The sequence below is a fragment of the Paraburkholderia sp. A1RI-2L genome, assembly GCF_048957375.1.
In the GTDB taxonomy this organism is placed as follows: domain Bacteria; phylum Pseudomonadota; class Gammaproteobacteria; order Burkholderiales; family Burkholderiaceae; genus Paraburkholderia.
Window position 1 is genome coordinate 224,670 of record NZ_JARBTA010000005.1, and the last position, 230,686, is coordinate 455,355.

General features: G+C 65.3%; 183 protein-coding genes and 2 pseudogenes (2 of these 185 only partly in view). 115 read left to right on the forward strand and 70 right to left on the reverse strand.

Annotation, left to right across the window (positions count from 1 at the left end):
• The 4 genes from PWP93_RS33805 to PWP93_RS33820 form a co-directional block, all read left to right on the forward strand.
• Positions 1-822, forward strand: the final stretch of a protein-coding gene (locus PWP93_RS33805; protein WP_421048079.1) for an ATP-dependent acyl-CoA ligase. 837 nt of this gene lie to the left of the window's left edge; the window shows 822 of its 1,659 coding nt (coding positions 838-1,659); the start codon falls outside the window, past its left edge; it ends in the stop codon at positions 820-822.
• A gap of 97 nt (positions 823-919) precedes the next feature.
• The gene (locus PWP93_RS33810; RefSeq protein ID WP_421047908.1) at positions 920-2,290 is read left to right on the forward strand and encodes an MFS transporter; all 1,371 of its coding nucleotides are present in this window, start codon (positions 920-922) and stop codon (positions 2,288-2,290) included.
• A 13-nt stretch (positions 2,291-2,303) separates the two neighbouring features.
• Positions 2,304-3,467, forward strand: coding sequence for a thiolase family protein (locus PWP93_RS33815; RefSeq protein ID WP_421047909.1), 1,164 nt, complete (start codon positions 2,304-2,306; stop codon positions 3,465-3,467).
• Positions 3,464-3,778, forward strand: a complete 315-nt coding sequence (locus PWP93_RS33820) for a Zn-ribbon domain-containing OB-fold protein (RefSeq protein WP_421047910.1) — start codon at positions 3,464-3,466, stop codon at positions 3,776-3,778. Before PWP93_RS33815 ends, PWP93_RS33820 begins: the two co-directional genes overlap by 4 nt.
• A gap of 145 nt (positions 3,779-3,923) precedes the next feature.
• Here the strand turns inward: PWP93_RS33820 and PWP93_RS33825 are convergent, their stop codons facing one another.
• From PWP93_RS33825 to PWP93_RS33840, 4 genes and pseudogenes are all read right to left on the reverse strand, one after another.
• Positions 3,924-4,718, reverse strand: coding sequence for an SDR family NAD(P)-dependent oxidoreductase (locus tag PWP93_RS33825; protein WP_421047911.1), 795 nt, complete (start codon positions 4,716-4,718; stop codon positions 3,924-3,926).
• 52 nt (positions 4,719-4,770) lie between these two features.
• On the reverse strand, positions 4,771-5,184 hold the full coding sequence (locus PWP93_RS33830) for a phospholipase domain-containing protein (RefSeq protein WP_421047912.1): 414 nt from the start codon (positions 5,182-5,184) through the stop codon (positions 4,771-4,773).
• A gap of 20 nt (positions 5,185-5,204) precedes the next feature.
• A pseudogene (locus PWP93_RS33835) lies at positions 5,205-5,462 on the reverse strand (alkaline phosphatase family protein); the annotation flags it as partial.
• 64 nt (positions 5,463-5,526) lie between these two features.
• The gene (locus PWP93_RS33840) at positions 5,527-5,877 is read right to left on the reverse strand and encodes a response regulator (protein ID WP_421047913.1); all 351 of its coding nucleotides are present in this window, start codon (positions 5,875-5,877) and stop codon (positions 5,527-5,529) included.
• A 1,162-nt stretch (positions 5,878-7,039) separates the two neighbouring features.
• Between PWP93_RS33840 and cqsA the strand changes: the two genes are divergently transcribed.
• The gene (gene cqsA, locus PWP93_RS33845; RefSeq protein WP_421047914.1) at positions 7,040-8,338 is read left to right on the forward strand and encodes an alpha-hydroxyketone-type quorum-sensing autoinducer synthase; all 1,299 of its coding nucleotides are present in this window, start codon (positions 7,040-7,042) and stop codon (positions 8,336-8,338) included.
• Between the two features lie 88 nt (positions 8,339-8,426).
• Here cqsA and PWP93_RS33850 read toward each other — a convergent pair whose 3' ends face one another.
• The 4 genes from PWP93_RS33850 to PWP93_RS33865 form a co-directional block, all read right to left on the reverse strand.
• Positions 8,427-9,464, reverse strand: coding sequence for a response regulator (locus PWP93_RS33850; RefSeq protein ID WP_421047915.1), 1,038 nt, complete (start codon positions 9,462-9,464; stop codon positions 8,427-8,429).
• On the reverse strand, positions 9,461-10,831 hold the full coding sequence (locus PWP93_RS33855; protein WP_421047916.1) for a sensor histidine kinase: 1,371 nt from the start codon (positions 10,829-10,831) through the stop codon (positions 9,461-9,463). The genes PWP93_RS33850 and PWP93_RS33855 overlap by 4 nt, the downstream gene beginning before the upstream one ends.
• A 327-nt stretch (positions 10,832-11,158) precedes the next feature.
• A complete protein-coding gene (locus tag PWP93_RS33860) occupies positions 11,159-12,856 on the reverse strand; it encodes a benzoate-CoA ligase family protein (protein WP_421047917.1) in 1,698 nt (565 codons plus the stop codon).
• A gap of 199 nt (positions 12,857-13,055) precedes the next feature.
• Positions 13,056-13,541, reverse strand: coding sequence for a DUF4863 family protein (locus PWP93_RS33865; protein WP_421047918.1), 486 nt, complete (start codon positions 13,539-13,541; stop codon positions 13,056-13,058).
• Between the two features lie 223 nt (positions 13,542-13,764).
• On the opposite strand from PWP93_RS33865, the gene PWP93_RS33870 reads away from it, so the two are divergent.
• The 5 genes from PWP93_RS33870 (at position 13,765) to PWP93_RS33890 (ending at position 20,039) form a co-directional block, all read left to right on the forward strand.
• Positions 13,765-14,721 carry a helix-turn-helix transcriptional regulator gene (locus PWP93_RS33870; RefSeq protein ID WP_421047919.1) on the forward strand — a complete coding sequence of 319 codons (957 nt, stop codon included), beginning with the start codon at positions 13,765-13,767 and terminating at the stop codon, positions 14,719-14,721.
• A gap of 205 nt (positions 14,722-14,926) precedes the next feature.
• Positions 14,927-16,654, forward strand: a complete 1,728-nt coding sequence (gene boxC, locus PWP93_RS33875) for a 2,3-epoxybenzoyl-CoA dihydrolase (protein ID WP_421047920.1) — start codon at positions 14,927-14,929, stop codon at positions 16,652-16,654.
• 69 nt (positions 16,655-16,723) lie between these two features.
• Complete coding sequence (gene boxB, locus PWP93_RS33880; RefSeq protein WP_421047921.1) at positions 16,724-18,151, forward strand: benzoyl-CoA 2,3-epoxidase subunit BoxB; 1,428 nt, start codon at positions 16,724-16,726, stop codon at positions 18,149-18,151.
• Between the two features lie 32 nt (positions 18,152-18,183).
• Positions 18,184-19,458: a benzoyl-CoA 2,3-epoxidase subunit BoxA gene (gene boxA, locus PWP93_RS33885; protein ID WP_421047922.1), complete on the forward strand. Its 1,275-nt coding sequence runs from the start codon at positions 18,184-18,186 to the stop codon at positions 19,456-19,458.
• A gap of 116 nt (positions 19,459-19,574) precedes the next feature.
• Positions 19,575-20,039 carry a PaaI family thioesterase gene (locus PWP93_RS33890; protein ID WP_421047923.1) on the forward strand — a complete coding sequence of 155 codons (465 nt, stop codon included), beginning with the start codon at positions 19,575-19,577 and terminating at the stop codon, positions 20,037-20,039.
• 103 nt (positions 20,040-20,142) lie between these two features.
• Here the strand turns inward: PWP93_RS33890 and PWP93_RS33895 are convergent, their stop codons facing one another.
• The 3 genes from PWP93_RS33895 to PWP93_RS33905 all read right to left on the reverse strand — a co-directional run bounded on the left by PWP93_RS33895 (position 20,143) and on the right by PWP93_RS33905 (position 23,212).
• Positions 20,143-21,054: a ketopantoate reductase family protein gene (locus PWP93_RS33895; RefSeq protein WP_421047924.1), complete on the reverse strand. Its 912-nt coding sequence runs from the start codon at positions 21,052-21,054 to the stop codon at positions 20,143-20,145.
• Positions 21,055-21,141: 87 nt separating this feature from the next.
• The gene (locus tag PWP93_RS33900; protein WP_421047925.1) at positions 21,142-21,801 is read right to left on the reverse strand and encodes a hypothetical protein; all 660 of its coding nucleotides are present in this window, start codon (positions 21,799-21,801) and stop codon (positions 21,142-21,144) included.
• A gap of 16 nt (positions 21,802-21,817) precedes the next feature.
• Complete coding sequence (locus PWP93_RS33905; protein ID WP_421047926.1) at positions 21,818-23,212, reverse strand: selenium-binding family protein; 1,395 nt, start codon at positions 23,210-23,212, stop codon at positions 21,818-21,820.
• A gap of 275 nt (positions 23,213-23,487) precedes the next feature.
• Between PWP93_RS33905 and PWP93_RS33910 the strand changes: the two genes are divergently transcribed.
• Positions 23,488-23,790 (forward strand): DUF4148 domain-containing protein, encoded by a 303-nt coding sequence (locus PWP93_RS33910; RefSeq protein WP_421025661.1) that lies wholly within the window; start codon positions 23,488-23,490, stop codon positions 23,788-23,790.
• A 166-nt stretch (positions 23,791-23,956) separates the two neighbouring features.
• On the opposite strand, the gene PWP93_RS33915 is transcribed toward PWP93_RS33910, so the two are convergent.
• From PWP93_RS33915 to PWP93_RS33940, 6 genes are all read right to left on the reverse strand, one after another.
• Positions 23,957-25,471, reverse strand: coding sequence for an efflux transporter outer membrane subunit (locus tag PWP93_RS33915; protein ID WP_421047927.1), 1,515 nt, complete (start codon positions 25,469-25,471; stop codon positions 23,957-23,959).
• A complete protein-coding gene (locus tag PWP93_RS33920) occupies positions 25,468-26,484 on the reverse strand; it encodes an efflux RND transporter periplasmic adaptor subunit (protein WP_421047928.1) in 1,017 nt (338 codons plus the stop codon). The genes PWP93_RS33915 and PWP93_RS33920 overlap by 4 nt, the downstream gene beginning before the upstream one ends.
• A complete protein-coding gene (locus PWP93_RS33925) occupies positions 26,481-26,690 on the reverse strand; it encodes a DUF1656 domain-containing protein (RefSeq protein WP_175194798.1) in 210 nt (69 codons plus the stop codon). Before PWP93_RS33925 ends, PWP93_RS33920 begins: the two co-directional genes overlap by 4 nt.
• A 37-nt stretch (positions 26,691-26,727) precedes the next feature.
• The gene (locus PWP93_RS33930; RefSeq protein WP_421047929.1) at positions 26,728-28,887 is read right to left on the reverse strand and encodes an FUSC family protein; all 2,160 of its coding nucleotides are present in this window, start codon (positions 28,885-28,887) and stop codon (positions 26,728-26,730) included.
• Positions 28,888-28,900: 13 nt separating this feature from the next.
• Positions 28,901-29,359: a MarR family winged helix-turn-helix transcriptional regulator gene (locus PWP93_RS33935; protein WP_421025657.1), complete on the reverse strand. Its 459-nt coding sequence runs from the start codon at positions 29,357-29,359 to the stop codon at positions 28,901-28,903.
• Positions 29,360-29,586: 227 nt separating this feature from the next.
• Positions 29,587-30,273, reverse strand: a complete 687-nt coding sequence (locus tag PWP93_RS33940; protein ID WP_421047930.1) for an HAD family hydrolase — start codon at positions 30,271-30,273, stop codon at positions 29,587-29,589.
• Between the two features lie 338 nt (positions 30,274-30,611).
• On the opposite strand from PWP93_RS33940, the gene PWP93_RS33945 reads away from it, so the two are divergent.
• Positions 30,612-31,769 (forward strand): porin, encoded by a 1,158-nt coding sequence (locus PWP93_RS33945; protein ID WP_421047931.1) that lies wholly within the window; start codon positions 30,612-30,614, stop codon positions 31,767-31,769.
• 42 nt (positions 31,770-31,811) lie between these two features.
• Here the strand turns inward: PWP93_RS33945 and PWP93_RS33950 are convergent, their stop codons facing one another.
• Positions 31,812-33,719, reverse strand: a complete 1,908-nt coding sequence (locus tag PWP93_RS33950; protein ID WP_421047932.1) for a murein transglycosylase A — start codon at positions 33,717-33,719, stop codon at positions 31,812-31,814.
• A 38-nt stretch (positions 33,720-33,757) separates the two neighbouring features.
• Complete coding sequence (locus tag PWP93_RS33955) at positions 33,758-36,019, reverse strand: serine/threonine-protein kinase (protein ID WP_421047933.1); 2,262 nt, start codon at positions 36,017-36,019, stop codon at positions 33,758-33,760.
• 299 nt (positions 36,020-36,318) lie between these two features.
• Here PWP93_RS33955 and PWP93_RS33960 point away from each other — a divergent pair, with 299 nt between their 5' ends.
• Genes PWP93_RS33960 through PWP93_RS33970 form a run of 3 tightly spaced genes read left to right on the forward strand, consistent with a single transcriptional unit; the run spans position 36,319 to position 45,631 of the window.
• Positions 36,319-38,634 carry a CHAT domain-containing protein gene (locus PWP93_RS33960; protein ID WP_421047934.1) on the forward strand — a complete coding sequence of 772 codons (2,316 nt, stop codon included), beginning with the start codon at positions 36,319-36,321 and terminating at the stop codon, positions 38,632-38,634.
• A gap of 1 nt (position 38,635) precedes the next feature.
• Positions 38,636-40,384 carry a ShlB/FhaC/HecB family hemolysin secretion/activation protein gene (locus PWP93_RS33965; protein ID WP_421047935.1) on the forward strand — a complete coding sequence of 583 codons (1,749 nt, stop codon included), beginning with the start codon at positions 38,636-38,638 and terminating at the stop codon, positions 40,382-40,384.
• A 48-nt stretch (positions 40,385-40,432) separates the two neighbouring features.
• A complete protein-coding gene (locus PWP93_RS33970; protein ID WP_421047936.1) occupies positions 40,433-45,631 on the forward strand; it encodes a filamentous hemagglutinin N-terminal domain-containing protein in 5,199 nt (1,732 codons plus the stop codon).
• A 12-nt stretch (positions 45,632-45,643) separates the two neighbouring features.
• Here the strand turns inward: PWP93_RS33970 and PWP93_RS33975 are convergent, their stop codons facing one another.
• The 3 genes from PWP93_RS33975 to PWP93_RS33985 form a co-directional block, all read right to left on the reverse strand.
• A complete protein-coding gene (locus PWP93_RS33975) occupies positions 45,644-46,594 on the reverse strand; it encodes a LirA/MavJ family T4SS effector (protein WP_421025649.1) in 951 nt (316 codons plus the stop codon).
• Between the two features lie 85 nt (positions 46,595-46,679).
• A complete protein-coding gene (locus PWP93_RS33980) occupies positions 46,680-47,495 on the reverse strand; it encodes a PP2C family protein-serine/threonine phosphatase (RefSeq protein WP_421047937.1) in 816 nt (271 codons plus the stop codon).
• A 34-nt stretch (positions 47,496-47,529) separates the two neighbouring features.
• Positions 47,530-48,321: a hypothetical protein gene (locus PWP93_RS33985; RefSeq protein WP_421048080.1), complete on the reverse strand. Its 792-nt coding sequence runs from the start codon at positions 48,319-48,321 to the stop codon at positions 47,530-47,532.
• 891 nt (positions 48,322-49,212) lie between these two features.
• Between PWP93_RS33985 and tssA the strand changes: the two genes are divergently transcribed.
• From tssA to PWP93_RS34080, 19 genes are all read left to right on the forward strand, one after another.
• On the forward strand, positions 49,213-50,253 hold the full coding sequence (gene tssA, locus PWP93_RS33990) for a type VI secretion system protein TssA (RefSeq protein WP_421047938.1): 1,041 nt from the start codon (positions 49,213-49,215) through the stop codon (positions 50,251-50,253).
• Between the two features lie 105 nt (positions 50,254-50,358).
• Positions 50,359-50,859 (forward strand): type VI secretion system contractile sheath small subunit, encoded by a 501-nt coding sequence (gene tssB / locus PWP93_RS33995; protein WP_035521266.1) that lies wholly within the window; start codon positions 50,359-50,361, stop codon positions 50,857-50,859.
• A 92-nt stretch (positions 50,860-50,951) separates the two neighbouring features.
• On the forward strand, positions 50,952-52,451 hold the full coding sequence (gene tssC / locus PWP93_RS34000; protein ID WP_421047939.1) for a type VI secretion system contractile sheath large subunit: 1,500 nt from the start codon (positions 50,952-50,954) through the stop codon (positions 52,449-52,451).
• A 67-nt stretch (positions 52,452-52,518) separates the two neighbouring features.
• Positions 52,519-53,007 carry an Hcp family type VI secretion system effector gene (locus PWP93_RS34005; RefSeq protein WP_421025644.1) on the forward strand — a complete coding sequence of 163 codons (489 nt, stop codon included), beginning with the start codon at positions 52,519-52,521 and terminating at the stop codon, positions 53,005-53,007.
• Between the two features lie 102 nt (positions 53,008-53,109).
• The gene (locus PWP93_RS34010) at positions 53,110-53,976 is read left to right on the forward strand and encodes a type VI secretion system accessory protein TagJ (RefSeq protein WP_421047940.1); all 867 of its coding nucleotides are present in this window, start codon (positions 53,110-53,112) and stop codon (positions 53,974-53,976) included.
• Positions 53,969-54,481, forward strand: coding sequence for a type VI secretion system baseplate subunit TssE (gene tssE, locus PWP93_RS34015; RefSeq protein ID WP_421047941.1), 513 nt, complete (start codon positions 53,969-53,971; stop codon positions 54,479-54,481). Before PWP93_RS34010 ends, tssE begins: the two co-directional genes overlap by 8 nt.
• A gap of 34 nt (positions 54,482-54,515) precedes the next feature.
• Positions 54,516-56,393, forward strand: a complete 1,878-nt coding sequence (gene tssF, locus PWP93_RS34020) for a type VI secretion system baseplate subunit TssF (RefSeq protein WP_421047942.1) — start codon at positions 54,516-54,518, stop codon at positions 56,391-56,393.
• Positions 56,378-57,472, forward strand: coding sequence for a type VI secretion system baseplate subunit TssG (tssG, locus tag PWP93_RS34025; protein ID WP_421047943.1), 1,095 nt, complete (start codon positions 56,378-56,380; stop codon positions 57,470-57,472). The genes tssF and tssG overlap by 16 nt, the downstream gene beginning before the upstream one ends.
• Positions 57,473-57,476: 4 nt before the next feature.
• Positions 57,477-60,254 carry a type VI secretion system ATPase TssH gene (tssH, locus tag PWP93_RS34030; RefSeq protein WP_421047944.1) on the forward strand — a complete coding sequence of 926 codons (2,778 nt, stop codon included), beginning with the start codon at positions 57,477-57,479 and terminating at the stop codon, positions 60,252-60,254.
• A gap of 21 nt (positions 60,255-60,275) precedes the next feature.
• Complete coding sequence (locus PWP93_RS34035) at positions 60,276-60,665, forward strand: DUF4280 domain-containing protein (protein ID WP_421047945.1); 390 nt, start codon at positions 60,276-60,278, stop codon at positions 60,663-60,665.
• Positions 60,666-60,678: 13 nt separating this feature from the next.
• Complete coding sequence (locus PWP93_RS34040) at positions 60,679-62,676, forward strand: type VI secretion system Vgr family protein (protein WP_421047946.1); 1,998 nt, start codon at positions 60,679-60,681, stop codon at positions 62,674-62,676.
• A 78-nt stretch (positions 62,677-62,754) separates the two neighbouring features.
• Positions 62,755-64,680, forward strand: coding sequence for a type VI secretion system-associated FHA domain protein TagH (gene tagH, locus PWP93_RS34045; protein ID WP_421047947.1), 1,926 nt, complete (start codon positions 62,755-62,757; stop codon positions 64,678-64,680).
• Between the two features lie 49 nt (positions 64,681-64,729).
• Positions 64,730-66,064, forward strand: a complete 1,335-nt coding sequence (tssK, locus tag PWP93_RS34050; protein ID WP_421047948.1) for a type VI secretion system baseplate subunit TssK — start codon at positions 64,730-64,732, stop codon at positions 66,062-66,064.
• A 63-nt stretch (positions 66,065-66,127) separates the two neighbouring features.
• Positions 66,128-67,393, forward strand: coding sequence for a type VI secretion system protein TssL, long form (gene tssL / locus PWP93_RS34055; protein WP_421047949.1), 1,266 nt, complete (start codon positions 66,128-66,130; stop codon positions 67,391-67,393).
• Positions 67,390-70,971, forward strand: coding sequence for a type VI secretion system membrane subunit TssM (tssM, locus tag PWP93_RS34060; RefSeq protein ID WP_421047950.1), 3,582 nt, complete (start codon positions 67,390-67,392; stop codon positions 70,969-70,971). The genes tssL and tssM overlap by 4 nt, the downstream gene beginning before the upstream one ends.
• Positions 70,968-71,639: a type VI secretion system-associated protein TagF gene (gene tagF, locus PWP93_RS34065; RefSeq protein ID WP_421047951.1), complete on the forward strand. Its 672-nt coding sequence runs from the start codon at positions 70,968-70,970 to the stop codon at positions 71,637-71,639. Before tssM ends, tagF begins: the two co-directional genes overlap by 4 nt.
• 54 nt (positions 71,640-71,693) lie before the next feature.
• A complete protein-coding gene (locus tag PWP93_RS34070) occupies positions 71,694-72,302 on the forward strand; it encodes an OmpA family protein (RefSeq protein WP_421047952.1) in 609 nt (202 codons plus the stop codon).
• 98 nt (positions 72,303-72,400) lie between these two features.
• Positions 72,401-73,321 carry a hypothetical protein gene (locus PWP93_RS34075; RefSeq protein WP_421047953.1) on the forward strand — a complete coding sequence of 307 codons (921 nt, stop codon included), beginning with the start codon at positions 72,401-72,403 and terminating at the stop codon, positions 73,319-73,321.
• A gap of 50 nt (positions 73,322-73,371) precedes the next feature.
• The gene (locus PWP93_RS34080) at positions 73,372-74,172 is read left to right on the forward strand and encodes a class I SAM-dependent methyltransferase (RefSeq protein ID WP_421047954.1); all 801 of its coding nucleotides are present in this window, start codon (positions 73,372-73,374) and stop codon (positions 74,170-74,172) included.
• A gap of 23 nt (positions 74,173-74,195) precedes the next feature.
• On the opposite strand, the gene PWP93_RS34085 is transcribed toward PWP93_RS34080, so the two are convergent.
• Complete coding sequence (locus PWP93_RS34085; protein WP_421048081.1) at positions 74,196-75,332, reverse strand: pyridoxal-phosphate-dependent aminotransferase family protein; 1,137 nt, start codon at positions 75,330-75,332, stop codon at positions 74,196-74,198.
• A 352-nt stretch (positions 75,333-75,684) separates the two neighbouring features.
• Here PWP93_RS34085 and PWP93_RS34090 point away from each other — a divergent pair, with 352 nt between their 5' ends.
• Positions 75,685-76,080: a PaaI family thioesterase gene (locus PWP93_RS34090; protein WP_421025628.1), complete on the forward strand. Its 396-nt coding sequence runs from the start codon at positions 75,685-75,687 to the stop codon at positions 76,078-76,080.
• Positions 76,081-76,218: 138 nt separating this feature from the next.
• On the opposite strand, the gene PWP93_RS34095 is transcribed toward PWP93_RS34090, so the two are convergent.
• The 3 genes from PWP93_RS34095 to PWP93_RS34105 form a co-directional block, all read right to left on the reverse strand.
• Positions 76,219-77,013 (reverse strand): ABC transporter ATP-binding protein, encoded by a 795-nt coding sequence (locus tag PWP93_RS34095; RefSeq protein ID WP_421047955.1) that lies wholly within the window; start codon positions 77,011-77,013, stop codon positions 76,219-76,221.
• Positions 77,014-77,016: 3 nt separating this feature from the next.
• Positions 77,017-77,913 (reverse strand): ABC transporter permease, encoded by an 897-nt coding sequence (locus PWP93_RS34100; protein WP_213302438.1) that lies wholly within the window; start codon positions 77,911-77,913, stop codon positions 77,017-77,019.
• A gap of 311 nt (positions 77,914-78,224) precedes the next feature.
• Positions 78,225-79,214, reverse strand: a complete 990-nt coding sequence (locus tag PWP93_RS34105) for an ABC transporter substrate-binding protein (protein WP_421047956.1) — start codon at positions 79,212-79,214, stop codon at positions 78,225-78,227.
• 930 nt (positions 79,215-80,144) lie between these two features.
• Between PWP93_RS34105 and PWP93_RS34110 the strand changes: the two genes are divergently transcribed.
• The 6 genes from PWP93_RS34110 to PWP93_RS34135 all read left to right on the forward strand — a co-directional run bounded on the left by PWP93_RS34110 (position 80,145) and on the right by PWP93_RS34135 (position 85,963).
• A complete protein-coding gene (locus PWP93_RS34110) occupies positions 80,145-81,278 on the forward strand; it encodes a branched-chain amino acid ABC transporter substrate-binding protein (protein ID WP_421047957.1) in 1,134 nt (377 codons plus the stop codon).
• 121 nt (positions 81,279-81,399) lie between these two features.
• Positions 81,400-82,326, forward strand: coding sequence for a high-affinity branched-chain amino acid ABC transporter permease LivH (livH, locus tag PWP93_RS34115; RefSeq protein WP_421047958.1), 927 nt, complete (start codon positions 81,400-81,402; stop codon positions 82,324-82,326).
• Between the two features lie 7 nt (positions 82,327-82,333).
• A complete protein-coding gene (locus tag PWP93_RS34120; protein ID WP_421025624.1) occupies positions 82,334-83,605 on the forward strand; it encodes a high-affinity branched-chain amino acid ABC transporter permease LivM in 1,272 nt (423 codons plus the stop codon).
• The gene (livG, locus tag PWP93_RS34125) at positions 83,602-84,372 is read left to right on the forward strand and encodes a high-affinity branched-chain amino acid ABC transporter ATP-binding protein LivG (RefSeq protein ID WP_421047959.1); all 771 of its coding nucleotides are present in this window, start codon (positions 83,602-83,604) and stop codon (positions 84,370-84,372) included. The genes PWP93_RS34120 and livG overlap by 4 nt, the downstream gene beginning before the upstream one ends.
• Positions 84,372-85,073, forward strand: a complete 702-nt coding sequence (locus PWP93_RS34130; RefSeq protein ID WP_421047960.1) for an ABC transporter ATP-binding protein — start codon at positions 84,372-84,374, stop codon at positions 85,071-85,073. The genes livG and PWP93_RS34130 overlap by 1 nt, the downstream gene beginning before the upstream one ends.
• Before the next feature lie 299 nt (positions 85,074-85,372).
• A complete protein-coding gene (locus tag PWP93_RS34135; protein ID WP_421025622.1) occupies positions 85,373-85,963 on the forward strand; it encodes a DUF4337 domain-containing protein in 591 nt (196 codons plus the stop codon).
• Between the two features lie 61 nt (positions 85,964-86,024).
• Here PWP93_RS34135 and PWP93_RS34140 read toward each other — a convergent pair whose 3' ends face one another.
• Both PWP93_RS34140 and PWP93_RS34145 read right to left on the reverse strand, forming a co-directional pair.
• A complete protein-coding gene (locus PWP93_RS34140) occupies positions 86,025-86,513 on the reverse strand; it encodes a hypothetical protein (protein ID WP_421025621.1) in 489 nt (162 codons plus the stop codon).
• A gap of 176 nt (positions 86,514-86,689) precedes the next feature.
• On the reverse strand, positions 86,690-87,175 hold the full coding sequence (locus PWP93_RS34145) for a DUF2501 domain-containing protein (RefSeq protein ID WP_421047961.1): 486 nt from the start codon (positions 87,173-87,175) through the stop codon (positions 86,690-86,692).
• Positions 87,176-88,004: 829 nt separating this feature from the next.
• Between PWP93_RS34145 and PWP93_RS34150 the strand changes: the two genes are divergently transcribed.
• Complete coding sequence (locus PWP93_RS34150; protein ID WP_421047962.1) at positions 88,005-89,246, forward strand: transposase; 1,242 nt, start codon at positions 88,005-88,007, stop codon at positions 89,244-89,246.
• A 369-nt stretch (positions 89,247-89,615) separates the two neighbouring features.
• Here the strand turns inward: PWP93_RS34150 and PWP93_RS34155 are convergent, their stop codons facing one another.
• On the reverse strand, positions 89,616-91,136 hold the full coding sequence (locus tag PWP93_RS34155) for a mannose-1-phosphate guanylyltransferase/mannose-6-phosphate isomerase (protein WP_421047963.1): 1,521 nt from the start codon (positions 91,134-91,136) through the stop codon (positions 89,616-89,618).
• 513 nt (positions 91,137-91,649) lie between these two features.
• On the opposite strand from PWP93_RS34155, the gene PWP93_RS34160 reads away from it, so the two are divergent.
• From PWP93_RS34160 to PWP93_RS34205, 10 genes are all read left to right on the forward strand, one after another.
• A complete protein-coding gene (locus PWP93_RS34160; RefSeq protein ID WP_421025617.1) occupies positions 91,650-93,029 on the forward strand; it encodes an undecaprenyl-phosphate glucose phosphotransferase in 1,380 nt (459 codons plus the stop codon).
• 100 nt (positions 93,030-93,129) lie between these two features.
• Complete coding sequence (locus PWP93_RS34165; protein ID WP_421047964.1) at positions 93,130-94,548, forward strand: UDP-glucose dehydrogenase family protein; 1,419 nt, start codon at positions 93,130-93,132, stop codon at positions 94,546-94,548.
• A gap of 58 nt (positions 94,549-94,606) precedes the next feature.
• Positions 94,607-95,077, forward strand: a complete 471-nt coding sequence (locus PWP93_RS34170; protein WP_421025615.1) for a low molecular weight phosphotyrosine protein phosphatase — start codon at positions 94,607-94,609, stop codon at positions 95,075-95,077.
• On the forward strand, positions 95,074-96,249 hold the full coding sequence (locus PWP93_RS34175) for a polysaccharide biosynthesis/export family protein (RefSeq protein ID WP_421025614.1): 1,176 nt from the start codon (positions 95,074-95,076) through the stop codon (positions 96,247-96,249). The genes PWP93_RS34170 and PWP93_RS34175 overlap by 4 nt, the downstream gene beginning before the upstream one ends.
• Positions 96,250-96,300: 51 nt before the next feature.
• A complete protein-coding gene (locus PWP93_RS34180) occupies positions 96,301-98,532 on the forward strand; it encodes a polysaccharide biosynthesis tyrosine autokinase (RefSeq protein ID WP_421025613.1) in 2,232 nt (743 codons plus the stop codon).
• Between the two features lie 34 nt (positions 98,533-98,566).
• Positions 98,567-99,493, forward strand: a complete 927-nt coding sequence (locus tag PWP93_RS34185) for a glycosyltransferase family 2 protein (protein WP_421047965.1) — start codon at positions 98,567-98,569, stop codon at positions 99,491-99,493.
• Between the two features lie 54 nt (positions 99,494-99,547).
• Entirely contained in the window at positions 99,548-100,735 is a 1,188-nt protein-coding gene (locus PWP93_RS34190) for a glycosyltransferase (protein WP_421047966.1), read from the forward strand.
• A gap of 134 nt (positions 100,736-100,869) precedes the next feature.
• Positions 100,870-102,276 (forward strand): glucose-6-phosphate isomerase, encoded by a 1,407-nt coding sequence (locus PWP93_RS34195; RefSeq protein WP_421027016.1) that lies wholly within the window; start codon positions 100,870-100,872, stop codon positions 102,274-102,276.
• Positions 102,273-103,505 carry a glycosyltransferase family 4 protein gene (locus PWP93_RS34200; RefSeq protein ID WP_421047967.1) on the forward strand — a complete coding sequence of 411 codons (1,233 nt, stop codon included), beginning with the start codon at positions 102,273-102,275 and terminating at the stop codon, positions 103,503-103,505. Before PWP93_RS34195 ends, PWP93_RS34200 begins: the two co-directional genes overlap by 4 nt.
• A gap of 14 nt (positions 103,506-103,519) precedes the next feature.
• Positions 103,520-104,689 (forward strand): glycosyltransferase family 4 protein, encoded by a 1,170-nt coding sequence (locus tag PWP93_RS34205; RefSeq protein ID WP_421047968.1) that lies wholly within the window; start codon positions 103,520-103,522, stop codon positions 104,687-104,689.
• Positions 104,690-104,771: 82 nt separating this feature from the next.
• Here the strand turns inward: PWP93_RS34205 and PWP93_RS34210 are convergent, their stop codons facing one another.
• The 3 genes from PWP93_RS34210 to PWP93_RS34220 all read right to left on the reverse strand — a co-directional run bounded on the left by PWP93_RS34210 (position 104,772) and on the right by PWP93_RS34220 (position 107,903).
• Positions 104,772-105,728, reverse strand: coding sequence for an NAD-dependent epimerase/dehydratase family protein (locus PWP93_RS34210; RefSeq protein WP_421047969.1), 957 nt, complete (start codon positions 105,726-105,728; stop codon positions 104,772-104,774).
• Complete coding sequence (gene gmd, locus PWP93_RS34215; protein WP_421025607.1) at positions 105,715-106,758, reverse strand: GDP-mannose 4,6-dehydratase; 1,044 nt, start codon at positions 106,756-106,758, stop codon at positions 105,715-105,717. Before gmd ends, PWP93_RS34210 begins: the two co-directional genes overlap by 14 nt.
• Positions 106,759-106,823: 65 nt before the next feature.
• A complete protein-coding gene (locus tag PWP93_RS34220; protein ID WP_421047970.1) occupies positions 106,824-107,903 on the reverse strand; it encodes an acyltransferase family protein in 1,080 nt (359 codons plus the stop codon).
• A 96-nt stretch (positions 107,904-107,999) separates the two neighbouring features.
• On the opposite strand from PWP93_RS34220, the gene PWP93_RS34225 reads away from it, so the two are divergent.
• From PWP93_RS34225 to PWP93_RS34240, 4 genes are all read left to right on the forward strand, one after another.
• Positions 108,000-108,209: a hypothetical protein gene (locus PWP93_RS34225; RefSeq protein WP_421047971.1), complete on the forward strand. Its 210-nt coding sequence runs from the start codon at positions 108,000-108,002 to the stop codon at positions 108,207-108,209.
• A 111-nt stretch (positions 108,210-108,320) separates the two neighbouring features.
• Positions 108,321-110,531: a hypothetical protein gene (locus PWP93_RS34230; RefSeq protein ID WP_421048082.1), complete on the forward strand. Its 2,211-nt coding sequence runs from the start codon at positions 108,321-108,323 to the stop codon at positions 110,529-110,531.
• 74 nt (positions 110,532-110,605) lie between these two features.
• The gene (locus PWP93_RS34235; RefSeq protein WP_421025604.1) at positions 110,606-112,072 is read left to right on the forward strand and encodes a flippase; all 1,467 of its coding nucleotides are present in this window, start codon (positions 110,606-110,608) and stop codon (positions 112,070-112,072) included.
• A complete protein-coding gene (locus tag PWP93_RS34240; RefSeq protein WP_421047972.1) occupies positions 112,069-114,630 on the forward strand; it encodes a glycosyltransferase family 4 protein in 2,562 nt (853 codons plus the stop codon). The genes PWP93_RS34235 and PWP93_RS34240 overlap by 4 nt, the downstream gene beginning before the upstream one ends.
• A 180-nt stretch (positions 114,631-114,810) precedes the next feature.
• Here the strand turns inward: PWP93_RS34240 and PWP93_RS34245 are convergent, their stop codons facing one another.
• The gene (locus tag PWP93_RS34245; protein WP_421047973.1) at positions 114,811-115,974 is read right to left on the reverse strand and encodes an acyltransferase family protein; all 1,164 of its coding nucleotides are present in this window, start codon (positions 115,972-115,974) and stop codon (positions 114,811-114,813) included.
• Positions 115,975-116,208: 234 nt separating this feature from the next.
• Here PWP93_RS34245 and PWP93_RS34250 point away from each other — a divergent pair, with 234 nt between their 5' ends.
• The 5 genes from PWP93_RS34250 to PWP93_RS34270 all read left to right on the forward strand — a co-directional run bounded on the left by PWP93_RS34250 (position 116,209) and on the right by PWP93_RS34270 (position 122,561).
• A complete protein-coding gene (locus tag PWP93_RS34250) occupies positions 116,209-116,352 on the forward strand; it encodes a hypothetical protein (RefSeq protein ID WP_165976468.1) in 144 nt (47 codons plus the stop codon).
• 323 nt (positions 116,353-116,675) lie between these two features.
• Positions 116,676-117,566: a UTP--glucose-1-phosphate uridylyltransferase GalU gene (gene galU, locus PWP93_RS34255; RefSeq protein WP_421025601.1), complete on the forward strand. Its 891-nt coding sequence runs from the start codon at positions 116,676-116,678 to the stop codon at positions 117,564-117,566.
• A gap of 190 nt (positions 117,567-117,756) precedes the next feature.
• Positions 117,757-118,953, forward strand: a complete 1,197-nt coding sequence (locus PWP93_RS34260; protein WP_421047974.1) for an NnrS family protein — start codon at positions 117,757-117,759, stop codon at positions 118,951-118,953.
• Positions 118,954-119,196: 243 nt separating this feature from the next.
• Positions 119,197-120,855 carry a S53 family peptidase gene (locus PWP93_RS34265; RefSeq protein WP_421047975.1) on the forward strand — a complete coding sequence of 553 codons (1,659 nt, stop codon included), beginning with the start codon at positions 119,197-119,199 and terminating at the stop codon, positions 120,853-120,855.
• Between the two features lie 29 nt (positions 120,856-120,884).
• The gene (locus PWP93_RS34270) at positions 120,885-122,561 is read left to right on the forward strand and encodes a S10 family peptidase (RefSeq protein WP_421047976.1); all 1,677 of its coding nucleotides are present in this window, start codon (positions 120,885-120,887) and stop codon (positions 122,559-122,561) included.
• Between the two features lie 23 nt (positions 122,562-122,584).
• Here the strand turns inward: PWP93_RS34270 and PWP93_RS34275 are convergent, their stop codons facing one another.
• Positions 122,585-123,109 (reverse strand): nucleoside 2-deoxyribosyltransferase, encoded by a 525-nt coding sequence (locus tag PWP93_RS34275; protein WP_421047977.1) that lies wholly within the window; start codon positions 123,107-123,109, stop codon positions 122,585-122,587.
• A gap of 306 nt (positions 123,110-123,415) precedes the next feature.
• Here PWP93_RS34275 and PWP93_RS34280 point away from each other — a divergent pair, with 306 nt between their 5' ends.
• From PWP93_RS34280 to recD, 6 genes are all read left to right on the forward strand, one after another.
• The gene (locus PWP93_RS34280) at positions 123,416-124,735 is read left to right on the forward strand and encodes an MFS transporter (RefSeq protein WP_421047978.1); all 1,320 of its coding nucleotides are present in this window, start codon (positions 123,416-123,418) and stop codon (positions 124,733-124,735) included.
• Between the two features lie 103 nt (positions 124,736-124,838).
• Positions 124,839-125,780 carry a transporter substrate-binding domain-containing protein gene (locus PWP93_RS34285; RefSeq protein ID WP_421047979.1) on the forward strand — a complete coding sequence of 314 codons (942 nt, stop codon included), beginning with the start codon at positions 124,839-124,841 and terminating at the stop codon, positions 125,778-125,780.
• Between the two features lie 189 nt (positions 125,781-125,969).
• Complete coding sequence (locus PWP93_RS34290) at positions 125,970-127,211, forward strand: NAD(P)/FAD-dependent oxidoreductase (RefSeq protein WP_421047980.1); 1,242 nt, start codon at positions 125,970-125,972, stop codon at positions 127,209-127,211.
• A 211-nt stretch (positions 127,212-127,422) separates the two neighbouring features.
• Positions 127,423-131,028, forward strand: a complete 3,606-nt coding sequence (gene recC / locus PWP93_RS34295; RefSeq protein ID WP_421047981.1) for an exodeoxyribonuclease V subunit gamma — start codon at positions 127,423-127,425, stop codon at positions 131,026-131,028.
• Complete coding sequence (gene recB, locus PWP93_RS34300; RefSeq protein ID WP_421047982.1) at positions 131,025-134,864, forward strand: exodeoxyribonuclease V subunit beta; 3,840 nt, start codon at positions 131,025-131,027, stop codon at positions 134,862-134,864. Before recC ends, recB begins: the two co-directional genes overlap by 4 nt.
• Positions 134,861-137,143, forward strand: a complete 2,283-nt coding sequence (gene recD / locus PWP93_RS34305; RefSeq protein ID WP_421047983.1) for an exodeoxyribonuclease V subunit alpha — start codon at positions 134,861-134,863, stop codon at positions 137,141-137,143. Before recB ends, recD begins: the two co-directional genes overlap by 4 nt.
• Positions 137,144-137,270: 127 nt before the next feature.
• On the opposite strand, the gene PWP93_RS34310 is transcribed toward recD, so the two are convergent.
• The 4 genes from PWP93_RS34310 to PWP93_RS34325 all read right to left on the reverse strand — a co-directional run bounded on the left by PWP93_RS34310 (position 137,271) and on the right by PWP93_RS34325 (position 140,168).
• Complete coding sequence (locus tag PWP93_RS34310) at positions 137,271-137,696, reverse strand: organic hydroperoxide resistance protein (protein WP_421047984.1); 426 nt, start codon at positions 137,694-137,696, stop codon at positions 137,271-137,273.
• A gap of 244 nt (positions 137,697-137,940) precedes the next feature.
• Positions 137,941-138,507: a TetR/AcrR family transcriptional regulator gene (locus tag PWP93_RS34315; protein WP_421047985.1), complete on the reverse strand. Its 567-nt coding sequence runs from the start codon at positions 138,505-138,507 to the stop codon at positions 137,941-137,943.
• A gap of 104 nt (positions 138,508-138,611) precedes the next feature.
• Complete coding sequence (locus PWP93_RS34320) at positions 138,612-139,247, reverse strand: LysE family translocator (protein ID WP_421047986.1); 636 nt, start codon at positions 139,245-139,247, stop codon at positions 138,612-138,614.
• A gap of 204 nt (positions 139,248-139,451) precedes the next feature.
• A complete protein-coding gene (locus PWP93_RS34325; RefSeq protein WP_421047987.1) occupies positions 139,452-140,168 on the reverse strand; it encodes a CerR family C-terminal domain-containing protein in 717 nt (238 codons plus the stop codon).
• Between the two features lie 112 nt (positions 140,169-140,280).
• Between PWP93_RS34325 and PWP93_RS34330 the strand changes: the two genes are divergently transcribed.
• From PWP93_RS34330 to PWP93_RS34340, 3 genes are read left to right on the forward strand one after another with little or no spacing between them, the layout of a single operon-like run.
• Positions 140,281-141,417 carry an HlyD family secretion protein gene (locus tag PWP93_RS34330; protein WP_421047988.1) on the forward strand — a complete coding sequence of 379 codons (1,137 nt, stop codon included), beginning with the start codon at positions 140,281-140,283 and terminating at the stop codon, positions 141,415-141,417.
• Positions 141,410-143,005 (forward strand): MDR family MFS transporter, encoded by a 1,596-nt coding sequence (locus tag PWP93_RS34335; RefSeq protein ID WP_421047989.1) that lies wholly within the window; start codon positions 141,410-141,412, stop codon positions 143,003-143,005. Before PWP93_RS34330 ends, PWP93_RS34335 begins: the two co-directional genes overlap by 8 nt.
• A gap of 18 nt (positions 143,006-143,023) precedes the next feature.
• Positions 143,024-144,499 carry an efflux transporter outer membrane subunit gene (locus tag PWP93_RS34340; protein WP_421047990.1) on the forward strand — a complete coding sequence of 492 codons (1,476 nt, stop codon included), beginning with the start codon at positions 143,024-143,026 and terminating at the stop codon, positions 144,497-144,499.
• A 22-nt stretch (positions 144,500-144,521) separates the two neighbouring features.
• Here PWP93_RS34340 and kdgR read toward each other — a convergent pair whose 3' ends face one another.
• The 3 genes from kdgR to kduI all read right to left on the reverse strand — a co-directional run bounded on the left by kdgR (position 144,522) and on the right by kduI (position 147,162).
• Positions 144,522-145,424: a DNA-binding transcriptional regulator KdgR gene (gene kdgR / locus PWP93_RS34345; protein ID WP_421047991.1), complete on the reverse strand. Its 903-nt coding sequence runs from the start codon at positions 145,422-145,424 to the stop codon at positions 144,522-144,524.
• A gap of 55 nt (positions 145,425-145,479) precedes the next feature.
• Positions 145,480-146,250: a 2-dehydro-3-deoxy-D-gluconate 5-dehydrogenase KduD gene (gene kduD / locus PWP93_RS34350; RefSeq protein ID WP_421047992.1), complete on the reverse strand. Its 771-nt coding sequence runs from the start codon at positions 146,248-146,250 to the stop codon at positions 145,480-145,482.
• 75 nt (positions 146,251-146,325) lie between these two features.
• Positions 146,326-147,162 (reverse strand): 5-dehydro-4-deoxy-D-glucuronate isomerase, encoded by an 837-nt coding sequence (kduI, locus tag PWP93_RS34355; RefSeq protein WP_421047993.1) that lies wholly within the window; start codon positions 147,160-147,162, stop codon positions 146,326-146,328.
• Positions 147,163-147,470: 308 nt separating this feature from the next.
• Here kduI and kdgT point away from each other — a divergent pair, with 308 nt between their 5' ends.
• Positions 147,471-148,487, forward strand: coding sequence for a 2-keto-3-deoxygluconate transporter (gene kdgT, locus PWP93_RS34360; protein WP_421047994.1), 1,017 nt, complete (start codon positions 147,471-147,473; stop codon positions 148,485-148,487).
• An 86-nt stretch (positions 148,488-148,573) separates the two neighbouring features.
• Here kdgT and PWP93_RS34365 read toward each other — a convergent pair whose 3' ends face one another.
• The gene (locus PWP93_RS34365; RefSeq protein ID WP_421047995.1) at positions 148,574-150,016 is read right to left on the reverse strand and encodes an NAD-dependent succinate-semialdehyde dehydrogenase; all 1,443 of its coding nucleotides are present in this window, start codon (positions 150,014-150,016) and stop codon (positions 148,574-148,576) included.
• Positions 150,017-150,523: 507 nt separating this feature from the next.
• Between PWP93_RS34365 and PWP93_RS34370 the strand changes: the two genes are divergently transcribed.
• Complete coding sequence (locus tag PWP93_RS34370; RefSeq protein WP_421025578.1) at positions 150,524-151,333, forward strand: DUF2092 domain-containing protein; 810 nt, start codon at positions 150,524-150,526, stop codon at positions 151,331-151,333.
• 42 nt (positions 151,334-151,375) lie between these two features.
• Positions 151,376-151,900, forward strand: coding sequence for a hypothetical protein (locus tag PWP93_RS34375; protein ID WP_421027014.1), 525 nt, complete (start codon positions 151,376-151,378; stop codon positions 151,898-151,900).
• A gap of 47 nt (positions 151,901-151,947) precedes the next feature.
• On the opposite strand, the gene PWP93_RS34380 is transcribed toward PWP93_RS34375, so the two are convergent.
• Positions 151,948-152,301 (reverse strand): DUF1330 domain-containing protein, encoded by a 354-nt coding sequence (locus tag PWP93_RS34380; RefSeq protein WP_421025577.1) that lies wholly within the window; start codon positions 152,299-152,301, stop codon positions 151,948-151,950.
• Between the two features lie 336 nt (positions 152,302-152,637).
• On the opposite strand from PWP93_RS34380, the gene PWP93_RS34385 reads away from it, so the two are divergent.
• Complete coding sequence (locus tag PWP93_RS34385; protein WP_421025576.1) at positions 152,638-152,859, forward strand: hypothetical protein; 222 nt, start codon at positions 152,638-152,640, stop codon at positions 152,857-152,859.
• 26 nt (positions 152,860-152,885) lie between these two features.
• Here PWP93_RS34385 and PWP93_RS34390 read toward each other — a convergent pair whose 3' ends face one another.
• Positions 152,886-155,021, reverse strand: a complete 2,136-nt coding sequence (locus tag PWP93_RS34390) for a tetratricopeptide repeat protein (RefSeq protein WP_421047996.1) — start codon at positions 155,019-155,021, stop codon at positions 152,886-152,888.
• Between the two features lie 126 nt (positions 155,022-155,147).
• Positions 155,148-155,300: a hypothetical protein gene (locus PWP93_RS34395; RefSeq protein ID WP_421047997.1), complete on the reverse strand. Its 153-nt coding sequence runs from the start codon at positions 155,298-155,300 to the stop codon at positions 155,148-155,150.
• A 23-nt stretch (positions 155,301-155,323) separates the two neighbouring features.
• On the opposite strand from PWP93_RS34395, the gene PWP93_RS34400 reads away from it, so the two are divergent.
• Positions 155,324-155,605, forward strand: a complete 282-nt coding sequence (locus tag PWP93_RS34400) for an aldo/keto reductase (RefSeq protein ID WP_421025573.1) — start codon at positions 155,324-155,326, stop codon at positions 155,603-155,605.
• A gap of 109 nt (positions 155,606-155,714) precedes the next feature.
• Here the strand turns inward: PWP93_RS34400 and PWP93_RS34405 are convergent, their stop codons facing one another.
• The gene (locus tag PWP93_RS34405; RefSeq protein ID WP_421048083.1) at positions 155,715-156,767 is read right to left on the reverse strand and encodes an alcohol dehydrogenase; all 1,053 of its coding nucleotides are present in this window, start codon (positions 156,765-156,767) and stop codon (positions 155,715-155,717) included.
• Positions 156,768-157,047: 280 nt separating this feature from the next.
• On the opposite strand from PWP93_RS34405, the gene PWP93_RS34410 reads away from it, so the two are divergent.
• The 4 genes from PWP93_RS34410 (at position 157,048) to PWP93_RS34425 (ending at position 161,772) form a co-directional block, all read left to right on the forward strand.
• Positions 157,048-157,464 carry a MarR family winged helix-turn-helix transcriptional regulator gene (locus PWP93_RS34410; RefSeq protein ID WP_421047998.1) on the forward strand — a complete coding sequence of 139 codons (417 nt, stop codon included), beginning with the start codon at positions 157,048-157,050 and terminating at the stop codon, positions 157,462-157,464.
• Between the two features lie 35 nt (positions 157,465-157,499).
• Positions 157,500-157,694 (forward strand): hypothetical protein, encoded by a 195-nt coding sequence (locus PWP93_RS34415; protein WP_421048091.1) that lies wholly within the window; start codon positions 157,500-157,502, stop codon positions 157,692-157,694.
• Positions 157,695-157,939: 245 nt separating this feature from the next.
• Positions 157,940-160,756, forward strand: coding sequence for a glycoside hydrolase family 19 protein (locus PWP93_RS34420; RefSeq protein WP_421047999.1), 2,817 nt, complete (start codon positions 157,940-157,942; stop codon positions 160,754-160,756).
• A complete protein-coding gene (locus PWP93_RS34425; RefSeq protein ID WP_421048000.1) occupies positions 160,750-161,772 on the forward strand; it encodes a hypothetical protein in 1,023 nt (340 codons plus the stop codon). The genes PWP93_RS34420 and PWP93_RS34425 overlap by 7 nt, the downstream gene beginning before the upstream one ends.
• Before the next feature lie 174 nt (positions 161,773-161,946).
• Here PWP93_RS34425 and zwf read toward each other — a convergent pair whose 3' ends face one another.
• Both zwf and PWP93_RS34435 read right to left on the reverse strand, forming a co-directional pair.
• The gene (gene zwf, locus PWP93_RS34430) at positions 161,947-163,422 is read right to left on the reverse strand and encodes a glucose-6-phosphate dehydrogenase (RefSeq protein WP_421048001.1); all 1,476 of its coding nucleotides are present in this window, start codon (positions 163,420-163,422) and stop codon (positions 161,947-161,949) included.
• Between the two features lie 213 nt (positions 163,423-163,635).
• On the reverse strand, positions 163,636-164,961 hold the full coding sequence (locus PWP93_RS34435) for an Nramp family divalent metal transporter (protein ID WP_421048002.1): 1,326 nt from the start codon (positions 164,959-164,961) through the stop codon (positions 163,636-163,638).
• Positions 164,962-165,279: 318 nt separating this feature from the next.
• Between PWP93_RS34435 and PWP93_RS34440 the strand changes: the two genes are divergently transcribed.
• The 3 genes from PWP93_RS34440 to PWP93_RS34450 all read left to right on the forward strand — a co-directional run bounded on the left by PWP93_RS34440 (position 165,280) and on the right by PWP93_RS34450 (position 168,610).
• On the forward strand, positions 165,280-166,317 hold the full coding sequence (locus PWP93_RS34440) for a beta-propeller fold lactonase family protein (protein WP_421048003.1): 1,038 nt from the start codon (positions 165,280-165,282) through the stop codon (positions 166,315-166,317).
• 18 nt (positions 166,318-166,335) lie between these two features.
• Positions 166,336-167,343 (forward strand): sterol desaturase family protein, encoded by a 1,008-nt coding sequence (locus PWP93_RS34445; protein ID WP_421025566.1) that lies wholly within the window; start codon positions 166,336-166,338, stop codon positions 167,341-167,343.
• A gap of 139 nt (positions 167,344-167,482) precedes the next feature.
• On the forward strand, positions 167,483-168,610 hold the full coding sequence (locus PWP93_RS34450) for a 3-deoxy-7-phosphoheptulonate synthase (protein WP_421025565.1): 1,128 nt from the start codon (positions 167,483-167,485) through the stop codon (positions 168,608-168,610).
• A gap of 95 nt (positions 168,611-168,705) precedes the next feature.
• Here the strand turns inward: PWP93_RS34450 and PWP93_RS34455 are convergent, their stop codons facing one another.
• The 4 genes from PWP93_RS34455 to PWP93_RS34470 all read right to left on the reverse strand — a co-directional run bounded on the left by PWP93_RS34455 (position 168,706) and on the right by PWP93_RS34470 (position 172,990).
• Positions 168,706-169,515, reverse strand: a complete 810-nt coding sequence (locus tag PWP93_RS34455) for a siderophore-interacting protein (RefSeq protein WP_421048004.1) — start codon at positions 169,513-169,515, stop codon at positions 168,706-168,708.
• Between the two features lie 45 nt (positions 169,516-169,560).
• Positions 169,561-170,301, reverse strand: a complete 741-nt coding sequence (locus tag PWP93_RS34460; RefSeq protein ID WP_421048005.1) for a PadR family transcriptional regulator — start codon at positions 170,299-170,301, stop codon at positions 169,561-169,563.
• Positions 170,302-170,625: 324 nt separating this feature from the next.
• The gene (locus tag PWP93_RS34465) at positions 170,626-171,711 is read right to left on the reverse strand and encodes an aldose epimerase family protein (protein WP_421048006.1); all 1,086 of its coding nucleotides are present in this window, start codon (positions 171,709-171,711) and stop codon (positions 170,626-170,628) included.
• Between the two features lie 40 nt (positions 171,712-171,751).
• The gene (locus tag PWP93_RS34470; RefSeq protein WP_421048007.1) at positions 171,752-172,990 is read right to left on the reverse strand and encodes a XylR family transcriptional regulator; all 1,239 of its coding nucleotides are present in this window, start codon (positions 172,988-172,990) and stop codon (positions 171,752-171,754) included.
• A 255-nt stretch (positions 172,991-173,245) separates the two neighbouring features.
• On the opposite strand from PWP93_RS34470, the gene xylA reads away from it, so the two are divergent.
• The 12 genes from xylA (at position 173,246) to PWP93_RS34530 (ending at position 186,606) form a co-directional block, all read left to right on the forward strand.
• Entirely contained in the window at positions 173,246-174,562 is a 1,317-nt protein-coding gene (gene xylA, locus PWP93_RS34475; RefSeq protein ID WP_421048008.1) for a xylose isomerase, read from the forward strand.
• Positions 174,563-174,646: 84 nt separating this feature from the next.
• On the forward strand, positions 174,647-176,137 hold the full coding sequence (xylB, locus tag PWP93_RS34480) for a xylulokinase (protein WP_421048009.1): 1,491 nt from the start codon (positions 174,647-174,649) through the stop codon (positions 176,135-176,137).
• Positions 176,138-176,410: 273 nt separating this feature from the next.
• Positions 176,411-177,439, forward strand: coding sequence for a D-xylose ABC transporter substrate-binding protein (gene xylF / locus PWP93_RS34485; protein WP_421048010.1), 1,029 nt, complete (start codon positions 176,411-176,413; stop codon positions 177,437-177,439).
• Positions 177,440-177,575: 136 nt separating this feature from the next.
• Positions 177,576-179,117: a D-xylose ABC transporter ATP-binding protein gene (xylG, locus tag PWP93_RS34490; protein WP_421048084.1), complete on the forward strand. Its 1,542-nt coding sequence runs from the start codon at positions 177,576-177,578 to the stop codon at positions 179,115-179,117.
• Positions 179,114-180,313 carry a sugar ABC transporter permease gene (locus PWP93_RS34495; protein WP_421048011.1) on the forward strand — a complete coding sequence of 400 codons (1,200 nt, stop codon included), beginning with the start codon at positions 179,114-179,116 and terminating at the stop codon, positions 180,311-180,313. Before xylG ends, PWP93_RS34495 begins: the two co-directional genes overlap by 4 nt.
• Positions 180,314-180,626: 313 nt before the next feature.
• Positions 180,627-182,075, forward strand: coding sequence for a Fe-S cluster assembly protein SufB (gene sufB, locus PWP93_RS34500; protein WP_421048012.1), 1,449 nt, complete (start codon positions 180,627-180,629; stop codon positions 182,073-182,075).
• Positions 182,076-182,089: 14 nt separating this feature from the next.
• A complete protein-coding gene (sufC, locus tag PWP93_RS34505) occupies positions 182,090-182,851 on the forward strand; it encodes a Fe-S cluster assembly ATPase SufC (protein ID WP_421025555.1) in 762 nt (253 codons plus the stop codon).
• Positions 182,848-184,182 (forward strand): Fe-S cluster assembly protein SufD, encoded by a 1,335-nt coding sequence (gene sufD / locus PWP93_RS34510; RefSeq protein ID WP_421048013.1) that lies wholly within the window; start codon positions 182,848-182,850, stop codon positions 184,180-184,182. The genes sufC and sufD overlap by 4 nt, the downstream gene beginning before the upstream one ends.
• Complete coding sequence (locus PWP93_RS34515; protein WP_421048014.1) at positions 184,179-185,432, forward strand: SufS family cysteine desulfurase; 1,254 nt, start codon at positions 184,179-184,181, stop codon at positions 185,430-185,432. Before sufD ends, PWP93_RS34515 begins: the two co-directional genes overlap by 4 nt.
• The gene (sufU, locus tag PWP93_RS34520) at positions 185,429-185,902 is read left to right on the forward strand and encodes a Fe-S cluster assembly sulfur transfer protein SufU (protein WP_421048015.1); all 474 of its coding nucleotides are present in this window, start codon (positions 185,429-185,431) and stop codon (positions 185,900-185,902) included. The genes PWP93_RS34515 and sufU overlap by 4 nt, the downstream gene beginning before the upstream one ends.
• A gap of 13 nt (positions 185,903-185,915) precedes the next feature.
• Positions 185,916-186,272 (forward strand): SUF system Fe-S cluster assembly protein, encoded by a 357-nt coding sequence (locus PWP93_RS34525; protein ID WP_421025551.1) that lies wholly within the window; start codon positions 185,916-185,918, stop codon positions 186,270-186,272.
• Position 186,273: 1 nt separating this feature from the next.
• Positions 186,274-186,606: a non-heme iron oxygenase ferredoxin subunit gene (locus tag PWP93_RS34530; protein ID WP_421048016.1), complete on the forward strand. Its 333-nt coding sequence runs from the start codon at positions 186,274-186,276 to the stop codon at positions 186,604-186,606.
• A 33-nt stretch (positions 186,607-186,639) separates the two neighbouring features.
• Here PWP93_RS34530 and PWP93_RS34535 read toward each other — a convergent pair whose 3' ends face one another.
• From PWP93_RS34535 to PWP93_RS34550, 4 genes are all read right to left on the reverse strand, one after another.
• Positions 186,640-187,146 carry a GNAT family N-acetyltransferase gene (locus PWP93_RS34535; RefSeq protein WP_421048017.1) on the reverse strand — a complete coding sequence of 169 codons (507 nt, stop codon included), beginning with the start codon at positions 187,144-187,146 and terminating at the stop codon, positions 186,640-186,642.
• A gap of 50 nt (positions 187,147-187,196) precedes the next feature.
• The gene (locus PWP93_RS34540) at positions 187,197-188,120 is read right to left on the reverse strand and encodes a glutaminase (RefSeq protein WP_421025548.1); all 924 of its coding nucleotides are present in this window, start codon (positions 188,118-188,120) and stop codon (positions 187,197-187,199) included.
• A 74-nt stretch (positions 188,121-188,194) separates the two neighbouring features.
• On the reverse strand, positions 188,195-188,842 hold the full coding sequence (locus tag PWP93_RS34545) for a helix-turn-helix transcriptional regulator (RefSeq protein ID WP_421025547.1): 648 nt from the start codon (positions 188,840-188,842) through the stop codon (positions 188,195-188,197).
• The gene (locus PWP93_RS34550; RefSeq protein WP_421048018.1) at positions 188,839-189,879 is read right to left on the reverse strand and encodes an ornithine cyclodeaminase family protein; all 1,041 of its coding nucleotides are present in this window, start codon (positions 189,877-189,879) and stop codon (positions 188,839-188,841) included. Before PWP93_RS34550 ends, PWP93_RS34545 begins: the two co-directional genes overlap by 4 nt.
• A 128-nt stretch (positions 189,880-190,007) precedes the next feature.
• On the opposite strand from PWP93_RS34550, the gene PWP93_RS34555 reads away from it, so the two are divergent.
• Both PWP93_RS34555 and PWP93_RS34560 read left to right on the forward strand, forming a co-directional pair.
• Complete coding sequence (locus tag PWP93_RS34555) at positions 190,008-190,826, forward strand: ABC transporter substrate-binding protein (RefSeq protein WP_421048019.1); 819 nt, start codon at positions 190,008-190,010, stop codon at positions 190,824-190,826.
• A gap of 40 nt (positions 190,827-190,866) precedes the next feature.
• Complete coding sequence (locus PWP93_RS34560) at positions 190,867-192,111, forward strand: NAD(P)/FAD-dependent oxidoreductase (protein ID WP_421048020.1); 1,245 nt, start codon at positions 190,867-190,869, stop codon at positions 192,109-192,111.
• 37 nt (positions 192,112-192,148) lie between these two features.
• Here the strand turns inward: PWP93_RS34560 and PWP93_RS34565 are convergent, their stop codons facing one another.
• The gene (locus tag PWP93_RS34565) at positions 192,149-193,735 is read right to left on the reverse strand and encodes a DHA2 family efflux MFS transporter permease subunit (RefSeq protein ID WP_421048021.1); all 1,587 of its coding nucleotides are present in this window, start codon (positions 193,733-193,735) and stop codon (positions 192,149-192,151) included.
• 360 nt (positions 193,736-194,095) lie between these two features.
• Here PWP93_RS34565 and PWP93_RS34570 point away from each other — a divergent pair, with 360 nt between their 5' ends.
• Positions 194,096-194,740, forward strand: a complete 645-nt coding sequence (locus PWP93_RS34570; protein ID WP_421048022.1) for an alpha/beta hydrolase — start codon at positions 194,096-194,098, stop codon at positions 194,738-194,740.
• A gap of 90 nt (positions 194,741-194,830) precedes the next feature.
• Here PWP93_RS34570 and PWP93_RS34575 read toward each other — a convergent pair whose 3' ends face one another.
• Together PWP93_RS34575 and PWP93_RS34580 are read right to left on the reverse strand one after the other, a co-directional pair.
• Entirely contained in the window at positions 194,831-195,232 is a 402-nt protein-coding gene (locus tag PWP93_RS34575; protein ID WP_421025541.1) for a hypothetical protein, read from the reverse strand.
• A 123-nt stretch (positions 195,233-195,355) separates the two neighbouring features.
• Entirely contained in the window at positions 195,356-195,544 is a 189-nt protein-coding gene (locus tag PWP93_RS34580) for a hypothetical protein (protein ID WP_421048023.1), read from the reverse strand.
• Positions 195,545-195,547: 3 nt separating this feature from the next.
• On the opposite strand from PWP93_RS34580, the pseudogene gltA reads away from it, so the two are divergent.
• The 10 genes and pseudogenes from gltA to PWP93_RS34630 all read left to right on the forward strand — a co-directional run bounded on the left by gltA (position 195,548) and on the right by PWP93_RS34630 (position 207,356).
• Positions 195,548-196,848 (forward strand): annotated as a pseudogene (gltA, locus tag PWP93_RS34585) (citrate synthase).
• A gap of 132 nt (positions 196,849-196,980) precedes the next feature.
• Positions 196,981-199,251 (forward strand): glycogen debranching N-terminal domain-containing protein, encoded by a 2,271-nt coding sequence (locus PWP93_RS34590; RefSeq protein WP_421048024.1) that lies wholly within the window; start codon positions 196,981-196,983, stop codon positions 199,249-199,251.
• Positions 199,252-199,565: 314 nt separating this feature from the next.
• Positions 199,566-200,024: a glycine zipper domain-containing protein gene (locus tag PWP93_RS34595; protein WP_421048025.1), complete on the forward strand. Its 459-nt coding sequence runs from the start codon at positions 199,566-199,568 to the stop codon at positions 200,022-200,024.
• Positions 200,025-200,167: 143 nt separating this feature from the next.
• On the forward strand, positions 200,168-200,755 hold the full coding sequence (locus PWP93_RS34600; protein ID WP_421025538.1) for a YSC84-related protein: 588 nt from the start codon (positions 200,168-200,170) through the stop codon (positions 200,753-200,755).
• Between the two features lie 13 nt (positions 200,756-200,768).
• Positions 200,769-201,362, forward strand: coding sequence for a hypothetical protein (locus PWP93_RS34605; protein ID WP_421025537.1), 594 nt, complete (start codon positions 200,769-200,771; stop codon positions 201,360-201,362).
• 151 nt (positions 201,363-201,513) lie between these two features.
• A complete protein-coding gene (locus PWP93_RS34610) occupies positions 201,514-201,900 on the forward strand; it encodes a response regulator transcription factor (RefSeq protein ID WP_421048026.1) in 387 nt (128 codons plus the stop codon).
• Between the two features lie 14 nt (positions 201,901-201,914).
• The gene (locus tag PWP93_RS34615) at positions 201,915-203,300 is read left to right on the forward strand and encodes a paraquat-inducible protein A (RefSeq protein ID WP_421048027.1); all 1,386 of its coding nucleotides are present in this window, start codon (positions 201,915-201,917) and stop codon (positions 203,298-203,300) included.
• On the forward strand, positions 203,293-204,915 hold the full coding sequence (locus PWP93_RS34620; RefSeq protein ID WP_421025534.1) for an intermembrane transport protein PqiB: 1,623 nt from the start codon (positions 203,293-203,295) through the stop codon (positions 204,913-204,915). The genes PWP93_RS34615 and PWP93_RS34620 overlap by 8 nt, the downstream gene beginning before the upstream one ends.
• The gene (locus tag PWP93_RS34625) at positions 204,912-205,508 is read left to right on the forward strand and encodes a PqiC family protein (protein WP_421048028.1); all 597 of its coding nucleotides are present in this window, start codon (positions 204,912-204,914) and stop codon (positions 205,506-205,508) included. Before PWP93_RS34620 ends, PWP93_RS34625 begins: the two co-directional genes overlap by 4 nt.
• Positions 205,509-205,586: 78 nt before the next feature.
• Positions 205,587-207,356 (forward strand): SulP family inorganic anion transporter, encoded by a 1,770-nt coding sequence (locus PWP93_RS34630; protein ID WP_421048029.1) that lies wholly within the window; start codon positions 205,587-205,589, stop codon positions 207,354-207,356.
• Positions 207,357-207,381: 25 nt separating this feature from the next.
• On the opposite strand, the gene PWP93_RS34635 is transcribed toward PWP93_RS34630, so the two are convergent.
• Positions 207,382-208,419: a DUF2950 domain-containing protein gene (locus PWP93_RS34635; RefSeq protein WP_421048030.1), complete on the reverse strand. Its 1,038-nt coding sequence runs from the start codon at positions 208,417-208,419 to the stop codon at positions 207,382-207,384.
• Between the two features lie 11 nt (positions 208,420-208,430).
• Positions 208,431-209,855, reverse strand: a complete 1,425-nt coding sequence (locus tag PWP93_RS34640; protein ID WP_421048031.1) for a DUF3300 domain-containing protein — start codon at positions 209,853-209,855, stop codon at positions 208,431-208,433.
• Between the two features lie 1,227 nt (positions 209,856-211,082).
• Between PWP93_RS34640 and PWP93_RS34645 the strand changes: the two genes are divergently transcribed.
• The gene (locus tag PWP93_RS34645) at positions 211,083-212,210 is read left to right on the forward strand and encodes an ATP-binding protein (protein ID WP_421048032.1); all 1,128 of its coding nucleotides are present in this window, start codon (positions 211,083-211,085) and stop codon (positions 212,208-212,210) included.
• Entirely contained in the window at positions 212,207-212,863 is a 657-nt protein-coding gene (locus PWP93_RS34650; RefSeq protein WP_421048033.1) for a response regulator transcription factor, read from the forward strand. The genes PWP93_RS34645 and PWP93_RS34650 overlap by 4 nt, the downstream gene beginning before the upstream one ends.
• Positions 212,864-212,903: 40 nt before the next feature.
• Here the strand turns inward: PWP93_RS34650 and PWP93_RS34655 are convergent, their stop codons facing one another.
• Positions 212,904-213,164, reverse strand: coding sequence for an RNA recognition motif domain-containing protein (locus tag PWP93_RS34655; protein ID WP_421025527.1), 261 nt, complete (start codon positions 213,162-213,164; stop codon positions 212,904-212,906).
• Positions 213,165-213,226: 62 nt separating this feature from the next.
• On the reverse strand, positions 213,227-214,048 hold the full coding sequence (ppk2, locus tag PWP93_RS34660) for a polyphosphate kinase 2 (protein ID WP_421048034.1): 822 nt from the start codon (positions 214,046-214,048) through the stop codon (positions 213,227-213,229).
• A gap of 499 nt (positions 214,049-214,547) precedes the next feature.
• Here ppk2 and PWP93_RS34665 point away from each other — a divergent pair, with 499 nt between their 5' ends.
• From PWP93_RS34665 to PWP93_RS34675, 3 genes are read left to right on the forward strand one after another with little or no spacing between them, the layout of a single operon-like run.
• Entirely contained in the window at positions 214,548-215,687 is a 1,140-nt protein-coding gene (locus PWP93_RS34665; protein WP_421048035.1) for an efflux RND transporter periplasmic adaptor subunit, read from the forward strand.
• A gap of 12 nt (positions 215,688-215,699) precedes the next feature.
• A complete protein-coding gene (locus tag PWP93_RS34670; protein ID WP_421048036.1) occupies positions 215,700-218,900 on the forward strand; it encodes an efflux RND transporter permease subunit in 3,201 nt (1,066 codons plus the stop codon).
• Between the two features lies 1 nt (position 218,901).
• A complete protein-coding gene (locus PWP93_RS34675) occupies positions 218,902-220,476 on the forward strand; it encodes an efflux transporter outer membrane subunit (protein WP_421048037.1) in 1,575 nt (524 codons plus the stop codon).
• A 31-nt stretch (positions 220,477-220,507) separates the two neighbouring features.
• Here the strand turns inward: PWP93_RS34675 and PWP93_RS34680 are convergent, their stop codons facing one another.
• The 6 genes from PWP93_RS34680 to PWP93_RS34705 form a co-directional block, all read right to left on the reverse strand.
• A complete protein-coding gene (locus tag PWP93_RS34680; protein ID WP_421048038.1) occupies positions 220,508-220,897 on the reverse strand; it encodes a potassium channel family protein in 390 nt (129 codons plus the stop codon).
• Positions 220,898-220,938: 41 nt separating this feature from the next.
• Positions 220,939-221,955 (reverse strand): DUF2955 domain-containing protein, encoded by a 1,017-nt coding sequence (locus PWP93_RS34685; protein WP_421048039.1) that lies wholly within the window; start codon positions 221,953-221,955, stop codon positions 220,939-220,941.
• Positions 221,956-221,968: 13 nt separating this feature from the next.
• The gene (locus tag PWP93_RS34690) at positions 221,969-223,099 is read right to left on the reverse strand and encodes an HlyD family secretion protein (protein ID WP_421048040.1); all 1,131 of its coding nucleotides are present in this window, start codon (positions 223,097-223,099) and stop codon (positions 221,969-221,971) included.
• On the reverse strand, positions 223,096-224,664 hold the full coding sequence (locus tag PWP93_RS34695; RefSeq protein ID WP_421048085.1) for a TolC family protein: 1,569 nt from the start codon (positions 224,662-224,664) through the stop codon (positions 223,096-223,098). Before PWP93_RS34695 ends, PWP93_RS34690 begins: the two co-directional genes overlap by 4 nt.
• A 38-nt stretch (positions 224,665-224,702) precedes the next feature.
• Positions 224,703-225,824: an AI-2E family transporter gene (locus PWP93_RS34700; protein ID WP_421048041.1), complete on the reverse strand. Its 1,122-nt coding sequence runs from the start codon at positions 225,822-225,824 to the stop codon at positions 224,703-224,705.
• A gap of 144 nt (positions 225,825-225,968) precedes the next feature.
• Positions 225,969-226,949, reverse strand: a complete 981-nt coding sequence (locus PWP93_RS34705) for a hypothetical protein (RefSeq protein WP_421048042.1) — start codon at positions 226,947-226,949, stop codon at positions 225,969-225,971.
• A gap of 192 nt (positions 226,950-227,141) precedes the next feature.
• On the opposite strand from PWP93_RS34705, the gene PWP93_RS34710 reads away from it, so the two are divergent.
• Positions 227,142-227,894 (forward strand): TerC family protein, encoded by a 753-nt coding sequence (locus PWP93_RS34710; protein WP_421048043.1) that lies wholly within the window; start codon positions 227,142-227,144, stop codon positions 227,892-227,894.
• Between the two features lie 85 nt (positions 227,895-227,979).
• Positions 227,980-228,840 carry a MurR/RpiR family transcriptional regulator gene (locus tag PWP93_RS34715; protein ID WP_421048044.1) on the forward strand — a complete coding sequence of 287 codons (861 nt, stop codon included), beginning with the start codon at positions 227,980-227,982 and terminating at the stop codon, positions 228,838-228,840.
• An 84-nt stretch (positions 228,841-228,924) separates the two neighbouring features.
• Here PWP93_RS34715 and PWP93_RS34720 read toward each other — a convergent pair whose 3' ends face one another.
• Complete coding sequence (locus tag PWP93_RS34720) at positions 228,925-230,103, reverse strand: M91 family zinc metallopeptidase (protein WP_421048045.1); 1,179 nt, start codon at positions 230,101-230,103, stop codon at positions 228,925-228,927.
• A 271-nt stretch (positions 230,104-230,374) separates the two neighbouring features.
• Between PWP93_RS34720 and PWP93_RS34725 the strand changes: the two genes are divergently transcribed.
• Positions 230,375-230,686 carry the start of a C45 family autoproteolytic acyltransferase/hydolase gene (locus PWP93_RS34725; protein ID WP_421048046.1) on the forward strand. Its footprint extends 741 nt past the window's final position, so 312 of the gene's 1,053 nt are visible here — the first part of the coding sequence; its start codon is at positions 230,375-230,377; its stop codon lies off the right edge, out of view.

Sequence of the window (230,686 nt, forward strand, 5' to 3'; positions counted from 1 at the left end):
GGCGCTACCGTGACGTACGTGCTCGGCGCGATGGTGCCGATTCTGCTGGGCCGCCCCGCGTCCGCTCAGGAGCGGGCGCACCATGTGCGCATCGCGCTGGCGCCGGGCGTGCCGGGGCATTTTCAGCTGGAATTCACCGAACGCTGCGGCATCGCACTGCTCGACGGTTATGGTTCGACCGAGACGAACTTCGTGCTCGGCGGTGGCATTGCCGATCAGCGCGCGGGCTATATCGGCAAGCTCGTGCCGGGTTTCGATGCGCGCGTGGTGGATGAGAACGACCGCGAAGTGCCCGATGGCGAGGCGGGCGAGTTGATTCTGCGCGCCGATACGCCGTTCGCCTTCGCGAGCGGCTATTTCGGCATGCCCGAGAAAACCGTGGAGGCATGGCGCAACCTATGGTTTCACACGGGCGACCGGGTGGTGCGCGAGGCGAGCGGCTACTATCGTTTCGTCGATCGTCTCAAGGATGCCATCCGGCGCCGCGGAGAAAATATTTCGTCATACGAAGTAGAGCAGGTGCTGTTGAGTCACCCCGCGGTTGAGACGGCAGCGGTATATGCGGTGAAGTCGGAGTTCGCGGAGGACGAAGTCATGGCCGCGCTGGTGCTGCGCGAAGGCGCGGCGCTCGACGCGCTCGCCCTGATCCGCTATTGCGAGCCGCGTCTGCCATATTTCGCGGTACCGCGCTATCTCGACTTCGTGGCCGATCTGCCGCGCACGGAAAACGGCAAGATCCAGAAGTACAAGCTGCGCGAGGCCGGCATTACGGTCACGGCGTGGGACCTGGAAACGTCGGGCTACCGGCTCGGGCGGACCTAGCCGCAGCGCACGAGCGCAGCATCCCCAACGCCGCCCATGAGACACGGCGGCACCAGCGAGTCACGATAGCCCATCAGAGGCACGAGGAGGCAGCAGCATGGCAAATATCCAAACCTGTTCCGCCGGTGCAACCGACGCGTCGCACGCAGACGCGCGCACGCGTGCGCATGCACTCGATCCGCGCGCCTTGCGCCGCATCGTCATGGCGTCGGTCGCGGGCAACGCGCTCGAATGGTACGACTTCTTTCTCTACAGCACGGCGGCGGCGCTCGTTTTCGGCGAGCTGTTCTTTCCGCGCGGCACCGATCCGCTCATCGGCACGCTCGCAGCATTTGCGGGCTTTGCCGTGGGTTTCGCGGCCCGCCCGTTCGGCGGCGTGCTGTTCGGCCATATCGGCGACCGCTACGGGCGCAAGGGCGCGCTGGTCTGGACCCTCTCGCTGATGGGCGGCGCGACTTTCCTCATCGGCCTCTTGCCCACCTACGGTCAAGTGGGCCTGTGGGCGCCCGCGCTGCTCGTGCTGCTGCGCGTGGTGCAGGGCATTGCATCGGGCGGCGAGTGGGGCGGCGGCGTGCTGATGATCAGCGAGTCCGCGCCGCCGGAGAAGCGCGGCTTTTACGCGTCGTGGAGCCAGATCGGCGTGGGCGGCGGATTCGTGCTCTCGGCGGCGGTGTTCTTCGCCGTGCAGATGCTGCCGCGCGAGAGCTTCATGAACTGGGGCTGGCGCGTGCCTTTCCTGCTCTCCATCGTCATCTTCGGAGTAGGCGTCTATATTCGCTCGACGCTGCCGGAGAGCACCGAATTCGCGAAGTCCGAGGCGGCGGGCAGGACTTCGCATATGCCGGTGCTCGACGCGATCCGCAAACATCCGCGCGCGATTCTCGTCGCCATGGGGTTGCGCGTGGCCGAGAACGGCGGCTCGTATATCTTCCTCGCCTTCTCGCTCGTCTACGGCAAGTTCATCGGCGTGCCGGGCGCGGTCATGCTCGCGGGCGTGATGGTCTCGATGACGGTGGAACTCGCGACGATGCTGCTCTGGGGCCGGCTCTCGGACCGCATCGGCCGCAAGCCCGTGTATCTGATTGGCGCGGTGGGGCTCATCGTCGCGGCGTTTCCGTTCTTCTGGCTGCTCGACACCAAGGCGCCCGCGCTCATCTGGCTCGCGCTGCTGCTCGGCAACGCGGTGTGCCACGGCGCGATGATCGGTACGCAGCCGAGCCTGATGGGCGAGCTTTTCAGCACGGAGGTGCGCTATTCGGGCATGGCGCTGGGCCACGAGATTGCCTCGGTGTTTGCGGGCGGGCTTTCGCCGCTCGTCGCCACCGCGCTGCTCGCGAAGTATCACACGGCGTGGCCCGTCGCGCTGATGCTGATGGCGATGGGAGCCATTACGGTGATTGCTCTCATGTGCACGCGGGAAACGGTGCGCGGCGCCACATGCAATGGCCCATACGACAACGCACGATAAGGAACACGAATCAATGCCATCACGCGGATATGACGGCGTCTTGCTGAGCGCGGGTGTGGAGGTGCCGTATCGCCGTCAGGCGAGCGGCTTCTCGACGGGAGACCTGCTCGCGCAGGCATTCTCGGCGGCGCTCGCGCAATCGGGCTTCGCCGCGCGCGAGATCGACGGGCTGGGCGTGGCCTCGTTCACCCTGGGACCCGACCACGCGATCGATCTTGCATGGCGCCTGGGTCTCTCGCCACGCTGGTGCATGGACGATTGCCACGGCGGCGCAAGCGCGATCAATCTGCTGCAACACGCGATTCGCGCGATCCAGTGCGGGGACGCGAACGTCATCGTGCTGGTGTCGGGCGACAGTTTCGAGCCCGCCGATTTCAGACGCCTCGTCGATCACTACAACCTCACCACCCGGACCTGGCTGCGTCCGCTCGAAAGCGGCGGCCCGAACGCATTGTTCGCGATGCTCACGCAACAACATGCAAAGCGCTTCGGACTGACGCGCGCCGACTACGGCGCACTATGCGTGGCGCAGCGCGCGTGGGCCGCGCTCAACCCGCTCGCGGTCTATCGCACACCGCTCACGCTCGACGATTATCTGGACGCGCCGCTCGTGGCCGCTCCGCTGGGCCGTTACGATTGCGTGCCCGTGGTGTGCGGCGCGAATGCGCTCGTGGTGGCGCGCGCGGACCTCGTCAAGCCAGGCCGGCATGTGCGCGTGCGCGCGCTGCAATGCCGCTACAACGCCGATCACCAGATGGGCGACGGCCTGCAAACTTCGCTGGCGGCACTTGCCCCGGAGCTCTGGCGCGAGGCGCAGGCGACGCCGGCCCGCATGGACGTGGTCTCGGTCTACGACGACTATCCGGTCATGGCGCTCGTGCAGCTCGCGGACCTGGGCTTCGCGCCCGACGGCGATCTACGCGCGCTGATTGCGCGCATCGCGTCGCGCACGCTGCCGGTGAATACCTCGGGCGGCCAACTATCGGCGGGACAGGCAGGCGCTGCGGGCGGCATGCACGGCCTCGTGGAAGCCGTCATGCAATTGCGCGGCGCAGCGGGCGAGCGCCAGGTCGAGCACGCGCGGCTCGCGCTGGTGAGCGGCTACGGCATGGTCGAATACCGCTACGGCATGTGCGCGAACGCCGTGGTGCTCGAAGCGGCAGGACATTCGCAATGAAACAGACCACGACGCTCGAAGTGTTTCGCTGTGCCGCGTGCGGCAGGACGCTTTTTCCCGCACGCTGTCTGTGCCCGGCGTGTGGCGGCGCTCGATGGGCGAAGCCGGTGGTGTCGGGCGGCACGGTGCTTGCCGCAACCACGGTGAGCCACCGCGTTGGGGCGAGCGAGCCGGGCGCCGTGCATCTCGCGAGCGTGCGCACCGATGCCGGGCCGGTCGTGATCGCAAGGCTCGAAGCAGCGGCGAGCGAAGGCGAGACCGTTTTGCTCGAGGTCGACGAGGAGAGCCGGATTCTGGCCCGCGTGCGTTGAAGGCGGGGCAGGGCCATCGCGTTTCAGGCGCCTGGGACGTTGCGGGCATTCCAGGCATTGCGGGCATTTCGTGCTGGAGGCGTCGTCGTCGAGCAGACCTCCCGGTCCGGTGCGCCGCGATCTCGATCAGGATCCCATAGCAATCTCAGGCGATGGTGTCGACTACGCCGCCGTCCACGCGCAAGGCCGCACCGGTGGTGGCGGAAGCCTGCTGCGAGCATGCGTAGACGACCATGTTCGCCACTTCGTCCACGCTCGCCGCGCGGCGGATGATGGACGAGGCGCGGTGCTGCTGCACGAAAGCCGCGGCGACTTCCTCGATGGATTGGCCCGTTTTCGCGACTTCGTCCTTGAGCATCGCTGCCACGCCTTCCGAAAGTGTCGGGCCCGGCAGCACCGAATTCACCGTCACGCCGGTGCCGGCGAGCCGCTTGGCGAGGCCGCGCGCCACCGCGATCTGCGCGGTCTTGGTCATGCCGTAATGGATCATGTCGGCGGGAATATTCAGGCCCGACTCCGACGAAATGAACACGATGCGCCCCCAGCCCTGCCCGACCATGTCGCCCGCATAGGCACGCGAGAGCCGCACGCCCGACATCACGTTGGTTTCGAAAAAGCGCAGCCATTCGCTGTCGGGAATGGCGAAGAAGTCTTCCTGCGCGAAGACGCCGAGATTGTTCACGAGAATGTCCACCCGCGGATGCGCTTTCACGAGCGCTTCACAGCCCGCGTCGTTCGAGAGGTCGCCGACGAAACCCCGCACCTGCGCGCCCGGCACGGCTTTGCGCACGGCGGCTTCTGCGTCGCGCACGTGGGCTTCGTGACGGCTGCTCACGATCACCCCGGCGCCGGTGCCGGCAAGCCCTTTGGCTGTGGCGAGCCCAATGCCCGCTGCCGACCCGGTGACCAGCGCGAGCTTTCCTGACAAATCGATTTTCATCGTTGCTCCTGTCTCATGCAAAGCGTGGGTGAAACGCGCCGTCACTGCGCCCTCAGTCAGAGGGATGGCCGGCGTGAGCGGAACCGGCAGTGTACTGCGGGCATGGGCTCACTGCTCGCTTCGCGCATGCTGGTCGGCGCGCGATGCCCATTTCGGGGTCGCTGATGCTGTCCCTGCCGGCTTCCATGCGCCCCGCGAGGCGGCGCGTGATTTCGTCCGCGCCGTTCAACGCACTCAGCGTGAAGTCGTACCAGCCGCCCGACGCATCGAGCAGCCAGCGTTGCCCGGCACGGCCCTGTGCGGGGACGGTGAGCGTCCATGGAGCGTCGGCGCGATAGGCCCTTGCGCTCACCGTGCACCCGGCCTGCGCGGGCCCGCTATTGGCGACTGTGATCACGAGGGTGTTGGCGGCCTCGTCGTAGGCCAGGCGCATTTCGATGGCGGGCGCGCGCGATGCGGCACTCACGTTGCCAGTGAAGCGGCGATGAAAACCGTTGGGCCCGAGCACCGTTGCGGGATCGTGATGCGGTCGCCGAAGCCGCGCACGCCGGGCAGCGTGCCGAGATAGTGGTCGAACGCGCGGTTTTCCTGCATGAAGATCACGACATGCTGGACGTCCCGGATCGTGCCGGTGGTGTTGCTCGCCGGTATCGCGAGCGCGCGCCGGATGGCCTGCGGAAAGAGGCTGAGCATGGCGCTTGCGGTGGCGCTGCGCAAAAAGCGGCGGCGGTCCTTCGAGGTCATGGGGCCAACGTTGCTCCGGGCTTTATGAGGGGCTTGCACCCGCGAGCATGACACGTTGGACGATTCAAGGCATGGCGACGCGATGCAGGATGTCGAGCAACTGCGAGACGGCAAAAGGCTTGCGCAGGAAGCCGATCAGGTCCGCGTCGGCGGGCGGCGTGACGAGCGCGGAGACGAGCACCATCGGCACGTTTGCTAGCGCGCTGTTGCGGCGCATTTCCCGCATCAATGCGAGGCCGTCCATGTGCGGCATCATGCAATCCGAAATCACGACATCGGGCGGATCGGCGAGCGCGGTCTTGAGCGCATCCGTGCCATCCCCGGCAGTCCTGACCCGATAGCCTTCCTGACCGACTAGCTCCTTGAGCGCGTTCAGGGCATTGATATCGTCGTCTACGAGTAATACGGTAGCCATGCTTCTTTTGCCTGTGCGACGCGCACTCGCTGATATTCGCACGGTTATGACACCGTGCGCCCGTGTTTTCGCGGTTTCCTGCTCCCCGGACACTGCCCGGGTTGGCGTATTCCGGCGCTTGCCCTGCGTGGGTCGGAGTTTTGCCGACGAACGCGCATTTTCCGTGCCCGAGGCGGCGCACCGTGACCTCGACTGGAGGCATGGCGTACGGGAATCACTCGAATGACGCAGCAAACGAATCAGCAGTTGGCGTTCCCGGGGGCAAAGGTGCGTTTTCGCGCGTAGGCGATCTCATGAAAAATTCAAATAGTGCCAGGCAATGTCGGCCAATGCGTGACCATTCGTGGGCATTCGGATCGCTCGCGGCCCCGCTCCAACAGACTGTTCGATCAAGCCCGCAACTTTCGAGCCGCGATGTTTCCATTCTTTGCGCGGGGATTTAATACGTCATCCTGTTTCTTTTCATGGGATTATGCGAATTGAATATCCGCGAAACTATTCCTTGAGACAGGTCGCCCAATTGCAGTCATTTCGACATGCATAACGCATTCCGATGCAATTCGGATAAGCCACATCGATGTTTTTAAAGGATAATCACTCCCAGAAGGGAGACGTTCAATATGACGTTCATTCCCGCCGGCCCAGCTGCGCTTTGCGCGCGCGGCCGGAATAGACACGGCTTTCTTCGGGCAGGCGTTTCTTCCTTGGTAACCAGTGGCGATCACGCCAGGCGGGAATTGTGCGGATGTCGAGGCGCCCGCTCACGGCGCCATGCGCCTTCATCCGCCTTCGAATCCGCTGCCCCTTTTGCACGGGCAAGCACATGGCAGACGCATCGATACGGGGTCGTGCCGCCGGGTTCGCATCGCAAGACGCGGGCAACCCGGTGCGCGTTCGCGCCGTCTGCGCGTTGCCCCTCGTCTTGCATCTGGTCTTGCCCCAGGCCTTGCCCCGTGCGCCGGGTACACCCTGCGCGCGCCCGCCAGGCTTCGATCCACCCGTATTCGTAATCGCATTCATAGGCCCGCTAACGGAATTCCCATACCGCTTTGCGCGTGGCGTTCCGGCACGGGCCGATCACCGGCCAGCCACCCCAGGAGATTTCCGGGGGGAAATCGCTTTTAAATTCGGGGCGGCTGCCATTAACCATAGGGAGCCCGAGATGAAAGTTGGCAATAACAATTGGCGGAATGCACACAACAATGACGCGGCACTGCCGGCCTTTCTGGCCGCGCGCGTCGACCGCTATTACACGGAACGCGTGCAGCAGAGTTGGGCGGGAGGCCACATCATGAAGGGACGTGTTCCGGATGCCGACGCTTTGCATCTTTCGAGCAACGACTATTTGTCGATTGCTCGTCACCCCGAGATTCTCGATGCCATGTGCATGAGCATCCGCTCCGAAGGAAACGGCCTTCTGATGTCGGGGGTGTTCCTGCATGGCGACGATTGCCCGCAACTGAATCTCGAAGACCGTTTCGCGCGCTTCATGGGCGCAGAGGCGAGCGTGCTGTGCCAGTCGGGGTTCGCGGCCAATACGGGGTTGATCCAGTCGATCGCGAATGCGCAGACGCCCGTGTATGTGGACATGATGGCGCACATGTCGCTCTGGGAGGGCATCCGCGCCGCCGGAGCGAAGGCCATCAGCTTTTTCCACAATGACGTCGAGCATCTGGAACAACGCATCCAGCGCTACGGGCCGGGCATCGTGATCGTCGATTCGGTGTACAGCACGAATGGCAGCGTCTGCCCGCTGCAGGCTTTTGCGGAGGTGTGCGCCGAACACGATTGCGTGTTCGTGGTGGACGAGTCGCATTCGCTCGGCACGCACGGTCCGCATGGCGCGGGGCTCGTCGCGGAGCTGGGGCTCACCGACCGCGTGCACTTTCGCACCGCGAGCCTCGCGAAGGCGTTTGCGGGCCGCGCGGGCATCATCAGTTGCTCGCGGCGCTTCCAGGAGTATTTCAAGTGCGAGGCCTTGCCGGCGATCTTCAGCTCGACGCTGCTGCCGCACGAAACCGCAGGCCTTGCGGCCACGCTCGACGTGATCGAGCGCGACGACTGGCGCCGCATGCGGGTGGCAGCGAACGCGCGCTACCTGCGCATGAGCCTCGCGGAGCTCGGCTACAACCTCAATGGCAGCGAAACGCAGATCATTGCGCTCGAGGCCGGGCCGGAGCCACAAACCATCGCGCTGCGCGATGCGCTCGAAGTGCGCGGCATTTTCGGGTCGGTGTTCTGCGCGCCCGCGACCGCGCAGAATCGTTCGCTCGTGCGTTTGTCGATCAATGCGATGCTCAGCGAGCCGGAGCTCGAACGGATCGTGGAGGTCTGCGAAGCCATCCGCGATGAAGTGCAAATGTGGAACTGGCCCTCGACGCGCCGTCTCATGGAGCGCGGCGCCACGCGCATGCGCGTGCGCCAGCCGCGCCCGCTCGCCGACCTGCAGGTGGCTGCGTGACGACGGCGTGAGGCTTGCATGAAAGCAGCGCGAGGGCGACAGGCAAGCGGCGTGCGCGATTCAGCGCGACACAGTGCATTCGGTGCATTCAGCGAGAATCCCACGCCGCGTGGACTTCGCGGTCGAGCTGCTGCAGCCAGGTATCGTAGGGCAGCACGTTGTCGAGCGCGAGTCCCTCAGGCTCCTTGACGACGGAATAGATATAGCGGCGCTCGCCGACGAATTCGGATGCCGGATGCATATACGGCTCCCATTGCTCGCATTGCGTCGGATAGTAGCCTTCGGTGCGCCAGAAATAGGGCAGGCTGCGATGGCTGTCGAGCTCGGCGTGAAACGACGCGGGCGCGCCTTGCTCGACCGCGATCTCGTGCACGCCGCGCAGCGACTCCTCGGTGTGGATGATGAGCAGATACGCGGTGCCCTGCGCATCGAACATGAGCAGGCCGTGCGGCTGATACGAGAGATAGCGTTCGACGATGCCGAGCGATTCGCAAATGCCCTGCACGTGCGCGGCGAGTGCGCGATCGTTGAGGAACGCGTATTCGGAAACGGCGAGCGCGTCGAGCACCGAACCACTGGCCTTGTCGAAATACGCGGCCTGCATGTCGCGAATGGCCTGATTCAGGGTTTCTACCGCATCGACTTCGTGCTTGCGAATGAAGCGGTCGATCAGCCCTTCGTTGAAGCTCTTGACGGCCACGTGCTCATCGGCCTTGCCGGTGAGCACGATTTTCTTGAGCGCCGGATTGGTGAGGCGGCGGCAGAACTCGATGCCGTTGAGCTCGGGCATGTCGTAGTCGATCACCACGACCGAGACCGATTCGAAGCGCTCCGGCCGGTGCACGAGCGAGCGGATGGCGTCCACGCGCATGGCAATGACCTGATGCGCATCGTTTTCTTCGGTGCGGTCGAGATAGGGGCTGAAAATGGGCGAGGCCGGCCGGTCCTGTGCCGCGCGATCGTTCAGGAACTTCAGGGCTTCCGTGGGCGAACTGAACAGCCTGAACGCGAGTTCGGGATCGAGCTGCAGGCTCAGATTCGATAGAAACGCCGCGCTGTCGTCGACAAACGCAGCGGTGGTCGGCCAGAAAAACGGCTGAATGGCTTTCGGAGTGGCTTTCGTCATGGCGCAGGGAATGTCAAAACAAACTCGGTGTACTTGCCTTTCACCGAAGAGCAGGCAATTGCTCCCCCCATCGCTTGCATGACATCGTGGCAAAAAGCCAGCCCGATTCCTGCTCCGAGCGACACGTCATCGGTGGTGGTGGATGAAGTATAAAAGCGGGTAAAGATGTGCGGCAAGACTTCAGACGAAATACCGGACCCGGTATCGCTGAAAATCAGGCGATTCGCACGGTTGTCGCGATTGGCCGGCTCGAGCCGGATGGAAATATGCGCGCCGTCGATGCTGCCCATGTGCCGAAACGCATTTTTGAGCAGATTGAACAGCACGTGCACGGTGAGCATTTCGGAACCGTTGAATTCGAAATCGGGGCGCAAATTGCAATGCACGCGCGCACGGTCGCCTTCGCGAAATGGATAGCGCGCAAGTGCAGTTTCCACGCAATGCGCAATCGAGCACGTTGTTGCGTTTTGCATGGTCGTGCCCGAGAAGCGCGCGGTAGCGAGCAGCATGTCGATGATCGCGTTCGAATGAAGCGCTTCCTGTTCGATGCGGCTCACTACGCCGTGCATCGAATACAAATGCGCACTGCGTATTTTCGGCACCGGCAGGCGGTTGCGCTGGGCGAGCGCATAGGTGTCGAGCAGCGCGGGCAAGTAGCGCATGAGGCCGGCCGCCCCCACGCGAATCGCGACGAGCGGCGTGCGCAGTTCATGCGCGACGCTGCCCGCCGTCGCCAGCATGGCGCGCTCCTGCTCGATCTGGATGCGGTCCTGATCGTAGTTCGCCAATGCGCCGATGGCCACCGCGAACGAGAAAATCGCGAGGTGGGTCAGATAGGTGGAATCGAGCGCGATGGGGTCGGTGGTGAGCACATAGGCGATCAGCGCGAGCCCGATGCCCACGAGAAACTGCAGCACCAGCATGAGCCAGTCGAGCAGCAGCACCATGACGAAGGCGGCGATCAGCGCGCTCTCGACCCAGACTTCGTTGCCGTTGTTCTTGAGCAGCATGAAGGTGAAGAAGAACGGCAGCGCATAGAGCGTGGCGATGTACCAGTACCAGGGCAGCAGTTTTTTGACCGTGGCGGGCCAGCGCTCGAAAGCGAGGATCGGCACAAACAGCGCGGAGCCGATCAGGCGCAGCGTGAGATTTTCATAAGGCTGCGGGAAGAGGTTTTTCCAGACATAGTAGTAAAGCGGAAAGCCAATGGCCGCGACCACGGCGAGCGGCCGCATGCGGCGCTTCACGTACTGGAGGTTGCGCATGGCGGGCGCGAATGCCCGCACCATGCGCGGCTTGAGCGCCGCCCAACCGCGGCGCGCGCGCGTCGTGATTCTCGATACGTTCATCAGGGTGGAATCGCTCATTGTTCGATGCCGGATTCGCTGCCGGCCTTGACTGCGCATATGTCTCCAGGCTCGTACGAGGCCCGGGTGCGAAGCGGTCCCAGGGCACGCACGTTCCGGTTCCCGTAGCCAGGGTCTGTTTCCAATGTGAAAAGACCCTGGTGATGACAATACCATCATTGTGCCGCGCCGATGCGGCCGGCAAGGGCCGCGAGCGTCACATGCGGCCGGGCGAGGAAAGCGAGGGGGGAATGAAGCGGGGAATACACGCCGAACGGCGGAGCCGGGCGATGACCGCGGCGCGCCCCGCGCAGGCGGGGCGCCCGGAAGAAGGGCGGGGCGCTGGTTTTACGCGCGAGACTGGAATTGTTCGCGCAGACGAAAGCGCTGGATCTTGCCAGTCGCGGTCTTCGGCAAATCGTCGACGAAAACAATCTCGCGCGGATACTTGTGCGGGGCCAGCCGCGCCTTGACGAAGGCCTTCAGCGCAGCGGCGAGCGCCGCGTAGCCGTCTTGCGCGGCGTCCGCTTGCGCTTCCTGCTTGAGCACGACGAAAGCACAGGTCTTCACGAGCCCGTCCTGATCCGCGCCGATCACGGCCGCTTCGAGCACCGCCTCGTGCTGCACGAGCACCATCTCCACTTCGATGGGTGAGACGTACTGGCCGCTCACCTTGAGCATGTCGTCGCTGCGGCCCGCATAGACGTAGCAGCCGTTGGGCAGGCGCCGATATTTGTCGCCGCTCTTGACCCACTCGCCCTGGAATGTCGTGCGCGACTTCTCGCGGTTGTTCCAGTACATCAAGGCCGCGCTCGGGCCGCGAATATAGAGGTCGCCAATTTCTCCATCGGGCACGGGCCGCTCCGACTCGTCGCGCAGCGCGATGTCGTAGCCGGGCACGGGGCGCCCCGTGGTGCCGTATTCGACCTCGCCAGGACGGTTCGAAAGAAAAATGTGCAGCATTTCCGTTGAGCCGATGCCGTCGAGAATGTCGCTGCCGAAATGGCGCTTGAAGCGCTCTCCGGTCTCGCGCGGCAGCGCCTCGCCCGCCGAGGTACAAATGCGCAGCGCGACATCCGCGCGCTCGGGCAGATTGGGCGAAGCCAGCATGCTGGCGTACAGCGTGGGCACGCCGTAGAAGACCGTGGGGCGATGCTTGACGAGGCGCGCGAACACGGCGTTGGCGGTGGGGCGCTCGGCCATCAGCACCGTGGTTGCGCCCACCGAGAGCGGAAACGACAGCGCATTGCCGAGCCCGTAGGCAAAGAACAGCTTGGCCGCGGAAAACACCACGTCGCTTTCGCGGATGCCGAGCACGGATTTGGCATAGGTTTCCACGGTCCAGTAGAGATTGGCGTGGGTATGCACCGTGCCCTTGGGCTTGCCCGTCGATCCCGACGAATAGAGCCAGAAGGCGATGTCGTCGCCGCTCGTTTGCGCTGCGTGCGCGGCGGCCTGGGCGCGGTCGATCAGGTCATGGAGAGTCTTTGTGCCCTGTGTGTCGTGAAGCGCGCCGGCGAGCGGCGCGGAAACGACCAGCGCGCAATGCTCGCCACGGGTTTCGCCGTTGGCGACGGATTGGGCATGGACCTGCTCGAGCGCGTCGCTCACGGCGGGCAGCACCGCACCCGATGCAATCACGAGCCGTGCGCGGCTATGCGCGAGCATATAGGCGTAGTCGGCGGAGGTGAGCAGCGTGTTGACGATCACGGGCACGACGCCCGCATATAGCGCGCCGAGAAAGACCACGGGCAGCTCGACGGTGTCGAGCATCACGAGCAGGATGCGCTCTTCGGCGCGCACGCCCAGCGCGTGCAGCGCGGCGCTAAAGCGACGCGCGCGAGTTTCGAGTTCGCCGTAAGCAAGCGTGCCGGTGTCGTCGATATAGGCGGGCTTGCTGGCGCGCGCGGTATTCAGCGCGAACAGGTGTGCCGCGAAGTTCAGTTGCGCGGGCGGCGGCACACTGGCTGGCGCGCTCGATGTCGGCGGGGCCGCGGCGGCTGCCGAGGTCGCGGTAGGGGCCGGCGACGCTGCTTGGGTATCCACGATGCTGTCTCCGCTCTGTCTGCCTCGATCGCGCGGCCTTGCGGGCTATGGCGACGCGTATGCGCGGCCCCTTCGATCGTCGGTCGTTATGAAGCTGCTTTGCCGGTCAATCCGGACTGCCTGGTAATTCGATATTCGGCCGCTGCTCATGCCGCTGGCCTGGCGGGGCGGCGATTCGCGCGCCGGCCAGTGCCGCCGCTTACGTTGGCGCCGGGGTGAAGGCCGGGGTGAACTCTATTGCACCTTGCGGCAGCAGATAGAGCACGAGTGCTTCGCCATGCGCGACGGTAGGGCGATGCGCACTGCCTGGGCCGTAGACACACCAGCCCGCAGGCCGGCCGTCGAACGTCGCGCCGGGCGTGGTGGGCATGATGAGATCGATTTCCCCGTGCGGGTGGGTATGGTGCGGGCCGGCAAGATCCTGCATCTGCACGACGTCGACAGAAAATCCATGCGTGGCGGGCAGCGGCTTGAGGACGCGCCCATAGCGCAGCCCGCCGGCCTCGCGCTGGCACATCGAGCCTTGCGCGATGCCTTCGCGGCAAGCGTTTTCGAGCGCCGCGAAGGTCGGACTGCCGTTCGGCCAGGTGGCGTTGAGCCACGTGTCGAGTGCATCATCCAGCGGACGGCCGGCAATTTGTTTCGTGACGCCTGCGATCAGGCGCTCGAAGTCTTGCGGGGACATGCGGGTCTCCTGTCGGCCGCACCTGGCGCTTTGGCTGTCGGGCGGAGTGAGTCCTTTAGCACCGACTCCGCCCCATGCAATGCGCTCATTGCGGTCCCATGCTATGTGAGTTGCCGTGCGGCGTCTGTGTTTGTCGTGGACGAGTTTTTGGCGAAAATTAGCGTTTAGAAAAATGCATGTCAAGCACTATAGTACATAAAATAAGGTTGGGAGGTCTCTCAAGATGAAGCAAACTTACGTTGCCGAAGTGCAGCCGGAAGAGCCCACGAACGCTCATGAAGCCGCCGATGCGGGGCGCAACGAGCGTGACCCGTTCCTGACCGCGATGGGCGAGCGCGTGCGCATGCTGCGCGCGCGCCGCGGCATGACGCGCAAGACGCTGGCGGCGGAAACCGGGCTGTCCGAGCGCCACCTCGCGAATCTGGAGTCGGGTGTGGGCAATGCCTCCGTGCTGGTGCTGCGCCAGATCGCGGCCACGCTCAATTGCCCGCTCGCGGAAGTGATCGGCGATTTCACCACGGCTTCGGCAGAATGGCTGCTGATCCGCGAGCTGCTGCAGGGGCGCGATCCGGCCTCATTGCAGCGCGCGCGTATCGCGCTCGCCGAAATGTTCTCGCAGGCGCCCGCCGACCCCCACCGCAACGAGCGCATCGCGCTCATCGGCCTGCGGGGCGCGGGCAAGTCCACGCTCGGTCGCATGCTCGCGCAGGAGCTCAAGGTGCCGTTCGTCGAGCTCACGCGCGTGATCGAGCAACTGGCGGGCTTCCCGCCTTCGGAGATTCACTCGCTCTACGGCGCAAGCGCGTACCGCCGCTATGAGCAGCGCGCGCTGGAGGCCGTGATCGCCGAGCATCCGCGTGCCGTGATTGCGTCGCCGGGCGGCCTCGTGTCCGAGCCGGCTACCTTCAACACGCTGCTCGCGCACTGCTTCACGGTCTGGCTCCAGGCCGCGCCCGAGGAGCACATGCGCCGGGTGGTGGCGCAGGGCGACCTGCGCCCCATGTCGGGCAACCGCGAAGCGATGGACGACCTCAAGCGCATTCTGGCGGGCCGCAGCGAATTCTACGGCCGCGCGGACATGCGCTTCGACACCAGCGAAAAGACGCTTGCCGACGCCTATCTGCAACTGCGCGACCGCATCGCGGCCCGGCTTGGCGCGGAGCCGGCGCGCATCGACTGAGGAAGGCTGGCGTGGGCTGCCGGGGCCGTCAAATGCAATCCAATACATTTCGTGGTTTACCCACCGGCGCCGGAAATATGCACTAAAGTGCTTTACACGGGGTATGTGTTGCACTATTGTTCATTGAAACGAAGTGCACACCCTCTAGCTTGCATGAGACCGGAGTCAGCGCTTTGCGTGCGCCCCGGTCGACAGGAGACGCCCCATGACCGCAGCAGATACCGCCGTCGCCCAGCCGGCCGCCCAGCCAGTTGTCCAACCGGCCGCTTCGCGAGTCGACTACCGCACCGACCCCTCGCAGTACCGGCACTGGAAGCTCAGCTTCGAGGGCGCCGTCGCGACGCTTGGCATCGACATCGCCGAGGACGGTGGCATTCGCGAAGGCTACAAGCTGAAGCTCAATTCATATGACCTCGGCGTGGACATCGAACTGTACGATGCACTCCAGCGCATCCGCTTCGAGCACCCCGAGGTGCGAACCGTAGTGGTCACGAGCCTCAAGGACCGGGTGTTCTGCTCCGGCGCCAATATCTTTATGCTGGGCCTCTCCAGCCACGCGTGGAAGGTCAACTTCTGCAAGTTCACCAACGAAACACGCAACGGCATCGAGGATTCGTCGCGGCATTCGGGCCTGAAATTCATTGCCGCCGTGAACGGCGCGTGCGCCGGCGGCGGCTATGAATTGGCGCTCGCCTGCGACGAGATCCTGCTGGTGGACGACCGGTCGTCCACGGTGGCGCTGCCCGAGGTGCCGCTGCTGGGCGTGCTGCCCGGCACGGGCGGCCTCACGCGCCTCACCGACAAGCGCAAAGTCCGTCACGACCGTGCCGATATCTTCTGCACCGTGGCCGAGGGCATTCGCGGCGAGCGCGCGAAAGCGTGGCGTCTCGTGGACGACGTGATCAAGCCCAACCGCTTCGGCCAGGCGGTGCAGGCGCGCGCGCTCGAACTGGCCGCGTCGAGCGACCGGCCCGAACCGGGGCAGGGCGCGCAGGGCGTCGCGCTTACGCGAATCGAGCGCGTCGAGCACGAGAACGGCCTGAGCTATGCAAACGTCGATGTGGTGATCGATTGCGCGAAGCGCACGGCCACCTTCACCGTGAAAGCGCCCGACCTCGCACAAGCGCCGCTGCCCGAAGGCATCGAGGCTATCGTCGCGGCCGGCGCCGCCTGGTGGCCGCTGCAGTTTGCCCGCGAACTGGACGATGCGATCCTCACGATGCGCACCAACGAGCTCGACATCGGCACGTGGATCTTCAAAGCAGAAGGCGACGCCCGCGGCGTGCTGGCCGCCGACGCCGCGCTGCTCGAGCACCGCGGCCACTGGTTCGTGCGTGAGACCATCGGCATGCTGCGCCGCACGCTTGCGCGCATAGATGTCTCGTCGCGTTCGCTGTTCGCGCTGATCGAGCCGGGCTCGTGCTTTGCCGGCACATTCGCGGAACTCGCGTTCGCCGCCGACCGCAGCTATATGGCGGCGCTGCCTTCGAACGAAGACGAAGAGCCAGCTATTACGTTATCCGAAGCAAATTTCGGGATCTATCCGATGGTCACGCAGCAGTCGCGTCTCGCGCGGCGCTTCTATGAAGAGGCCGAGCCGCTCGACGCCGTGCGTGCGCGGATCGGCCAGCCGGTGAAGCCGGCCGAGGCGGAGCGCCTCGGGCTCGTGACCGCCGCGCCCGACGACATCGACTGGGCCGACGAGATCCGCATCGCACTGGAAGAGCGCGCGGCCATGTCACCCGATGCGCTCACGGGGCTGGAAGCGAATCTGCGCTTCAACGGCGTCGAAACCATGGAGACGCGTATTTTCGGCCGCCTCTCGGCATGGCAGAACTGGATCTTCAATCGCCCCAACGCGGTAGGCGAAAAGGGCGCGCTCAAGGTGTACGGCAAGGGCAGCAAGGCGCAGTTCGATCTTGCACGCGTGTAGTCGCAGGCAAGGCTGCAAGCCCCGCTTTCATCCCGATCCGTTATAGCCGCTCCGGCCCAAGGAACCGATATGTCCACGATCAACTACAGCGAAAAGATCCCCAACAACGTCAATCTCGCCGACGATCGCGCGTTGCAGCGCGCACTGGAGCAGTGGCAGCCGAATTTTCTCTCGTGGTGGGGTGACATGGGGCCCGAGGGCTCGCATGGCTTCGACGTGTATCTGCGCACGGCGGTGAGCGTAGATGCGGGTGGCTGGGCGCATTTCGATCACGTGAAGATGCCCGATTATCGTTGGGGGATTTTTCTCGCGCCCAGCGAAGCGGAGCGCAAGATCCATTTCGGCGCGCACAAGGGCGAGGCCGCGTGGCAGGAGGTGCCTGGCGAGCACCGCGCGAACCTGCGCCGCATCATCGTCACGCAGGGGGACACCGAGCCCGCCTCGGTCGAGCAGCAGCGGCACCTGGGGCTGACGGCGCCGTCGCTCTACGACCTGCGCAACCTGTTCCAGGTGAACGTGGAGGAGGGGCGTCACCTGTGGGCGATGGTCTATCTGCTGCATCGCTATTTCGGCCGGGACGGTCGTGAGGAAGCCGAAGCATTGCTCGAGCGCCGCTCGGGCGACGACGACAACCCGCGCATTCTCGGCGCTTTCAACGAAAGAACGCCGGACTGGCTCGCGTTCTTCATGTTCACCTACTTTACCGACCGCGACGGCAAGTTCCAGCTTTCGGCGCTGGCCGAATCGGGCTTCGATCCGCTCGCTCGCACCACGAAATTCATGCTGACCGAAGAGGCGCATCACATGTTCGTCGGCGAGTCGGGTGTCTCGCGCGTGGTGCAGCGCACCGCGCAGGTCATGAACGAACTCAAGACCGACGACCTCAGCCGCTTGCGCGCCGCAGGGGTGATCGACCTCGAAACGATCCAGCGCTACCTGAATTTTCACTACTCGGTGACGATCGACCTGTTCGGCGCGGATCATTCGTCGAACGCGGCCACGTTCTATAGTTCGGGACTGAAGGGGCGTTACGAGGAAACGAAGCGTGACGACGACCATAAGCTCGAGGGCATGACTTATCGCCTGCTCGACGTGGAAGGCGACAAACTCGTCGAGCGCGACGTGCCGATGCTCAACGCCATGAACGAAGTGCTGCGCGACGACTACATCAAGGACTCGGTGGCGGGCGTGAACCGCTGGAACAAGGTGCTGGAGAAGGCGGGCATCGACTTTCGCCTCAGCGTGCCGCACAAGGCGTTCAATCGCCAGATCGGCACTTTCGCGGGCGTGCGCGTCGCGCCGGACGGCCGTGTGATCGACGAGGCGCAATGGGCCGCGAACGAGGCGAAGTGGCTGCCCACGCCCGAAGACCGCGCGTATGTGGCGTCGCTCATGGGCCGCGTGGCGGAACCGGGCAAGTTTGCTAACTGGATCGCGCCGCCGGCGATGGGCATCAACCGGCAGCCGGTCGATTTCGAATACGTGCGCTTCAATTGAACGGCAGGTGAACAGAGCCTGGCGAGACCATCATGAACGCTCCAATTTCCGTGGAGATCCTCAGGCAGCACCTGATCGATCCCGAGATCTGCATTCGCTGCAATACCTGCGAAGAGACGTGTCCGATCGATGCCATCACGCACGACGGCGTCAACTACGTGGTGAAGGCGGACGTCTGCAACGCATGCATGGCCTGCGTGCCGCCGTGCCCGACTGGCGCGATCGACAACTGGCGCAATGTGCTCAAGGCCGAGGCGTATGGCATCGACGAACAGTTCGGCTGGGACGAACTCCCCACGCAAAATCCCACGGTGGGTGCGCCCGATGTTGCGGCTGCATCTACGGTATCGGCCGGCGCGGACGCACCGCAAGCCGCTGCCACGCAGAACGACGGCGACGGCGCGCCGGGCTCCGGCCCGGACATGGTGCGCGGCGCGACCGTGCCGCCGTGGTCGGCGGCGCGGCCCTATGTGCATCTGTACACGCACAAGGCGCCTACCACCGCAACCGTGGTGGGCAACTATCGGCTCACGGACGCCGCCACGCAAAGCGATATCCATCACATCGTGCTCGACTTCGGCACGATGCCGTTTCCGGTGCTCGAAGGGCAATCGATCGGCATTCTGCCGCCCGGCAAGAGCGCCGATGGCCGCGCGCATCACGCGCGCCAGTACTCGGTCGCGAGCCCGCGCGACGGCGAGCGGCCCGGCTACAACAATGTCTCGCTCACCGTGAAGCGCGTGACGCGCGATTACAGCGGCAACGCCACGGACGGCGTGTGCTCGAATTACCTGTGCGACCTGAAAAAGGGCGACGTGGTGAGCGTGATCGGCCCGTTCGGCAGCACCTTCCTGATGCCGAACCATCCGAACTCGCATCTGCTGATGATCTGCACCGGCACGGGCTCCGCGCCCATGCGCGCGATGACCGAGTACCGGCGCCGCCGCAGGCTCAAGGGCGCAACGGGCAAGCTGATGTTGTTCTTCGGCGCGCGCACGCACCAGGAGCTGCCATATTTCGGACCGCTCATGAATCTGCCGAAGGATTTCATCGACACGAATCTGGCGTTTTCGCGCACGCCGGGCCAGCCCAAACGCTACGTGCAGGACGCGATGCGCGAGCGCGCCGTCGATGTGGCGCAACTGCTCAAGGACGGCAATACCCACATCTACGTCTGCGGACTCAAGGGCATGGAAGACGGCGTGCTGCAGGTGCTCGGCGAGATCGCGCAGGCGCACGGCATGGGGTGGGATGCGCTGTGGGAGCGGCTCAAGCGGGAAGGGCGGCTGCACCTCGAAACGTACTGAAGCGGAACCGGGCCATCAAATGCAGGAAAATGCAGTTTCCGTCGACAGGGTTTAAGCACGATCGTTCTAAAAAGGCGTTACCATGCCGGGACTCACTCGATGGAGAGACGTTTCATATGAACCTCGTTGCTGAATTGCCTGCCGGCCTCACCGGCCTCGAACAACTGCAGCGCATGCTCGCGAGCGGCCGCAGCGCGCCTATCGGCGAAACGCTTGGCTTCAAGCTCGCGGAGGTGGAGGAAGGCCGCGTGGTCTTCGAAAGCGTGCCCGGGCTGCAGGCGTACAACCCCATCGGCACCGTGCATGGCGGCTATGCGGCCACGCTGCTCGATTCCGCCTGCGGTTGCGCGGCGCATTCGCGTCTCGCGCCGCACCAGGGCTACACGACGCTTGAACTGAAAGTTGCCTATCACCGCCCCATGACCGCAAGCACCGGACCGGTGCGCGCCGAAGGCCGCGTATTGAGCATCGGCCGCCCAGCTGCCTTCACGGAGGCGACGATCACGGACGCCGCCGGCAAGCTCTATGCTTCGGCGACCTCGACGCTGCTCGTGTTCGAGCGCGAGGCGCCGGGCGCATGAGGCATGCCCCGCACCCCGCACCTGCAGCGGGGCGCTGGCAACGCTCGCGCGAAAGTGCACTAAACCGTACTAAACCGCAGTAAAACGCACTAAAGCGCACGCCTCAGATCGTCCCGTGCGCCTTGTCCTCGATGAGCTTCACGAGTGCATGAAGCAGGCGGTTGGCCGGCGTGGCCACGCCCAGCGCCGCGCCGCGCCGCACCACGAAACCGTTCAGATGATCGATTTCGCTGCGCTTGCCGCGCGCGAGATCCTGCGCGGTCGACGAGTATTGCCCCGGCATGGTTTGCGCAATGCGCTGCACGCTGGTGTCCACGTCGGGCGGCAGCGTCACGCCGTCGGCGTGCGCCACGGCCACGCATTCGGCCAGCACGTCCTGCATCGCATCGCGCACGCCAGCGCCTTCCACGAGACGCCCATAAGGCAGCTGCGAAATCGCCGAGAGCGCGTTGTACGCGCAGTTCACGATGAGCTTGGCCCAGAGCGCGCCGCGCACGTTCGCGGAAATTTCGGTGGGCACGCCCGCATCGATCAGGGCCTGCGCGGCGGCCAGGCTGCCGCGCGCAGGCTCGATCACCAGTTCGCCGCGCCCGTGGTGGCGCACGTGGCCGGGGCCGGCCATCTCCGTCGCCACGTACACGACAGCGGCCGCGACGTCTTGCGCAATCACGGCGCGCAGGCGTTCGGCGTTGTCCACGCCGTTTTGCAGCGTGAGCACGAGCGTATCGGCGCGCAGATGCGGCGCGATCGAGGCGCCGGCGCTTTCGGTGTCGGTCGACTTCACACAGAACAGCACGAGATCGGCGCCGGCCACGGCGGCCGCCTCGGTGCTCGCGGTGAGATGCGGGCGGCCGATGCGCTCGTCGAAGCTCAGCGCTTCGAGGCGCAGGCCGTCGCGCTCGATGGCTTCGACATGCTGCGCGCGGCCGATCAGGACGACGTCGTGGCCCGCGCGCGCGAGCATCCCGCCGTAAAAGCAGCCCACCGCGCCGGCGCCCATGATGGCGATTTTCATCTGCGTTGCTCCTTCCGCGTTGCTTCTTCGATAGAGCGCAGTATGGTACACGGCTCGCGCGGCAGGCGCTGGGCGCGGCAGCGCCATTCACGCGGTCGCGATCATCAGCGTGCCCGTGGCCACCAGCGCGCCGCGCCAGAGCCAGTCGAAGTTGATCCAGCCGCGCCGCAGCACGCCGAGTCCCACATATTCATAGGCGACGATTGCGATGGCAGCGGTCGTGGCCAGCGTCACCACCGTGTGCAGCGCGGTGAACGCGGCGGATATCGCGAGCAGCCCGCCGGCGCCGCCATGGGCCGCGGCATCTCCGCAGACCGGCAGCAACGCCGGCATGAGCATGAGGCCCGCGCCGTGCAGCGTGGCCATCAGCGCGGACCATGCCGTGAGGCCGAGAAAGCCGGCCGTCATGCCCACGCGCACCCGATGGCGGTGCCCCCGCGCATGCTGCCACGCAGCCCAGCCGATCAGCAGCGCGCCAAGCACCCAGTGCAGGCCGCTGTGCATCAGCGCGGGCCGCCACGCGCCCAGTGCGGCGATCGAGCTCGTGAATAGCAGAATCGATGCGGCGTGGCCCAGCGCGATAGGCGGCAGCGCCAGCAGCAACGCCGTGCGGCTGCCGCGCTGCAGCCCGAGCGCGGTGGCGAAGAGCCAGCCCATCGCCGGATTCGCGCCGTGAAAAACGCCGCTGGCTGCCACCGCGCCCCAGGCGGCCCAGTGCGTGCCGAATGTTCCGAACAGCTCACTCATGCCATGCGTGCCATGCTCAGGGATAGCAATACGAATCGGATGAACAGTCGCCGCCTTCGAGCCGGATCTGATGCGGGCGATGCGTCTTCGGCCATTCCACGAAGAAGCGTTCGTCGAAGCGGAGTCCGCCTTCGGGCGCGGCATCGAGCTTCACCATCCAGCCGTCGATGCCATTGGGGTAGAACTGCGCGTCGATGGCGCCATACAGCGAATTCGTGAAATACACGCGCCGCCCGTCGCGGCTCACCTCCACCATCTGCGGACCGCCATTGAGCGCACGGCATTGCGCGCGCGGATGCGTGGCGCGAGAGACGATCCCGCCGATGCGCACGCTGCCCGTCAGCACAGGATGTTCGGGATCCGAAACATCGTATTGGCGCAGGTCGCCCGTGCCCCAGCAGGCTGCGTAGAGAAAGCGGTCGTCGAGCGAGAGTGCGATGTCGGTGACGAGCGGCGGCACGGCGGCGAAGCCTTTGAGCATGGGCGGGAGCAATTCCGGGTCGGCGGGTTCGGCGGGAATCTCGATGATCTTGCGCGCGGCCCACTGATCGCCGTCGCGGTACCACTGCCAGATCGACGCCGAGAGATCCTTCAGGCTGATGACGGAATTCACGAAACCATATGGCTTCGTGGGGTCGTGCGCGGGCCGCAGTTCGAACACCAGCTGGTTCTCCGCGCCGAAGTCGAGCACCTGTTTGTGGCGGCGCGTGTGCAGGTCCCAGAAGTGCAGCCGATGGCCGTACTGGCCGCCGAGCAGCACCTCGGGCACGAGGCCGTTCTCGAAGGTGGCGGGCAGGCCCCATTCGCTCGTCACGAGCGTGTCGTAGCCGAGATGCCACCAGCCATCGTAGGCAAGCTGCTGCGGGCCGCGCTCGATTTCCCATTGACCGAGGATGTCGAAGCTCTCGTGATCCATCAGGAAGATGCCGCCGGGCGCTTCGCCCTCGTCATTGGCGAGCGCTGTCACGTAGATGCCGTCCGGCCCGCAGTGCACCGTATGGGGGCGGGTATAGCCGGCGCGTTGCGCGACGCTTTCGGGCTCGTGGACGCGCACGATTTTCGGGCGGCGCGCGTCGGGCTTCGTATCGACAATATGAATGCGCGATGAGCGCAGGCCCGGCACGATCAAATAACGACGCTCGGTATGGGCGTGTGGCGCGTTCGGGCACAGGCACGAACTGCATGCGTTCCAGCCGAAATGATGGAGCTCGTCGCCGGTGTGCGGCATCGCGAGGCGATGGACGATCCGGCCGTACTCGGGCGAGGCGGGATCGAGGTCGACGACGTCGAGCGAGTCGGGCACGCGGCAAGTAGGGTCGAAACTCGCCACCCATGCGAGCGTTTCCGGCGTGGCCGCGGCTGCCAGGCGCGCGGAGGGGTAAAAGCTCGGATCCGGTTTCCATGTCGCCATCGCGACCTCTCCTTGTAGAGGTTTCGGAAGCGCCTATCTTGCACCGGTGTGCGCGCGTTTGCAGGCTGCGTGCCGTTTCGTCTGCATTGCCCGCGGCCTTATTCCGCGCGGGAAGATAGATATGCGCGGCCGTTATGAGGCGCGCGATTATCCATACTGCGAAAACAGTGAATTCGTCGCGTCGCCATTTATCCGGTGCTCGGGACTTTCTAGACTACATCCAACGGTTCGCCGCTTGTGCCGGACCGATCGATCAAGTTACCGGAGGTGTTGTCATGAAGTCGCTTATCAAGGCGGTCGCGCTTGCTGCGGTGCTCGCGGTTCCGGCCGTTTCTTTCGCCCAGTCGCAACCTGAAAACGGCCCCCTCACGCGTGAGCAGGTCCGCAACGAACTCAAGGCGCTCGAATCGGTGGGCTGGCGGCCGAACGTGGTGTCGCCGTTCTATCCTGGGGACTACCAGGCAGCCCAGGCGCGTTTGCAAGCGCGGGGCGATAGCGGCTATGGGCCGGCGACGGACGGCACGTCGGAAAGCGGCACGGCCAGCAGCTACTCGCCGCCGGTGCGCATGATGCGTTGAGGTTGGAGGAGCGTTGCAGGACCCGCCTCGAAGGGGCGGCGAGGGGGCCATTGCGCGTTCCCGGGATGTATTCGAGTGCATGGCACCGCACGAATGGGAACGTTCGTGCGGCGTTTTTGCGTGGCTGGCCGCATACCGCATCGACGCGGCAGGGGGCGTCGGGTGCTTATTGAGCCGGCGTCGGCTGATTGGCCTGAGACGGCTGGACAGACTGCTCCGCCTGCCCCGACACCGCCGGCGCCGGCTTCTCCTGGTCAGGCTCCCACCCGCCGCCCAGCGCGAGGAACAGCTTCACCTGATCGAGCGCCACCTGGCCTTCGGCCGCCGCCACCTGCGCATGCGCGCTCGTGAGCGTGCGCGTGGCGTCGAGGTCAGAGAGGAACGGTTCGCGGCCCGCTGCGTAGAGGCGGTGGGTTTGATCGGCGGATTGCTTTGCCGACGCGTAGGCCGTGCGCAGCGCCTCGGCGCGCTGGTCGTCGGCGGCGTAGGTGGCGAGGCTCGTCTGTGTTTCGCGCAGCGCGTTGAGCACCACGCCGTCGAAGTGCGCGAGCGCGCCCGCCGTAGCAGCCTCCGCGCCGCGAACGCGGGCGCGCTGGCCGTTCAGCGGGAAGGTCCAGCTGATCAGGGGGCCGAATGACCACGCATTGGTCTTCGAAGAGAACAGGTCGTCCGTGAGGCCGATCGTGCCCACGCCCGCGCCGATGCTGATCGACGGATACATCGCCGCCGTCTCCACGCCGATGCGCGCTGTGGCCGACGCGAGCTGGCGCTCGGCCGCGCGCACGTCGGGGCGGCGGCGCAGCAGCGCCGCGCCGTCGCCGACCGGGATCGGCTGCTTGAGTTTGGGCAGGCGGTTGCAGGCGAGCACCGCTGGCGGCAGGTCGGACGGCGCGCGCGCGAGCAGCATCGCTAGTTGATACTGCGCGACGCGGCGGCGCCCCTCGAAGCGCGGAATGTCGGCGGCGAGCGTTTGAACCTGGGTCTGGCCGCGCGTGACGTCGGTCTGGTTGCCGCGGCCCGCGTCGCGCAGGCGCTGCGTGAGCGCCACGCGCTGCTGTTGCAGCTTGAGCGATTCCTGCGCGATGGCCAGTTCTTCGCCGGCCGAGCACGATGCGACATAGGCCTGCGCGACATCGGCGACCACGGTGATGCGCGCGAGATCGGCGGCGGCGAGCACGGCTTCGTCTTCGGCGCTGGCGGCTTCCACGCCGCGCCGCAGCTTGCCGAACAGGTCGATTTCATACGACACGTTGATGCCGAGATCGCCGAGGTTTCCCACCGGCACCTTGCTGAACAGCAGATATTGCTCGGCCGAGACCTGGGCGCGCTGGAATGCGGCGCTCGCGCTGCCCGAGAAGCCGCCTTGCGCCGCGGCCACTTCGAGCGCGGCGCGCGAGCGTGCGAGATTCGCGGCGGCCACGCGCAGGCTGGTGTTCGATTGCAGCGCTTGCTGGACGAGCTGGTCGAGCGTGGGGTCGTCGTAGAGACGCCACCAGTCGTTGGGCACCTCGCCCTGCGAAACCGGCGCTTTGCTCGCGCCGTCGATCGGCCCCTGCGCGAGCGGCGCGTTCACGAGCGCGTCGTTCGGCACTTTGTAGTCGGGGCCGAGGTTCATGCATGCGCCCAGCGCGAGCACGAGCGGCGCGAGCGCGAAGGCGCGCCGAAGTCCATGACGCGTCATTGCGAAGCTCCGCTCGCCGTTGCCGGCGCGGCGCTCGAGTTCGCGCTCGCATTCGCTTCGGCATCCGAAGCAGTCACTGTGCCGCTGGCGCTGCTCTCACGCGTGGCGCGCGCTGCCGCGCCGGCCTTGCTCGTCTGCTTTTCGCTGGCTTCGGTGCGCACCGCGACGGTGGCCGTGCGGCCCGCGATCATGCGGAAGTCGTCCGGCACTTCGTCGAGCGCGACGCGCACCGGCACGCGCTGCGCGAGGCGCACCCAGCTGAACGCGGGGTTCACGTTCGGCAGCAGGTTGGGGCTTGGCTGGCGGTCGCGGTCCTCGATGGCGGCGACGATGCTCTGCACGTGGCCGCGCAGCGGGCGCGGCTCGCCCATCACGGTGATCTCGACGGGCTGGCCGAGACGAATGCCGCGCAGGCGCGTTTCCTCGAAGTAGCCATCCACGCGGAACGAATGCATGTCCACCACCGAGAGCTCGGCGCGCCCCGCCGTGACGTACTCGCCCGCGCGCGGGGCGCGGTCGTTCAGATAGCCGTCCACGGGGCTCACGATGGTCGTGCGCTGCAGGTTCAGCTTCGCGGTATCCACCTGCACCTGGGCGTCGGCCACGGCGGCTTCGCCCTGATCGACTTTGGTGCGGCTTTCCTCGAGCGTTTCGCTGGCGACCAGATTGCCGAGCGCGCGGTTGCGCGCGTATTCGCGTCTGGCCTGCGCGAGCGTGGCCTGGCGATTTTGCAGCGCGGCCTCGGCAAGACGCAGCGCGAGCGTGTAGCGCGCCTGGTCGATCACGAACAGCACTTGGCCTTTCTTGACCGGCTGGTTGTCGACCACCTCGACGTGCGTGATGAGGCCGCCCACGTCGGGCGCGACCTGGATCACGTCGGCGCGCACGCGGCCGTCGCGCGTCCACGGCGAGTACATGTAGTAATCGACGATGCGCCATAGCACGACTGCAGCCACGACGACGACAATGAGCGTGAGCAGGATCTGTCCTGCCGGGAACCAGGTTTTTTTCACGGTAGTAAGCGATGCGACACGATGATGACGGCAGCCAGCACGAAGACATAGATGCCGAGGTCGAAAATGGAACGATGCCACACGAGCCGGTAGAAGCCGACGCGCGTGAGCACCTTGCCGATCACGACGTTGATGAGATACGCGATCAGCATCAGCACGAGCACGGCGGGCACGAACACGCCGAAGATATCGATTTCGCCGATCATGGCGCTGATCCTGAAGTGAGGAAAAAACGTTGCGCGCTCACCTATTGGCTCCCTGGATTCCGCCCGGCCCGGTGCCCGGACGCTGGCCGACCAGCGTGGGGTAGAGCGAGAGGCGCAGGCCCACGAGCGCGTGCTGCGTGTCGCGCAGCCAGCGCTGCGTGAAGTGCGCGCGCGGCGGTGTTTGCGCGGCTTCGCCGGCCGGGCCCGCTGCGTCGGCATCGGCGGCTTCTTGCGCAAGACCTCGCGCGGCCACGCGATGCAGCGCGTCGTCGATGCTGGCGAGCAGCGCGGGCGGAGCGCTGTGGCGCTCGCTCGTCTGCGCGCAGCGCGTGTAATGATCGCTCACGCCCGCGAGCACGCGGTCGATGGCGGCGGGCATGTCGCCGTCGAGCTTGCGGCGCGAGCGGCGCAGGTCCAGCGCGTTGAGGGCGATGCGCAGGTCCCGGAAGCTCTCGATCGAAGGATGACGATGCTCGTCCGAGGCCCCAAGGCGCGGAATCAGCTGCATCAGGCGGTCGACCATGCGCGAGGCCAGATCGCGCTGGTCGGCGATGCGTTCGGTGCTGGCGGAGAGCGCCACGTCGCTCCAGCTCGAGCGCAGCAGGCGCTTCGCCGCTAGCTCCGCGCCGAACGGGCGCGTCATGCGCGTCCACAGATAGGCGAACAACAGGCCGGAGACGCCCGCGATGTTGCTGTTCAGGAAAACGAAGAAGTCGGCCTCGTAGGCGCCCTGGATGCTGATGAAGGTGGCCGTGTTCACGGCCACGAGCATCGTGACCATATTGAACTGCGGACGCGGAATGAGCGTGCCGATCAGGATGAACGGCCCCGCGAACAGCAGCACGAGCATGGCGAAGTCGTGCACCTCGGGCAGCACCACGAACAGATAGAGCCCCGCGATCACCGCGCTCGCGGCCGTCGCCACGAAAAAGCGGAACACCAGCGGCGCGGGCTCGTCGAGCGCGGCGAAGAAGCAGCAGGCCACCGCCGCGAGCGTCACCGCGCCCGCGCCGTCGTGCCAGCCCGAGCTGACCCACAGCCAGCACGCCACCAGAATCGCGCTCACCGGCACGAGGCACGAGAACAGCATGAGGCCGCGGTCGTAGAAGCGCTCGGTGCCGCCGAGGCGCCAGTGCCGGTAGCGCGGCCGCCACGTGCCGGTTTCGTGCGCGATCAGCGCGCGCAGGGTCCGGCAGTCCTGCCACACGTCGATTACCTGGCCGAGGCGCCACAGCGCGTTCGAGAGCAGCGCGCCCTCCCAGCTCGTGAGCGCGTCGTGCGGGGGCTGCAGCGCGGCCACGCGCGCGCGCAGGCGCTCCGCGACGGGGTCGCCTTCGTCGTCGTGGATCTGGGCGGCGCGCGTGGGCAGTGGGGCGTCGAACCATTTGGCCGCGTCGGCGAGCAGCGCGTCGAGGCCTTCGGGCCACGTGTGCAGATCGCGCCGCAACGCGATGAGCGGGTCGGCGAGCGCGGAAATCATCGGCAGGAACAACTGCATGCGCCCGCGCAGGTTTTGCGCGCGCGCGAGGATCTCGGGATGCGTGTGGTCGTAGCTCAACTGGCTCAGCAGGAATTCGAGCTGGTTCACGGTGGAGGCGAGGCGCTGCCGGCAGGCCGAGAGCGCCTTGCCCGCGATCTTCCCGGAGAGCGTTTCGCGGCCATAGAAGGCGGCGTCGCGGAACCACGCGTCGGCGCGCTCGATCAGCGTGGGCGCGAGCCGGCTTGGCAGGACGGCGCTGCCCACCACGCTCGCGCAGATGATGCCGAGCGTGATCTCCTGGGTGCGTGCGATGGCCACGTCGAACACGGTGTTGGGTGCGGTCACGGTGGGCAGCGCGATGAGCGGCATGGTGTAGCCCGCGAGCATGAACACGTAGCTGCGCGCGGTGCGGTCCGAAATCGCCAGATAGAGCATCGTGCCGGTCCAGAGCGCCACGATCACGCTGAACACCAGCGGCATTTCGACGAACGGCGGCACCAGCGCGACGGCCGCGGACGCACCCAGCATGGTGCCGAGCGCCCGGTAGAGCGCCTTCGAGCGCGTGGCGCCCACGAACGGGTTCGAGACGATATAGACGCTCGCCATGGCCCAGTACGGGCGCGGCAACTGGAATATCAGCGCGATATAGAGCGCGAGCATTGAAGCGGCGAAGGTCTTGACCGAGAAAAGCCAGTCGCGCCAGGAGGGATAGGTCATGAGCCGCGTGGCGCTATCGGTCGTGAAGGGACGCGTCGGCCGGGTCCGGCGCGTTGAAGGCGTTGAGCACGCGCAGCGTGGTTTCCAGATCGGCGCGGCTCACGCCCTTGAGCACGCGCGCTCGCAGCGCACGCAGGTCTTCCTCCATTTGCGCGGTGACGGCATGGCCTTCGTGGGTCAGCGAGATGGTTTTGGCGCGGCGGTCGTCGGGGTCTTCGTCGCGGCGCACGAGGCCCGCCGCGCAGAGCTGATCGAGCAGGCGCACGAGCGACGGGCCTTCGATGCCCACGTGCTCGGCGAGCGTGACCTGGCGCACCGCCTCGCCAAGACGCCCGGCGGTGAGCAGCGGCGCAGCGCAGGCCTCGGAGACGTTATAGGCGGCGAGCGCGCCGTGACTCGTGCGCCGCCATTTGCGCGCCGCCACGACGAGCGTGCTGCTGACGGCAAGACGTAAAGTATGAAGATTCGACATCGGCGCGATGATAGCGGAAAACTATTTGGTAGCAAACTATCGTTTTTCGGCTGGCTGTCGCCGGGCTTTCAGACAGGACTTTCAGGCTCCGTTGCGGCGCGCCCGGGCAGACCTTTCCGGATGGTAGTGGAATGGATGCAGGCGTGCATTCTGGGTGCCGCCCCAGGTGCCGTCTCAGCTGCCGTTTCAGGTGCCGTCTTTCGCGGCTAGCCCCTGCGGCGCGAGGTTTACTGAGCGCGCCAGCCCGCGAGCAGAACCGGCAGTTGCGCCATGTCCGTGAACACCTGCGCGACGCCCGCGTCGCGCAGCGCCTGTGCGCCGCTGGGGCCCGGCGTGCCTGGGCTGTAGCCGAACACGGTGGCGCCGGCCGCGAGACCGGCGCGCGCGCCCGTCACCGTGTCCTCGATCACGGCGCAGCGCTGCGGCGCGGCACCGAGGCCCGCGGCGGCTGCGAGGTAGACGTCGGGATGGGGCTTGCTGCGCGGCGTTTCGTGGCCGCTGAAGATGCGTCCCGCGAAGCAGTCGAGCAGATCCACCTTGCGCAATTGCAACTCGACCTTGTGGCGGTCCGCGCCCGAGGCGACCGCGATGCGCCCGTCGTAGACCGCGTGCACGGCGCGCACGGCGGCCGGCGCGCCCGGGATCTCCTCGAGGTCGCGTTCGAGCGCCGCGTTGCGGCGCGCGCGAAAGTGTTCGAGCCAGGCCTCCGTGATGCGAAAGCCGGTGTGCTGCTCGATGCGCTCCGCCTCGTCCTTCACCATTTTGCCGACGAAAAGGCGCATCGCCTCGTCCACGGAGAGCGTCCAGCCGAGCTCGCCCAGCATCTGGACCAACACGACATGCGTGATGCGTTCGGAGTCGACGAGTACGCCGTCGCAGTCGAAGAGCACGGCATCGAAGGAGGGGTGAGGCATGGCTTGATGGGTCATCGGGGGCGGGTGGCTCGGAGCGCGATGATAACCGGGATGGGGTGGAGGCGTCGGGCTCGCGGGCAGGTCGGCTTTCGCGTTGAGCGCTACGCCGCGATATCGCCGCGATATCGCCGCGATAACGCCGCGATAACGCCGCGCGGGTCGGGTGTTTGACGCGCGCCAATGCTTCGCGTCTTGTCACCACAACAGCGGCCTTTCGAGATCGCAGGCGGGCTGCATTCTGTTGCGGATGTAAACGTTCTGTAAATGCAAATAGCGCTTCGCTTTTCGCCACTGGATTCAACCAGTTCGAAGCAGGCGCATTAAACCGGGGTTAGAAAATGAAAAAGACCATGATGGCCGCCGCTTTGGCCGGCGTATTCGCGACGGCTGCACAGGCGCAGAGCAGCGTCACTTTATACGGGCTTATCGACGCAGGCGTGACTTACACCAACAACCAGGCTGGCCACAGCGCCTGGCAGCAGACGAGCGGCACGGTCAACGGCAGCCGCTGGGGCCTGCGCGGCGGCGAGGACCTGGGCGGCGGACTCAAGGCCGTTTTCACGCTGGAAAACGGCTTCTCCATTAACAACGGCGCCGCCGGGCAGAACAACCGCTTGTTCGGCCGCCAGGCATTCGTCGGCCTGGCGAGCGACCAGTTCGGCGCGGTCACGCTCGGCCGCCAGTACGACAGCCTCATCGACTTCGTCGCGCCGATCTCGCTCGTGGCTTCGCCCTACGGCGGCACGATTGCAGCGCATCCGTTCGACAACGACAACCTGAACAACACGATCCGTATTAACAATTCGGTCAAATACACGAGCGCGAATTATGGCGGCCTGAAGTTCGGCGCGCTGTATGGCTTTTCCAATACGGCGGGCGAATTCGCCAACAACCGTGCGTATAGTGCCGGCGGCAGTTATCGCTTTGGTGGCTTGACCGTCGCGGTGGGCTACCTGCAACTGAACAACGACATCAACAATCTGGCGATCTCGACCAATAGCCCCGGCGCGGTTACGGGCAGCGCGGCCTTCACCGCGGGCACGCAGCGCACGTTCGGCGGGGGTGTCGGCTATATGCTGGGCCCGGTGACGGCGGGCATCGTCTATACGCAGACCAATTTGAGCAATGCGCTCGGCGGCAGCATCGGCGCGGCGCAGGCGGGTACGGCGGCGCCGGTCCGCCTCCAGGCGAACAGCGCACGGCTGCAAAACATCGAAGGCAATGTGCGCTACTCGCTCACGCCCATGGTGACGCTGGCCGGCTCTTATACCTATACGCGCACGAATTTTGGCGCGGGCGAGAATCCCAACTACAACCAGGTCAACCTTCAGGCTCAGTACGCCATGTCCAAGCGCACCAGTGTGTATCTGCAAGGCGACTGGCAGCACGTGAGTTCGAATCCGTATGGCTTCGGCGCGCATCTGAACGGGCTGAGCGGGGCTTCGTCCACGCAGGATCAGGTGGCCGTCTCGACGGGGCTGCGTCACACCTTCTGACGGCACGCGGGCCGGTGGCGGATTTCGCCGCTGTCCGGCCCGCTAGTTCCCCGCATCGTCGTCCACGCACAACTGCGGGTCGGCCACGAGGCAATCCTCGTTCGACTGCACCGCCATCCCGCGCGTCTTCGTGGCCGATTCCTGGGCGGCCACGTGCAGTCCCTTGGGCAACAGCAGCCACATGCGCAGTCGTTCCTTGGTGCGGCTCGCCTCGGCCTGCGCGGACTGGCCGAAGCCATAGAAGTAATCGGCGCGCACTGCGCCCTGGATCGCGCCGCCCGAGTCCTGCGCCATCATCAGCCGATTCACCGCGCCGGGCGTTTGCGGGTCGTCGCGCGTGGCGACGAACACCGGCGAGCCGAGCGGCGTCGTGCGTGGATCCACGGCTATTGAGCGGCCCGCCGAAAGCGGCACGCCCAGCGTGCCGATCGGTCCGTTCGGCGAGTCGGGGATGGGCCGGAAAAACACATAGCTCGGGTCGGAGATCGCGAACGCGTGCTTGGGCTGCGTGTTCGCGCCAGGCACGGTGGCGAGGTTCGCGCCCGCGCCCGCGTTTGTGCTTGTGCTGGCGTTCTTCGCCGCCGCTTGCTGAGCACTCGCCACGGCGGGCCGCGCCGCGTCGCTCGCCGACGGACCGGCACTGGCGAGCTTGAAGCCGCGCAACAGCGGCGAAGTGGGCTGGTCGTCGTCGCTGTCGTTCGCGCCCGTCGACGATGCGCCGCCGTCCTGCGAGCCTTGCGGGCCGTTGGCGCTGGCGAGCAGTTCGGGGCCGCTGCTATCGGCACCTCCGCCGCTGTCGTCGGCGACGTCGATTTCCATCTCGATGCCGCGCACCTTGAGCTTGCGTCCGCTCGCGCCCGCGCGCGCGACGGGCGGCTCGAAGGGCCGGCCGTTCTGCTCGGCATAGGCCACGCGGCGGATGGTGCCGTCACGCATGCGGATCTTGCCCGAGCCCTGCACCTGCATCGAATAAAGCAGCACGGGATCGTCCACCCACGCAAGCACCGGCGCGCGCGCCGCGCCGCGCTCGATCTCGGCGCGCGTGTAGTACGGCACGATGCGCGTGCCGTCCAGGCGCAGGCGCAGTTTCTTGTCGCGGATATCGGGGACGCTGTCGCGCAGGTCGAGGGTGTAGACGCCCTTCGCGCTGCCTGGCTGCGCGCCCGGCAGCGGGATCACGGTGCGTCCTTCGATGCGCGCCGCCGTGATGTTGCCGCGCGCCGCGCCGCCGAGCCGGCGCGCGTCGAGGTAAAGCAGGTCCTCGGGCACGCCGTAGACCGCGTAGACGTAAGCGCCGCCGGGCTGGCGGCTGCCGTTCATGAGCGGCTCGTAGTAGCCGGTCATGGTGCCGTCGCGGCTGCGGTCGGTGTTGCGGATCTGGTAGACGTCGAAGTACGTCTCGAAGAAGCGGCGGATCGCGGCGGCGCTGGCCGCGTCGACGCCGCGCGCGGCGGCACAGGGCGCGCTCCAGCCGTTGCGCGAGCCGAGCACGCCGCAACTGCGCTTGAAGGCGTCGAGCGAGCCGCCCAGGTCATCGGCGCTCCAGCCGGGCAGGTCGACGAAGCGCGCGGTCTGGTACCACGCATGGCGCGTGGAGAACGCGGCCACCGGTGCGCCAGGCGAGGGCGGGGCAGTGGAGGCGGCCGTGGCCTGAGCGGCGGAAGCGGCGGAAGTGGCCGACGCGGCGGCAGCGGCTGCCGTAGCCGGTGCCGGGCTTGCGGCCAGATTCGTGGGCGTCGTTGGCGCCGATGGCGCTGCATTCGCGGCAGTCGCCCTTGCCTGGGAGGGCGCCGCCGCGGCCGCCGTCGCCGTCGCCGGCGCCGGCGCCTTGCCGGCCTGCGCTTGCGTGGGCGGCCCGATGATCACCGAGCTAGCCGGATTGTTGCTCGCGCAGCCAGCGAGGGCGGTTGCCGCTGCTGCCGCCGCGAGCAGAAAGAGCGGTCTGTCCATGACGGTCTCCTATTGCCTGTGGCCTGTGGCCTGCGGCGCTACGAGCGCGGCGCCTGGCCGCTGCCGCCGATCACGTCGATCTTGAACGTCGCCGCGCCGAAGGCGTTGCTGCAACTCGTGGCCGCTTTGGCGCAGCGCGCCTCGCCCGCGAACGGCGACACGCTCGTCGTGCGCTGCGCGGCGGCGGCCTGCTGGGCGCTCGCGGGGAACTCGGCGAACACGTCGCCCGCATGCAGTCCGGCGCTCGAGAAATCGCGCGGCTCGGGCGATACGATCACGAGAAAATGGATCGGCCCGGCGGGCGCGTCGGCGAGCATCGGCCAGTTCGCGCGCGGCAGCGTGAGCGTCTGCCCGGCGGCGATCGTGTTGGCCTTGTCGCGGCCGTTGGGCAGCAGCATCAGATAGTTGCCCTCGGGGTCGACCATGAAGGCATAGACGCGGCCCGCGCGGCTGCTCGTCACCTGGAATTGCAGAAAGTCTTTCTTGATGCGCGCGGTCGTGCTGCGCAGGGTCGTGCGCACGTCGATCGAGGGATCCGCGAGAGCAACGATGCGCTCGAACTCGCTGACCGGCGTGTAGGGGGCAAGCGTGGCGGCCGGCGGCGCTGCAGTGGCGGTGCTGGCGCTTGTCTGCGGAAGCGCGGCGGCCGTGGTGGCTGCGGAGGGCGGCGGCACCGGCGGCAGGGTGGCGGCGGCGCTTGCCGTGGCGAGCGCGACGGCGGCGGGCGCGCTGGCCGGGGCCGGCGCTTTATCAGCCCGCGCCTTGCCAGCCGGCGTGATATGCAGCGTTATGCGCGGCATCTGTTCGGATCGCTGCAGCGCGACCCACGCGCCCACGGCAGCGACGATGACCACCCCCGCGCCGATCGCCAGCGGCACGGTGCGTTTGCGGCGAGCGGGCGCTGCCGTGGACGTCGTGGCTGTCGTGGGCGTAGCGGGCGTCGTGGACGCAGCGGCTCGCACCACGGCTGGCGGCGCTGCCGCCGCCGAAGCCGGTCCAGCTACCGCCGCCCCCGGCAACGGCAACGCGCTTTCCCTTTCGCTCAACGTATAAGGCTGTGCGAACTCCTGCCCCGCGCCCGCGTGTCCGGCAGTGGCATCGCCGCCTGCCATGATGCCCAGCTCCGCTGCGAGCGCGCGCACGTCCGGCGGGCGCTCCTCGGGCCGCACCGCGAGCGCGTGGTCGATGGCGCGCAGGAATGCGTCGCCATAACGGCCCGCCGCCGTGGTGGCGAGCGGCGCGTAGGTGTCGCCCATCAGCCGGCCCACGGAGGCGGGCGGCGTCTTGCCCTCGATGGCGTAATAGACCACGGCCGCGAGCGCGTAGATGTCGGTCCACGGGCCCTGCTTCATCGACGGCACCTCGGCATACTGCTCGACCGGCGCATAGCCCGGCTTGAGGATCACCGTGAGCGCCTGGGTCATGTCGCCGATCACGCGCCGCGCCGCGCCGAAGTCGAGCAGCAGCGGACGCTGGCTGCCCTTGAGCAGCATGATGTTGTCGGGCGCGATGTCGCGATGGAAGCACTGCGCGTCGTGCAGCACCGCGAGCGCGTCGATGAGCGGCGCGAGCAGCCCGCGCAGCCAGGCCTCGGTGGGCGGCATGCCGAGCTGGCGCAGCGTCTCCTTGAGCGTCACGCCTTCGTAGTACGGCATCACCATATAGGCGGTGCCGTTGGCTTCCCAGAAGCGGTAGACCTTGACGAGCGAGTGATGGTCGAACTGCGCGAGCAGCTGCGCCTCGTTGATGAAGCTCTTCAAACCCGCGCGGAAGGTGTCCTCGTGGCGCTGCGAGCGCACCGTGACATCGGCGCTGCCGGCCACACGCGCGGCGAGGGCGGCCGGGATGTATTCCTTGAGCGCCACGTGGCGGCGCAGCAGCGTGTCCCAGGCGAGATAGACGATGCCGAAGCCGCCTTCGCCGATCAGCCCGACGATCTCGAACTCGGCGATGCGCGTGTTGATCGGCAGCGCCTGGTGGGTGGCTTCGGGCGCGGCGGGCGCGGCGGACGTGGCGGACGTGGCGGGCGTGGCGGGCGCGGCCGGCGTTGCGCTCGCCGGGTCGTTCGGGCTTGGCTCTGCCGGCTGCGCTTGAGCCGCCTGCGGTTGAGGTGGCAACGGCGGTTGCATCTGCGTCGGCATCAGCGTTTGTACCCCCGTGGCCGCTGCTGCGTTGGCCGGCGGCGCGTGCGCCGATGGGTCCTGAATCGTCGTTGCGTCATCCGCGCGTGGCGCGTCCTGTCCGGTGGCCGGGGACACGATGACCGTCTTGTCGTCGGGGCTGCTGCTCATGCTGCTCATCTAGCGGAGTTCCGTGTCGGGCGAGGCTGGACGCACGCCCATCCAACACCTAGACGAATCGGCATGGCCGATTTTGAACGCGTCGCGTTGTTTCGCGATGGTTCGTGATGGCTCGCGCTGGTGCGGGGCGTGCTGCGCGTTGGCCTGTGTACGTTAGCTCAGACGGAATTTTCATGAGCGCTTTCAAAAATCCTCGTCCCGTTTCGTCTTAAGACATAGGAATTGGCCCGCCGGACGCTGCTCCGGCTGCGCGCTCCGGGGCCCGGTCGCGTGATGTTTCTTTCCTGCAGGAAAGCGAAGTGAACGAACTCGAACATCGGTTGGGCTCCGGGCAGGCTGGCGCGCCGCTCGCCCGGACGAAGGCGCCGCTGTGTGCGCCGCTACGTGGGCCGCTGGGCGCGCTGCTGTGCGCGTGGTTGCTCGGCGTTGCCGCGCCGTCTGCCGCACACGCGGCGGGCAATGTGGCAAGCAGCACCGCAAGCAGCGCCGCCAAGCCCGTCGCGGCTGCGCCGGCCGGTGCCGCGAAGTCCGCCGTGGACGCTCCGGCCACGGGCCTCGCGCCCGAGTCCCAGGGCTTTCGCGAGGCCGCCGAGCGCGAGCGCGACGCCGAAACGCTCAAGTCGCTCACCGACGAAGGCCGCCTGCTGCTCTCGCGCGACCGCGTCGCGCTGCCGGCCTACGACTATTGCAGCATGTCGGTGGCGGCGGCGGAGCGGGGCGATTTCCGTGACAGCATCAACGCGGCGGCGCGCGCGCTGGTGGTGGCTCAGCGCACCGATAACGCCGACCTCGTCGCGCTCTCCAAGCGCGATCTCGCGATTGCCTACAGCTACGCGGGCGACCTCGACGACGCCGGCAAATACGCGCGCGAAGCGCTCGCTTCCCAGCCGAAGCAGCCCGAGCAGGTGTTCGCGCCGGCCAACAAGGTGCTCGGCGACGTGGCGCTGCGGCGCGGCGATGCGCAAGGCGCGCTCAAGGCTTACGACGACGCCTTGCAGACCGCCTCGCCGCGCTTCAAGCCGCTGGTGCTGCTCTCCATCACCAATGCGCAGATCGCCGCCGGCGACACGGCTGCCGCGCGCAAGACGCTCGACTCGACCGACGTGAGCGGCGAGCTCGCGCCCGCGCGCGGCCGCATCGAAGGCAAGCTGCTGCTCGCCGAAGGCAAGCCCGCCGAAGCGCTCAAGGTCTACCAGGCGCAGCTCGCCGGCACGGGCGGCGGCGGCGCGAGCGAAGCCAGCTACGACAACCTCTGGGTGCACGAAGGCATGGGCCGCGCGTATCTCGCGCTCGGCGACAAGGACCATGCGCGCGAAGCCTATCTCGCCGCCGTGGACGACTCTGAAAAAATCCGCTCGCGCTTTCGCAGCGACGAGTTCAAGACGGGCCTCTTCGGCGACACGCAGTCGGTGTTCGAAGAGGCGATCAATCTGAGCGTCGATGCGGGCGACTACGAAGGCGCGTGGAGTCTTTCCGAGCGCAGCCGCGCGCGCGCGCTGCTCGACGTGGTGCGCAACCGCGTCGAAGCGGGCGTGGACGACCAGCAGCTGAACGGCACGGTGCCGACGCTCCAGGCGGTGCGCGCCGCGCTGCGCCCCAACGAGGCCATCGTCGAGTACCACAGCCTGAAGGACACGCTCGTGGTGTGGGTGATCCGCAAGAGCGGCTTGTCGGGCGGCTTTATGGGCTACCGGCTGCCGCTCAAGCGCGCCGACATCGACACGGCCGTGACCGACGTGCGCAACGCCATCGTGCACCGGAGCAAGAACGCGATTACCTACGGCGACAAGCTCTATGCGCTGCTGATCGCGCCGCTCGCGCTGCAGCCCGGCGAGCGGCTCATCATCGTGCCGCACGGCGCGCTGCACTATCTGCCGTTCCAGGCGCTGCACGGCCCCGGCGGCTTCCTGATCGAGCAGCACCCCGTCGCGCTCGAGCCTTCGGCGAGCGTGGCGTTGCAGCTCGAGGCGCGCCGCCAGAAGGTGGCGAGCAGCCTCGTGGCGTTCGGCAATCCGCAGATCGCGCCCGCGTATGCGCTGCCCGGCGCGCAGGCCGAGGTGGAGGGCATCGCGCCGCTCTTCGCGACCAGGGAGCTGTTCCTGCAAAGCGCCGCCACGCGCGCGCAGTTCCGCCAGAGCGCGCCGGCCGGGCGCGTGCTGCACGTCGCCACGCACGCCCAGGCCGACACCATCGACCCGCTGCACTCGCGCATCCTGCTCGCGCCCGCCGCCCAGCCCGCCGACGGCCCCGACTCGCTGCTCGCGCTCGATGTCTACAACCTCAAGCTCAACGACGTCTCGCTTGTCACGCTCTCGGCCTGCGAAACCGGGCTCGGACGCATCGCGCGCGGCGACGAAATCCTCGGCTTCACGCGCGCGTTCTTCTATGCGGGCGCCACGAGCCTGATCGTGTCGATGTGGCCGGTCGCCGACGCGTCCACCGCCATCACCATGCGCACGTTCTATTCGCAGCTTTCGCAAGGCCAGGAAGCGATCGACGCCATGCGCGCCGCGCAGCTCGCCGTCATGAAGGAGCCGCGCTTCGCGCACCCGTTCTTCTGGGCGCCGTTCGACCTGATGGGCGGCTGGCGTCTTTCCATCGCGCGCGGATCATGACATGAAAAGAGGAATCCGAACGATTGCCGCGCTCGCCTGCTCGGGCAGCGCGCTCGCCTGGGGGCAGGTGCCACCGGGCGCGGGCAGCATCCCCCCGATCCAGACAAGGCCGGACGTGGGCAACGTGCTGAACCAGGCGCTGCCGAACTCGGGCACCATCCTGCAGCAGACCGAGCCGCGCGACACGCGCCCCGCGCCGCTGGACGGCGCTCCCGCGCTGCCTGCGACGCCCGCGCCGGGCGCGCCGACCGCACAACCGGGCGCGGCCAGCTTCGTGCTCAAGGGCATCGCGCTCAAGGGCAACGACACGATCCCGAGCGGGGAATTGCTGGCGCCCGTGCAGGGCAAGATCGGCAGCGAGGTGAACTTCGCCGGCCTGCAAGCGATCGCCGCGCAGATCACCCAGGTGTACCGCGCGCGCGGCTATGTGCTGGCACAAGTGGTGATCCCGCCGCAGGACGTGACCTCGGGCCAGGTGACGATGAGCGTGCTCGAAGGGCGCCTGGGCCACGTGCGCCTCGACGTGGCCGCCGGCACGCCGGTCAAGGAGTCGCTCCTGCGCGCGCGGGTGGAGCAGATTCCGGTGGGCGCGCCGCTCCAGCAGCAGGTGCTCGAGCGCACCATGCTGCTGCTCTCCGATCTGCCGGGCATCACGGTGACCTCGGCCATCGAGTCGGGCAGCGAGCCCGGCACCGTGGATCTCACGATCAACGTCGCGCCCGCGAAGCGCTGGACCTTCGCCGCCGATCTCGACAACTACGGCGCGGCGACCAGCGGCACGTGGCGGCTGGGCGGGCTCGCGCGGCTGAACTCGCCGTTCGGCATCGGCGACAACCTCGACTTGCGCATCCTCGGCGCGGAGCGGCTCGACACCGTGTATGGCCGCGTGGGCTACGAAGCGCCGGTGAACGCCTACGGCACGCGCGTGGGCGTGGCCCTCGCGCGATTGAACTACACGCTCGGCAAGGAGTATTCCGCGCTCGACGCAACCGGCGACGCCACCGTGGCCGATCTCACGGTCACGCACCCGGTGCTGCGCACCCGCGACCAGAATCTGCTCGCGCGCGCGAATCTGGAGTTCCGCGACCTCTCGGACAACATCGGCGTCGTCGACGACCACAACCGGCGCTCGATGGTCGAAGGCAGCGTGGGGCTCACCTACGAAAGCCGCGACGGCCTGTTCGGCGGCGGCTTCAATAGCGCCGACGTCGAACTGCTGATCGGCAGTCTGCACTTCAAGGGCGCCGCGAATTACGCCATCGACCAGTCGCAGTTCGGGCGCAACACCGCAGGCAACGAAGTGCGCGCGACCTTCTTCGCGAACCGGCTCAACGCGGTGACCGGGAAGGTGAGCCTGTTCGTCGGCTTCTCGGGGCAATGGGCGGCGACCAACCTCGACAACTCCTCGCGCTTCCTGCTGGGCGGGCCGCACGCGGTGCGCGCCTATTCGCCCTCCGAAGGCCTGGTCGACGAAGGCTTCGTGGCGACCGCCGAAGTGCGCTACGCGGTGACCTCGAAGATCACCGCGTTCACGTTCTTCGACTTCGGCACTGGCTGGTACAACGCGAACCCGCGTCCGAACCAGGGGCCGAACAACATCACGCGCAGCGGCGCGGGCCTGGGTGCGTACCTCGCGCTGCCGTACGGATTCGCATGGCAGGGCACCGTGGCGTGGCGCACGACCTCGCCCGACACGACCGGCAACGACAAGCTGCCGACGTTCTATATGCAATTGAGCAAGACGTTTTGAAGCAGTCGGCCAGACGCGGTCGACCAGACGATGCCGGCGAGGTGTGCGATGAACAAGCGGGGCGGTAATCGGCAGGGCGGGGCAGCCGGCAGGGTCTCAGGGCGGGTTACAGAGCGTCAGGGACGCAAGGCAAACGCGCGCCCGCTCCAGGCGAGGGCCATCGCAAGCGCGATTGCGCAGATCACTGCGGCGCTGTTCGAGGCCACCTGGGCCACCTCGCTGCTCGCCAATCCCACCGGTGCGCAGGTGGTGGCCGGCGGCGTGACGGTGAGCTCGCCCAGCGCCTCGCAGATGAACATCACGCAAAGCACGCCGAACGCCATCGTGAACTGGAACACGTTCTCGATCGGCGCGGGCGAGGCGGTGAACATCGCCCAGCCCTCGGTCTCGTCGGCGCTGCTCAATCGCGTGGTGGGCAACAACCCGAGCGACATCGCCGGGCGCTTGAGCGCGAACGGCCGCGTCTTTCTGGTCAACCCGGCGGGCGTCATCTTCGCGCCGGGGTCGTCGGTGAACGTGGGATCTCTGGTCGCTTCGACGCTGAACATTAGTGATGCTGATTTTCTGGCCGGGCGCTATCACTTCATCGGCAGCTCGCCGGCGGCGGTGCGCAATGCGGGCACGCTCACGGCACAGGACGGCGGCACCATCGCGCTGCTCGGCGGCACCGTGAGCAATACCGGCACCGTGGCCGCGAAGCTCGGCACGGTTGCGCTGGGCGCGGGCAGCGATATCACGCTCGACTTCGCGGGCGACGGACTCACCACGCTGAAGATCAACGCAGGCACGGCGGGCGCGCTGATCGGCAACGCGGGCACGCTCGCCGCCGACGGCGGCACCGTGGTCATGAGCGCGCAAACCGCCGATGCGCTGGCGGGCACGGTCATCAACCAGCAGGGTATCGTGCGCGCGCAAAGCCTCGCTGCGCGCGATGGACATATCGTGCTCGACGGCGGCTCGAGCGGCCAGACCTATGTGTCGGGCACGCTCGACGCCTCGGGCGGCGCGGGGCTCGCGGGCGGGCAGATCGACGTGACGGGCCACAACGTGGGCCTGCTCGCGGGCGCGAATTTGAACGCGAGCGGCGCGACGGGCGGTGGCAGCGCGCGCGTGGGCGGCGGCGCGGCGGGCGCGGACCCGACGATCCGCAATGCGGATGCGGTGTGGATGGATCCGAACGCGCAGATCCATGCGGATGCAACCACCAACGGCAGCGGCGGGCATATCGTGGCCTACGGTGTGACCGCCGCGCGCCTTTATGGCGAGTTCAGCGCGCGCGGCGGACCGCAGGGCGGTGATGGCGGCTCGATCGAGACCTCGTCGCATGCGCTCGACCTCACGGGTGCGCGCGTCGACGCCTCGGCGCTGAAGGGCGTTGGCGGCACGTGGAAGATCGATCCGTATGAAGTGGATATCGTGACCGACGGAGGCATGCTCGAAGTGGCCATGGGTGGCGGGCCCGTCACGTTCGGGCCCTTCGGCAACCTTCCCGTGACCACGATCGCGGTCTCGCAGATCACGGGCGAACTTAATCTTGGCACCTCGGTGACGATCACGACGGTCCCGGGATCGGCGTTGTACGGCCCCGGCAACATCAACGTGCAGACGCCCATCCAGAAGACCGGGGGGGCCGGCGCGACGCTTTCGCTAATCGCCTCGGGCGGCATTTCGATCGGCTACGACATCACCTCGATCTCTGGACCTCTTGGACTCGTGCTCGACGCGAACGTGGGCAACACATCGTCCACGAGCAGCGTGCAAATCCAGGGCGCGACGATCGACACCCATGGCGGCGCGTTCACGATCGGCAACACGGGCTCGAGCAAGGTCGACATCGAAAATTCGACCCTCGCCACCGAGGGCGGCGCCGTGAGCATCGCGGGGACGAACAGTTTCGGCGATGGCGTCACCATCGGATACAGCACGATCAATTCGGCTGCCGGCAACATGACGATCTCGGGCACCTCGCTCTACGACGGCAACGGCATCACCTTGAATCAGAGTTCAGTCTGGAGTACGAATGGCGCGATCCAGTTGAGCGGCATCGGCGACGCCGCCTTCATCGGTTCGTCGTCCACCTATAGCGGCGTTTCGATCTCGGGCGTGGGCCCGGGCAGCACGCCCGCCATCGACGTGACGGGCAGCGGCGCGGTGACGCTAACGGGCACGATGCGAAACGGACTGGGGACCGGGGTCGAGCTAACGAATGCATCGATTGCCGCGAACGGCGGCGCGGTTGCGCTGACCAGCACGGATTCGGCATCGACCGCTTCGACCGGCATCCAGCTCAATACCTCGAGCATCGGCAACACCGGCGGGGTCGTGACGCTCACGGGCAACGGCAGCAGCAGCGGCATCGCGCTGAGCTATTCGCTGATTGCCAACGGCACGGGAGCGACCACGCTCAACGGAACCGCAACCGGCCCGGGCACGGGTGTTCTGCTGTCCCAAAGCGGCGTTCACGCGGCGGGTGGCGCAATCGCCGTGAACGGCGTGTCGAACGCGGCCGGGCAAGGTGCGAACTTTGGCGTGCAGGTGCAGGGCGATTATGTGACCAGCCAGGGCGGCACGAGCGGCGGCGCGGCGTTCAGCGACACGGGGAGCGGCGCGATCAGCATCAGCGGCACGTCGAGCAACGCCGTGGGGTTTGCCTATGGCGTGTCGATCAACTCGGCGACGCTCAACGGCGCGGGCGGCATTCAGACGAGCGGCACCGCGACGGCCTGGCTCGGCTTTGGCTTCACGATGTCGGGCAGCACCTTGAGCACGAGCGGCGGCAATGGGGCGATCGGCATCGCTGGGACGACGACGGGCAACTACGAATACGGCGTCGACATCGGCCAGTCGACCCTGACGACGGCGGGCGGCGCCGTCACGCTGACCGGCATCGCCAACGCCAACTCATACGGGAGCGGCGTCGTGCTGTCGAACACGCTGGTCAGCACGGGGGCCGGCAACGTGCAGGTGGCGGGGACGGTGAACGACGCACCGGGCCAGACCTATACGAGCGGCTATGGCATTTCGGCCTACGGCAGCTCGATCCAGACCACCAGCGGCAATGTGACGTTGAGCGGCACGACGACTGGCGCGACCGGCTCCTCATACGGCACGTCCCTGGGCGGCGGCTATACCGCGAACGGCAGCACCACGGTGCAGCCCACGATCCAGACCGGCAGCGGCGCGATCGCGATCAACGGCAGCGTTCCCGCCACGAGTTTCGGCAGCATCGGCGTCGATCTGACCGGCGCGAGCATCGCTTCGACCAGCGGCTCGATCACGCTCACGGGCCTCACCACGGGCACACCCACGACGGGCCTTTCGTCGACGGGCGTGGTGCTCGGCGCCGCGAGCCCGGATTCCAGTTCCGTGGGCTTGGTGAGTCTCTCGACGACGCCGCCGCCCACGACGCTCACCACCGGCAGCGGCACGCTCTCGATCCGCGGCAGCGGTTCGGGCGCGAACTCGCAGGGCGTGTTCGTGGCCGACGGCGCGCAGATTGTCTCGACCAACGGCGGCGCCATCGACATCCGCGGCGTGGTGACGAGTCCGACCAGCAGCGCGAGCGGCGCAAATATTCAGTATGACTACGGAACGCTTGTATACAACGGCACGATCGCGGCTACCCAGCCCAATACCGTGATTTCGATCGCGGGCTCGACCAATACGTCGGACGCGGGCCTGGCTTTCGGCACGGTGGCGGTGCCGGCCAACTTCAACTACGCGCCGGGAACCGTGCAGGTGAACGCAGGCCCCAACGGCACCATCGCGCTGCGCTCCGCCAACGACGGCACGACGACGAGCCTCGCCGACAGCGGCGCGCCCATCACGTCCGCGGGCGGCACGCTCGCGATTCTGCCCGCGAGCGTCGACCCCACGACCTTTGCCTTCGTCGCTTCGGACAGCACGCCGATCACGCTGTTCGGCACCGGCGCGGCGGGCTTGAGCATCGACGCGGCCACATATTCGCTGTTCACCGGCTTCTCCACGCTCGCGCTCGGTTCGAGCACGCAGACGGGCCTCATCACCGTGAGCGGCGTGTGTCCCACGCAAGGTGCATGCACGTCGCTCGTCAAGCCCACGGTGAACCAGAGCCTCACGCTGATGAACATGGGCAGCGGCAGCCACGGCATTCAACTGCTCTACGGCATCTTGCTCGGCAGCAACACGCTCACGCTGGCCTCGGCGGGCGCGGTCACGGACCCGGGCGGCATCCAGGCCGCCGGGCTGCTGCTCGCGGGGCCGGGCACCTTCACCCTCAACGATCCCGAGAACAACGTGGGCGTGCTGGCCATGCTCGACGCCGGCAACGTGAATTTCCTGAATTCGACGAGCTTCGTGATCGGTCCGATCGTGAGCCGTTCGTTCGACGCGGCATCGAACACGGCCACCACGATCGATGCGACCAACTCCAGTCTCACCGGCAACCTGCTCGCCCAGGCCGCGACGGGCAGCGTGGGGCTCGGCGGCGGCACGGCGGCGGCGAACGGCCCGACCGGCGGCAAGAACACCAACCTGAGCGCGGGCGGCACGATCGACCTCGTGATGGAGAACGGCGTGTTCATCAACAATGGCACCGGTACCTTGAGCGCGGCCAATTACTGGCGCATCTGGGCCTCGACATGGGTGGGCGAGACGCGCGGCAACGTGCAGCCCAATACGGCACAGCCGAACTTCTACGGCTGCACCTTTGGGGCGGGATGCAACTGGGGCGGTGTGGTACCGCTCACGGGCGATCATTTTGTGTACGTCGCGCGGCCCACGGTGATCGTTACCGCCAATGGCGCGACAAAGATCTATGGCGCGCCGAATCCGAACTTTGGCTACAGCACAGCGGGTCTCGTCAACGGCGATACGACCTCGTCGCTAAGCGGCACGCTTTCGACCGGCGCAACGAGCGGTTCGCTGCCGGGACAATATGCGATCAATCCGGCGTATCTGTCGAGCGTCGGCTATATCGTGCAAAACGTACCGGGCACGCTGACCGTGACGCTGCCGTATCCGCTCGATCTGCCGCTAGCGGTGAGCGCGATGCAGTCGTTCTTCGGCATGAGCGAGAAGACCTTCGTGTACGAGAACAACCTGCAGGGCACCAATATCTGCGTGGGCTCGAATCAGCCGCTCTTCACGACCGCACCGCCCGGCAGCGACCAGGATCTGCTCGCTGTCGAGTGGAAACGGGTGCGCTCGCAACCGAATTTGAATAGCTGCATGCTGTTGAACGGGCAGCACGGCTGCGGGGATTTCTAAAGTGAGCAGACCCTAGGTTCTCACATAGGGATCGAACTTGGGATTGGCCCCCTTCGGGAAGGCGATGCGCGCCGATGCATTGCGGTTCTCCATCTTCTCCATTTGCATATAGGTGATGATCTCGTCCACTTCCTCTTCCGATTTCCTCAGCTTCTTGACGAGATAATCGCGCATGTTGTACGTGGATTCGCGCTTGGCCATGCGGGCGCGCAGAAACGCTCGCAGGACCGGGCAAAATTCCGGCGACGCATCGCCAACCAGCCACATGTTGAGATTTTCCGGGGAGCGGAAGTCGAGCTTGTCGTTGCCGATCGAGGGGTCCGTGGTCAGTTGATCGAGGAGGAAGGTCCACAGATTGGTCTTGCCCTTCTGCCACGGCGCGATGCTGGCGAATACCGTGGCTTCCTGGTTCACCGGCACGGTCTTGAACGCGCCCGCCCGGATCAGGATGTACCACTGCAGGCGGTGGCTGTATTCACCGTGCTTCTCTCCAGCGCCAACATCCTTCCAGTGCTGCTTCAGCGCCAGCGACTCCTTGAACACATTCCCGTAGACGAAGCCGGCATAGTTCGGGAGCCGGTCGCCGACAACCACGAATCCGTGAGCGCGCTCGAACTCGTCCAGCGAGGCCGTCAGAAGCTTGGAGAAGTCGCTGTCCTTCTTCGGCGGAGCCTTATTCGCCTTGTAGGCCGCCTGCTGATTCTGGAAGTAATCGATCGCCCGCGATTTGGCGGAATAGTATTTGTTTATCCGCTGCGTCATGTCCGCATCCAGCGCGATCAAGGCATTCCGAATGACGGGTTCACCGCGGAGGTTGCCTCGCAGGCCGCAGGACAGATAGAAGCCCATCCGCAGATAATCGTTGAAATGGGGCGACTCGCTCAACAGCTTGCCATCGACCTTCAGATCCTTGTCATCGAAGGCTACTTTCAATTCTGCACGAATCTCTTCCAGCGATTTCATCTTGATTCTCCAGTGGATGGCAGCAACCATCGCGCCGGCGTGGCCGGCGCAACATCGGTTTTCAATGCACGGGCTGTTGCGATATTCAGGATGGTGGGATCAACAGGGTTGCGTCGGAATCCTTAGGGGTAGGCACGTCGCCAGTTTCATCGGCCTCTATCCAGATCGCGCTCGCGCTGAAGTTGTCGTTGCCCGCTCTCGCGTGAGCGCGGACATGCGCGGCCAGGGCCTCCAGCCACGCGCGCGGGCTCGCGGCCTGCGCGAGCGTCTCGAGCATGGTGGCCTCTTCTACGTACTCCCAAAGACCGTCGGTGCAGATCAGGAACGCGTCGCGTGCGCATAGCCCGAACGTGCCGGGCCGCGCCGCGATATTCAGCCCTTCGAGCGTGCCGAGCGCCGAGAACAGCACGTTGCGGCGCGGGTGATGGCGCGCGTCCGCGGCGCTGATGAGGCGCGCGTCCACCATGTCCTGCACCATGCTGTGGTCGCGCGTCTGCGCGACGATCTCGCCCGCGCGGAAGCAGTAGAGCCGCGTGTCGCCGCAATGCGCCCAGGCCGCGGTGCGCCGTTCGCGGTCGATCGCGAGCAGCGTGGCAGTGGAGCGCATGTCGCGCAGCGCAGTGCCGCCGTGCGCCTGCTCTTCCACGATGTTGGCGTTCGCATGCGCGAGCGCGTTGGCGAGGCGCTCGCCCGTGGGCGGCAACTCGGCAAGCGTGAGATAGCGCAGGTCGGCGAGCACTGTGTCGACCACGATGGCCGATGCGGTGTCGCCGCCGCCGTGGCCGCCCGCGCCATCGGCGACCACGCAGTAGAACAGCCGCCCGCTCGACCAGTCACCAAGCGAGTCTTCGTTACGCTGCCGCCCGCCCGGATCGGTCAGGCTTGCGAAGGCCAGTTGCACTTGCGCTCCCGTCTCGTTGCGGGCTTCCCCGTGGTCACTCGTGAAGTTCGTGATTGCAATGCGGGTCGTGCATCGGCGCGCAATGTTGCGCCGGGGCGGGCACCGGTGCCGCACGCGCGCCGTGCTCGTGCCGCGCGCCCGGCGCGCCCTGCGCGAGTTGCGATTGCTCCGCGAGAATCCCGAGCACGGCGAGCAGCGCAATGCGGTTCTCGACCGCGATCTCGATGCCCAGCGTTTCTTCGATCCAGCGTCCAATGCCGGTGCGCGCGAAGTCGGCGGGCATCGCCCCTTTGCGCAGCGTGACGCCCAGCTTGCGCGCGCGATGGTGATACGAGGCGATGCCGTAGCGCGCGGCGATTTGCGCAAGCCCGCCCTTTTCGGCGGAGAGCCAGCCGAGCGTGCCGGCCAGCAGCAGTCGCGCGGCTTCGTCGAGGCCGCTGATGAAGCGCACGGCCGAAGCGCGCACGCTGTCCTCGTCGAGGCCGTACTGGAATAGCGCGGCGCTGACCGGATCGGCGTGCATGGCGCTGCGCTGATCGAGTTCGGCCAGCACCTCGTTCTCGTCGATCGAAACGTTGCGCCGATGGCTCGCGCTGCGCAGGCAGTCGATCAGGTAGCGGCGGAAATAGCTGCACACGGCATGGTTGTTCGAGGGCGCGCTATGCGCCGGAAAGCTCATTAATTCGGCTGCGGGCGTTTCGAGGCGAAAGACCTTGCTGAAGAGAAACTGCGAAATGAGCTCTTCCTTGTCTTCGGCCAGCGCTTGAAGCTCGAACGGGTGATAGCCGGTCAGTGCGCGCTGCACGATGGTATAGAGCGAAGCCATTTCTGTATGGTTCAGAGCAGTGCGCCGCTGCCAGAGATCGGGCAGCGTGCACGGATTGTCCATGCCCTCCATGAGCGCTGCGCTTTCGATGTTCGACACGTTTTCCCCTCGTATCGCGTTTTTAGGCTCACTTCGCGTGGCGCGCATCCAGCATGCATGAATCGTTGGATTGGCTGTAGCGGGTTCACGTCGAGTCTATTAGCTGGCCGTGCGTATGACAAGCGTGAAAATCTGCAATGGCGTGTTTTAAAACATCTAGCCGTTCGGTGAATAAAAATTCTAAAAGAGCAGCTCTAGTGGTTTACGCGATCAGAATAACGAATTCGGATTCCATGGCGATAAAGCGCACGCGCGTTATCGAACATGTGACGGAGAAGAGTCGATCGTTCGGTATCCTTCGTTAGCGAACGTCACGTGCTCCATGGCACGGTAGGACGCCAGGTGAGAGTCACTTTTATAGTCATCCTGCATGATGGTTAACCCCTGGAAAATAAGGGCTGAAATCGTCTGTTTGGGAGCGATTCCACTGCAGTAAGATGCGTCCTGATCGCGCGCCATGACATGCCGGACAAGGCGAGATCGAGGTTTGGACGATTGCCTGCATGGCACAACGACTACTCGAAAGACAACTAGATTAAATGCGTGGCGAATTTATGAAAAATCGGGAACATGGTTTGCATCGAGGTGCGCTTTTCTTTTGTACCCGCCGTGCTATTCTGATAGCGACTCGTTAAGCTTCGAGCACCGATGGGCGCTTGCGAATTCGGCCTCCGCTGTACCGGGAAATATCAGAAATAGGTTCAGCCGCGCGCCATGCAATTTTTTATCCGCCTTAATACGCTTGCCCGGGCAGTAACCAGAACATAACCAATTCCACACGGACCACGGACCATGGCCATGCTAGATGCCGGGGCGCTGCTCGCGGAAGTGTCTTCCGCGTTGCCTTGCGGCGAGGACGTCGAATACGATCCGGCGTTTCTCGAACTCGAGCGCGTCGTGCACGGCAAGCCCGACGTGCAGTATGGCAGCACCGTGGTCGAGGCAGTTCCGCCCGACTGGAAGGAGGCCCAGGCGCTCGCACTGTCCCTGCTGGAGAAAAGCCGCGATCTGCGCGTGGCCGCGCATCTGGCGCGCGCGCTGCTCAATCGCACCGGCTTTGGCGGCTTTAGTGAAGGCCTCGACCTGATCGCCGGCATGCTCGAACAACGCTGGGCGCATCTGTATCCGCAGCTCGATCCCGACGACGACAACGATCCCACCGCACGCGTGAACGCGCTCGCGGGTCTCGTCGACTCCACCACCACGCTGGCCGAGGTGCGCGAAGCGGCGCTCGCCATCTCGCGCGCGCACGGCGAGGTGACGCTGCGCGACGTCGAATACGCAACCGGCGAGATTGCCGTGCCGGCGGGCGTGACCGCGCCCACGCTCAGCTCGATCGATCTCGCGATCAGCGATGCGGGCGAGAACGCGCGCGAATCGCTCGCTGCCTTGCGGCGTGCGCTCGAGGCTGCGACGCGCATCGAGACGGTGATCATGAACAACGTGGGCGCGGCGCAGGCGATCGACATGGACCCGCTCACGCGGCTGCTGCGCCATGCCGTGGCATTTCTTGGCGAGCGCGTGCCCGAGGAGCAGGCATCCGCGCCAGCGGAGCTCGCGCAAGACGGCGCGCCTGGCGGGGCGCCCGCCGTGGCCGTTGCCGCAGTGCCCGCGCGCGCGCCGGGCGAAGTCGAGTCGCGCGAGGACGTGCTGCGCGCCCTCGATCGCATCTGCAAGTACTACGAAACGTATGAGCCGGGGAGCCCTGTGCCCTTGCTGCTCAAGCGGGCGCGTCGGCTCGTCGACAAGAATTTCATGGAGATTCTGGAAGATCTCGCGCCCGACGGGCTTGCGCAGGCGCGCCAGATCGGCGGCGTCCAGAGCGAGGAGTGACGTAAAGGGCCTGTTATTCGTGTGAGCAGGCGCTGGTTTATCCGCAACGCCGCCCCGCGGCGCGCCCCAATGCGCGCCGCCGCGGCATCGACGAGGGGAAAGGCCGTGGCTAAAGAAAGCAGCCAGAAGTTCATTGCGCGCAACCGGGCGCCGCGCGTGCAGATCGAGTACGACGTAGAGGTGTACGGCTCGGAAAAGAAGATCAATCTGCCGTTCGTGATGGGCGTCATGTCCGATCTGTCCGGGCAGCCCGCCGAGCCGCTCGCGCCCGTGGCCGAGCGCAAGTTCCTCGAGATCGATGTCGACAACTTCGATGAGCGCCTGAAATCGATGAAGCCGCGCGTGGCCGTGCAGGTGCCCAACATGCTCACGGGCGAGGGCAATCTTGCGGTGGAGATGACCTTCGAGAGCATGGACGACTTCTCGCCGGCCGCCGTCGCGCGCAAGGTGGATTCGCTCGCGAAGCTGCTGGAGGCGCGCGGCCAGTTGCAGAACCTCTTGACCTATATGGACGGCAAGACGGGCGCCGAGGATCTGATCCAGAAACTGCTCAACGATCCGGCACTGCTGCAGGCGCTGGCTTCCGCGCCCAAGCCGCAGGAATAGCGCCGCGCGCGGTGATGCGCGCACCCACCCGTTAGCTATCGTTGGCTATTTGTTAACTATCTAGTTAGCCATCCGTCGAGAGGGAGTCTGACATGGCCGAACCCAGTACCCAACAGCAGGAAGCCCGGCAGGGCGGCGAAGCACTCGAGGCGAGCGAGTTCGCGAGCCTGCTGGAAAAGGAGTTCAAGCCCCGCAGCGACAAGGCGAAAGAGGCCGTCGAGACGGCCGTGCGCACGCTGGCCGAGCAGGCGCTGCGCGACACCAACGTCGTGTCGGGCGACGTGCTCGCGACCATCGAGTCGCTGATCGCGCAGATCGACCAGAAGCTCACCGACCAGGTGAACCTGATCATCCACACCGAGGCGTTTCAGAAGGTGGAGAGCGCGTGGCGAGGTCTGCACTATCTGGTGAACAACACCGAGACCGACGAGACGCTCAAGATCCGCGTGATGAACATCTCGAAGAACGAGCTGCACAAGACGCTCAAGAAGTACAAGGGCACCGCGTGGGACCAGAGCCCGCTGTTCAAGAAGCTCTATGAAGAAGAGTACGGCCAGTTCGGCGGCGAGCCGTACGGCGCGCTGGTGGCCGACTATTACTTCGACAACAGCGGTCCGGATGTCGACCTGCTCACTCAGGTCGCCAAGGTCGCCGCCGCCTCGCACGCGCCGTTCATCACGGGCGCCGATCCTTCGGTCATGCTGATGGAATCGTGGCAGGAGCTCGCCAATCCGCGCGACCTCACGAAGATCTTCCAGACGCCCGAGCACGCCGCGTGGCGCTCGCTGCGCGAATCGGAAGACTCGCGCTATATCGGTCTCGCCATGCCGCGTTTTCTTGCGCGCGCGCCCTATGGCGCGAAGACCAACCCGGTCGACGAGTTCGCCTTCGAGGAAGACACCGCGGGCGCGGACAGCAAGAAGTATGCGTGGGCCAACGCCGCTTATGCGATGGCCACCAACATCAACCGCTCGTTCAAGCAGTACGGCTGGTGCTCGCGCATTCGCGGCATCGAATCGGGCGGCGCGGTCGAGAACCTGCCCGTGCATTCGTTCCCGACCGACGATGGCGGCGTGGACATGAAGTGCCCGACCGAGATCGCCATCAGCGACCGCCGCGAGGCCGAGCTCGCGAAGAACGGCTTCATGCCGCTCGTGCACAAGAAGAACTCTGACTTCGCGGCGTTCATCGGCGCACAGTCGTTGCACAAGCCCGCCGAGTACGAGGACCCCGACGCCACCGCGAATGCCAATCTTGCGGCGCGCCTGCCGTATCTGTTCGCGTGCAGCCGCTTCGCGCACTACCTCAAGTGCATCGTGCGCGACAAGATCGGCAGCTTCAAGGAGAAAGACGACATGCAGCGCTGGCTGCAGAACTGGATCTTGCAATACGTGGACGGCGACCCCGCGCACTCGAGTGAGGAAACCAAATCGCGCCGCCCGCTTGCCGCAGCCGAAGTCGTGATCGAGGAAGTCGAGGGCAATCCGGGCTATTACACGTCCAAATTCTTCCTGCGTCCGCATTACCAGCTCGAGGGCCTCACCGTGTCGTTGCGGCTGGTGTCCAAGCTGCCGTCCGCCAAGGCGGCATAACGTAAGTCCGTGTGCATGGCCGCGTACCGGCGCGAACTGACGCAAACTTTCCAAGTGGAGAACAGAAATGGCCGTTGATATTTTCATCAAGATTGGCGACGTGGCGGGCGAGTCGCAGGACAAGACGCATGGGGGCGAAATCGACGTGCTCGCGTGGAGCTGGGGCATGTCCCAGAGTGGCACGATGCACCTGGGCACGGGCGGCGGCGCAGGCAAGGTGTCCGTGCAGGATCTTTCGTTCACGAAGTATGTCGACAAGGCCACGCCGGTGCTGATGGGCGCGTGCGCGAGCGGCAGCCACTATCCCACCGCGGTGCTCACGGTGCGCAAGGCCGGCGGCAAGTCACCGCTCGAATACTTCAAGATCACCTTCACGAAGGTGCTGATCTCGTCGATCAGCGAAGGCGGCTCGGGCGGCGAGGACCGCTTCACGGAGAACATCTCGCTGAACTTCGAGAAGTACCACGTGGAGTACCAGCCGCAAAGCGCCACGGGCGAGAAGGAAGGCGGCGTGGTCGAGACCAAGTGGGACATCGCGAAGAACGTCGCGGAGTAAGCCGCGGAACGGTGGCGGCGCGCGCGAGGGGCGCGCGCCGCCGCATGTATTGCAGCCCCCGACCGACGCCCATGAATGCTGGCTTGACGGAGCCAATCGACAATGACAGCAGAAGAGAGCTTGCGCGCCGGTGACCTCGACGCGTGCCTGAAGCAGTTGCAGGACCAGGTGCGCGGCAACCCGGCCAACGTGTCGTACCGCGTGTTCCTGTTTCAGCTGCTCGCCGTGCGCGGCGCGTGGGAGCGCGCGCTCACGCAGCTCAACGTGGTGGGCGATCTCGACGCCGCCGCGCTGCCGATGGTGCAGCTCTATCGCGATGCGCTCCAGTGCGAGGCGCTGCGCGAGGACGTATTCGCCGGGCGGCGCGCGCCGCTCATTTTCGGCGAGCCCACCGCATGGCTCGCACTCCTGATCGAAGCGTTGCGTCTCGAGGGCTCGGGCGATTCCAGGGCGGCGGCCGCGTGCCGCGCCAATGCACTCGAGCAGGCGCGCCCCACGACGGGCACGCTCAACGGCGTGCCGTTCGCGTGGATCGCCGACGCCGATTCGCGCCTCGGCCCCACGCTCGAAGTGATTCTCAACGGCCGCTATTACTGGGTGCCGTTCGAGCGCATCCGCCGCATCGAGCTCGAAGCGCCGGACGACCTGCGCGACCGCGTGTGGATGCCGGCCGTATTCAGGTGGGCCAACGACGGCCAGGCGGCGGGACTGATTCCGGCGCGCTATCCCGGCACCTTGACCGCGAATGTGACCCACTCGGCGGCCGATGCCAATGCACTGGCGCTCGCTCGCGCAACTGAATGGACCGACGCGGGCAGCGGGGAATTCGACGAGGCGCGCCCGGTCGGGCAGCGCATGTTCACGACCGACGAGAACGACTACGCGCTGTTCGACGTGCGCACGCTCGTGCTCGATGCAGAGGCGCCTGCGGGCGAAGTGACGCAAGACCGCGCGCAAGACCATGGCTGAGCTGACTGGACGCGACCGGCTGCAGCCCTCGCTGCTCGACCGCCTGACCGATCTCGAGCCCGGCACGAAGGTCGAGAGCCGCGAGCGCCGCGTGCTCTCGATGCGCGCGCTGCGTCTGGGCGTGCAGCGCGATCTGGCGTGGTTGCTCAATGCGAGCGGGCTCGGCAGCGTGCAGGATCTCTCGGCATGGCCGCTCGTCGAGCGCTCGGTGCTCAACTACGGCTTTCCCGATATCGCGGGCAAGACGGCATCGGGCATGAACCTCGCGCGCCTCGAGCGGCAGATACGCGACGTGATCGTGGCGTTCGAGCCGCGCATTCTGCGCGACACGGTGAAGGTGACGGCAGTGCTCGAGGAGGAAACGACCGGGCACCACAACACGGTGGTGTTCGCGATCGAAGGGGACTTGTGGGCGCAGCCGTATCCGGAGCGGCTTTACTTTCGCACCGAACTCGATCTCGAGGGCGGCGAGGTGCGCGTGATCGACCAGGGCGCGGCGCGCTGAAAAACCACCACGCACAAGCAACGCACAAGCGACGATGAACCCCGACCTGATCCGCTACTACAACCAGGAACTCGCGCATTTGCGCGAGATGGGCAGCGAATTCGCGCGCGAGTTTCCGAAGGTGGCCGCGCGCCTGGGTCTCGAAGGGCTCGAATGCGCCGACCCCTATGTCGAGCGCCTGCTCGAAGGTTTCAGCTTTCTCGCGGCGCGCGTGCAGTTGAAGATCGACGCCGAGTTTCCGCGTTTCACCCAGCATCTCATGGAGCTGGTGTATCCGCATTACCTCGCGCCCACGCCGTCGATGACAGTGGTGCGCATGCAGCCCGATCTCGCACATCCGGCGCTTGCGGGCGGCGTGACCGTGCAGCGCGGCAGCGCGCTGCACGCGGTGCTCGACAAGAACGGTTCGACGCGCTGCGAATACCGCACGGCGCATGCGCTCACGCTGTGGCCCGTGGAGATCGTCGAGGCGAAGTTCTTCACGCATACCGGCGCGCTCGGCGGCGCCGACATGGCGCTACCGCCCGGTGTGAAGGCAGGCGTGCGGCTGCGCTTGAGCACCACTGGCGGCGTGAAGTTCAGCCAGCTTGCGCTCGATACGCTCACGCTCTATTTGCGCGGCGCGGATTCGCTGCCTGCGCGAATTTACGAGCGCCTGCTCGCCAGTTCCGTGGGCGTGGCGGTGCTGCCGGTCGCGCGGCCCGCGCCATGGCACCGGCTGTTGCCAAAGAGCGCCGTCAAGCCGGTCGGCTTCGACGACAGCGAAGCGCTGCTGCCCGTGAGCGGCCAGTCGTTTCAGGGATTCCGTCTGCTGCAGGAATATTTCGCGTTTCCGCAGCGCTTTTTGTTCGTTGCCATCGACGGCTTGCAGAGCGCGCTGCGCGCGTGCGCCGAAAGCGAAGTGGAAGTGATCGTGCTGCTCGACCGCGCCGACCCGCTGCTCGAACAGACGCTCGACGCGAGCCACTTCTCGCTCCATTGCACGCCAGCGATCAATCTGTTCGCGCGCCGCGCCGACCGTATCGCCTTCGATCCCGCGCAATTCGAGTATCAGGTGATTGCGGACCGCACGCGGCCGCTCGACTTCGAGATTTATCGCATCGAGGAAGTCACGGGACACGGCGCGGGTTCGAACGACGAGCAACGCTTCGAGCCCTTCTATCACGCGCGCGATTTGTCGGCGGCCGAGCAGGGCAGCGCGTACTACCAGGTGCGCCGCGAACGGCGCTTGCAATCTTCGCGCGCGCGCGAGCGCGGCCAGCGCACCAGTTACCTCGGCAGCGAAACCTTCATCGCACTCGTCGATGCGGCCAATGCGCCGTATCGCGCGGATCTGCGCCAGCTCGGCCTCAAGGTGCTGTGCACCAACCGCGATTTGCCCCTTACGCTGGCCACCGGCACCGGCGCATCGGATTTCACGCTCGGCGTGGAAGCCCCCGTGGAGAGCGTGCGCTGCGTGAGCGGTCCGAGCCGGCCCTTGCCGTCGTTCGCGCACGGCGCGGTGGCTTGGCGGTTGCTGAGCCACTTATCGTTGAACTACGAGTCGCTGATCGATACGAATGCCTCCACAGGCGCGCGGGCGCTGCGCGACTTGCTGAGCCTCTATTGCCCCGTCGACGATCCGGCCGCGCAGCGGCAGATCGAAGGCGTGCGCTCGGTCGAGGCCAAACCGGTCACGCGCCGGCTGCCCGTGCCGGGGCCGATCGTGTTCGGGCGCGGCCAGCAGGTGAGCGTGACGTTCGACGAAACCGCCTTCGAGGGTTCGGGGGCCTTCGTGCTGGGCGCGGTGCTCGCGCGATATTTTTCACTGTACGTCTCGATGAATTCGTTCACCGAGACGGTGGTGCGCACCACGGCACGCGCCGAGATCATGCGCTGGCCTGCGAGGGCGGGACAATGCGTGACGCTCTGACCGTGCTGAAGCTGCTCGAAGACGAGGCGTACCGCTTCGACTTCTTTCAGGCCGTGCGCCTGATCGAAAACGCGTGGGCCGCGCAGCCGCGCGTGGGCGAGTCGCTGCGCCCGCGCGACGACGCCGTGCGCTTCACGCAGCGGCCCGAACTCGTGTTTCATCCGACCACGCTGGCCGCGTTCTCGCAGCACGATCATGGGGAAGGGGGCATGGCGCCGCGCCTGGCCGTGAACTTCTTCGGCCTGCTCGGGCCGCATGGCGCGCTGCCCACGCATCTGACCGAATATATCCGCGACCGCGAGCGCAACGCCGACGATCCCACCTTCGCGCGCTTTCTGGACTTGTTCCATCACCGCATGACGAGCCTGTTCTACCGCGCGTGGGCCAATGCGCAGCCGGCGGTGAGTCTCGAGCGCCCGGGACGCGACCGCTTCGCGATGTATGTGGGCTCGACTTTCGGCATGGGCGAGGAGGCGCTGCGCGGGCGCGATACCGTACCCGATTTCGCGAAGCTCCATTTCGCGGGGCTGCTCGGTTCGCGCACGCGCCCCGCCGCGGGCCTCGCGCTGATTCTCACGCGCTTTTTCCGGCTGCCCGTGTCGATCGAGGAATGGGTGGGCCACTGGATGCCGCTGCCCGCCGGGACGCACACGCGCATGGGCTTGCGCGACGGATCGTCGGCGCTCGGGGTTTCCACGCTGCTCGGCGCGCGCGTATGGGATTGCCAGCATAAGTTTCGCATCGTCATCGGCCCGCTTTCGATGGCCGATTACGAGCGTTTCCTGCCCGGCGGCGACAGCCTCAAGCGGCTCGCCGACTGGGTTTGCAACTATGTGCGCGACGGCCTCGACTGGGACGTGAACCTGCAATTGCGCGAGGCCGAGGTGCCGCGCCTGAAGCTGGGCCGCCACGCGCGGCTTGGGCTCACGAGCTGGGTGCTTAGCGGCGCGGCGCAAGGCGATCAGAAGCAGCTGAAACTCAATCCCGCAAGCGGCGCTGCCGCGCGCGAGCGGAGGCAGGAAGACGTGCAACGAGCGACGGAACACGCCGCGGCGCTCGACCTTCACCCGGGAGAATGAAGACATGGCCGAAATCAAGCGGGCAGCGCTCTTTGGCAAGCTCAACCAGCCAGGCTTTCGCGCGCTCGAAAGTGCGAACATGTTTTGCCGTTTGCGCGGCAATCCGTATATCGAGCTTGTGCACTGGTTTCATCAGATTCTCCAGTTGCAGGACTCGGACCTGCACCGGCTCGCGCGCCACTACGGGATCGATCCCGCGCGGCTCGCAAGCGATCTCACGGCGGCGCTCGACCGGCTGCCGCGCGGCGCGGGGTCGGTCACGGACATTTCCTCGCAGGTGGAAGAGGCCGTCGAGCGCGGCTGGGTGTTCGGCTCGCTGATGTTCGGCGAATCGCAGGTGCGCACCGGGCATCTAATGGTTGGACTCCTGAAGACACCTTCGCTGCGCAACACGCTCTACGGAATCTCGCGGCAGTTCGAGTTGATCAAGCTCGATGCGCTGTGTGAGGAATTCGACCGCCTGCTGCGCGATTCACCCGAAGCGGCAATGGGCGCGAGCGACGGCTTCAATGCGAACGCCAGCGCGGGAGCGGGGGCTGGAGCGGATGCTGCAGGCATGCCCCCGGCGGCGATGGGCAAGCAGGAAGCGCTGCGCCGCTTCACGACCGATCTCACCGAGCAGGCGCGCAGCGGCAAGCTCGATCCCATCGTGGGCCGCGACGAGGAAATCCGCCAGGTGGTGGACATCCTCATGCGCCGCCGCCAGAACAACCCGATCCTCACGGGCGAAGCCGGCGTGGGCAAGACGGCGGTGGTGGAGGGCTTTGCGCAGCGCATCGTTGCGGGCGACGTGCCGCCTTCGCTGCGCGATGTCGAACTGCGCGCGCTCGACGTGGGCCTGTTGCAGGCCGGCGCGAGCATGAAGGGCGAATTCGAGAACCGGCTGCGCCAGGTGATCGAAGAGGTGCAGGCCTCGGAAAAGCCCGTGATTCTCTTTATCGACGAAGCCCATACGCTGGTGGGCGCGGGCGGCGCGGCCGGCACCGGCGACGCCGCCAACCTGCTCAAGCCCGCGCTCGCGCGCGGCACGCTGCGCACCGTGGCGGCCACCACGTGGGCCGAATACAAGAAGCACATCGAAAAGGATCCCGCGCTCACGCGGCGCTTCCAGGTCGTGCAGGTGGGCGAGCCCGATGAGGAAAAAGCCATCCGCATGATGCGCGGCGTGGCCTCCACGATGGAGCAGCACCACAAGGTGCAGGTGCTCGACGAGGCGCTGGAAGCCGCCGTGCGGCTTTCGCACCGGTACATTCCGGCGCGCCAGTTGCCCGACAAGTCGGTGAGCCTGCTCGACACCGCATGCGCGCGCGTGGCCGTGAGCCAGCACGCTACGCCGCCTTCCGTGGACGATGCGCGCAAGCGTATTTCAGCGCTGGAGACGGAGCTGGAGATCATCGGCCGCGAAAAGGCCGTGGGCATCGAGACGCGCGAGCGCGAAGCGGCGGCCGGCGAAAAGCTCGCGGTGGAGCGCGAGCGTCTCGTGGAACTCGAAGCGCGCTGGGAGAAGGAGAAGGCGCTGGTCGAGCGCATTCTTTCGTTGCGCGCGCAACTTCGTGATAAAACCGGCAAGGTGGAAGACGGTGCGGATGCCGCGAGCGCAGCCGCCGCGCCGGCAGTCGAAAATGCGGCGGAAAGCGCGGCGAGCGCGGAGAACGCGGAGAACGGCGCGGGCGCCGCCACCGCGCAGATCGACCCCGAAGCGCTGCGCGCCGAATTGCGCGAATTGCAGGCGCAGCTCGCGAGCCATCAGGGCGACGATCCGCTGATCCTGCCCACCGTCGACCGCCAGGCCGTGGCCTCGGTCGTGCAGGACTGGACCGGCATTCCCGTGGGCCGCATGGTGCGCAACGAGATCGAGAACGTGCTCAAGCTCGCCGAAAATCTCAACAAGCGCATCATCGGCCAGGGCCACGCCACCGAGATGATCGCGCGGCGGATCCAGACCTCGCGCGCGGGCCTCGACAATCCGAACAAGCCGATCGGCGTGTTCATGCTCGCGGGCACCTCGGGCGTGGGCAAGACCGAGACCGCGCTCGCGCTGGCCGAGGTGCTATACGGCGGCGAGCAGAACGTCATCACGATCAACATGAGCGAGTACCAGGAGGCGCACACGGTTTCGTCGCTCAAGGGCGCGCCGCCGGGCTACGTGGGCTACGGCGAGGGCGGTGTGCTCACCGAGGCGGTGCGGCGCCGTCCCTATAGCGTGGTGCTGCTCGACGAGGTGGAAAAGGCCCACCCCGACGTGCACGAGATCTTCTTCCAGGTGTTCGACAAGGGCTGGATGGAAGACGGCGAGGGCCGCGTGATCGACTTCAAGAACACGCTCATCTTGCTGACCACCAACGCGGGTACCGATCTCATCACGAACCTTTGCAAGGATCCCGAACTGATGCCCGATCCAGAGGGCATCGCGAAGGCGCTGCGCGAGCCGCTGCTCAAGGTGTTCCCGCCCGCGCTGCTCGGGCGCGTGGTGACGATTCCGTATTACCCGCTCTCCGACGAGATGCTGGGCGCGATCATCCGCCTGCAACTCTCGCGCATCGAGAAGCGGCTGCGCATATCGCACAAGGTGCCGTTCCTCTACGACGACGACGTGGTCAAGCTCATCGCGAGCCGCTGCACGGAGCTGGAGAGCGGCGGGCGCATGATCGACGCGATCCTGACCAACACTTTGCTGCCGCGCGTGTCCACCGAGTTCCTCACGCGCATGATGAATGGCGGCAGCGTGACGAAGGTGCAGGTGGGCGCGCACGACGGCGAGTTTGTTTATACGTTCGACTGAACAGGCGCTGGGAGAATTGCCATGCCTCAACAGGTCAGCATGGGGGCCACACTGCAATGCTCGTTCGGCGCCGCGCCGTCGAGCCTCGTAGTGCTGCCCGCCAACCAGGTGATGGGCGAAGGCCCGCCCGCCGCGAACATCATGGACCACATACCGATGGTCAACATCATGCCGTTCGGCGTGTGCTCGTCGATGGCCAATCCCACGGTGGCATCGGCCGCGGCGGCGGCGCTCGGCGTGCTCACGCCCATGCCGTGCATTCCCGCGACCTTCTCGCCGTGGGCCCCCGGCGCGCCGACCGTGCTGCTCGGCAACCAGCCCTCGCTCGATAACGTCTCGAAGTGCATGTGCAACTGGGGCGGCGTGGTGTCGATCGTGAACCCGGCCACCGTCAACACGATGATTCCCTGACTGATTGCTTGAGATGACTTCGCAAGATACGAACCGCAACGTAACAGTGAGTTGCAAGGGAACCGGGGCGAACCTGCTGTTTCTGCGCATGACCGGCAGCGACGAACTGGGCCGCCTGAGCGAATACCGCGTGGACCTGCTGTGCGAGCAGAACAGCGTCGCGCCCACGCAGGTGCTCGGCCAGGACCTGTCGATCGCGCTCGCGCTGCCCGCGGGCGGAGAGCGCCAGTTCAACGGCATCGTGACGGTGTTCCGCATGACTTCGCCGGGCAACCAGCAGTACGGCAGCATGGCTGGCTATCACGCCATCGTGCGCCCGCGCCTGTGGCTGCTCACGCGCGGCTCGCATTGCCGGTTCTTCTACCAGAAGACCGTGCCCGAGATCGTGATGAGCGTGCTCAACGACTACAACGTGGACGTGACCAACCGCTGCACGGCAACGTATCCAGCGCGCGAGCACTGCGCGCAGTACCGCGAGACCGATTTCGACTTCGTGAGCCGACTCATGGAGCACGAGGGCATCTACTACTATTTCGAGCACGCAAATGGCCGCCAGACCCTGGTACTCGCCGACGCGGGCGACGTGCACGCGCCGATCCCGAACTACCGCGGCGTGCCGTATCGCGACCGCGACGCGGCCGCGCGCGAGGACATGGAGTGTGTCTACGAGTGGTTCTCGGGCGGCGAGCTTCAGACCGGCTACTACGAAACCAACGACTACGACTTCGAAAAGCCTTCCTCGAGCCTGCAAGGCGGCTTGCGCTCGCGCGCCACGCGCACCCAGCCTTACGACGCGCCAAGCTACACGATGCAGGAGCACCTCACGGGCCATACCGTGCCTGCCGACGGCGACCGCTACGCGCGCGTGGGCGTGGAGATCCGCCAGACGCGCAACGACAGCATCGAAGGCCGGGCTTCCATGCGCGGCATCTGGCCGGGCGGATTGCTGCAACTGAGCGAGCATCCGCTCGACGACTGCAACGACGGGTATCTGGTCGTTCGTGCGACATACGAAATCAATTCGGATGCCTATGTGTCTAGTCGCGTTGCGCAAGGGCAGGGCAAGATGCCGTTTTTCGACTGCGCGTTCAGCGCGTTGCGCAAGGACAACCAGTTCCGCGCGGAGCGGCTCACGCCGCGCGCGGTGGTGGGTGGCCTGCAAACGGCAGTGGTGGTGGGCGACGCCGGCTCGGAGATCTTCACCGACGAATACGGCCGCATCAAGGTGCAGTTCCACTGGGAGCAGCTGTACGAGAACGAAAGCAGTGAGGTCACCGACCGCTGCTGGGCGCGCGTCTCGCAGGGCTGGGCGGGCAAGACCTGGGGCATGTTCTTTCTGCCGCGCGTGGGGCAGGAGGTGATCGTCGAGTTTATCGAGGGCGACCCCGATCATCCGCTCGTCACGGGCAGTGTCTACAACGCGAGCCTGATGCCGCCGTACAAGCTGCCCGCCAATTCGGCCTTTGCCACCATCAAGAGCAATTCCACGCCCAATGCCTCGGGCAACAACGAGGTGCGCTTTCTCGACAAGGCTGGCGGCGAGCAATTGTTCTTTCATGCGCAGAAGGACCACGAAACCTGGGTGGTCAACGACGCGCTGATGAACGTGGGCAACGACCGCCACCTGAAGGTCACCGGCAACGAGTACGTGCAGGTGAGCGGCGAGCGCCACGACCACGTGAGCGGCGCGCAGAACGCCAAGGTCGACGGCACGGCTTCGCTCGACGTGGGCGGCAAGCTTCAGGAGAAGGTCGGCACCGACTACGCCATCGACGCGGGCAAGAACATTCATATCAAGGCGGGCATGAACGTGGTGATCGAGGCGGGCATGAGCATTACCTTGAAGGCGGGCGGCGCGTTCGTGGTGATCGGGCCGAGTTCGGTCGCGGTGTCGGGCATGCCGATCCAGCTCAATTCGGGGGGCTCGGCGGGCTCGGGCGACGGCTCCTCACCCACCGCGCCCACCGACCCCAAGGACGCCGACGATGGCACGAAGAAAGTGGAATCGTGAGGCGTCTCGTGGCGTTGTTGATAGATCTGCAATCCTGATGAAATGACGGAGGGGAAGGGTAATGCGCAGGGTAATGCGATGCAACTGACCAATCCGATTCTCACGCTGCGCGTGGCGAAGTACAACGACGAGCCGCTTGCCGAGCCGATCGCGGTGCGCTTCGGCCCGGACGGCGGCACGATCGGCCGCGCCACCACCTGCACGCTCGTGCTGCCCGACCAGCAGCGCGCGATTTCGCGCGTGCATGCGCGCGTGGAGCGCCGGGGCGGCGAGTATCTGCTGTGCGATCTCGGTGCGAATCCGAGCGTGCTGAACCAGCGCGCGCTAGGCGGCACGCGCGAGGCGCGGCTTGCGCACGGCGATCAGCTGATGATCGGCGCGTATTTGCTGGAGGTGGCGCTGGCCGAGGCCACGGCGCAGGAGGAGGCGAGACCGTTCGGGCGCGATCCGCTCGCGGGCGTGCAGGTGTTGCGCGGCGCGCCGCTGGCTGAGAGGGCGGCGTTGCCAGAAAATCCGTTCGCGCCTGGGGCAAGCAGCTTTACAGGCAACGCGGGGAGCATCGGCGGGATGGGTGGCATGGGTGGCATGGGTGGCATGGGTGGCATCGGGGCAGGCGGTCTCGATGCGCTCGGCGAGGCACTGGGGGCGGGCGGACGCATGGCCGTGCGGCCCGGCTACACAGGGTCGGAGAGCGACCATGTATCGCCCGAGTCGCAGGCGCTCGCGCCGCCTGCGCTTGCGCCCGCTTCGTTCGGTGCGGCAGGCGGCATTCCCGACGACTACGATCCGCTGGCCGATGTGCATGGCGCGTCGGCGCCCGGCGTAGCGACGCCCGGCGCTTTTTCCCAGCATGCCGCGCCTGCGATGACGCCGGTGTCGCCGCCGATGCCCGCCGCGCCCGCGCAGGCGTTCGCGGCCATGCCTGGCGTAGCCGATCCGCTCGGTCTTGGCGCGCAGGGGCCTACCGGCCTGCCCGCGAGCCTGCTTGGCGACGCCGCGCCGCTCGGTGAGACGCCGTTCGACGATCTTTTTTCGCCGGCTGTTCCCGCTGCGCCAGCTAATCCCGCTGTACCGGCTAGCGTCGCGCCACAAGAGCAAGCGCAGCCGCAAGCGCATCAGATGCTGCCATCGGTCACGCAGATCTTTGTGCCGGCCGCACCTGCCGCAACTGCCGTGGCGGCGCAGCCCGAGTTGCCGCTGCCCATGCCCGCCAGGGCCGAAGAGCCGTCATTGTCTCCGCCTTCGCCGCCGCAACAGGAGCCGCAGCGTCAAGGCGCGCCCGCCGTTGCGCCGGCCGTTGCGCCAACTCTCACGCCGGCTCCAGCCCCCACCGCGCCAGCCACGCCCGCGTCACCGCAAGACGAAGCCGTGCTCGCCGCGTTGCTCGAAGGCCTGGGCATCGAACCGGGCCGGGTGCCGAACCTGCCCGCCGCCGATCTCGCGCGGCTCGTTGGCACGATGTTGCACGACTCGCTGCGCGGGACCATGGCGGTGCTGCGCGCGCGCTCGATGACCAAGCGCGAAGCGCGGCTCGACACCACGCTCATCGTGGCGCGCGACAACAACCCGCTCAAATTTTTCCCCGACGTGGACAGCGCGCTCGCGCAAATGCTCACGGGCCGCGCGCAAGGCTACTTGCCGCCGGCCGAGGCGGTCGCGCGGGCGTTCGTCGACATCGAATCGCATGAACTGGCCGTGCTCGTGGGCATGCGCGCGGCGCTTGCGCATGTGCTCGCGCGCTTCGATCCGGCCACGCTCGAGGCGCAGTTGAGCGAGCAGGGCATGCTCGACCGCGTGCTCTCGAACCGCAAGGCGAAGCTCTGGGACCGCTTCGTGGAATTGCGCGCGGGCATCGCGCGCGAAGCGGAGGACGACTTCCAGAAGCTTTTCGGCAAGGCGTTCAACGACGCATACGAGGCGCAGGTGGACGCGCTGCAACGCGCGCGCGAGGACGCCGCGGCCAAATCGGACAAATCGGATAAACCGGAAACGGGATCCGCCTGAAGCGGCGGCCCCTTTAAACCTAGACGATACATACGACGACGAGAACAACGTGTCCTGGAACAGCAAAGTCATCTGGTCGGAAGGCATGTTTCTGCAGCCGCATCATCTGCAGCAGCATGACCGCTATTTGCAGGCCCAGCTCGAGACGCGCGCGGGCGGCCTGCGCCCTTATGCATGGGGCTTCGCGTCGCTGGAAATCGACGAGCAGCTGCTCAAGCTCGGCAAGCTCGCGCTGCTGTCGTGCTCGGGCGTCTTTCCCGACGGCACGCCGTTCAACCTGCCCGCCGACGACGATTTGCCCGAGCCGCTCGACATTCCCGAAGGCACGCGCGGCGTGCTCGTGACGCTCGCGTTGCCGGTGCGCAGGCCCGGCGTGCCGGAAACCGGCAATGAGGATAGCGAAGAAAATTTCGCGCGCCATCGCCGCGCGGAAGCCGAAGTGGCCGACAGCAACGACCCGAACGCGAGCGCGGCGCTGGTGGAAATCGGCAAGCTGCGCGTGCGCCTCGCGCTGGAGCCCGACGTGGCGAATGCCTACGCCACGGTAGGCGTGGCGCGCGTGATCGAGCGGCAGCCGGACAACCGCGTCGTGCTCGAAGGCGACTACAGCCCGCCCTGCATGGACTATCGCGTGGCGCCGCGTCTGCGTGCGTTCGCCGACGACCTCGTGGGCCTGCTGCACCAACGCGGCGAGGCACTGGCCGCGCGCCTCGTGCAACCGGGCGTGACGGGCGTGGCCGAGGTCTCCGACTTCCTGCTGCTCGAACTCATCAACCGCGCGGAGCCGCTCGCGGCGCACTTCTCGACGATGACGGGCCTGCATCCCGAATCGCTCTATTGCATGGTGGTTCAGCTAGCGGGCGAATTGGCCACGTTCAGCCAGAAGAACAAGCGCCCCAGCGCATATCCGGTCTATCGGCATGACCGCTTGCGCGAAACCTTCGCGCCCGTGATCGACGATCTGCGCGTGGCGCTCAGCATGGTGATGGATCCGCACGCGGTGCCGATCCCGCTCGAAGAGCGCAAGTTCGGCCTGCGCGTTGCGCTGGTGCCCGACAAGAACCTGTTCGCCTCGGCCACCTTCGTGCTGGCCGTGCGCGCGCAGATGCCGGCCGAAGCCATCCTCACCGGCTTCGCGCCGCAAGTGAAGATCGGGCCGATCGAGCGCATCCGCGACCTCGTGAATCTGCAATTGCCGGGCATCGGCCTGCGCGCGCTGCCGGTGGCGCCGCGCCAGTTGCCGTTCCATGCGGGATTCACGTATTTCGAGCTCGACCGCGGCAACGAACTGTGGAAGCAGTTCGCCGCCTCGGCGGGCATGGCATTGCACGTCGCGGGTGAATTTCCCGGCCTCGCGATGGAATTCTGGGCGATCCGCCGCTAAGCGCGCCTGGCGCCGCGCCATCGATTGAGGAGGACGTGCACCGTGTCATCCGACGACTCACCCATGAGCGCCGATCCCGGCGCCACCATCCTGATTCCGACGCCGGGCGGCGCGCGCGCGCCGTTCGTGGCGGCGGCCACCTCGGTCGCGCCGATTCCGCCCGGCGCGGGCGGCCTGAATCCGCTGCTGCGCGCGGCCAATCCGCTGATCGATCTCGCGCTGCCGTTGCGCCAATTGCCCACGCACCCCGACATCGAGCAGTTGCGCACGCAACTGATTCAGATGATGCGCGGGTTCGAGACGCAAGGGCGCGCGAGCGGCTACGACGACGAAAAGCTCGGCGCCTCGCGCTACTGCCTGTGCACGTTCCTCGACGAGGCGATCTCCAGCACGCCGTGGGGCGCGGGCGCATGGGCGAGCCGCAGCCTGCTCGTGACCTTCCATAACGAGGCCTCGGGCGGCGAGCGCTTCTTCCTGATTCTCCAGCGGCTCGCGCAAAATCCCGGCGCGAACGTGGACGTGCTCGAACTCATGTACGTGATACTCGGCCTTGGCTTTGAAGGGCGCTACCGCCTGATCGACGGCGGGCGCACGCAACTCGATCAGGTGCGCGAACGGCTCGAACAGATGATCCGCGCGCAGCGCGGCGCGCTCGAGCGCGAGCTCTCTGCGCACTGGCAGCCCGTGAACGCGCAGCGCAAGCCGCTGCTGCAACTCGTGCCGCTGTGGGTGGCGGCGGCGGTGGCGTGCGTCGTGCTGGTGGTCGCGCATCTGGTGCTGAGCTTCCGGCTCAACGACGCATCGGATGCGGTGTTCCAGGCGCTGCACGCCGTGCGCGTCGCGCCACCGCCGGTGCTGGCGGCGAAGATGGAAGCCGCGCCCAAGCCCGCTCCGAAGCTGTCGAAGTTCCTCGCGCCCGAGATCGCCCAGGGCCTCGTGCGCGTGACCGAGCAGCCCGACCGCACGATTGTCGAGGTGAACGGCGACGGCCTGTTCGCCTCGGGCAGCGCTGAGCTCACATCGACATATCTGCCGATCGTCCAGCGCATCGGCGACGCATTGAAGGACGTGCGCGGCAACGTCGTGGTCATCGGGCATACCGACAATCAACGGCTCATTTCCGCGCGTTTTCCGTCGAACTGGCACCTCTCGCAGGCGCGTGCGGAAACCGTGAAGGACCTGCTGATCGCGCGCACCGGCGCGCCCGCGCGCTTCACCTCCGAAGGGCGCGGCGACACCGAACCCATCGCGCCGAACGACAGCGCGGCCAACCGCGCGCGCAATCGCCGCGTGGACATTGCCGTGCTCGCACCGGGAGCCACGCCATGATCAAGAAACTGGTGGACTGGCTGCGGCGCAAGATCGTGCTGTCGTTTCTCGGCGTGCTTGCGCTCGCGCTGATCGTCTGGATCGAAGGGCCGCTGTTCGCGTGGGCCGGCAGCGCGCCGCTCGAAACGAGCGCGAGCCGCTGGATCGCGATCGCGGTGCTGTTCCTGCTGTGGGCGCTTTACTGGTTCGCGCGCTGGCTGCGCGCGCGCCTCGCGAACGTGAAGTTCACGCGCGTGGTGGCCGAAGGCGCGGGCGAAATGCCGCCCGGCAAGGAGCAATCGGACGCGGACGTGAACGCGCTGCGCAAGCGCTTCGAAGAGGCCATGGCCATTCTGCGCAAGTCGCGCGTGAAAGGGCGCTTCGGCAACCAGTACGTGTATCAGCTGCCGTGGTACATGTTCGTGGGCGCGCCCGGCACCGGCAAAACCACGGCGCTCACGCACTCGGGCCTGAAATTTCCGCTCTCGACGCAACTGGGCGATCAGGCCGTGGGCGGCGTGGGCGGCACGCGCAACTGCGACTGGTGGTTCACCGACGACGCGGTGCTGCTGGATACCGCGGGCCGCTTCACGACCCAGGACAGCTTCGCTGCCGCCGATCAGGCCGCGTGGGGCGGCTTCCTGCAACTGCTGCGCAAATACCGGCCGCGCCGTCCGCTCAATGGCGTGATCGTCGCGGTGTCGGCGCAGGACCTGCTGCAGTTCTCGGACACGCAGCGCGCATTGCAGGCTCAGGCCGTGCACGAGCGCCTGAAGGAGCTTTATGAGCGGCTCGGCACGCATTTCCCGGTCTATGTGCTGGTGACGAAGTGCGATCTGCTGGCCGGCTTCGCCGAGTTCTTCGACGATCTGGGCCGCGACGAACGCGAGCAGGTCTGGGGCATGACGTTCGCATTCGACGAGGGAGGAAGTCCGGACAAACCAGGCAATCCGAATGATGTCGCCGCGCAGATCTCGACTCAATTCCCGGCCGAGTTCGCCGCGCTCTCGCAGCGCTTGCAGGCGCGCGTGCTGCATCGCATGCAGCAGGAGACGGATACGCGGCGGCGCGCGCTCGTCTACGGTTTCCCGCAGCAGTTCGCGGGGCTCGAAGGCGTATTGCAGGCGTTCCTCAACGACGCATTCAGCGCGTCGCGCTATGAAAAGCCGGTGCTGCTGCGCGGCGTCTATTTCACGAGCGGCACCCAGGAAGGGCGGCCGATCGACCGTGTGATGAGCGCGGTGGCGGCCACGCTCGGCCTGCAGCAGCAGGTCCTGCTGCCGGACGCCTCGGCGGGCCGCGCGTACTTCATCACGCGGCTCATGCGCGACGTGATCTTTCACGAGGCGGGGCTCGCGGGCACCAATCGCGGGCTCGAGCGGCGGCGCGCGTGGATTCAGCGCATCGCGCTCGGTGCCATCGCGCTGCTCACGGTGCTGGCGCTCGGCGCGTTCTTCATCAGCTATCAACGCAATGAAGCCTGGGTGGCCCAAGCGGCGCAGCAGGTCGACGCGCTCAAGCAGCTTGCGCAGGCCACCCCGGCCACCGACAATCCACTCGCCCTGCTGCCGCTGCTGAACGCCGCGCGCGACTTGCCCGGCGGCTATGCGCAGCGCAACGCGAGTGCTCCGTGGCTCTCGCGTCTCGGCCTCTATCAGGGCGACAAGCTCGGGCTCGAAGCGCAGGCGAGCTACCGCCGGCTACTCGCGCAAACGCTGTTGCCGCTCGTGGTGCGGCGCATGGAGGAAGAGCTGCGGCGCGGCGATGCGAACAACGGCGAGTTCCAGTACGCGGTGCTGCGCGCGTACCTGATGCTCGGCGACCCCTCGCACTACGACGCCGACGCGGTGCGCCTGTGGGCCGACGTCGACTGGCAGCGCGGCCCGTTGCGCGATGCGAGCGATGCGCAACGCAGCGACCTCGACGGCCATCTCGCGGCGCTGTTCGAGCCGGCGTTCTTCGATCCCTCGCTGCCGCTCGACAAGAACCTGATTCAGCAGGCGCGCACGAACCTCGCGAAAATGCCGCTCGCGCAGCGCATGTTCGAGAGCTTGCGGCGCGATCTCGACGCCCAGCATCTGCCCGATTTCAGCGTGGCGGGCGCGGGCGGCCAGAACGCGCCGCTCGTGCTAGTGCGCAAGAGCGGCGCGCCGCTCACGCGCGGCGTGCCGGGCGCGTTCACGCTCGCGGGCTATGCGAAGTTCCTCGCGGCGCGCGATGCGGCGGTGCTCGACGTGGCGCGCGATAACTGGGTGCTGGGCCGCGACGAGCAAGTGCTCACGCCCGCGGCGGCCAGCGACCTCAGGGCTGCGATGACGCAGCTTTACTACGACGAATATATTCGCCAGTGGGATGCGCTGCTCGGCGATATCGCCGTGGTGCCGTTCGATGGCGTGGACAAGGGCGCGCGCGTGGCCTACGCGCTCGGCAATGCCGATTCGCCACTGCGCGCGGTGATGGTGGCGGCGGCGCGCGAAACCACGCTTGGCAATCTCGGCCTGGGCGGATCGATTGGCGCGCAGGCTGGGGCGCTCATCAACGGCAAGATCGAGGCGATGAAGAAGAAGCTGGAGAGCGCGCTCGGCAACATGCCCGACGACGCGGCCAACAGCGCGCCCGCGCAGGTCAATCCCGTCGATGCGCATTTTCAGCCGCTGCATGACCTCGTGGGCAAGCCCGGCGCACCCGGGCCGTCGCCGCTCGATACCCAGCTCGCGGCGCTCAAGGACGCGGCCACTTACCTCCAGGCGGCCGATACCGCACGCCGGCAGGGCCTCGCGCCGCCGCCCGGCGACGCCATCGGCAAGCTCAAGCTCGCCTCGCAGGGCGCGCCCGCGCCGCTCGCGGCGGTCGTGAACGACGTCTCGAACGGCGCCACGGCGCTGATGGCGGGCGGCGAGCGTGCGCGCCTGAATGCCCTCTGGATGGCGAACATCGGGCAGTTGTGCAAACAGGCGCTCGACGGGCGCTATCCGCTCGTGCGCGCCTCCACGCGCGACGCCGCGCCCGACGACTTCGGCCGCCTGCTCGCGCCGGGCGGCCTGATCGACGACTTCTTCCAGAAGAATCTGCAGAACTTCGTCGACATGTCGGGGCCGGTGTGGCGCTGGCGGGCCGGAACCGAATCGCCTGGCATTCCCGATGATGTGCTCGTGCAGTTCCAGCGCGCCGCGCAGATTCGCGATGCGCTGTTCCGCGCGGGCGGACGCGATGTCTCGGTGCGCTTCACGGTCAAGCCGATCGCGATCGATCCGTCCATCACGCAGTTTACGCTCGACGTGGACGGTCAGCAGTGGGTCGTCAAGCCGGGCGCGAACGAGGGCATGGGCTTCCAGTGGCCGAGCGGCAAAGGCACGGGGCAGGCGCACGTGGAATTCGCGCCGCCCGGCGGCGGCGACGCCCCGCGTGCAGACGGACCGTGGGCGCTGCTGCGTCTGATGGACAAGGCGCAGATGCAGCAGATGGGCCAGCCCGACCGCTTCAAGATCGATTTCGTATCGGACGGCCGCCACGTGCAGCTGGAACTGGACGCGAGCAGCGTGACGAACCCGTTCCGGCGGGGCATGATCGATCAGTTCCGGTGTCCTGATCATCTATGAACGAGACGGGTTTCTTCGGCAAGGTGCGCACGCATGGCGACTTTGTCGCGCGGCGGCTGCCGGCGGCGTTTATCGAGCCGTGGGATCGCAGCGTCCAAGCTGGCATGCTGGAGGCGCGGGCGCGTTATGGCGCGCAGTGGCTGTCGCTCTATCTGAACGCGCCGCTATGGTGTTTCGCGCTCGGCGAGACCCTGTGCGGCGCGCCGGCCTGGGCCGGCGTGCTGATGCCGGGCGTGGACCGCGTGGGCCGCTATTTCCCGTTCACGCTCGCGCGGCCGGTGGCGCCCGGGCTGCTCGCGAACTGGCTGCACGGCGCGCAGCCATGGTTCGAGATGGCGGTGGCGCTCGCGCTCTCGACGCTTGCACCGTCTTTCGATCTGGAGCGTTTCGGCGATCAGGTGCGCATGCTCGATGGACTCGATGAAGAAGGGCGCACGCCCTGGCATTATGCTTGTGCGTGCGAGGGCGAGGAAAACGGCCTCGCGCTGGGCGAGTGCCTGGCCGCGCACGCGGTGGCGGGCGACAGCCTGTGGTGGAGCGAAGGATCAGCTGAGGTGGAGCCCACGCTGCGCGTCGCCACAGGGCTGCTCGACGGGCCGCGTTTCGCGGATTTGCTCGATGCGGCGCGAGCGCCGTGGAAGGCGGCGCTCGCGTTGCAGCGCGTTTGAAGCGGCCATCAGACGCTCGCGCGTGGACAAGATTGCATTCAATGGAGAGATGACATGTTGGCTAACGTGAAGAACCTTTCGCAAGCGCGGCTGCGGCATGCGTGGCCCGCCGCGCTGGCCTGTTGCGCGGTCGTGCTCGCGGGCGCGATGCAAATCCCGGCCCAGGCCCAGGTGATGAAGGAGAAGGACATCACCGAGCAGTCCGTCACCAGGGCGCTCACGCCGAACGAGACCACCGGCGACGTGCTCACGCGCGGCTTCGTGCTGTCGAACCAGCAGCCCGGTGCGATGTCGGCGAAGGCGAAGCGGCCCGCGAAAGCGCCATCGGCGCAAATGCTCATTACCTTCGCGACCAATTCGACCGATCTCACGAGCACCGCGCGCGCGGCGCTCGACAAGGTCGCCCACGCGTTGCAATCCGACAAGCTCGCCGCATACAAATTTCGCGTGGAAGGCCACGCCGACCCGCGCGGCAATCCGGACGCGAACATGACGCTGTCGCGGGGCCGCGCCCAGGCCGTGGTGGACTACCTCACGCAGCAGGATGGCATTGCAGCGGAGCGCTTGACCGCGATAGGCAAGGGGTCCGGCGAGCCGCTCAATACGCGCAATCCAGCCGCGCCGGAAAACCGCCGCGTGACGATCGTGACCGTTACCGATTGAACGGCGTGGCGTTCTTGCGCATCTCCGGCTGCCTGCCGGGAGCGGGTTCGCACGCGCGTGCCGGCATCGCTAACGTTGCGTGCGCAACGTTAGTGGGTATGTGTGCCGGTTTCGCCTCGCCGGGCGTGTTTGCCTCGGGCGTGTCCAGCGCGCCGGCGGCAGTGCCCACGCTGAGCGCCGAGCTCGCCAGCGCGTTCGCGCCGAACCCCGAGGTCGTGCGCCTGCCGCTCGCGCAGCTTGCCGGCGCATTGCCGCCGGGCCCGACGCTGCGGCTCTATGCCATCACAGACCAGCCCGGCCTCTACGTGATGCATGCGCCGAGCCTCGCGGCGCAGGGCGCGATGTTCTCGCGCGTGGTCGCACTGATCGAGCGGCGCGACATGCCGCACGACCGTGTGGTGTCGATGAGCGCCGTCGCCGCGAACGCGCGGCGCTTCGGCGAAGATCCCGCGGGGCTTACGGCGGGCAACAATTTCAGCGCGGTGCAGATTGCGCAGTTCTTCGAGGTGGCGCAGCGGCAGCGCGCGAGCCTGACTGAAGGCGAGCGCGCGTTGCAGACGCTGCTCACGCAGTGGGGGCTCATCCATCGAGAGGCTGGTGAGGGCGGCACGACGTGGCGCGCCGCGTCTTCGCGCGATTTTCTCGTGACGATTCCCGGCATGGGCAAGGGGCCGGCGGGCGAGGTGATCGACGCCGAAGTGCGTGCGGCGATCCTGAGCCACGAACTCGGGCATTGGCGCTTTTTCTCCGACGCCGCCTATGCCCATGCGTGCCGCGCCTTCTGGTGGCATCAGTTGACGTACACCGAGCGCGAGGCGCTGACCGGGGAACTGGCGGGCATGGGTTACGACCCGTCGGACCGCATCGTGATCGACGAAATGCAGGCCTATTTGCTGCACACGCCCGCGCGCTACATGCCGCTCGCCGATCAACCGGGCGCGGGCGGCGTGGACATCGCACGCGTGAAGCGCGGGCTCGAACTGAGCGTGCGCAGTGCTGGGCAAAACGCGCGACAATAGCGCTTTTGCCTGTTTCGTCACTACCTCGGCACCCCGGCCGTCACGCCAGCATGCAGAACGATTCCCACGCCAACGACTCTTCGATACCCAGCGCTCACGCCGATTCGTCTCGCGACGCGAACGCAGCACCGGAGCTCCCGGGCCGCGCGAGCTATACGCAGTTCGCGCAGCGCTACGCGCAAATGGCCCCGGAGAAACCGCACAACGCACTCTACGAGCGCCCGGCCACGGCTGCGCTGCTCGGCGACGTGGCGGGACTTCGCGTGCTCGACGCAGGCTGCGGCCCCGGCATCGTCAGCGCCGAACTGGCGCGCGCGGGCGCGCGGGTGCACGCATTCGATGTGACGCCCGCGATGGTCGAACTCGCGCAGTCGCATTGCGCGAGCCTGCCCGTGGAGGTCGCGCAAGGCGATCTGGGCCAGCCGCTCGCGTGGCTCGACGACGAGCAGTTCGACCGCATCGTCTGCTCGCTCGCACTCGACTATGTGGAGGACCTCGCGCCCGCCTTCGCGGAATTCCGGCGTGTAGCGCGGCCCGGCGCGCTGCTGGTGTTCTCGATGGCGCATCCGATGCGCGACTGGATCGACACGCGCACGCGCGGTGGCCGCTCGTACTTCGAGACCACGCGTTTTGGTCTGCACTGGGCCGGCTTCGGCGAACCGAAGCCTTATGTCGAGGCGTATCGGAGACCGCTTGCCGATATCGTCAATGCGCTGACCACGAGCGGCTGGACGATCGAGCAACTGGTCGAGCCACAGCCGCAGCCGGAGATGAAGGCCGTGGCGCCCCGGCTCCATGCGGAGCTGGCGCTCGCGCCCGCGTTTCTCTGTGTGCGGGCGCGGCGCGCCTAGCCGCGCGCCTGGCCGCGTTCAGCTCAGCGGCGGCCAGCCGCCGAAAGCGACTCTTCCAGCGCGGCCACGCCGGCAGGCAAATCGACAGCCGCGCCCAGGTCGCACATCGTGCGGCCGAGCGCATGGACGGTGCGAAACAGATGGTGCTCGCGACATTGCTCGCCCATCTGCCCGATGCGCACGATGGGGAGTCCGAACGATCCGGCGATCTCCACCTGGTACTGCTGCGAGATATGGCTGCACACGTCGCGCGGCGTGACGCTCGCGGGCAGCGCGATGCCGACCACGGAGTTCAGGCGGCACGCCTCGGGCGTATAGAGTTCGAGACCGAGCGCCGTCACACCGCTCTGCAGCGCGAGCGAGCAGCGCTGATGCCGAGCGAAGCGCTTTTCCAGCGTCTCGGTGCAGACGAGCCGCAGTGCTTCGTGCAGCGCGAGCACGCCCGAAACCGGCGCAGTGTAGTGATAGCCCGCGTTGTGCCAAAAATTTTCGGCGAGCATGGCATCGAGGCACCAATGCGTGTTAGGCACGGTGCGCGCGCGCACGCGCTCCCAGGCCGCATCGGAGAACGCGATCAGCGAAACGCCGGGAATCGACGACAGCCCTTTCTGTCCGCCGGTGATGACCACGTCGATGCCCCATGCGTCCATCTCCAGCGGCATCGTGCTCAGCGTGCAGACCGCGTCGACGACGACCAGCGCGCCCGAGGCCTTCGCGATGCGCACGATGTCCTGCAACTGGCGGTTCCAGACCGTGTTGGAGGTCTCGCCGTGCACCACGGTGACGACCTCGGGGCGCGTGCGCTCGATGACCTGCGCGAGCGTGTCGAGCGAGACGATCTCGCGGTCGGCCACCTCGAGCGTCGTGACTTCGGCGCCCACGCGCCGCGCCATTTCCGCCATCCGTGCGCTGAAAAAGCCGTTCACGATGGAGAGTACGCGCGTGCCGGGCCACGCGAGATTCGACACGGCCATCTCCATGGCCGCGGAGCCGGGGCCGGCCACGCCGAGCACCCAGTTCGAGCGCGTCTGGAACACGTAGCGCGCCATCGACTTCACCTGGTCGATTACGCGCGCCATGGTGTCGCCGAGGTGATTGATGACGACCGAGTTGGCCTTCGCGACCGCATCGGGAATGGGCACGGGGCCCGCACCCATCATGAGGAGCGGCTCTTCTGGCAGGATGCTGGTGAGCGGATCGACGCCCGGGCAGGGGACCGGCGCCGCGGCGGCCGCCGCCGCTGCCTGTTGCTGGGTCAGGGTGTCGGTGGGGCGCGTGATGTCGGTCATGTCGAGGTCCTTTGCGGTGCTGGGAGAAAACGCGCGCGTGCGCGCGGTGGGAAAGAGTACAGTGTTTTCCGTGGCTGCCTATAAAACCATATACAGTTGCACGGATTTTTTCTGAACAGTGCACGGGCGCTGCCCGGGTCCGCGGGAAAGCCCTGGGGCTGCGGCCTATAATGGCGCGGGCCAGACCGGCACCGCACATCGACATCATCAAGGAGACCACGGCATGCCGCAATTCGCCGTCGACAACCCGTTTCTCGAAACGCTCGGCGTAAGCATCGCGCAGTGGCGCGAGGGCTATGTGGAACTGCTCATGCCGATCGACGCTTCGAAGCTCAACCGCCAGGGCGTGTTGCAAGGCGGCGCGATCGCCACGCTGCTCGACGCGGCGGCAGGATACGCGGGCCTGTTCGCGGAGCAGGGTCAGCCGCCGAGGCATGGTTTTACGCTCTCGCTCACCACCAATTACCTGGACAAGGGGCTCGGGCAGCTCGTGCGGGCCAAGGGCTTTCTCGAGCGCGGCGGCCGGTCGGTGTTTTTCGCACGCGCCGAGGCGTGGGTGGATGAACGCTTGCTGATCGCGAGCGCACAGGGCACGTTCAAGTATTCGAAGACGGCTTGACGTTGTGTTTCGGCATGGCGCCGGATTTGGTTCGGATTCCTTTTCTCATTGCCGTAGACGCAAAAACCCGTCAACCGTAAGGCTGGCGGGTTTTTGCGTTCGAGGCGTGCGCTGCGTTTGGCTCGTTTGGCCTCGCTTTCAACCCAGCAGCAGCGCGTCGTCGTCGAGCTTCTCGTGGCGCGTCTGCTCGAACATGCGCAGCAGGTCCGGCACATCGAGCCCACGGCGCTCGTCGCCGGACACGTCCAGCACCACTTGCCCCTGGTGCAGCATCACGGTGCGCTGGCCGTAGTCGAGCGCCTGGCGCATGCTGTGCGTGACCATCATGGTCGTGAGCTTCGCTGCTTCGACGATGCGCGCGGTCAGTTCCAGCACGAACGCGGCTGTCTTCGGATCGAGCGCCGCCGTGTGCTCGTCGAGCAGCAGGATGCGCGAGGGCTGGAGCGAGGCCATCAGGAGGCTCACTGCCTGGCGCTGGCCGCCCGAGAGCAAACCAATGCGGTCGGTCAGGCGGTTTTCGAGGCCGAGGTTCAGGAGGCGCAGCTTGTCGCGGAACAGTTCACGGTCCTGCTTCCTGAGCGCGGGGCCGAAGCCGCGGCGCTTGCCGCGCGCCATCGCGAGCGCCATGTTCTCTTCGATCGTGAGTGCCTCGCAGGTGCCTGCCATCGGGTCCTGAAACACGCGCGCGACGAGGTGCGCGCGGTCCCACGCCTGCTTTTTCGTGACATCCTGGCCGTCGATGGTGATCTTGCCGCCATCGACCATCTGGTCGCCGCTGATGGCGTTCAGGAAGGTGGACTTGCCCGCGCCGTTCGAGCCGATCACGGCCACGAATTCGCCCGTGGGGATTTCCAGCGTGAGCCCGCGCAACGCGCGCGTTTCGATCGGCGTGCCGGGATTGAAAGTGAGTCTGAGGTCTTGTGCGCTGAGCATCGCTTAGGCCCTCCCGTTCTTGCGGGCGAAAAGTTTCTTGCGCGTGGCCGGCAGCACGAGCGCGATCGTCACGAGCACGGCGGTGACGAGATTCAGGTCCTGCGCCTTCAGGCCGATGAAGTCGCTATTGAGCGCGAGCGCAATGAAGAAGCGATAGAGAATCGCGCCGAGCACGGCCGCGAGCGTCGTGAGCACAAGGCGCCGAGCGGGCAGGATGCTTTCGCCGATGATGACCGCCGCGAGCCCGATCACGATGGTGCCGATGCCCATCGAGATGTCCGAGCCGCCCTGAGTTTGCGCGAACAGCGAGCCCGCGAGCGCCACCAACGCATTCGAGAGCGCCATGCCCGCGAGCGTCGCGCGGCCCGTGGCGATGCCCTGGGCGCGCGCCATGCGCGGGTTCGCGCCGGTCGCGCGCAGCGCGAGGCCGTATTGCGAGGAGAAGAACCAGTCGACGCCGAACTTGGCTGCGAGCACCACGACGAACAGCGCGAGCGGGCGCAACACATAGTCGGGCAGCCAGGCGGGCTGAATCTTCGTGAAGACCGTGGCCTCGGAGATGAGCGGCACATTGGGCGCGCCCATCACGCGCAGGTTGATCGAATAGAGCGCGATCATCATGAGAATGCTCGCGAGCAAATCCATGATCTTCAGGCGCACGTTGAGCCAGCCGGTGATGAAGCCCGCGAGCGCGCCGGCGATCATCGCGCAGACGGTGGCGAGAAACGGATCGTGGCCGCTCGCGATCAGCGTCGCGGCGACGGCGCCGCCCAGCGGAAAGCTGCCGTCGACGGTGAGATCGGGGAAGTTGAGGATGCGAAACGAGATCAGCACCCCGAGGGCGACGAGGCTGAAGATCAGGCCGATCTCGAGCGCGCCCAGTAGCGAGTAGAGGGACATGGGGAAATCCTGTTGCGGTCTGCGGCGCACGGATGGTGGTTGCTGCGCCGGATCGTTCGCCGCAAGCGCGCGGCCCGGGTGAGGCGGCGCGCTTGCGGGCGCGGGGGCCCGTTCTGGGCCAGTAGTTTTTTACGGCTCGGCTGCGGTGTTGCGTGTGGCTTTTGCGTGCTGCTTTTGGGCGTTTCCCAGCGGCATGTTCGCGCTGGTTTCGCGCGGCCTTTCCGTTCGGAAACGGCCCGGTTTGCGCGCCGTTTCCGATCAGCAATGCCCCGCGCGCGGGGCGGGTGCGATGCTTGACGCGGTGGCGGGCGTTACTTCACGACCGTGGTGGCGTCCTTGAGCAGATCGTCGGAGAGCTTCACGCCTTGCTTCTGCGCGGCGGCCGGGTTCACGTACAGCTGCAGCTTGTTGCTGGTTTCCGATGCGATCGCGCCGGGTTTTTCGCCCTTCAGGATGCGCACGACCACCTTGCCGGTCTGATGGCCGAGGTCGCTGTAGTCGATGCCGAGCGCCGCGACGGCGCCGCGCTTCACGCTGTCCGTGTCGGCGGCAACGAGCGGAATCTTCGCGTCGTTGGCCACTTTCACGAGCGCCTCGTAGGCCGAGACCACGTTGTTGTCGGTGTTCGTGTAGATCACGTCGACCTTGCCGATCAGGCTCTTCGCCGCCGGGCCAATGTCCACGGTGCGCGGCGCAGCCGCTTCCTTGAGCGTCATGCCTTGCTGCGCAAGCAGGGTCTTGAGCTGCTTCACGACCACGACCGAGTTGGCTTCGCCGGGGTTATAGACCATGCCCACGTTCTTCGCATTCGGCACCACGCGCTTGATGAGCGCGATTTGCTTGTCGAGCGGGAGCTTGTCGGACACGCCGGTCACGTTGGTGCCGCTGGGCGCCCAGGTCTTCACGAGCTGTGCGGCGACCGGATCGGTCACGCCCGAGTAGACCACCGGCACCGTCTTGGTTGCGGCCACAACGGCTTGCGCCGAAGGCGTGGCGATCGCGACGATCGCGCTCGGGTTGTCGCCCACGAACTTGCGGGCGATCTGCGCGGCCGTGCCGGTGTTGCCCTGTGCGCTCTGGTATTCCCACTTGAGGTTCTTGCCGGCGTCGTAGCCGGCGGCCTTGAGCTCGTCGCGCACGCCGTCGCGGATTGCGTCGAGGGCGGGGTGTTCGACGATCGACAGCACTTCCACGGTGGTGGTTTCGGCCGCGTGGGCCGCGCCGGTGGCGAACGTGATCGCGGCAGCGCCGGCGATCAGGGTAAGGGTGGCGGTCTTGGCGGCTTGCGTGAAGCTTTTCATTGTCTCTGATCTCCCCCGAATGCTCGGTTCTTTCAATTCAGCACGGGTGTGTGCGGCGAGGCAGCGAGCATACCACTGCGCCGCGCGTGTCCGGAACGTGCGCAAGGCCGATGGTGCCCGGATGCGACGGTGCCGTGGCGGCGCGTAGTAAACCATGCCGGCGATTTTCAGGAAAAATCGGCGGATTGCCGGAAGTTTTCCCGGATTCCAATTGGAAATAATGGTTCGATGTGTACTGGTGAGTTATGTGTTTGATATTTTTTGGATACGGTATTTCATTGAAATGAAAATGTAATTTTTCGCAATAAAATCAATAGGTTGCGAATATTTGCATTTAGGGTTTGTACTTATTGTGCGAGATGGATGATCGGGTGGTTGGGTAATTATATAAAATGATGCTCGGCGCAAATAAATATAATAGATAAGGTGCTGCAGCGATTTTTTAGAAAAAATCAGATTTTCTGATTGGAAACCCGTTTCTCCACACCGCCGCCAGACGGGCCTGTGGCGGCCATCAGCCCTGCCTACCACCCCGGGTCGCCGATATTTCAAGGGTTTTCCGCACATCCTGGGTGGTTTTCGTCAATTGACTTACGTCAATATAGCCATCGATATCCGAAAAAACCCTCGGTTGCGGAATGGGTAGGTTTATTGATAGCATCCGCGGGTCGCTGATTTTGGCCGGATCACCTTCCAGGTTTGAAATGCAGCGAACGGGGCAGGCGGATCGCTTGCGCAATAGGGGCCGTATTCACGGTCTCTCCGAACTGAAGCCGCTACCAGGCGGCCGATACATGCCGGGCCCCGTTGCGTCTGTTGTCTTTCTGGCCCGTCCTTGTTGTCCTCCCTGGCCACATTCTCGGGGTGCTGTTCGTTTGCGCAGGTCATGCCGCTTGCCCGGTTGACCCGAAAACAATCGAGGAGCTCCTGATGACGCCGCTGTCCTGTTTTAACCGTAACCGCCTTGCTTCCCTTTCCGTGGCCGCCGCGCTGCTCGCCTTTGGCGCCGCCGCGAACGCCGAAACAGTGAAGATCGCCATTGCCGGCCCGTTCAGCGGCCCGGTCGCCCAGTACGGCGACATGGTCAAGGCAGGCGCCCTGACCGCGATCGAACAGATCAACGCCGCCGGCGGCGCGAACGGCAACAAGCTCGAAGCCGTCATGATGGACGACGCATGCGAGCCGAAGCAGGCCGTCGCCGTCGCGAACAAGATCGTTTCGCAGCACATCCACTATGTGATCGGCCACGTGTGCTCGGGCTCGACGATTCCCGCTTCGGACATCTATGAGAATGAAGGCGTGGTGATGGTCACGCCGTCGGCAACCGCGCCGCAGCTTACCGAAGGCAAGAAGCGCCAGTACATCTTCCGCACGATCGGCCGCGACGACCAGCAAGGTCCCGCCGCTGCCGCGTACATCATCAACAAAGTCAAGCCGAAGAAGGTCGCGATCCTGCACGACAAGCAGTCGTACGGGCAGGGCATCGCCACTTCGGTCAAGGCCGCGCTCGACAAGGCGCACATCCCGGTGGTGGTGTTCGAAGGCATCAACGCAGGCGATTCGGACTACTCTGCAGTCGTCACCAAGCTCAAGTCGCAGGGTGTGGACTTCGTCTACTTCGGCGGCTACCACCCGGAAATGGGCCTCCTGATGCGCCAGTCGCGTGAGCAGGGCGTGAAGGCCACGTTCATGGGACCGGAAGGCGTGGGCAACAAGGACGTGACGGCCATCGCCGGCCCCGCTTCGGAAGGCATGCTCGTCACGCTGCCGGCCGACTTCGCTTCGGACCCGGCCAACGGCAAGCTCGTGAAGGCGTTCGCCGACGCCAAGCGCGACGCGAACGGTCCGTTCCAGATGCCGTCCTATGCTGCGGTCGAAGTGATCGCCGACGGCATCGCGGGCGCCAAGAGCACCGATCCGACCAAGGTCGCGGCCTGGATGCACAAGAACGCGATGAACACGCCGATCGGCAAGGTGGAGTACGACGCCCAGGGCGACCTGAAGTCGTTCCGCTTCGTCGTCTACACGTGGCACAAGGACGCCACCAAGACCGCCGCGAACTGATCCTGGCGCTGCGCTGCGGGCGGGGCGTTCTTGCAACGCCCGCATGCGCGGCGAAATACAAAAACTCGGGTCGACACCGCTTTAAGGTCTCTCATCGGCTTCACGGCCGCGGGGCTTACGCATGAATGATTTTCTTCCGCAGTTCACCCAGCAGCTCGTCAACGGGCTCACGCTGGGCGCAATCTATGCGCTGATCGCCATCGGCTACACGATGGTCTACGGCATCATCGGCATGATCAACTTCGCTCACGGCGAGATCTACATGATCGGCGCCTATGTGGGCCTCGTCACGCTCACGGCTCTCGGCACTTCGGCGGGCTATCCGCTGCCGCTCGTGCTGGGCGCGGCGCTCATCGTCTCGGTGCTCGTCACCGGGCTCTACGGTTTCGCGGTCGAGCGCGTGGCGTATCGGCCGCTGCGTGGCGGGCCGCGTCTCGTGCCGCTGATTTCCGCCATCGGGATGTCGATCTTTCTGCAGAACTACGTGCAGATCGGGCAGGGCGCGCGCGACGTGTCCGTGCCGCAGCTGATCTCCGGCGCGCTCGACTTCAACATGGGCGGCAACTTCGAAGTGACGATTCCGTACGCGCGCATGCTGATCGTCGGCGTGACGGTCGTGCTGATGATCGCGCTCACGCTCTTTATCTCGCGCTCGCGCATGGGCCGCGCCTGCCGCGCCTGCGCCGAGGACATGAAGATGGCCAACCTGCTCGGCATCGACACTAACCGCGTGATCTCGTTCACGTTCGTGCTCGGCGCGATGCTGGCCGCGGTGGGCGGCGTGCTGATCGGACTCACGATTGGCAAGCTCAATCCGTATATCGGCTTCATCGCGGGCATCAAGGCGTTCACCGCCGCCGTGCTCGGCGGCATCGGCAGCATTCCGGGCGCGATGCTCGGCGGTGTGCTGCTCGGTCTCGCCGAAACGTTCGCTTCGGCCTACATGCCGTCCGAGTACAAGGACGTCGTGGCGTTCGGCCTGCTCGTGCTCGTGCTGCTGTTCCGTCCCACCGGCCTGCTCGGCAAGCCGGACGTCGAAAAGGTGTGAGGTCGCCATGAGTCAGACTGTTTCGGTTCGCATGGCCGCTGAAGGCCCGTCGTCGTCGCAGACCGTGAAGGGCGCGCTCGCCGCGGCCGTCGCGACGATCATCCTCACCGCGCCCATCCTGGGTTTGCAGCTCACGCTCGACGGCTACCAGGTCGTGCTGCAGCAGCACTGGCGTCCCGTGTGGATCGCCGCTGCCGTGGTGTTCGTGTTCCAGCTCGTGAAGCCGATGTTTGTGCGCGCAACGAGTTCGGTGCGTCTGCCCAAGGCGCCGGCGCTCGGCGCGCGCCAGCAGCGCGCGGCGATCTGGGTGCTGCTCGCGTTCGGCGCCGTGTTCCCGTTCATGGGTTCGCGCGGCGCGGTGGACGTGGCCACGCTCGCGCTCATCTACGTGATTCTGGGCTTGGGCCTGAATATCGTGGTGGGCTTCGCGGGCCTGCTCGATCTCGGCTATGTGGGCTTCTACGCGGTGGGCGGCTATACCTATGCGCTGCTCAACCAGTATTTCGGCTTCACGTTCTGGGAATGCCTGCCGCTCGCGGCGCTTGCCTCGGCCACGTTCGGCTTCCTGCTCGGCTTTCCGGTACTGCGCCTGCGCGGCGACTACCTGGCGATCGTGACGCTCGGCTTCGGCGAGATCATCCGCCTGCTGCTCAATAACCTCACGAGCATCACGGGCGGCCCGGATGGCATCTCCGGCATCGCCAAGCCCACTGTGTTCGGCTACGAACTCGCGCGCCACGCGAGCGTGGAAGGCGCGAAGACGTTCAACGAGCTGATCGGCATCGAGTACAACGGCGTGCACATGGTGATCTTCCTGTACCTGCTCGCGCTGGTGCTGGTGGCGTTCACGCTGTTCGTCACGAGCCGTCTGCTGCGCATGCCGATGGGGCGCGCGTGGGAAGCGCTGCGCGAAGACGAAATCGCGTGCCGCTCGCTCGGCCTCAATCCCACCCGCATCAAGCTTTCGGCGTTCACGCTGGGCGCTTCGTTTGCGGGCCTTGCCGGTGCGTTCTTCGCGGCGCGCCAGGGGCTCGTCACGCCCGAGTCGTTCACCTTCATCGAATCGGCGCTGATTCTCGCCGTGGTGGTGCTGGGGGGCATGGGCTCGCAGCTGGGCGTGGTGCTCGCGGCGGTGCTGCTCACGGTGCTGCCCGAAGTCGCGCGCGGCTTTGCCGAATACCGCATGCTGATTTTCGGTCTGGTGATGGTGCTGATGATGATGTGGCGTCCGCAGGGCCTGTTGCCCGCAAGCCGTCCGCACGTGGAGTTGCCGCAATGAGCGCACAAGCGTTGTTGAAAGTAGCAGGCCTGCAGATGCGCTTCGGCGGTCTGCTGGCCGTGGACGGCATCGACTTCGATGTGCGTCCGAACGAGGTGTTCGCGATCATCGGGCCGAACGGCGCAGGCAAGACCACGGTGTTCAATTGCGTGGGCGGCTTCTACAAGCCGACCGCGGGCGACATCGTGCTCGACGGCCACGCCATCACGGGGCAGCCGAGCCATCAGGTCGCGCGCCGCGGCCTCGTGCGCACGTTCCAGAACATTCGTCTGTTCAAGCAGCTCACGGTGCTGGAAAACCTCATGGTTGCGCAGCACCTGAAGGTGAACCGCAACATGCTGAGCGGCCTGTTTGCGACGCCCGCATACCGCCGCGCCGAACGCGGCGCGCTCGAGCGCGCCGCGTACTGGCTCGATCGCGTGGGTTTGAAGCAGGTGGCCAACCGCGAGGCGGGCACGCTTTCGTATGGTCACCAGCGCCGCCTCGAAATCGCGCGCTGCATGATTACCGATCCGCGTCTGCTAATGCTCGACGAACCGGCCGCGGGCCTGAATCCGCAGGAGAAGATCGAGCTCCAGCAGATGGTGGACGGCTTGCGCAACGAGTTCGGAATCTCGGTACTCCTGATCGAGCACGACATGAGTCTCGTGATGGGTGTATCGGACCGCATCCTCGTGATGGAGCATGGCAGGCCGATCATGATCGGCCTGCCCGACGAAGTGCGCAACGACCCGCGCGTGATCAAGGCCTATCTCGGAGAGGACTGATGCTGAAGCTGGAAAAGGTCCATACCCACTATGGCGCGGTGGAAGCGCTGGCGGGCGTGTCGATCGAAGTGAACAAAGGCGAGATCGTCACGCTGATCGGCAGCAACGGCGCCGGCAAGACCACGCTCATGATGACGGTGTGCGGCACGCCGCGCGCCTCGTCGGGGCGCGTGACGTTCGAAGGGCAGGACATCACGCGCAAGTCCACGCACGAAATCATGCGCATGGGCATGGCGATTTCGCCCGAAGGACGCCGCGTGTTTCCGAGCCTCACCGTGCTCGAAAACCTGCAGATGGGCGGCTTCTTCTCCTCGCCGCAGGAGATCGAGGCGGGCATCGAGCACGTGTTCAAACTGTTTCCGCGTCTGAATCAGCGTGCGAAGCAGCGTGCCGGCACGATGTCTGGCGGCGAGCAGCAGATGCTCGCGATCGGCCGCGCGCTGATGAGCAAGCCGCGCCTGCTGCTGCTCGACGAGCCCACGCTCGGCCTCGCGCCGCTCGTGATTGCGCAGATTTTCGACATCATCCGCGCGATCCGCGAGGAAGGCGTGACGGTGTTCCTCGTCGAGCAGAACGCCAACAAGGCGCTGCACGTGGCCGATCGCGGCTATGTGCTCGAAACGGGGCGCGTGGTGCTCGCCGACAGCGCCGAGAACCTGCTCGCGAACGACAACATCAAGCGCGCCTATTTGGGCGGCTAAGCGCCCGCGCGTTCGTTCTGAACGCGCGGGCTGTCACTTGGCTTCTCAGCTCATCGGGCATTCCGGCCCGCGCAATCCACCGCAATCGTGCGGCGGTTGCGCGGGCCGTTTTCATTCCAGTGCCTGCCAAAAACTTTCAATTCATTTTCGATTGGCCGCGAATTTCTTTCTGATTGCAACATGCGTTACGAAGGCTGGACAAGCGGGCTGCGCTCACGATAATTGAGCGTCCCCTGCGTGCGGCGGCACGAGCCATGCGCAGTGCGCGGGGTATTCGAGTCACACCGGGGAGTGGTTGGATGTCTGAAGATTATGAAGTGCACGGCCCGCACGATCATGCGGTCGAGCATGCGGCCGCGGGCCATGACGCGCGCGATCCGTTTCCGGGGCGCATGGCGGTCGTGACCGCGATTCTCGCCTCGATTGGCGCGATCCTCGCTTACCAGAGCGGCAACAGCGAAAATCTCGCGCTCTACTATAAGAACGAGGCGGCCATTCGCAAAACCGAGGCGGCGAATCAATGGGCCTGGTATCAGGCCAAGGGCGAGAAGCAGCACCTCGCCGAACTGGGCGCTGAGCTGGCGGCGCTCACGCCGGGCTCGACCGAAGCCCGGCGCCGCTTCACTGCCGAAGCCGATCGCTATCGCAAGGAGAAGGAGCCGATTCGCACCCAGGCGGAGTCGCTGGAAAAGCAGGTGGCCCAGGACGATGCTCACGCGGAGGAACTGCTGCACGGCCACCATCGCTGGGCGCAGGCGACCACGCTGATCCAGATTTCGATCGCGCTCACGGCGATCACGCTGCTCACGCGGAGCAAGTGGCTGATGTGGGCTTCGCTGGGTGTGGGCGTGACGGGCGTGGTGCTGGGCGCTCTGGCGTTCTTTGCGTAGCGCGGGCCGTGGGCGTGGCGCGGCCGTTCTTGTGTGCCGTTTACCGGCCCTTGCCCGCTGCTTAGCCGCCGCAGACGATGGCCGTGAGCAGCAGCGGCACGACCGACTGCACGGTCGCGTCGCTGTTGGCTTCGTGCACGCGCGTGCGGACCGATTCCGCCGGCGCGGAAACCACCACGCCATAAAGCGGCGCATCGATTTCCTTGCCCGCGCCGCGATGAAAGAGGGCGTCGTCGTGCGCGTAGCCGAGCACGACGTAAATGGGAAAGCCGAACGCGCTCAGGCGGTTGCCGTGCACGGGGCGAAAGGCGTTGACCGAATTCGCTTCCACCCGGCTCGGCTTCGGGTCGATGGATTTTTCTTCGATCAGCGCCGAAATGAACTCATGCGGGTTCGACTTGCAGTCGAACTGCTGGTCGTGCGTCCGGTCGTGTGCCGAGCCCTGCGATTGCGCCTTGGCGACGCGCGGCACAGCAAGAGCGGCGAGCCCCGCGCACAGCGCGCAAAGCACGATGAACAGGGGCATTACGGTGACTTGGCGCGGGTTCATGAGTGACGGGACAATCACTTGCGTTTCGCTTGATTACATTCGACACCCAAATGCCGTCGGTGTTCAAGGGGCGCGGCATGGAAATTGCGCAGTTCTGCGCCGCGCCGCACATTCAAGCCGAATATGGATGTGGGCAAGACGGCCACCTCGCGCGCATGGCCGTCTTGCAACTTCCGTTAAAGCATCGATCTCGCCTGAGTCAGGAGCGTGTCGCACACTTTTTTCTTGGCGGCTTCCTGGAGGCCGGCGCTCGAAAGGTCGAGCTGCTGGCCATTGCCGGTCTGGAGGATGCCGTTGGCGCCCTGCTTGTAGCCGGGGTCCGTGCTCGACGCGCCGCCGGGCAGCTTGCCGAGCAGCGAGTTCTGCACGCTGCTGGCGGTATCGGCATTGAGGAAGTTGTTCTGGACGCAGTACTGGATCAGGCCCGTGACGTTGCCGAGGCCGCCCGAGGTGAGCGAGGAGCCGGAGAGCGCGCTGCCAAGGTTGCCGAGGTTGCCCAGACTGCCGGCTGCGCCGGCGGCCGAGGTCGAGCCGCTGCTGCCCACCTGGTTGAGCAAGTTGCCGAGCTGGGCTTGCGCGGCATCCCACGGCGCGAGCAGAGCCGCGGCGACACCCGCCACGGCGATCAGAGCGCGCGCGCTGCGCAATGCGGAAGTATGCATACACGAATCTCCTGGATAACTGGCGATTTGATGATTAAAGCTTTCGTACTATAAACGCAATTGCCGCGCGGACTTTGCTGCGTGGCTGCGGCATAAAAGTCGGTTTCCGCGGTGCGTTCGCGGTCGTGTTCATGTGTGTGTCCATCGCCACAGATACGCATGCGCGAGGCATGAGGTGCAGGGTGAAGGCGCCAACGAAGCGGGATTTCATTCCCATGTCATTTGTTGCGTGCACAACTGAGTTTCAGTGGCAGACGAAACGCGACGCGTCGATGAAAGAGGATAGGGGCCTCGGAAATCGAATGGGGCGATGCTGCACTGGGCAATATGCTTAATGAAGCAGTCAGTCGAAGGTGTCGTCACGGGGTCGGGCACTTCGAGATGCATTTGCATGGCATCGAAGTATGGGGCAGGAAGATGAAGGACTTGGAGAAAGACCTCACGAAGACTTTGCGAGGGCGAAAAAGCCCTTGATGCAAGGGGTTTTCGCGGTCGGGAAGGGGGCTCGAAGGCGCGTTTTGCAAGTGCCAATGGGCATAAATCGGGCCACAAAAAGCGTTACTTTGTTTCTAACCGTAACACTTATTACGGCCCTCCTCATCGGCTGGTCTCAGGTGGTATGCTTCCTGCACAAATTCTCCCTTGCACGAGTGAGACCACGTTCCTTGCGTCATTTCCGTGAACATACGCACTGTCAATGTGCAGCCGGGGATGCCAATGAACCTGTCATATAAACATATGGTGCAACCGAGCACGCCAACGCGGGCAGCAAGACCTGCGAGCGAAGGCTCCGTCACAGCAGCCCCGGTCCGGCTGCGTGGAGAACAGCATGAATTTCGAAGAACTGAGCGACGACGAGTGGGTGCTAGTGTCCTCGCTCGTATCCGATGAACCGCCCATACGCTTGAACCGCCGCGGTCGCCCGCGCGCGGAGCCACGTGTCGTGGCCAACGCCGTGCTGTGGATCTTGACGACCGGTGAGTCCTGGTCGCGTCTGCCTGCGCGCTATCCGTCCGGTCCCACCTGCCGGCGCCGTTTCGAGGAATGGCACATGAGCGGCACGCTCAACGAACTGGTCAAGCTGCTCGTCGAGCGTGGCCGCAGCTTCGTCTACGTGCCGGAGCCCGTGCAGGCCCAGGCGCCGGCGAACCACGCGCAGGCTTCGCAGTCCGTGGCTGCAGCCGTGGCGTCCGGAGTGTCGGTGGCCGAAGAAGTCGTCGAGGACGACGGCTTGCCCGCGGTCTACTGGAAGAGTCCCGAGGCATGGCAGGCGCCCGCTTCGGTGGTCGATGCGCCGCTGGCAGACCCCATCGAGAGCATGACCAGGCAACTCGTGAGCCAGGACGATGAGGGCCGCGCGCCGTTCCCCACGATGCATCAAACGCACAAGCAGGTGCCGCATCGTTCGCAGCCGACGCATTCGGGCGCTGTGCCGCGCCCGGCCGATGCGAGCGTGAGCGCGCCTGTTGTCAGCCGCACAGTCGCGCCGATCGCCGCCGAGCCCTCGGAGCACGCCGCCGCGCCATGGACGAGCGCCACGCCGCCGGCCGTGCAGGTCGTGGAATGGGGCGGCTGCGAGATCCACCTGAGCGTGGAACTCGCGCGCAACGACATGTATCGCGCGGCCGTGGAAATTCTCAAGGACGGCAAGCGTCTCGAGCGCTCCGGCCTGATCGGCCCGCCGTTCGAGAATTGCGAAGCGGCACGCCATTACGCGTTCGACTGGGCGTGCCAATGGATCGAGCGCGAGGTGCCTGCGTCCGCAGGTGCTTCGTCCGCTGGCAGCGCCAGCGCGTGCGCGAATGGTCCGGCTCTCGCCGTGCCACCTGACCACGCAACGCATCACGCAACCAGCAGCGTGGTGACGCGCGCCATGCCCGCGGTCGCGGCCAACGTGGTGAGCACGGTGTCGTCCAATGCGGCGAACAACGTGCGCCTGGCAGCGCTGCAGCGCTACGCCTCGAACCCCGTCCTGCGCAACGGTGGCGAGGCACGCGACCCGGCCGCTGCAAACGGTGCGGGCGCTGAACGCCGCCACTACATCTCGCGTTACAGAACGCATCTGGGCTAAGGGCAGGGGCCGGCGCTCGCCGGCGCCTGCGTCCGCTCGCATCACCCGCTTCATTGGCCGCTTCATTGGCCGCTTCATTGGCGATTTCGCCGCTGCTTTTGCAGCGGTTTTCGTGTTCGTCGTGCGCGCATTAATCGCCGCACTAATTGCCGCATTACTCGCCGCAGTTGCCAGCGCATTGACCACGTTCAGCATGACCATCTCTTGCTCGTGCTTGCACTCACGGCCGTAGCGGCTGCGTCTTCAATCGCCGCCACGGCCGTCCGTGCTGTCTCCGTCCACATTGCTCATCGATTTTCTGCTTGTGCAGCGGGGCGCTCTGCGGCGCCCCTTGACCTGCATTGACTTGCCTTTACCGCATGACTTGCGTTACTGCCGGCCGTACTGATCGTCCAGACGCACGATATCGTCTTCGCCGAGATACGAACCCGATTGCACCTCGATGATTTCGAGCGGCATCTTGCCGGGATTCTCGAGGCGGTGCGAAACGCCCAGCGGAATGTAGGCCGATTCGTTTTCCGAAACGATGAAGCGCTCGTCGCCGCGCGTGACGAGTGCCGTGCCGCGCACGACGACCCAGTGCTCGGCGCGATGATGATGCATTTGCAACGACAGGCGTGCGCCCGGTTCCACCACGATGCGTTTCACCTGGAAGCGCTCGCCGCTGTCGACGCTGTCGTAGTGGCCCCACGGGCGATGCACGAGACGATGCGCGACCGCTTCGCTGCGGTGTTGCGACTTCAGGCGCTGCACGATCTTTTTCACGTCCTGGGCGCGCGAGCGGTCGGCCACGAGCACGGCGTCGGCGGTTTCGACCACCACCAGATTCTCGGTGCCGAGGCAGGCGATCAGGCGTCCATCCGAGTGCGCGAAGGTATCGTTCGCGCCTTCGAACATGACTTCGCCCTGGGCCACGTTGCCGGCTTCGTCCTTCGAAGCGACTTGCCACACGGTGTCCCACGAACCGAGATCGGTCCAGCCCGCCGCGAGCGGCACCACCACGCCGCCGGCCACGGTCGTGTCGCCGGAGAGCGGCTCCATCACGGCGTAGTCGATCGAGTTGGACGGCGAGCGCGCGAATGCTTCGCTGTCCACACGGAAGAAGTCGCCGTCTTCCTTGCCGTTCTGGACGGCGGCCGAGCAGGCTTCGTAAATAGCCGGCTCGAAATGGCGAATCGCCTTGAGCCACGTGCTCGCGCGCATGATGAAGATGCCGCTGTTCCACCAGTAGCGCTGCGAAGCGACGTACTGCTGCGCGAGCTCGAAGTAGGGCTTCTCGACAAATCCGTTCAGGCGTCGTGCGCCGGCCTCGTCGCCGGCGGCAAGCGGCTCGCCCACGTGAATGTAGCCATAGCCCGTTTCGGGGCGCGTGGGCACGATGCCCATCGTCACGATCTGGCCGCTGGCCGCATGACGCACGCCATCAGCCACGGCGGCCTGGAAGGCTTCGAGGTCGGCGAGCGCGTGGTCCGCGGGCATCACGACCATAATGCCGTCCTGACGTTCGGCGACCACGGACAGCGCGGCGAGGGTGAGCGCGGGCGCGGTATCGCGCGCAAGCGGTTCGAGAATGAGGCGCGCTTCCTTGCCTGCCGCGCGAACCTGGTCGGCGGTGGTGAAGCGGTGTTCCTCGTTGCAGACGATCATCAGCTTGTCGGCGAGGGTGACGCGTTCTGCGAGCGCATCGAGACGGCCTGCCGTATCCGCGAGCAGCGAATGCTCGCCCACGAGGTTGATCATCTGCTTCGGGTACTGTTCGCGCGACAGTGGCCACAGCCGCGAACCCGCGCCGCCCGCAAGCACCACGGGGCAGACTTGCAGCGAGTTGCGCGATGCGGCGCGCGCGTCGGTTGCGCGTGCCGATGTCGTTGCGGAACCCGTATCCGTCATCTCATTCTCCAAAGGGGTTTCGGTTACGAGATTTGTAGCACGCTTAAGATCGATATAAATAGAATCGTAAAGAAGAAAACGGAAAATATTCTAATCAAATTGAAAATAATCAATCCGTCACAATGCGGTGCCAATAAAAAATCGAATAAAAATGGCGCGGCGGCTTCGCGCCGGAGCTGGAGACTTAAAAATTAATCAGGGTCGGGCGCGATGAATGCGGCAATTTTTGCTGCTCAGGCCGTGCTGACGCCGGCCCGGCAGGTGTGATTTCCGGCAAACGTTGCCGAAAAAATCACACAAAAAATAGACAGTTAGCAACGAAACATTTGGAGATACTTTTGGGCGTTGCGCTATCAATTTTTATCGTGCTTTATTAGGGTTTATTCGGATACGCTTCGTCTGCGCCGGGAGAGCCTGGTGCAACTTTCCCTGACTTCTGTATTTCCTGTTAGCGGCGGCCATGATGCATCGCGCGTGGCTGCGATTCTTTTTTTCTAAACCGAGGTGCCGGACATGCTGAGCGTTCTAGCCAGAATCATCGATGTTGCCGCCATCGCCGCTGGCGCCCTGGTGGCCGCTGCCTTGCACCACGGTAAATTCACCGCGCTTTCCGATATGGAGAGCGTGGCGCTCGCGTTCAACTGCGTGCTCGCGATCTGGATGTTTCCGGCATTCGGCATTTACCAGTCGTGGCGCGGCAAGTCGCTCTACGTGCTTGCGGCCCGCGTGTGCGCCGCGTGGATCGCGGTGGAGTGCACCGGCATTCTGCTTTCGTTCAGCGTGCACCGCGCCGATTCGCTTTCCCGCATCTGGCTCGCGTACTGGGTGGTGGCATCGGTGGCGTTCCTGATCGTTTCGAAGACGATGGTGCACATGGTGCTGCGCGGCCTGCGCCGCGAAGGCTACAACCAGAAGGCGGTGGCCGTGGTTGGCGATCATCGCTGCTCGCGTTTCCTGATCGAGCAGATGAAGAGCCATCCCGAGGCAGGCTTTCATCCCGCGCTCGTGTTCGACGAGGACAGCGACGCCGATGGCGATGCGCAGCTCGACGGCGTGAAAGTCGAGCGCGACCTGCAAGCCACGCTCGAATACGTGCGTGAGCACGGCGTGCGCGAACTGTGGCTCGCGCTGCCGATCACGAAGGAGCGCACGATTCATCGCATCGTCACGGCGCTGCGCAACGATTTCGTGAACATCCGTTTCATTCCGGACGTGCGCAGCCTGTCGTTTTTCAGTCAGCCCGTGGTCGATCTGCTTGGCGTGCCAGCCATCAATCTGGCCGCTTCGCCGGTCACGGATCTGCGCGTGCTGCCCAAGCGCGTGTTCGACATTGCCTTTGCCGGCGCCGTGCTGGTGGCGCTCGCTCCGTTGCTGGCGGCCATTTCGATTGCAGTGAAGCTGACCTCGCACGGACCGGTGTTTTTCAAGCAGCGCCGCAAGGGGCTCGACGGCAACGAGTTCGAGATCTACAAGTTCCGCTCGATGAAGGTCCATGCGGAGGTGGCGGGGCAAGTCACCCAGGCGCGCCGCAACGATCCGCGTGTCACGCGCGTGGGCGCTTTCCTGCGCCGCACGAGTCTCGACGAACTGCCGCAATTCATCAACGTGCTCAAGGGCGAGATGTCAGTGGTGGGTCCGCGCCCGCACGCGCTTGCGCACGACGACATCTACAAGGACCTCGTGCGCGGCTACATGGCGCGCTATCGCATCAAGCCCGGCATTACCGGCTGGGCGCAGGTCAACGGTTATCGCGGCGAAACCGACCGCGTGGAGAAAATGCGCGACCGCGTGCGTTTCGACCTGCACTACATGCAGCACTGGAGCTTCGGTCTCGATCTGCGGATCGTGGCGATGACCATGTGGAAAGGCTTCGCCGGCCAGAACGCATACTGAAGTGGACCGGGCGCGCAATCTGCGCATGCCGCGCTCATGCGTTTCGCATGAGTAGTGCGGACCGGATGGGCACCAACAGGCAATTACTTTTGAGGTGGGCATGAATCTGACGATCATTGGCAGCGGTTATGTGGGTCTCGTAACGGGCGCGTGTCTGGCCGACATCGGCAACGACGTGTTCTGTCTCGACGTCGACCAGCGCAAGATCGACCTGCTCAATCAAGGCGTCGTGCCGATTCACGAGCCGGGCCTGCAGGAGATCATCGAGCGCAACCGGCGCGCGCGCCGGCTCACGTTCTCGACCGACGTGGAAGCCGCGGTCGCGCACGGCGACGTGCAGTTCATCGCGGTGGGAACGCCCCCCGACGAGGATGGCTCCGCCGATCTGCAATATGTGCTGGCCGCCGCGCGCAACATCGGGCGCCACATGAAGGGCTTCAAGGTGATCGTCGACAAGTCGACGGTGCCCGTGGGCACCGCCGCGCTCGTGCGCGACGCGATTGCTTCCGAATTGCGCAAGCGCGGCGAGGACCACATGTTCTCGGTGGTCTCGAACCCCGAGTTCCTGAAGGAAGGCGCGGCCGTGGAAGACTTCGCGCGCCCCGACCGCATCGTGCTGGGCTGCGATGAAGACGTGCCCGGCGAGCGTGCGCGCGAACTGATGAAGCGCCTGTACGCGCCGTTCAACCGCAATCGCGAACGCACGCTCTACATGGACGTGCATTCGGCCGAATTCACGAAGTACGCGGCCAACGCCATGCTCGCCACGCGCATTTCGTTCATGAACGAACTCGCGAATCTGGCCGACCGCGTGGGCGCGGATATCGAAGCGGTGCGCCGCGGCATCGGCTCCGATCCGCGCATCGGCTACGACTTCCTCTATGCGGGCTGCGGCTATGGCGGCTCGTGCTTTCCGAAGGACGTGAAGGCATTGATGCGCACTGCAGAGGATTTCGGCGAGCCGCTGCAAATTCTGCGCGCCGTGGAAGCCGTGAATGACGCCCAGAAGGAAGTGCTCGCGCAGAAGATCGTCACGCGCTTTGGCTCCGACCTCACGGGCCGCACATTCGGCCTCTGGGGCCTCGCATTCAAGCCGAATACCGATGACATGCGCGAAGCGCCGAGCCGAACGCTGATCGCCGAGCTGCTCGCGCGCGGCGCGCGCGTGGTGGCCTACGACCCGGTCGCGATGGAAGAAGCCCAGCGTGTGCTCGCGCTCGATCTGGCGAAAACGCCCGAGCAGCTCGAACGCCTCGTCTACGTGGAGGATGCGATGGACGTCGCGAGCGGCGCGGACGCGCTGGTGGTCGCCACCGAATGGAAGGTGTTCAAGGCGCCGGACTTCGAGACGCTCAAGCAGCAATTGAAGACACCGATCGTGTTCGACGGGCGCAATCTCTACGATCCGCCCGCGATGCAGGAGCTCGGCATCGAATATCACGCGGTGGGCCGCGCGAGCGCCACGCAATCGGGCCGCGCGCGCGCCGAAGCGGCTGCGCAGACGCGCGTTCCGGCATAAGCCGCATCGAGCCCCGCGTTCGATGAAGCAATAAGCAAAACCGAGGAGCCATCGGGTCATGATCAAGGACGTATTGATCGTCTGCCATGCCAATGTCTGCCGCTCGCCCGCGGCGGAGCAACTGTTCCGCGCACGCTTTCGTGAACAAATGCGCGAGCACGCGGGACAGTCGGGGAAGCACGCGGGCGCGTTTCATTCGGCGGGCCTGCGCGCCCGCAACGGCGACGACATGGACCCGGTGATGCAGCGTCTGCTCGCCGAGCGCGGCGTGCAGGTGGGCGAGCATCGCTCGCGCCGCCTCACGCCGCGCCTCGTGCGCCGCGCCGACCTCGTGCTCGTGACGGAGCGCCACCAGGTGAGCGCCGTCGAGCGAATTGAGCCGTCCGCGCGCGGCAAGGTGTACGCGCTCGGAAATTGGGAAAACTCGGATGTCGCCGATCCGCATGGCCTCGATGAGGTCGCGTATCGCGAGAGTCTGGAGTTGATGGATCGACTGGTTAAGGGATGGCTGAGCCGAATATGCCAATGAGAAAACTCAATCTAATGACTGCTCTTGCGTTGAGCGCCTTCGTTGCTGCGTGCTCCACGGCGCCCGGCAACTACCTCGACACCTCGAACCTGAAGGAAGAGAAGAGCACTGAGCCGCAGAAGCAGTACGACGTGCATCTGATCACGTCGCAGCTCGTCATGCAGCAGGCGCAGGCCGCCGTATCGTCGCGTAACGCCGCGCTGCCGCCGAGCAAGTACGCGAGCACGGCCGACTACACGTATCACATCGCGCCGCAGGACATTCTTGGCGTGACGGTCTACGATCACCCCGAGATTTCGACGCCGCAAGGCTCGACCTTCTCGTCGGGCGGCAATACCACACAGACGGTGGGTCAGGCGCTCACGCAGCCGTACACCAACGCGCTGCCGGGCGAGGCCGACCCGTACGGGCAGACCGTGGCGAAGGACGGCACGATCTACTTCCCGTTCGTGGGCCGCGTGGTGGCGGCGGGCAAGACGCCTGGCCAGCTGCGCGATCGGTTGGCCTCGGGTCTCGGGCCCTACATCAAGAACCCGCAGGTTGACGTGCGCGTGCTTTCGTACCGCAGCCAGAAGGTGCAGGTCACCGGCGACGTGAAGACGCCGGGCCCGCTCGCGATGAGCGACGTGCCGCTCACGCTCGTCGACGCGATCACGCGTTCGGGCGGCACCACCGATGGCGCCGACATCAACCGCGTGCGCCTCACGCGCAACGGCAAGCTCTACGTGCTCGACGCGAACGCCTTGCTCGACGGCGGCGACACGAGCCAGAACGTGGTGCTGCAAGACGGCGACATCATCAATGTGCCGGACCGCAACGAGAGCCGCGTGTTCGTGATGGGCGAAGTGAAGACGCCGACCCAGACCACGCTGATCCGCGGCAAGCTCACCATTGCCGATGCGCTCACGACGGCCGGCGGCATTCTGGACACCGATGCGAACCCGCGCCAGATCTTCGTGATGCGCGGCATGAAGGACAACCCCACCCAGCCGGAGATTTACCGACTCGATATGACCAAGCCCGATGCGATCATGCTGTCGTCGCAATTCCAGTTGAAGCCGCTGGATGTCGTGTACGTCGGCACTGCCGCCTCGACCACCTTCAACCGTGTGTTGCAGCAGGTACTGCCGACCGTCCAGACGCTCTTCTACCTGAAGCAGCTCACGCGCTAAGCGCGCGAGAGCCGTCTTTTCTTGCAACATGAATCAAAACGGGATCGAAACGTGAGTACGCAACAAGCTATCAGTCAGCCGGCCCCGGCGGCCCGCACAGAGGAAGAGGACGTCGTCCTCGGCCAGTTGCTGCGCGTCATTTTCGACGACATCGGCTGGCTCATCATGATCGCGGCAGTGGTGATCGGCGCTGCGGTGTTCTACTGCTTCGTGGCCAAGCCGGTTTATACGGCAGACACGCAGGTCCGCGTCGAGCAGCAGGACTACACGTCCCAGGCGCTCACGCAGACGCAGTCCGGTGCGAACGTCACGAGCGGCCAGCAGGGCAGCCTGCCGACCGACGCCGAAATCCAGATGATCCAGAGCCGCAGCGTGCTCGAGCCGGTCGTCAAGCAGTTCAAGCTGAACTTCACGGCCGCGCCGGTTTCGCTGCCGGTCATCGGCAGCTTCGCCGCGCGTCTCGCGACGCCGGGCTCGCCCGCGCGTCCGTGGTTCGGCCTCAAGGACTACGCGTGGGGCGGCGAGGTGCTCAACATCGACTCGATCCAGGTGGCGCCCGAGCTCGAGAGCAAGAAGCTCACGCTGACCGCGCTTGACGACAACCGCTACGTGATTTCCGGTCCCGACGGCGGCCGCCTGCTCGAAGGCACGGTGGGCCAGCGCGTGCAGGGAGGCGGTGTCACGCTGCTCGTGAACGAACTGAAGGCGCGTCCGGGCGAGCGCTTCAAGGTCATGCGCCTGAACGATCTGGACGCGGTCTCGGCGTTCCAGAGCGCCGTCAAGGTGCAGGAGCAGGGCAAGCAGACGGGCGTGATCGACATCTCGCTCGAAGGTAAAGATCCGCAGGCGGCTGCCGATATCGCCAACGCGATTGCGCAGTCGTACATGCGCGAGCACGTGGCGAGCAAGCAGGCCGACGCAAGCAAGATGCTCGACTTCCTGCGCAGCGAGCAGCCGCGCCTGAAGGCCGATCTCGAGCGCGCCGAAGCGGCGCTCACCGCGTATCAGAGCAAGTCGGGTTCGATCAACGCGAGCGACGAAGCCAAGATCTACCTCGACGGGAGCGTGCAGTACGAGCAGCAGATCTCCGCGCTGCAATTGCAGATCGCCTCGCTCCAGCAGCGCTTCGGCGACCAGCACCCGGTGCTCGTCGCGGCGCGCCAGCAGCTCGCGCAATTGCAGGGCGAGCGCGCGAAGTACGACGCCAAGTTCCGCAACCTGCCAGGCACCGAAGTGAAGGCCGTGCAGTTGCAGCGCGATGCGAAGGTGGCGGAAGACATCTACGTGCTGCTGCTCAACCGCATTCAGGAGCTTTCGGTGCAGCGCGTGGGCACGGGCGGCAACGTTCATATCGTCGACGCCGCGATGCGCCCGGGCGCGCCTTCGAAGCCGAAGAAGCTGCTCATCGTCTCGGCGGCCACGATGCTCGGCCTGATTCTCGGCACCGGCTTCGTGCTGATGCGCCGGAACATGTTCAAGGGCATCGTCGATCCGGACCAGATCGAGCGTACCTTCGATCTGCCCGTCTACGGCCTCGTGCCGCTCTCGGCCGAGCAGGCCGCGCTCGAAAAGCGCGCCCCGACGCGCGGCGGCACGCGGCTGCGTGAAGTGCTCGCGAATGCAGCGCCCAAGGACCTCACGGTCGAGAGCCTGCGTTCGCTGCGCACCTCGCTGCAGTTCAGCGTGGCGGATGCGCGCAATCGCGTCGTTGTCCTGACCGGTTCGGTGCCGGGCGTGGGCAAGAGCTTCCTCACCGCGAACCTGGCCGTGCTGCTCGCCCACTCGGGCAAGCGTGTGCTGATGATCGACGGCGACATGCGCCGCGGGGCGCTCGAGCGTTACCTGGGCGGTTCGCAGGCCAATGGCTTCTCGGAGCTGCTCTCGGGCCAGATTTCGCTGGACGAGGCGATTCGCGCGACCGAAGTGGACAACCTGCACTTCATCTCGTGCGGCCGCCGTCCGCCGAATCCGTCCGAGCTGCTGATGTCGCCGCGCCTGAACCAGTATCTCGAAGGGCTCGCGAAGCGCTACGACATCCTGCTCGTGGACACGCCGCCGGTGCTGGCCGTGACCGATGCCGCGATCCTGAGCGGCCATGCGGGATCGACGTTCCTCGTGCTGCGCTCGGGCATCCACACGGAAGCCGAGATCGCCGATACGCTCAAGCGTCTGCGCAATGCGGGCGTGCACGTGACCGGCGGGGTCTTCAACGGGGTGTCGGCGCGCGCGCACGGCAAGTACGCCTACGGCTACGCAGCCGTGCAGGAATACCTGAGCGCCTGATCCTGAGCGCCTGATAATAACGGAGAAAAGCGCGATGAAAGTGACCGTGCTCGTGCCGACGTATCGGCGTCCTGAAGATCTGGCGCGCTGCCTCTCCGCGCTGCTGCGTCAGGAGCGCACGCCCGAGCAGATCGTGGTGGTGGCGCGCGCGGAAGACGAAGCCACGCACGCCTGCCTCGCGGAGCACGTGACGCCTCGCGTGCTCAACGTGGAGGTCGCGATCGTGGACGAGCCGGGGCAGGTGGCCGCGCTCAACCGCGGCATCGAAGCGGCGACGGGCGATGTGATCGCCATCACCGACGACGATGCCGCGCCGCACGCCGACTGGGTTGCGCGCATCGCCGCGCATTTCGAAGCCGACGAGACGCTGGGCGCGCTCGGCGGCCGCGACTGGGTGCATGAGGATGGCCGCGTGCTCGACGGCGAACGCGAACTCGTGGGGCGCGTGCAGCCCTCGGGCCGCATCGTCGGCAATCATCATCTGGGCGCGGGCGAAGCGCGCGAAGTCGACCTGCTCAAGGGCGCGAACATGAGCTACCGGCGCGCCGCGATTGGCGATCTGCGCTTCGACCGCCGCCTGCGCGGCACCGGCGCGCAGACGCATAACGACATGGCGTTCAGCATGGGCGTGAAGCGCGCGGGCTGGAAGCTCGTGTACGACCCGCGCGTGGCCGTCGACCATTTTCCGGCGCCGAGGCCCGGCGAAGATCCGCGCAATGCGCAGACGCTCGCCTCGATCCGCAACGCCGCCTACAACTTCCACCTCATCCTGCGCGGCAATCTTTCGCCGCTGCATCGCGAGGCCGCATGGTGGTGGTGGGCGCTCATCGGCACCCGGGTGTATCCGGGCCTGCTGCATACGGGCCTAGGCGCATTGCGCGCCGGCTCGCCCGCGGCCGCGTTCGCGCGCTGGCGCGCCGTGCGCGGCGGCGCACGCGAGGCACGCCGCGCAATCGCCTGAAGCAACTGAGGTGCTTCTGGCGCACTTTGTAATCGATTCAACGGAGGACCTCGAATGAGCGGTACGCAAGTCCACGTTCACCTCTTTTATGGCGCCGATCCGCGCCGTTACCGCAAGGGTGAGAACATTGGCTCCCTTTACGGCTATCACCACGCCGAGTCGGCGGAATTCGCACTCAACTACGCACGGGACGTGAGCGAAAGCGCGCCAGTGCGTCTCGTGCGCCGCGCGCTGAAGGCGGCGCTCGGCTTCGACTTTATTCACGCATGGCGCAATCGCCGTGCGATTCTCGATTCGGACGTGATCTGGACGCACACGGAGCAGGAGCATCTGGCCGTGGCGCTGGTGCTGCTGATGCACGCGAAGAAGGGCGGCGCGCGGCCGCTGCTGCTCGCGCAGAGCGTGTGGCTGCTCGACCGCTGGCCCGGTTACGGCGCACTGCGCCGCGCGCTGTATCAGCGCCTGCTCAAGCGTGCCGACTTGCTGACCACGCTCGCGAGCGAGAACGCTGCGCTGTGCGGCGACTTTTTCGGCCGTCAAGCGCGTCACGTGCTGTATGGCCTGAACACCAGGGATTTCCCGCTGCGTCCGCCTTCGCAATGGAAGCCGAATACGCCCGTGCGCGTGGCTGGCATCGGCAACGACCGCGACCGCGACTGGACCACGCTCGTGGGCGCGCTCGGCAACGACGCGCGCTATCAGGTGCGCATCGCCACGCGCAGACGCATGCCGGCTTCGGCGCGCGCGTCGAACGTGGAGATCGTGCGCGTGTCCGGCATCCAGCAGCAGCACGCGCTGTATGAGTGGGCGGACATCATCGTCGTGCCGCTGCGGCCCAATACGCACGCATCGGGCATCACCGTGATGCTCGAAGCGGCGGCGCTCGGCAAGCCGATGATCGTGACGAAGGTGGGCGCGCTCGAAGATTACTTCGACGAAAAGGCCGCGTTCTACGTCGAGCCGTTCAACACGGAGCAGCTGCGCGATGCCGTGAATGCACTCGTCGACGATCCCGCGCGTGCGCTCGCTCAGGCACGCGAGGCCTGCGAGCAACTCACTACGCGCGATCTCACCACCGAGAATTTCGCGCGTCAGCACGCGCAGCTCACACGCGAGATGATGCGCGAGCGCGATCCGCGCGTGCCGCATCATGCGCACGCGCATGCGGGCGAGCATCCGATGGGACAGCCTGCGGGGCAGGCGGCAGGGCAGGCTGCGAAGCAGACCGCAGGCCGGGTGTAATCATGCGTATTCCGTCCGCTGCTCCCGCACCCGCCCCGGCTCCACGCCAGCCTGTCCCGCGCGTCAACGCACCGCTCAGGCAGGCGGCGCCTGCAGCGCCTGCGCCGCGCCAGCGTTCGGCGCTGCGCCGTGCGATGGACCGCGACACGCTGCCCGTGGTCGCGCTGTGGGGCTTCACCGTATTGCTGATTCTCGCGCACCAGGGCACGGTGCTCACGCTCGCGTTTCCGGTGCTCGCCATTGCCGTGGGCTTCTGGCTCTACTTCGTGAATCCGGTCCGTTATATCGGCTTCATGTGGTGGCTGTGGTTCCTGAGCCCCGAAGTGCGCCGCCTCGCCGACTTCGGCAAGGGCGGCTTCACGCCCACGAGCCTGATTCAGGTCGCGCCGCTCGCGGTCACGATGATCAGCGGGCTGTCGCTGTTGCGCTACTATCCGGTGCTCGCGCAGCGCCGTGGACTGCCGATCGTGCTCACGCTGCTCGGCATCGGCTATGCATTCGTGGTGGGTGTGGTCGCGAGCGGCCCGGCTGCCGCTGTCTATGACCTCGCGAACTGGATCTATCCGATCCTGATCGGCTTTCACATCATGGTCCTCACGCGCCAGTATCCCGAGTGCCGCGAGACCATCGTGAACACCTTCATTTACGGCATGCTCGTGATGGGCGCCTACGGTCTCGTGCAGTTCTTCATCATGCCGCCGTGGGACGCCATGTGGATGATCGGCTCGGACATGAACTCGCAGGGCGATCCGGTGCCGCTCGGCGTGCGCGTGTTCAGCACGATGAATTCGTCGGGCCCGTTCGCCTTCGCGATGATGGGCGCAATGGTGCTCGTGATGGCCGCGAAGCATCGGGTGCGCTGGGTGGCTGCCGCGTTCGGCTTCTTCTCGTTCGCGCTGTCGCTGGTGCGCTCGACCTGGGGCGGCTGGGCGCTCGCGATGGTGATCCAGTTGGCGAAGTCGAACAACAAGGTGCGCATCCGCATCATCGTGAGCGCGCTCGTGCTCGCGGGCGTGTGCGTGCCGCTGCTCACCTTCGGCCCGGTGGCCGAGCGCATGCAGCAGCGTCTCGACACGCTCGTGAACCTGAAGGACGACCAGAGCTACGCAGCGCGTAACCAGTTTTACGCCGACTTCGCGAAAAAGGCCTTCACTGACGTGACCGGCGAGGGCCTGGGCGCCACCGGCGCATCGACCAAGCTTTCCAGCAGCAACGGCCAGCTCGGCCAGTACGGCAGTTTCGACAGCGGCGTGATGAACATACCGTTCGTGCTCGGCTGGCCCGGCACGCTGATGTATCTGTCCGGCGTGCTGTGGCTCATCGTGCGCGCCGTGCGCATCTCGCTGCGCATGCCCGAGGACCGCTATGTGTGCGCGTGCCTGAGCCTTACGGTGTCGATCTTTGCGATGCTCGTGTTCACCAACTCGCTGGTCGGCACGGGCGGTCTGCTGCTGTTTTCGAGTGTGTTTTCCATTCTCAGCGCGGGACACTGGAGCAAGCTGACTCGCCTCCAGACCCGCAACATGGAGGTCTCCGATTGAGAGTCGCAATCGTCACGCATGTGGTGCGCCACAACGACGGCCAGGGGCGCGTCAATCATGAAATCGCGCGCGCGGCCCTCGACGAAGGATTCGAGGTCACGCTGGTGGCTTCGCATGTCGCGCCGGAACTGGCGGTGCATCCGAAAGTGAGGTGGGTGCCGGTGCAGCCTTCGCGCCTGTGGCCCACGAATCTGCTGCGCCAGCAGGTATTCGCGCTCAAGAGCGCGCTGTGGCTGCGCCGCCATCGCCGCGAATACGACGTGTTGCATGTGAACGGCTTCATCACCTGGGCCCATGCCGACGTCAACACCGCGCACTTCGTGCACGGCGGCTGGGGACGCAGCAAGTATTACCCGTTCGGGCTCACGCGCGGGGTATGGTCGGCGTACCAGTTCATCTACACGCGTGCGAATGCGGTGCTCGAGCGCTGGGCCTACCGGCGCTCGCGCGTGATTGCAGCCGTGTCGCGCAAGGTCGCCGACGAGATCGTCGCCTCGGGCGGCAACCCCGTCGAGCGGCTCGACGTGATCTACAACGGCGTGGACACGCGTGGCTTCGCCTCGGCCAGCGCCGACCGTGAGAAGTTCAAACTGCCGGAAGACAAATTCTTCCTGCTGTTCGTGGGCGATCTGCGCACGCCGCGCAAGAATCTCGGCACCGTGCTGCAGGCGCTCAAGCAACTGCCCGAGCGCGTGCATCTGGCGGTGGCGGGCTACCTGCCAGGCAGCCCGTACCCGGAGATGGCGCGCGAGCTGGGCATTGCCTCTCGCGTACATTTTCTCGGGCTGGTGCGCGAGATGCCGGTGCTGATGCGCAGTGTCGACACCTATGTATTTCCTTCGCGCTACGAAGCAATGAGCCTCTCGCTGCTGGAAGCGATGGCGGCGGGCCTGCCCGTGGTCACCGCGCAGACGGCGGGCGGGGCGGAAATCATCACGCCCGATTGCGGCATCGTGCTGGACGATCCGGACGACGCGCCGGCGCTGGCCAGCGCCATCCTGCAACTCGCCGACGACACGCCGCGCCGCCTCGCCATGGGCGAGGCCGCCGCGACGCTCGCGGGCGAATTCGGCTGGGCACGCATGGCTGCGCAATACATCGCGCTCTATCGCCAGTTGGCGGGCGACGCGGGCGCCACTGTGCGCAACGAATCACGGGGCACCGAGCGTGGCTTCGCGGGGGCGCCGCTGCATGGCGGCCAGACGCTGCAACGTGCCGAGACTCCCTGAAACAAGGATAAAAGATGACGAAACATTCCATCCGATCGCTACAGATCGGCATGCACTGGTTTCCGGAACGTGCGGGCGGGCTCGACCGCATGTATTACTCGCTCGTGGGGGCGCTGCCCGGCGCGGGCGTGAAAGTGCGCGGCGTGGTGGCCGGCTCCCCCAAGGTGGCCGAGGACAGCAACGGAGCGATCAATGGATTCGGCTCGGCGGCGCGTTCGCTGCCGTTTCGCTTGATGGATGCGCGGCGCGCGTTGCGTCGCGAGATTCAAAGCCATCGGCCCGATGTGATTTCCTCGCACTTCGCGCTTTATACGTTTCCGGGGCTCGATGTGACGCGCGGTATTCCGCAGGTCTCGCATTTTCAGGGGCCGTGGGCCGATGAGAGTTTTGTCGAGGGCGCGGCTACGCTGAGCCAGCGCATCAAGCATTCTCTGGAACAATCGGTGTACGAACGATCGTCGCGGCTTATTGTGCTGTCGAAGGCGTTCGGCGACATTCTCACGAAGCGCTATGCGATTTCGCCCGAGCGCGTGCGCATCGTGCCGGGTTGCGTGGATACTGCTCAGTTCGATCCCGCCTGCACGCGCGCCGAGGCGCGTCTACGTCTGCAATTGCCGCAGAACCGCCCGATCGTGCTGGCTGTGCGCCGTCTCGTGCGACGCATGGGGCTGGAGGATTTGATCGACGCGATCAAGGTGGTGAAGCAGCGTCATCCTGATGTGCTGTTGCTGATTGCCGGGCGCGGGCGTCTGGAAGCGCAGTTGCAACAGCGTATCGATGAGGCAGGGTTGACCGATAACGTCAGGTTGCTGGGGTTCGTGCCCGATGCGCAGTTGCCTTCGCTTTATCGCGCTGCGACTTTGAGCGTCGTGCCTACGGTGGCACTGGAAGGTTTTGGCTTGATCACGGTGGAGTCGCTTTCGGCTGGCACCCCCGTGCTGGTTACGCCGGTGGGCGGTTTGCCCGAAGCCGTGGCCGGGCTCTCGCAGGATCTCGTGTTGCCGGAAACTGGCGCCGCCGCGATTGCCGAAGGGATTGATGCTGCGTTCTCTGGGCGCATCAAGCTGCCCGATGAAGAGGCTTGCAAGACCTATGCGCGGGAGAATTTCGATAACGCCGTGATTGCCAGGCGTGTGGCTGATGTTTATGCGGAGGCGATTGCAGCTGCCAATGGCGTGCATTGAAGCGCAGAAATGAAACCGCCGCCCGGAAGGGCGGCGGTTATTAGCAGTGCAGGGGGAACAAGAGTAAAGCGAATCGGCGGAATCAGGCCGTATTCAACCGCTTGCGCGCCTCCTCATACATCCATCGCAACGTCCCCTCGATAGGCGTACGCGCCGCGTCCCCCACAATCGATCGCAACTTCGCGTTCGACCCCACCAGGTGCCGAACTTCATTCGCACGCACGAATCGCGGATCGACCTTGACCTCGATCGCATAACCCGCGATACGTGAAAGCATCGCAAGCACTTCGCCGAGCGTCCAGCCGGTGCCCGAGCAGACATTGACCGTCTCGCCGCGAGGCGCCGCCGCAATGAGCTTCGCGTAAGCATCCACCACGTCGCGCACGTCGGAGAAGTCGCGGCTGACCTCGGTGTTGCCGAGCGAGATCGACCGGTCGCCGCGAGCGTAGTGCTCGACGATCTTGGGCAGCAGAAAGTCGGTGCTCTGGCCCACGCCCGTGTAATTGAACGGCCGCGCGATCACCAGCGGCAATTGTGAGTTCCAGCGCTTCGCGACGTATTCCATCGCGAGCTTGCTCACGGCGTAATCGTTCGCTGGCTGCGGGGGCACCGCTTCGTCGATCACGCCTGGCGTGGCGTTGCCATAGACGTTCGCACTGCTCGCGAGCAGCACGGCGCGCGGCACATGACGCTGGCGCGCGAGCACGTCGAGCAGATTGCGGGTGCCCACCACGTTGACGACATAGGTGCGCGCAACGTCGCCATTGGCGACGTTCGCCACGGCTGCGAGATGCACGAGCGCGTCGGGCTGCACCGTTTCCACTGCGTGCGCGAGCGCTTCGGGGTCGAGCAGGTCCGCGGCGAGCGGCGTGATGCCGCCCGTCACGCCCGTGGCGTCGACGGGTTCCCCGGCCCGCACGGTGCCCCAGATGCGGTAGCCGTCTGCGGCCAGGCGTGCGGCCATGTAGCGGCCCGTGAAGCCGCCCACGCCCGTGATGAGTGCACGGCGCGCGCGAGGTTGATCGTTAGAACGTGTCATGTCGCTCGTTGCGCGTGAGATCGGCGGTGACCATCATCTGGCACAGTTGCTCGAGCGAGGTTTGCGGTTCCCAGCCGAGCTTGCTGCGCGCCTTGCTCGCGTCGCCGATCAGCAGATCGACTTCGGCGGGGCGGTAGAAGCGCGGGCTCACGCGCACCAGCGTGCGGCCCGTGGCGATGTCCACGCCGATTTCGCGCTCGGCGCGGCCCGACCATTCGAGCTGGAAGCCCGCTGCCGCGAACGCCATCGTCACGAAGTCGCGCACGGTTTCGGTGCGGCCCGTGGCGAGCACGTAGGTGTCCGGATCGTCGGCTTGCAGCATGCGCCACATGCCTTCCACGTATTCGGAGGCGTAGCCCCAGTCGCGCTTGGCGTCCATGTTGCCCAGTTCGAGCACGTTTTGCTTGCCGAGCTTGATCTTCGCGACGGCGTCGGTGATCTTGCGCGTCACGAACTCGCGGCCGCGCAGCGGCGACTCGTGATTGAAGAGAATGCCGCTGGTCGCGAAGATGTCATAGGACTCGCGGTAGTTGACCGTGGACCAGTGCGCGAACAGCTTGGCGATGCCATACGGGCTGCGCGGGTAGAACGGGGTGTCTTCGCGCTGCGGCACGGCCTGAACCTTGCCGAACATTTCGGAGGTCGAAGCCTGGTAGAAGCGCATTTTCGGGTTGATCACGCGAATGCCTTCGAGCAGGTTCAATGCGCCGACGCCGGTCACTTCGGCCGTGGTCACCGGCTGGTCGAACGACACGCCCACGAAGCTTTGCGCGGCGAGGTTGTAGACTTCGCCCGCCTGGGCACGTTCGAGCAGGCGCAGCGTCGATCCCGCGTCGGTGAGATCGTGCTCGACGAGTTCGAGCGAAGGATGATCCGTGACGCCGAGTTCGTTCATGCGCCAGAAGTTGACCGAACTGGTGCGCCGGTAGGTGCCGACCACCTGATAGCCCTTGTCGAGCAGCAGTTTGGTCAGATACGCGCCGTCCTGGCCGGATACGCCGGTGATGATCGCTTTGCGTCGTTCGTTCATGTGTCGGTACCTTTGAAATAGCGAACGTGGATTCGGAGCACGTTTATCGTTTATCGGATCGGGAATCAGGACTGCGAGGTCGGAGCGCTCACGCTGGCCACGGTGGCCCGGTGCGATTGCCGGCGGCGCGGGCCGCGCGTGAGACGCTTTTCGAAGAGAAACCAGCTGGCGCTCGCGTAGGCGAGCGTGAGGGCGAGTGCGATGGCGGCGCTCACGGGGCGGCTGTAATGGAGCGGCCACACCGCATAGAGAATCGTGAGGTGAATCAGGTAGATCGTGTAGCTGATGGTCCCGATGTAGACCAGCACCGGATTGCAGAGCACGCGCTTGACGAAGCCCTTGGACTGCAGCGCGAGCACGACTGTGGACGTGCACAGCACGAGCGACACGCTGTAGAGCAGGGCGTTCGAGAGCGGCGTGTTGGCGGCGCGAAAACGCGGGTAATGCAGATGCAGCCACGCGAGCACGGCGAGCGCGGCAAAGAACAGAATGGCCGCCGGCACTTTGAAGGGCGCGAGCGCATTGCGCTCGCGCCGCACGAGCACGGCGAGCAGCGCGCCCATTGCGAGCAGGTCCATGCGGAACGGCGTGAGGTAATAAATGGGCCAGAACGAGTCGAACCATGGCGTCGCGATGGCGCGCAGCACCGGCACGACCAGCACGAGCGCGGCCGCCACCACGGCGAGCATGCGCTGCGGCAGCAGCAGCACTACGAAGGGCCAGAAGATGTAGAACTGCTCTTCGACCGCGAGCGACCAGAGAATGTTGAGGCTGTCGTGGCCGCTTTGGCCCAGCGCGTCACCGATATTGGTTGCGAAGAACGCGTACCACGGCCAGTAGTGCGCCCAGCCGAAACCGAATAGCAGCGACGAGACGATCATCAGCAGGATGTACGGCGGCAGGATGCGGCGCACGCGGCGTGCGTAGAAGTAGCTGAAGTACGATTGGCCGCGCGCCTTGCGCTCCAGCAAGATGCCGGTGATGAGAAAGCCGCTCAGCACGAAGAACAGGTCGACACCCATCCAGAGCGGCGCGCGCAATGCATGCTGCGCGAACACGGCGAGCACGGCGAAGGCGCGCAGGCCATCGAGCTGGACGATACGGTGGGAGTGTTGCGGCGGGCTGGCGAGGCTGTTTACGGTCATCGGCTATCCGGTTGTTTCATGCATGCACAGGCCGATTCATTCTAAAAAGAATTAAATGGTCAAAAAGCCGAAATATATTGGCTGGTGATTTTTAAAATGAACGCAATTGGATTGGTTGAATATGTTCTGGGCTATTGCGACAATGCAGCGACGATATGGCGACAATTTCGTTGCGGCGGCATTGCGGTTTCCTTTCGGAAAACGGGACAAGATCGCGCGAGGCCCGCCGCACGGGCCTTGGCGCGCGGCGCGGCGATTTATTTCGCATCCGAACGGGCAGGCCCGGCGAATACTGAATTTTTTTGAATTATTTTCGCTTTTTGTGGAGCGATTTTTCTTCATGAATGTACGGCATGATCCAGTCGGATTCACCCGACCGGAGGAATTGCCTTGCCGTTTCCGATTCCCGACCGCCGTATGCGCAGGACGCTGGCGCTCGCAGCACTCAGTGCGTTCGTTTGCACCTCTTCGGTACAGACCCTCGCCGCGCCGCAACTCAATGTAACGACATCGTGGATCGGCAACACGTTTGGCAACGGCCAGGGTACGTGGACGCAAATCAATATCACCGCCATCTCCGTGACGCCCGAGGGCAAGGTCTACACCGACGCGCCCTGGGATGAGAGTGGCGCTGAAATCAGCGCGTATCAGGACGGCAAGATGCTGGGCTTTGCTGGCGGCACCCATGGCTGGGGCGGATACGGCGGCAACGCGGTGGCCGTGAACAGCCGCTTTTTGTACGCAGCCGTGGCCGTGGGCAACGAACGCGGGCATCTGATCGGGCCCGGTATCTGGCCAGAAAAGGGGCGCCAATGGTACGGCGTCACGCGCCGTCCGATCGACGAGCCGAAGCGCGCGGCGGCCTTCCAGCCCTCGCCCGATCCGGTCAATCCGCACGCGCAGCTCGCGGGTGCCTTCCTCAAGATTGCCGACCTGCCGGCCGTCTCGCATCCCGACCTGGGCGCGCCTGCCGAGGTGGGCGGCCTCGCGGCCACCGACTCGCTGCTTTACGTGAGCCACACCACGGCCAATCGCGTTGAGATGTACGACGCGAACGCCATGCAGCGCAAGTCGGAATTCGAGGTGCATGAGCCCGGCAAGATCGCGATCGCGGGCGACGGCTCGCTGTGGGTGATCACGGACAGCGTGACCGGTTCGAAGCCGCGCATCGCGCACTATTCGGCCGACGGCAAGCCGCTCCCGAACACGATCGAGCTGCCTGCCGACTCGGTGCCCGTGGATGTGGCCGTGGATCCTGCGCAGCGCATTCTGGTGGCGGACAACGGCCCGCGCCAGCAGATCCTCATATACTCGCGCGAGGGTGGCGGCTACAAGCAGAGCGGTACGCTCGGCGAGCGCGGCGGCATTTTCTCGGGCTCGTCGAACGATGTGGGCCGGCCGGGGCCGGGCCGCTTCAATGGCCTGACCGGCGTGGGCACCGACGCGAAGGGCAACATCTACGTGTCGACCAACGGCATCGGCCCGCGCCACGGCTCCATCGGCGCGGGACTAGGCGCGACGCTCGAAAGCTATACGCCCGCCGGCAAGCGCCTCTGGAACGTGGAGGGTTTGCTGTTCGTGGACGGCGCGTGGTTGGACCCGTCGCGGCCCAATAGCGTCTATACCGGCAACAAGCGCTTCGAGCTCGATCTTTCCAAGCCGCCGGGGCAGGACTGGAAATACGTAGGGTTCCTCTCCAATCGCTTCAAGTACCCACAGGACCCGGTGTTCAACGGCGACATGTGGCCGGGCCTGCCGACCGCGCGCCAGCTGAACGGCCGCACGTTCCTCTATCTCACCGACATGTATGCGGATCACCTGAAGATCTACCGCTTCGATCCGCAGCGCGACGGTGAGACCGCGATTCCCTCGGGATTCATCGCAGGGCGCGCGCGGCCCGTGCAGAAGGTTCCGAACGCCCCGCCAGGCGGCGACTGGATCTGGCGCGACGCCAACGGCAACGGGGCGTTCGACTCCGGCGAGTTCACGCGGTATCCGGGCCCGGGCCACCTCGCCGGTGGTTGGGGCTGGTGGATCGACACGCGCGGCGACATCTGGCGCGCGCGCGACAACAAGGGCATCACGCGCTTTCGCTTCGGCGGCATCGACGCGAAGGGCAACCCGATCTACTCGTATGAAAAGAGCGATCAGTACCCGATGCCCGCGCCGTTTACCGAGGTGCATCGCGCGATTTACGAGCCGAAAACCGATTCGCTTTATGTGGCGGGCTACACCGCCGACGCGCCGCACGACCCAGGCTTCGTGAAGGAGGCGGGCCGCGTGCTGGTGCGCTACGACAAGTGGTCGAGCGGCAACCCGCAGCAGGCCTGGCTGCTGCATCTGCCCTGGGATCCCAAGGCCAGGCCGCCGGTCACGCCGGCAGGCGTCACCGTGGAAGGACAGTACGTATTCATGGTCGAGCCCGCGGGCAAGGTCCACGTTTTCGACAAGGACAGCGCGAAAGAGATCGGCACGTTCGGTCCAGGCGCGGAAGTCGGCAATACCTCGGGCTGGGTGGACGTGCCTTTCGGCATTACCGCGAGCCGTCAGCCCAATGGCGAATACCTGATCTTCGTTGAAGAGGATGCGCGCGGCAAAGTGATGATGTACCGCTGGAAGCCGACCTGATTGGTCTGGAGAGGGCTCGACAGGCCGCACGCGGGCAGGCCATTGCACGCCGCGCCGCACGCTACGGAACACATATGGATAAAGGAATACTGCGCAACGTCGCGATCAATCTGTTTGGCCTCGTGCTGCCGACCTTCGTGTCGCTGGTCACGGTGCCGACATACATCAAGCTGCTGGGCGTCGATCGCTACGGCGTGATTGCGCTCGTGTGGACGCTGATCGGCTATTTCAGCGTGCTCGATCTGGGCATGAGCATGGCCGCGCAGAACCATATTTCGAAGGCCTATGCATCGAAAGACACCGACGCCTGCGAGCGCGTGTTCTGGAGTGCGTTCTGGCTCAACTTCATTACCGGCGCAGTGGGCGGCCTGCTGATCTACTCGGGTGGTGCGCTCTATACCGCGTACTTCACGCACGTGACGCCGGAACTGCGCCACGAGGTCTATCTCGCGCTGCCGTGGCTCGCAGTGGCGATTCCCATTGCGAATGTCTCATGGGTGTTCGCGGGCGCCATCAACGGTGCAGAGCGCTTCGGCATCTACAACACCAACCAGACGCTGGGCACCTTCCTGTTCCAGCTGCTGCCGCTCGCGGCCGCGTGGGCGCTCGGGCCGAACCTGCAGACCGTGCTGGCCGCCGCCGTGCTCGCGCGCCTGTTCGCGGGCCTGCTGCTCGGCCGCTCGGCGCTGCGCGTGCTCGGCATCAGGCATGTGCGCGGGCCGCGCTTCGACACCTCGAAGGCACTGTTCAATTTCGGCGGCTGGATGCTGGTCTCCAGCGTCACGACGATGGTTGCCGATTCGCTCGACCGCATGATGCTGGGCGCGGGCATGGGCGCGCGCTTCGTCACCTATTACACGGTGCCGCAGAACCTCGTGACGCGGCTGAATATGGTGCCCAACGCGCTCGTGCGCACGCTATTTCCGCGTCTTTCGGCGCTGCACCGCGAGCATGCCGATGAAATCGCGGCGCAGTCGCTGCAGTTTCTCAATGCGGTCTTCACGCCTGTGGCGATCGGCGCAATCGTGGTGCTCGAGCCCTTCCTGCGCGTGTGGGTCGGCCCCGTGATCGCGGGGCACGGCGCGCCGGTCGGCCGTTTCCTGATTGTCGCCGTCTGGCTGATCGGGCAGGCGGGCGTCACGCGCATCCTGATCCAGTCGCAGAACAATCCTGCCGCCGCCGCGCGCGTGGGCCTCATCGAACTGCCGCTTTACGCCGGCCTGCTGTGGCTGGGCATCTCGCGCTTCGGCCTGCCCGGCGCGGCGGCGGCGGTGCTGTTCCGCGCCTTGTTCGACTACGTCGTGCTGCTGTGGCTCTCGCGCATTCACAGCCGCACCATCGTGGTCGACATGTTCGCACACCTGAGCTTCCTGGCCGCCGCACTCGCGATTGCATGGTGGCTGCCCGACGCGATTTATGCGATCGGCGCGGGCGTCGTGCTGGCGCTGGCCAACTGCGTGTGGTCGGTGGCCACCACGCCGCTGCTGCGCGGCTACGCCCGTTCCCTCCTGTTTCGTCTGAACCTACGGAAAAGCGCATGAGTCACGAATTGATCGACGAAGTGGCGCCGTCCGAAAGCGCCCCCGCGCCCGCTCAACGGCGCAATGCCTACACCGATATCCACGCTGATGTCCGTGGCGAATCCACTGCGAGCGCGCGGCGTCCGCGGCACGAGGCAAGTCCCGTGCGGGCCGCGACCCGCAAGCCGCGCGTGGCCATCGTGCACGACTGGCTGGTCACCTACGCGGGCGCCGAGCGCGTGCTCGAGCAGATCATCGACTGTTTCCCCGACGCGGACCTGTTTTCGGTCGTCGATTTCGTCGAGGAGAAGGACCGCAAGTTCCTGCGCGGCAAGCGCGCCACCACGTCGTTCATCCAGCGCCTGCCGAAGGCGCGCACGAAGTACCGCGCATATCTGCCGTTCATGCCGCTCGCCATCGAGCAGCTCGACGTGTCGGGCTACGACGTGGTCATTTCGAGCTCGCATGCGGTGGCCAAGGGCGTGCTGACCGGCCCCGACCAGTTTCACATCAGCTACGTGCATTCGCCGATCCGCTACGCGTGGGATCTCCAGCACCAGTATTTGCAGGAATCGCATCTCACGCGCGGGCCGAAGTCGATGCTCGCGCGCGTGATTCTTCACTACATCCGCAACTGGGACGTGCGCACAGCCAATTCGGTCGATCAGTTCGTGGCGAACTCGTCGTTCATCGCGCGGCGCATTCACAAGGTGTATCAGCGCGAGGCCGAGGTGGTGTATCCGCCCGTCGACGTCGATTCGTTCGAACTCGAGACGCACAAGGAAGATTTTTATCTGACCGCGTCGCGGCTCGTGCCATACAAGAAAATCGACCTCATCGTGGAGGCGTTCTCGCGTATGCCGGGCAAGCGCCTCGTGGTGATCGGCGATGGTCCCGACATGCAGAAGGTGCGTGCGAAAGCCGGCCCGAACGTCGAGGTGATGGGCTATCAGCCGTTCTCGGTGCTGCACGATCGCATGCGCCGCGCGAAGGCATTCGTATTCGCGGCCGAGGAGGATTTCGGCATCTCGGTCGTGGAAGCGCAGGCCTGCGGCACCCCCGTGATCGCCTATGGCAAGGGCGGCGCGCTCGAGACCGTGCGCGATTCGGGTCCGCGCCCCACGGGGCTGTTCTTCGAGGAGCAGCGCGCCGAGTCGATCATTGCGGCCGTCGAGTCGTTCGAGCGCGATCCGAAGCAGTTTCGCGCCGAGGATTGCCGCGCGAATGCCGAGCGTTTTTCAGCGACGCATTTCCGCGAGCAATTCTTCGCGCGCGTGGCGCGGGCCGTGCCGGCTATCGCCGAGGCTGGGCTGCCGCGCGCCGGCGCGCCGAAAGTTTCCGATGCGCAACATCCATCCGATACGTCCAGCTCGGGCGGTGACGATGACGAAGGCGGACACCCCGCGGCTCAGAATGCGCCCCGCGTCCTGGCGATCGACCAGAGCGGCGTGCTGGGCGGCGCGGAGCTTTCGCTGCTGGAAGTGGTGAAGGGGCTGCGTGCGCGCATCGAAGTGCTGCTGTTCAACGATGGGCCGTTTCGCGAGGCGCTCGACGCCGCTGGCGCGCGCGTGGATGTGCTCGACTCCGGCGCGCTGCGCAACGTGCGCCGGGACGGCGGCGCGATGCCGAAATTCGGCGTGCTCGCGGGCATTGCCGCGCTCGTGCGCGAGACGCGCAGGCGTGCGCGCGGCGTCGACGTGCTCTACGCCAACACACAGCGCGCGATGGTGATCGGCGTGCTGGCGGGCAAGCTCGCGCGCAAGCCTGTGGTCTGGCATCTGCGCGATATCGTGAGCGACGAGCACTTCGGGCGCGTGCAGCGCGCGGTCATCAAGGGCTGCGCGAAGCTGGGCCTCGCGCATGTTATCGCGAACTCGCACGCTTCGGCTCAGGTGTTTTCGGAGCTCACGAATTTCGACTCGCGGCGCATCGACGTCGTGCACAACGGCGTGGACGAGTCGCCGTTCCGCGCGCTCGCGCGGGTGCCGCAGGCGCAGTTGCGCGCGCAGATCGGTTTGCCGGAAGACGCGTTTCTGGTAGGGGCGTTCAGCCGGCTTGCCCGCTGGAAGGGACAGCACGTGCTGCTCGAAGCGCTGCTGCTCGAGCCGCGCGCACATGCTGTGTTGGTCGGCGCGCCGCTGTTCGGCGAAGACGCCTATGCGCAGGAACTGCGCGAATTCGTGGCCGCGCGCGGGCTCACCGGCCGGGTTCACTTCCTGGGCTTCCGGCACGACATTGCGGCCTGCATGCGCGCGATGGACGTGATCGCGCATACCTCGATCACACCGGAGCCGTTTGGCCGCGTCGTGGTGGAAGGCATGCTCGCGCAGCGGCCCGTGGTGGCCTCGCGCGATGGCGGCGTGAAAGAGATCGTCGAGCATGGCAAGAGCGGCTTGCTCTGCACGCCGGGCGACGCGCAAGAGCTTGCGCGCACGCTTTCCGCGCTGTGCGATGACGAGACGCTGCGCGAGCGGCTTGCGCAAAATGGCCTTGCCGTGGCGCGGGAGCGCTTCGGTAAGGAGCAGTATGTGGAGGCGGTCGGGCGCGTGCTGGATGGGGTTGTGACGCGCGCGCGATAGGTTTCGCGAAAGCGCTGCAGCGCCGTTGAAGAACGACGACGAGAGCGGGGCCATGGAAGTGGCCCCGCTATTTTTTTGAGTGTGGCTCCGGGCGTGGGTGAAAGAAAAAGGGCCGCTTGCATAGCGGCCCAATATTCACGAGATGGCTATGCGCGATCTAAAGCGTGCTTTCTGCATTCCTCATGCAGCCCGTTTGCGCAGGCGCGCAGCAACATTCAGCGCCGGCAGCTCAAAGAGCCGATAAAACACCCACGCAACCGGCAGCACGGCGAGCGTGAAGCCGAACGAAGCCCAGATCGAGGTTTGCAGGGCCGAACGGAACAGCAGCGAGCCGAGCAGCACGAAAAGCGGCAGGTGAATCAGGTAAAGCGAATAGCTGAATGCGCCGAGCTTCGAAAACACTTGCATGATCACGCCGCCCGGCGCGCCCGGCCGCGCAAGCGCTTTCACGAGGTAGCACGCGAAAGAGCAGGCCCAAAGCTGGAATGCGCCGTATTGCCCGAAGTGGAACGCCACGCAGCCCGCCACCGCGAACAGCGCCGAGGCCGCATAGGCAAAGCGAAAGCCCTCCGAACCGCGCAAACGCGCTTCGGCAATCCACGCGCCGAGCATCCACGAGAACCAGTACGACGTGAAGAAAACGATCTCACGCGGCGCGAGCGTGAGCGCCGAAACCACGTTGATCGCCGCAATGCCGATGAGCACCGCATTGAGCCCGACGCGCCGGCGCACGGCGAAAAGCAGCGGATAGAGCAGGTAGAACTGCACTTCGAGCGAAAGCGTCCAGAGCGCGCCGTTCGAGCCGTAGGTCGGGCCCGCTACGCCTTGCAGCGAGAACAGGTTGACGAGGAACGCGCGCGGCCCGATGTCGAGAATCTTGTGGCTCACGGGCGTCATCGTGAGACTGAACGAATCGGCCACGAAGGTGAGCACGAGCGCGGCGAGCAACACGGGATAGATCCGCACGAAACGGCGCAGCCAGAATTGCCCGGCGTCGAGCCGGAAGTCGGGGTTCCTCAGCAGGCGCGCCGCGCCGCTGCGGTGAATGCAATAGCCGCTGATGACGAAGAAAATCGGCACGCCGGCCGAACCCCACGCGACCGGAAGCGTGAGCCACGCGGCGATCGTGCCGGGGTTCGCCAGGCTCGCGTGGGTCTGGTGGAACGCGCCCATGCCAATCCAGGTGACCTGGCGGCAATGGAAATACGCCACCAGCAGGGCAGCAAAGCCGCGCAGCGCGTCGATCAAGTGGTCGCTCGCGGCGGCGCTGGCCACTGCTGGCCGCGCGGCGGCGGGCATGGCGGTTGCTCGGGGTACGACGGTTTCGAGTGCGGGATCGCTCATTGGGGCGTGGCGTGCGTGATAGTGGGAGGCTACCTGGCGATCATAGGGGCCTCGCAGGGGGAAATTATGCGAAATTTTTTCAAAAAGTATTCGGGGGTAATTACCTGAAATGGCGTAAAAAATCTGCAATTCCGCCGAAATCGAAAAATAAAACCTTGTAACGCGAAAGCGATTTATTTGTGTGATTTGAAATGCTAGTTTGATGGGGATCGCCTTAGGTCGATGGAGATTTCGATGAACCTGCATTTGCTGGCCGGCATTGCCGTGCTGTTGATTCTCGTCGCGGTGTCGGCGTATCGCGAGGCGCTGCGCAACGAGCCTATCAGACGTTCGCGCACGCAAACGGGCGGCTTGCCGCCCGCGGACGAAGTCGAGTAGACTGCGCGGCCATGCAATATCTGAATTGCGTCGCTCATATAGCGCCATGATTGCAAATCGCTTGAATCTGCTTGCCTGGCAGATGGAAATAATGGCAACCGGGTCAGGAAATTCATGCCGATTATCCGGACTGCATGGTAATTAATCAGGCAATAATTTCCGCAAGTCTGTTTGACTTTCGCAATCGGAATTTCGTCCAATTTTTTTCATGCTGGACGGACCCGACCCTTTTGAAAATAAAAACTGCCCCATAGACCCTCGGGGACGCCGGCTTGCCTTGCTGCGAGACCGTTACTCAAACGATCGAAGTGGGAATGAACATCATGCTCAAAGTTACCAAAGCGGTATTTCCTGTTGCGGGCCTCGGTACGCGTTTCTTGCCTGCCACCAAGGCCAGCCCCAAAGAGATGCTGCCGATCGTCGACAAGCCGCTCATTCAATACGCGGTGGAAGAGGCGATTGCCGCGGGAATCACCGAAATGATTTTCGTGACCGGCCGCAGCAAGCGCGCGATCGAGGATCATTTCGACAAGTCGTACGAGATCGAAGCCGAACTCGAAGCGCGCAACAAGCAGAAGCTGCTCGATCTGGTGCGCAGCATCAAGCCGGCCAACGTGGACTGCTTTTACGTGCGCCAGGCTGAAGCACTGGGCCTCGGCCACGCCGTCATGTGCGCCGAAAAGCTCGTGGGCGGCGCGCCGTTCGCCGTCATTCTCGCCGACGACCTGCTTTACAGCCCCAAGCCGGTCATGAAGCAGCTCGTCGACACCTTCAATCACTATCACAGCTCGATCGTGGGCGTGGAAGCGATCGCGCGTGAAAACAGCGCTTCGTACGGCATCGTCGATGGCCGCGAGTGGGAAGAAGACGTGTTCAAGCTTTCGGGCATCGTGGAAAAGCCCGCGCCGGAAGTCGCGCCGTCGAATCTGGGCGTGGTCGGCCGCTATGTGCTGATGCCGACGATCTTCAATCACCTGCGTTCGCTCAAGCCGGGCGCGGGCGGTGAGCTCCAGCTCACCGATGCGCTGCAATCGCTCCTCACGGAAGAGCAGGTGCTCGCGTATCGCTACATGGGCACGCGTTTCGACTGCGGCAGCAAGATCGGCTACCTGAAGGCCACGGTTGAATTCGCGCTGCGCCACCCCGAGGTGAAGGACGAGTTCGAAGCCTATTTGCAGAACCATCTGCCGCAGGCATTGGCTGCAGCCGCCTGAGTCACCTGTAGCTGAACGTTAGCTATCCTTAAAAGGCACGCTGCGCACGTTGGAATGCAGCGTGCTTTTTGCGCATATTTGTACGAGTTATCACGCTTTCCGGTCCGCTGCGAGGAAATGTCGCATCAGCACGAACGCTCCGGCGCATATAAGATGTAAATAAAATACATCTTTTAGCCGGAGAGCGAACATGGATCTGTACCGGATTGGTGGGCCGCCCGCGCGTGCGCCGCGTGGCTTTGCATTGTGGGCGCTCGGTTTTCGTCCGTTCTATCTGGGCGGCGCGCTGTTCGGGACGGCGGCCATGCTGGTCTGGCTGGCCGAACTCGGCGGGCATCCGCTGCCGGGTTTGCATCCGTATTTACCGGGCATGCTTTGGCATGTCCATGAAATGATCTTCGGCTTCGCCGCCGCGATCGTCGCCGGTTTTCTGCTGACCGCGGTGCGCGCATGGACCGCCATTACGCCCGCACAGGGCAAGTCGCTCGCGGCGTTGTGGCTGTTGTGGCTCGCCGGGCGCCTGGCGGTGGGGTATGCTCCGCTGGCGGTCGCCATGGCCGTCGACGTGGCGTTCTTGCCGATTTGCGCACTCGTGTTGCTGCGCGTGCTCGTGCATGCGAAAAACCGCCACAACATCTTCCTGCCCGTTGCGTTGGGGTTGCTTGCGCTGACCAACCTGGTCTTTCATCTCGCCGCAATCCTGGGGCGCCCCGACTGGGCCCTGCATGGCGCGTATATCGCGGTCGGCTTGCTCGTGATGTTCGTCACGATCATCGGCGGGCGCATCATTCCGTCCTTTACCGTAAACGCCGTTCCCGGTTATGCGTTGCGCCGCTGGCGTTTTGTCGAAGCGGCCGTGCTGCCGTTGACCGCGCTCGCGTTCGTGCTCGATGGGTTCGGCGCGCCGGATCCTGCCATTGCTATCGCCGCCGCGCTCGCCGCGTGTGCGCAAGGCGCGCGCATTTTGGGCTGGCGTTCGTGGCGCGTCGGCAATCGTCCCATTCTTGCCATCCTGCATATCGCCTACGCGTGGATACCGCTTGGCTTTGCGATGCTCGCGCTCGCGGCGCTGGGCCTGGTCGGTCATTCGCTAGCGATTCATGCGTTCACGGTGGGCGCAGTCGGTTGCGCCATCGTGGCGATGATCACGCGCACCGCGCGCGGCCATACGGGCCGGCCGCTGAAAGCGGGACACGCCGAGCACGTTTGTTACGGCTTGCTCGTGCTTGCCGCGATCCTGCGCGTGCTGGTTCCGGCGCTTTGGCCGCAGCAGATGCTGCTGGCGATCGAAGTTTCGGGTGCTTGCTGGATCGCCGCATTTGCCGTGTATTGCGGGCGCTACGCTGGCTGGCTTTGGAGTCCTCGCCTGGACGGTAAGGAAGGCTAATAAAATTCGATTTGAAGAGCATGGTCTGGTCAAGGCTAGCCAATCCCGAGTGATGGGCACGCGGCATGCTTGACGGCGTGCTTTCCCATGCGTGCCGCATGTGCGCTCGACGCGCTGCAAAGGATGCTCGATGCATCGGTAACCATGGCATGGATGTCGGCGATGCACGCCGCGCGTGGAACTCGCATAATCGATTGCGTGTCCGAACGCGAACGGTTACGTGTTCATCGAGGAGATCCGTCCATGACCAGGCATCCCGTATCAGATTCCGGCGCAGGCAGTGAACATCCGGTGCCCGCCGGCGCGCAATGCATGGGTGCGTGTGATCCCACGGAGCATTTCAACGTCGTTGTGATCGTGCGTCGCCAGTCCGAGCGTGCATTTCGCGAGCTGGTCGAACGGATCGCGACGGGTGCGCCCGGCGCGCAGCCGATTTCCCGCGAGCAATACGAGCAGCGCTTCAGCGCCGATGCCGCCGACGTCGCGCGCGTGGAGGCATTCGCAAAGACGCATGGCCTCGCGGTCGTGAAGGCCGATCGCGATACGCGTCGCGTCGTGCTCTCCGGGACTGTGCAGCAGTACAACGCGGCGTTCGGCGTGGACTTGCAGCGCTTCGAGCATCAGGTCGGCACGCTCAAGCAGCACTTTCGCCAGCCCACCGGCCCAGTGCATCTTCCCGAAGACCTGCATGGGGTGGTCACGGCCGTGGTCGGTCTCGACAGCCGTGCCAAGGTGCAGCCGCATTTTCGCATCGATTCCCAACCGCCCGCGACGAACCCCGAGAAGGCCTTGCAACCGGACAATGGCGCCGTGCATGCGCCGATCCGCGCCGCGCGCGCGGTGAGTCGTTCGTTCACGCCGCTGCAACTCGCTGAGCTCTACGATTTTCCGCCCGGCAACGGCAAGGGCCAATGCATCGCGCTGATCGAGATGGGCGGCGGCTATGCGCAATCCGATCTCGACGCCTATTTCGGCGCGCTGGGTGTGACGCCGCCGCGCGTGGAGGCCGTGTCGGTGGATCAGGCCACCAATGCGCCGAGCGGCGACCCCAATGGACCCGATGCCGAGGTCACGCTCGACGTGGAGATCGCCGGCGCGCTTGCGCCAGGGGCGCTGATTGCCGTCTACTTCGCGCCGAACAGTGAAGCCGGTTTCGTCGATGCCGTAAGCGCGGCCCTGCACGACAGCCAGCGCAAGGCATCGGTCATTTCGATCAGTTGGGGCGCGCCCGAATCGGTATGGTCGCAGCAGACCTTGGGCGCGCTCAACGATGCGCTGCAAACGGCCGTGGCGCTGGGCGTGACGGTATGCTGCGCGTCGGGCGACAGCGGCTCCTCGGACGGCGTGGCAGATGGCGCCGACCATGTCGACTTTCCCGCGTCCAGTCCGTATGCGCTCGGCTGCGGCGGCACGCACCTCACTGCCGCGAATGGCCAGATCACGCGCGAGACGGTGTGGGGCACCGGTACGAACGGCGCGACCGGCGGCGGCGTGAGCGCGGCCTTCGCGCTGCCGGCGTGGCAGAAGGGCTTGACAGTTTCGCGCGGTGGCGGCGCGACTCGCGCGCTCGCGCAGCGCGGCGTGCCCGACGTGGCCGCCGACGCCGATCCTTCCACCGGCTACGAGGTGCGCATCGGCGGCACGAATACCGTGGTGGGCGGCACGAGCGCCGTCGCGCCGCTCTGGGCCGCGCTCATCGCGCGCATCAATGCGGGTAACAGCGCGGGCGGCGGCAAGGCGGCTGGCTTCATCAACGCGAAGCTCTATGCGCAGCCTGGCGCGTTCAACGACATCACGAGCGGCAGCAACGGCGACTACTCGGCGCGGCCTGGCTGGGACGCATGCACGGGGCTGGGCACGCCCGTGGGCACACGGGTGGCGGCCGCGCTCGGCTCGGCGTAGCATCGGCGTACCACGGGCAAGGAGACGATATGAACGACGAAGCTCAGTCCAACGGCGGTAAAAGCAAGACGGCAAGCGGTAAAAAAAACAAAGGCGGCAACGGCAAGCACCGCAGCCCGAACGACCAGCCGTGTTTCGATCCCACTGCCTACGGCAACGGTCCAGACGACTTCGTGACCGACATGACCGAGAGCGCCGCGGTCACGCATCATGCAATTCAGATCGGCGGCGAGGCGATTGCCTATACCGCAACCGCGGGCCATCTCGTCACGGTCGACCCGAGCAGCTCGCAGCCCAACGCGAAGATTTTCTACGTGGCGTTCACGAAGGACGGCGTGCAGGCGCAGGACCGCGCCGTAACGTTCTTTTATAACGGCGGCCCGGGTTCTTCCTCGGTATTCGTGCTGCTCGGCTCGTTCGCGCCCAAGCGCATCAAGACTTCCATGCCGGGCTTCACGCCGCCCGCGCCGTACACGCTCGAAGACAACCCCGACAGCCTGCTCGACAAGAGCGATCTGGTGTTCATCAATCCGGTGGGGACGGGCTACTCGGCGGCCATCGCGCCGCATCACAACCGCGACTTCTGGGGCGTGGACCAGGACGCCGACTCGCTCAAGCAGTTCATCAAGCGCTACCTGAGCGCGAACGACCGCTGGAATTCCCCGAAGTTTCTTTTCGGAGAATCGTATGGCACGGCGCGCAGTTGCGTGCTCGCGTATCGGCTTCACGAGGACGGCGTGGATCTGAACGGCATCACCTTGCAGTCCTCGATTCTGGACTACACGCAAAGCGGCAATCCGGTCGGCGCGCTGCCCACGGCGGCGGCCGACGCGTGGTATCACAAGCGGCTGGACGTGAAGCCCGCGCCCAGGGACTTGCAGACGTTCGTGGCACAGGTCGCGCAGTTCGCACGCACGGACTATCGCGTGGCGCTGGAGCATTTCCCCGATCCGAAAAATCGGGCGATTCCTGCCGCGCTCAAGAAACTTTCGCAATTCACGGGCATCGATACGCAGACGCTCGAAGCATGGAATCTCGATATCGCCGCCTATGACAGCCGTGGCAACTCGCTGTTTCTCACCACGCTGCTCAAGGACAAGGGCGTGGCGCTCGGCGCGTACGACGGCCGCGTGACCGCGATCGACACGGGCATTGCGGGCAACATCGACCCGAATGCGGGCGGCAACGACCCCACCATGACAGCGGTGAGCGGCGTGTACACGGCCATGTGGAACAGCTATCTGAACGAGACGCTCAAGTTCCGCACCAACTCGTCGTTCACGGACCTCAACGACCAGGCGTTCAAGAACTGGAACTTCGGCCATATCGACCCGACGGGCGCGCAAAAGGGCGTCGATGCACAGGGCAACATCGTGCTCTACACGGCGGGCGATCTGGCTGCGGTAATGGCGCTGAATCCGGATTTGCGCGTGCTGTCCGCGAATGGTTATTACGATTTTGTCACGCCGTTCTACCAGACCGTGATCGATCTGCAGAAGATGCCGCTAGTGGACCAGAAGGTGCGCGACAACCTGAGCGCGCGGTTTTATCCCTCGGGACACATGGTGTATCTCGACGGCGCTTCACGCACGGCGCTCAAGGCCGACCTTGCGAAGCTCTATCAGGGCGCGGTGGCAGACCAGCCGGCGATCGCGCGCATTCGTGCGCTGCAGCGCATGAGCACGATGAGCGCCATGCACCACTGACCGGCGATGCCGGGGGCGTGCGGTTAGTCCACGCGCCCCCGCGCCATGGCCGAGAGGCATGCGCGCGCATCGCCCTGCACGATGCGCGCCGCGCACGCGATCATGAGGTTCTTCGACAGGCCGAAATCCTCGATGAGAAAGCCGCGCTCGCATAGCCGGCCCTGTGCGCCCGGTTGCGAAGGCACGCGCTCGATCAGCGTGCCGGTGTCGGCTGTGTAGGCCCAGATTTCCTTGCCAAGAGCGGCGGCAAAGCCAATCTCGAATGCGGTGCCAGAGTCGGGTTCGCCCGGGCCGCGAAAGTCGTTGACATTCGCCATCACGATGTCCGCGCTGCGGATCGCGTCGATATTGGCGCGATAAATCCACGCGGCCTGTCGCGGGCCGTCGAGGTTTTCGGGCACGTGAACGTCGAGCGGGTACAGGCCTTCGAAGCCGAATTCGCCGCAGGTGGCGACCAGATGGGCGCCATACGCGAGCGCATCCGTGCGAAACACGTCGAAGCCGGCGAGATAGACGCGCGGGCGACGAGGCGAGGCGGCATGAGTCATGGCTCCTCCATGCAATGTGTCCGATAGGAAACTCACTGACGATTCTAGCCAGGTGCCTGGCCCGACCGCAGATTCGTCACGCTTACATAAAGTTGACAGTGCCGATTGCGCGCCGCTACGATTATGCGCCTTGCGGGTGTTGCATGGCGGAGGGCGTGACCGATAACATTCGAGCCGGAAACGCCCGGCATAAGGCCACCGGCATAAGGCCCGATTTTTGTCGGCCCGCCTTGGGCAGCGTTTTGGCCTGTGCCGCTTGAACGAGTGTGAACCGCCCCAGCACGCCAGACCCATGAGGTGGAGACCATGAATACAACGACCAGCGCGACGACCAGCGGCCTTGCGAGCGCCGAACGACAAAATATCGAAGCACGGGCCTATGCGAAAGCCACCCTGCGCCTGTTGCCTTTTCTGTTTCTTTGCTACGTTGCGGCTTATCTGGATCGCGTCAACGTCGGCTTTGCCAAACTGCAGATGCTGAGCGACCTGCAATTCAGCGAGACTGTTTACGGTCTCGGTGCTGGCATCTTTTTCATCGGCTATTTCTTCTTCGAGGTCCCTAGCAATATCCTCATGCACCGCGTGGGAGCGCGCAGGTGGATCGCGCGCATCATGCTCACGTGGGCGGTCATCTCGGCGGCTTCGCTGCTCGTGAAGACGCCCACCCAGTTCTATATCGTGCGCTTCCTGCTGGGCGTGGCCGAAGCCGGCTTCTTCCCCGGCATCGTGCTCTATCTCACCTACTGGTTTCCCGCCGCGCGGCGCAGCCGTATGAACGCGCTCTTCATGATCGGCATTCCGGTTGCCGGCGTGTTCGGCGGCCCGCTTTCCGGGTGGATTCTCGCGGCCTTCGACGGCAAGGGCGGCTGGGCGAGCTGGCAATGGCTGTTTTTCATCGAAGCGCTGCCTTCGCTCGTGCTGGGCGTGATCACGCTGTTCTATTTGCCCAACAGCATTCGTGCGGCGAAGTGGCTGTCGAATGAAGAGCGCGCCGTGCTGGAGGAAAACATCGAGCGTGACCAGGCGGGCAAGGGCCATGCGTCGATTGCCTCGGTGTTCGGCAATGGCCGCGTGTGGCTCATGTCGGTGATTTATTTCTGCTGCATGATGGGCCTCTACGGCATCAGCTTCTATTTGCCCACGCTCATCAAGGCGAGCGGCGTGAAGGACGCGCTCGACGTGGGCTTGCTGACCGCCATTCCCTACGCGTGCGCCGTCGTCAGCATGCTGTGGGTGGCCAAAAGCGCGGACCGTCACGGCGAACGCCGCTGGCATTTCGCGGTCGCCTCGCTTGCGTCCGCGCTCGGGCTTTACTTCAGCACCGTGTTCGGCCATAACGTGCCGCTTGCGATGCTCGCGCTGTCGGTTGGCGCTGCCGGCATGCTCGCGACCATGCCGGTGTTCTGGACCTGGCCGAGCGCGATACTCGCGGGCGGCTCGGCTGCGGCGGCCATCGGCATGATCAATTCGATTGGCAATCTCGCGGGCTTCGTGAGCCCGACGATCATCGGCTGGATGAAGGACGTCACGCATAGCACCAACGCGGGCATGTACTGCGTGGTGGCGGCCATGGTCCTCGGCGCAGCGCTTTCGCTGCTGCAGCCGAAAGAGATCGTCAACGGCTGAACCCGGAGCGGGACATGTGGCTCGCGCACGCCGTGCCCCGCGCTTCACTTCGTTTATCATCGAAACCGCATTGGAACGGACATCGGCAATGGGGGAGCGAGTCATGAACCGGCTCAAGCGTGTGGCGCAATGGCGGGGGGCGGCGTGGTGCGTCGGTCTGGCCGGTGCAGCAACGCTCGTTTTGCCGCTGTTGCTGGCGCAAGCCGCTCGCGCCCAGGTGGCGCAGCCCACGCTCGAAAAAATCCAGGCGGCGAATGCGATGGCGATCGGCTATCGCGAGACTTCCGTGCCGTTCTCGTATGTGGATGAGAACGGCAACGTGACCGGTTTTTCGCAGGACATCTGCAACCGTGTCATCGACGCCGTGAAGGCCAGGACACATCGCCCGAATCTGGCGGTGCGCTTCATTCCCGTCACTTCGCAGAACCGCATTCCGCTCGTGCAAAACGGTACCGTCGATCTCGAATGCGGCGTCACCACCAATCTCCGGGCGCGCCACAGTCAGGTGACGTTTTCCGATACGTTCTTCGTCGCCAGCACGCGACTCCTGACGCACAAGAATTCTGGCATTCGCGATTTCCCGGACCTCGCCGGCAAGACCGTGCTCACCAATCAGGGCACGACATCCGAGCGCATCCTGCGCCGCATGAATCTCGAGAAGCATATGAACATGCGGGTGATCAGCGCGAAGGATTACGGGGAAGGGCGCGCGATACTCGAATCGGGCCGCGCGGTCGCATACATGATGGACGACGTGCTGCTCGCGGGCACGAGATCGTTGACCGCGCATCCATCTGACTGGATGATCGTCGGCACGCCGCAATCCTGGGAAGCCTATGCATTCATGCTGCGCAACGGCGATCCGGCTTTCCAGCAGCTCGTGAACGACACGATGAGCGCACTCATGAAAAGCGGCGAGATCGATGCGCTCTACGCCAAGTGGTTCAACCAGCCGGTGCCGCCCAAGGGCGTGAACTTCGGGTTTCCGATGAGCGACATGCTGCGCGCGCTCTACGCGGCACCTAACGATCGTGCGTTCGACTGATGGGTGGCAGCCGCGCGGGCCGGCTGGTGGTTGGGCCGGCGCGAACGGGGCTTTGCCGTTCGACGCGCGGACGTGAGATGATTCCGGTCCCGGCGCGCAGGCCGTGTGCGGCGCAAGCCCGGATTGGCAAGGCGCCGTGCTCAATGAGCATGGCCCATGCGCGCGGCGAATCAACGAACGGGAGCGGACATGCGGGAAGCAGGCAATACGGTAGTGATCGTCGGGGCAGGGCATGCGGGCGGCAACGCGGCAGCGCTGCTGCGGCAGTATGGTTTCGAGGGACGCGTCGTGCTGGTGGGCGAAGAGCCGGTGCCGCCGTATCATCGCCCACCCCTGAGCAAGGCCTACCTGAAGGGCGAAACGGAGCTCGAGCGGCTTTGGCTCAAGCCGCGCCAGTTTTATGACGACCAGCGCATCGAGCTGAAGCTCGGCGCGAGCGCACAGTCGCTCGACTGCGCGAACCACACACTCGCGCTCAGCGACGGCACGACGCTGCAATACAGCAAGCTCATTCTGGCAACCGGCTCGACGCCGCGTGCGTTGACGCTGCCCGGGCACGAGCTCGCGGGTGTCATGGCGCTGCGCTCGCTCGCCGACGCCGACGTGCTGCGCGAGCGCGTCAGGCCCGGCGAGCGGCTCGTGGTGATCGGCGCGGGCTATATTGGTCTCGAGGCCGCCGCCGCGGCGCGCCAGCTCGGACACGAGGTGACCGTGCTGGAGGCCGCGCCGCGCGTACTCGGGCGCGTGACCGGCGAGACCGTTTCCACCTTCTACGAGAACGAGCATCGTGCGCAAGGCGTCGATCTGCGCCTGAACGCGAAGATCGAGGCGTTCGTGGGCGAACAGGGCAAGCTTACGGGCGTGAAGCTCGCAGATGGCGAAATCGTGCCGGCCACGCTCGCGTTGATCGGCATCGGCATTACGCCGAATGTCGGGCTGGCGCAGGCGGCGGGCATTGCGTGCGTGAACGGCATTCAGGTCGATGAAGATGCGCGCAGCTCCGACGCCGACGTGTTCGCCGTTGGCGACTGCGCGAGCCGGCCGCTCGCACACTACAGCCGCACGGGGCGTCTCGAGAGCGTCCACAACGCGGTCGAGCAGGCGAAGCTCGCCGCATCGGCCATCGTCGGAAAGGCGCGTCCCACGTGCGATGCGCCGTGGTTCTGGTCCGATCAGTACGACCTCAAGCTCCAGACCGTGGGCCTGAACGAAGGCTATGACGAGACGGTCGTGCGCGGCGACCCGGCAGCGCGCCGCTTCGCGGTCTACTACCTGAAAAACGGCGCGCTGCTGGCGGTCGACGCGGTGAGCTCGATGCCGGATTTCCTGTTCGGCAAGAAGCTCGTGGGTTCGGGCAAGCGGCTCGACGTGGGCGCGCTGCGCGATCCGGCCACGGACCTCGGCAAGTTCGCGGCGGCGGCGCTGGCATAACCGCTGGCATTGCGCGCTTCGACTGAAATGCCAATGTCGTAACATGTTGCCTCGGGCCGGCTCACAGAGCCGGCCTGCACAGTGTTTCTTATCGGCAACAAACACCACCAGGCGACATGGCCGCATTTTTCACGCTTCTCACGCTTCGACTCCGCCCCGGACCCTGCTCGTCTCCTGCTGCAATTTCCTCCACGGCTCACGGAGGCCGCGTTTGAGCGCGCGCGAATTGCCCGCTGGGCTGATGCTCGTCCACGGCAACGAGCCGGAGCGGCTTCGCGACCTGATCGTGCAATGGATCAGCCAGCACCCGATCGCACCGCTCGAAAAGGAAATGCTGCTGGTGCAGAGCAACGGCATTGCGCAATGGCTCAAGCTCGCCTTTGCGGCCGATCCCGAGGACGGTGGCTGCGGCATTGCGGCCGCGCTCGAAATGTCGCTGCCGTCGCGCTTTCTCTGGGCGGTCTACCGCGCCGTGCTGGGCGAGGACGCGGTACCGCCGGTTTCGCCGTTCGACAAGTCGCGCCTCGTCTGGCGCCTCATGCGTATGTTGCCCGCGTTGCTCGATACGCCCGGCTATGAACCGCTCAAACGTTTCATGGCGAGCGACGAAGAGCAGCGCAAGTGCTTCCAGCTCGCGCAGCGCGTGGCCGATCTGTTCGACCAGTACCAGGTTTATCGCGCCGACTGGCTCGCCGCATGGGCCGCGCACGACGATGTGGTGATCGACGCGCGCAACAACCGCATTCCGCTGACTGACGAGGCGCGCTGGCAGGCTGCGCTCTGGCGCGCGCTGCTCGACGACGTGAGCGCGAATGCGCCGCAAGGCAGCGCGGCGGCGCTCACGGGCCGCGCCGCCGTGCACGAGCTGTTCATGCAGCGCGCGCAGGCGTGGCAGGAGGGCGATGGGCGCCCGCGCGGGCTGCCGCGCCGCCTCGTCGTGTTCGGCATTTCGAGCCTGCCGCGCCAGTCGCTCGAAGTGCTCGCGGCGCTCGCGCGCTGGAGTCAGGTGCTGCTGTGCGTGCACAACCCGTGTATGCATTACTGGGCCGATATCGTCGCCGACCAGGATCTGCTGCGCGCGCGGCACGCGCGCCAGCGCCGTCGTGCGGGCACGCCCGTGGCGCTCGACGAGTCGCAACTGCATCTGCACGCGCAGCCCTTGCTGGCGGCGTGGGGCAAGCAGGGGCGCGACTTCATCGGCATGCTCGACGAATACGACAGCGACGAAGCGCGCGAGACCTACGCGCCGCATTTCACGCGCATCGGCCAGCGCATCGACTTGTTCGACGGCGGCGACGCGCACACGTTGCTTCAGCAATTGCAGGACGACATACGCGATCTGCGGCCGCTGGCGGAGACGCGCGAACACTGGCCCGCCGTCGATCCGCAAGTTGACGAATCGATTCGTTTCCATGTCGCGCACAGCGCCCAGCGCGAAGTAGAAATCCTGCACGACCGGCTGCTTGCGGCGTTTGCGGAGGACCCCGCTTTGCGGCCGCGCGACGTGATCGTCATGGTGCCCGATATCGAGGTTTACACGCCGCATATTCAGGCCGTGTTCGGGCTCGTCGATAGCGACGACCCGCGCTATATCCCCTTCAGCATCGCGGACCGCGCGCAGCGTGCGTTCGACCCGCTGATCGGCGCACTGGAGATGCTGCTTTCGCTGCCGCACGCGCGCGTGACGGTCAGCGACGTGCTCGACCTGCTCGAAGTGCCGGCCGTGCGTGCGCGCTTCGACATCGACGCCGAGGACGTGCCCACGCTGCGCAACTGGATCGATGGCGCGAACATCCGTTGGGGCCTGCATGGCGAGCAGCGCGCGAGCCTCGGCTTGCCGCAGGGCGAAGACGCGAGCGCGCCCAATAGCTGGGCCTTCGGGCTGCGGCGCATGCTGCTCGGCTATGCGGCGGGCGATCGCTCGGGCACGTGGCGCGGCATCGAGCCGTATGCGGAAATCGGCGGGCTCGACGCCGCGCTGCTCGGGCCACTCACGCGTCTTGTCGATGCACTCGATCACGCGTGGCGTACGCTGCGCGAGCCGGCCACCGTGAACGTCTGGTGCGAGCGCCTGCGCGAATTGAAGACGACGTTCTTTGCGGCGGGCGAAGGCGAGGACGCCTATACGCTCGAACGCCTCGACAACGCCCTGGAAACGTGGCGCGAAGCGTGCAGCGAGGCGGCGCTTGCGAATGCGCTGCCGCTCGCGATCGTAGCGGAGAACTGGCTCGGGCAACTCGACGGCGGCGGCCTTGCGCAGCGCTTTTTCGCGGGCGCGGTGACGTTCGCGACGCTTATGCCGATGCGTGCGATTCCGTTTCGTCACGTCTGTCTGCTCGGCATGAACGACGGCGACTATCCGCGCAGCCGCACGCCGCTCGATTTCGATCTGATGCGGCGCGACTATCGGCCCGGAGACCGCTCGCGCCGCGAAGACGACCGTTATCTGTTTCTCGAAGCGCTGCTTTCCGCGCGCGATCATCTGCATATTTCGTGGGTGGGCCGCAGCGTGACCGATAACACGCCGCGTCCGCCCTCGGTGCTCGTCGGCCAGTTGCGCGACCATCTGAAGACCGGCTGGCGCCTCGAACACGACGAGAACGATGCGCATCGCGCACCGCAGGCGTTGCTCGATGCGCTGACGATCGAGCATCGTTTGCAGCCATTCAGCGCGGACTATTTTCCTGCCGACCAGAACGGCGCAACGCTCTACACCTACGCGCATGAATGGAGCCGCCCCGCGCCGCTGGCCGGTGCGGCGCAAGCGGATGCGCCATTGCCCCCGTCCGAGCGCGACGAGCCGCTTTCCGTGCGCGAACTCGGCGAATTCCTGCGCGATCCGGTGCGCAGCTTCTTTCGTCAACGCCTGCGCGTAGGGCTCGAAATGCAGGACGAGGCGAGCGAGAACCACGAGCCCTTCGAAGTGGATGCCTTGCAGGCGTGGCAATTGCAGGGCGAATTGATTCGCGCGCAGATGACGGCCATGGAGCGCGGCGAGGAGAATCTCGATGCCGTGGCGCGCGCGCGGCTCGATCGCATGCATCGCAGCGGTGATTTGGCGGCTGGCGGCTTTGGCGAAGTTATCGGCGAGGAACTGCTCGCGCCGATACAGGACCTGTTCGACGCGTGGCGCAAGGCGCTTGCGCGCTGGAGCACGCCGCTCGCGCGCCAATACGAAATTCGTCTCGATGCGCAGATCGATGGCCGCGCGTTAGTGCTTCAGGACTGGATCGACGACGTGCGCGAAGGCGAAGGCGGCGCACTGGGGCGCGTCATTCTCGATGCCGGCACGCTGGTGAAGGACAACAAGTATCGCGGTGATCGTCTCGTCGCCTATTGGGTCGCGCATATCGCCGCGCAACTTGCGGCGGGTGCCGTGACCACGGTGATCGTGAGCAAGGTGGGCATGGTGGAGTTCGCGCCCGTCGCGCCGGAAATCGCGCGCCCGTGGCTGCTCGCGTTGCTTGCAGCGTGGGACGAAGGTGGGCGCAGGCCATTGCCGCTTGCCGTGAAGACCGCGTTTGCCTGGCTGCGCAAGCTGCCGGCGGATTTCGATCCGGCGTCCTCGATGGTGCCGCCGCAAGCGTGGGACGCTGCGCGCACGGCGTATGAGGGTGCGGCGCGCCTGGCGGGCGAGCGCGATACCAATCCCTATTTGCGCAGGGCGTTTGCCGATTTCGACCGGCTGGTGGATGGCGGAGAATTCGCTGCGCTGGCAACGTCATTGTTGCTGCCGATACAGCGCGCTCCGCTTGCTTCATCGAAGCCGGGGCGCGTCGCGCCGAATGTTGCCGATACCGCTGGAGAAGCCGAATGACCCCGCACACGACCCCGCCGGACGACATGGTCGCCGACGTGCTGGAGCCGTTGCGCTTCCCGCTTCATGGCAGCCGCCTGATCGAGGCGAGCGCGGGCACCGGCAAGACGTTCACGATTGCGATGCTGTACGTGCGGCTCGTGCTCGGCCATGGCGGGCAAGACGCGGACGTCGAGCAGGACGAAGCGATGAGCGCGCCCGAGGGGATGCGCCCTTTGACGCCACCCGAGATTCTCGTGGTGACCTTCACGGATGCCGCCACGAAGGAACTGCGCGAGCGCATTCGCGCGCGGTTGATCGAAGCGGCCGAGTATTTTCGCGCGCTGCCCGAAGACATGGCGCGGTGTTCGCCCGGTGCTGATCTGTTGCATGATCTGCGGGAAGAGTACGCGCCAGAGCAGTGGCCCGCATGCGCCCGACGCTTGCAGCTTGCCGCCGAATGGATGGACGAGGCCGCCGTTTCGACGATCCACGGCTGGTGCAATCGCATGCTCAGTGAGCATGCGTTCGACAGCGACAGCCTCTTCTCGCAGACGCTGGAAACCGACCAGGCCGAATTGCGTGCCGAGGTGGTGCGAGACTATTGGCGCACCTTTATGGCTGCGCTCGATGCACAGAGCGCTGGAGAAGTGCGCGCATGGTTCGCGAGCCCCGATGACTTGCATGGCGCGATTCGCGGCTTGCTTGCGCACACGGAGCTGCTGCCCGAGGCGCCGGCGCCCGAGGTGGCATTGCGCGATGCCCGCGAGCGGGCCCAGCAGGCGCTCGAAGCGCTCAAGGAACCATGGCGGGCCGGCGTCGACGAAGCGCAGGCGCTGATCGCCGCCGCGCGCGCAAAGAAGCAGTTCGACGCGAAGAAGCTGAATACGCGGCACAGCGAAATGTGGTTCGACAAGCTGCGCGAATGGGCAAACGATCCGTTGGGCACGCATCCCGGCTTCAAGGACGACGCGGCAGTGTGGACTCGTCTCACGCCAGCCGGGCTTGCCGAAATCTGGAAGGACGGCGAGCCGCCCGCTCACGCGTGTTTCTCCGCGATGGAGACGTTGCGCGAAGCGCTCGCCGCGCGCCCCGAGGCGAAGCTGCCCATTCTGTGCCACGCCGCGCGCTGGATCGCGCAGCGCTTCGAGCAGGAGGTAGCCCGCCGCTCGCAAATGGGTTTCGACGACTTGCTCACGCGTTTGCTTGCTGCGTTGAAGAACCCCAACGGACCGCGTCTTGCCGAGATCATTCGCAAGCAATATCCGGTTGCACTGATCGACGAGTTTCAGGACACGGATCCAGTGCAGTATCGGATCTTCGATTCCATCTACGACATCGAAGCGAATCGCAGCGAGACGGCAATCGTCTTGATCGGCGATCCCAAGCAAGCGATCTATGCGTTTCGCGGCGCCGACATTTATACCTATCTGCGTGCGCGGCGCGCGTGCACGGGGCGTCTTTATACGCTGAAGAAAAATTTCCGCTCCACGCGAGCGATGGTCGATGCGGTTAATCGTTGCTTCGAAGCCGCGGAGTCGCGACCGGAAGGCAGTGGTGCGTTTTTGTTTCGCGGCGGGCAAGGCAAGACGAACGCGTTGCCGTTTGTCGCGGCGGACGCGCATGGCCGCGCCGACGAACTGGTTGCGGACGACCGCGCACTCGCGGCGCTCAATATATGGTGGCTGCCCGCCACGGAAGACGGCAAACCGTTGAGCAAGACTGCATATTTCGCCAGCATGGCTGCGAGTTGCGCGAGCGAAATAGTGCGGCTGCTGAATCTGGGGCAGACGCAGGCAGCGGGCTTCGATGGTGAACATGGCATGAAGCCCTTGCGGCCGGCCGATATGGCCGTGCTCGTGAACAATCGCGATGAGGCGCGGGCCATTCGTGAGGCGCTTGCGCAGCGTGGCGTGCGCAGCGTTTATCTGTCCGATCGCGATTCCGTTTACCAGACGCCGCAGGCGGAGGAGTTGCGCTACTGGCTGGGCGCTTGCGCGGAACCCGACGACGGCCGCCTCGTGCGCAGCGCGCTTGCAACGGCAACGCTGGGCCTCGCGTGGGGCGAGCTCGATGCGCTCGGTCGCGACGAAATCGCCTGGGAGGCGCGCGTGCTGCAGTTCCGCGGCTATCGCGAGGTGTGGCGCAAGAAGGGCGTGCTGCCGATGCTGCGGCGTTTGCTCAACGACTTTCATGTGCCGCAGCGTTTGCTCGGGCAGAGTGCGGCCTCGGGTCTCAACGGCGAACGCGCGCTCACAAATCTGCTGCATCTGGCCGAACTGCTCCAGCAGGCCAGCACGCAACTCGACGGCGAGCATGCGCTGATTCGCTATCTCGACGAGCAGCGCGAGGACGAAAGCGCGGGCGGCGCAGGCGACACCCGCCAACTGCGCCTCGAAAGCGATGCGGGGCTCGTGCAGGTGGTGACGATACACAAGTCGAAGGGGCTTGAATACCCGCTCGTGTTTTTGCCCTTCGCGTGCGCCCATCGCGCCGTGAAGGACGACGACGTGCCGCTCAAATGGCACGACGAGAACGGCGATCTCCATGTCACGCTCGAAGCGGACCCGCACGTGCTCGTGCAGGCCGACCGTGAGCGGCTTGGCGAGGACCTGCGCAAGCTGTACGTCGCGCTCACGCGCGCGCGTTACGCGACGTGGATCGGCTATGCACCTGTGCAAAGCGTGGAGGCGAGCGCGTTCGGCTACCTCGTCGGGGGCGGGGCGACGTTGCCGGTGGACCAGAGCGAGACGCTGCTCGAGACATTGCGTGGATCGTGCGCCGACATTGCCGTGACGCAGGCACCGAAGCCAGGCAACGAAATATTCGCCTTGCAAGCGCCGGACGAGGCGCGCGGACAAGCTCGCGTGTTCCCGCGGCGCGCGCGCATGCCGTGGTGGATCGCGAGCTATTCGAGCCTGAAGACGGTGGAGGGCGCGCAGGATGCCTACGCGGCGCGCGCGGAAGAGGATGCGCGCACGGCCCCCGATACGCGTGGCGAAGACGTGTTCCTCGAACTGCTGGGCGCAAGCGCGCCCGTTGACGAAGATGCGGAGCTTGTCGTGCCCGAGTCCGCCGCAATCGCGCCGATGCACGGTTTCGAGCGCGGCGCGGATGCAGGCAGCTTCCTGCATGAACTGATGGAGTGGGTCGCAAACGAGGGGTTCGCGGAAATCGCGCAAGACCGCGACACTGCGCGTTTGCGCGACATGATCGCGCGCCGTTGCAGCGTGCGCGGCTGGGATCGCTGGATCGACACGCTCACGCTGTGGATGCTGGAATTCATCAGCATGCCTTTGCATTTGCCGCCGATCGGCGGCGAGGCCGTGTCGCCCGTCGAGCTTTCGTCGCTCGACAAGCCGTCGTATATGGCCGAAATGGAGTTTTGGGTCGCCGTGCACAAGGTGGACACGCAGGAACTCGATGCGCTCGTCACGGCAATGACATTGGATGGCGCGGCCCGTCCGCCACTCGATGCGGCGCGGCTGAATGGCATGCTCAAGGGTTTCATCGACCTCGTGTTCATCCACGAGGGCCGCTATTACGTGGCCGATTACAAGTCGAACTGGCTCGGCCCCGACGACGCTTCCTATACGCCTGCAAGAATGCGCTCGCAAATTCTCCACTCGCGCTATGAATTGCAATACGTGCTGTACCTGTTCGCGCTCCACCGCCTGCTCAAATCGCGCCTGCCCGAGTACGATTACGATCGCCACGTGGGCGGCGCGGTCTACCTGTTCCTGCGCGGCGGCCACTCGCCGAGTCAGGGCCTGCATTGCGAACGCCCGCCGCGCGAACTGATCGAGCGACTCGATGCGTTGTTCGCGCATCGCGGCATGCTGGAGGGCGCAGCATGACGAAGCGGCGTACCACGGCGGCGCGCGGGCCGAAGGACGGCATCGGCGTGACTGGGGATCTGTTCGCGCAGTTCGACGAGCCACTCGATGCCGGCCAGGACGGGAGGGCGAATGAGCCGGCACCAATCGCTGGTCAGGTCGATATGGTTGTGCATGCAACGTCATATGAGTCGTCCGCGCGGATGCTCGGCACGCTCGGCCGTTGGGTTGAGCGCGGCTGGCTGCGCACGCTCGATGGCGCCTTTGCCCGTTTTCTGCTCGACGAAGCGCCCGGCGCGCCGCCGCTCTTGTTGCTGGCGGCAGCGCTTGCGAGTCATCAATTGGGACGCGGACATGTTTGTCTCGACTTGCAGGCGACGCTCGACGATCCAGCGTTCGCACTGTCCTTGCCACCCGACCGTCCGCAGTTGCCCTCCGACGAGCCGCCGCTGCCGCCTGCCGAAGTGCTGGCTGGCGTGACGCTCACGCAGTGGCTGGCCGCACTCGACGTACCCGACCTGGTCGGACGCGAGCAGGGCAACACGCCGCTCGTGCTTGACGGCACGCGCCTCTATTTGCGGCGCTACTGGCAGTACGAGCAGGACGTGCGCGCGGGCATCGAGGCGCGGCTTGCACTGGGCACACGGCTCGAGGCCGGGTTGCCGGCGTCGCGCGCGCGCGACGCGCTCGACATCCTGTTCGAGCCGCGCCGCGCCAATGCGAAAGGCGCGGACTGGCAGAAACTCGCCTGTGCGCTCGCGGCGCGCAGCGCCTTCGGCATCATCACCGGTGGTCCCGGCACGGGCAAGACCACCACAGTTGTGAAATTGCTCGCGCTATTGCAGACGCTTGCGCTCGGTCAGGCCGCAGAGGGCGGGCGGCCGCTGCGGATTCGTCTCGCCGCCCCCACCGGCAAGGCGGCGGCGCGGCTGAACGAATCGATTGCCAGCGCCGTCGCGCGGTTGCCATTCGAGGCGCTCGCGCAGCAGCTTGGTTCGCATCAGGTGGACGCCGCCATGCTGCGCGGCGCAATCCCCACCACGGTGACCACCTTGCATCGCGTGCTCGGCACGCGGCCGGGCAGCCGGCGCTTTCGTCACGATGCGGGTAATCCGCTGCCCGTGGACGTGCTCGTGATCGACGAGGCCTCCATGGTCGACCTCGAGATGATGGCGGCCGTGCTCGACGCCTTGCCGCCCACGGCGCGTCTCGTGCTGCTCGGCGACAAGGACCAACTGGCCTCGGTGGAGGCCGGCGCGGTGCTGGGCGAACTTTGCAACCGCGCGCGTGAAGGCCACTACACGCAAGCGTCGCGTGCGTGGCTCGAAGCCGCGACGGGCGAACGAATCGATGCCGGGATGCTCGACGCGCACGGCACGCCGCTCGATCAGGCGGTGGCCATGTTGCGCGAGAGCCACCGTTTCGCATCGCAAAGCGGGATCGGCGCGCTTGCCGAACTCGTCAACGTGGGCGACGCCACAGGCGTGGCGAAGATCTGGCGACACGGGTACGCGGATCTTGCACGGCTCATCTGCCCCGCGCACGATGATGCGCCGCTGCGCGCGCTGATCGTCGATGGCATCGTGAGCGAGACACTGGATGAAGGTGCACGTGAACGGCACGAGAACGTTGTACAGCGGCGCGGCTACCGGCATTACCTGCTCACCATGGGCGTCTTGCGTCCCGCGCCGGGTGCATCGCCCGAGGCTTTGTCCGTCTGGGCGGCCGAGGTGCTGAAGGCGCACACCGAGTTCCAACTGCTGTGCGCGCTGCGGCGCGGGGCGTGGGGCGTGGAAGGGCTCAACCGGCGCGTCGCGCGGATTCTGCAGGAGGAGGGGCTGATCGAGCCGCTCGGCGACTGGTATGCAGGCCGGCCAGTGCTCGTCACGCATAACGACTACGAACTGGGCTTGATGAATGGCGATATTGGCATCGCGCTGGATTTGCCGGTGGTGGTCGGCATGCCCCCAGTGTTGCGGGTGGCGTTTCCGGCCGGCGACGGCACGGGCGGCGTGAAATGGGTGTCGCCGAGCCGCTTGCAGGGGGTCGAAACCGTGTTCGCGTTGACCGTCCACAAGTCGCAGGGCTCCGAGTTTACGCATGCAGCGCTCGTGCTGCCCGATACCTACAGTCCGATTCTCACGCGCGAACTCGTCTACACCGGCATCACCCGGGCGCGCGCGTTTCTCACATTGGCGCTTCCCGAAGGGCGTTCAGTGCTCGACCGCGCAGTGCAGGCCAAGGTTCAGCGTGCGAGCGGCTTGATGGCGGGTCTTGCCCACGATGTAGCGGCCGCCTGAAGCTGAAGCGCCGGATCGCCGGGCCGGAGTTTCTCATCCGATAACGGGAAAATAAAACGGTCGAGCCGCGCAGGCCTGCGCGGCTCGACCGTTCCGATCGGAAATCGAGAAAATAACCGGCGCGTCGTTAGACGATCGTCAGCGTGACGTCGATGTTGTTGCGCGTGGCGTTCGAGTACGGGCACACGATATGGGCCTTGTCGACGAGTGCCTGGGCAGCGGCACGGTCCATGCCGGGCAGAGAGATGCGCAGTTCGACTTCGATGCCGAAGCCGTTGGGAATCGCGCCGATGCCCACACGGCCAGTAATGGAGGCGTCGGCCGGAATGGCGATCTTGTCGCGTGCAGCGACGAACTTCATCGCACCGATGAAGCAGGCGCTATAGCCAGCGGCAAACAGTTGTTCGGGGTTGGCGCCATCGCCGCCCGCGCCGCCCAGTTCGCGCGGCGTGGTGAGCTTGAACGCGAGATGGCTTGCGGGCACCACTGCGCTGCCATCGCGGCCCCCGGTTGCGGTTGCTTCTGCAGTGTAGAGAACTTTTTCGATCGACATGGCTGACTCTCCTTGGTGAGCTTTGCAGCAAATGGCGCTGCGGGTGTGAATCGGCTGAATCATTAGTCGTCCAGACCGAGGGCGGTCTTCGCGACGAACTGCGCTACAACGTTACAGCGACAATATCGACCATTCGTGGCGTCGCATGATCATAGTCGCCTATTCACTATCTAGTGATAGATAGACAAATGCTGCCATAAAAAGGCGGCACGCCGCCTTCGTTCAAACATTTCCGATCGTCCCATCAGGGAACGGCTTTCCACATTGCTTCCACGTCTTCGAGCCGCGCCTTCGTATGAAACAAGCGGCTCGCCAGCACGCTGCCCTGCAGCGCCGCGAACAACGTGCGTGCCGCGCTTTCCGGCTTGCCGCGCGCAACTAGCGTGCCTTCCTCTACGCCTTGCGCCAGCACTTTTGCGAGCCACGCTTCGTTGGCGCGGAAGAATGCTTGCACAGCCTCGCGCACCGTCTCTGGCAGTGTGCCGATGTCGGCGGCCAGCATGCCGCACAGACAGATCTGGTCACCGTCGCCAAGCGTCTTGCCGAACATCCGCGTGTACCTTGTGAGCTTCTCGTTCGCGGGTAGCGCCGGGTCTACTGCCTGCAGGGCGCGCATGACTTCGCCACTGTACTGATTCACCGCTTCGAGCACCAGGTCGTCTTTCGACGGGAAGTAATAGTGGATGCTGGACGTTTTCACGCCCACGAGTTCCGAAAGGTCGCGATAGCTGAAGCCGTTGTAGCCGCGCAGCATCATCAACGTGATGGCGTGGTCCAATACCTGCTCGCGTACTGTCAACTTCGTTTCCATGGGTTGGAATTTATCTACTGGAAGATAGATTGTCAAGTGCGGAAACGAAATTTTGTTTCCTTTGTTTATCTTCGCTCCCTGTTGCTCCGCGGATCAGCCGTGCTTCAGAGCCCTCGCCGGCCCGCGCTGAGGATCAGCCGCAAGCCTAGTGCGGCGATCGCGCCCGCCGCGATGCGGTCGATCCAATGCTTCGCGCGCAGATAAATATCGCGCGGGCGCTGGCTCGAAAAGCAGAGCGCGACTACGGTGTACCAGCCGGTTTCGATCGCGAACACGAGCGGCGGCAGCGCGAAATAGCACCAGAGCGGCGGATGCTGCGGGAGCAGCGCCACGAAGATGCTGCCGTAAGCCACGGCCGTTTTCGGGTTGCTCAATTGGGTCGTCAGGCCGGTCCAGAACGATTTGCCCGGACAGGCTCCCTGTGCTTCGCCCTTGCTCATGATCACAGGCTGGCCCGCGCCGCGCCAGATGCGCGAGGCAATGTAGAGGAGGTAAAGGCCGCCAGCGATCTTGAGTCCGGCGTAGAGCCACTCGACGGTGGAGAGGAGTGTATAGAGACCCACCAGCGCAACGCCGGCAAAGCAGATCGCGCCGATGCCCATGCCGAAAGCAGTCGCGACACCGTCCCGGCGCGACAGGCCGATCGCGTTGCGCGCGACCATCACGAAGCTGGGGCCGGGGCTCATTGCGCCGAGCAGGACGGCGGCGAGAATGCTGACGACAGCAGTAGTGGGAGACATGGCGGGGCCGAAAGCACGGAATAAGTTTTTAACACTAGCACGCGCATAGACGCTTCGCACGAGCCAATTGGCGATGTTCGAATGCCAAAGTGTCCATGCCGATCGGGGTTTCCGAAGCGAATCCAAATGCCGGTTTGGTTCCGGATTGGAAACTCACGCGGGCGTCCGCTGCTTTTCGAGCCTCAAGCCGGCGTCAAGCAGGCTTCAAGCCCCATGCGCGTCACGCTCCCGGCTCCAGTGTTCGAGCAGCACGCGCGTTTGTTCGCCGATGTTCGCCTTGAGGAACTCGGCTTTTGCGGCATCGATGTCTTTCCATTCGAGCATCGTGAGCGTCGAGCGACGCGCGACGTAGAAGAGCAGAAATTGCCCGTAAAGACTGAACATGCGCACGATGGTGAGCGGATCATCGGCGGCGAGGCCCGTGATGCGGGCCAGCAGTGCCGAGTTCACTACGTTCAGCGGCATGCGCACACGCTCGCGCAGCACCTCGGTGCCGATTTCGGGCTCGCCGCCGCCTTGCTCGCGCGCGAAAAAAAGCCGCTGGTCCGGCTCGCAGTGCTTTACGAAGGTGCGGTCGGCCACGCTGCGCTGAATGTCGAGAAACGCTTCGATGAGCACGGCGGTGTCGGCGTCGCGCTCGAGCGCCGTGCGGGCGCGCAGCACGGCGGGCTCGAAGGCCTCCCACGAAGCGTCGGCGAGTGACTCGGCACACGCGCGGTAAAGCCCTTCCTTGTTCTCGAAGTAGTACTGCAGCGCCGGTGCGTTGACGCCGGCGCGCGCTGCGATGTCCCGCGTCGAGGCGCCCTCGAAGCCGTGCTGCCCGAACAGGCTGATGGCGGCTTCGATGATCTTGCGGCGCGTTTCGTCTCCGCGCGCATAGCCGCCCGCCGCCGGGCGGCGCAGTCGTTTCGGTTCGTTCATAAGCATCCGGTTAGCACCCAGGTTTTCAGAAATATATCACTTGACACAATTTTTCCGAATGGAATAATTTTGCCAACTGGAATAATTCCGATCATTTAAGGTTCATGCAAACATGTCTACGACTGCGGGGGCATCGGGGCGCGAAGCGTCGAGCGATGCCGTTTCGGCTGAAAAGCGTGGCACCCGGCGCATCGTGCTGGCGGCGCTCGGGCTCGTGGCGCTGGTTGCTTCGGTGGCATGGGGCGGCCACTGGTGGCTCGTCGGGCGCTTCATCGAGAGCACCGACGACGCTTATCTGAAGGCCGATAGCGTGACAATCGCGCCGAAGGTGAACGGCTATGTCACGGATGTTTATGTGGCCGACAACCAGGGGGTGAAGGCCGGCGACCCGCTCGTGAAACTCGACGCACGCCAGTACCAGGTCGCGCTCGATCAGGCGAACGCGACTGTGGACGCACGCAACGCGGACATCCAGCATGCCGAGGCGCAACTCGCGCAACAGCATGCCAACATTGCCCAGACCCAGGCGCAGCAGGAAGTGGCGCGCGTGGGCCTGCACCACGCTCAAGACGAAGTCGCGCGCTATGCGCCCCTTACCGCAATAGGCGCGGAAACCGCCGATCGTCTCGCGGAACTCAAGAGCCAGCGCGAACAGGCTCAGGCCAAGCTGGCCGCCGACACCGCCGCCGTGGAAGCCGCGCGCTCACAGATCGCCGCGCTCACCGCACAGATCGCACAGGCCCGCGCGCAACTCGAGGCGGCGCGCGCCAATGCTGCACAGGCGCAACTCGATCTGGACAACACCGTGGTGAGGAGCGCGCTCGCGGGGCGCGTGGGCGACCGCACGGTTCGCGTGGGCGAGTATGTGCAGCCCGGCACGCGCATGCTCACCGTGGTGCCTGTGCAGCAGACTTACCTCACCGCGAATTTCAAGGAAACGCAGATTGGCCGCATGCGCGTGGGCCAACCTGTGGAGATGCATGTCGACGCACTCCCGGGCCATACGCTGCATGGGGTGGTGGACAGCTTTTCGCCGGGCACCGGCGCGCAATTCGCGCTGCTGCCGCCAGAAAATGCCACCGGCAATTTCACCAAGATCGTGCAGCGCGTGCCGGTGCGCATCCGTGTCGAGACCGGTCCCGACACGCGCGGCGTGCTGCTGCCCGGCATGTCCGTGACCGTGGACGTCGACACCCGTTCCGCTCGCGAGGACGACCGCCGCATCGACGCCGAGAACCATCGTGGCTGAACACACCACTGGACAGGCGGGCGCCGCGCATCCGCCCGGCGAGCGCGCGAGCGTGGCCGACTGGATCGCGGTGGCGGCCGGCGCGCTTGGCGCGCTGATGGCGACGCTCGACATTTCCATTACGAACTCGGCGCTGCCGCAGATTCAAGGCGAGATTGGCGCGACCGGCACCGAGGGCACGTGGATCTCCACGGGCTACCTGATGTCCGAGATCGTGATGATTCCGCTTGCTGCGTGGCTCACGCGGGTCTTCGGACTGCGAAATTTTCTGCTCGTCAATTCCGCGCTTTTTATCGGCTTTTCGATGACGTGCGGCTGGTCGAACTCGCTCGGCCTGATGATTGCAGGGCGCATCGGCCAGGGCTTCACGGGCGGCGCGATGATTCCCACCGGCCAGACCATCATCCGCACGCGTCTGCCACTCTCGCAGTTGCCGATCGGCATGACGGTGTTCGGCCTCATTGTGCTGCTCGGGCCGCTGCTTGGTCCGGTCGTGGGCGGCTGGCTTGCGGAAAACATCAGCTGGAGCTGGTGCTTCTTCATCAACCTGCCCGTGTGTCTCGCGCTCATCACGCTGCTGATCGTCGGTCTCGAGCCCGATCGCCCGCATTGGGAAGCATTTTTCAAGGCTGACTGGCTCGGCATCGCCGGGCTGGCGGTGGGACTGAGTTCGCTCACCGTCGTGCTCGAAGAGGGGCAGCGCGAGCGCTGGTTCGAATCGAACATGATCGTCATGCTCTCGTGGGTGACGATTGCAGGCATGGCGCTTATCGCGCTTTCGCAGTTCATGGCCAAAAAGCCGATCCTGCGCCTTTCGCTCATGCGCAATCCGCGCTATGCGAGTGTGATCGTGATCGTGTTTGCAGTGGGTGCGGGGCTCTACGGCATTTCGTATTTGCTGCCGCAGTTTCTCTCGCTGGTCGCGGGCTATAACGCGGAGCAATCGGGCGCGATCATGCTGCTTTCCGGCTTGCCCGCGTTCGCGATGATGCCCGTGTTGCCGCGCCTGCTGGGCAAGGTGGATTTTCGCGTGCTGGTGGTGAGCGGGCTGTTGCTGTTCACGCTCAGTTGCATGCTCGATATTTCGCTTACCGCACAGAGCGTGGGTCACGATTTCGTGTGGTCGCAACTGGTGCGCGGCACGGCGCAGATGCTCGCGATGATGCCGCTCAATCAGGCCTCGATGGCCGCCGTTTCGCGCGAAGACTCGGGCGATGCGGCAGGGCTCTATAACATGGCGCGCAATCTGGGTGGGTCGGTGGGGCTTGCGATCATCGGCACGCTCATCGACCGCCGCGAGACGTATCACACCGCCGTGCTGCGCGAGTCGATCAGCGCCAACTCGCTGATCGGACAGGAGCGCCTGGCGGCGGGCGCGGCGAACTGGTTCACGCAAACGGGCGACATGGCTCATTCGCAGATGCGCTCGCTCGGTCAGATCGCCCTGCAGATCCAGCAGCAAGCGCTGGTTATCACGTTTTCCGAAACATTCTGGGTGCTCGGCATCGCACTGGCGGCATGCGTCCCGCTGGCGCTTCTGCTCAAGAAACCGCAGCCCGGCGTGGATACGTCGTCGGCCGGCCACTGACGCTTCAACTTCTGACTCATGACGGCAATTCGCTCTTCCCGATCCGCAATCGCGCCGCTTACGGTACTGACGGTGCTGGCTGCCGCGTGTGCGCTCGCAGCCTGCACCGTGGGCCCCGACTATCGCGGTGCTCCGGAGGTCGAGCCGGAGGCGGTCAGCGCCGCCACCTTCGTTCGCACGCCTGCGCGGGGCGTGACGCCCGAACGCGCGCCCAGTGAATGGTGGCTCTCGTTCGACGACCCTCAGTTGAATGCGCTGGTTGCCGCTGCCTTCGAGCACAATCCCGATCTGCGCGCCGCCCAGGCGCGGCTGCGCCAATCGCGCGCGCAGTTGCAGCAGCAGCGCGCTGCGGAGCTGCCCAAGATCTCGGCCAACGCCGCCGCGCCGCGCTTGCGCGAACCCAATCTCAACGCATTCTCGCCGCAGCCCGGGAGCTCCGGGGCGGGGCGCGGCCCGCTGCAGTTTTACACGGCCGGCTTCGACGCATCGTGGGAGATCGATCTGTTCGGCGGCACGCGTCGTGCCGTCGAGGCGGCAAGCGACGAAGCCGATGCGGTGCAGGCCGATCTCGCCGATGTGCAAGTCTCGCTCGCGGCCGAAGTGGTTCAGGCTTACGTCGATCTGCGCGACGAACAGCAGCGCCTCGCGATTGCGCAGCGCAATGCGGATTTGCAGCAGCAGATGCTGACGTTGACCGAGCAGCGGCGCGCGGGCGGAACCGCGGCGGAGGTGGATGTCGAGCGATTGACCACCCAGGTCGAGACCACGCGCTCGACGCTCGCACCGCTTGCGGCACAGGTGGAAATGTCGCTCGACCAGTTGGCGGTGCTCACCGGCAAGGCGCCCGGCGCGCTCGATGCCGAACTGGCCGCGCCGCGTGCGCTGCCGTCGCTGCCTGCTTCGGTGCCCGTGAGCGACCCCACGACGATGCTCGCACAGCGCCCCGATATCCGCGCGGCCGAGCGCCGGCTGGCATCGAGCAATGCGCAAATCGGCGAGCACGTGGCCGACTTTTTGCCCAAACTCACGCTATTCGGCAGTCTGGGCTTCACGGCCGCCGACCCGGGCCATCTGATGCGCAAGAACAACTTCAGCTGGGCGGGGGTGCCCTATCTGCAGTGGAATGTGTTCGACTTCGGCCGCACGCTGGGCGCAGTGCATGGCGCCGAGGCCGCGCGCGACGAAGCCGAGGCGCGCTACGAAAAGGCCGTGCTCGCCGCGCTGCAGGACGCGAACGGCGCGCTTTCGCGCTATGGCTACCAGCGCGAGCATCTGCTGACGCTGCAAAAGGTGCAGAACTCGGCGCAGCGTTCGGCCACGCTGATGCGCGCGCGCTATCGTGCCGGGGCGTCGACGCTCGTCGATCTGCTCGACACGCAGCGCGCCGAATTCCTCGCGCAGCAAGATGTGATTGCGGGGCAGGCGCAGTTGCTCAAGGATTTTGTTTCGCTTCAGAAAAGCTTGGGGCTCGGCTGGTGCAGCAACGCAAGCTGAGCGCGGTGGCGCTCATCGGAAATCAGCCGGGCTCGGCGGCGGTGTGTTCGCGCGCCGCCGGCTCGTGATAGCCCAGTCGCGCCGAGATCGCCGCGCCCGCGCGTTTGAGCAGCGCGACGTAATGCGGTTTCGTATCGGCACCGCAGCGCATGGTCGGAAACGAAATCGACAGCCCTGCGGCGACACGCCCGAAACGGTCGAACACTGGCACGGCGAGACACTGCAAGCCTTCCTCCTGTTCTTCGTTATCCTCACCAAAGCCTTGCTCGCGCACGTGCGGAAGAATGCTCAGCACCGCATCGGCACAAGAAAGCGTTTTCTGCGTCGGCTTCCGGAATTCCACGTGCGAGAGGGTTTCCGCTGCCTCCTTGGGGTCCATCCAGGCGAGCAGCACCTTGCCGATCGCGGTGCTGTGCAGCGGATTGCGCCGGCCGATGCGCGATTGCATGCGCAGCCCGTAGTCGGCATCGATCTTGTGGATGTAGATGATCGCGTCCTCGTCGAACGCGCCCAAATGCACGGCTTCGCGCGTCATGGCCGCGATGCGGCGCATCTCGATGTCCGCTTCGCGCACGAGATCCACGCTCTCCAGCGCCTGCGCGCCGAGTTCGAAGAGGCGGATCGTCAGGCGGTAGCGGTCCGTTTCCACCTCCTGGGCGACATAGCCGAGTGCCTTCAAGGTTTGCAGCACCCGGTGCACCGTGGTCTTCGAGAGCGCGAGCCGTTGCGAAAGCTCGCTGATGCCGATCGGCCCGCGTTCGCCGAGCGCGCCGAGAATGGCAAAGACGCGTCCGATCGACGAGGCCGATTCGCCTTTCTCGCCGCCGGCGTCGAGTTCGTTCATTGCGCCCGTCGTATTGCTGTGCGCACGCGCCGTGGCGCGCTCGCCTTGCGCGCTGCGTCGGCCTTTGCCCGTTGCTGCCATTGTTCCTGGTCCGTGTCGATGGGTGGTGCGTCAAGCATACCGCGTCCCGCGCCCGCTAGCGGGTCAGCCAACCGCCGTCCACCGCGAGCGTATGTCCATGCACGTAGTCCGACGCGCTCGAAGCGAGAAATACCACTGGCCCCGCGAGGTCTGCGCTCGTGCCCCAGCGGCCAGCCGGAATTCGTCCGATGATTGCCTCGTTGCGCTCAGCATCTTCGCGCAGTGCCGTGGTGTTGGCGGTGGCCATGTAGCCTGGCGCGATCGCGTTCACGTTGATGCCGCGAGGCGCCCATTCGTTCGCGAGCAGGCGCGTGAGGCCGACCACGCCGCTCTTGGCGGCCGTGTAAGAAGCCACGCGGACGCCTCCCTGAAACGACAGCATGGAAGCGATGTTGATGATCTTGCCGCCGCTTTGCTGCTTGACGAACTGACGTGCAGCGGCCTGGGCGAGGAAGAAGACGCTCTTGAGGTTGACGTTCATGACGGCATCCCAGTCGTCTGGCGCGAACTCCAGTGCGTCGCAGCGGCGGATTATGCCGGCGTTGTTCACGAGCACATCGATGCGCCCGCAGGCTTCGAGCGCGGCCCGCACGATGTCCTCGACAGGCGCGATGGAAGCGAGGTCGGCACGCACGTCGATGAAGCGGCGTCCGGTTGCTGCCACGCTCGCCGGCGTGTTTCCCGGCCCGCGCCGGCTCACGCCGACGATATCGCAACCCGCCTGTGCGAGTGCGGTGGCCATGCCGGCGCCGAGGCCGGCGTTGCAGCCGGTGACGAGCGCGACCTTGCCGCTGAGGTCGAATGGATTGACGGTGCTGAATACCATGGGCTCGGTGCCTTGCGAAAGACGATGCGGCGGACGAAAGTTTTCCTGATTTCCGATGAGAAAGCGTGCGTGCGATCAGCGCAGATCGCGCACGCCGACATGGTCCATGTCGCTGAATACCTGGTTTTCGCCGGCCATGCCCCAGATGAACGTATAGGCGCGCGTGCCGACACCCGAGTGAATCGACCAGCTCGGCGAAATCACGGCCTGTTCATCGTGCACGATCAGGTGCCGCGTTTCACGCGGCTCGCCCATCATGTGAAACACAGCTGCGTCGTCGGCGAGGTTGAAATAGAAATACACTTCCATGCGCCGCTCGTGCGTGTGGCACGGCATGGTGTTCCAAAGGTTGCCGGGTTCTAGCTTCGTCACGCCCATTGAGAGCTGGCATGTGGACAGAACTTCCGGCACGAGGAATTTGTAGATCGTGCGCCGGTTGCTCGTGGCGCGGTCGCCCAGCGTCTGCGGCGACGCTTGTGCAAGCGTGATCGTGCGGGTGGGGTGCGTTTCGTGCGCAGGCACGCAGTTCAGATAAAACTTCGCCGGGCGCGCGGCTTCGTCGCTGCCGAAGGCGAGATTCCGCGCGCCTTTGCCGATATAGATCGCTTCCTCGTTGCGCACGGCGTGGCGCGCGCCGTCCACGTCCACCCAGCCATTCCCGCCGATATTGATCGCGCCCAGTTCGCGCCGCTCCAGCAGATGGCCCACACCGATCGACTGGCCGAGCGACGCTGGCACTTCCACGGCGCGTGTGACGGGAAACGCTCCGCCAACGATGATGCGATCGACATGGCTGTAGGTGAGGCGCAACGCGTCGCGCTCGAAAACCCGCTCGATGAGAAATGCCTTGCGCAGTCCTTCGGTGTCCAGCGTCCTTGCATATTCGCTGTTGATGCTTTGTCGCACTTCCATGCAGGCTCTCCGTTGAATGGAAAGGCGCGCTCGCGCCCGATTGGATTGACTATAGTGCAGATCTAAATTTTCGGAACATCGGTCCGAAACGGTGCGCTGCCATAGCGAGCCTCTCAAGCAAGCAGCCCAGATAATGGGAAAATCCAATAAATACGCGGGTATACGTTGACGAAAGCTGAATGAGAAATCGGAACGATGTTCCTTTTACGCTGCTATTCTTTTCTCGAAGGGAGCATCTCGACCACAAGCCGGACGCCATGCACTTGAGTGCCGATCCGGCGAAGCGATGTGAAGTTCAAGGAGGAGGCATGAAGCTGAAGAAGGCCATCGATCGCATACCAGGCGGCCTGATGCTGGTGCCGTTGCTACTCGGCGCCTGTGTTCACACGTTCGCGCCCGGCGCCGGCAAGTACTTTGGTTCATTCACCAATGGATTGATCGCGGGAACCGTGCCGATCCTCGCGGTCTGGTTCTTCTGCATGGGCGCGACCATCGACCTGCGCGCAACCGGCACAGTGCTGCGCAAATCGGGCACGCTGCTCGTGACGAAGATGGCAGTGGCGTGGGTCGCCACGCTGATTGCAGCGCGCTTCATTCCGGTGGATGGCGTCAAGGCCGGTCTTTTCGCGGGGCTATCGGTGCTCGCGATCACGACTTCGATGGATATGACCAACGGCGGTCTTTATGCCGCCGTCATGCAGCAGTACGGCACCAAGGAAGAGGCGGGCGCGTTCGTGCTCATGTCGATCGAATCGGGGCCGCTCGTCAGCATGATCATTTTCGGCGCAACGGGCGTGGCGTTCTTCGAACCGAGGCTCTTCGTGGGCGCGGTGCTGCCATTCGTCGTGGGCTTCGTGCTTGGCAACCTCGATCACGAGTTGCGCGACCTGTTCGGCCGTTGCGTACATCCGCTGATTCCGTTTTTCGGTTTCGCGCTCGGCAACGGCATCGATCTCAACGTGATCGTGAAGAGTGGCTTTGCGGGCGTGGTGCTCGGGCTTGGCGTGATCGTCGTGACGGGCATTCCGCTGATTTTCGCCGACCGCTGGATCGCGGGCGGCAACGGGGCGGCGGGACTCGCGGCGTCGTCCACGGCAGGCGCCGCAGTGGCGAATCCCGCGATCATCGGCGAAATGATTCCCCGCTTCAGGCCGCTCGTGCCCGCGGCCACGGCAATGGTCGCTACCGCGTGTCTGGTCACGGCAATACTCGTGCCCATTCTCACGGCGCTCTGGGTGCGCAGGAGGAGTGCGCGAGACGCCTTGCGCGAGGAATTCATGGGGCCGGCGGTGCCGCCGATCGTGGGGCACGATGCACATGTTTAGGTACACGAACTAATGTGCTAGCACGCTAACGCATTCATGTACTGCAGCGCGCCGCGCGAAACCCTCGTGCGCGGCGCGTTCGTCTATCAACGATGCTCGGTGACGAACTTGGTCACGAGATACGCTTCCATGGCTTCAGTGCCGCCTTCCGAGCCATAGCCCGAGTCCTTCACGCCGCCGAACGGCACCTCGGGCAGGGCGAGCCCATGGTGGTTGATGGACAGCATGCCCGTCTCGATGTCTTCCGAAAGCGCCGCCGAGGTCGCGCTCGAGCGCGTATAGGCATACGCGGCGAGGCCGTAGGGCAGGCGGTTCGCTTCCGCCACGGCGTCTTCGTAGCGCGAGAAACGCGTCACGGGCGCGAGCGGGCCGAACGGCTCTTCATTCATGATGCGCGCGGAGAGCGGCACATCGGTCAGCACGGTGGGCGCGAAGAAGTAGCCTTCGCGGCCCACGCGCTCGCCGCCGGTCAGCACCTTTGCGCCGTGCTCGCGCGCGTCGGCCACGAGGCGCTCCATGGCGGCAAGGCGCCGGTCGTTCGCGAGCGGACCCATCTGCACGCCTTCGGCGAGGCCGTTGCCCACCTTGATGGCCTTGGTGGCCGCCACGAAGTGCTCGAGGAACTCGTCGTACGCGGCGTCTTCAATCATGAAGCGCGTGGGCGAAATGCATACCTGGCCCGCGTTGCGGAACTTGGCTCCTGCGAGCAGCTTCGCGGCGCGCGGGATATCCGCGTCGGCGAACACGAGGGCGGGTGCATGGCCGCCGAGCTCCATCGTCGCGCGCTTCATGTGCTCGCCGGCCTTGGAGGCCAGCAGCTTGCCCACGGGCGTGGAGCCCGTGAAAGAGATTTTGCGGATGGCCGGGTGCGCGATCAGATACGACGACACTTCCGAAGGCACGCCGAACACGAGATTGAGCGCGCCCTGGGGCAGGCCCGCGTCGATGAACACCTGCACCAGCGCCGCGCAGCTCGCGGGCGTTTCTTCCGGTCCCTTGAGCACGACGGTGCAGCCCGATGCGAGCGCGGCCGATACCTTGCGCACCGCCTGATTGAGCGGGAAGTTCCAGGGCGTGAAGCAGGCGACCGGGCCCACGGGTTCGCGCGTGACGATCTGGCGGACCGCGTCGGTGCGCGAGGGCACCACGCGGCCGTAGGTGCGGCGGCCTTCTTCGGCGAACCAGTCGATGACGTCGGCGCCCGCGAGCGTTTCGCCCTTTGCTTCGACTAGCGGCTTGCCTTGCTCGCGCGTCATGATCGCAGCGATGTCGCCGGCGCGCTCGCGCAGGATATCGGCGGCGCGGCGCATCAGCTTGCTGCGTTCGAGCGGCGAGACTTTGCGCCAGGTGGCGAAGGCGCGTGCGGCGGCGGAAGCGGCGTCCGAGAGGTCCTGCTCGCTGGCGAGGCTCAGGCGGCCGATCTCCGCCTCGGTGGCGGGGTCGATCACGGCAATCTTCTTTGCGCCGGCGCGCCACGCGCCATCGACGTAAATCTGGGTATCCGGATAAGGCTTCACGCTGGAACTCATGATCGAACAATCCTCTTCAACGGTGCAACGGTGGGAAGCGGGCGCCGCGCACGGCAACGCGGGAGGCGCCGTGGCCGGGAACTGCCTGAGAGCCGTCCATTCTGCCATCGCCGCGCGCATTCTGCAGGCTCGTGTCCCCCCGGACCACGGGCATTCTGCCCTGCACCAGTTCGATAGCGTGACGCAAGCGACAGCGGGCCTTGCTCGACCGCCGCTTCATTTGAGTCGACGCAAACCCGTGAAATGGCTCAGACGCTATGCTTGCGGCCGGCATGCATATTCGCGCACCGGCACAGATGTATTTGCGGTTCGAGTGCGAATCTTTACAGTAGCGCCGATTAATTAAATACGTGCTCGCGTGCCTGAAACTTGCCCGAATGCATTGGTGATGAAATTCACGAAACGGAAGTAAAGTTACACTGTTGTTCCGCGGCACAAACGACTATTCAGGGGTTGAAGCTCAACGTTGCGAAATCGGCCTGCCAGGCCAATTAAAGGAGAAGAAGCGTGACGCAAAAGTTTACCAGGTTGGCACTTGCCGCTGCGATTGCTGGCGCATTATGTGCTTCGGGAGGTGCCGCAATGGCGGCATCGAAGGCGGCATCAAAGGCAAACGCACCGTCTGCCGCGCATAAGCCGGATCCGGCGGCAATCGATGCGCTGGTCAAAATGAACAATTACTTGCAAACCGTCAAGCAATTCGCTCTCGATGTCGATTCGACGACGGACCAGATCATGGTCGATGGTCCGACGACGCAACTGATCCAGATGTCGCACAACACGAAGATGACCGTGAGCCGCCCCGATTCCCTCAAGGCGGATATCGTTGGCGGCGCGCCCGGCAACAGCCGCCACGCGATTTATGACGGCAAGACCTTCACGCTCTATACGGAGCCGGCCAACTATTACGCAACGGTCCCCGCGCCGTCGACGATCAAGGAACTGATCGGCGATCTCGAGTCCAGGTATGGCGTTGAATTGCCGCTGAACGATATCTTCTCGCTGGGCGCGGATCCGGCAGCCTTTGCCGATGTGATTTCAGCGGTATATGTAGGCGACGAAGTGGTAAGCGGAAATACCTGTTCGCATTACGCTTATCATCAAAAGCATATCGATTGGCAAATCTGGATTCAGAAAGGCGAGCAGCCGCTGCCATGCAAGTTGAATATCGTGACGTCGGCGGACAAGGAGCGACCCCAATATACGGCTGTGTATCGCTGGAATCTCAAACCCGAGATCACACCGGCGACATTTAAATTCAAGCCGCCTGAAAATGCACATCAGATCAAATTTGTGCAATCCAGCGCCGCCCAATAATATTTTCATACAGGGATCACCATGCACTCGAAAAAATTCTTGATGACAGCGGTCGCCGCGCTGTTAGCGGCGGGAGTGGCAACGACCGCCGGCGCGTTTCAGACTCGAGGCGGCGCGCGGACATCGGTGAGCGGGGCTAACGGAGGAGGCGCGAATCCGGCCAATGTCCAGACCCGGCAAGAGAACCGCACCGCGCGCTCGGCCGATCGCCAGAACACCATGCAGCAAACCAGTGCGAACCGGGCCAACGCGGCGACGAACATCAGCAACAACCGCGCGAATGTCGCGAACAACGTCAGCAATAACCGGGCCAATGTCGCCAATAACTACAACGACAACCACAACAGCTGGTACAACGACCATCCGGTGGCAACGGCGGCTGCCGTGACCACGGCGGTGGTCGGCACAGCGGCCGTGATCGGTTCCATCGTCCACACTTTGCCGCCTAGTTGCTCGGCCATGACCGTCAACGGCGTGACGTACCAGCAATGCGGTTCGACGTGGTATCAGCCGCAATACTCGGGCACTACGGTGCAATACGTGGTGGTCAACGCGCCGCCGCACTAAGGAGCGCGCGGGCGCCTGTGCCTGAACCGTGTCGCCCCGGCAGGGCATCAGGGGGCGACGCCGGTTGCGGGCATGGGCACGCCCGCGAGCACGTCGGCGGCGCGGTGCGGCTGCGCAACCTGGTCGACGATGAACACCTCGCCGCTCGAGTGCTGCGTGCGCAACGGCAAGATGGCCTGATAGGCTTGCGAGCAATACCACGCTCGTGCGCGCTTGCGGTCGTCGAATTCGATCACGATCAGATTGCCCCTGAACTTTCCTTCGAGCCGCTCCACGGGGCCGCCGTGGATGATGAAGCGCCCGCCGAACGGCGCGAGCGTGGCGTCGATCTTCTCCAGATATTCGACGATATCGGCGCACAGTTCGGTCTGGTGCAGATGGGCGATGGCGTAGGCGGTCATGATGTCCTCGCGGAGGCTGGGAAATGGGTGGGAGCCGCCTGCGAGAATAGGGCGGCGCGCGAGGCGAATCGATTACCTCTGGGGTAATGCAAAAAAGTGCTTGCAAATGCCTGGGGAAAACCCTAGAATGGTCTCGTCTCCTCCATGTCTCCTCCTGATATGGATTTAGCCCGCCTGCTCAGGCGGGCTTTTTCTTTTCCGGCGTTGGAAATGCGCCTCTCTCGTGTCCGGTCCGGACCTGTCCCCATTCACTTGCGGTCAAGCTTCGAGCGTAAAATTGACTCATCGGCGTCCCCGCCGGGACGCCCAGGCGCTCAACGCAGCACTCAAGCCCCAATGAAATCGTCTCCCGCGCAAGACCCGAACAAGCGCAAGCAGCCGCCCACCTGGGTGCTCAACACGCTAACCGTGCTCGTTGGGTTGCTCACGCTCGCCGTAGGCCTGGGCTGGCTGATCTACAGCTGGGAAGTCGACCGGGAGATGCCTTATTTCGCGATCCCGCTCGTGCTGTGCGTGCCGGTGATCGCGGCCGTGGCGTTCCGCAATATCTGGGACTGACGCAAGCGGGCCGGGCGCGGGTGGCGCTACCGGCTGAAGCGCTCCACGCACGCCTGCCGCACGCGCTCGACCGGCGCGTGCCATGTTTCGTCGACGGACTGGCGGAACAGTCGCACCGTCTGCGGATACCACGGCGAATCCTCGCGTGCGTGAAGCCAGCGCCAGTCGACGTCGCGGCGCGGCAGCATCACCCAGCAGGGCGTGCCGAGCGAGGCGGCCAGATGGGCCGTCGAAGTGTCCACGCAGATCAGCAGATCGAGCTGCGAGACGATAGCGGCCGTATCCACGAAATCGGCAATTTCTCCCCCCAGGTGCAGGATCGGCCGCTGCGCTTCGTTCGCCTCTTCCGCTTCGTTTTCTCCCGCGCCTTTTTGCAGGCTCACGAATTTCAGCCCCGGCACGCTCCAGAGCGGCGCGAGCGCCGCGAGCGAGGGAATCGAGCGATGCGTGTCGTTATGGTGCTGCGGATTGCCTTTCCACACGAGCCCGATACGCGGGCCGGCGCCGAGTGTCGCGAGGCGCGCCCCCCATTTGCGTACGAGCCCGGAGTCGAGCGCGAAGCGGGTGGGCGGCGGCGTCGTGTCGAGGGTCGTGGCGAGATGCAGCGGCAGGCTCAGCGGACTCGCCCAGTAGTCGAACCCGGCGGCGCGCGCGACGGCTTCGGCGTGAGTGAGCACGGCGTCGATGCCTTCGACGCCCGCGAGCACGCGATGCAGGGCGTCGACGCAGCCGAACGCCACCCGCGTCGCGCCGCGCGCCTTGACGAGGCGCGCGTAGCGGGCGAACTGGAGCATGTCGCCGAGGCCGTCTTCCTGCCACAGCAGCAGCGATTTGCCGGCCAGCGGCTGGCCTTGCCAATGCGCGCAGCTGAGCATCCCGCGCGAGGCGAAATGCACGAAGCCGGTGTTTTCGTAGCGCCGTTCGTAGAGGCGCCAGCCTTCCTCGTAGCGGCCCATGGCGATGAGCAGCGTGGCGAGGCGAAACACGGCATCGCCGTAAGCCGGTGCGAGTGCAATTGCGCGGCGATATGCGGCTTCGGCTTCTTCCAGCGCGCCCAGCTCCTTCAGGACGCCGCCCAGATTGAAATGGGCTTGCGCGAGATGGGCGTCGCATTCGAGCGCCTGCTGAAGTATCGCGAGCGCTTCGGGCAGACGGCCTAGCGTGCCCAGCATGCAGCCGAGATTGTTGAGCGTTTGCGCGTGCGCCGGGGCGAGCCGCAGGGCCGTGCGCCAGGCCGTTTCGGCTTCGGGGTAGCGTTCGAGCTGTTGCAGCGCGACGCCGAGGTTGTAATGCGCTTCGACATGGTCGGGGCGCAACGCGAGCGCTTGCCGATAAAGCCGCTCGGCTTCGGGCTGGCGCTTGAGTTCCGTGAGCACGCAGCCGAGGTTGTTGAGCGCATCGACATAGTCGGGCCGTATCTGGATCGCGAGGCGGCATGCGAGTTCCGCCTCGACGAGCCGGCCGAGCGACTTGAGCAGCGCGCCGTAGTTGTTCAGCGCCTCGGGGTATTGCGGCTCGGCGAGCAGGGCCTGACGCCAGGCCTCTTCCGCGGCTTCGAGTTGGCCGCGCTCGCGCAGCAGCGTGCCGAGATTGTTGTGCGCGCGCGCATGGCGCGGGTTGTGCTCGAGCGCCGCGCGCCAGGACGCTTCGGCTTCGTCGCGGCGGCCCGCGTCGTGCAGGACCACGCCGAGGTTGTAATGCGCGTCCACGTGCCCCGGCTCGCGCGCGAGCGCCATGCGGCAGGCAAGCTCAGCTTCCTGCGTGCGCCCGAGCCGATGCAGCACGATGCCGAGATTGCTGTGCGCATCCGCGTGATGGGGGGCCACGGCGGTCAGTTGCCGCCAGACCATTTCGGCGGCAGCCCACTGGCCGAGCGCGGTGAGCATCGCGGCCAGGCCGTGCCAGGCATCGACGAACGCGGGCTTTGCGTCGATGCAGCGCTGCCACAGCGCATGCGCGGCATCGGTCTTGCCGGCGCCCAGTGCGCATAGCGCCGCGAGATGGAGCGTGTCGGCGAGATCCGCGTCGTCCGCGCGCGCGCGGTCGCCGACGAGGGGCGCGAGCATGGCGAGCGCTTCGGCGAAGCGGCCTTGCGCGCTCAGTGCGCTCGCTTCCTGCTGGCGGTCGGCGTGGAGGGGCGAGTCGGTGGGCGTCGGGGTCACGGTGGGCTGAGAAACAGAATGGGATGCTCCGAGCTTACGGCAGGCGGTGCGCGGGCAACGGCGCGATTAGAGCGGGACGGACCGGCCTGTTCGGGGAATCGCGTGCTTGCGGCTGCCTGCGGTTGGCTACGATTGCCTGCGGCTGATCGCAATGGCCACCACACACAAGGTCGGCTCGGTGCCTTCCTCCACTACGGCAATGCCGAGTGTGACGGGATAGCGCAGGCCATTGAGCTTGATATCGTCAGCCAGTTCTGCGAGTTCATCGTCACTGTGCATCGGGAACATCGCAAAGCGTGGGCGTGGCCGGGAGGATGTATCACGAGCGCTACTGGCATGCGCGCGAGTTCGAGACCATCGAGACGCTGCGCGGCATCGTCGCGCAGGCCGGGCAGTCGCTCACGACCGCGTCGGTGGCGTGGGTGCTGGCCAATCCGCTCGTGACGTCGGTGCTCATTGGCGCGAGCCGGCCCGAGCAGCTTGACGCGTCGATCGCAGCAGTCGACCTCGCACTCGATCCCGCGCTGAAAACGCAACTCGACGAGGCGAGCGCTGCGTATCGTCTGGGCGATGCCGCGCGCTAAGCCGGCATTGATAATCCATAAATGATTTGCGATCCGAAATAAATCGTGGATGCAGAGAAGGGGCGCTTTGTGCGCCCCTTGCTTCATTACCGCAACGCCCGGACGGCCTTCAGGGTATCAGCACCTGACGCCCCACCACCTTCCCTTGCGCAAGCGCTTCGAGCGCCGCGTTGATTTCGCCGAGTGGCCGACTCGACACCGGTGAGGGCTGCATCTTGCCCTCGCGCATCAGTGCGACCAGCTCGCGCAATTCGGGCAGCGTGCCCACATAGCTGCCCTCGATCTTCAGCGGCCGCATGGGGATGATCGGCAGCGAGAGCGTGATGTCGCCGCCCATCAGCCCGACGATCACCACATGCCCGCCGCGCGTGCACGCATCGAGCGCGAGCTTCACCGTGGGCGTCGCGCCCACGAGGTCGAGCACGGCGCGCGCGCCGCCGCCGGTGGCCTTGACGACCTGCTCGACGGCGTCGGGTGCGCGCGCATCGATGACGGCAAGCGCCCCTTCCTTGAGCGCGGCCTCGCGCTTGGCGGCGTCCACGTCCACCACGATCGCGCCTTTCGCGCCCAGCGCCTTCAGCACCTCGATGGCCATCATGCCGAGCCCGCCCGCACCGATGATCACGACCGGCTCGTCATGAATGCGCGCGCCGAACTTCTTGATTGCCGAGTACGTGGTCACGCCCGCGCATGCGAGCGGCGCGGCCTTCACCGGGTCGAGGCCGCCGAGATCGACCAGATAGCGCGGATGCGGCACGATCACGTAATCGGCAAAGCCGCCGTCGCGCATCACGCCGAGCGACTGCGGCTTCGTGCAGATGTTTTCCTCGCCGCGCAGGCAGGCCACGCATTGCCCGCAGCCGATCCACGGATGCACCACCGCCATCGTACCGGTCTTCACGTCGCCGGCCTCGCGGCCGGCGCTCACCACTTCGCCGCATATTTCATGGCTCATCGTGAGCGGCAGTTTGATGCCGCGGTCGGCGAGCGAGAGCTTCCTGCCGCCGCCCAGGTCGTAGTAGCCCTCCCAGATGTGCAGGTCGGAATGGCAGAGTCCCGCGGCTTTCACGCGCACAAGCACTTCGGTGCCCGTGGGTTGAGGCGTTTCACGCTGCACGAGTTCTAGCGGCTGGCCATGGTGGGTCACGCAATAACAACGCATCTGCATGGATGTCTCCGTTGGAGTGGTGTGAGGCGATGTCGATTGGCTTCCATCATAACGGATCTGCAAATAATTCGTCCGGTCGTTCGATTTTATGGGAAGTCCTTCAGGCGCGCGCAGATGGGCGGTTATACAGTTCGTATAACGTATTAATTGTGAGGTGGGGGGTGCTACGACCGAAGCAGAACATCGCATCGAAAGAATTCGAAAATAGCCTGAATCAGGGACTTATCGTGTCGGATTGATTGCATGGCTAACGATAACCGTTTATCCTGTAGCCATGTTCGATCAGTGTCTTTACTTCAATACGTCGGCGCTCGCGCGACGGCTGGAACGGGAATGGTCCGAGGCCTTCGAGCCTTTTGGCCTGACGCCGCCGCAAGGTTTCATGCTGCGCGCGGTGCTCGAGCGGCCCGGCTCGCTGCAGCGCGAACTCGCGGATCTGCTCTCGATTGCGCGGCCCACGGCCACGCGCGTGCTCGACGGGCTCGAGGCGCGCGGCTACGTGGCGCGCCAGCGCACTGCCGGCGACCAGCGCGAGGTGGCGATCGTGCCTACCGCACAGGCGAGCTCGATACGCGAGGCGCTCAATCACGCGAGCGCGCAGGTCACCGGCCGCATCAAGCGCTCGCTGGGCGGCGAGGCATTCGTGGATACCGTGAGCCGGTTACGCACGGTGCGCGCGACGCTTGGCTGACGCGCCGCGCACATCATGAGTTTGGGAGTTTCAACATGCGGCGCATAGCTGCTTTTTTTGTTTCGACGTGGCTTGCAGCCGCGATTCTGTATCTGGGCCGCCATTCGGTGCCGATGATGGCGCTAAGCGGCGTGCTGGTGTTTGCGGGGCTCGATCTGTGCCGCCCCGACCGCGCGGGCGCGGAGGGCGCACAAGCGCGCGACGATGGCGAGCGGCGCGGGCGTTCGTGACGCACCGGATCTTCCCAGGATGTTCAATCCAACCTCATCGGTAATTGGCGCCAGCATGTCAGCTGCTACCCAAGCCGAGTTCTTTTTGCGGGTTTCCTTGGCCACGTATCAGCGTGCATAACGTCCGAGGGCCGTTCAGTAGTTCACGCTCATCCACAATGAGGTAGAGGCTCGTCAATATTCGGGGGCAGGGACCCGATTACGATGTTGAACCCGGTCGCACTGCGGCCACAGGTTCAAAGTCCATGAGCACGCGCGTTCCTCCTGTACCCACAGCATCGCCAGCACCCGCCTATACGCCGCTGAACTGGGCCTTTCCATTCACGCCGTCCGGCAATGGTGGCGCCACCGACCCGTTGACGTACATGAAGGCGCTGGCGAAGGCCGAGGACGGTTTCTATCCGCTTGGCGTCAGCGGGATATGGCACGGCGGCGTGCACTTCGACCGCAACACCGCCGCGATGCTCAATCAGGATGAAGGCGTGCGCGCCATCGCCGACGGCGAGATCGTGGCCTACCGGCTCGACAGTAAGTATCCCGAACAGATCTGGCGGGACAATCGAAAAGCACTCTACTCCACGGGCTTCGTGCTGATCCGTCACAGGCTGCCGTTGCCGCCGGCGCCTGGTGTTACGGGCAAGCCCGCGTCGGACGAAACGCTGACGTTCTTCAGCCTGTACATGCACCTGATGGACTGGAACAGCTATCAGGCTGCGAAGAAACAACCTGATCCGGCCATACCGCACCTGGAGCCGATGCCGTTCTGGGAAGGCGAGCGCTACTACCGCGTGGGCGACAGGTCGAACGACATGCAAACGCTGCCGAAACCCAAGCCGCCGCAGCCCGTGCCGGTGGACATCGCGAACCGGGACCTGCTTGGCGAATTCATCGATGCGGATTTCGTCGTTCCACCCCAGCCGCCCGTAGTCCAGCCGGTTGACAACACGCCGCCCCCCGTGCCCGTGAAGGGCATCCACATTCGCGACCTGGCGAACGGCAGGGTTATCGGCATCCTGCCCCGTGGCGCTGAACTCCTGCTGTCCGAATCGGACCAGAGACATCCCGGCTGGCGAAAGATCAAGGCGCTCAGAAGCGGCGAGCCGGTCGCCCCGATTGCCGGCCAACGGGTATCGGAGCATGCACGGTGGAGCTGGGTGTATGCGAAGGAACTCGATGCGGTTCTCGATCCGAAACCACTCGATACGGTGGTGGTGCTGAAACAGCCGTATCCCGTGAAGGCCGGCGACGTGGTGGGCCAGATGGGCCACTACGTGCGCTACACGGAAGCGAAGCTGCTGCCGCCGAAGCCGACCCGGCCGCTGCTGCATCTCGAAGTATTCGCGGGCCCGGAATTGCCGGCGTTCATCGAAAAGAGCCGCGCACGCGCAAAAGCGTTGCCGGCGGCGAAGACGTTTCTGGAGATTTCGCCCGGTGCGCGGTTCGTCATGGAGATCCCCGAGCCGGACCGGACGCTGCCCCAGAGCGCAGGTGGCCTGAAGCTCATGCCGGTGGGCAAGGCGGAGGGTTCGCGATGGGTCAGGGTCCAGCCGAAGACGGTGACGATGCCCGCCCGTGGAGGACACCGGGGCCAGCGCCCAACCCCGACGCTGACGAACGCCGGTTCCCCGGTGTGGGTGGAAGCCCAACTCGCGAACACAACGGCAACCGGCATCGTAAAGGGATGGTCGGATTTCCCGCTGAATATCTCCAATGCGAAAGGCCCAGGCGCGGACTTCCGCGACGTATTCCGGCGCACCGATCTGGACCGGCTGGGCGCGGGCAATGTCGCCGTCGACGACAAGGGGCTGCGCTGGTGGAACATCACGATCGGGACGAAGGATGGCTCAACCCTGCAAGGCTGGGTGTGCGAGGCACATCATCCGCTCGCGCGCCTGTGTGGCCCGTGGGACTGGCCGGGGTTCGAACTCATCGACAACATCAGCTTCAGACCGGTCGACCTGTTCAAACGGCACCTCCATGTCACGGACCAGTATCTGGCCGACGAGGACAAGACGGCGTTCGAGCCGAGCGCGCTGAAGGTGAATGCCGGCGATCTGATCGTCAAGCTGGAGAAGGCGATTGATACGAACCACGACGGCAAGGTGACGGCGTACGAGTTGCAGCAGGCGCGGGAAACCCCGTGGATGGCCGAGGCGATCACGCATCTGGTGGTGCGCTCGGAAACCGAATGGGGCGGCGGGATGGGCAAGTGGGAAGAGATGTCGCCGCTGATGAAGAATCTGCTGTGGCTGTGGCAGTCCGAGATAGAGCGGATCGGCAAGCTGCAGTGGTGGGAGCAGGTGACTTCCGTCGAGGGATTTCCGCAAGAGCCGACGCCGTGGCATTTTCATCCGGTGGGGGTGGTGGGGAATTTTGTGTGTAACTGCAATTGCATCAATATCGATGCGTTTTTGCAGGCCTACGAGGCTCAACATACCTCGTTTGAATCGGGTACGCATCCGCTGGATGCTACGTCGAAAGAACATCTGAGAATCCTCATTCAGGGCATCCTTGATTACTACAAAAAATACCAGAGTGGCAAATGCAACATTCCTTACATTGCCTATATGCTGGCTACCGCTCGACTTGAAACAAAGAAATACCACAAAGACCTGAAGATGTTCATTTACTTCGAACCTACATCTGAGAGCGGGGCGGTGCACTATTTCGATAAATATGATCCGGTCCTGGCGGACACCGAAAAGCGCAGGGAAAGAGCAGTGAGCAACGGCAATACGGAACAAGGTGATGGTTACAAATACCGTGGCCGAGGATATGTTCAGGTTACATGGAAGAACTCATATCGGGCCGTTGGAAAAAGGGTGGATGTCGACTTGGTCAACAATCCCGATCGTATGCAAGAGCCAGCCATCGCAGCCTGGGCAACCGTATACGGTATGGAAACGGGGCTTTTCACCGGTAGGAAGTTGTCTGACTACGTGAGCGACGAAAAGCAGGATTACTACAACGCAAGGAAAATCATCAACGGCCACGATCAAGCAGAAACGATTGCAGATTTTGCTGTTCGATTCAAAAAAATACTCGAGTCAACGAAATGCTGAGAAGCTTGGTAGTTATATTGATGATGGTCGTCACGTCCGGGTTGGTTTCGGCAGAAACACTTGTCGTTGATATCGGCCATGATGGTCACGCCGATAAGGCGATCGTGTCTCAGCAGGGGCATGCGGGCACGGTGGCGATTTATGAAGACGCGAAGCTGGTGGGGAAATTCGATAATTTGATTGTCGACCAGCCTGCGCTGTCTTCAAACGTGATCACCCTGACGGGTGGTGGTCTGGCCATCGAAATAGATTCAGACGGGTCGCGAAACAAATTTCACATGATTGCGCCTATCAGAAAAGCTGACGGACGTTTTTACGTTGATTGCATATATAAATCCATATATGACTCCGTAGACGAAACGATATCCGTTGGGACTTCCTGCGCAAAGCTGGAGCTGGGCAAGTTGGATGTCTCCTCGGCCATCAACGACAACGGATTAAAGCACTATGGTGCAGATCATGTGTGGCTGAAAGAAATCCCTGCTGCAACTTGCTCGAACGCGGTTGGGTTTGAGTACAGCAACTATCGAATCGCCAGATGTGCTGCAGATGGTGCGTCCGACACGCGGAAGCAAAAGATTGTGGCTTATGACAAGCAGGGCAAGACACTGTTTTCCGTCGCTGGCTATGAACTGATTCCTGGAGCAGATGGCAAGCGCTTCTTGCTGACTGGCGACCTGCAGGCGAAAACAGTAGTGTTTGAAGGAAATTTTGACTGCTTCGCTCAAGATACAATTCCTACTAGTGATATTTCCGGTAAGGCACGGGTGGCTCACAGGCTCAACATCAATTTCACGCTGGGCAGCGTTGGTGGCTGTCTGATCGGCCACTACTCATATGCAGGAAGGGGCGAAGATATTGTTCTCAGGGGATTAAAGCGGGACGGTCTGACCTATTTGCTGGAATTGGGTGCGAACAACGTTTCGACCGGGATGTTTGTGCTTGATAGATTGGACAGCGGCGCCCGCGGCGGATGGATTAGCGTCCCCCCAAGGCGTTATTTTCCCGTCGATTGAGTCCGGACTGCTGCGTCAATTCAGGTCGCGATGGCAAGCACTGTATTTGATCCGAAGGAGGTATATCGTGCCCCAACTCGACATGCCTGAACCGCCTCACACGATTCCATCCTCGAAAAAGCTATAGGATTTCGTTCGCGAATCAGCGGAACAGGACTCTCTCTCAAAACAAACTCAAGCCTCCTCAGCCCACGACATCCCCTCGCGCGCCAGCAGCGCCGACGAAGCCGCCGGCCCGAAAGTCCCCGCGGTATAAATGCGCGGACGGTCGTTGAGCTCCTTCCAGCCATCGAGAATCGGCTCCACCCAGCTCCAGGCGGCTTCCAGTTCGTCGCGGCGCATGAAGTGCGTGAGGCGCCCGCGAATCACGTCGACGAGCAGGCGCTCATAGGCTTCCGCGCGGCGCTCGGGAATGGCCTGCTGCAAATCCAGATTCAGGCTCACCGGCAGCATGTTCATGCCGCTGCCCGGCTCTTTCGCGAGCATCTGCAACTGGATTGACTCCTCGGGCTGAAGCTGGATCACGAGGCGGTTGCCGTAGTTGCGCGGCCCGCTCGGGAAGATCGAGAAGGGCAGGTCGGCGAATTCGATCACGATCTCCGACTGGCGCTTTTGCATGCGCTTGCCGGTGCGCAGGAAGAACGGCACGTTGGCCCAGCGCCAGTTGTTGATGTGCGCGCGCAGCGCCACGAAGGTTTCCGCCTTGCTGCCCGCCGGCACGTTGTCTTCCTCGAGGTAGCCGATTACCGGCTGGCCGTCCACGGCGCCCGCCGCGTACTGGCCGCGCACCGTGTCGCGCGCAATGTCGGCCACCGACATCGGCCGCAGCGAGCGCAGCACCTTGAGCTTTTCGTCGCGCACGGCGTCCGGGTCGAGCGAGACGGGCGGCTCCATCGCCACGATGCACAGCAGTTGCAGCAGGTGGTTCTGCACCATGTCACGCAGCGCGCCGGTGTGGTCGTAGAAGCCCGCGCGGCTGCCCACGCCCACCGTTTCCGCCACCGTGATCTGCACGCTGCGGATATACGGCGCTTGCCACAGCGGCCCGAAGATCGGGTTGCCGAAGCGCAGCACCATCAGGTTCTGCACCGTTTCCTTGCCCAGATAGTGGTCGATCCGGTAGATCTGCGACTCCGCGAAGTGGCGGCCCACCGAGGCATTGATCTCCTTGGCCGAAGCGAGATCGTGGCCGAGCGGTTTCTCCAGCACGACGCGCGAATGCTTGTCGAGCAGATGCGCGCTCGAGAGGTTGTCGCAGATCGTCGTGAACAGCTCGGGCGACGTCGAGAGATAGAGCACGCGTAGCGCGTGCTTGCGCGAGGCCTCGGCGAGGCGTTCGTAATCGCCGGGTGCGTTCACGTCGATGATCACATACTGGAACAGATCCAGGTAGCGGACCCAGGCCTGTTCATCGAATGCCTTGGCGTCGATGAACGGGCGCGACTGTTCTTCCATGAACGCGCGGTAATCGTCGATGCTCCAGTTCTTGCGGCCCACGGCGATGATGCGCGTGTCGGGCGGCAGGTTGCCGTGCAGGTGCGCCATGTAGAGCGCGGGGAGCAGTTTGCGCGCGGCCAGGTCGCCTCCGCCGCCGAAGATGATCATGTCGACAGGCAGTTCGGGCGCGGCGTGGGCAGGCTGATTCGTCATGGCGGGTCGCTCGGTTGTGGCGCGGTGAAAAAGGCTAATGTTGCATGGTTTCGCGCGAGTTTGCACGTTCGATGCGGACTTTTGCGCAAGCATTGGCAGACCGACCGCGCGGTCGGCGAACGATGGTTCGCGCACGCACGTGCAATGCCTGCTTGATGCATTGCTTCACGCGAGGCTTCACATGATGCATTACGCGTTGCTTCACGCGTATCGTCACGCGAGCCCCGGCACCTTCATGCCGAAGGTCTGCGCCAGCAGCAGCGCATTGAGCGCGAGCACGGCCGCCGCGCCTAGCACCGCGAGCCACGCGAGCGCCGGGCCGCTGCGCCAGACGCCCATGATGTCGCGCCGGCTCGTGAACCAGACCAGCGCGGCCATCGGAAACGGCAGCGCGAAACTCAGCACCACCTGGCTCGCGACGAGCGCCTCGGTGGCGTTCACGCCGAGGCCCACCGCCGCGAAGCTCGGCGCCATCGTCACCACGCGGCGCAGCCACAGCGGAATCTGGAAGCCCACGAAACCCTGCATGATCATCTGGCCCGCGAGGGTGCCCACCACCGAGCTCGACAGACCCGAGGCGATCAGCGAAACGAGAAAAATGCTGGCCGCCGCCATGCCGAAGAGCGGCGCGAGCGTGTGCCAGGCGGTGCCGATTTCGGCGACGTCGGCGTGGCCCAGGTGGAAGGCCGCCGCCGCCATGATGACCATCGCCATGTTGATGAGCCCGGCAAACGACAGCGCGATCGCGACCTCGATGTTCGAGAAGCGCAACAGGCGCGTGCATTGGTGCGCGTTGCGCGGGCGCACGCGCGCCTGGGTGAGCCCGGAGTGCAGAAACAGCGCATGCGGCATGACCGTCGCGCCCACGATGCCCACGGCAATCGTCACGGCCTGCGCGTCGGGCAGGCGTGGCGCGGCCAGATGTCCGAACACGCCGCGCCAGTCGACGGGCGCGATGAACAGCTCCAGCAGATAGCACAGGCCGATCACGCCCACGAGCGCGCCGATCACGAGTTCGAGCGGCCGAAAGCCCGCGCGCTCGAAGAGCAGCAGGCCGTAGGTGAGGAGCGCGGTGACGGCCATGCCTGCGATGAGCGGCAGATGCAGCAGGAGCGCGAGCCCGATCGCGCCGCCGAGGAATTCGGCGAGATCGGTGGCCATGGCGGCGATCTCGCTCACGATCCACATGAGCCAGACGAGCGGCGCGGGCAGGTGCGCGCGGCACAGTTGCGCGAGATTGCAGCCGGTGACGATGCCGAGCTTCGCGGAGAGCGCCTGGAACAGCATGGCGACGAGATTCGCAAGCAGCACGACCCACAGCAGCGCATACCCGTAGCGCGCGCCAGCCTGGATATTGGTCGCGAAGTTGCCCGGGTCCATGTAGGCCACCGAGACGATCACGGCCGGCCCCGCGAGCGGCAGCAGCAGCGCGGCGCCGCGCCGGCGGCCGTCGAGCGCCTCGCGCACCTTGCGCGCCGTGCGATCGGAGAGTCCGCCCGGCGGCTCATGCAGGCTGTCTTCGCGGGTGCGATGGAGCATGAACACCTCGTCGAGAGTAATGGGCCCGTCGTTCAGGGGCCAAAACACCGCCCAAAGCAACGGGCGGCCGATGAAAAGCCCTTAAAAAAAACCGTTGCGCGGCCCGCGCGCGTCATCGCAAAACCACCCTGGTGCGTTAAGGTAATGTCGTGTGCGCCGGTTTCGCTGCACGCTGGTTTGTGTGGATTCCTGGGTGGATTCGATCGGGATTTCAACTGGCTTTCGCCCGCTTTGCGGCGCGCCAGCATCTATCTCAGCACAAACCGGCGCCGCGCGTGCTTTCACCGGTTTATTCCCGCCGGCTTACTTCCTTACGAAATGCCCCACTTCCCGATTTTTACCCCTACCAGGAACCGCCTTGCAGCGGCGGTGTTCCTTGGCTCGCTCGCCTTCAGCGCACTCGCCCATGCAGGCGGGAATCCGAACACAAGCAGCAACGACAAGGTCATCGTGCTCGACTCGGGCGAAGCGAAGCTCTCGCTCATCGACCAGAATAGCCGCAGCGTGGTGGGCACCGAGCCCACCGGCAAGGAGCCGCATCACCTGATGATCACGCCCGATGGCCAGTCGCTCATCGTGGCCGATTCGGTCTCGAACGACCTGATGTTCCTCGACCCGCACACCGGCAGGGTGCAGCGCCGCGTGGAGGGCATCGAAGACCCGTATCAGCTCGGCTTCTCGCCCGATCACAAATGGTTCGTCACGGCGGGCCTGCGTCTGGACCGCGTCGACATCTACGGCTACAACGGCCATGACGTCTCGCTCGTGAAGCGCATTCCGCTTGGGAAGACGCCCAGCCACATCAACTTCACCGCGGATAGCCGACTCGCGTTCGTGACGCTGCAGGACACCGGCGAAGTGGCCGCGATCGACCTGGCCACCCAGAGCGTGCTGTGGAAGCTGCCCGTGGGCAAGACACCCGCCGGCCTGTGGATGACGCCCGGCGACAAGTACCTGCTGGTCGGCATGACGGGCGAGGACGATGTGGCCGTGGTGGACTGGCGCAACCGCACGGTCGTGAAGCGCATCCAGACCGGGCGCGGCGCGCACAACTTCCGCAATCTCGACGACGGCAAGCACGTGGCCGTGTCGAATCGCGTGGAAAGCACCATCAGCATTCTCGACTACACCACGCTCACCAAGGTCGCCGACATCACGGGCCTGCGTCCCGGCCCCGACGACATGCAACTGTCCGCCGACAAGCGTTACCTGTGGGTCACGTTCCGCTTCGCGCGCCACGTGGGCATCATCGACCTCACGACGAACAAGCTGATCGACACGATTCCCGTGGGCCGCTCGCCGCACGGCATCTACTTCGCGAACAGCGCGCCCGTGTACGCGCCGAACCCGGATTGACGAGCGAGGCCTCCCGAGATGCTTGATACGCTGCTGGCGCAAGCCGACAACCTCGTGTCGACGCTGCAGACGCTCGTGTTCGTGGACGTGGTGCAGCCGCTCTTCTACAAGGTTGGCTTGATGGGCTACGACGAGGACACCTACGACGCGCTCTACTGGGTGATCGTGGGCGTGCTGCAGATCTGCGCGTCGTACCTGCTGCTGCGTCCGCTCGAAGCGCTGCGCCCGGCGGAGGCGTGGGGCGACCGCAAGGCGCTGCGCGCCGACGTCTGGTACACGTGGATCGCCAAGCTCGGCATCCTGAACATCGCATTCTTCTTCATGCTCACGCCGCTGTTCAATCACTGGCAGAGCCTGATGGCGATCCACAACGTGCCGAACATCGAAGTGGACAGCCTTTGGCCCGGCGTGACCGACAAGCCGTTCGTGTCGTTCCTGATCTACCTGGTCGTGCTCGATTTCGCGGGCTACTGGTATCACCGCGGGCAGCATCGCGTCGGCGTGTGGTGGGAACTGCACGCGGTGCACCACAGCCAGCAGCAGATGTCGCTCTGGTGCGACGATCGCAATCATTTCATCGACGATATCGCGCAGGCCGCGTACTTCGCGGGCATTTCGTTGTTCATCGGCGTGCCGCCCGCGCAGTTCGTCGTGCTCATCGCCGTGAGCAACTTCCTGCAAAGCGTGCAGCACGTGAACGCGCGGCTCGAATTCGGCTGGCTGCTCGAGCGCGTGCTCGTGAGCCCGGCGTTTCATCGGCGTCATCACGCGATTGGCTACGGCCACGAAGGCACGCGCTATGGCTGCAATTTTGGCGTGCTGTTTCCGTGGTGGGACATGATGTTCCGCACCGCCTCGTGGAACAAGGCGCTGGAGCCTACCGGCATTCGCGAGCAGTTGCCCGCGCCGCAAGGGCGTGGCGTGAACTACGGCGAAGGGCTGATCGCCCAGCAGTGGCTCGCGCTCGTGCGCATCGCGCGGCGGCTGGCGGGCAAGGGCTATCCGGTGGGCGGGCAGGCTCATTGACGCCGTGCCGGACCGCCCGGCCCGGCGCTTTCACATCAGGATTCCAGCGCAGGATTCCAGCGGTTCGCGCGGCCAGTGCGATAATCGCGGCTTGCCCTTCGCGCGGCGGCTGCGCCGTGTACCCATGCTGGAGAAAATCTTGAGCCGTATCGACAATCCGCAGCACGACCAGGAAGTCGGTTTCGCCGACGCCACCGAAGATTCCACCCGCATCGACGACGTGCGCATCGGCGCGGTGCGTCCGCTCATCTCGCCCGCACTGCTGCTCGACGAACTGCCGGTGCCGCAGGCCACGCAGACGCTCGTGGAAACGAGCCGCGCGCAGATCGGCGAGGTGCTCGCGCAGCGCGACGACCGCGTGGTGGTGGTGGTCGGGCCGTGCTCGATCCACGACCACGACCAGGCCATCGAGTACGCGAAGCTGCTCAAGGCAGAAGCCGACCGGCTCAAGGACGATCTGCTCGTGGTCATGCGCGTGTACTTCGAAAAGCCGCGCACGACCGTGGGCTGGAAGGGCTATATCAACGATCCGCGCCTCGACGGCAGCTTCCGCATCAACGAGGGCTTGCGCGCCGCGCGCCAGTTGCTGCTCGACATCAACGCGCTCGGGCTGCCCACCGGCACCGAATTCCTCGACCTGCTGAGCCCGCAGTACATTGCCGATCTCGTGGCATGGGGCGCGATTGGCGCGCGCACGACGGAAAGCCAGAGCCACCGGCAACTGGCCTCGGGGTTGTCGTGCCCGATCGGCTTCAAGAACGGCACGGACGGCGGCGTGCAGATTGCGGCGGACGCCATCGTCGCGGCGCGCGCGAGCCACGCGTTCATGGGCATGACGAAAATGGGCATGGCCGCGATCTTCGAGACCCGCGGCAACAACGACTGCCACGTGATTCTGCGCGGCGGCAAGAGCGGGCCGAACTACGACGCGGCATCGGTGGCGGCGTGCGCGGCGGCGCTCGCGAAGGCCGGGCTGCGCGAGCAGGTCATGATCGATTGCTCGCACGCGAATTCGAGCAAGCAGCACCAGCGCCAGATCGAGGTGGCGCGCGATATCGGCGCGCAGCTGGCGGGCGGCGAATCGCGCATCGTGGGCGTGATGATCGAGAGCCATCTGGAAGAGGGGCGTCAGGACCTCGAGCCGGGCGTGCCGCTCAAGCGCGGCGTGTCGATTACCGATGCATGCATTAGCTGGGCGCAGACGCAGCCGGTACTGGAGTCGCTCGCGCAGGCGGTGAGGGCGCGCAGGGAGAAGCGGGCGGGGTGAGCCTGCGAGAGTTTTGTTTCAGCGGGCTTGAATGAGCGACGCGCGGCGGACCGGGAGGTTCGCCGCGCGTTGTCGTTCTGGGCGCCGGCAAGCACTCAATCTTCGATCGCTTCATGCGTCGCCTGCGCCCCGCGCCGCCAGTACGCCGACGCGCGAATGCGCTTCTTGTCGACCCCGCGTTCGTTGCACAGATGCGCGCGCACGGCGCGAATCTCCGAGGCTTCGCCAGCGGCCCATACATAGCCGTCGCCAGGCGGCAGCCAGACTTCGCTCACGGCGTCGACGAGCGGCTGATCCGATTCGGATTCCTCGCGATAACACCAGACCACATAGAGGTCGGCTTCGGTCGGCAGCGCGATGCGCGCCGCGCGGTTCGCCACCTCCACGACCGCCGCCACCCGCGCGCCGGCGGGCAGTTCGGTCAGGCGGCGCTGAATTGCCGGCAGCGCCGTTTCATCGCCAATCAAAAGATGCCAGTCGTAGCCCGTGGGGATCACCATCGAGCCGCGCGGGCCGCCCACGCCCAGGAACTGGCCGGGCTGCGCCTGTGCCGCCCATGCCGTGGCCGGGCCGGCGTCGTGCAGCGCGAATTCGAGGTCGAGCTCGCCAGCCGCGATATCGAAGCGGCGTGGCGTGTAATCGCGCGCGGCGGGGCGCTCGACGCCTTCGGGAAAGGCGATGCCGTCGGGTCCGAGATGCGGCAGCACGGGCTTCTCCGCGCCCGCGGGCGGGAAAAATACCTTCAGGTGATCGTCGAACGACGCCGACAAGAAGTCGCTCAGGTCGCCGGTGAGCGTCACGCGCACCAGCGCGGGTGAAAGCGCTGTGACGCGCGCGACGCGCAGCAGGCGAAACTTCAACGGATGTCGAACGCGGACGACTTCAAGGGGGCTCGGGTTTTGCATCAATGACTCCGATAAGGCGATGGGGTGACGGGCGATGAGCTGGGCTCAAGCGTCGCCGCCTTTCTCGCCGTTTTCGATTTCGCGGGTGGCGCGCGCGAGGATGGCAGCGATGCGGCGCTGCTCGTCGGGCGAGACGTCCGTGCGGCGCAGCAGGGCGCGCTTGAGCGCGCGGCGCGCTTCGATCAGTTCGCGCACCCAGCCGGTGCCTTCAGCGGGATCTTCGCCCGCGAGCGCGCGGCGCATGACTTCCATCTTGCGGCCGAAATGCGTGAGCTTCGCGAGGATCAGGTCGGCGCGGTCGCGATTGGCGTCCAGATGCGCGCGGCCCTCTTTGGATAGTTCGTAACGCTTACGATTGCCTTCGAGCGCGACGCTGACGTAACCAAGTTCTTCGAGGTAGGTGAGCGCCGGGTAAACCATGCCGGGGCTCGGGCTGTAGAAGCCGTTCGAGCGCGCGTCGAGCGCCTTGATGAGTTCATAGCCGTGGCTCGGGCGCTCGGCGAGCAGCACGAGCAGCATCAACTGCAAATCTTCGGAGGTGAACTTGCGGGCGCGTCCCAAACCGTCGCCATTTTCTCCGAAGCCGCCGAAACCGCGGCCGAAGCCTTCGCCAAAATCACCGGGGCCGCCGCCGCGATGGCGGCCCATGGCGTGGCGCAGCGCATGCATGGGGTGGCGCATGGCGAAGCGAACGCCGAGGCGATCATCGTCTGCGAAAGGGTCGAAGCAGGCGTGGCCGGCGGCGCCTTGGCGCCAAAAATAGCCAATAGCGTGATGGTGGCGCATGAGGCCTCCTTCTCTGAGTATCTTAAAACATGTCGTAAGATATATATCTTACGAGTGTTTGTCAAAGAAAATTTCGCGGCACGAGTCCGAACCTTCCGCGCGACACGGACGCAACGCCGCACCCTGTCATATGCGGCATTCCGTTCCCCGACAAATCGCTGTCGGGTTCGGTGCAAACGGGTTTGCCTGCTGAGCTTGGATGGTGCCGCCACAGAGTCCGGTACGTTTGCGACGAGGCACGGAACTCGCGGGGTCATGTCGTGAACCGTATTCGCGCGCCGATGATCAACGAGGCATTCCTGGTGCCCGCGCCTGCATTCCATTTCAGGCGCGCACGCCCACCCTGTATCGCGTGACCTGGCGGTAGGTGCCGCCAGGGCGCAACACCACTTCATCGCGTTCCGGTGCGCCCATATTGATCTGGTTCGGGAGCGCGCCCGCTTCCAGGCACAGGCCCGCGTGGCGGACGCACGGCGTGCCGTGGCGCCCCGGCTGGCCTTCCAGATAATTTCCCGTATAGCACTGCAGGCCGCGCTGGTCGGTCGCAACCGTGAGCTCTCGTCCGCTGCCTGGCTCGTAGAGGCTCGCCACGGTGCGCATGGCCGGTGCGTGGCCTGCCTGGGCGGCATCGCGCAGAACGTAGCAATGGTCGAAGCCGCCCGCGCGCGCAAGCTGCTCGTGCGGCCAGTCGAGCCGCGCCCCCAGCGGTGCGCCATGGCGGAAGTCGAAGGCGCTGCCGCGGACTTCCGCCACGCGGATGGGGATCAACATGGGATCGACTTCCAGATAGGCGTCGGCATCGATCGTGAGGATGTGGCCGCGAATGTCCGAGCCCGGCTCGCCGCCGAGGTTGAAATAGCCGTGGCTCGTCAAGCTGAGTGGCGTGGGCGCGTCGGTTACGGCTTCGTACTCGATCGTGAGCGTGCCGTCGTCGTCGAGCGTATAGCGCACCTGCACGTTCACATTGCCGGGAAAGCCGCCGTCGCCTTCGGGCGACTCGAGCCGCAACAGCAGGGCGCCGCGCTCGTCCGCGACTTGCCACAGCGCCCGGTGAAAGCCGTTTGCGCCGCCGTGCAATAAATTGCCGTTCTCGTTGCGATCGAGTGCGTAATCGATCCCATCGAGCGTGAAGCGCGCGCCGGCAATGCGGTTGGCCCAGCGGCCCACCAGGCCGCCCATGTAGGTGGTGGCCGCGTGGTACTCCGCCGGAGTGTCGTGCCCTAGCAGGATATCGGCAAGCTGCCCTGCGCGGTCGGGCGCATACCAGCTAACCAGCGTGGCGCCCAGGTCGCTGATCGTCACCTTCATATCCTGCGCATTTCGCAGTGTGTAGAGTCGGCAGGCATCGCCGCCGGGTAGCGCGCCCCACGGTTCGGAGTTCAGTTGGCTCATTGGAAGAGGGCTGTTCATGAGGCGTGAGTCGTGAAAGTCGAATCGGCCGAAAGCCGGATCAGGAAGTTGAAGTGCATGCGGCGCGCGTGGCAGAAGACGCAGGGGGCGACGGTGGCTTCACGCTGTCCTGGTATTCGCGCGGCGTGCAGTCCAGTTCGCGCCGGAACACCGCATACATGTACTGGAGCGACGTGAATCCGCAACGGATGGCCACTTCCGCACTCGACGCGTCGTGGCTCGCGAGCATTGCCTTCGCGGCATCGAGCTTGTGCCGCAGGATTTCCTGGTGGACCGTGCAATGCAACTCGCGCCGGAAATATTCTTCCAGCGACGAACGCGAAACGCCTACGTAGTCGGCCACCTGCTCGGTCTTGATACCCTGGCACGCGTACTGGCGGATGAAGTGTCTTGCACGCATGACGTGCGGGCTCGACAGGGGTTTATGTTTCGTCGATTCCAGCACATTGATGCCGACGGGCGGCACCAGAATGCGCCGTCCCGGAAAACGTGCACCGCCCAGCATTTGATGCAGCAGGTGCGCCGCCGTTTTGCCCATTTCCGCCGTGCCCTGAATCACCGAGGAAAGCGGGATGCGCGCGAGCGTGCGTGTGAGCGGGTCGTTATCGATGCCGATGATCGCGACCTGCTCCGGCACGGCAATGCCGTGCATCAGACAGGCTTGCAGCAGATGCCGCGCGCGAGCGTCGGTCACCGCGATCACGCCAACGGGCTTTGGCAACGCATGGAGCCACGCGCTCAACTGCTCGATTGCCTGGTTCCATGACGGTGCACTCGTGGCGAGGCCGCGATAGATCGGCGCGTCCATCTCTTCGGCATGCGCGAGCGCCTGGAAGGCCCGCTCGCGCTCCTGCGCCCAGCGGTTCTCCAGTGCGGCGGGCAGGCTGTACATCGCGAGATGTGGCAGCCCCGCGCCGATCAGGTGCGTCCAGGCGAGCGAGACCAGCTTTCTGTTGTCGGTGGCGATATAGGGCAGCGCGGTGGGGTACTGGGCCGGGTCTTCGTACGACGAGCCGACCGCCACCACCGGAAGCGGTGAACCCCGCAGGGCTTCGGCGACGGCGGGGTCGTCGAAATCAGCGATGATGCCATCGCCTTCGAAACGCTCGATGCCCGCGAGCCGGCAGCGGAAATCCTCTTCGAGAAAGAGGTCCCAGGCGACGCGCGTCGAGCGCAGATAGTGGCCAATGCCCGCGATGATCTCGCGGTCGTACACCTTGTTCGCATTGAAGAGCAGCGCGATGCGGTGCGATGTCTGGGAAGCGGTGGCGCGGGTCATGGCATGCCGTACGGGTTCCTTTTAAGCGTCTGGCTATTCTAGGCCGAGTGCGAGCCGCACGCCCGCGCCGGCGAGGGGGCTGGCAGGAAACGTTATCCGCCTCGCGAAATTTCGTAATTGCCGCCCTTCGCCCCCGGCGGGCAGTATGAGGCCACATCGACGGGCGCTTGCCGCTGCGCCGCAACATAACCGCCCTGCATGGGAGCGGAGCGCAAAGCGCTGAAGCGCTCGCTGTGCATCGACCAAGGAGACGACATGTCGTATTTCGAAGCTATTCCGCCGATTCGCTATGAGGGTCCGCAATCGGACAATCCACTTGCTTATCGTCACTACGATCGCACGAAGAAGGTGCTCGGCAAGACGCTGGAGAACCATCTGCGCATTGCCGTGTGCTACTGGCATACGCTGGTGTGGCCGGGCGTCGACATCTTCGGCCAGGGCACCTTTCACCGGCCGTGGCAGCAGCCTGGCGAAGCAATGGAGCGGGCGCGCCAGAAGGCCGATGCTGCGTTCGAGTTCTTCACGAAGCTCCATGTGCCGTTCTACACATTCCACGACACCGACGTCGCTCCCGAGGGCCGTGACCTGAAGGACTACAAGGAGAACTTCGCGCGCATGGTGGATTACCTCGGCGAAAAGCAGCAGGCGAGCGGCATGAAGCTGTTGTGGGGTACGGCCAATCTGTTCTCGCATCCGCGTTACGCGGGCGGCGCGGCCACCAGTCCGAATCCCGAAATCTTTGCCTATGCAGCGACCCAGGTATGTCATGCGCTGGATGCCACGCAAAAGCTCGGCGGCGAAAACTACGTGCTCTGGGGCGGCCGTGAAGGCTACGACACGCTGTTGAACACCGATCTCGTGCGCGAGCGCGAGCAGTTCGCGCGTTTTCTCGCGATGGTGGTCGAGCACAAGGAGCGCATCGGCTTCAAGGGCACGCTGCTGATCGAGCCGAAGCCGCAGGAGCCCACCAAGCACCAGTACGATTACGACGTCGCAACGGTTCATGGATTCCTGACGCAATACGGACTGCAGAACGAAATTCGCGTCAACATCGAGGCGAATCATGCCACGCTCGCGGGGCATTCGTTCCATCATGAGATTGCGATGGCGCACGCGCTGGGCGTGTTCGGCAGCGTGGACGCCAACCGCGGAGATCCTCAAAACGGCTGGGACACCGATCAGTTTCCGAATAGCGTGGAGGAGCTAACGCTGGCGTTTTACGAGATCTTGCGGCACGGGGGCTTCACCACCGGCGGCATGAACTTCGACGCGAAGGTGCGGCGTCAAAGCGTGGACCCTGAAGACCTGTTTTACGGTCACGTTGGTGCGATAGATGTGCTCGCCCTCGCGCTCGAGCGGGCGGCGGTACTGGTGGAGAACGATCGTCTCCAGCAGTTCAAGCAGCAGCGCTACGCGGGCTGGGACACTGAGTTCGGCCGCAAGATTCTTGCCGGCGGTTATGCGCTTTCGTCGCTGGCCGCGGATGCCGCCGCTCGTGGCCTCAATCCACAGCATGCGAGCGGCCAGCAGGAGCGCCTCGAAAACGTCGTCAACCAGGCGATATACGGCTAACGCTGAGCGCGCAGCAAGACAATGCCGATGCTGCGGGCGCGTAGCAGCGCGCAAGCACCGGCATGCACAAGAAAGGATGGAGACATGTTTATCGGTATCGACCTCGGCACATCGGGTGTCAAGGCGGTGTTGCTCGAGCGCGCCGGCGACGTGATCGCCAGCGCGAGCGCGCCGCTTGCCGTCAGCCGGCCGCAGCCGCGCTGGTCCGAACAGGCGCCGGAGGACTGGTGGCGCGCGGCGCGCACCGCACTGCGCGAGCTGCTCGACGAGGTACGCCGCAAGGGCATCGACACCGCGAGCATCGAGGCGCTCGGCCTTACTGGTCAGATGCACGGTGCGACGCTGCTGAACGCGAAGGGCGAGGTGCTGCGCCCCGCGATACTCTGGAACGATGGTCGTTCGGATACCGAATGTATCGAGCTGGAGAGGGCCGTGCCAGAACTCCATGAGGTGGCGGGCAATCTCGCCATGCCGGGCTTCACGGCACCCAAGCTGCTATGGGTGCGCAAGCACGAGCCGGAAATATTCGCGCGCATTGCGCACGTGTTGCTGCCGAAGGATTATCTGCGCTGGCTCCTGACGGGCGTGCTCGCGACCGACCCTTCCGATGCCGCAGGCACGCTCTGGCTCGACGTTGCGAAGCGCGACTATAGCGAGGCGCTGCTTTCGGCCTGTGGTCTCACGCGCTCACACATGCCAAAGGTTTTCGAGGGCAATGAAGTCACTGGCACGTTGCGCGCTGAACTCGCCCGCGAGTTCGGACTGCGTGAGATTCCAGTGGTCGCGGGCGGCGGCGACAACGCGGCGGGCGCGGTGGGTGTAGGTATCGTGCGGCCCGGCGACGCAATGCTTTCGCTGGGCACTTCGGGCGTTTATTTCGCGGTCTCGGATGGATTTCTCGCGAACCCGGATTCCGCGGTCCATAGCTTTTGCCACGCGTTGCCGCGCACATGGCATCTCATGTCGGTGATGCTCAATGCAGCCAGTTGCCTCGATTTCACTGCGCGCCTGACGGGGCACGACACGGTTTCCGCGCTGCTTGCCGAGGCCGAAGCGCACTCGAATGCCGGGCTCGATCCGCACAGACCGTGGTTTTTGCCGTACCTGAGCGGCGAGCGGACGCCGCACAACAACGTCAACGCGAAGGGTGTGTTCCATGGCATGACGCCGCGGACCACGCGCGCGGATCTCGCCAACGCGACGCTCGAAGGCGTGGGCTTTGCCCTGCTCGACGGCATGGAAGCGCTGCATGCAACGGGCCTCGTGCCCGAAACCATCACGGTGATTGGGGGGGGCTCGCGTAGCGTGTGGTGGACGCAGATGCTTGCCGATATCTGCGGGCGGGCGCTCACGCTGCGAGCGGGAGGGGAAGTCGGTCCGGCGCTTGGGGCCGCGCGCCTTGCGCATCTCGCGCTCGAACCCGGAGCACCGCTCGATGCGGTTTGTCCGCAGCCGCCGGTGCTGGCCGTGAGGGAGCCCGACGCCACGCGCCACGCATGGTATCGCGAGGCGCGCCGACCGACCTTTCACGCGCTCTATCGCGCACTCGAACCCGTATTCGCATCCGGCGCCTGAAGGCACGGCGCTGGCGCAGGACTCCGCGCGGCACATTCTGTGCGTGCGGCGCATCGCTGGACCCGCTGTTGCATGTTGTTTTCGGTTTTTTGCCTGGTATTGCCTGGTATTGCATGGTATTGCCTGGTATTGCCGCGTCGTTTCCGCACGCGGGGCTCAGCACGAGCCTGGCCGTAAGTCCGCGCGTGCGCTCATATGCTGGTTATTCGATCACGCAACGATGTGCCGGCGGGCCATGCGCTGTCGGCGCACGACATCACGAGGAGTGGAGACATGAAGTTTGCCAAACGTCGTTCGGTTCTGGGGTCGCTGATCTGCGGCGCGGTGCTCGCAAGCCTGACGCTCGCTGCGCCGCTTGCCCATGCAAGCAAGGATCATCCGGAAATCGGCTTCTGCATCGACGACCTGCGCGTGGAGCGCTGGTCGCGCGATCGCGATTACTTTGTTGCCGCTGCCGAAAAACTCGGCGCGAAGGTCTCGGTGCAGTCGGCCGACGCGAGCGAGGAGCGCCAGATCTCGCAGATCGAAAACCTGATCTCGCGCGGCGTGGACGTGATCGTGATCGTACCGTTCAATTCGAAGACGCTCGGCAACGTGGTCGCGGAAGCGAAGAAGGCTGGCATCAAGGTTGTGTCGTACGACCGGTTGATTCTCGATGCCGATGTCGATGCCTATATTTCCTTCGACAACCAGAAGGTGGGGGAGCTGCAGGCGCAGGGCGTCTACAACGTGCAGCCCAAGGGCAATTATTTCCTGATGGGCGGGGCGCCCACCGACAACAACGCCAAAATGCTGCGTGAAGGACAACTGAAGGTTCTCAAGCCAGCGATCGATCGCGGCGACATCAAGGTGGTCGGCCAGCAATGGGTGCCAGAGTGGAGTGCCTCGACGGCCCTGCGCATCATGGAAGACGCGCTCACCGCGAACAACAACAAGATCGATGCAGTGGTCGCGTCGAACGACGGCACTGCGGGCGGCGCGATCCAGGCGCTGGCGGCGCAGCATCTCGCGGGCAAGGTGCCGGTCTCGGGCCAGGACGCGGACCTCGCCGCCGTCAAGCGCGTGATCGCGGGCACGCAGACCATGACGGTCTACAAGCCCCTGAAGCTTATCGCGGGCGAGGCGGCGAAGCTTGCCGTCAATCTCGCGAAGGGCCAGAAGCCCGCGTACAACGCGCAATACGACAACGGCAAGAAGAAAGTCGACACGGTGCTGCTGCAACCCACGCTGCTCACGAAGAGCAACGTGGACGTGGTCGTGAAGGACGGCTTCTATACACAGGCGCAACTGGCAAGCCAGTGAGCCGGCAGGCGGGGCGGCCCGCGTGTCGGGCCGCCACGAGCGGCTGCCGAAAGAGCGCGGCCCTTGAAGGCGGGGCACGCGGTTGGAGCGGAAAAGCAATGCTGAAAGGAAAGGTTGAAAGCGTATGACTGAGCCTTTGCTGACGATGCGCGGCATCGTCAAGTCCTTTGCCGGCGTGAAGGCGCTCGACGGCATCGACCTTACGGTGCGGCCCGGCGAGTGCGTTGGGCTGTGCGGCGAGAACGGCGCGGGCAAATCCACGCTGATGAAGGTGCTCTCGGGCGTCCACCCATACGGCACGTGGGGCGGCGAGATCCGCTGGGAAGGCCAGCCGCTCAGGGCGGCTGGCGTGCGCGACACGGAGGACGCGGGCATCGTCATCATTCATCAGGAACTGATGCTGGTGCCCGAGCTCTCGGTGGCAGAGAACATCTTTCTCGGCAACGAGATCACGCTGCCCGGCGGTCGCATGAATTATGCGGCGATGTACAGGCGCGCCGACGAACTGCTGCGCGAGCTCAACATCGATGCCATCAACGTCGCGCAGCCGGTGATGAATTACGGTGGCGGGCACCAGCAGCTCATCGAGATCGCGAAGGCGCTCAACAAGCGCGCGAAGCTGTTGATCCTCGACGAGCCGTCCTCCTCGCTCACGGCAGCCGAGACGAAGATTCTGCTCGACATCGTGCGCGATCTGAAGCGGCGCGGCGTGGCTTGCGTCTACATCTCGCACAAGCTCGACGAAGTGGAGGCGGTGTGCGACACCGTCACCGTGATCCGCGACGGCAAGCACGTGGCGACGGAGCAGATGGCCTCGCTCACGACCGATCGCGTCATCGCGATGATGGTGGGCCGCGAGATCAAGAACCTTTTTCCGCGCGAGCCGCACGAGATCGGCGAGGTCGTCTTCGAAGCGCGCAACGTCACCTGCCATGACACGACGAATCCGCGCCGCAAACGTGTGGACGACGTTTCGTTCACGGTGCGGCGCGGCGAGATACTCGGTGTCGCGGGGCTTGTGGGCGCGGGCCGCACGGAACTCATGCAGGCGATCTTCGGCGCGTATCCGGGGGCCAGCTCGGCAACGCTACTGCTCGAAGGCAAACCTCTCAAGATCCGCTCGCCGCTCGATGCGATACGCGCTGGCATTGCCATGGTGCCCGAGGACCGCAAGCGCCACGGCATCGTGCCGCAACTGGGCGTGGGGCACAACATCACGCTCGCGGTGCTGGAGCGTTTCACGCGGCATGGCCGCATCGACGCCGCGGCGGAGCTCGACACCATCCGCAACGAGATGGAGCGCCTTTCGGTGCGCGCGGCGAATCCCATGCTTTCGATCGCGAGCCTCTCGGGCGGCAACCAGCAAAAGGCAGTCCTCACGAAAATGCTGCTCACCGACCCGAAGGTGCTGATTCTCGACGAGCCGACACGCGGCGTGGACGTCGGCGCCAAATACGAAATCTACAAGCTCGTGTTCCAGCTCGCGAAGCGTGGCGTGGCGATCGTGATGGTGTCGTCCGAGTTGCCGGAGGTGCTCGGCATTAGCGACCGCGTGCTCGTGATCGGCGAGGGCGAGGTGCGCGGCGACTTCGTCAACGACGCCCTGACCCAGGAACACATTCTCGGCGCGGCGATCCAGAGCGCGCGCGCCCAATCCACCGAAGCGAGTGCTGCATGACCCCCGACATCACGACTCAAGGTGCGCGCGAAGACCAGTTGCCCGGCGGCAGCGGCGTCGCGCTGCGTTTTCAGCAACTGTTCGCGCGCTACAAGATTCTTGCATTGTTGCTCGCCGTGGCCGCGATATGGGTGTTCTTCTCGATGCTCACGCACGGTGCGTTCGTCACGCCACGCAACGTTTCGAACCTGCTGCGCCAGATGTCGATCACCGGCATGCTTGCGTGCGGCATGGTATTCGTGATCATTGCTGGCGAGATCGACCTTTCGGTGGGCTCGCTGCTTGGCCTGCTGGGCGGCGTGGCGGCCATTCTCGACGTGAACCGCCATTGGCCCATCGGCGTGAGCGTGCCGGTTGTGCTCGTGCTGGGCGTGCTCGTGGGACTCTTCAACGGCTGGTGGTCCACCTACCGGCGCGTGCCTTCGTTCATCGTCGGGCTGGGCGGCATGCTCGCGTTTCGGGGCGTGCTGCTCGGTATCACGGGCGGCTCGACAATTGCGCCCGTGTCCGATTCGTTCGTGTTCATTGGGCAAGGCTATCTGCCGCGCCTTGCCGGCGACACGCTCGCGCTCGCGCTGTTCGTGCTGCTGGCGGTGCTGACGGTGCGCCAGCGCGCGAACCGGCGCCGCTATGGCTTGAGCGTGGTGCCGCTGTGGCAGGACGGCATGAAGATCGTCGGTGCCGGCGCGATCGTGCTGGCGTTCGTCGTGATGCTGGACAGCTACGGCGGAATTCCCGTGCCGGTGCTTCTGCTGCTCGCGCTGCTCGGCGTCTTCACGTGGGTCGCCACGCAAACCGTGTTTGGCCGCCGCATCTACGCGGTGGGCTCGAATCTCGAAGCCACGCGCCTTTCGGGCGTCAACACCAACCGCGTGAAGCTGGCCATCTTCGCGCTCATGGGCCTCATGTGCGCCGTGGCGGGCATCGTGAACACGGCGCGGCTGGCGGCGGGGTCCCCTTCGGCCGGCACCATGGGCGAGCTCGATGCAATTGCCGCGTGCTTCATCGGTGGCACGTCGATGCGAGGCGGCTCGGGCACGGTGTATGGCGCGCTGATTGGCGCGCTCGTGATGGCGAGCCTCGACAACGGCATGTCGATGCTGGACGTCGACGCCTATTGGCAGATGATCGTGAAGGGCGGCATTCTCGTGCTCGCCGTGTGGGTGGATGTGGTGTCGAGGTCGAACCGTCGCTGATTTTTGCCTGACGCCGCGCGGGTAGGAGGCCATCGGGCGCGGCGGCGCGTTGGGAGCACACGCCAGCGTTGTCGCGCCTGCGTTGTTGCGACAGGCAATACTGGGTCCCTATTTAATGCGAGGCGGGGTGATTTCGATGTGACCCGTTTTGTAGTTGGCTTCATAAGCGTGGAGACCCTGAGTCCGCCAGGGTCTTGAGCGCGGCTCTACAATGGACAGTAAGAGTGAACAGGAGACCGTAATAATCGCGAGGCCGCCAGTCGTCATGACAGCGTGGCTTCGCGAGCGGTCTCCGAGCAATGCGGAGGTCCATATGAGCCAAAGCGCGACCGGAATGGACGAATGGGTTCGGCGCAAATACCAGCATGGATTCGTCTCCGACGTGCAGTCCGACACTTTGCCGCGCGGGCTCTCCGAAGACGTGGTCCGGTTGATTTCGGCGCGCAAGCACGAGCCGGAATTCATGCTCGAATGGCGGCTGGCCGCGTACCGGCACTGGCTCACGATGAGCGAGCCCCATTGGGCCACGGTCGAGCATCCGCCCATCGACTGGCAATCCATTGCGTACTATTCGGCGCCGCACACGCGAGGCGAGCGGCCGAAGAGCCTGGACGAAGTCGATCCGGAACTGCTGCGCACCTATGAAAAACTCGGCGTGCCGCTGCGCGAGCGCGAGGTACTGGCCGGGGTGGCCGTGGATGCGGTATTCGACAGCGTCTCGGTGGCCACGACGTTTCGCAAGCAGCTTGGCGAACTCGGCATCGTGTTCTGCTCGTTTTCGCAAGCGGTGCAGGAGCATCCGGAACTCGTGCGGCAGTATCTCGGCTCGGTGGTGCCGTATACAGACAACTTCTTCGCCACGTTGAATTCCGCGGTATTCAGCGACGGCTCGTTCTGCTATATCCCGCCGGGCGTGCGCTGCCCCGTGGAGCTGTCCACGTATTTCCGCATCAACGCGCGCAACACGGGGCAATTCGAACGCACGCTGATCGTGGCCGACAAGGGCGCGTACGTGAGCTATCTGGAAGGCTGCACCGCGCCGATGCGCGACGAAAACCAGTTGCACGCGGCCGTGGTGGAACTGGTGGCGCTAGAAGGCGCGCAGATCCGCTATTCGACGGTGCAGAACTGGTATCCGGGCGACGAGCAGGGGCGTGGCGGCATCTATAACTTCGTGACCAAGCGCGGCGACTGCCGCGAAGCCAACGCCAAAATTTCGTGGACCCAGGTGGAAACCGGCTCCGCTATCACATGGAAATACCCGAGCGTGATCCTGCGGGGCGACCGCTCGATTGGCGAATTTTATTCGGTGGCGCTCACCAATCATTACCAGCAGGCCGACACCGGCACGAAGATGATTCACCTCGGGCGCGATACGCGCAGCACGATTCTTTCGAAGGGCATTTCCGCTGGGCGCGGCAGGAACGCGTATCGCGGACTCGTGAAAATGGGCCGTTCGGCGCAGAACGCGCGCAACTACAGCCAGTGCGATTCGTTGCTGCTCGGCGACCGGTGCAGTGCTTTTACGTTTCCGTATATCGAGGTGAAGAATGCGAGCGCGAAGGTCGAGCACGAGGCGTCGACGTCGCGCATCGGCGAGGATCAGTTGTTCTATTGCATGCAGCGCGGGCTTTCGGAAGAAGACGCGGTGTCGATGATCGTCAACGGTTTTTGCAAGGATGTGTTCAAGGAATTGCCCATGGAATTCGCCGTGGAGGCACAGAAGCTGATGGGCGTGAGTCTCGAAGGGAGCGTGGGCTGAGAGAGGTAAACAGGATGCTCGATATCCGCAATTTGAGTGTCGACGTGGACGGCAAGCCGATTTTGCGCGGCGTCGATCTGCGCGTGAATGCCGGCGAGGTTCACGCGATCATGGGCCCGAACGGCTCGGGCAAGAGCACGCTCGCGCATGTGTTGACCGGGCGCGCACCGTGCGTGGTGACGGGCGGCAGCGTGCTCTACGACGGCGAGGACCTGCTGGCGCTCGCGCCCGACGAACGAGCGCGCCGGGGCGTCTTTCTCGCTTTCCAGTATCCGGTGGAAATTCCCGGTGTCAGCAACGCATATCTGCTGAAGGCCGCGCTCAATGCCCAGCGCAAGGCGCGCGGCGAGCCGGAACTGGACGCCATGGAATTTCTCGCGCTCATCAAGCAGAAGCTCGCCGACATGCAGATGGACGAAAGCCTGCTCTCGCGCGGCGTCAACGAGGGATTCTCGGGCGGCGAAAAAAAGCGCAACGAGGTGCTGCAGATGTCCGTGCTCGCGCCCCGCCTGGCGATTCTCGACGAAACCGATTCGGGCCTCGACATCGACGCGCTCCAGGTGGTCGCGCGCGGCATCAACCAGATGCGCGGCCCGAACCGGGCCATCGTGCTGGTGACGCATTATCAGCGCCTGCTCGATTACGTGGTGCCGGATCATGTCCACGTGCTCTCCGAGGGGCGCATCGTGCGCTCGGGACCGCATGAACTCGCGCTCGAACTGGAGCGCAAGGGCTACGGCTGGCTCAGTCGCGAATCGCGCGAGGAGCAGCCATGAGCGAAGCGCTGCGCGACTATTACCGCGACGCTTTCCGCGCAACGGTGAAGACGCTGCCGGGCGTCGAGCTGCCGTGGCTGCGCAGCGCCCGGCGGCACGCGTTCGAGCGCTTCGAGACGCTGGGCTTTCCGGGCACGCAGCTCGAAGCGTGGAAGTACACCAACGTGACGCCCATCGCCCAACCGTGCTGGCATTTCGCGCCCGCGCATCCCGCGCCCGCCGACCTGGGCGGCATCGCCGGGCTGGTGGGCGATCTCGTGCCGGATGAAGCCGCGAGTCGCCTCGTGTTCGTGAACGGCCGCTGCGTGCCGAAGCTTTCCCGGCTTGCCGACTTGCCCGAGGGCGCCTGGGTGGGCAGCCTGCGCCAGGCGATGCGCGAGATGCCAGGGCGGCTCCATGCCGTGATGGCGCGGCGCGAGTTGCGCAACGGCTTCGCGGCGCTGAACGGCGCGTTCCTCAGCGACGGCTACGTGGTCGTGCTGCCGGCAGGCGCGGTGATGAGCGCGCCGCTCCATGTGCTGTTTTTCGCCGATGAAGCGGGCCTCGCGATGCATCCGTTCAATGTCGTGCAGGCGGAGCGGGGGGCGCGCTGCGCGATCGTCGAGCAGTTCGCCGGAATCGCCGATGAACCGTATTTCGTCAACGTCGCCACCGAGATCGTCGCGGACAGCGAAGCCGAGGTCGAGCATTGCCGCATCCAGCAGGAAGCGCGCAGCGCGTTCCATATTGCCGATGTGGATGTTGCGCAGCGGCGGGCGAGCCGCTTCACCTCGCATTCGTTCGCGTTCGGCGGCGCGCTCTCGCGCACGCAGATCGAGACGCGGCTCGAAGCGGCCGATGCCCGCGCCGATCTGAACGGCCTGTATCTGGTGGGCGCGCGGCAGCATGTGGACCACCATACGCGCATCGATCATGCGCAGCCGCGCGGCACGAGCCGCGAGTACTACCGCGGCGTGCTCGACGGCGCATCGCACGGCGTGTTCGACGCGCGCGTGATCGTGCACCCGGACGCGCAGCAGACGGACGCGCACCAGGGCAACGACAATCTGCTGCTCTCGCGCGATGCGCAAATCGACACGAAGCCGCAACTGGAGATTCACGCCGACGACGTGAAATGCACGCACGGCGCGACTGTGGGCCAGCTCGACGAGACGCCGCTGTTCTACCTTCGCTCGCGCGGCATCGAAGAGCGCGTGGCGCGCGCGCTGCTGGTGTGGGCGTTCGCGCGCGCCTGCGTGGACCGCGTGGAAAGCGCCGCGCTGCGCAAGCGGCTCACGCAAATGTTGCTCGCGCGCGTGCCTGGCGGCGAGCATCTGCGGGGACTCGCATGAAACCGGTCGAACCCGTAAGGATTCCAGACGAGGAAACGGTGGCGCGCTGGCGGCGCGACTTTCCGATTCTGCGAGAACGCGTGCACGGCGTGCCGCTCGTGTATCTCGACAACGGCGCGACCACGCAGAAGCCCGAGTCCGTGATCGCGGCGGAGCGCGCGTATTACGAGCAGGCGAACGCGAATGTGCATCGCGGCGTGCATCTGCTTTCGCAGTGCGCCACCGATGCCTATGAAGGCGCGCGCCTGCGCATCGCGCGGTTCATCCATGCGGCGCGTGCCGAAGAGATCGTGTACGTGCGCGGCACCACCGAGGCGATCAATCTCGTGGCGCAGAGCCATGTCCGGCCCCGCGCGGGTCCCGGCGACGAGATTCTCATCAGCGCGATGGAGCACCACTCGAATATCGTGCCGTGGCAGATGGTCTGCGCGCAGACCGGCGCGGCGCTCAAGGTCGTGCCCATCGACGACACCGGCACGCTCGACATCGACGCCTGGGAGCGGATGCTGGGCCCGCGCACGCGCATGGCCGCGATCACGCACGCATCGAACGCGCTCGGCACCATCAACCCCATTGCGCGGCTGATCGAGCTCGCGCACGCGCGCGGCGTGCCGGTGCTGATCGACGGCGCGCAGGCGATCGCGCATTTGCCTGTGGACGTGGCCGCGCTCGATTGCGATTTTTATGTGTTTTCCGGGCATAAGGTCTACGGGCCGACCGGCATTGGCACGCTCTACGCGAAGGCGCACTTGCTGGAGGCGATGCCGCCGTGGCAAGGCGGCGGCGACATGATTCGCAGCGTGAGCTTCGAAAAGACCGAATACAACGTGATTCCGTGGCGCTTCGAGGCCGGCACGCCGAATATCGCGGGCGCCATTGCATTGGCGGCGGCGCTCGATTACGTGAGTGCGATCGGCGTGGAAGTCGCGGGTGCGCACGAGGCCGATCTGCTCGCTTATGCGAGCGATGCGCTGCGCGAGGTGCCGAACCTGAGAATGATCGGCACGGCGAAGGAGAAAGTGGGCATCGTGTCGTTCGTGATGGCGCACGCGCACGCCCACGATATCGGCACGATTCTGGATCAGTGCGGCGTGGCGGTGCGCACCGGCCATCATTGCGCGATGCCGGTGATGGCGCGTTATGGCGTGCCGGCTACGGTGCGCGCATCGTTCGCGCTCTACAACACGCGCGCCGATGTGGATGCGCTCGTCGAGGGCGTTGCGCGCGTGCAGGAGATGTTTCCGCTATGAGCGAGCTTCGCGAGTTATACCAGGAAACGATTTTCGACCACTACCGGCGGCCGCGGAACTGCCATGTGCCGCCGGGCGCGAATCGTCGGGCCGAAGGATACAACCCGCTGTGCGGCGACCGCATCACGCTGTATCTGCGCGTCGAGGACGGCATCGTCAAGGATGTCGGCTTCGAGGGGGCGGGCTGCGCGATCGCGACCGCTTCGGCCTCGCTGATGACCGAGGCGCTCAAGGGCCGCACCGAGGCCGAGGTCGACGCGCTGTTCGAGCGCTTTCACGCGATGGCGACAGCGCCCGCCGACCGGCCGCTCGACGACGAGGCCGGGCTCGGCAAGCTCGCGGTGCTCGCGGGCGTGCGCGAGTTTCCGGCGCGCATCAAGTGCGCGACGCTTGCGTGGCACACGTTGCGCGCCGCCTTGCGCGACGAAGGCGACCCGCTATCCACGCCATCCACGGTATCCACGGAATGACGCGAGGCGAACCATGAAACCCCCAGACGACTTGCCCGAACGCGACGACGCGCAGGGCAGCGGCGGCGACTTTCGCGCGCGCGTGATCGATGCGCTGCGCACGGTCTACGATCCCGAGATACCGGTCAACATCTACGATCTTGGGCTCGTCTATGGGCTCGACGTCGACGAGGAAAGCGGCCAGGTGGCGATCCGCATGACCTTGACCGCGCCGGGGTGCCCCGTTGCACAAACCTTTCCGTCGATCGTGGAGGACAGTGTGCTCGACGTGGCGGGCGCGAGCGCGGTGCGGGTCGAGCTGGTGTGGGATCCGCCGTGGACGCGGGCGCGGATGTCCGAGGCAGCGCGTCTGGAATTGGGGATGCTTTGACATGGCCGACTGGGTCGACGTGGCGCCTTGCGCCGAATTTGCGCCGGGCGCGGTGCGCAGCGTGAATGTCGAGGGCGCGCAGGTCGCGGTGTTCAATCTCGACGGCACCTGCTACGCGATCGAAGACGTTTGCACGCACGATGGCGGCGTGCTGACCGGCGGCGCGGTGGAGGGCGACGAGGTGATCTGCCCTCGGCATGGCGCGCGCTTTTGCATCAGAACCGGCAAGGTTCTCGCGCCGCCCGCCTATGAGGACGTGGCGGTGTTCGCGGTGCGCGTGGAGGGCGGCATCGTTCAGGTGCGGGACACGCGGTGGGACGAGAGCGGTTTTTGAGCCGCCGCTGCTATTTCATCCGCAGTTCCCGCGTCAGGCGCGTGCCTCGAATGCCTCGCTGTATCGCACGCTGGCCGCCGGCACGCTGCCGCGCAGCGCGAGCGCCTGGAAAAATTCGGCGGGAACGCCGGGCAGCACCAGCGCGGGCTCGGGCGTGAAGCCGAAGCGCCGGTAGTAGCGCGGGTCGCCGAGCAGCACGCAGCCCGCCGCGTGGCGCGCGCGCAACGCGTCGAGCGCCTGCTCGACGAGCCGGCTGCCGATGCCTTGCCCTTGGTGTGAAGGCGCGACCGAAAGCGGCCCCAGCCCGAACCATCCTGTGCTGCCATCCGAAAGCGCCACGGTGGACAGCGCGACATGCCCCACGAGTTCATCCCCTTGCACGGCTACGAGCGAGACCGCGAGCTCGCCGGCGGCGCGCAGCGCGTCGACGACGTAGTGCTCCGTGTGGCTCGTGTGCGCCGCGTGCAGAAAGGCGGCTGCGGTGAGCGCGTGGATCGCGGGAAGGTCGGCGGGGGTTTCGGGGCGGATTTCGAAGGACATGGTGGCGAGTCTGCGCGTGCGTTACAGGGTGCGAACAGGTGCGATCCCCCTCAAAAAATCGACTGCCCCGTCCGCGTGGTCAACCATTCCAGCGACTTCACCCCCGCAAGTGAGTTGCCGTTCGCGTCGAGCCCCGGCGACCAGACGCATACGGCCATCTCTCCCGGCAGCACCGCGACGATGCCGCCGCCCACGCCGCTTTTCGCCGGCAGCCCCACGCGATAGACGAAGTCGCCCGCGGCGTCATAGGTGCCGCAGGTCAGCATCAGCGCGGACAGGCGCTTGGCGGAGCTCGCGTCGAGAATGCGTTCGCCCGGGACCGGCGCGACGCCGCCGTTGGCGAGAAAGAGCGCGGCGGTGGCCAGCTCGACGCAATTCATCTCGATCGCGCATTGGCGGCAATACGCTTCGATCACCGTTTCAGGCGGCATCTTCAGGTTGCCGAAGCTCGCCATGAAATGCGCCATCGCGCGGTTTCGCTCGGCATGCTGGAGCTCGGAGCTCGCGACGCGAAGGTCATAGTCGAGATCGGCAGCGCCCGTGAGCCGGCGCACGAATTGCACCAGCGCCGTCTCGGCGCCGACGAAGCGGCGGCACAGCACATCGGTGACCACGAGCGCGCCCGCGTTGATGAACGGATTGCGCGGCTTGCCGCGCTCGGTCTCCAGCTGGACGAGCGAGTTGAACGCATTGCCCGAGGGTTCGCGGCCGACGCGCTCCCAGAGCGCATCGCCGAGCAACTGGAACGCGAGCGTGCAGGCAAACAACTTGGAGATGCTCTGGATGGAGAAGCGCTCGTGCGCATCGCCGATCGCATACACCGTGCCGTCGAGCGTGACGATCGCCATGCCGAAACGCTCGGCGGGCACTTTGGCGAGTTCGGGAATGTAGTCGGCGACACGGCCGGCGGTGCGCCATGGCGCGATGTCGCGATGGATCTGTTCGAGGATCGCTTGATAGTCTGGATGGTCCATGGCCGGATGACGCCCGTGAGCAAGGAACGCGATGATAGCGCACGGCGTGCGCGGTTTGCGTGTCCGGCTTCTCGTCAGGCGTCGCCCTTCATCTCGCGCAAGTGCTTGTACACCGTCGCGCGCCCCATGCCCAGCACCTTCGCCACGTAGTTCGCCGAGCTCTTGCCCTTGAACGCGCCTTCGGCATGCAGCGCCTCCACCAGCTCGCGCCGGTGCTCGCGCGTGAGCGAGTTGAGCGCCACCTGGCGCTCGCGCAGCCAGCCGTGCAGAAACGTGTTGATGCGCTCTTGCCAGTCGTCCTTGAACAGCTCCTCGGGCTGCGCGATCACGCCCGAGCCGCGCAGGAACAGGTCGAGCGTCGCCTGCATGTCGTCGAACGCGGCGATGTTGAAGTTGATGCACATGACGCCTGTGGCGCGCCCTTCGTCGTCGAACAGCGCCGTGCTCACGCAGCGCATGCGCCGGCCGTCCCAGTTCACTTTTTCGTAGGGGCCCAGCAGCTTGTTGCGGGTGGTTTCCTCGACGTCTTCCAGCGCTGAGTCGTCGCCGATCTCGCGCTTCGAGAGATTGTTCGACAGGTACGCCACGGTCTGGTCCGCGAGATCGTGGATCACCACTTCGGCGAACGGGAAGAACAGCGTCGTGATGCTGTCGGCCACGTGCGCGTAGCGTTCGAGCAGCCGCTCGCGCGGCGTCTTCGCGGGGGCGGGCGGCTTCTTCATGGGCGTGCCGCTCCGCGCAGATGCGTATAGAGCGCGTGGGCGATCGCGATGTCTTCGAGGCCGAGACCGATCGAGCGGAAGAACACGTGGCGCGCGTAGTCCGGGCGCGGGCAGGCGTCGTTCGAGAGCTCTGCAAGGTCGCCCACGATCGCGTCCGGCGACCAGCCGTGCTCGCGCGCGGCCAGCACCATTTCCCCGGCGCTCGATGGCGTGGTGCGGCGGTAGTCGCAATACACGTCGAGCGCGGGCAGCGCGGCCGGATCGATCTCGTGCGCCTGTGCGACGTTGGTGCTGATCGAGGTGATCAGCGCGGGCTTCGTGAGCGCGTCGAGCGTGAGCACCGGCTTGCCCGACGAGGTGCAGAGCATCACGACATCGGCGTCTTCGACGCATTCGCGCGCCGTGGCGGCGAGGCTCGCGCGGGCGTCGGCGGCGCGCACGCTCGCGGCGCGGCCGGTGTCGGCGGTGAGCCCCGGCGAGTACACGCGAATGCTGTCCCACGCGCGCAGCGGCGCGGCGTGGCGAATGTGCGCGAGCGCCACCGCGCCGGCGCCGATCACGGCGAGGCGGCGCGCGTCGCGCGGCGCGAGCCGGTCGATGGCGAGCGCCGTCGTGCCCGCCGTGCGCTCGGTCGTGAGCAGCGCGGCGTCGCACCACATCAGCGGCTGGCCGGTCTGCATCGACATCAGCGCGGTCCAGGCCGTGACGATGGGCCTGGCCCCCTGAGTCCCCGCGATATACGGCGAAAGCTTCGCGCCGAACACGCCCGCGCTGGACAGCACGCCGAGGTAGGTGATGAAGTCGCCCGCGTCCTGCGGGAACAGTGCGAGCGTCTGCGGCGGCTGGACGGCCTCGCCACGGCCGAGCGCGGCGAACATCTGCGCGAGCACGCCGCGCACATCGAGGGCGGGCAGCGCGGCGCGCACCTGTGCGGCGTCGGCGATGAACGGCGCCGCGAGTTGTGCCTCGAATTGTGCGTCGAGTTGCGCGTCGACTGGGCCTGCGGCGTTCGCGCAGGAAAGGGACGTATCGGTCATGCCGTGCTCCATGTAGACATTTTTGTCCATTCTAGACTTTATTTTTATTTTTCGTCTATATTCGCATCGTGGCGCGGGACTTCTTCACGAACGGCGCCGCCGATCTCTTAACGACTATGGTGACGACGATGAATACGAAGATGATTCGCTACGCGCGAGCGGTCCGCCTTGCGGGCCTGGCAGGCTTGCTGGGCGCGGGGCTCGGCATGACGGCGGGCGCGGTGCATGCACAGGGCGCGCAGACGTTGCGCTTCGGCGTGGAGGCGTCCTACCCGCCGTTCGAGAGCAAGACGCCGTCGGGCGAGCTGCAGGGCTTCGACATCGACATCGGCAATGCGGTCTGCCAGCGCATGCAGGTGAAGTGCGCGTGGGTGGAGAACAGCTTCGACGGCCTGATCGCGGCGCTCGAGGCGCGCAAGTTCGACGCCATCAATTCGGCGATGAACATCACCGACAAGCGGCGTCAGCAGATCGACTTCACGCCTGCCATCTACGTGATGCCGATCCAGATGGTCGCCCGGCGCGGCGCGGGGCTGCAGCCCACGCCGGCGAGCCTCAAGGGCAAGCACATCGGCGTCCTGCAAGGATCGACGCAGGAAGACTACGTGCGCAAGCACTGGGCGCCCGAGGGCGTGTCGATCGTCACGTACGAAAACCAGGACCAGATTTTCGCGGATCTGGCCGCGGGCCGTCTGGACGGCGCGGTCCAGGAAGTGCAGACTGCCACCGACGGCTTTCTGTCGAAGCCGCAAGGCAAGGATTTCGATTTCGCGGGCGCGCCGCTCAAGGACCCCGCCACGCTCGGCGAGGGCACCGGCTTCGGCATGCGCAAGAACGATGCGGCGCTCAAGGCGAAGGTAGTCGCGGCGCTCGACGCGTTGCGCAAGGACGGCACGCTCACGAAGCTTTCCATGAAGTATTTCGGCCGCGACATCATCGCGAAGTGATGCGCGCCGCAATCCCATCCATGACTTCCAGAGGAGCCGCATGAGCAAGGACGCAATCGTGCTGGGCGCGGGCATCGTCGGGGTGAGCGTCGCGTTGCATCTGCAGGCGCGCGGCGTGCGCGTCACGCTGGTCGACCGGCGCGAGCCCGGCGAGGAAACGAGCTTCGGCAACGCGGGGTTGATCGAGGCGTCGTCGGTGGTGCCGTATGGCTTTCCGCGCGATTGGCGCATGCTGCTGCGGCTCATGCGCAACGACTCGACGATGCTGCGCTACGACGTGCGCTCGCTGCCCGCGTACGCGCGCTGGCTCGCGACGTTCTGGCGCGAGTCGGCGCCGGCGCGGCTGGCGGGCGCGGCGCGCGATATGTTGCCGCTCATCGCGCGCTCAGTTGCCGAGCACGATGCGCTGATTGCAAGAACGGAGCTGCGCCCGCTCGTGCGCGCGGTCGGCTGGATCGAGGCATACCGCTCGCCCAGGCAATTCGAGCGCGAACGCGAGGACGCGCAGCGCGTGGCCGCGCAGCACGGGCTGCACATGGCGGCGCTCGATGCGGCGGGACTGCGCGCGGCGGAGGCGTCGCTCGCGGGGGGCTATGCGGGCGGGCTGCACTGGATGGATCCGGCCAGCGTGGCCGACCCCGGCGCGCTCGTGAAGGGCTACGCGCAATTGTTCCTGCGCGAAGGCGGCGCGTTCGCGCAGGGCGATGCGCTCACGCTGCGCGCGCAGGGCAGCGGCTGGCAGGTGCAAACCGATGCGGGGCCGCTATCGGCGCAACTGGCCGTCGTGGCGCTCGGGCCGTGGTCGGATCTCGTGACGGGGCCGCTCGGCTATCGCGTGCCGCTCAAACCGAAGCGCGGCTATCACATGCATTACGCCAGCGAGGCCGGCGCGCCGCTCACGCGTCCCGTGGTGGATATCGAGGGCGGCTATGTAGTCGCGCCGATGAAGCGCGGCCTGCGGCTCACCACCGGCGTGGAGCTGGCCGAGCGCGGGCGGCCGCCCAACTACGCGCAGCTTGACGCGGCCGAGCGCGCGGCGCGGCCCATGTTCGGCCTCGGCAAGCGGCTCGACGACACGCCGTGGATGGGCATGCGCCCGTGCACGCCCGATATGCGTCCGGTGCTCGGGCCCGCGCCGCGTCATGCGGGGCTGTGGTTCGCGTTCGGGCACAACCACCACGGGCTCACGCTGGGACCGGTGTCGGGGCGGCTCGTGGCGGAGCAGATCATGGGCGAGACGCCGTTCACTGATCCCAGGCCTTATTTGCCGCATCGGTTCGCGTAGCGCGATCGATGCGAGCGACGCGCTCGACGCGGCAGGCTCAATGCGCGCCTGCCGCGCCGCCGCCCCCCGAACCCTTCGTCGACTTCGTGATCCAGATGAGCGGAATGATCGCGAGAAAGATGATCGCCGAGATATAGAAAATGTCGTTCAGGCCCATCATCGCGGCCTGGGTCGAGAGCTGGAAATCGAACAGCGTGTGCGCCGAGGGTTCGCTCAGATGCAGCGCGGCCTGCGTCTGCGTCATCGACTGCATGAAGATCGGGTTGTTGACCGAAGCCTGCTCGGTGAGGCGCGCGTGGTGCAGGATCGTGCGGTTGTTCCACGCGCTCGTCGCGATCGACGTGCCCACGGCGCCGCAGAACACGCGCACGAAATTCGACAGCCCCGCGGCGGCGGGAATGCGCTGCGGCGGCTGCCCCGCGAGGATGATCGCCGTGAGCGGCACGAAGAACAGCGCCATCGGCACGCCTTGCAGCAGCGTGGGCAGCACGAGATGCCAGGTGTCGATCTCGATCACGTACTTCGAGCGCATGAAGAACACCACGGCGAACAGCACGAACGCGGCCGTCGCGATCATGCGCGCGTCGGTGCGCGGCAGCACGCGTCCGACCACGGGCGACAGCAGCAGCGCGAAGATGCCGAGCGGCGCGGTCACGAGGCCCGCATCCACCGAGCGGTAGTTCAGGTACTCCTGCATCCATTGCGGCAGCAGCACCAGATTGCCGAAAAACACTCCATAGGCCACCGAGATCGCGATGGTCCCGCCCAGAAAATTGCGCTGCGAAAAGAGCCGCAAGTCGACGATCGGATGCTCCTCGGTGAGCTCCCACACCAGAAAGAACGCGAAGCTCACGAGCGCGACGATCCCGAGCGTCACGATCACGGGCGAGGCGAACCAGTCGAGGTCCTTGCCCTTGTCGAGCAGGATCTGCAGCGAAGCGACCCAGGCGATCAGCAGACCCAGGCCCACCACGTCGATGGGCGGCTTGCGCGTGGCCGATTCGCGGCGCCGATAGATCGACCACACGATCGAGGCGGCGAACAGGCCCACTGGAATGTTGATGTAGAAGATCCACGACCAGTTGTAGCTGTCGGTGATCCAGCCGCCCAGCGCGGGACCCGCGATCGGGCCGACAGTGGTGGTCATCGCCCAGAACGCGAGCGCGCTGGCCGACTTGTCGCGCGGCCAGGAACCCAGCAGGATGGCCTGCGAGAGGGGGATCAGCGGGCCCGCCACGGCGCCTTGCAAGACGCGCGCGACGAGCAGGATCGGCAGGGTCGGCGCGATCCCGCACAGCCACGAAGCCAGCACGAACGACAGGATCGAGCACACGAACAGGCGCACCTGGCCGAAGCGCTGCGTGAGCCAGCCGGTGAGCGGAATGGACACGGCGTTGGCCGCCGCGAACACCGTGATGACCCACGTGCCTTCGTCCACCGAGACGCCGAGGTCGCCCGAGATGGTCGGGATGGCCACGTTGGCAATCGAGGTGTCGAGCACGTTCATGAAGGTTGCCAGCGAGACCGCGACGGTTCCAAGGAGCAGCTTGCCTCCGTGGAGCGGAGGCGGCGGCGCGGGGGGCGGCGCGGACGGCGAGGCCGATGGGGCGGCGGGCTGGTTCAAGCATCTTCTCCGCGAATGCTGGGGCAGCGGGGGGAGCGGGGCAATGCGCGCGCGGACTCGCGCGGCGGACCGGATGTGCGGCAAGGATACCCGCAATCGCGCCACGGCATGGGCGGGCGTGAAAGCATCCCCAGGCGGCGCAGGGACTTCGTCTGGCCGCGCCCGCGTTGATGTCATTACACTTGCCTTTCGTTTGACGGGCGGCGCAGGGCGGGCATACGCGGGCCGCAAAGGCGGCGTATGCTGGCGGCAGTCCGGTCTATCGGCGCTAGCGGGCGAAGTCGGTGGCGAAGTCGGTGGCGCAAGCAGCGGAAAAATGGCGGCAGCAAAGCCGCGGCAAGACGACAGGGGGTCAAGACCATGAGTTGGGAACCATTCGATGGCGGCTGGCGTCTCGCGCCGGCCGAAGGCGCGGCGCGCGCGCTCGTCGTGCTGCTGCACGGCGTGGGGAGCAATGCGCGCGATCTGATGCCGCTAGCCGACGCCTGGCGCGAGGCGCTGCCAGGCGTCGCGTTCGCCTCGCTCGACGGCAACGAGCCGTTCGACGGCGGCTTTGGCGGGCGGCAGTGGTTCACGCTGCGCGATGTGAATGAGGCCAACCGCGCCGCGCGTGTGGCGGCGGCGGCGCCGGTGCTGGAGCAGCGTCTTGTCAGCGAGCTCGCGCATTGGGGGCTCGGCTTCGAGCGCCTCGCGCTGGTGGGTTTCTCGCAGGGGGCGATTATGTCCCTATACCACGCGGCGACGCAGCCCGAGGGGGCGGCGGCCGTGGTCGCCTACGCGGGACGTCTCGTCACGCCGGTCGTCGCGAAGAGCCGCACGCCGATCACGCTCGTGCACGGCGAGGACGACGATGTGATACCGGTGATGGAGCTGGAGCGCGCTGCTTTCGCGTTCAGCGACGCGGGTTATGCCGTGGCGGCGTTCGCGCTGCCGGGCGTGGGTCATACGATTACGGCGCAAGGCGCGATGCTCGGGCGCGACGCGCTGGTGCGGGCGCTGGGATAGCGCTTTCGCTTCACCACGCCGCGCAGCGCGACCCATGATGGCGCGCCGCGCGGTCCTTCCAGCACATTCCGGAAATATGGCAGTCCGAATTTACTCGCGGCCATGCGCATGCGCGTCGAGCTTGTGCTCGGCGGCTTCGCCCACGAGGCCCGCGTAGTAGAGATGCACGCCGATGGCCAGCGAGTCGTTGCGGATCTCGTGAAAGGCCTTCCATGCCTTCACCGGATCCTTGAACACGAGGTAGTGCGCTTCCTGCGCGACGAGTTGCGCGACCTCGTGCAGGCCGTGGCCGTGCAGGACATCGACGAGGGCGTCGAGGCTGCGGTGCGTGCGCGCGTCGGTGCGCGGGTAGAGCATGTGGAGCACCGCCACGCGTTCGGATGCGAGCGCCGCCGAGAGCGCGACCACGATGTCCTGGTGATTGAGCGCGGTGACGGCGGCGTCTTCTGCAAGCTCGTCCTCTGCGAACAGGGTATCGACCGAAATGTTCATCTGTTGATTCCTCATCATGTTGTGCACACCGACCGGAGAGGGCGCGGCATGCGAGGCAGTATGTCAGAGCGAATCGGCCCCATGTTGCACTGCGCAAGCAAAATATTGTTGCAATAATCGATGTTAAGGCTGTTGAAAGCCTGCAATATTGCTGGTCAGGAGAGGCATTGTTGCTGGCATCGCTATCAATGGATGTTGCGCTGCGCCGTAAAATGCGGCGTGCGGTCGCAAGGTGGTTTGCAACGATTGTTGCGGCAGATTTTGCAGCAGGTCTTGCAGCCAGGCGGCCGGAAATACACCATGCAAGGACAAGTCATGATCGATGCAACGACCCACGCCACACTCACGATCCCCGGCCACGCAAAAGGCGTTGAACTGCCGGTCTACAAGGGCACGACGGGCCCGGACGTGATCGACATCCGCAAGCTGTACGGCCAGACCGGCATGTTCACGTATGACCCGGGCTTCATGTCGACGGCGGCGTGCAACTCGGCCATTACCTACATCGACGGCGACAAGGGCGAGCTGCGCTATCGCGGCTACCCGATCGACAACCTCGCGCAGAACGCCGACTTCCTCGAGACCTGCTACCTGCTGCTGAAGGGCGAACTGCCCACGCAGCAGCAAAAAGACGAATTCGTTGCGATGGTCACGAACCACACGATGGTTCACGAGCAGATGCACTTTTTCTTCCGGGGGTTCCGCCGTGATGCGCATCCGATGGCGATTCTGGTGGCGGCGGTGGGCGCGCTGTCCGCGTTCTATCACGACTCGCTCGACATCAACGATCCGACGCACCGTGAAGTGTCCGCGATCCGCATGATCGCCAAACTGCCGACGCTCGTCGCCATGGCGTACAAGTACACGATCGGCCAGCCGTTCGTGTATCCGCGCAACGACCTCTCGTACAGCGCGAATTTCATGCAGATGATGTTTTCCACGCCGAGCGAGGAGTACAAGGTCAACGACGTGCTGGTGCGCGCGCTCGACCGTATCCTGATCCTGCACGCGGACCACGAGCAGAACGCCTCGACCTCGACCGTGCGTCTCGCGGGCTCGTCGGGCGCGAATCCGTTCGCGTGTATCGCGGCCGGTATCGCGTGTCTGTGGGGCCCGGCGCACGGCGGTGCGAACGAAGCCGCGCTGAACATGCTCGAAGAGATCGGCTCGGTCGACAACATCCCCGAGTTCATCAAGCAGGTCAAGGACAAGAACTCGGGCGTGAAGCTGATGGGCTTCGGTCACCGCGTCTACAAGAACTACGATCCGCGCGCGAAGCTCATGCGCGAAACGTGCCACGAAGTGCTCGAGGAGCTCGGCCTGCACGACGATCCGCTGTTCAAGCTCGCCATGGCGCTCGAAAAGATCGCTCTGGAAGACGAATACTTCGTGTCGCGCAAGCTGTACCCGAACGTCGACTTCTACTCGGGTATCGTGCAGCGCGCACTGGGCATCCCCACGTCGATGTTCACCTGCATCTTCGCGATGGCGCGCACGGTGGGCTGGATCGCGCAGTGGAACGAAATGATCGCCGACCCCGAGCAGAAGATCGGCCGTCCGCGTCAGCTTTCGTGGGCGAAACCTCGCGCGAGGCCACGCCGATCGCCGCGCGCTGATTGCGCATCGCGCCGCGGTGAAACTGCAGTGAACCTGCGGCCTCCTGTTCGGACAAAGCTTTCGCAGGCCAGGCGCTCGAGCCACTACAATCGTGGCAATCGAGCCAGCGCGAACCGACCAGGAGGCACGCGATGCAGGATCCCGAATCACTCGGTGGCGTCACCCGCGAGGGCGGCGTGGACCATCCCGTTCACGAAACCGATAGCGCATTTATCGCGCCTGAAACACCCGAGATCGCAAGTGCGGATCAGCACGTGCTCAAGTCGGGCGACACCTTCATCGTCAACGATTCACAAGGCGACATCACCGGCGTGGACGATGGTCTGTTCGTCAACGACACGCGTGTGCTGTCGTCGCTGCGCCTCACCTTCGGCGGGCGCAGGCCGTCGCTGCTCTCGGGCAGCGTGAGCAGCGACAATACGGCATTCACCGCGCATCTGACCAACCGCCCGCTGCCGCCGCTCGGCGGCTCGACCACGCCCGAGGGCGTGATTCACGTCGAGCGCGAGCGCGTGCTCTCGGGCACCATGATGACCGAGGCCATCGAGCTCACGAACTACGGCACCCAGGAAGCGGTCGTGCCGCTGTCGATCTCGTTCGCGAGCGACTTCCGCGACATGTTCGAGGTGCGCGGCCTGAAGCGCGAGCGGCAGGGCACGGTCGTGCCGCCGCGCGTGGAAGACGGCGAGGTGCGGCTCGAATATATCGGCCTCGATAAAGTCGCGCGGCGCGTGCGCATCGAATTCTCGCCCGCGCCGGACAAGCTCTTCGCCGACCGCGCCGACTTCACCGTGGCGCTGCCCGCGCAGGCGTGCGTGTCGGTTTACCTCACGGTGGCCATCGAAGTGGAGCCGCTATCAGGCGCCGCGTCCGGCGCGTCGAGCGCGGGCATCATCCAGGCGCCGAATTGCCTTGCCGACTCGAAGGAATCGCGCGTGGGCCGCGCGGCCGTGCGCGCCGCGCTGGTCGACGCGCACATCGTGATGCGCGAGCGCCGCCGCGCGGCGGCGCACGTGCGTTCGAGCAATCCGCTCTTCAATGCGTGGATCAACCGTTCGATCGCCGACCTCGGCCTGCTCACCACCGATCTGCCCACCGGCCCGTATCCCTATGCGGGCATTCCATGGTTCTCTACGCCGTTCGGCCGCGACGCGATCATCACGTCGCTGCAGACGCTGTGGCTCACGCCCGCGCTGGCGAGCGGCGTGCTGCGTTTTCTCGCGGCGCATCAGGCGCTGGAGGACTCGGCGTTCCGCGATGCGGCAGTCGGCAAGATCATGCACGAGATGCGCAAGAGCGAAATGGCCGCCACGGGCGAAGTGCCGTTCGCGCTCTACTACGGCGGCGTGGACTCCACGCCGCTGTTCGTCGTGCTGGCGGGCGCCTATGCGGAGCGCACCGGCGATCTGGCGCTCATCGACGAGCTGTGGCCTGCGCTCGAGCGCGCGGCGGGCTGGGTCGCGGGCGTATGCGAGCGCAATCCGCTCGGCCTGCTCGATTACAAGCGCGAGTCGGAAGGCGGCCTTGCGAACCAGGGCTGGAAGGACAGCCACGATTCGGTGTTCCATGCCGATGGCCGCTTCCCCGATGGCCCGATCGCGCTGGTCGAAGTGCAGGCCTATGCGAGCGCGGCCTTCGAGACGATGGCGAAGTTCGCCACCCATCGCGGCCTCATTGAAGACGCCGCGCGCTATGCGGCCCGCGCCGCCAAGATTCGCCGTTGCGTGGAAGACAAGTACTGGATGGCGGACTCCGGGTTCTACGGCATCGCGCTCGACGGCCACGGCGAGCTGTGCCGCGTGCTCGCGTCGAATGCGGGGCATCTGCTGGCCTTCGGCCTGCCCGAGTACGAACGCGGGCGCGCCGTGGCCGGCGTGCTGGAGTCGGCGCTGTTTCATACGGGCTGGGGCGTGCGCACGCTGGCGGCGGGCCAGGCGCGCTTCAACCCGATGGCCTATCACAACGGCTCGGTCTGGCCGCACGACAATGCGCTATGCGCGCGCGGGCTCGCGCGCTACGGCCGCAAGGAAGCGGCCGTGCGGCTGTTGCAGGCGCTGTTCGAGGCCGCGGTCACGTTCGACATGCGCCTGCCCGAGCTGTTCTGCGGCTTCCCGCAGCGCCGCGGCGAGCCGCCCACCGCGTATCCGGTGGCGTGCCTGCCGCAGGCATGGGCCGCGGGTTCGCCGTTCATGATGCTCGAAGCGTGCCTCGGCGTGAGCATCGACGCGGCGCGCCACGAAGTGCGCGTCGAGCAGCCCATGCTGCCCGACGGCATCGACTGGCTCGAAGTGGGCGATCTGCGCGTGGGCAACGCCGCGGTAACGCTCACGTTCCGGCGCGTCGACGGCAAGGTGGTGGCATCGGCGGATCGCAGCGACGTGAAGGTCGTCGCGGTGCTGTGAAGTTGCATCTCCTGGCGCTTGCAGCGCTTCGGCGCCGGGCTGGAACACGGCGATGCCGGACCGGTCTGGCACTCTGGCCCCCCGGCAGCTTCGGCCGGCGCAGTCGCTTACGCAGGCGCAGTTGCTTACGCAAATAGGACTTTGGTCCGATTGTCCCGGTCAGGCGGCCATCCCATGCTGAAGAGCAGAGGGTGTCTCATCCCCTCTACGTACGGCGGGCCGTCGCGGCGGGCAAACTCCGCGAGCGACGGCTTTTTTCCGATCATCGTTCGTTCTACCTGGCATTGAGCCGGGGAGGCATCGTGGGCTTGTGTATGAAACGCCTCATCCGTGTCATCGTTGTCGCGGGACTGCTGCCGGCGAGTCTCGCGAGCGCCGGGCCGATCGTCTACCCGGCGAAGGGCCAAAGCCAGGCGCAGCAGCAGAAGGACCAAAGTGCGTGTTACTCGTGGGCCAAGAGCAATACCGGCATCGACCCCAAGCAGTTGTCCGCCGCGCCTGCGCCTTCCGGGCCGGCCGTCGGCGGCGGCGAGCGGGGCGGCGGCGCGGCGCGCGGCGCGGCGGGCGGCGCGGTGATCGGCGCGATCGCGGGCGATGCCGGCAAGGGCGCGGCCATTGGCGCGGTAGGCGGCACGATGGTCGGCGGCGCGCGGGCGCGCCAGAATCAGCGCAACGCGCAGGCCAATGCGCAAGCCCAGTCGCAGGGCGCCATGGATACCTTCAATCGCGCCTTCGGCGCCTGCATGGAAGGGCGCGGCTACACGATCAAGTAGCCCAGCCAGATGTAGGACCAAGGTCCGATAGGTCCTTTCGTTTGCATTTGACATCATAGGACCACAGTAGCGGCAGCGCGAAACGTCAGCTCCGTGATGGAAGCGTGCGTTGCGGGGCTTTTGAAGCCAATCGGAGGACGCTAATGAATCGAAGGACTTTTGTGCTTAGGGCTGCGCTGATGCCCGCTGCGGTGAGCATGGCCATCTCGGGTTGCAGCACGACCACCAGCAGCGGCGAGAGCCCGACAACCGACGCGTTGAAGCGTCAGCAGATCGATGCCGCCGTGGACAGCACGATGTCGAGATTGTACGCGACGGTGAAAGGCGCGCAGGAGCTGGTGACCAAATCGCGCGGCGTGCTCGCGTTTCCTTCCGTCGTCAAGGCCGCTTTCATTGCCGGCGCGGCGTATGGGGAAGGCTCTTTGCGCGTGGGCGGCATGACCTCCGGCTATTACAGCACGGCGGCGGCGTCGTTCGGATTCCAGGCGGGCGCGCAGTCGACGGCGATCGTCTACCTGTTCATGACGCAGGAAGCGCTCGACAAATTCCGCAATTCGTCGGGCTGGTCGGTCGGCGGCGATGTGCAGGTTTCGCTCGTCAAGCTGGGCGCGAACGGCAGCATCGATACGCGAACCGCAACGGCGCCTGTGCTGGCGTTCGTGATGACCAACACCGGGCTGATGGCGGATGCGTCGCTGTCGGGCGCCAAAGTGACGAAGCTCAATCTGTAGAACGGAGAGATCCATGCAGAAGTTAAAACTGTTGGCCGCCGCGATGCTCATGGGTGCTGCCCAGCTGGTATGCGCACAGGGACAAGCTGACGTGGCAGTGGCGAAAGCGCCGGGCAAGGTCAAGGTCATGGGCGTGCATACGGTGACGGCGGAGGTGTTGAACGTCGACCCCGCAACACGCGTTGTCAGGCTCAAGCGCTCCGACGGCAAGACCTTCGAGGTTCAGGTCGGCGAGGAAGCCCGCAATTTCGATCAGCTCAGGATTGGCGACAAGGTCACCGCGACGTATCGCGAGGCCCTCTCGCTGAGCCTGAAGAAGGGCGGCAACGGGGTGGCTTCGGTCGATGCGCCGGCGCCCACGATCGAGCGCGCGGCAAGCGGCGCGTCGCCAGGCGGTACCGTCGCCCGGCAAGTGAAGGTGGTGGCGAACGTGGTGGCCGTCCACCCGAAGAGCAAGACCGTCACGCTCAAGGGGCCGGAGGGTAACACCGTCGACGTGATGGTCGAAGACCCCGCCCAGCTGGCGAACATCAAGAAGGGCGACCAGGTCGAGGCCGTATACACCGAGGCCCTGGCCATCTCGGTCCAGCCGCTTAACACGAAGTAGCGCAGGAACCGCATTAGCGAAGCAGTCAGGTGCGCCGCGCATGCTGGGTATGCACATGCGCGGCCGCGACCCTACATCTAGCCGCAGATCGCCAGGCGTTGATGGCTCGGAAGCGACCAATGCCCGGACCGGCTTCGTCCTGGTGAATCGAATGAGCGCTTCGAGTCAATCTGTGGCGATCGTGGACGACGAAGAATCGGTTGGGCGCGCGATTGGGCGTCTGTTGAAGTCCGCGGGCATCGAGGCCGTTGTTTTCACGAGCGGCGAGGCCTTTCTCGAGGCCTTGCAGGCGATGCCCCCGTATCGGCCGGCCTGCGTGATTCTCGATTTCCAGATGCCGGGGCTGAGCGGCCTCGACGTGCAACAGCGCCTCTCGGGCACCGGTCTGCCCGTCATCATCATTACGGCTTACGACGGACCGCGTGTGCGCGAGCAGGCGCGCGCAGGGGGCGCGCTGGCTTATCTGTGCAAGCCGTTCGACGAATCGGACCTCATCGACGCTGTGCGCGCCGTGCTCGACGAGGATCCGGACGCCTGAGCCGGTATGTCGCCATGAGAGCCCAGTCCGATAGCGATCACCGCGATCACCGCGATCACCGCGATCACCGCGATCACCGCGATCACCGCGATCACCGCGATCACCGCGATCACCGCGATCACCGCGATCACCATCCCGCGCCTGCGGGATTGCTGCTGTGTCACGACTGCGATCTGCTGCAGCGGCGCGCGCCGTGTCCGCAGGGCGGCGTGCTGCGCTGCATGCGCTGCGGCGCGGAGCTCGAACGCGATCATGCCGATAGCGGGACGCGTTCGCTCGCGCTCGCAGCGGCGGCGCTCCTGCTGTTCGTCATCTCCAACCTCTATCCGATCGTGGGCCTCGCGGTCAACGGCAATGTCGTCCAGGCGACGCTGTGGGGTTCCGTCGAGATGCTGTACCGCGACGGCATGTGGCCGATCTCGGGCCTCGTGTTCATCACCACGATGATGATGCCCGCCACGCAGATCGTGGCGCTGCTGTGGCTGCTCGTGCCGCTCGCGCTCGGGCGCAAGCCGTGGCGCGCGAACATCGTGTTTCGCGTGATGGGCGTCGCGCGCTCGTGGGGCATGACCGAAGTGCTGATCCTTGGATTACTGGTCGCGCTCGTCAAGCTCGCCCATATCGCCACGGTCGTGACCGGCACGGCGTTATGGTCGTTCGGCGCGCTGATGATCGTGCTCGCCGGCGCGGGCGCGTCGCTCGATGTGGCCGCCGTCTGGCACCGCATCGCGCCGATGCCCGCGCCGCAGGATCCGCAGCGATCGGGGGCGCCCCTGCCCGGGTTCACCGGCGCGACCTGTGGCATCGCGTTGTGCCCCTGCTGCGAGCTGCTGGTGCGCATGCCGGCGCACGCAGGCGCGCTGGCGTGCCCGCGCTGCGCCACTGCGCTGCATTTGCGCAAGCCCGCGAGCCTTTCGCGCACGTGGGCGTTTTTGCTGGCGTCGATCGTGCTGTACGTGCCGGCGAACGTGATGCCGGTGATGGACACGAGCTCGCTGTTCGGCACGCAGAAAGACACCATCATGAGCGGCGTGGCCTATCTATGGGTGTCGGGCTCGTGGCCGCTCGCGGTGCTGGTGTTCATCGCGAGCATTGCGGTGCCCATGGTGAAGATACTCGGCCTTGCTTATCTGGCGTGGTCGGCGCAGCGCGCTTCGAAATGGCTGCCCGGCGAGCGCGCGCGCATTTACCGGATGATCGAGCTGATTGGCCGCTGGTCGATGCTCGACATTTATGTCGTCACGATGCTGGTCGCGCTGGTGCAGTTCAGCGCGCTCGCGATGATCAAGGCCGGGCCCGCCGCCATCGCCTTCGGGGCGGTCGTGGTGATGACGATGTTCGCCGCGAACGCGTTCGATCCGCGCCTCATCTGGGACCCCGTGGAGTTCGATCATGCCTGATCCCGGCCCTGGCGGCGCGTTGCCGGATCTCCCGCAGGCGAGGCCGGTGGCGGGCTCGCGCTGGCGCATGCAGCTGGTCTGGCTGGTGCCGATCGTCGCGCTGCTGATCGGCGGCTGGCTCGCCGTGAAGGCGGTGCTCGAAGAGGGGCCGACGGTCACCATCAGTTTTCGCAGCGGCGATGGGCTCGAGGCCGGCAAGACCAAGATCAAGTACAAGGACGTGGACATCGGCATCGTGAAGTCGGTGACGCTGTCACGCGATCACAAGCGCGTGATCGCCACCGGCGAGCTCGTGAAGGACGCGGCGGACATGCTCGTCGACAACACGCGCTTCTGGGTCGTGCGTCCGCGCATTTCCGGCGGCACGGTGTCGGGTCTCGGCACGCTGCTGTCGGGCTCCTACGTCGGCATGGACGAGGGCAATTCGAAAAAGGCCCGCCACGATTTCGTCGGCCTCGAAGTGCCGCCGGTGTTTCCGAGCGACATTCCCGGCCGCGAATTCGTGCTCCGTAGCGCGGACATGGGCTCGATCGACGCCGGCTCTCCGGTGTTCTTCCGCCGCCTGCAGGTCGGGCAGATTTCCTCGTACGAACTCGACCCGAACGGCAAGGGCGTGACGATGCATGTGTTCGTGAACGCGCCATACGACCGCTACGTGCGCAGCGATACGCGCTTCTGGCATGCGAGCGGGCTCGACGTGTCGCTGAGCTCCGATGGCGTGCAGATCAATACCCAATCCTTCGTCTCGATGCTGATCGGCGGCATTGCCTTCGAGACGCCGGACAGCGACCGCAACACGCCCGAGGCCGCCGAAAACACGCACTTCGACCTGTACGAAACGCGCACGGAAGCAATGCGGCCGCATGACCGCATCGTCGATACCTATATCGTGACCTTCTACGACTCGGTGCGCGGTTTGACCGTGGGTGCGCCGGTCGATTTCCGCGGCGTCGAGATCGGCGAGGTCACGCGCATCTTCACGCGCTTCGATCCGGTCAAGCGCCAGTTCAGCGTGCCCGTCGAGATCAACCTGTATCCGGAGCGCTTCACTTCGCGCTATCAGAACGGTCAGAAGCAGGCTGGGCGCATTGCGTCGTCGCCGCGCGAGCTTGCCGACTTCCTGGTAGCCAGCGGCTTCCGCTTCCAGTTGCGCTCGGGCAACCCGCTCACCGGGCAGCTATATCTCGCGTTCGATCTTTTCCCGGATTCGCCGAAGGCGACGATCGACTGGACCAAAACGCCGCCCGAGCTGCCGACTGCTCCGCGCACGCTCCAGTCGCTGCAGGAGTCGCTGACACGTCTGCTCGCGAAGCTCAACGGCATTCCGTTCGACCAGCTCGGCGCGCAGGCGCAGCAAACGCTGCAGAACACCAACGACGTGATCAAGAAGCTGGGCACCGATGTCGTGCCGCAGGCGCAAGGCACCTTGTCGTCGGCGCGCTCGGCGCTCGAAGCGGCGAATTCCGCCTTGCAGCCCGATACGCAATTGCAGCAGAACACCAGCGACGCCATGCGCGAACTGGCCCGCACGGCGGCTTCGGTGCGCAACCTCACGGATTATCTGGAGCGGCATCCGGAGGCGGTGGTGCGCGGCAAGCCGGGAGACAGCCCATGACGCGCGCCCGCCTGCTCGCCGCCGGCCTTATCGCGCTGGCCGCGCTGCTCGCCGGCGCGGGCTGCAGGTCAACCTCGCCGACGTTTTACGTCATGCACGGCGATGCGCAGCGCACCGATCCGTCCGCGCGCGCGACCATGAACATCGTCGTGAGTCCCGTTACGGTGCCCGACATCGTCGACCGTCCGCAGATCGTCACGCGCGGCGCCGGCAACCAGATCGAGCTGAACGAATTCGCGCGCTGGGCCGAGCCGCTGAAGACGAATATCGCCCGTGTGATTGCCGCCGATCTTGGGCAGCGTCTGGATACGGCGCGGGTCACGTCGTTCGAGACGGGCGCGAGCGCGGCATCGGAGTGGCATGTGCGCGTGGATGTCGTGAGCATCGATAGCGTGCGTGGCGAGGCCGTGACGATCGACGCGCAATGGGTCGTGCGCCCGCCTGGCAAGGGCGCGCCCGTGCTGGGGCAGACGGTGGCTCGCGAAGCGGTCGATGGGCGCGATTATGGCGCGCTGGTGGCGGCGCATGAGCGGGCGCTTGGGGTGATCAGTACGGATATTGCCGAGGTGATTCGTCGGGGAGCGGCGCCTTGAGCGCAACCCGGTACTATGGGGTGGTCGCGAAAGCGCAATAGCATCGACCTGAAATCTGCATGGGGTTCCCTTCGAATCATGCAACCAGACAAGTCAGATCTCAACGGCTCGCATCCCGCGAACGGGATGCAAGGATGGCTGCGCTGGCTGCCCGGCCTCGTCACGCTGAAGGAATACCGCCTCAGCTGGTTGCCGCGCGACGTCGCGGCGGGGCTCGTCCTGACCACCATGCTCGTGCCGGTGGGCATCGCCTACGCAGAGGCATCGGGCGTTCCTGGCGTCTATGGTCTCTACGCGACGATCATTCCGTTGCTGGCCTATGCGGTGTTCGGGCCGAGCCGGATTCTGGTCCTCGGGCCCGACTCCGCGCTCGCGGCGCCGATTCTGGCCGTCGTGGCGGCGACGGCCGGCGGCGATCCCGCGCGCGCGATCGCCGTCGCCAGCATGATGGCCATCGTGTCCGGCGCGTTCTGCATCGTCATGGGATTGCTGCGTCTCGGGTTCGTGACCGAGCTGCTCTCCAAGCCGATTCGCTACGGCTACATGAACGGCATCGCCATTGCCGTGCTGGTCAGCCAGCTGCCCAAGCTGTTCGCCATTTCCGTCGACGAGGGCGGTCCGTTGCGGGACCTGCTGAGACTCGCCGTGGCGATCGCCGACGGCAAAGCCAACTGGTACAGCTTCGCGGTGGGCCTCGGAAGTCTGGTTCTGATCCTGTTCCTCAAGCGCTTCGAAAAGGTGCCGGGCATTCTGATAGCCGTTGTGGTCGCAACCTTGTGCGTGAGCGTGTTCAATCTCGATAGCCACGGCGTCAAGGTGCTCGGCAAGATTCCGCAGGGCTTGCCGTCGTTTGCGATTCCCTGGGCGAGCGGCGCCGATCTGACCAGGATCGTTTTGGGCGGCTGCGCGGTCGCGCTGATCTCGTTCGCGGACACCAGCGTGCTGTCGCGCACCTTCGCGGCCCGGTTCCATAGCCGCGTCGATCCGAGCCAGGAGATGGTGGGTCTGGGCATCGCCAATCTGGCGGCGGGCTTCTTTCACGGCTTCCCGATCAGCAGCAGCTCGTCGCGCACGCCGGTCGCGGAAGCCGCGGGCGCGCAAACCCAGCTGACCGGGGCGGTGGGCGCGCTGGCTGTCGCGGCATTGCTGCTCGCGGCGCCGAATCTGATGCGCTATCTGCCCAACAGCGCGCTTGCCGCGGTGGTTATCGCGGCCGCTATCGGCCTGTTCGAATTCGCCGACCTCAAGCGCATCTATCGCATCCAGCAATGGGAGTTCTGGCTTTCGATGGTGTGCTTCGCGGGCGTCGCGGTGTTCGGCGCGATTCCCGGCATCGGCATCGCGGTGGTCATCGCGATCATCGAATTCCTGTGGGATGGCTGGCGGCCGCATTACGCGATTCTCGGCCGCGTGGAAGATGTGCGCGGGTACCACGACATCGAGCGCTACCCGCAGGCCGAGCGGATTCCCGGGCTCGTGCTGTTCCGCTGGGACGCGCCGCTGTTTTTTGCCAATGCGGAGCTGTTCCAGGAGCGTCTGCTGCAGGCGGTCGATACCTCGCCCACGCCGGTGCGCAGAATCGTGGTGGCCGCCGAGCCCGTGACCAGTGTGGACGTCACTTCCGCCGACATGCTGCGCGAACTCGTCCGCGTGCTGGACGAGCGCGGCATCGCCTTGCATTTTGCCGAGATGAAGGACCCCGTGCGCGACAAGCTCGAGCGTTTCGAACTGATGCCGCTGATTGGCAGCGAGCGCTTTCATCCGACCGTGGGCAGCGCGGTCGACGATTACCTCGGCGCAACGGACGCCGATCCGCAAGCGTGCCATCGCGGCGCGCCCCGACCCTGAAGCGCGGGCGGGGCTGCGCGTGCCGCTATTGCGAGTTTGTGCCGGGTTGTGCGCCAGATTGCGCGCCGGATTCTGCGCCGGCTGGTTTGGCCGATTGCGTGTCGGCTTGCGTGTCTTGCTCTTTCGTCCAGCCGGGGCCCGGGTCGAATGAGGTTATCGCTTCGGCCCTCGCCGCGCTGTCGGGGCCGAGGTCGCGCTCGTAGACCTGCCCGTAGTGGCTCACCATGAAGGTCTTGATGCCGGTGTCGCCGTATTTGACCGGCCATGCAATCACGCCGAAGCCGCCGAACAACTGGCCGCGCACGAGGTAGTCGTAGGCGCCGCCGGGGGCGTGCGGCCCCTGCGAGGTCAGCAGCTTGTAGTGGTAGCCGTAGTAGCCGCTGCTCTCTTTCATGCGCGCGCCCGCGGTGACGAACGCTTCACCGAGCGGGCTCGGATCTTCGTTGTCCCCGGTGGGCCAGTAAAGTCCGTCGTGCTTGCCGGGCGTGCTGGCGAGACGGCGCGCATAGACGTAAGTATCGCTGCCGTCGTGGTAGGTCGAGGCGTATTCGCGCTGCGCGTCGTAGATCGCGAGCATCGTCTGGATCACCGCGAGCTCGTTGCGGCCGATGCGGCGCACGCGCATTTCCTCGGCGCCCGCCGTCATGTCGAAATGCCAGCCGCGGGCGTCCTTGACGAGCGGCACCGGGAATGTCCAGCCGTCGTTGCCAACCGCGATATGGGCGTGGTTCTCGCCGGCGGGCTGGATCGCATGCGAGACCTTCCACTGCTCGAGGAAGGTCTCGCGGATTTGCGCGCCGGTCGGCGGCAGGAACTGCCGGAAGTCCGCGCCGAACAGTTTCCTCAGTTCTGCCTCGTTGTTGCCGGACACCGCATCGCCGAACGCGCTCATGGCCGCTTCGGGCGTGGCGAATGAAGCCGGCGCCGTGGCGGCGAACGGCCGCGCGGGATTGATTGCGAGCGCAACCGTCAACGCCGCCGCGATCGCGACGCGGGTGGCGGGGCGAAGTCGCTGAAGCGGCCGAAGTGGCTTAAGTAGCCGAAGTGGCGATCGTTCTTTCATGTTCGTTCTCCCTAGCGTCTGCCGCCGCCACGACCGCCGCCGCCTGCACGCACGCCGCCGCCGCCACCACCGCCACGATTGAAACCCGAGGAGCCCATGCTCGACCTGCCACGGTTGATATCGCGTTGCGTGGCGCTGCCGCCGCCCACGCCCTGGAAGGCGCTGTCGCGTCCGCCGCCGGCATAGCCGCCGCGTCCTCCGGGGCCGCCAGCACCGCCCGCGCCACCCACGCCACCGGGTCTCCCGGCGCCGCCCACGCCTCCAGGACCGCCAGCACCGCCAGCACCGCCAGCGCCTCCGGGTCTGCCAGCACCACCGACGCCGCCCGGTTTCCCAGGTCCGCCCACGCCGCCAGCGCCACCGACGCCGCCCGGCTTTCCGGGTCCGCCTACGCCGCCAGCGCCACCGACGCCGCCCGGTTTCCCAGGTCCGCCCACGCCGCCCGCACCACCCACGCCGCCCGGCCGGCCAGCACCGCCCACGCCTCCCGGTCCACCGGCGCCACTCGTGCGGCCGCGATAGTCGCGGCGGGCATCGCCGCCCGGCACATTACGTGCAAACTTCTCGCGCGAGGCGTTGTCGCGGTACGCGACACCCTGGCGGTGGCCGGGGTCGTGGCTCCACCTGCCGCCCTGGACCTTGGAGCTGTCGAAGTTGCGGTTGACGTTTCTGGCCTTGTTGACGTTGATGTTGACGTCGCCGCCACCCCAGTTGCAGTTGCCGAATATCGCGCCCGCCGCCGCGAGTCCGACGCCCCATGCGAAGCCCGTCATCAGCGCGCCGCCAGGGTAGTACGCGGGAGGCGGAGGCCAATAGGTCGGCGGATAGGCCGGATAGCTCCACGCGCCATACACCACGGTCGGGTTATAGGCGGGGACGTAAATCACCTCGGGGTTGGTGGGCTCGATGCGCACGACGGTCTGCCCGCCTTGCTGCTGGGGCTGCTCGACGATCACCTGCTGCTGCTCGTTCGACTTCAGGTTGCCGGCATCCTGAGCGCGGGCGCGCAGCCGCTGCACGGCGTCCAGCACGTCTTTTTCCTGGGCCAGGAAGGCGTCGCCGAGCTTCTGCGTCCAGTCGATTTTGTCGTTCATCGGCTCCAGAATCTGGGGAAACGCAACCAGCGATTTCACGCTGGTGTCCCACTGTTGATCCTGCACGGCCTTGACCGCTTCATCGCCCTTGAGTTTCGGATGCTCCTTGGACCAGCGCGCCGCGTGGACGACTTCCAGCGGATAGGTCGAAGCCATCAGAACCGTGGCGAGCACCGAGTCGGGGTAGAGCGCGATGGGCGCGACGAGCGCCTCGATCTCTTCGGGTTTATAGCTTGCGGATGGCGCCGGCTCTTGCGCGAGCGCCACGCACGACACGGCGCTCACCAACACCAGCAACAGCAGTCGGAACGCGCCGGAGATTCGCTTAGTCCACCAGATCATGGCCACTTCTCCCATTGTCCAGTCGAACCCGCCGATGCGCGGGTCGCGGCATGACGCAGCCGAGGAAGGTTATCGTTGCATACTCGCCATTGCGGCCAGCCGTAGCAATCGGACCAGAGTCCTATTGACTATTCAGATACGCGTACCGCGAATCAATATCCTCTGGGCGTATTAGTTTTGGCGTATGAAGCGCCCAGCAAATTTTCTTATTGTTCATATAATAAGCGATGCCTTGAATTCGGGCGTGATTTCCTTGTGTTGCCTGGAAGAGAACCGGGTATAACGCGTGTTTGAAATCCGGTAGTGATTAAGTAAAGTGATAGAGTCCGTGCGCAGCGCAAACGCGCATCGCGGCGCCAATCGAATGAGGTGATCTCATGATTCTGTCTCGCGTCCCATGGCGGCTATTGCTGATAACGCTGGCTATTGCATCGTTCTGCATGGGGCCGGCTCACGCGCAAATGGGTGCGCCGGGAATGAAACAAATGCAGGATGCGCAACGCAAGGCGGAGCATAAGGCGAGGACGAGCAAGCAGCCCCCGCCGCACAGTCAATCCTCGCAGCACAAGGACGCCGGCAGTGCCATGCCGGCATCGTCGCCATAAACACGAAGCGTGCTGCGCGCCAATCAATGTGCAATGCATATCGTGTAGACGAATCGGGAAAAATTGCCGGAACGCGGAATAAAGTTTACAAAAAGTTCATTTTTCCCCTTTATAATTTACGCGTGCTCGCCAGAGGTATTAAGCACGCATGCAATTAAGGCGGCGCCGCGAAGTTCATTTCCGTTGCGCATGCCATGCACGTTTCTATACCTCTATTCTCCACATCCGGGCCGCATAGCTTTGCCGGACATTTAAAAACACAGCAGTAGCTGCGGTTGTGAACACATAAAGATGTCGCCGTCTGCATGCAGGTAATGGAGAGATCTCGCGCATCCGGGAGTCTGGGGTTCGCGTCTGGCTGCATGGCGCCCGGGGAAGGGCGCCGGCGTAGGCCGCAATGTCGCAAACTCGAGGCGGGATTGTGCGTTCGGAGGACACCATGTATGGCCAGAACGCGGAACACGGGAAACGCACTTTTCGGCTGTCAGGTCCGGTGCATACGGGCGGGGACATATTTTTGTGGTTTGCCCTGGTGAAAGACCATTTTATTCATCGGGTAGCGTCGATCAAATCATTACAAGGACCACGTGCGAAGCGCGATGTCGAACCGGGGGCGCAGCACATGCTTTGCAGCGTGATCGACGTCGTGCCGGCCGCAGCGCTGGCGGTCGATGCGCAAGGAACCATTGTCTGCGCGAACGCGCGAGCCGCGCTGCTCTTCGGTTACGACATGGCGGAGATGTTTGGGATGCCGGTCGACGTCCTTGTGCTGCCGTTGCAGAGCAAGGAGATCGTTTCCCCGATCGGCCGGTCGTGGATCATGCACGCTGCCGCGGGCAGCACGACGCGTGCGGCCATCGCGCGCAGCAAGGACGGCGAGCAGCGCGACGTGCAGGTCACGAGATCCGTTTCGTTTGCAATCGACCGCGCACAGTATGCGGTGGTCGTGATCGAGTCCGCTCACGGCGCCGCCACGAGCGCGCCGGGGTCCGGAGTTCCAGGCGACGATCTGGCACGTCTGCATCGCGAACCGGTTTCCGATATTGGCGATATGGCCTCGGCGCTCGCGCATGAGGTCGATCAGCCGCTCACCGCCATTCTCAGCAACGCTCAGGCGGCCCGGCGCTTTCTGTCGAACACGCCGCCCGACACGGCCGAGTTGTTCGAGTTGCTCGAAGAGATCGTGTCCGACAGCACGCGGGCGCACGCCATCATCCGCAAGATGCGGCGCTTCGGCAAACGCGAGCAGGCGGAGATGGGCACGATCGACATGGCGCGTCTCGTGCGCGATGTTATGCAACATCTGCACCGCAGAAGTCGGGAGTGCGATGTATTGCTGAGTTCGCACATCGAGAACAGCTTGCCGCTGCTGCAAGGCGATGCGGTTCAATTGCAGCAGGTGCTCGTCAATTTGATCATCAACGCATTCGATGCCGTGCTGGACTGCGGCCCGGGCGAGCGCGCGGTGTTCGTCGATGTCGGCGCGATGCCGGGCGGCAGCGGGGTGCGCATTGCGGTGCGCGATCGCGGGCTTGGCATGAGCGACGAGCAGTTAGCGCTCCTGTTCAAACCGTTCTCGACGTCGAAGCCGGACGGCATGGGGCTCGGGCTGTCGATCAGCCGCATCATCGTCATGGGGCACGGCGGGCGCCTGTGGGCCGAACGCAACCGCGACCGCGGCATGACATTCCATATCGAACTTCCCGCAGAGGGCGCGGCCATGCCGACTGGCCTGCGCGAACGGTCATGAATGCACCCACCTCCGTTGTGTTCATCGTCGACGACGATGATTCGATCCGCCGCGCCTTCGCACGCCTGCTCGGTTCGGCGGGCTATGCGGTTCAAGCCTTCGGCTGCGCCAACGAGTTTCTCGAACGCGCCGACCTGACCAGCGCGCCGGCCTGCCTCCTGCTCGACCTGAAGCTGCCCGATCTGAGCGGCATTGCATTGCAGCAGCGGCTGCTCGACCGCGTGCCGATCATCTTCGTTTCGGGCCACGGCGGTCTGCGCACCGCCATCGAAGCGATGAAGGCCGGGGCAACGGATTTTCTGGTGAAGCCGGTGGACGAAAGCCTGTTGCTCGACGCGACCGAGCGTGCGCTCGCGCGCGCGCGGCAATTGTTCGAGCAGCGCGCGCAACGGGCTGAAATCCAGCGCCGCGTGGATCAGCTGACGCCGCGCGAGCGCGAGGTGATGGCGCTGGTCGTGGCGGGCCGGCCGAACAAGCTCGTGGCGGATGCGCTAGGCGCGGCGGAGAAGACGATCAAGATCCACCGCGCGCGGGTGATGGAGAAGATGCGGGCCGAGTCGCTCGCGGAACTGGTCCGTCTCGCGGACCGCGCCGACATTTGCGGTCCCGCATTGACGATGCCGGAGCTGGCGACGCTCAAGCCTCATTCGTGAGCGGCGCCGGCGCGGCCGAACGTTTGCAGACGCCCGGCGCTCAGTCCTCGCTTCGCGTCGGCATGACCTGGACGACGATCGAGTGGTTCTTCCAGAACATGTTGTGAATGCGCGGCTGAAACCTGCGCAGCGCCTCGGCATCGACGTTCTCGTAGCTCAGCATCACGCCGGGCCGCTCGCCGCTGCCGGGCACGTACTGGATAGCGTCGAACGGCGGCAGACCATATTTGCCGAGGAATTCCTTGAGCTCTTCCGGCGTCACGTCGGCTTCGATATTTCCAATCCACAATTCGGCCATCATTGTCCTCGCATTGGCTTGACCCCGGCTAACACCGACTCCGCCCGTTCGCGCTGCGCGGGCGTCTAGAAGGTTTCCGGCACGTATTTATAGGGGTACTCCGGCTCCACGTAGCCCGCCGCCTTTTGCCGTTTCGGCAGCACGATCCTGGTGCGCGGCACGGCCTCATAGGGAACCTGGCTCAGCAGATGGGTGATGATGTTCAGCCGTGCGCGCCGCTTGTCGTCCGAACGCACGACATGCCACGGCGAAAAGTCGAGGTCGGTCTTCGCGAACATCTCGTCGCGTGCCCGCGAATAATCGAACCAGCGGCTGTACGAATCGAGATCCATCTGCGACAGCTTCCAGGTTTTGCGCTCGTCGTGGATGCGGGCTTCGAGACGGCGTGTCTGCTCCTCGGGGCTGACTTCGAGCCAGTACTTGATCAGGATGATGCCCGACGCGATGATGGCTTTTTCCACCAACGGCACGGCTCCCAGAAACTCGTCTGCCTGCTTGGGCGTGCAGAATCCCATCACGCGCTCGACGCCCGCCCGGTTATACCAGCTCCGGTCGAAGATCACGATCTCGCCGGCCGCAGGCAGGTGGGGAAGATAGCGCTGCACGTACATCTGGGTTTTTTCGCGCTCGGTGGGCGCCGGCAACGCCACGATCCGGAACACGCGCGGGCTCACGCGCTCGGTGATCGCCTTGATCGTGCCGCCTTTGCCCGCGCCGTCGCGTCCTTCGAACACGATGCAGATCTTCGCGCCGCTCTTGACGACCCATTGCTGCATCTTCACCAGTTCGATATGCAGCTTGAGCAACTCCTTCAAATAGGCCTTGTTGCTCATTTTTTCCCCGGAGTTGGCCTCCGTGCTTTTTGCGTGGCTCGAGCGTCCGGACATCGCGTCACTCCCAGGAAGATGGCGTTGCGCTGCGCGCGGAATGCGCCGGGTGCACTCGAGGCTGCGCGCTCGAGGTTTGCGCATGTTCTTCCCGTGAGCATGAACCGCAGGTCCGGGGCGGCACCATAAGACCTTGGTCCTATTGAGCCGCGCCGAGGGTTTCTTTCAAAGTTCCAGTACGGCCGGCCAGGGCCGAAGTCCAGAGCGAAAGTCCAGGACGTAAGCCGATGACGTAAGCCGATGACGTAAGCCGATGACGTAAGTCTAGGACCAAAGTCCGATTGTTGACGGCATGGTGCATGGACATACTGGCTCTCGGCGAATCAGCGGCGGGTTTGCCGCGCAGCGCAGTTTCCCTGCGTGCAGGCATGACCTGGTGGGTACGTTCAAGCACTCAGAGGCAACGATGGCGCGCGCGTGCATGCATGAGAGAGAGCCGCAGCAATGGCGACCGGCGCCGGCATCGGCATGCCGGTCCCGCCCGTTGGGCAGGTTCGCGATGGCCTTCGCCATTGCGCTGCTGGGTCTGGTCGAGGGATGCAGCAAGAAAGAGGCGCTGCCGGCCGCGCCCCAGGTCGAGGTCACCGTCACGACGGTGGCGCCGCACGATACCCCCGTGGATTTCGATTTCACCGCGCAGACCGAAAGCTCGCGCGAGGTCGAGATCCGCGCGCGCGTCGACGGTTTCCTCGATCGGCGCATGTACGTGGAAGGGCAGATGGTCAAGGCCGGCCAGACCATGTTCCAGATGGACCCCAAGCCTTTCGAAGCGGCCTTGAGAACCGCCAAAGGGCAGCTGGCGCAGCAGCAGGCGCGCCTCGAAGTGGCAGAAGCGAATCTCGCGCGCGTGAGACCACTGGCGGCGGAAAACGCGTTGAGCAAGAAGGATCTCGACGATGCGGTCGGCAACGAAAAGCAGTCGCGGGCCGCGGTGATCGCCGCCCAGGGCGAGGTCGACACGGCACTGCTCAATCTGAGCTACACGACCATCAAGTCGCCGCTGAACGGTCTGTCGAGCTTCGCGCGGCAACAGGACGGCAGCTACCTCACCGCGACGCAGAACGGGCTGCTGACCTACGTCTATCAACTGGACCCGATGTGGGTCAACTTCAGCATTTCGGAGAACCAGCAACTGCGATACCGCGATCAGGTTTCGTCGGGGCAGTTGCGCTTTCCCGAGAACAACGCGTTTTCCGTGTCGCTTCAACTGGCCGATGGCTCGACCTATAAAGGGCGCGGCAATATCGACTTCGCCAATCCCGCGTTCAACACCGAAACCGGCACGTTTCTCGTGCGGGCGGTGTTCGCCAATCCCGAGGGCCTGCTGCGCCCCGGCCAGTTCGTGCGCGCGCGCATCTCGGGCGCGATCCGCCCGAACGCCATTCTCGTGCCGCAACGCGCCGTCCTGCAGGGCGCAAAAAGCCATTTTGTCTGGGTCGTGGGCAAGGATGGCAAGGCGCGTCAGCGCGTGGTCGAGGTGGGCGAGTGGCATGGCGACGACTGGTTCGTCCTGGACGGCCTGAAAGCCGGCGAACGGGTCGTCGTCGATGGTGCGATACGCGTCGTGGCCGACACGCCCGTCAAGATCGTTGCCAAACCCGATCAAGCCCAGCAGCCGGCAGCGGCTGCAGCCAACTGACGGGAAGCGCCGATGAGCATCTCCCACTTCTGCATCGACCGGCCGATCTTCGCGTCGGTCATCTCCATCGTCATCACGCTGGGCGGCGCGCTGACCATGCTGGCGCTGCCGGTCGCCCAATATCCGGACATCACGCCGCCGCAGATCACGATCAGCGCGTCGTATCCAGGGGCGAGCGCGGAGGTGGTCGCCAACAACGTCGCCGCGCCCATCGAGCAGCAGGTGAACGGCGCGGACAACATGATTTACATGAACTCGTCGAGTTCATCGACCGGCAATCTGACGATCAACGCCTTCTTCGAGATCGGCACCAATCCGCAGCTCGCGCAGGTCGACGTGCAGAACCGCGTCAATCTCGCGCTGCCGCAGCTGCCGCAGTCGGTGCAGGCGCAGGGCGTCCAGGTGCAGAAGAAGTCGTCGGCGTTCATGATGGTGATAGCGATCTATTCGCCCGATGAGCGCTACGACAGCACCTATATCGCGAACTACGCGAACATCTACGTGCTCGACGCGCTCAAGCGCATACCGGGCGCGAACCAGTCGAGCATCTTCGGCACGCCGGACTATGCGATGCGCGTCTGGCTCAAGCCCGACCGCATGGCGCAACTGGGCATTACGGTGGCCGATGTGCAAAAGGCCGTGCAGAACCAGAACCAGCAGTTCGCGGTGGGGCGCATCGGCCAGTCGCCCACGGGCTCGCCCGTCGAGCAGTCGTTCGCCGTCACGACGCCAGGACGGCTCGCCCAGCCCTCTGAGTTCGACAACATCATCCTGCGCGCGGCCAGCGAGGGCGCGGCGATCGTGCGGCTCAAGGACGTGGGCCACGCGGAGCTCGGGCAGAAGGACTACTCGATCCGCAGCCGCTATCAGGGCAAGCCCGCCACCATCATCGCGGTCTATCAGCAGCCCGGCGCGAATGCGCTCGACGTGTCGAAGCAGGTGCGCGCCACGCTCGAAGAACTCAAGCAGTCGTTCCCCGAGGGGCTCGACTACCGCATCGCGATGGACACGACCGAGTTCACGCGCGCCTCGATCTCCGACGTGGTGCACACCTTCTTCGAAGCGCTGGTGCTGGTCGTGATCGTCGTGTATGTGTTCCTGCAGAGCCTGCGCGCGACGCTGATTCCGATTCTGGCGGTGCCGGTGTCGATCGTCGGCACGGCGATGGGCATGGCGCTGCTCGGTTTCTCAATCAACATGCTGACGCTGTTCGGCATGGTGCTGGCGATCGGCATCGTGGTGGACGACGCCATCGTCGTGATCGAAAACGTCGAGCGCAACATGACGGTCCACAAGCTCGATCCCAAGGCTGCCGCCAAGCGCGCCATGGACGAGGTGGCCGGGCCGGTCATCGCCATCGTGCTGGTGCTGTGCGCCGTGTTCATTCCGGTCGCGTTCGTGAGCGGGATCACCGGGCAGCTCTACAAGCAGTTCGCAATCACCATCGCCATTTCCGTGGTGATTTCGGGCATCGTCGCGCTGACTTTGTCGCCCGCGCTCGCGTCGTTGCTGCTCAAGCACAGCCATCACGAGAAGAAGGGCTTCTTCCGCTGGTTCGAGAACGCGTTCGGGCGCATGACCAAGGGCTATGTCGGCATGGTCCATAAGGTCATCCGGCGCTGGGTGCTCTCGCTCGTGCTGTTCGCGGGCATGATCGCCGTCACGGTCGTGATGATGAAGGCGATTCCGTCCGCGTTCCTGCCGCCCGAGGATCAGGGCTACCTGCTCGGCGCGGTGACCATGCCCGATGCCGCGAGCCTCGACCGCACAGCGGAGGTGTCGGACAAGGTGTCGTCGTACTTCATGAAGCAGGACGCCGTGAGCGGCATCGCCACTGTCGACGGCTACAGCCTGCTCGACGTGCAGAGCAAGAACAACGCGAGCACCTTCTTCGTCGGGCTCAAGGGTTTCGACGAACGCTATTCGGGCGGGCATGCGAAGGAGCAGAATGCCCGCGCGGTGCTGATCAATGCATACAAGTCGCTGTCGGCCATCAAGGAGGGGATCGTCATACCGGTCAACCCGCCGTCGATCCCCGGTCTTGGCACGACGGGCGGCACCGAGGTGTGGATTCAGAGCAAGGGCGACGCGACCATCGCGCAACTCGCGGAGGTGGTGCGCCAGTTCATCGCGCGGGCGCGCCAACGGCCCGAGCTCGCGCGCGTCACGACCACCTTCAATCCCAATTCGCAGCAACTGCTCGTCGATGTCGACCGCGAGCGCTCCGAAACGCTCGGCGTGCCGGTGGAGGATGTGTACAGCGCGATGCAGACCATGTTCGGTTCGCTTTACGTGTCGCAGTTCAATCGATCGAGCCGGCTATGGCAGGTGATTCTGCAGGCCGATCCCGCCACCCGCCTGAGGCCCGACGATCTGGACCGCATCTATGTGCGCAGCAAGAGCAATACGATGGTGCCGCTGCGCGCCGTGGCGAACTACCACTACGTGACGGGGCCGGACCTGCTCACGCGCTTCAACAACTTCCCGGCCGTGCTGGTCACGGCCAACGCCGCGCCCGGATACAGCTCCGGCCAGGTCATCGCGGCGCTGGAGGAAATCGCGGCGCAGATGCCGAACGGATTCGGCGTCGCATGGAGCGGCGAGGCCTATGAAGCGCGCAAATCGGGCGGGACCTCGGGCGCCGTGTTCGTGTTCGGCCTCGTGATGGTGTTCCTGATTCTCGCGGCGCAGTACGAAAAATGGTCGCTGCCGGTCGGCGTGCTGATGGCGGTGCCGTTCGCGCTGTTCGGCGCGTTGCTCGCCATCTTGCTGCGCGGATTGGAGAACGATATTTACTTCCAGATCGGGCTCACCATGCTGGTTGCGCTGGCGGCGAAGAACGCGATTCTCATCTTCGAGTTCGCGGTGATGAACCGCGAGGGCGGCGCCTCGGTGCTCGACGCCACCATCGTGGCGTCCGAAGAGCGCTTGAGGCCGATCGTCATGACCTCGCTCGCGTTCATTCTCGGCTGCGTGCCGCTCGCCATCGCCACGGGCGCATCGGCCAACAGCCGTCACTCGATCGGCACGGGCGTGATCGGCGGGATGCTCGGCGCGACCGTGATCGCCGTGTTCTTCATCCCGATGTTCTACTACCTGCTCGAAACGCTGTCGTCGCGCAAGAGCAAGGGGGCGGCCAAGCCGGACGCGGGCGGCCCGGCCGCCGCAGGGGCGCCGGAGGGAACGCCTTCCGCACCGCGCGAGGATCACTGAGATGCGCGCGCCCGCCCGAGGTTCCGTCCATGTTCCGGCACGCCTGTCGACTCGCTTGTCGACCCTGGTTCGCCGGCTCTCGCCGCTGCTGGTGTTCACCCTGAGCGCTTGTCTGCCGGGCCCGAACTACGTGCGCCCGAACATCGAGGTGCCCGCGACCTACCGCTTTGCGAGCGGCGAAGTCGCCGACGTGGCCAATACGGCGTGGTGGGAACAATTCCAGGACCCGGTGCTCGATCAGCTGATCAACACGGCGCTCGAGCGCAATCGCGATGTGAAGATCGCCGCGGCCCGCATCGATGAATTCGCCGCGCAGCTGCAGATCACGCGTTCGGCGTTCTACCCGCAGGTGGGCGCGGGCTTCAGCGCGTCGCGCCAGCGTTCGTCGTCGCTTGGCGGCGTGCCGCTGCCGGCAAGCGTCGATCCGGTCTACAACCTGTTTTCGCCGACGCTGGCCGCCTCGATGAACATCGACCTGTTCGGCCGCACGCGCCGCCAGACCGAGGCCGCGCGCGCCGAACTCGCGGCGACCGTGCAAGGGCGGCGCGACACCATCCTCACGCTGGTGGTGTCGGTGGCGGTTTCGTACTTCAATCTGCGCAGCCTCGACCGGCAACTCGAGATCGCGCAGGCCACGGCCACGAGCCGCGCCGAGTCGGTGCGCGTGTTCTCGCTGCGCTTCAGGCATGGCGAAGTGTCGCAAATGGAGCTGGCGCAAAGCCAGTCCGAGTACGAATCCGCGCTCGCCACGATTCCGGTGATCGAGATGCAGATTGCCCAGCAGGAGGATGCGCTGTCCGTGCTGCTCGCGCAGAATCCCGGCCCGATCCCGCGCGGGCGCGACCTGCAGTCGATCGAGCTGCCGGCCGTGCCCGCCGGCGTGCCGTCGGACCTGCTGGTGCGGCGTCCGGATCTGCTGGCGGCGGAGCAGAACCTGATCGCGGCCAATGCGCAGATTGGCGCGGCGCGCGCGCTGTACTTTCCGACCATCTCCGTTTCGGGGCTGATCGGCGCGGCCAGCACGGTGTTTTCCAGCCTGCTCACGGGGCCGGCCTATATCTGGTCGGTGGGCGGCGCCATCACGCAGCCGATTTTCACCGGCGGCAACATTACCGGGCAGGTGCATCTGGCCGAAGCGCGCGAGCAGGAGGCGCTCTATACGTATCTGCAGTCGGTGCAGACGGCGTTCCAGCAAGTCGAGGACGCCTTGATCGCACTGCAGAAGACGCAGGCTCAACTGGTCGCCCAGGGCCGCCAGGTCGATGCCTTGACGACCTATGCGCGGCTCGCGCGCAAGCGTTATGAAGGCGGTTACACGAGCTATATCGAGGTGCTGGATGCCGAGCGCAGTCTCTTCAATGCGCAGCTTTCCTATACGCAAACCGAGGCGTCGGTGCTGACGTGGTACGTCAGCCTCTACAAGACGATGGGCGGGGGATGGGTCACGCAGGCCGAACGCATGACGACGCCGGCGCCCGCGAATCCCGCTTCGGAAACCCAGGCGCCGCAAGCGCAGCAAGGTGGCGCGGCGGCCGTGGCTACCGTCAGGGACGCCGGCTACGCCACGGGCGGATAGCGCCGCCGGGGCTGACCTGGCCAGTCTGCGTTCACTCTTCCAATGTCCGGCCGATTGCGTGGCGCGTGGCTTCCTGGACGCCGTGAACGGCGGCTGCCACGATCAACCCCGTGATCACCAGGCCGACCAGCCCCAGCAGCACGGCGTCGATCCGGCCGAACGTCGAAGTCGGCACGACGTCGCCGTAGCCGATGGTCAGGGCGGTGATCGCGCAGAAGTACACGGTCTCGCCCCACGGCGAAGGTGTCCGGTTCGCCGTTTCGACGGGGCCGCCGAAGTAGTACATGCCGATCGTCAGCAGCGCGAACATCACCAGCAGCCCGCACAGGATCGCCCGCACATACCAGAGGGTCCGGCCCATTCCCAGCAGTATGTCGCGGGCCCGCGGACGGAAGGGGGCAGCGCTTTTTTCCGGTTTCATCGCAGATACCTCGTTGACGACATCTCGCCGCCGTTAGGCCCTCAGCCCGCGCCGCGCCGTTGCTCGAAGAGCAGGAGCATCAGGCACGCATAGACCGTGACCGCCAGAAAGAGCCCCATGCGCACCGCGAAGGCGGTGTACACGTCCTTGCCGGCCACGCTGTCCTGCACCGATTGACCGAGCAGGATGATCATGGTGACGAAACTGTTCAGCCAGAATCCCGGCGAATAGCGCGTCGGGCTGAGGCGATACAGCTTGCGGCCGACCAGCAGGCCGAATAGCGCCATCCACAGGAAAAACATCCACAGGTTCACGAACAGCCTGAGCGAGAACCAGAACGCGATCGCGAGCAGGCCGCCCAGCAGGGTCGAGCCGATCAGATCGCGCGCCGCAGTGCAGGCCGTCGTGGTGCAGCTCTGCCTGCCGAGGCTGACGGACTTCATGATGATCGGCATGTAGCTCGCCGGATCGGTCATCGCGAGCAGGTAGGCCGGCATCACCACGAGCGCGGCGCGCAACGCAATGCGCTGTGCCTGGGCGTCGGGCAGCGCGCGCGCGGCAGGCGCCTGCGCGTCCGCCGGTTCGGGAAGCAGGCGGTGCGTGAGCGCCGACACCAGCCCGGCCAGCAGCAGCCCCTTCGTCAGCGCGCCGATCACCGTCACGGCCAGCTGGAAGTCGCTCGTCCCCGCAGCGGAGATCATCGTCAGTCCCGCCACCAGAAAGGTGGCGACCAGATTGTTGCCGCCGCGCAGTCCGTAGCGAAACGCGAGAAAGAGCAGCAGGGCGACGATCAGCACGCCGGCGAACGCGTAGTGGCGCAGCAGCGGCACCAGCAGCAGCCCGCTGCCAGTGGTCGACGCCACCACCAGCACGAGCACCGTGCCGGTCTTGAGCGATAGCGGCCGGGTTTGGGTCGCGAGCAGAAACACGGCGAACACCGGCGCGATCACGGGAATCGGGAAATCCAGCGCGAAACTGATCGCGAGGCACAGCGCCGTGCCGGTAGCGAGGCGCAGCGCACGGAGGCCGGGAATCCAAAGTCTGTTTGCCGTCGGCATGATCAGCGCATGGTCAGTAAATGTACGAAACCCAGCTCATCACGCGCACGAACACGCGGCCCAGCGGGTTGAGCGGATTGGTCTGGGTGGGAAACGCCATCACCTCGGCCTGGCCGCCCACGCGCATGTCGCGCAGGCGCGTGCGTTCGTTCGGATCGAACTCGACGATCACGGGAAAGCGCTGCGCGGGGCGCAGCCAGTCGCGGCTGTTCTGCACCGTGGGCAGACTGCCGGGCGGCGTGCTCTGGCCCGTGCTCACGCCATAGCCGATGCTGCGGATCTTGCCGCTGAAGACTTCGCCCGGCAGTGCGTCCAGCGAGATTTCCACCGGCGTGCCGGGCCGCAGATGGCCGAGATTGTTCTCGGTCATGTCGGCGCTCACCCAGACGTCGCGGATCGCAATCAGCGTCATGACCGGATTGCCGGCCGCCGCGAACTGGCCCACTTCCGCGCGCAGATCGGTGATGACGCCGCCCGTGCGAGCCTTGATCCGCGTATCGGCGAGATCGAGTTCCGCCTTCTTCACCGCCGCCGCCGCGCTGCGCAACTGTGCGTTCTGCGCCTCGCTGCCGCCTTGCTGCTCGCGGGCGCGCTCCACTTCGGCGCGCGCGGCTTCCACCTGGCTTTGAGCCTGCTCGTGCGTGGCGCGCGCGACCTCGATGCGGCGCAGCGAGACGGTGCCTTCGTCTTCGCGGTAGAGCCGTTCGAGGCGCTCGCTGTCCTGGCGCGCCTTGACCTCGTTTGCGAGCGCCGCCCGCAGCGAGGCTTGCGCCGAATCGATGCCGGCCGTGCTCGCGCCAATCTGGCGGCGCGTGGTCTCGTAGTCGGCGCGCGCGCGATCGACGGCGACGCGGTATTGGTCGCTGTCGATTTCGAACAGCACGTCGCCGGCCTTGACCTCCTGGTTGTTGTGCACGACCACGCGCGTGATGCGTCCCGCCACTTCGGCGGCAACCGGCACGACGAAGGCCTGCACGCGCGCTTGCTGCGTATAGGGCGTGAAGCGGTCGGCGAGCAGATACCAGATCAGGCTCACGACGATCAGCCAGACGATCCACTTGAGCGCCTTGCCCGAGGGTTCGGCGGCCTGCGCCGCAGCGCCGGCTGGCGGCGCTGCGTTCGAGGGTTCGGGGGTATCGCTCATCGGGGCGCACCTTGGGCGGGAGCGGCGGTTGAGGGTGCTGCTGGAGCGGCAACTGGGTGGGCAACTGGAGCGGCGCTCGCATCGTCGATCAGATCGCCCCAGTCGGTGCGTTGCTGCATCTGCGTGCGGGTCGCGGCGTCGACGAGCGGCTGCGCCGTGTACCAGCCGCCCCCGAGCGCCTTGTATAGCGCGATCAGACTGCCCACGGCGTTGCTGCGGTTGACGATGTAGGCGTCCTGCTGGGTGAACAGGGCGCGCTGGGCATCGAGCACGCGCTGAAAGTCCGAATATCCTTCGCGGTAAATCGTGTTGGCGAGCGTGAGCGAGCGCCGCGCGGCCGTTTGTGCGTCGCTCAGAATCGTTTCGCGTCGCAGCGCGGCGATCAGCGCCGTGGCGGCATCGTCGGCTTCGCGCGCCGCCTCGCGCACGGTGTTCTGGTAGGCGACGGTCAACTGCTGGAGCCGGGCGTCCTGCACGCGCACATTGTTGGTGATCCTGCCGTGATCGAACACGTTCCAGGTCACGCTCGGGCCCAGCAGCACGCCCAGCGTGTTCGGCGAGCCCGCGAGCGAGCTCGCGCTCCACGACAGCGAACCGAGCAGCGACACCGACGGATAGAAGTCCGCTTGCGCCACGCCGATGAGCGCCGACTGGGCCGCCATCTGATACTCGGCCGCGCGCACATCGGGGCGGCGCAGCAGCAGATCGGCGGGCACGTCGCGCAGCACCGCACGGCTCACGAGCGGGACCACGCCTTCCTTGCCGGACTGCACGTCGAGTTCCGGCAGCGGGCCGGGCGGCCGGCCCGTCAGCACGGACAGCGCGTGACGCGAAAGCTGGATCTGGCTTTCGAGGTTGGGAATGCTGCTGAGCGTGCCGAGGTACTGCGTTTTCGCCTGCTGCAGGTCCAGCTCGTCGGTCTCGCCGCTCTTGAACAGTTTCTCCGTGATCTCGTAGCTGCGCTTTTGCAGCTGCGCGTTCTCGCGCGCGATGCGCAGCCGCGCCTCGGCCGTGCGCAGCGTGAAATAGGTGTCGGCGAGCTGCGCGTGCAACAGCACGAGCGCGGCCTCGCGGTTCGCCTGCGCGGCGAAAAAGTTGGCATCGGCCGACTCGATGGCGCGCGCGAAACGCCCCCAGAAGTCGAGCTCCCAGCCGACACTGAAGCCCGCGCCGTACTGCGCGTAGACCCCCGAGCGCGGGTTGAAGCCATCCGAGCGCTTGCGCGCCGAGGCGAACACGTCGGCATTGACCTGCTGCACCTGCGGGTAGCGCCCCGCGAGCGCGATGCCGAGCTGGGCGCGGGCCTCGAGCACGCGCAGGCCGGCAATCTTGATGTCGCCGTTGTTGGCGTCGGCGGCGTCCATCATGCTTTCGAGATTCCGATCGCCGAAAATCAGCCACCATTGGCTGACGTCGGGCTCCGCGGCCTGCTGCGTGACTTGCTGCGTGACCTGCTCGATCGCCGCGCTGCTCCAGTGCGCGCTCCAGGCTTCGTGTTGCGGCTTGAAGTCCGGTCCCACGCGCATGCACGCGCTCAGGCAGCCTGTGCCTAGCAGCATCGCCATCGTGATCGGACGCAGGACGGCCAACACGGCTCCCGGCTTCAAGGCTGCGGCTGTTCCTGTGCCTGGCGGGTTCCTGCCTCAGCCTCTGCTTCAGCCTGTGGCTGCTCCACCCATCGCCAGAACAGCTGATAGCCGACCGACAGCAGCACCGGACCGATGAACAAGCCGATCACGCCGCCCGTCACCATGCCGCCGAGCGCGCCGATCAACACCACGGGCATCGGCACCGCAACGCCCCGGCCGAGCAGCAAGGGCTTGAGCACGTTGTCGGCCAGACCCGCGATGAAGACATAGATGGAGAAGACGATGGTGGCGGTGCTCGCGCCCTCGGTGGCGATCACGAAGATGATGACGGGCACGGTAATCAGCGTGGCGGGCAGCTGCATGATGCCGATCAGCAGCACCGCGAGGGCCAGCAGGCCGGCGCCGGGAATCCCCATGACGATGAACGCGATGCCGATCAGCAGCATCTGGATGAACGCGATGCCGACGACCCCCTGGGCCACCGCGCGAATGGTGGCCGTGCACAGATCGGCAATCTGGGCGCCGTTGCCGGGACCGAAGATGCGCGTGGCGATCCGCACGGCGCTGTCGTGACCTTTTTCGCCATACGCCATCAGAATGCCGGCCACCACCAGGGCGGCAAAGAAGACGAGCAGCGCCGCGCCCAGACCGGTCGCCGTGCCGAGCAGGGCGCGGCCTGCCTCCTTGATTTGCGGCGTGAACCGCTGCGCGAGGCCGGTGAGGTCGGTGGAGGCCTGGAGCCAGCTGGCATACACCGTTTTGCCGACCAGCGGCCAGCTCGCGACCGAATCGTCGGGCGGCGGAATGCGCACGCCGCCGGTCCTGAACACGGCGATCGCATGCTCGATCGAGTCGGCGAGCGCCACGACCAGCATATAGGTCGGCACGAGAATGACCACAAAGGAAATGAGGATGATCAGCGTCGCAATCAGACCGTCGCGATTGGCGAACGGACGGCGCAGCCTGACCTGAAGCGGATAGAGCGTGACGGCGAGGATCAGCGCCCACACCATGAGATCGAAGAACGGCCGGAAGATCCGGTAACAGAATACGACGAGCACAGCCACCAGGCCGGCGCGAATCAGGACATCGAGCAGTTGTCTGGACAAGACCCTTTGGGCAAGCGGTGTGAGCATTTTTTTCTCCTGTTACGGAAGCCTTGCATGCTCATTTGGCGATCCTTCACTATCTGATCGACACCGGGTCGAGGCAATCGGACTTTGGTCTCATATCGTTGCGCGCGAAGGGCGCCACTGCCGTGCGCATCAAGATCGTGCGCATCAAAAGCTCATCGCGAATCCGAACGACACGCCGTGCACGTTATGTCCGAACACATATCGCACCATCGCCCGGGTGCGGGTGACGATGATGGGGTACTTGCTGCTGTCGAGCTCGAGGCCCACGCCCAGCGATGTGAGGTCGTTGAAGCCCAGCACGCCGGCGCTGTCGCCGAAGTAGTGCGAGTAAGCGCCTTCGAGCACGTAGCGGATCGGCCGGTCCAGCGCATGCCAGCCGGTCGGCGCGCGCCAGCGGGTCCACAGGCTCAGTTGCTGCGCCATGGCCGAACCCTGCACGGCCGCCGACGAGCCGCCGAAGCTGCGCAGATAGATATCGGTCGCCCGTAATTCAACGTCGATTTCGTAGTTCTCGCGGTAATGCTCGTAATCGAGCATCAGCGAGCCGCCATAGCCATACGCATCGAGCGAGCCATTCTGGAGAAACTGGAGGTTGCTGTCGGTGACGTGATTGAAGATCGTCTGGCCGACTTTCAGATCGCTGGAGACGCGCCCGAGCGTGCCGTTGAGGATCGGACGGAACACCAGTTCGTCCGCGATGCGAAAGTCCCAGCCGATGCCCACCGTGCCGCTGAAGGTGTTCCATTTGGTCGGTATCGCGCGCTGCTGGGTGCCGTCGGACGCGATGAAAATCGGATCGTAGCGGCTGTAGGCGAGCGTGCCTTCCAGATACAAAGGAAACGACTTGCTGAGCGTGAAGCCGCCGCCGAACTGCGTCTGGCCGAAACCCGGATTCCCGGTGGAGCCGCTATTGACCGAGAGATTGCTGGTCGTGACGTCGGGAACGGTGGTGTAGGTCATGATGGCGAGCACGGCGTCCGCGTGCTGCTTCACGTTGCCGCCGACGACGGTGTTGCCCGACAACGGGCCAGCGGCCGTCTGGGCATTCGACTGGCAGGGCAGCAGGACCGCGAGCAAGCAGGCACAGGCGAGGCGCCGTGCTGACTTGTCCGATTGACCAGGCATGAATCGCTCCCGTTGCTGGCGCATCGCTCATTCACTGTTGCAGCCGAATTGTGGCATGGACATCGCCGGCTTTGAAGCGCCGGAAAAATACGACTTTGGTCCCATTGTGCGATTGCAAAATGCTTCACATACTCGCCGTGCCCGCACGACCGTAGAATCGATCTCTCCGCTACCCTGGACGGCACACCGCGCATGGACGATCTCGTTGCTCTGTTTTCCGACCCCTCAGCCTGGGCCGCTCTTGTGACACTGGTGGTCATGGAAGTCGTGCTCGGCGTCGACAACCTCGTCTTTATCGCCATTCTCAGCAACAAGCTGCCGCCCGAGCATCGCACCCGGACCCAGCGGATCGGCATTGGGCTCGCGCTCGTGCTGCGCCTTGCGTTGCTGGGCGCCGTGGCATGGATCGCGCAACTGACCCAGCCCGCGCTGTCGCTGTTCGATCATGACTTTTCGTGGCGCGATCTCGTGCTGATCGGCGGGGGGCTTTTCCTCGTCTGGAAAGCGACCCGGGAAATTCATCACAACGTCTCTCATGACGAAGACGATGAATCGGGTGGCGCAGCTCCGGCCGGTCTCACGGTGCGTGCAGCAATCGGCCAGATCCTGCTGCTCGACCTGGTGTTCTCCGTCGACAGCATCGTGACCGCGATCGGCATGACCCAGCACCTGGCCATCATGTATATCGCCGTGATCGTGGCGGTTGCAACGATGCTGTTCGCGGCAGGTCCGCTGACACGGTTCATCGGCAACAATCCCACCATCGTCATGCTGGCGCTGAGCTTTCTGCTGGTGATCGGCATGACGCTGATCGCCGACGGTTTCGGCTCTCACGTTCCCAAAGGCTATATCTACGCGGCGATGGCGTTCTCCGCGTTCGTCGAAGGCATGAACATGCTGGCGCGGCGCGCGAGGCGGAATCGGCGGCTGAAGCAGGCGGGGTAAAACGTTTCGACAACATCCCGCAACACCAGTGGTAACATTTGTTGTCGTTCCCTGCCCGTTAGCCATTCAGCCATTCGCTATCCGCATGCCAGAAAGCTTCGACCAGCTTGCCGCGCTCATTCGCGCACGCTTTTCCGATCTGAGCCCGCAATTCCAGACCGGCGCCGCCTTCCTGCTCGATCATCCCGACGAAGTCGCCGTTTCGTCGATGCGCAAAGTCGCCGAGCGCGCCCAGGTACAGCCCGCGTCGCTCGTGCGGCTCTCGCAGCAGCTTGGGTTTCCGGGCTGGAACGAGTTGCGCGATCTGTTCGTCGCGCGCGTGCGCACGCGTCCCGAACCGCTTTCGAGCCGGGCGCGCTCGCTCGTGGCGGGCAGCGCGAGGGACGCGCTCGCGCACGATCTACTGGTTGCCCAGCAGCACAATCTCGACGCCAGCGCCGCGCATAACGCGCGCACCATGGTGGAGGCCGCGCGCGTGCTGAAGAAGGCGAAGCACGTGCACGTGGCGGGCTTTCGCTCGTGCTATGCGGTGGCGTTCGGCCTTGTGTACGGCTATCGGCTTTTTCGGCCCTCGGTGTCGCTGCTGGGCGGCGAGGCCGGCACGCTCGAAATGCAATTGCTCGGCATCGAGCGCGACAGCGCGACCATCGTGGTGAGCTTCGCGCCGTATTCGGTGGAGGCCGTGCGCGTAGCCGAGGCGGCGCTCGAAAAAGGCAGCAGGCTGATCGCGATTACCGACAGCGCCGTTGCGCCCATCGCGCTCAACGCCGATAAAGTGCTGATCTTCACGCACGAAAGTCCATCGTTCTTCCCCTCGCTGGTGGCGGCGACGGCGCTGGCGGAGTCGCTCGTCGCGCACCTGCTCGCGCTCGAGGGGGCGGGCGCCGTGGCGCAGCTCGAACAGTCCGAGCGCACGCTCAACGCTCGCGGCGCTTATGTGCCTTGACGGCGCGCTGACCGGGGTTGGCGTTTGCCGCGTGGCGTTTGCACGCTACGAGAGACACCGCCACGCCGCTGGCGCCCGAAGCTTTCATGACTTGACCACAGGCTCGCAAATGAAGCTGTAGCGGCCAAACTGCAAAGTCATCTGCCTGCCGACCAAAATTTTCTGCCACTGCGTTTCGACGCGGCCGAAAGCGCCGAAGCCGCGAAAGCGTATTTCCCCATCGGTCGCACCGGCCGTGGCGCGTCCCCGGGTGTCGGTCGTTCCATGGGTCACTTCATCCGGCTTTTGGGCTGAGCGGATATCGAAATCGAAGACCAAGGGGTCGTTGGGGCCGCTACCGACAACCTTTATCAGTAGCCGTGATTCGGCCGCACCGTGCTTGGCCGCAGCGGCTTTGCTGCGGCCAAGCGTCGTTTCTCCATAGAACGTTCGCAGCGGGAGCGCCTTGGCCTGACGGAAGCGGTTCTCGGTGTAACGGCATCCGTCATAGGGCGGGAGGCCGACCGTCATCGCTTCCTCCCAATATTCCTCGATCCCGCCCGGCTCAAAGACGCATCTGCCGGTCACCAGGCGCCATGCGTGAATCAGTTCGTGGACCAACGCGATCCACGGCGGGCGATCCATCCAGGCTGCGCGTTTGTCAGCCGGCAGATCCCGGCAAACGCCATCCGATGTCGGATCCCAAAGGACGTCGGCTCCGGTGCCGGCCCCCGGCGTCAGATGGTCCATGATGTGGTAGCCGATCAGCCCGCGCTGGAGGGAACTCACCTTGAATGGGCTCGCGGCTTCCTCGCTTGCCCTCTGTTCGCCAGGCTTTTTGTGAGCGAGAGGAAGCGGGCGCGCGGAAGCAGTATGCCGGTACGCTCCCTGTTCTCCACCGCTCGCTTCCGGTACGCAAAATTTGTAGAGCTTTCTCATGGCGGGGTGGCCTTTCCCCTGTTTCGATACCTTGTCCGCGAGGCTTGGAAAATCGAGCACTTCCTCGTAGCAAGCTGCCCTGCAGGCTTTTATCGAAGCATCCTTCTGCCTGCACTTATTGCCCACAACGGGGGCGGCCTGAAAGATCAGCACTTCGTGACTTGCACGTTCGATATCGTCAAGCAGACTCGACCCGATATCGGTTGAGCGGATCTGCGCCAACGATTCCTCGACGCTGCGCTGGAAATTGCGTTTTTCTTCGTCGCTGAGGGGAGGGTAAAGGCGCCCCTCGATCTTTGTTTCGGTCCTGAGCGTCATAGCAAACCTCGCGAGGATGGGATTCATGTACGCGCGTCAAGCGCTGATCCATCAACAGATCCGCCCTGACAACTCAGGCTATCTCAATCCGAACCAAATTCAAGACGATCTTGACGATGGCGCGTTTCCCGGGAATCCCCGGGGAACCATTTTTTAGCCGCCCGCGAGGAGGCCGGACGTACGTTTGCATGCATATCATTTGTTGCTGATTGTATAATTATTGACAACACATGTTGCGTGACGTATAAATCCATCATTCCCCGTTGCAAGCATTCAAACGAGAATTTCGAGAATTTCGATGCAGGAACTCAAGACCTACCGGATGGGCGGCTCGCCCGAGGCCATCGGGCGGCGGCTCGGCGAGCTGGCGAAGCCCGTCTTCGCGGACTATATGGCGCAGAGCAGCGCGTGGGCGGCGGTGAGCCGCTGGCGCGGCAGCGCGTTTGCGCAGGAGCTGCGCGCGGCGGCCGAGCGGTATTTCCCGGCCCATGTCGCGGAAATCGATGCGATGGCCGCGGCCCTCGGTTGGCCCGCGCACGATCTGTTTCTGTGGAATTGCCGCGGCGAGTTGATCCACAACGCGCCGGACGGCTGCACGACGCTGGCGGTG

Excerpts from the sequence above, each read along its gene's own strand:
- PWP93_RS33810 (WP_421047908.1), top strand. The coding sequence starts at position 920 with ATGGCAAATATCCAAACCTGTTCCGCCGGTGCAACCGACGCGTCGCAC.
- PWP93_RS33815 (WP_421047909.1), top strand. The coding sequence starts at position 2,304 with ATGCCATCACGCGGATATGACGGCGTCTTGCTGAGCGCGGGTGTGGAG.
- PWP93_RS33820 (WP_421047910.1), top strand. The coding sequence starts at position 3,464 with ATGAAACAGACCACGACGCTCGAAGTGTTTCGCTGTGCCGCGTGCGGC.
- PWP93_RS33825 (WP_421047911.1), bottom strand. The coding sequence starts at position 4,718 with ATGAAAATCGATTTGTCAGGAAAGCTCGCGCTGGTCACCGGGTCGGCA.
- PWP93_RS33840 (WP_421047913.1), bottom strand. The coding sequence starts at position 5,877 with ATGGCTACCGTATTACTCGTAGACGACGATATCAATGCCCTGAACGCG.
- cqsA (WP_421047914.1), top strand. The coding sequence starts at position 7,040 with ATGAAAGTTGGCAATAACAATTGGCGGAATGCACACAACAATGACGCG.
- PWP93_RS33850 (WP_421047915.1), bottom strand. The coding sequence starts at position 9,464 with ATGACGAAAGCCACTCCGAAAGCCATTCAGCCGTTTTTCTGGCCGACC.
- PWP93_RS33855 (WP_421047916.1), bottom strand. The coding sequence starts at position 10,831 with ATGAGCGATTCCACCCTGATGAACGTATCGAGAATCACGACGCGCGCG.
- PWP93_RS33865 (WP_421047918.1), bottom strand. The coding sequence starts at position 13,541 with ATGTCCCCGCAAGACTTCGAGCGCCTGATCGCAGGCGTCACGAAACAA.
- PWP93_RS33870 (WP_421047919.1), top strand. The coding sequence starts at position 13,765 with ATGAAGCAAACTTACGTTGCCGAAGTGCAGCCGGAAGAGCCCACGAAC.
- boxC (WP_421047920.1), top strand. The coding sequence starts at position 14,927 with ATGACCGCAGCAGATACCGCCGTCGCCCAGCCGGCCGCCCAGCCAGTT.
- boxB (WP_421047921.1), top strand. The coding sequence starts at position 16,724 with ATGTCCACGATCAACTACAGCGAAAAGATCCCCAACAACGTCAATCTC.
- boxA (WP_421047922.1), top strand. The coding sequence starts at position 18,184 with ATGAACGCTCCAATTTCCGTGGAGATCCTCAGGCAGCACCTGATCGAT.
- PWP93_RS33890 (WP_421047923.1), top strand. The coding sequence starts at position 19,575 with ATGAACCTCGTTGCTGAATTGCCTGCCGGCCTCACCGGCCTCGAACAA.
- PWP93_RS33895 (WP_421047924.1), bottom strand. The coding sequence starts at position 21,054 with ATGAAAATCGCCATCATGGGCGCCGGCGCGGTGGGCTGCTTTTACGGC.
- PWP93_RS33900 (WP_421047925.1), bottom strand. The coding sequence starts at position 21,801 with ATGAGTGAGCTGTTCGGAACATTCGGCACGCACTGGGCCGCCTGGGGC.
- PWP93_RS33905 (WP_421047926.1), bottom strand. The coding sequence starts at position 23,212 with ATGGCGACATGGAAACCGGATCCGAGCTTTTACCCCTCCGCGCGCCTG.
- PWP93_RS33910 (WP_421025661.1), top strand. The coding sequence starts at position 23,488 with ATGAAGTCGCTTATCAAGGCGGTCGCGCTTGCTGCGGTGCTCGCGGTT.
- PWP93_RS33915 (WP_421047927.1), bottom strand. The coding sequence starts at position 25,471 with ATGACGCGTCATGGACTTCGGCGCGCCTTCGCGCTCGCGCCGCTCGTG.
- PWP93_RS33925 (WP_175194798.1), bottom strand. The coding sequence starts at position 26,690 with ATGATCGGCGAAATCGATATCTTCGGCGTGTTCGTGCCCGCCGTGCTC.
- PWP93_RS33930 (WP_421047929.1), bottom strand. The coding sequence starts at position 28,887 with ATGACCTATCCCTCCTGGCGCGACTGGCTTTTCTCGGTCAAGACCTTC.
- PWP93_RS33935 (WP_421025657.1), bottom strand. The coding sequence starts at position 29,359 with ATGTCGAATCTTCATACTTTACGTCTTGCCGTCAGCAGCACGCTCGTC.
- PWP93_RS33940 (WP_421047930.1), bottom strand. The coding sequence starts at position 30,273 with ATGCCTCACCCCTCCTTCGATGCCGTGCTCTTCGACTGCGACGGCGTA.
- PWP93_RS33945 (WP_421047931.1), top strand. The coding sequence starts at position 30,612 with ATGAAAAAGACCATGATGGCCGCCGCTTTGGCCGGCGTATTCGCGACG.
- PWP93_RS33950 (WP_421047932.1), bottom strand. The coding sequence starts at position 33,719 with ATGGACAGACCGCTCTTTCTGCTCGCGGCGGCAGCAGCGGCAACCGCC.
- PWP93_RS33955 (WP_421047933.1), bottom strand. The coding sequence starts at position 36,019 with ATGAGCAGCATGAGCAGCAGCCCCGACGACAAGACGGTCATCGTGTCC.
- PWP93_RS33965 (WP_421047935.1), top strand. The coding sequence starts at position 38,636 with ATGAAAAGAGGAATCCGAACGATTGCCGCGCTCGCCTGCTCGGGCAGC.
- PWP93_RS33970 (WP_421047936.1), top strand. The coding sequence starts at position 40,433 with ATGAACAAGCGGGGCGGTAATCGGCAGGGCGGGGCAGCCGGCAGGGTC.
- PWP93_RS33975 (WP_421025649.1), bottom strand. The coding sequence starts at position 46,594 with ATGAAATCGCTGGAAGAGATTCGTGCAGAATTGAAAGTAGCCTTCGAT.
- PWP93_RS33985 (WP_421048080.1), bottom strand. The coding sequence starts at position 48,321 with ATGGCTTCGCTCTATACCATCGTGCAGCGCGCACTGACCGGCTATCAC.
- tssA (WP_421047938.1), top strand. The coding sequence starts at position 49,213 with ATGGCCATGCTAGATGCCGGGGCGCTGCTCGCGGAAGTGTCTTCCGCG.
- tssC (WP_421047939.1), top strand. The coding sequence starts at position 50,952 with ATGGCCGAACCCAGTACCCAACAGCAGGAAGCCCGGCAGGGCGGCGAA.
- PWP93_RS34005 (WP_421025644.1), top strand. The coding sequence starts at position 52,519 with ATGGCCGTTGATATTTTCATCAAGATTGGCGACGTGGCGGGCGAGTCG.
- PWP93_RS34010 (WP_421047940.1), top strand. The coding sequence starts at position 53,110 with ATGACAGCAGAAGAGAGCTTGCGCGCCGGTGACCTCGACGCGTGCCTG.
- tssE (WP_421047941.1), top strand. The coding sequence starts at position 53,969 with ATGGCTGAGCTGACTGGACGCGACCGGCTGCAGCCCTCGCTGCTCGAC.
- tssF (WP_421047942.1), top strand. The coding sequence starts at position 54,516 with ATGAACCCCGACCTGATCCGCTACTACAACCAGGAACTCGCGCATTTG.
- tssG (WP_421047943.1), top strand. The coding sequence starts at position 56,378 with ATGCGTGACGCTCTGACCGTGCTGAAGCTGCTCGAAGACGAGGCGTAC.
- tssH (WP_421047944.1), top strand. The coding sequence starts at position 57,477 with ATGGCCGAAATCAAGCGGGCAGCGCTCTTTGGCAAGCTCAACCAGCCA.
- PWP93_RS34035 (WP_421047945.1), top strand. The coding sequence starts at position 60,276 with ATGCCTCAACAGGTCAGCATGGGGGCCACACTGCAATGCTCGTTCGGC.
- PWP93_RS34040 (WP_421047946.1), top strand. The coding sequence starts at position 60,679 with ATGACTTCGCAAGATACGAACCGCAACGTAACAGTGAGTTGCAAGGGA.
- tagH (WP_421047947.1), top strand. The coding sequence starts at position 62,755 with ATGCAACTGACCAATCCGATTCTCACGCTGCGCGTGGCGAAGTACAAC.
- tssL (WP_421047949.1), top strand. The coding sequence starts at position 66,128 with ATGAGCGCCGATCCCGGCGCCACCATCCTGATTCCGACGCCGGGCGGC.
- tssM (WP_421047950.1), top strand. The coding sequence starts at position 67,390 with ATGATCAAGAAACTGGTGGACTGGCTGCGGCGCAAGATCGTGCTGTCG.
- tagF (WP_421047951.1), top strand. The coding sequence starts at position 70,968 with ATGAACGAGACGGGTTTCTTCGGCAAGGTGCGCACGCATGGCGACTTT.
- PWP93_RS34070 (WP_421047952.1), top strand. The coding sequence starts at position 71,694 with ATGTTGGCTAACGTGAAGAACCTTTCGCAAGCGCGGCTGCGGCATGCG.
- PWP93_RS34075 (WP_421047953.1), top strand. The coding sequence starts at position 72,401 with ATGTGTGCCGGTTTCGCCTCGCCGGGCGTGTTTGCCTCGGGCGTGTCC.
- PWP93_RS34080 (WP_421047954.1), top strand. The coding sequence starts at position 73,372 with ATGCAGAACGATTCCCACGCCAACGACTCTTCGATACCCAGCGCTCAC.
- PWP93_RS34085 (WP_421048081.1), bottom strand. The coding sequence starts at position 75,332 with ATGATGGGTGCGGGCCCCGTGCCCATTCCCGATGCGGTCGCGAAGGCC.
- PWP93_RS34090 (WP_421025628.1), top strand. The coding sequence starts at position 75,685 with ATGCCGCAATTCGCCGTCGACAACCCGTTTCTCGAAACGCTCGGCGTA.
- PWP93_RS34095 (WP_421047955.1), bottom strand. The coding sequence starts at position 77,013 with ATGCTCAGCGCACAAGACCTCAGACTCACTTTCAATCCCGGCACGCCG.
- PWP93_RS34100 (WP_213302438.1), bottom strand. The coding sequence starts at position 77,913 with ATGTCCCTCTACTCGCTACTGGGCGCGCTCGAGATCGGCCTGATCTTC.
- PWP93_RS34105 (WP_421047956.1), bottom strand. The coding sequence starts at position 79,214 with ATGAAAAGCTTCACGCAAGCCGCCAAGACCGCCACCCTTACCCTGATC.
- PWP93_RS34110 (WP_421047957.1), top strand. The coding sequence starts at position 80,145 with ATGACGCCGCTGTCCTGTTTTAACCGTAACCGCCTTGCTTCCCTTTCC.
- livH (WP_421047958.1), top strand. The coding sequence starts at position 81,400 with ATGAATGATTTTCTTCCGCAGTTCACCCAGCAGCTCGTCAACGGGCTC.
- PWP93_RS34120 (WP_421025624.1), top strand. The coding sequence starts at position 82,334 with ATGAGTCAGACTGTTTCGGTTCGCATGGCCGCTGAAGGCCCGTCGTCG.
- livG (WP_421047959.1), top strand. The coding sequence starts at position 83,602 with ATGAGCGCACAAGCGTTGTTGAAAGTAGCAGGCCTGCAGATGCGCTTC.
- PWP93_RS34130 (WP_421047960.1), top strand. The coding sequence starts at position 84,372 with ATGCTGAAGCTGGAAAAGGTCCATACCCACTATGGCGCGGTGGAAGCG.
- PWP93_RS34135 (WP_421025622.1), top strand. The coding sequence starts at position 85,373 with ATGTCTGAAGATTATGAAGTGCACGGCCCGCACGATCATGCGGTCGAG.
- PWP93_RS34140 (WP_421025621.1), bottom strand. The coding sequence starts at position 86,513 with ATGAACCCGCGCCAAGTCACCGTAATGCCCCTGTTCATCGTGCTTTGC.
- PWP93_RS34145 (WP_421047961.1), bottom strand. The coding sequence starts at position 87,175 with ATGCATACTTCCGCATTGCGCAGCGCGCGCGCTCTGATCGCCGTGGCG.
- PWP93_RS34150 (WP_421047962.1), top strand. The coding sequence starts at position 88,005 with ATGAATTTCGAAGAACTGAGCGACGACGAGTGGGTGCTAGTGTCCTCG.
- PWP93_RS34155 (WP_421047963.1), bottom strand. The coding sequence starts at position 91,136 with ATGACGGATACGGGTTCCGCAACGACATCGGCACGCGCAACCGACGCG.
- PWP93_RS34160 (WP_421025617.1), top strand. The coding sequence starts at position 91,650 with ATGCTGAGCGTTCTAGCCAGAATCATCGATGTTGCCGCCATCGCCGCT.
- PWP93_RS34165 (WP_421047964.1), top strand. The coding sequence starts at position 93,130 with ATGAATCTGACGATCATTGGCAGCGGTTATGTGGGTCTCGTAACGGGC.
- PWP93_RS34170 (WP_421025615.1), top strand. The coding sequence starts at position 94,607 with ATGATCAAGGACGTATTGATCGTCTGCCATGCCAATGTCTGCCGCTCG.
- PWP93_RS34175 (WP_421025614.1), top strand. The coding sequence starts at position 95,074 with ATGAGAAAACTCAATCTAATGACTGCTCTTGCGTTGAGCGCCTTCGTT.
- PWP93_RS34185 (WP_421047965.1), top strand. The coding sequence starts at position 98,567 with ATGAAAGTGACCGTGCTCGTGCCGACGTATCGGCGTCCTGAAGATCTG.
- PWP93_RS34190 (WP_421047966.1), top strand. The coding sequence starts at position 99,548 with ATGAGCGGTACGCAAGTCCACGTTCACCTCTTTTATGGCGCCGATCCG.
- PWP93_RS34195 (WP_421027016.1), top strand. The coding sequence starts at position 100,870 with ATGGACCGCGACACGCTGCCCGTGGTCGCGCTGTGGGGCTTCACCGTA.
- PWP93_RS34205 (WP_421047968.1), top strand. The coding sequence starts at position 103,520 with ATGACGAAACATTCCATCCGATCGCTACAGATCGGCATGCACTGGTTT.
- PWP93_RS34210 (WP_421047969.1), bottom strand. The coding sequence starts at position 105,728 with ATGACACGTTCTAACGATCAACCTCGCGCGCGCCGTGCACTCATCACG.
- gmd (WP_421025607.1), bottom strand. The coding sequence starts at position 106,758 with ATGAACGAACGACGCAAAGCGATCATCACCGGCGTATCCGGCCAGGAC.
- PWP93_RS34220 (WP_421047970.1), bottom strand. The coding sequence starts at position 107,903 with ATGACCGTAAACAGCCTCGCCAGCCCGCCGCAACACTCCCACCGTATC.
- PWP93_RS34225 (WP_421047971.1), top strand. The coding sequence starts at position 108,000 with ATGAACGCAATTGGATTGGTTGAATATGTTCTGGGCTATTGCGACAAT.
- PWP93_RS34230 (WP_421048082.1), top strand. The coding sequence starts at position 108,321 with ATGCGCAGGACGCTGGCGCTCGCAGCACTCAGTGCGTTCGTTTGCACC.
- PWP93_RS34235 (WP_421025604.1), top strand. The coding sequence starts at position 110,606 with ATGGATAAAGGAATACTGCGCAACGTCGCGATCAATCTGTTTGGCCTC.
- PWP93_RS34240 (WP_421047972.1), top strand. The coding sequence starts at position 112,069 with ATGAGTCACGAATTGATCGACGAAGTGGCGCCGTCCGAAAGCGCCCCC.
- PWP93_RS34245 (WP_421047973.1), bottom strand. The coding sequence starts at position 115,974 with ATGAGCGATCCCGCACTCGAAACCGTCGTACCCCGAGCAACCGCCATG.
- PWP93_RS34250 (WP_165976468.1), top strand. The coding sequence starts at position 116,209 with ATGAACCTGCATTTGCTGGCCGGCATTGCCGTGCTGTTGATTCTCGTC.
- galU (WP_421025601.1), top strand. The coding sequence starts at position 116,676 with ATGCTCAAAGTTACCAAAGCGGTATTTCCTGTTGCGGGCCTCGGTACG.
- PWP93_RS34260 (WP_421047974.1), top strand. The coding sequence starts at position 117,757 with ATGGATCTGTACCGGATTGGTGGGCCGCCCGCGCGTGCGCCGCGTGGC.
- PWP93_RS34265 (WP_421047975.1), top strand. The coding sequence starts at position 119,197 with ATGACCAGGCATCCCGTATCAGATTCCGGCGCAGGCAGTGAACATCCG.
- PWP93_RS34270 (WP_421047976.1), top strand. The coding sequence starts at position 120,885 with ATGAACGACGAAGCTCAGTCCAACGGCGGTAAAAGCAAGACGGCAAGC.
- PWP93_RS34275 (WP_421047977.1), bottom strand. The coding sequence starts at position 123,109 with ATGACTCATGCCGCCTCGCCTCGTCGCCCGCGCGTCTATCTCGCCGGC.
- PWP93_RS34280 (WP_421047978.1), top strand. The coding sequence starts at position 123,416 with ATGAATACAACGACCAGCGCGACGACCAGCGGCCTTGCGAGCGCCGAA.
- PWP93_RS34285 (WP_421047979.1), top strand. The coding sequence starts at position 124,839 with ATGAACCGGCTCAAGCGTGTGGCGCAATGGCGGGGGGCGGCGTGGTGC.
- PWP93_RS34290 (WP_421047980.1), top strand. The coding sequence starts at position 125,970 with ATGCGGGAAGCAGGCAATACGGTAGTGATCGTCGGGGCAGGGCATGCG.
- recB (WP_421047982.1), top strand. The coding sequence starts at position 131,025 with ATGACCCCGCACACGACCCCGCCGGACGACATGGTCGCCGACGTGCTG.
- recD (WP_421047983.1), top strand. The coding sequence starts at position 134,861 with ATGACGAAGCGGCGTACCACGGCGGCGCGCGGGCCGAAGGACGGCATC.
- PWP93_RS34310 (WP_421047984.1), bottom strand. The coding sequence starts at position 137,696 with ATGTCGATCGAAAAAGTTCTCTACACTGCAGAAGCAACCGCAACCGGG.
- PWP93_RS34315 (WP_421047985.1), bottom strand. The coding sequence starts at position 138,507 with ATGGAAACGAAGTTGACAGTACGCGAGCAGGTATTGGACCACGCCATC.
- PWP93_RS34320 (WP_421047986.1), bottom strand. The coding sequence starts at position 139,247 with ATGTCTCCCACTACTGCTGTCGTCAGCATTCTCGCCGCCGTCCTGCTC.
- PWP93_RS34325 (WP_421047987.1), bottom strand. The coding sequence starts at position 140,168 with ATGAACGAACCGAAACGACTGCGCCGCCCGGCGGCGGGCGGCTATGCG.
- PWP93_RS34330 (WP_421047988.1), top strand. The coding sequence starts at position 140,281 with ATGTCTACGACTGCGGGGGCATCGGGGCGCGAAGCGTCGAGCGATGCC.
- PWP93_RS34340 (WP_421047990.1), top strand. The coding sequence starts at position 143,024 with ATGACGGCAATTCGCTCTTCCCGATCCGCAATCGCGCCGCTTACGGTA.
- kdgR (WP_421047991.1), bottom strand. The coding sequence starts at position 145,424 with ATGGCAGCAACGGGCAAAGGCCGACGCAGCGCGCAAGGCGAGCGCGCC.
- kduD (WP_421047992.1), bottom strand. The coding sequence starts at position 146,250 with ATGGTATTCAGCACCGTCAATCCATTCGACCTCAGCGGCAAGGTCGCG.
- kduI (WP_421047993.1), bottom strand. The coding sequence starts at position 147,162 with ATGGAAGTGCGACAAAGCATCAACAGCGAATATGCAAGGACGCTGGAC.
- kdgT (WP_421047994.1), top strand. The coding sequence starts at position 147,471 with ATGAAGCTGAAGAAGGCCATCGATCGCATACCAGGCGGCCTGATGCTG.
- PWP93_RS34365 (WP_421047995.1), bottom strand. The coding sequence starts at position 150,016 with ATGAGTTCCAGCGTGAAGCCTTATCCGGATACCCAGATTTACGTCGAT.
- PWP93_RS34375 (WP_421027014.1), top strand. The coding sequence starts at position 151,376 with ATGACAGCGGTCGCCGCGCTGTTAGCGGCGGGAGTGGCAACGACCGCC.
- PWP93_RS34380 (WP_421025577.1), bottom strand. The coding sequence starts at position 152,301 with ATGACCGCCTACGCCATCGCCCATCTGCACCAGACCGAACTGTGCGCC.
- PWP93_RS34385 (WP_421025576.1), top strand. The coding sequence starts at position 152,638 with ATGAAATCGTCTCCCGCGCAAGACCCGAACAAGCGCAAGCAGCCGCCC.
- PWP93_RS34395 (WP_421047997.1), bottom strand. The coding sequence starts at position 155,300 with ATGCACAGTGACGATGAACTCGCAGAACTGGCTGACGATATCAAGCTC.
- PWP93_RS34405 (WP_421048083.1), bottom strand. The coding sequence starts at position 156,767 with ATGCGTTGTTATTGCGTGACCCACCATGGCCAGCCGCTAGAACTCGTG.
- PWP93_RS34410 (WP_421047998.1), top strand. The coding sequence starts at position 157,048 with ATGTTCGATCAGTGTCTTTACTTCAATACGTCGGCGCTCGCGCGACGG.
- PWP93_RS34415 (WP_421048091.1), top strand. The coding sequence starts at position 157,500 with ATGCGGCGCATAGCTGCTTTTTTTGTTTCGACGTGGCTTGCAGCCGCG.
- PWP93_RS34420 (WP_421047999.1), top strand. The coding sequence starts at position 157,940 with ATGAGCACGCGCGTTCCTCCTGTACCCACAGCATCGCCAGCACCCGCC.
- PWP93_RS34425 (WP_421048000.1), top strand. The coding sequence starts at position 160,750 with ATGCTGAGAAGCTTGGTAGTTATATTGATGATGGTCGTCACGTCCGGG.
- zwf (WP_421048001.1), bottom strand. The coding sequence starts at position 163,422 with ATGACGAATCAGCCTGCCCACGCCGCGCCCGAACTGCCTGTCGACATG.
- PWP93_RS34435 (WP_421048002.1), bottom strand. The coding sequence starts at position 164,961 with ATGCTCCATCGCACCCGCGAAGACAGCCTGCATGAGCCGCCGGGCGGA.
- PWP93_RS34440 (WP_421048003.1), top strand. The coding sequence starts at position 165,280 with ATGCCCCACTTCCCGATTTTTACCCCTACCAGGAACCGCCTTGCAGCG.
- PWP93_RS34445 (WP_421025566.1), top strand. The coding sequence starts at position 166,336 with ATGCTTGATACGCTGCTGGCGCAAGCCGACAACCTCGTGTCGACGCTG.
- PWP93_RS34455 (WP_421048004.1), bottom strand. The coding sequence starts at position 169,515 with ATGCAAAACCCGAGCCCCCTTGAAGTCGTCCGCGTTCGACATCCGTTG.
- PWP93_RS34460 (WP_421048005.1), bottom strand. The coding sequence starts at position 170,301 with ATGCGCCACCATCACGCTATTGGCTATTTTTGGCGCCAAGGCGCCGCC.
- PWP93_RS34465 (WP_421048006.1), bottom strand. The coding sequence starts at position 171,711 with ATGAACAGCCCTCTTCCAATGAGCCAACTGAACTCCGAACCGTGGGGC.
- PWP93_RS34470 (WP_421048007.1), bottom strand. The coding sequence starts at position 172,990 with ATGACCCGCGCCACCGCTTCCCAGACATCGCACCGCATCGCGCTGCTC.
- xylA (WP_421048008.1), top strand. The coding sequence starts at position 173,246 with ATGTCGTATTTCGAAGCTATTCCGCCGATTCGCTATGAGGGTCCGCAA.
- xylB (WP_421048009.1), top strand. The coding sequence starts at position 174,647 with ATGTTTATCGGTATCGACCTCGGCACATCGGGTGTCAAGGCGGTGTTG.
- xylF (WP_421048010.1), top strand. The coding sequence starts at position 176,411 with ATGAAGTTTGCCAAACGTCGTTCGGTTCTGGGGTCGCTGATCTGCGGC.
- PWP93_RS34495 (WP_421048011.1), top strand. The coding sequence starts at position 179,114 with ATGACCCCCGACATCACGACTCAAGGTGCGCGCGAAGACCAGTTGCCC.
- sufB (WP_421048012.1), top strand. The coding sequence starts at position 180,627 with ATGAGCCAAAGCGCGACCGGAATGGACGAATGGGTTCGGCGCAAATAC.
- sufC (WP_421025555.1), top strand. The coding sequence starts at position 182,090 with ATGCTCGATATCCGCAATTTGAGTGTCGACGTGGACGGCAAGCCGATT.
- sufD (WP_421048013.1), top strand. The coding sequence starts at position 182,848 with ATGAGCGAAGCGCTGCGCGACTATTACCGCGACGCTTTCCGCGCAACG.
- PWP93_RS34515 (WP_421048014.1), top strand. The coding sequence starts at position 184,179 with ATGAAACCGGTCGAACCCGTAAGGATTCCAGACGAGGAAACGGTGGCG.
- sufU (WP_421048015.1), top strand. The coding sequence starts at position 185,429 with ATGAGCGAGCTTCGCGAGTTATACCAGGAAACGATTTTCGACCACTAC.
- PWP93_RS34525 (WP_421025551.1), top strand. The coding sequence starts at position 185,916 with ATGAAACCCCCAGACGACTTGCCCGAACGCGACGACGCGCAGGGCAGC.
- PWP93_RS34530 (WP_421048016.1), top strand. The coding sequence starts at position 186,274 with ATGGCCGACTGGGTCGACGTGGCGCCTTGCGCCGAATTTGCGCCGGGC.
- PWP93_RS34535 (WP_421048017.1), bottom strand. The coding sequence starts at position 187,146 with ATGTCCTTCGAAATCCGCCCCGAAACCCCCGCCGACCTTCCCGCGATC.
- PWP93_RS34540 (WP_421025548.1), bottom strand. The coding sequence starts at position 188,120 with ATGGACCATCCAGACTATCAAGCGATCCTCGAACAGATCCATCGCGAC.
- PWP93_RS34545 (WP_421025547.1), bottom strand. The coding sequence starts at position 188,842 with ATGAAGAAGCCGCCCGCCCCCGCGAAGACGCCGCGCGAGCGGCTGCTC.
- PWP93_RS34550 (WP_421048018.1), bottom strand. The coding sequence starts at position 189,879 with ATGACCGATACGTCCCTTTCCTGCGCGAACGCCGCAGGCCCAGTCGAC.
- PWP93_RS34555 (WP_421048019.1), top strand. The coding sequence starts at position 190,008 with ATGAATACGAAGATGATTCGCTACGCGCGAGCGGTCCGCCTTGCGGGC.
- PWP93_RS34560 (WP_421048020.1), top strand. The coding sequence starts at position 190,867 with ATGAGCAAGGACGCAATCGTGCTGGGCGCGGGCATCGTCGGGGTGAGC.
- PWP93_RS34570 (WP_421048022.1), top strand. The coding sequence starts at position 194,096 with ATGAGTTGGGAACCATTCGATGGCGGCTGGCGTCTCGCGCCGGCCGAA.
- PWP93_RS34575 (WP_421025541.1), bottom strand. The coding sequence starts at position 195,232 with ATGAACATTTCGGTCGATACCCTGTTCGCAGAGGACGAGCTTGCAGAA.
- PWP93_RS34590 (WP_421048024.1), top strand. The coding sequence starts at position 196,981 with ATGCAGGATCCCGAATCACTCGGTGGCGTCACCCGCGAGGGCGGCGTG.
- PWP93_RS34595 (WP_421048025.1), top strand. The coding sequence starts at position 199,566 with ATGAAACGCCTCATCCGTGTCATCGTTGTCGCGGGACTGCTGCCGGCG.
- PWP93_RS34600 (WP_421025538.1), top strand. The coding sequence starts at position 200,168 with ATGAATCGAAGGACTTTTGTGCTTAGGGCTGCGCTGATGCCCGCTGCG.
- PWP93_RS34605 (WP_421025537.1), top strand. The coding sequence starts at position 200,769 with ATGCAGAAGTTAAAACTGTTGGCCGCCGCGATGCTCATGGGTGCTGCC.
- PWP93_RS34610 (WP_421048026.1), top strand. The coding sequence starts at position 201,514 with ATGAGCGCTTCGAGTCAATCTGTGGCGATCGTGGACGACGAAGAATCG.
- PWP93_RS34615 (WP_421048027.1), top strand. The coding sequence starts at position 201,915 with ATGAGAGCCCAGTCCGATAGCGATCACCGCGATCACCGCGATCACCGC.
- PWP93_RS34620 (WP_421025534.1), top strand. The coding sequence starts at position 203,293 with ATGCCTGATCCCGGCCCTGGCGGCGCGTTGCCGGATCTCCCGCAGGCG.
- PWP93_RS34625 (WP_421048028.1), top strand. The coding sequence starts at position 204,912 with ATGACGCGCGCCCGCCTGCTCGCCGCCGGCCTTATCGCGCTGGCCGCG.
- PWP93_RS34630 (WP_421048029.1), top strand. The coding sequence starts at position 205,587 with ATGCAACCAGACAAGTCAGATCTCAACGGCTCGCATCCCGCGAACGGG.
- PWP93_RS34635 (WP_421048030.1), bottom strand. The coding sequence starts at position 208,419 with ATGAAAGAACGATCGCCACTTCGGCTACTTAAGCCACTTCGGCCGCTT.
- PWP93_RS34640 (WP_421048031.1), bottom strand. The coding sequence starts at position 209,855 with ATGATCTGGTGGACTAAGCGAATCTCCGGCGCGTTCCGACTGCTGTTG.
- PWP93_RS34645 (WP_421048032.1), top strand. The coding sequence starts at position 211,083 with ATGCTTTGCAGCGTGATCGACGTCGTGCCGGCCGCAGCGCTGGCGGTC.
- PWP93_RS34650 (WP_421048033.1), top strand. The coding sequence starts at position 212,207 with ATGAATGCACCCACCTCCGTTGTGTTCATCGTCGACGACGATGATTCG.
- PWP93_RS34655 (WP_421025527.1), bottom strand. The coding sequence starts at position 213,164 with ATGATGGCCGAATTGTGGATTGGAAATATCGAAGCCGACGTGACGCCG.
- ppk2 (WP_421048034.1), bottom strand. The coding sequence starts at position 214,048 with ATGTCCGGACGCTCGAGCCACGCAAAAAGCACGGAGGCCAACTCCGGG.
- PWP93_RS34665 (WP_421048035.1), top strand. The coding sequence starts at position 214,548 with ATGGCCTTCGCCATTGCGCTGCTGGGTCTGGTCGAGGGATGCAGCAAG.
- PWP93_RS34670 (WP_421048036.1), top strand. The coding sequence starts at position 215,700 with ATGAGCATCTCCCACTTCTGCATCGACCGGCCGATCTTCGCGTCGGTC.
- PWP93_RS34675 (WP_421048037.1), top strand. The coding sequence starts at position 218,902 with ATGCGCGCGCCCGCCCGAGGTTCCGTCCATGTTCCGGCACGCCTGTCG.
- PWP93_RS34680 (WP_421048038.1), bottom strand. The coding sequence starts at position 220,897 with ATGAAACCGGAAAAAAGCGCTGCCCCCTTCCGTCCGCGGGCCCGCGAC.
- PWP93_RS34685 (WP_421048039.1), bottom strand. The coding sequence starts at position 221,955 with ATGCCGACGGCAAACAGACTTTGGATTCCCGGCCTCCGTGCGCTGCGC.
- PWP93_RS34690 (WP_421048040.1), bottom strand. The coding sequence starts at position 223,099 with ATGAGCGATACCCCCGAACCCTCGAACGCAGCGCCGCCAGCCGGCGCT.
- PWP93_RS34695 (WP_421048085.1), bottom strand. The coding sequence starts at position 224,664 with ATGGCGATGCTGCTAGGCACAGGCTGCCTGAGCGCGTGCATGCGCGTG.
- PWP93_RS34700 (WP_421048041.1), bottom strand. The coding sequence starts at position 225,824 with ATGCTCACACCGCTTGCCCAAAGGGTCTTGTCCAGACAACTGCTCGAT.
- PWP93_RS34705 (WP_421048042.1), bottom strand. The coding sequence starts at position 226,949 with ATGCCTGGTCAATCGGACAAGTCAGCACGGCGCCTCGCCTGTGCCTGC.
- PWP93_RS34710 (WP_421048043.1), top strand. The coding sequence starts at position 227,142 with ATGGACGATCTCGTTGCTCTGTTTTCCGACCCCTCAGCCTGGGCCGCT.
- PWP93_RS34715 (WP_421048044.1), top strand. The coding sequence starts at position 227,980 with ATGCCAGAAAGCTTCGACCAGCTTGCCGCGCTCATTCGCGCACGCTTT.
- PWP93_RS34720 (WP_421048045.1), bottom strand. The coding sequence starts at position 230,103 with ATGAATCCCATCCTCGCGAGGTTTGCTATGACGCTCAGGACCGAAACA.